Below are 230,686 nucleotides of genomic sequence, written 5' to 3' on the forward strand. Positions count from 1 at the left end.
AGTAGAAGCCGAACTTGGTCAAATATTTCTTGCTTCCTGTCCTTTGGAAGTCAGGAATTCGGGAATGACAAATCCAGAGATTGCAGCAAAATTTGCCAAGGATACCAATATTGATGCTTTGGCAGTCTCCATTGGCACTGCTCATGGATTCTATTCATCAAAACCTAGTATTGACTATCCTCGGTTAAAAAAGATACTTGATCTTGTCGGTTGCCCCATCGTAGTCCATGGAGGATCAAACACCCCGGATGATGACATCCGTGCGATGGTAAAGATGGGCATCAGCAAACTTAATATAGGCACAGACTTGATGGCAGCCTTCGAAAAAGGTATGCAGGATGCCATGAAAGTAGGTGAATATATTGATATTCAGGAAGTACTTGAGGCAGGTATTGCCAATGAAGAAAAAGTTTGTTGCGAAAAAATCAAACTCCTCACAATGTATAAGGAATAAACCATGAGTGAACAAATGCCAGTACTGAAAACCCCGCAATGGAAAATCAGGCTTGAAACAGCAATCAAGCAAATGGGTGCGGTTGAGCGAAGAGTCGCAGAGTATATTCTTGAAGACCCCAAAAGAATCATATCGAAGAGCATAACTGAAGTAGCAGAAGAGGCAGGAGCTTCCGAGGCAACAATCGTCCGATTCTGCAGGCATATTGGTTGTGTGGGATTTCAGGATTTGAAAATTTCCGTGGCCCAGGAAGTTGTTCCTTTGATCGATGTGATGTATAGCGGCATCAGCCCTGAGGACTCAATAGGAACCATCAAGTCAAAAGTATTCTATAACAGTATTCGATCCATGCAGGATAGTCAGGTTTTATTGGATGATGAGCAACTCGAGAAGGCCGTAAAGTTACTGGCAAATGCAAAACAAATCGACATTGTCGGTATGGGTAGCTCAGGAATCGTAGCAGAGGATGCCCAACATAAATTCCTCAAGATAGGGTTGAATGTGAATGTCTTCAGGGATACTCATTTGCAGATGCTTTCCATTTCAAGGATGCAAGAAGGTGACGTCGTGATAGGAATATCCTTTACAGGTGGTTCCAGGGATGTCATTGATGCTTTGGAATATGCCCAGGCTCACAAGATTCATACCATAGGAATAACCAGTCAACCAAAATCGCCTCTCACCAAGGCCTCAGATATAAAACTGTTTTCCACGGGGCATGACTCAATGCTCATAAGTGACAATGTGGTATCACGAATGGCGACTCTTGCACTTATCGATACGTTATACGTTGCCATCGGCCTGCAAATGGGAGACAAGGCTCTCAATAATCTTGAAAAAGGTAGGGAGTCCCAGGTAATAAAGGGTTTTTGATTTTCGAACTATAAAAAAGGAGAGATTTTTATGAAAAGGTTTTTATTGTGTTTGTGTCTTGTGAGTGCATTGATTTTCCCGACATTTGCGAATGGGGAGAAAGAGAAGACCACTGCACCTGCTATTGTTGATGAAACGGAACTTTCGCAGGAGGATTTGATAGCGGCTGCCCAAAAAGAAGGGAAACTTGTTGTTTACGGAACACACTCCTATATTGAAAAAGCCGCAGCTGCTTTTCAGGAAAAATATGGAATTCAAGTTTCCTGGACCCAACTCGGTGAAACTGACTTAATTCAAAAGATATCTGCCGAATGTTCTTCCAATGCAGGTGGTGCAGATCTTGTCTATGCACAAGACGGTTCAAGAATCAAGGGAGAATGGATTAACCAAAACTATATCTATAACTGGAAATCCAAGCGTCTCGGTGCCTTGACCGGTAATGAAGACATGTCCATGAGCGTATTTGAATACAGTTGCAAAGCTTTTATCTGGAACAATGAACTGGAATCTGACGGCAAATACCTGAGCAACATCTGGCAAATCACCGATCCTCAGTACAAGGGTTTATTCTCCATGAAGGATCCGTATGCAGAAGGTGTCAATTTCAATTTCTTCACCATGCTGACTTCTGATGAAAATGCAACAAAGATGGCAAAGGCATATAAAGATTATTATGGAAAAGATATTGCCCTGACTACGCCCAATGCAGGGTATGAGTGGATAAAGGCTGCATATAAAAATGGAATGATCCTTGGAACTTCCGATACCAAGATTTCTGAAGAGATTGGAGCTAAAGGCCAGAGTGTCACCCGTATTGGTTTGTTCGCGGTACAGAGATTTGCAACAGCCAAAGTCAAGAATCTGGCATTGGCAATGAACACCGGAATGGACCCCTATGTTGGGTTCTACTACCCTATCTACTCCATCATCCTGAAGCAGTCAACGCACAAAAACGCTGCAAAACTGTTTGTTGAATTCATGCTTAGCGAAGACGGCTGGCAGTTCTGGAAAAATAACGTAGGCGATTATAGTGCCAACAAGAACTTGCCGTATGCCGGGGATATTTCCTTTGACCAGTGGTCAAAAGTGGCTGTTCTTGAAAACATGGATTTTGTCTATCAAAATCGCGTGAAAGTAGAAGATTTCATTGTAGGAATCAACTGATTCATTGTTTTCATAGATATACCCTATAGAAACATAGGGTATATCTTTTTATAAAAAGAAAGGAAGTTGAAGAATGACGAGAGTTCGTTATAGATGCGGTAAATTCCTGCGTCAACCCCACAACATAATTTTATTGGCTTTAGCCATAGTACTATCGTATCTAGTAATTGTTCCCTTGATAACCATCTCTCAGGATACTCTTGTTGTCCATACCTCAGAAACCATGAGGATTCCTGGAGCAAAAATCGGTTCATTCACATGGTACCACTGGAAAAAAGCTTTTTTTGATGCTGATAGCATGAAAACTTTTTACATACCTTTGGTTCATTCGCTTATTTGTGCAGTAGGATCTTGTTTCACGGCTCTATTGATTGGTGGGGGATTTTCCTGGTTCATGATCCGTACTGATCTAAAATACAAGAAAGTAATCTCAAAACTCTTTATGTTGCCCTATATCATGCCCTCTTGGACACTGGCCCTTGCCTGGAACAACTTCTTCAAGAATTCCTTGGTAGGAGGTCCAAAAGGTATTTTCACAGCCCTTACCGGAATAGAGACTGCAAATTGGTTTGCGTATGGGGCTTTCCCGATCATCGTCGTTACAGGGATTCACTATGCTCCGTTTGCATATATCCTGATCGGCGGAATCCTCAGGAATATGGATGCAAATCTTGAAGAAGCCGCACAAGTTTTGCATACCTCAAAAACCAGAATGATATTCACCATCACGTTGCCCCTGGTAAAACCCGCCGTGCTATCAACCATTATCCTGGTGTTCTCTTCTGGAATGAGTTCGTTTGCGACACCTCAATTTCTTGGACTTCCTACACGGTATTATGTACTTACGACTCAGTTATTCAGAACCCTGAATGGATCAAATCCTGGATTTGGATATGTCCTTGCTTTGGTTCTTATTTTTATAAGCATGATCATGATGCTAATAAACCAAAAAATGCTTGGCACAAGAAAATCATACACTACAGTAAACGGAAAAAGTTCCAATGTATCCTTATTCAAGCTCAAAAAGGTCAGAACGCCTTTAAGTGTACTATTTGTATGTATTATTTTTATAGTTACCATTGTCCCGATGATCAGTTTTGGTTTGGAATCATTGATAACAATTCCCGGGAATTACTCACTTGACAATATTTCTTTACAGTATTGGACAGGGACAGGCTTATCAATAACAGATGGTGTACTGGTAAATCCCTCTGTCTGGAAAGCACTGAAAAACACCTTGGTTCTTGCTATCTTGTGTTCTTTGGGTGCAGGTACTCTTGGATGCCTGGGAGGATACGCCATTGTAAAACGCAGAGGGTCAAAGCTATCGAATTATGTCAATGGAGTAACGTTCCTGCCCTACTTGATTCCTAGCATGGCCTTCTCAGCCATATATCTTTCAATGTTCTCGACATCCAGGGGACCCATTCCGACTCTATATGGTTCCTTTCTTCTATTAGTCATAATAGGAAGTGTAAAATATCTTCCAATGGCTTCACGTTCTGGGATTAATTCAATGTTCCAGATTAGCAAGACCATTGAAGAAGCCGCTATCATACTAGGAATTCCATGGCGAAAGAGGATGACACAAATTCTTATACCAATACAGAAAACGTCGGTAGTCTCCGGATACTTATTACCGTTCATGTCCTGCATGAGGGAACTTGATCTGTTTGTCCTTTTGTATACTCCATCTTCAATCCTTCTGACCACAGTCTTGTTCCAGTATAATTCAAAGGGATTTGACCAGTATGCCAATGCCATTACGCTTATCATAATTATTCTTGTTGTCATCGCCAATTCAATCGTAAACAAGCTGACTGGAGCTTCCATAGAAAAAGGAATAGGAGCCTGATATGCCAAAAATTGTATTAAAAAATATCTCAAAGAAATTCGGAAAGACCTATGCGGTCAAAGATTTGAACTTGACTATAGAAGAAGGATCCTTCGTTACCTTGCTAGGTCCTTCCGGTTGTGGCAAAACAACGACCCTGCGCATGATTGCGGGTTTGGAAACTCCGACGGAAGGCGAAATCTGGATCGATGACGAGCTAGTATTTTCCGCCGAAAAATTTATTGATGTATCTCCTGACAAAAGAGCAATCGGTTTTCTGTTTCAAAACTATGCCCTATGGCCTCATATGACAGTACGAAAAAACATATCTTATGGTTTGGAAAATTATAAATGGGAAAAGAGTAAGATTGCTGAAAGAGTAAACGAGTTGTTGATCATGCTCCAACTTGAGCCCTTGGCCGATCGATATCCATCAGAACTGTCGGGAGGGCAACAGCAACGTGTCGCCATTGCCAGAACTTTGGCTACAAGTCCCAAAGTTCTTCTCATGGATGAACCACTGTCTAATCTTGATGCCAAGCTCAGGATGGGAATGCGTGCAGAACTCAAGAAATTGCATGAAGAGACAAAAGCTAATTTTATCTATGTTACCCATGACCAACAGGAAGCGATGTCCCTATCAACTATGGTTTGCTTGATGAAGGATGGTATTGAACAACAATATTGCCCGCCCTTGGAAATGTACAGAAAACCTTCAAACTTATTTGTAGCCGATTTCTTGGGAAGTCCTGCAATTAATTTAATTAAATTCAAGGCAAGTCAGAATGAACCAGGAAAAGAAATTTTACTGGAAAATGAAGATATGAAACTCGTTTTCATTCCTGGCATCAAAAATTGCAAACTCAATTCAGAAGAGGTTATGCTCGGGATTCGACCTGAACTCATTCGCTACACAGAATCCAACGGTATAGAAGCAATTGTCGAATCCGCATTTCCTTATGGCATGGAAACTGTATTACAGATAAGAATTGGAAAACAGCTACTCAATATGATGGAGTTTGAAGATTTGGAATTTTCAACGAAGGATACAATAACGGTCAAATTCAATAGCTTTAAATATAAATTGTATGATGGCCCAAATCAATTGTTCAATTGCATGGGACGGCTTCAATGCTGAGGCAATAACCAGTACGTTTTAATAAGTTCCATCTATACAGCAATGCAAACTGACTTTTCTAAGGTTGGTTTGCATTGTTGCTATATAGAAGAAGACTGGAGTAATCAAGACGAATTCAACAAAGCAAGAAGGCATTTGAACCAACATTCTTTACTATTATTATTTTCTGGATGCTATACTATCGCAGGGGACCATATGAAGGAAAACAATGTGAAGAAAATAATTACGGGATTGCTTTTTAGTGTCTTGGTTGCAAGCTTGCTAGGTTGCGTCACTCCCTCAGGGGAAATAAAACCAGAACAAAAGATTGCCACAAAGGCTCTTTGGGAATCGGATGGAGCAGTAGACAAGATTGTCGTGGTAAGTGACATTCATCTGGGAGTTGATGACAGCTTCTCAGAAGACGTAGAGAATCGTGCCCTGTTCATGGAGTTCTTACAACGAGTGGAAATAACTTCCGATATCCGGGAATTGGTCATTGCAGGAGATTTCCTGGATGAGTGGTACCTACCGCTGAGCTATGCAAAATACAAGGACTCATCCTCGCTCTACAGACAAGTGATCAAGACAAACCAGATGGTAATTGACCAACTCAATGACCTGATGGATACAGGCATCAAGGTTGTATATGTAGTGGGAAACCATGATATGACCTTGGACAAAGACATTCTCAGTCAAGCCATGCCCAAGCTGATCCAAGCCTATGACGCAAAAGGTCTCGGAGCCTATGTTACGGGCGACAGAAATGAGATTGTCATCGAACATGGCCATCGGTATGACGTATTCTCTGCTCCTGATACTGTCACTAATCGTGAGCTTTGCCAAAATGACGATACCCTATTCCCTCCCGGATACTTCTTTGCACGGATTGCGACAAGCTGGATAATGCAAGGCAAGCCACCGATAAAGAAGAATTATCCGGTGGTCACTGCCATACCCGATCCCAAAACCAATCCTGACCAGTATGGAGCCTACCTCTACTACCGTGTGCTTGAAACCCAGTTCCTGAAGATTACCCCGATTGAACTCTTCGAGGATCCCGTATTCGATTTGAACATCGGTGGATTCAATGATAAGTACTCCTTGAAAGACTTCTATCCGGCCCAGCAAGAAGACAAAACGATATCATCTCCCGTATTGTTCAAGGACTTCCAGCGTAGCTGGGATGAACGGCAGGAAATCAACCAGATACAAGTAAAAAACAGCTTTATCCAGGCAGTGTCCGGAACCTTTGACAGTAATTACTTCTTCAACCAAGCCAAAGCGCAGTATTTGGAGAATCCGCAACAGAACATCGATGTGGTAGTGTTCGGACACACGCATGTTCCCGTCTTTCAGAAGCTGGACAATGACAAATATTATGTCAATGATGGAACCTGGATAGACCACAACAACATCATCCCTTCCGCGACCAGGACCTTTGCGGTGATTACGACAGGAAATACCGACCAGGCTGCCCTCTATAAATATATGGAGGATGGAAGCCTGCAGGATTTGTCTGTTACTGCAAATAAATAACTCTTACATCAGCACTTCTTTAACGAAAGTGGTGCTGATTGCCTGAACCAATTGAATGATGCCCAGGAAACCTAATTCCTCACTGCCTTCTTTTCAAGAGAAGGCCTTGTCAATCACCCCGATCGCCCACAGAGGAAGGTTCAGCAACCAATCCTCTTTTTTATAATCGGCAAGGGACGTCCTGACAGATATGAAGGCTTGTACTTCTCTACATAGACCTTCAGACTCTTTGCCTTGAGATTTGTCTCGGCCTTGACCTCAAGGGGAATGATTTGAGAACCGGAATCAATCACAAAATCAACTTCGGCACTCCCCCGGTCATTGGGAGCATGCTTGGAGAAGTCTTGCACATAGGAATCCAAGATATCCGATTGTATCTTCCTGACTTCGTTGAAATCCTTCTTTTTGACAAAGCTCATTACGACTTCCGGCATACCCCCGACGTAATAATACTGCTTAAGAAGATCCATATATTCCATCCTGAAGGTGATTGCAAGTTCGAAATCTCCATCCTCCAGGAGTGTATCAAATCTGTTCTTTCCAAGAGCCATGAGAAACTCTCGATGGGAAAAGGGATAAAGGTCAAGAAATTCAACCTTCCCCACGGGAAAGGAAGTTCCTTGATGCAGAGCTATTCCCAAAAGGGAACCGGCACATACTATCTGATACTGTGGGGCATCCTCCCTAAAATATTTCAAGGAGGCCAAAGCCTGGGGAACTTCTTGTATCGCATCAAAGATAAACAGGGTGTCTTCCAGCTCAATCTTATGCCCAGAATACAGCTCCAAGCCGGTAATGATTCTCTCGATTCTCATATCGGCGGAAAACAATTCTTTCATCTGGGGATTATTGTCAAAATTGACATAGACTGTTTCCTTAAAAGCAATCCTTCCGAATTCCTTCAGGAGCCAAGTCTTGCCGACCTGCCTTGCACCCCTGATGACAAGAAGCTTCCGGTCACTTCTTTTTTCCATTCTTTCATTTGGAATGATTCTCATTCAGTCATTGTACTTGTGTTGTTAAAACACTTGGTCTTCTGAGTTTTCGCTCAATATTGTTTTTGCACAAAATCGTTATAATCAAGACCGTCCTTTTTAACGGAGATTGCAACATCGATGTTGCAATCTCCGTAATTTATGATAGAGCCTGGATAGGATCAATATACATATCCGAAAAACTTACCATATAATGATACAGCCCGTTTTACTCATGCCTTATTCACGTTTTTTTCTTGCTTTGGCAAAATTCGTACAACGACAAAAGCTGCACCTACCATTACCAAAATGTAATAGAAGATTATCAAGAGAGAAACAGAAGAAACAATCTCCACGTTCTTTGGGAAATAGATTGTTGCAAGAGGAATTCCCATTCCCATTGTTTTCTGCGTTCCAGTGAAAATGGAACAAACCCGATCCTCTCGAGAGAATCTGCAACCAGCGGCCAAGGCTGATACCAATAATAAAAGCAATGTGCAAAAGGCAGCCACGCCAATCAGGGGTATCGCAAGCAAATGGAAGTATTCAAGAAGGTTTCCTTTGCAAAAAGTTGCCGCCAATTTCATATAGAGAATAAAGAATATCCCATAATACGTAACAATTCCCGGAATACGTCCCAATGACACATGCCTCTGCCGCAGAATCTGTCCGATAGCAAAGGGAATAATCATTTTATAGCACAAATTCTTCAATACCTGAGAGAAAGGGATGACAGAAACAAATTGGGTCGCCAATAAGGCAGAAAGTAACAAAGGGGTAAGGAACAATCCCAAGAATTGCGAAACAATTGAATTGTACAATGCCCCGACTGCATTGCCTCCATATTCCTTTGTCAACATAATGCAGGACGTTATGGTAGTAGGCAAGCAACCAAGAAACAACAGGCCAACAGCATATTCCAAAGGGGAATATCGTAGGACAACATGAAACAAGGCATAAGCAAGCAAAGGAGAAAGTCCAAACAAAGAAAATTGCGAAAAAAGAACAAGTTTCCAATTCCTCAACCCTACCAATAATTGCCGGGAGTCTGTTGTCAGTCCCATTCCGACATACATAAGCATAATCGTAACCGTAGCGAACATTTCATGAGAATTCAACATTCCGCCAAAATCACGCAGAAACCATGTAATAAAAAGCGTAATAACCAGCACGAGGAAAAAATTAACATGTTTATCCATGGAACACCCGCCTTACTCTCTTGTCAAAGAATCACACAAATCTCATAGTCAGAAATTTTTATATAAAGCATATGGTAGAAAAAAGATTCCTCCACAATACAGTTACAAAAACAAAGGAAAAAGTAGTCGATACAGAGACAAGTCCCCTGTATCGACTTCACGTACGTAACGAAAGAATTACAGCCTATTTTTCAATAAAACAAAATTGCATGAACAAGAGTCAACCTTATCCCAGATAGTCCAACCACGGCCGTTGTCGATCTATCATGATATCGACCAATTCAGGAAGAATCTGGCATCGATCAATGACCGGATTGGCCATCAGGGCTTGAATGACATACTCTTTTTGACCAGTCAACACAGCTTCGGCAGTCAAATCATATACACCACAGTAATTACGAAGCAGTGCCGCAAAGCCTTTTGGATAGGTAGAAAATTCTACCCCTTTTATTCCCGATGCCGACACGATACCAGGTACTTCAACAGCTATCCAGGAAGGAAGCTCAGGTATCAAATTCCCATTGAGAATATTGACAGCCGGTTCTTCATAAGAAGCGGTACCTCCTGCAAGCGCTTCAAGAATATAGACCAATCGTTCATGCGCTACCCTACCTATTTTCGGTTCTTTTTGTGAAAGCGTCATTTGGTAGAACTCATAGAAATCCTTGATACCTTTGTGGTCGGCGACCTCCCATGCCCAAGAAAGATATTCCCCGATATGGCTGTCACCAGTAATCGGTAATAAACGATATCGTTCCAGAATAGTCTTAAAAAGCGTACGATCAGCCCAAGATTTTGCACTGCGAGTACCGGCAAGCAATGAGCGTCTGTCACTACCCTCAGTCTGCTCGACACTTCCACCCTTTCGTACATAGGAAAGCAGGTCGGAATACCCAGGTTCTCTTTCAAAAAAAGCAGGGGCTCTCTCAAGAATATCAGGATAGGCGTCTTTTCCAGTCGACCGATAGGAAGCTTCAAGCAGAACACTGAAATGGTTCAAGCCAGCAGCTCGGAGCGTAAGATCTTCATAGGGAGTATCCAAAATGGTCGGTAAATAACGTTTCAACGAAGCAATCTCGTGGCACATACCAATGAATTTCATTTTTGGATACTTTCGCAACACCGTCGTCGTTATTGCTGTCATAGGATTGGAATAGTTGAATACATAGGCATCAGGACAAAATTGCATCACATCATCACAAATTTCGACAATCGCCGGAGTGATGCGAAGAGAATGAAATACTCCCCCAGCTCCACCGTTCTCCCCATAGACCTGATGGATTCCATATTGCTGGGGAATGGTCCAATCTTGGTTCCAAAGAGGAAATCGTTTGCCGACCTCAATGGAAATGACCACGACATCGGCACCTTGCAGGGCCTTTTTCCTGTCAGTATAGGCCTGTACCGAAAAAGGTTTGCCACTTTCCTCCAGGAAAGAGGTTGCAATCTTTTGTACATGATCCAGCGCATTCTCGTCGATATCGACGATGTCAATCTCGCTTCCTTCCAGTACCCTGCTCTGGAACAAATCACCCAAGGTGCCCAATCCAAATTGGGCACTTCCCGCTCCAATCAATACAATTTTCATTATGAAACTCCTTGCTAATTCAAAATAATCTATTGTTTAACAGCACCAGAAGTTAATCCCTCAACAAGTTTTTTCTGAAAAACAATCACAAGGATTAACAAAGGTAGCGTAATGACAACAGAAGCAGCCATGATTTCTCCAAAAGGATATTGCCGGGAAACAGTTCCGCTGAACATGGCAATGGCCACAGGAATAGTTCTCGATCTCGGGGAAACCGACGAAAAAGTCAGTGCGAATAGATATTCATTCCAAGCCGAAATGAAGGCAAGCAATCCTGTAGTAACAGCAGCAGGTATCGTAAGAGGAAGTAAAATATCACGAAAACTTTGGAATGGCGTAGCTCCATCAACATAGGCAGCCTCAATGAGCGATGAGGGAAGTTGCCGGTAATAAGATGTCATAACCCAAACAGTAAAAGGTAGTGTAAAAAGGAAATATGATAAAATCATGCTTTGTATTGCTGATATATGCAGAAATCGCATTACTGAATATAATCCACTGAGAACCGATACACGGGGAAACATCGTCATGGTAAGAATGAGATATAGAATGAAATTCTTCCCTCGAAAATACAGTTTTGCAAGAGCATAGGCTGCAAAAGAACCTAGAACCAAGGAAATTAGCGTCACTACTCCAGCAACAATAATTGAATTCACAATGCTATGCAGGAAAAGACCATTTTGAAATACTGCCTGGTAATTGATTGAAGAAGGCAAGAACTTCATTGAAACATGATCCAAAGGAACCAGGGTAGCAGGAGTCATCATCAATTGATTCTCTGTTTTCATTGATGTATTTACCATCCAGTAGAACGGAAAAAGTACAAGTAAAATAAAACAAAAAAGGAAAATACAAAAAAACGCATCTTGAGCCATCTGCTTCTTCTTAATCATTTTTACTTATTCCTCCTGCTAACTTGACATAAATAAGTGAAACCAAAAAAACCAGAAGGAATATAAGAATACTGGAAGCTGATGAATATCCCATAGCCTTGCCATCAATTAGCTGATAATAGGTATAGGAAGCCAGTGAAAAACGTTTTTGGGCAAAGATTATTTGGAAAAGATCAAAAACGCGCAAAGCATCAAGCGTACGGAAAATCATGGCTACCATCAGGGCATTGAGTACCAGAGGAAGCGTCACGCAAAAAAAGGTACGAACAGCTCCTGCCCCATCCACTCTTGCTGCTTCATACAATTCCCTAGGAATCGCTTGCAGTCCGGCAATAAGAAGCAGTGTCATAAATGGAGTGGTTTTCCAGACATCTATGCAAATGATACTCCATAATTGGGTCGATTTTTCTAGCAAAAAGGGAAACTGGCCATCAGTAAGACCTAATCGTTGTGCGATGACATTGATAATTCCTGTTCGGGTAGACCCAAACATCCAGGCCCACATCTTTGAGGAAACAGCTGTAGGAATAGCCCAGGGAATCAACATAATCATTCTGAGAATCCCTACTCCCCTAAAGGCATGCGAAAAGATCAAAGCACAAGCCATTCCCAGTATTGTTTCAAAAAATACTGTTATTAGGGTAAAAGAAAGCGTATCTTTCAACGCGCGAAGAAACTCTGGATCCGTGGCTGCAAAAACATAGGACCTACCCATGAATGAAAAGGTACTCATTGGCTTAAAACGATAGGGTTCTGATGGCATGGACTGCAGAAGAGCAACAGTATCATTAGAATCAATAGTTTCTGGAATCGAAAGAATCTTCATATGCAAAAGCTTCGAGTAATTATCCAATCCAACATATTCCGTTATTTTTGATGAAGCAAAAGTCCTATTGGTAAAACTTGCTATCAATACAGAGCCTAAAGGATATAAAGCAATGACGCATATCACAACCAGGGTTGGAGCAAGCAAGGCAAGAGCCAAATGGGATTCATTTTTTTTGAGGGCATTCATCAGCGACTCCCTATAATGACCGTCCAGAAGGATTGAACCTCTGGACGGCTGATTTTTAGTTACTTATTACTGTATTCGGCCATATCCATGGACATTGCCGTAACAGCATCAGCTCCACTCATCTGTTTTTCCAAGACATTATGCGTATAGGAATAAAAAATCTTGGAGACTTGTGCATAATTAGGGGCAGAGGCTGTCGAAGGACGGGGGACAGCATTCAAGAACACATCGTACAATTTTGTAAAGAAAGGATTTGCATTTATAATATCCGCATCAGAATACAATGATTGTATGGTAGGTTCATAGGATCCTTTGATTGCCCTACGTTTTTGCTCTTCTTTCCCTGAAAGGTAAAATATGAAATCGACTGCTTCTTGGGGGTGTTTTGAGTATTTGCTTACGGCCAATTGCCATCCTCCAAGAGTACAGGCATTTTTACCTTCAACATTCGTGGGAAGTAAGGTCAAGTCAAATTTACCCTTGATAGCACTACTGTCAGACTGTCCCAAAGAATAACAATACGGCCAGTTTCTCATAAACATGGCATTACCAGCCTGGAAGGCAGAACGAGCATCTTCCTCTACAAAACCAGTAACGCCTGAAGGAGAAATGGTTCCAACCCAATTGGCAGCCATATCCAATCCTGCGGCTGCCTTTGGATTGTTTATTGTTACCGTGCCATCCTTATCCATTATGGTTCCCCCACCATTGGAATATACCCATTCCAGAGCGTTACAAGAGAGACCTTCATAGGCATTACCCTGCCAAACATAACCCCAGAAATCTTCATTCCCTGCAGCTCTTTCCCCTGCCTGGACAACCTGTGAGATATGTTCCAATTCACTCCATGTTTTGGGTGGTTCCGAAAAACCATATTTCTTGAGTAAATCGGTACGATAATACAAGACCCCGGCATCCGTATAAAGAGGCATGGCTACCAATTTTCCATGTACGATGTTGTTTTGCACCATGGTAGGAAAATGTTGGCTCGTATAGGAAGCAGCACCATATTCATTGAGATCTATAAGATGCTCACTTAATTCTCCCGGCCAGACAACATCAATCAAAACAGCATCCAATTCGCTGGACTTTGCTTCAAAATACTGTAGATATAAGCCTAATCTATCCGTAGAGGATTCAGGCGTTTCAACGAGTTCGATATCGATATCAGGATGCAGCGACTCATACGTTTCACTTGCCTCTTTCATCAATTCGTAATCTTTGCCTACAGATTTGACAGCAAATCTGATTTTTGTTTTTTTCTGGGTTTCCGATTCTTGGGTTCCATTTGCAAAGAGCATTCCCAATGAAACTAAAACACACAGAAACATCACTAAACATTTTTTCATGTTTTCCTCCTAATGATATTACGTGCCCTACAATGCAGGGCATGATTTTTTAATTGACTATCCCCCTTGAAACTACAGCCACGATAAATACACGAAAATCTTTTTATTTTCTCAGCCGATTCCCTCGTGAATGATTGAAAAGGGAAACTTAGGCTTGAGTGCTTTCAACTTCTTTCTCTCCCTTAATAGAAATAGCAATGTGACTCTAACTGGTATACCATAACACAACCGGTATACCAATTTAATCAAACATTTCATTGGAAATTATCCTATGTTTTTTAATATTGTCAATATTTTTTTTAATATTTATGCATTTCATGGCAAAATAGGGAATTCAAGCCTGTTTTATTGTTTCAGTTTTTCAGTATCTATGGTATACTCATAGCAGGTTTATTCGAGTTTGGTATACCACAATAGCAAACACCAACCATAATGTTAACAATTTGGAGATGTAAGAATGCAATCCGAAAAAAGTAGCAATCATTACAAAGACATTATCGAGCAAATTAAGGATTTGATTGCAACCGGAGTTTTTTCGACAGGCGATAAATTCCCTTCCGAACGGAGTCTGGCAGAAAAATTCAACGTCAGCAGAGTACCGGTCCGAGAGGCTTTGAAGGTTCTGGAATATATCGGTATCTTGAAAAACGTTCCCAACGATGGACTGTACGTAAGCAGTCTCGATATATCCAATATCATAGAAAAATTCAATTTCGGCTTATCTATAAATTCACAAAGCGTGCTATCACTTTTTGAGGTACGTATTTCCCTGGAGGCAACAGCCTGTTATTATGCGGCAATACGACGAACGGATGAAGACATCGTGCAAATCCGCTTGGTCCTGGATAAGATGCGTGCCCTTTTGAAAAAGGCCAAGATCAAGGATTCTGATTATGAAATGCTTCGTTTATATTCCCATGAATTTCATGCACTTTTGGTACGCTCGGCACATAATGACATACTGACGGGCATCTATTGTTCCCTGTTCAGTCTTTTGGAACTGTCCAAGCAATACACCATACGAAGAGAATTTGATTCCTATGACTCATTGCTGGCCCATGAAGCAATTTTCAATAAAATCCTTTCGAAGGATAGTAACGGAGCCCGGGATGACATGGTAGGGCACTTGGTGTTTGCACGCCACAAATTGGAAGATGCTGTTTCGGCTGAGACAGGAAAGTTAGATGACACTTCTAATTCAGATGCATGAAAATCATATCCTTTTGCCCTTTATACTAGTGCTAGCCTGCCCTCTTGATGGAATCTCTCTCATAAAACCATCTTGCCATACCCTTGGACCTCTCTGTAAAGACCATACGACTATGGAATTTTCAACTCCCCGATTCTTCTTCAAGCAATTCGATGAACCTGGAAATCGGGATCGGGGGATTTCGATAATCTACCTTTTTTGTAATCATGAGGCCTGCAACGATAGGGCAAGCTGACCAACCTCGAATATGGGCAGTATGCGCTTCTTTCGTCACTTACAGGAGGGATATTCGCGGACCTGACGGCAACGAGCCCCCTCCGACAGGTGGCGCAGATCCTCGTATATTCGATGATACTCCTTCGGTATGGGGCTGACCATCAATACGTGTTTGAGACTTTTTGCCAATGGAGCAATCAATATTTCCTTGGTTTTCCTTCATATAGTCTTATCAGTTCACCAGAAACAAGCAGTAAAGTATCAAATCCTCACCAGTACCTCTTCTATGCCGGAATCCAGCGTCACGGTACAACCCAAGTCACTTTCAGAGACCATTCCTGCACTATTTGACACTATTTTCACAGTTCCTCGTAGACAGAAACTCCAGGGAATGTTCTCCCCTGTCCTCTTCACCTCATAGGCAGATCCACTTCTTGAGACCGTACAAGCTACCCTGTCATTTCCATCGTGGTCAGGAACGGTAACAGAAACGTTGTGGCCATCTTCCAGTTCAAAGAGATGAAAACATACACCATCGGCAAAATCATAGTCGGTTCTTCCCTTCTCTCTCCCTACAGGAATCAAGCTATTGGGACGAACCATCAAGGGCAAGCTGAAATAATCGTGGCATTCGTCATACCATCGACCTCCCTCCATCTGTTTTCCATTGAGAAAATTTGTCCAGAGACCCTGGGGAAGATAATAGGAAACAACACCATCTGATTTGAAGACAGGGGCAACCATAAGGGAATCACCCAAGAAATACTGTCGGTCAAGATACGTACAGCAAGGATCCTCAGGATATTCCAGAACCATTGCGCGCATCATGGGAATACCTGTCGAATGCGTCTTGCAAGCCTGTCCAAACAGATAGGGCATCAAGGAGCATTTCAATTCCACGAAATAACGCAGGACTTCGCTTGCCTGATCATCATAATTCCAGGGGACCCGATATGACTCACTGCCATGCAACCGGCTATGGGAAGACAAGAGACCAAAAGCAACCCATCGTTTGAATAAATCTGGCATAGCTGTCTTTTCGAAGCCTCCTATATCATGACTCCAGAATCCAAATCCTGAAAGGGAAAGGGAAAGACCGCCGCGCAGGCTCTCTGCCATTGATTCATAGGTCGCCGAACAATCACCACCCCAGTGCACCGGGAACTTTTGCCCCCCTACCGTTGCACTGCGGGCAAATACCAAGGCCTCATGGACTCCCCTGTTCTTTTCCACCAGTTCAAAGACAGCCTTGTTGTACAGGTAGGTATAGAAATTATGCATTTTAACAGGGTCGCTCTGGTCATGGTACATGACATCAGTGGGAATGCGTTCGCCAAAGTCTGTCTTGAATGTATCCACGCCCATATCCAGGAGTTTTTGCAACTTGGATTGGAACCAGGCCACTGCTTTCTGATTGGTAAAATCCACCAAGCCCATCCCTGCCTGCCAACGATCCCATTGCCAGACACTGCCATCCTGTTTCTTGACCAGATAGCCGCTAGCCATCCCTTCATCAAATAAAAATGATTTCTGGGAAATATAGGGATTTATCCACACGCAGACGTGGAGTCCTTTTTCATGCATTCTCTGTATCATCGCAACAGGATCCGGGAATTGCCGTTCATCCCAGGTAAAGTCAACCCATTGGAATTCCTTCATCCAAAAGCAGTCAAAATGAAAGACTTGGAGTGGAATATTCCTCTCTGCCATACCGTCAAGGAATCCATTGACCGTCGTTTCGTCATAATCCGTCGTAAAGGAAGTAGACAACCACAGCCCAAACGACCAGGGAGGAGGAAGAGCCGGTTTTCCGGAAAGCAGGGAGTAGGAAATAAGCACGTGCTTAAGGGTCTCCCCTCCTATGATGTAGTAATCCAGGCATTCTCCACTAACAGAGAACTGCACGGCAGTCACTACTTCCGAGGCTACTTCAAAGGAAACCTTTCCGGGGTCGGATACCAATACCCCGTATCCCTTGGAGGACAGATAAAAAGGAATGTTCTTGTAGGCTTGTTCACTGCTGGTCCCCCCATCCTCATTCCAAATGTCCACGACCTGGCCATTCTTGACTAAAGGAGTAAATCGTTCACCTAAACCATAGATTGTCTCTCCAACGGAAAGCGAGAGATATTCGCATTGGTAAGCTTGGTTTCCATCGACCGTGGCGTGTCCACCAAGGGAGCCGATACTGGTAGTGAGTTCTCGCCCAGCATAGGAAAAAGAAATCGTACAAGGTCCTTTTTTCCCAACTCCAACACACAATTTTCCACTGGTTGCCTCCCAGCCTTCTTCAGATTGTGAAATCTTCAACAGGTCGGGTTTGTCAGCAACAAGATCGAAATGAGGGCCCTTGTCCAGCGTTCCCTTAAAATGATAGGAACGTACATGTATCACGTTCTCAAGAGGAGAAGTAAGCTCCAAGGTATTCAAGGGAGCATTCAAGGTATCGCCACGGTTGACGATACGCTTCCCTGAAACAAAAGATGTAAGACAACCGTCCTGGGCCTTGCTATCCTGCAATTCCACCTTGTTGATCATCTTGACGTTTTTTTGTATTCCCCAATACCCATCTCTGAATTTCATAGTGTTTCTCCCTCTATTTCCAACGATCAGGTCTTTACCGAACCTGCAACCATACCTTTTATGATGTACTGTTGCAGACAAAGATAGAAAATGACGGCAGGAAGGATCGTCAGCAACACTCCCGCCATCGCATAGTTCCATTCCACTTTATAGAGTCCGAAGAAATTGTAGGCCGCCAATTGCAACGTAAGCGATTTCTTCGAGCCACTGAGTACCAGCAAGGGAAGAAGAAAATCATTCCACATCCACATGGTATTGATTACGATTACCGAAACGGTAACCGGTTGCAGCAACGGGAAAATTATCTGGAAAAAAGAACGAAGTGGCGAGGCTCCGTCTATCTCGGCACAATCGTCCAGTTCATGGGGTATGCCCTTGACCGCTCCATGGTACATGAACAAGGCAAGCGAAGAGCCCAGTCCCCAATACAGTACACCAAGACCCAAAGGGGAACCGATAAGATGTAATTCCTTGGCAACCTTCACCAAGGCAATCATGAATGAATGGAAAGGAATCATCATCGGAGCTATCAAGACCAGGAACATAATCCAACTATACCGGGTCTTGGTCCGGGAAAGCTTGAACCCCGCAAGGGAACTGACAACAACGACCCCGCATACCCCGATAGATGTGGCAATCAAGGTATTGAGAAAATATCTGGGGTACTGCATGATGCTGAACGCCTTGAGGAAGTTGTCAAAAGAAAAAGAGGTGGGAAGCGCCAATACGTTCGAGGTAATCTCCGAAAAAGACTTGAAGGAGTTGATCACCACCAGAAACAGTGGATAGAGATAGACTACTGCAACCAAGGTAAGAAGTACCGTTATCAAGGAAGAGGAAAAAGTACGTCGTTTCATACTTCCACCTCCTTTTGCTTGAATGCCCGTACCTGGAAAATGGAAATCAACAGGATCATGAGGAACAAAATGACCGATTTGGCAGTTCCATACCCAAAGCGGTTTATGACAAAAGCCGTGCGGTAAATATCCAGGGCAACGGTGGTTGTTACATTGCCAGGACCTCCATTGGTGAGACTCAAGATAACATCAAAAGCCTTCAACCCATTGGAAAGGGAATAAAACACACATACCGTAATCGAGGGCATTATCATAGGCAAGGTGATACGGAAAAAGCGGAGAGGCCTTGAGGCCCCGTCGATCATCGAGGCTTCGATCAAATCCCGGGGAACTGTCTGCAACCCCGCAATATAGACTACCAGATAAAAGCCGAGGGCATTCCATACCGAGACGAGCAAGACACTGAAAAATACTAGATGGGTATCGCCAAGCCAACTGTACATAAAGAATCCCCAGCCTGTTTTCTGATAAAAGGATTCAAAACCAGCGGAAAATATAAACCTCCAGATATAACCAATGATAATCAGGCTGATAATATTGGGAACATAAAAGGCAGCCCTCAAAGTATTCTTGCCCTTTATGTCACTATCCAGGAGAACGGCAAGAAACAAGGCCAGGACGTTGATCATCAAAACTGAACAAAAGGTCAACCTGAGGGTGAACCACATGGCTTTCCACATATCAGGATCGTCAAGAAACAGCTCCTTGTAATTCTCAAGGCCAATGAATGTCTGGACCCTATCCAATCCATTCCATTTGGTAAAGGAAGAAAGGACACTCATCAGAAACGGAATTTCAACGGAAAGGAGAATGGCAAGGAGTGCAGGAAGGGTAAACCCTCCAAACAGCAGGGCTCGGTTGAGTTGTTTTTTTTTCAATTGGGTCATTTTGTATATCCAGGGGGCCGGAAGGCTGAAGCTCTCCGGCCCTGATCAAAGGATGACAAACGAACTACAAAGCTGCCTTTGCAATCTTTGCATACGTAGAATCAAGGGCATCCAGGGTTTGATCTCGCGTGGTTTGTCCCGCGCAATAACCCTGAAGGATGGAACCCAGCTGCTGCTCGGTTCCGGTAGGGAACATCTGGTAGAACCAAGGATAACCAGATACCCCAGAAGCCAACAAATCCGAGGTTGCCTTGGCTATCTGGGAATCAGGAGCCGGAGCTCCGATAATCGGGGAAAGTTGCTTTACCTTACCAGGAATCCAATTCTTTCCGTAGTCGGAGGTAGTAAGCCATCTGAGCCAGTCCAGGGCCGCCTGCAGATTCTTGCTGTCCTTGGCAATGCGTATGGTCTGGTTGGAATCAAACATGATTCCGGCCGTTGAGGCATCGTTTCCGGTCGGTCCGACCAGAAAACCCAGTTCCACTTCAGGATTGGTCTTGCGGATAGAATCCTCAGCCCAGTTGCCTTGATGAATCATGGCTACTTTCCCGGTAGCGATCGAAGAAGTCTGGTCACTGAAATCCGATTCGTTCGGTTTCGGCCCACCATATTTTCCGATCAGGTCCAAAAGATCAAAGACCTGATTCATCTCGGGAATATCCTTGAATTTCAATTTCCCAGTATTGAGCATGGATACAAAGTTTTCATACCCGCCATAATTCTTGGCCGGGATTGCAGCCAGGGCCTGCCAGGCTGTCTGTGGAAGTACCCAATATTCCTTGAAACCGGTTGCAAACGGCTGCACTCCATTTGCCTGCAATTTCTTTGCCACGGCCTCGTATTCACTGAGCGTTCGAGGAAGTGTGGTAATCCCGTTGTCCTTGAATACCTTCTTGTTATAGATGAACGAATGGGACTGGACCAAGAATGGATAGCCTATCACCCTACCGTTTACTGTTACGCCTTGGAGGGCAGAGGGTTGGAGTTGCTTGATAAAATCCTCGTCGGTGAGGTCGTACACATAATCCTTGTAGGTTGAGTTGTCCGCATAGGCACTGCTCATGAAGATATCAGGGACATCACCTGAGTTCAATCTGCTGGTAAGCACGGATCGGTAGTCAGTCTGCAATACCGTGATATCCAGGGTAACTCCGGTTTCCGCTTTATAGGCGGCGATCATGTCGTTGTATTGATCCGCTAGCTCAGGGCTATAGAACAATACACTGAGGGTTGCAGGACCCTTGGCCTGTTCATTTTGCCCTGTAGCAAAAACAGGGCTGACAAGCAAGAGCAGAAGCATTAATACACTTAATGTCTTTTTCATGAAAATCTCCTTTTTCGTTTTCCCTTGCGCAGAATAACCAGTTATGTTATACGTATAACATACGAATAACCAGTTGTCAAATAAAAGAGTATATAGTATGTGTGATACAAAATTTACTGACGTATCAGGGAAAAATATTGTACTATTGACACCCAGAAGGGATGAGATGGGAATTACACAGAAAGATATGGCAAGAAATTTAGGAATATCGTTTATTACCGTCAACAGGGCATTGAACGGAACTGGCTATGTATCGGAAGAACTGAAACAAAGGATTTTCGATTATGCCCAGGAGCATAACTATGTGCCGCACAAGGCATCCCAGGTATTGGTACGTAACACTTCCAAACATATTTCCCTTTTCTCCTCTTCCCTTCCCGAGTATTTCTGGAACGATATCGGCCAAGGCGTGGAGATCGCCGCCCAACAGATCCGTCCCTTCAATTATGAAGTTACGTATCACCGAATCCCGGAACATGACTCAGAAACGTACCTCAGGCTTTTGACAGAGGATATTGAAAAAGGGACTGATGCCATTGCCTTGGTAAACCAGCGTAAGTACGATATGCCCGCAATATTCGAGTTGATACAGAAAGCAAACATTCCGTTTGTCACATTCAATACCGATGCACCCCAAAGTGAGAGACTCTGTTATATCGGAACTGATTACTCAGCAGGCGGTCGTCTTGCCGCCGACTTCATCGGAAGGGCCTTGCAGTTGTCAGAGAAACGGAAGGTATTGGTGATTCAATGCAATGAAGAGGATGTAAAGGTCACGGACTCTCCTGATATCAACAATATGCGTCTGGAAGGCTTTGCCTCTGTAATGGAAACCCAATACCCGCAGATTACCTGCAAGGTCGAATATATCAGCACGAAACTGCAACCAGGCTATAAAGATGACCAAATACTTGATGTACTGAAAAAATACCAGGACAAAGTCCAGGCTATTTACCTGATTCCTGCCTTCAATACTGATTTTCTCTCAGCCTTGAAGTCCCTCCCCCCCCAGAATGCAATCACGATCTTGCATGACTTGGATAGCTCGGCGGTCCTGGATCTGGAAACACGGATGCTTTCGGCTGTTGTCTACCAGAGTCCCGTGCTCCAGGGGTATTACACGGTCAAGGCACTGGAACAAATTCTTGAAGAAAAAAACCCAGAGAAAATCCCCGATATCGAGATAGTCCATACCCTGGTACTGGCTGAGAACAGCAACCTGATACGCTCGCAGAATGCGTTGTATTTCAACATATAAAAGAAACGGTGGTACTTGGCAAACTGAACCAATGAAATTGTAGGTCTTCCGGCGACATACATTATTGACTCTTCCACGACCAGGCTGCCCTCTATTAATACATGACTGATGGAAGCCTGCAGGATTTGTCTGTTACTGCAAATAAATAACTCTTACATCAGCATTACCCTTTAAAAAGGTTGTGCTGATTGCCTGAACCGATTGAGTGATGCCCCAAAAACCTAATTTCTCACCGTCTTCTTTTCAAGAGAAGGCCTTGTCAATCACCCCGATCGCCCACAACGGAAGATTCAGCAACCAATCCTCTTTTTTATAATCGGCAAGGGACGTCCTGACAGATATTGAAGGCTTATACTTCTCTGCATAGACCTTCAGACTCTTTGCCTTGAGATTTGTCTCGGCCTTGACCTCAAGGGGAATGATTTGAGAACCGGAATCAATTATAAAATCAACTTCGGCACTCCCCCGGTCATTGGTCCAGTAATATGTCTCGATGCCCTTTAGGGTCTTCAGTTGTTCAAGAACATATTGCTCGGTCAAGGCACCCTTGAATTCCTTGAATAAAACATTTCCTTCCAACAATACACGCTGATCCAGCCTTACCATACACGAAAGGAGTCCAACATCCAGGATGTATAATTTGAAAGCCTTGAGATCCTCATGGGCTTTCAGGGGCAGGCTCGGGACCTTTACACGACGAACCTCATGGACCAATCCACAATCCGTGAGCCAAAGCAGAGCCGTTTCATATTCCTTGGCTCTTGATCCTTCTTTAACCAGTCCATATAGAAATTTTTTATTCTCTTTGGATAACTGGGAAGGAATGCTGTTCCATAGCATTCGAATGCGAGGAACCAATTCATTGGGAGCATGCTTGGAGAAGTCTTGCACATAGGAATCCAAGATGTCCGATTGTATCTTCCTGACTTCGTTGAAATCCTTCTTTTGGACAAAGCTCATTACGACTTCCGGCATACCCCCGACGTAATAATACTGCTTAAGAAGATCCATATATTCCATTCTGAAGGTGGTTGCAAGTTCGAAATCTCCATCCTCCAGGAGTTTATCAAATCTTTCCTTTCCAAGAGCTATGAGAAACTCTCGATAGGAAAAGGGATAAAGGTCAAGAAATTCAACCTTCCCCACGGGAAAGGAAGTTCCTTGATGCAGAGCTATTCCCAGAAGGGAACCGGCACATACTATCTGATACTGTGGGGCATTCTCCCTAAAGTATTTCAAGGAGGCCAAAGCCTGGGGAACCTCCTGTATCTCATCAAAGATAAGCAGGGTATCCACCGGTTCAATCTTATGACCAGAATACAGCTCCAAGCCGGTAATGATTCTCTCAATTCTCATATCGGCGGAAAATAATTCTTTCATCTGGGGATTATTATCAAAATTGACATAGACTGTTTCCCTAAAGGCAATCCTTCCAAATTCCTTCAGGAGCCAAGTCTTGCCGACCTGCCTTGCACCCCTGATGATAAGAGGCTTCCGGTTACTTCTTTTTTTCCATTCTTGCAAGTCTTCCATTGCTGTACGATACATCTACGGGATTCCTCTCTATTGGTATTATGTATGCATATTACATTTATTACAACGAATATATGTACTAATATTACATTTTTTACGATGAATAATGTTAATATGGTAAAATTAAGACATTGTACTTGTCTTGTAAAAGCACTTGGCCTAATGAGTTTTCACTAAATATTGGGTTTTTGATCAAAATCGTTATAATAAGAAATCAAAGACCATTATTATTACGGAGATTGCAACATCGATGTTGCAATCTCCGTAATTTATACCAGTACTAAACTCAGAGAATCTGCTTTCTAGATACAGTCTCTTTCATAAAAACATCTTGTCATACCTTTGAGAATCTCTCTATAAAGACCAAAAAGACAATGGAATTTTCAAATCCCCAACTTTTTTTCAAGCAATTCGATGAACCTGAAAATCGGGGCCGAAGGATTTTGATAATCTGACAATCTTTTTCCCCTTATGACCGCTTCCTTTCGATTTTTCCATAACCAATTTTTTTGACTCTCTGACAAGCTACCTTTTATATAATTCTCCCATCCGGATAATCGCTTGAGTGCCTGAAGACAAGAAATAGTTGAAATACATGCATATTGATCCTTCTAATGCAGGAAGAACCACAGTTCAATGCAAGGATCACAACAAATCATTTCCCCATGACATTCCTTTACCTTCTCTGCAATGCCAGGACTATCCAGGTCGTACATCAGAAATGTATTGATAGTATCCTTTTTTTAAGCTTCTCGACCTTGATATACCGACTAATCATTTTGGGTGACAGCTGTTGTCCTGTTATCCTTGAAACAATTTTTATTTGTGCATGGTATCGGGTTCTAAGTAAATTGATATATTCATCCTCAGTAGCACCTTCACAGAAAACCATAATCATCGGCTTCATTTGCCTTTCAGGACTGGAATGCCTTGTGTTACTCATGCTGGCCATCCTTGCCCATCGAAAGTAATTTCTGCAAGGTCTCCATAGACGAACCTATTATGGGTACTGCATCAAAACGGCCTTGCAAGTATCCCTTCTCGGCATCCATATTCTCCCGGAAATCCTTGTAATCATATAATGAGTATACATCAGTGGAACCATCTTCCTTTTTCCGCACAAAAAGAATTTGATCACGTCGCAATGTATTCATATCAATGAGATTCGTATCATGGCTTGCGAAGAGGAACTGGGCAGAAGTACTGGCATGAAACAAGTCGAGGATAAAACTTGCCATAATAGAGTGCAAGCTTGCATCAAACTCATCAAGCAGGAAAGTTTTCCCATTGAGAACTACATCAATAAGCGATAGGAGGATGTGAAACAACCTATAAGTACCAGTAGACTCCTCGGTTTGCAAATCGAAGGGAATTGCAGGAGCATGGTTATGATAGGTGACAAACCTTACTCGGTCCTCTTTCCTTATTTCCATCGAGGCAGCTGCCACCGCTCCAGGACCAGGGCTCCTTGGCAGAGAAGGCCCAGTGACCAAAACCTGTTCCTTGAGTACCTTGATATCCAGGATATCACTGTCACAGATTTTCAGGGCATACTTGATAAGTTCCCTATTCTTTTCAAACAGGTTACGTGACGCCTCACTACTGTCAGGAGCAAGCCCCAGAATCATCTGGTTCATGAAAAAACGAAATACCGTCTTGCAAATCCCACGATCCATCTGACTTCCCCTACTGATATAGAGAGTCTTTTCGCTGGTACTCTGTGCTACATCCAGAGGTTTGGGTATCACACCCTCAGAAAAGCTATATTTTTGGACCTTATCACCCTTGGCCTGTTCATCTCGTATAAAGACTTTGGCTTTCTTGCCTTTTGGATAGTAGTGGAGACTCTCTTTCAAGATTGCATCCTTGGTTAAAGCAAACGCATACTCGTATTCAATATCCTCAAAGACAAAATCGATGAAAAATGTACTCGGGGCAGTAGATGATCCATCAAATTTAAAAGGCTCAAAGTTGAACATAGTATTCTCATTGTACATGTGGGATTCAAGGACTATCCCAGAACAGAAGGAAATCGCCTTGAAGATATTCGATTTTCCCGATGCGTTTGCTCCAAACAGTCCAAGGCTTTTCAACACTACCTCACCTTTCCACTTGAAAACATTGGAGGAGAGCCTCCGTGATGATTCGGTATTGATTTTCCCGGCACGAAAATCAATGCATATCTCATCCTTGATGGAATAAAAATTTGAAAGTCGCATCTCTAAAATCATAAATAACCCCTATTTTTGTAGCTTTACTACAAATTAATACTATTAATCCGATATTACAAGGAAATAGCATAGTAATATGCAAGAAATGGATTGTTTTATCACTTATTTCCCAGATAAGGGTTCCTGTGTTGGTTGGATCTACGCTGCTTAAACAAAAAAGGCAGAAAACTTTCTTTCCCATCAATCTTTCTCTATACGTTGTCCATTTTTCCTCAAGAATCTTGCTGGCTTTGGAATGACTATTTCTTTGATACGGATAAACTGGTGAAGACTTTTTTCCATACACAGAAAAAACCTTCCGAAGAAGGTTTTTCACTCTATATATAAAACTTTCGGAAAAGTTGGATATGAACGGAAACGGGCAAGTCCCTCCAATTCCCTGGCATGTATCCTGGATGGAATCCCCGTACCCCTAAATAAGGGAGAAACGACTTCGTCTGCTTCTGTATCCCTCTTTGGTACAAGAGGCCTGTCTTTCAGAACCATTACCAAACAAACCCCTGGAAGGAAGAAACCTCTCAGTGCAGGCCTTCCTTCCGCTCTTTGGTTTGTTACCCTGATTTAACCACTAGGCCATGAAGAAGGAATGAAAAGAGTATAAAAAAAGGATGAAATGCAGTGTTTTGGTACGATTATCCCTTACATTCTTGGCATAGCATCAAATCTTTCCCATCGGCAGGCAAAGGGTACTATACGATTTTCTTATAGTATTACAGCTCCACGTACTCTAGCTCCATGATCATGGCAAATTGTCTCAATTCTTTCAGATAATTTCCGGGAGCGACCGCATAATGTTGGGTTACCCCCACTCTGAGCAAAGATGCGCAGACCTCCTCCGTACGCTTTCCTGGAAAAGACAGGCATCCATGGGTATAACTTGCCAGTTGATGCTCCATCGAGTGTGCCTCGGCCAGGCAAGCAACCAATTTGAAGGTTCCTGCTCCAGTCTGGGAAATATGGACCAAGGTCTTTTCTCCCGCAGGAATGACATACCAGGCAAACGGAGCTCCGGCGTGCTTCCACTGGGATCTGGCAAAACGAATATCCCGGGCAATGATGGTCTTTCCCTTAGGATCGGTATAGTCATTGGGTCCTGCATGCACAACCATGAGCGTCCCATCATTCTCGATATATGCAGGTTCAATGATATTTACATGTTCCCCGCTCAGGCATTTCAGGACATACACTGCCAGGCCTACCCCAAGATCACCTTCGGGAACCACCGCAATGGAACCGTCATTTTCAGGAGTGGGACAGAACCCTGGCCTCAGCCCGATTCTCTGATACAGCACACTGTCTACATCGTTGAGTACCATCATGGAAATCGCATTGCTCCGGGCAACATCCTCCAAGGCAAGGGAAGCCTGCACGGAAGCCTTGAAATGTTGCATATCAACATCTGATCTACTCGAATATCTTTCGGTAAGAGTCTTGATGGTTCGCTCCACTCTCTCCTCAGTTACCAAATTGACGGCATCCTCCAGGGTTGCCACGGATATAAAACGTAATTCAGGACCAATCTTCGAGAAGAAGGAAAAAGGATCAACATACGTAGACCACATCACCTCATTGAACTGGGCAAGCAGGCCAAAAGTGCACTTTCTCAAGTGTGAACGCAGTGCCGCAGAGAGAGAGAACTGTTCCAATTCCTTGAGAATTTCGGGAAGTCTGCCGCAGGTCGAATATACCATGGGACGCTTCAACCTGGCTATGGAACCGGAACCCTCCAAAGCCCCTACCAGGCCACCGGTGGAAAGATACTCAATGAAAGCATCCTCCCCTTCAGTATTCTTATATGTAACTGGGGGAATTATATGGGCAAAGAAGAGAGGCAGGGGATACATGTCCCGAAGGAATCGAATCCAGGCAAAATCCTCGGACCAAGAGAGAAAAAAGGCACAGACACAATCGACCTTGCCGGAATAGAAACTATCCATGGCTAGATTTACATCCTTCCTGGTATAGATTTGCCCGGGATTTACAACCTCGGCAAATTGGGAAATCCCTTCAGAAATCTCGGAAAGCCTTTCCTGGATTCTTTCTTCATACAACAAGGGAGTTTCCTTTCCCATCCCCTTGAAGCGTGAACACGCTATCGGAAGCAATCCAATCCTGGCCGTCAACTTTTTCATGTGTCCCTCCCACAGGATTCAAGGAGCCGAAAAATCGGCTCCCCGATAAAATCCTACTTATTTTCCGCACTCAATAATGAACTTCAAGAAGTCCTCGCAATTGTTTTTCTTTGCAAACTCGTTCCAATACGGGGTAAAGATACTTACAAGCTTATCCTTATCCTGCAGTTCAATGACAACATTCCCTGAATTATTGAGTTTCTTGATGTAATCGGCCTCGGAAGATATGACTTCCTTGCGAAGGTCCGAGGTAGCCTCATCCATTGCTTTTTGCATCAGGACACGGTCCCGTTCAGGAATGCTCTCCCATAACTTCTCGTTGATGACAGGGGCATTTGATGAGAAAAGATGCCTTGTCATGATGATATACTTTCCGAGAGTGTAAAAAGATTGGGAATAAATAGCCTCTGTCGTAGTTTCCATACCATCGACGATGCCAGTCTGGAAACCAGAGAAGGTCTCTCCCCAAGGAATTACTGTCGGTTTGGCACCCAAGAGATTGAACATCGTCAGGTAGTTGTCCAAACCAGGGGATCTGAACTTTACCCCTTTGAAATCAGCAATCTTGTAGATCGGCTTTGAGGAACACATATTACGGAAACCATTCCACCACCAATCAAGAATCCTGATATTATATTCAGAAGCCATCCGTTCGTTGAGTTTCGCCACCATGTCACTGTCAAAGACCTTTTCCGCTTGATCCCAACTGGTAATCATCATGGGAAGCGAGGGCATGCTGTACTCGGGGATATAATTGATAAGATTGCTATTATCAATTATGCACATATCCATAAGTCCCAGGGATACATTGGTAGTCAGGTCAGTCATATTACCCAGCTGTCCCGCAGGATAAACGGTAATATGAACCCTCCCTTCCGTATACTGGTTCACCTTGTCGGCAAACAACTGGGAATACCGATGGATCGGCTGGTCAACCGCATTCTCGTGAGCCAGCTTGATTTCGATTGGACCGGTGGTCGCAGCATTTTCAACCTGTCCATTTGCATACGCCATTCCCATAGTCAAACATAGGAAAAGCATAACCAACATAACAACCTTTTTCATATTTCCTCCTAACAGGGATTTCTCCCTGCAATTCACTACATTACCGAAGGCAACCACGTAACAATCTGGGGTATGAAAATTACCAGGACTATCATCAGGGCCATCAACCCCACGAACATCCATATGGATCTGCAGACCTTGGATATATTTGCATTCTCAATACCCGCCACAATGTATAGGACAAGCCCGACAGGAGGGGTAAGTCCCCCGGTCGCTACGGAAAGCAATACGATCATGGCAAAATAGACAGGGTTCAAACCAAATTGGACTATGAAAGGAGAAAAGACCGGTACCATCATCAGCAGAATGGCATTGGAATCTATGAACAATCCCATAAGAACCAAAACCGCACTCATGAGTCCCAGGATAAAATACTTATTTGCCGTCAACCCACTCATGGCCCTTACCAACAAGGCAGGAAGATTCTCGTGGGTAAAAATAAAACCGAGCAAGCTTGCAAAGCTTATTACCAGAACAGAGGCTACCGTAGCCTTCATGGAACTCAGGACTCCTTCCTTTAGCTTTTCCATACTCAGGCTCTTGGTTATGAAACCATAGGCAAGGCCGTACATCACTGCAAGGACCCCAGCCTCAGTTGCCGTAACCACCCCGAGCAAAATACCGCCAATGATGATCAGGGGCATCATGAGCCCACCCAGGGCACCCCACAAACTCTTTCCGACATAGGACCAGCCCCTGAACGCCGTTGTGGGAATATGGTTTTTCTTCGCATACAAAAAACTATAGAACATATACATCAGGCCAAGACCTACCCCAGGGACAACACCGGCAAGGAATAATTGCCCTATTGAAATGCTCGTCACCCCTGAATACACGATCATGAGGATGGAGGGGGGAATGATCGGTCCCAGAACTGCACAAGAGGAGACCAGTGAGACCCTGAACCCCTCATCATACCCCGCCTCCCGCAATGGAGGCAGCATCAAGGCGCCTATGGCTGATGCATCGGCATTCGCCGAACCGGAAATTCCTGCCATGAGCATTCCTGAAAGGGCCGTGGTCTGGGCCAAGCCACCATGGAACTGACCGACAAGGGAATCGGCAAGTGCAACCAATTTTTTGGTGATTCCCGCTTCGTTCATGATATTCCCGGCAAGAAGGAACAAGGGAATGGCCATGTACGTGAAACTATCCATGGCACCAAAAAGCTTCTGGATCAACAACAGCGGGCTGAATCCCTTGGCAAAAAAGACAGAGATGAAGGAAGCCGCACAGAAAGTAAAGGCAAGAGGTGTACCAATGACTAGCAATACTACAAAGACTACCAATAAAATAGCTAACATCATTCACCTCCCCTTACAATCAGACGAAGATCAAGCAGTAATTGCTCGAAACACATAAGCATCAAGAACATACCACCCACAGGAATAGCCAGATAAGCCACATTCATGGGTATATGGATATTGCTGCCCAAGCCCATAATGTATTTATTTGTCATCTTGGAACAAAACAGCCAGCCCCATTTCGCAAGATAAAAGCTGCAGGCCAAGATAAATCCATCATTGAGCAGTTGCACATACCTGCGCGTGGGTTCCTTCAATTTCTTGAACAAGAGGTCAAATGCGGCATTCCCATGCTGCCGATATAAAACCGGCATATAGAGCATGATGGACCAGACAAACAAATATCGTGCCACCAGCTCTGTCCATGTCGTCGGCGACTGGAATACATATCTGGATATCACCTGTACGGCCACAAGTATCGTATAGACTATTAAAAGCGTCAGACAAAGCCAGGTAATTCCCTTGGACAACCCATCATAAAACCTTTTCATCGTAACCTCTTTTTCGGCCACTCTGCTTTGCATACAAAGCTGCGCCCTTCATCGACAAAACCTCGGATCCTTGTGACTGGTATATATAGGGAACCCGCTTACAATGTATTGCCAGTTCCTCGGCAAAGGCAGGGGCAAAAATCTCAAACGAGTTGGAAATTCTCCCTCCAAAAACCATGCAATCAAGAGAGTAGGAGTTAACAAGATCGGCTACGGTCAAGGCAAGGGCCCTTCCCATACTGTGATAGGTCTCACAAGCCACTTCATCTCCCTCTTTTGCCAACAAGCCAATCCGCCTTGCATCGAAGCATGTCTCTCTGCCCGACAACTGGTCATAGATGCGAGGGATTCCCTTACTGGCCACATAGGCTTCGATCGTGGCATCTTTATAGGGACGCTTATAAAGACCGAACTTTGGGATTCCCAATTCATTTGCTTCCATCCTGCCAGCTTTTACTATACCAAAACCCAAGCCGGTCCCGATGATAAACCCACCGATGGAGTGGAAGGCCCCTGCTTTTCCCATGGCAATTTCACCAAGGATAAGGCAATGGGCATCATGACAAAAGAACACGGGAATCGAGGAAGGCAATCCGTGGGAATGCAAATCCTTTACTAGATTGATTCCCTTGATGGATGCCCACTTATGATCCATCAGACTGATCCCCTGATAATAATCAAGAGGCCCAGGGCTGGAGAAAGCCACAGCAACCAAATCCAGCTCCAACTTTTTGGCTTTCTCCATTCCCTGCCTCGAAACTTCCCTGAATACACCAAGAAGGTCCTCTGTTTTCCCATCGGAATCAATCGGCAAGTATACCACCTCGTCCAATTGCTCCAAAGAATCGTAGTCCAGCAAGGCGAATTTAAAGGATTGTCCTCCTGCATCGACTCCCAAAATGGTCTTTCCCATTCGTAACCTCTCAGTCTCTTACGAGAACCTTATAGATAACCACCGGCTGGTTGCCATCATTGACAATCTCATAAGCTCCGATGGATGACGGAATGATCACGATATCAAGATAGTTCAAATGATAGCAATGCGAGGGATTGTTCTTTGACCGTACCGTAACTTTTTCCCCATCGACCAAGGCTATGACATGGAACTTCCCGTTGGTATTGCCCTCCGCCCTTTTATCAAATACAAGCTGCCTGCAGGTGTAATAGACCAATGGATCCTCACCGACCAGGTACTCTTCCCACCCCTCGCCTTTTTCCAGCAACTGGGCTGGTTTACATAGATGACGGTCTACGAAATCAGCATCTCGGTCGGTGGCGAGTACCTGTTTTCCATAGTAGCTATGAATCGGACGCGGTTTTCCATCAAGGTCCTCTCTCAAATAATCGTAGAGCTTGAACGTATAGGACCCAACGGTAAGACTTCCTATTTCCAGGATAACCTGATCACGACCTGAGGCATGGATGGTACCGCCGGGAAGAAGAAATTGCTTTCCGGGAACAGACTCTATCGCATGCACATACTCGTCGTACGGAACCACGCTCTTATCCTTTTCCGATTTCATGACCAAGTCCATGAATTTGTTCGGGTCAACGCCATTGTTGAATCCGCAATAGGTTTTGGCCCCATGACCGGTGGCAACGATATAATAGCCCTCATCCTGGGAACCATGTTCACCAAAGTTCTCTATGCAGAAGTCCTTGGGAGGATGGCACTGGATGGACATGTTACCTGCGGAATGGAACGTATCGTCATAGTTGAACCGGATGGGAAAGAATCCTTCGAAACGTTCGGTGATTTCCTTGCCCATGATCTTCTCACCCTGCTTCTGGACAAAGGTGTAAAAAGGAATTTCCACAAGGTGATGTCCCAGTTCGACAAGGATCGATACTTCCAGGGGAATAAGGTCGAAGACCCAGGCGATATTCTTGAACACATCAGGGAGCTTGCGTACGTTTCGTACATAATGGCCACCCCAGATACCTTCGATATAGACAGGCTTGCAACGGAAAGGATAATCGGCCAAGGAAGAAAGCACGCAATCAAGGGTTTCCTGATTGAGCAAGGCTGAGGACTCGTCATAATCACAAGCAAAATAATAATCCATCTTTTTTTGTCCGAACAAAGCCTTGCGAAGCTGAACAGCCAATTCCAGGTCGATGTAGTAGATCCTCCGCTGGATCATTTTGAGAGTCCTGACCTCGGTATCCCCCAGATTGGTATACATTCCGGCAATGGCGCGGAGCATTATTTGCTTTGGAGTGACATCCATGAATAAAACGGAATCGAGCAATGGCCAGAAATCCTCACTTGCCGAACCTAGGCCATACAGAACAATGATCGATCCCCGTTTTTTCTCTATCCTTATGGTTTCAAGCAGGACTTTGAGTTTCTTTTCATCGAATACGGAATGATAGGTGTCCTTGTAAAGCATCCCATATAACAGGACGGGATCCTTTACGGTATCCTCTGGAAGATTTTTGGAAAATTGCGCGGCCAATTCCTCACTTCCTTTATAGGTTGAAGCCACATCAAGGAAGATTGCTTCCTTTTTTGCCACCCTGAGGGTCTGTCCCAGGGAATTCGCAAAACGATCAAATTCTGCCGTAGGACAACCGTCAATTGCAAACACCTGGGAACCTTTTCCAAGCATGAGGGCTACATATTGGACGATTTGCTTATAACCAAATACAATACTATCAAGTGCGCTTGGTTCTATTACTGGACGATTGACGGGTGTCAAATCATCATACGGGTGTGGGTTGAACATAAAGCTCATTACTATGGCCTCCGATTTAATTTCAATTCAGTATATGTCACGTGAAATTTATTTGCAACAAATATTTTTTATGAAATTTTCTTTCATATTTAATAGCGATTTTTATTGCTTATTTTCATTGATTACATATACTTTATAGTGTATTAAGCGGTATATTTTTTGTTATAAATTTTCAACCGGAGCAATATTATGGTTTTAATTCCTATCCTTGACAACTATACCTTACTTACAAAAAGCGAAAAAACAATTGCCGATTATATCGTGAACAACCCTGAAAAAGCGTTTGAACTGAATGCGAATGAACTGTCCGAATGTACAGGGACTTCACCGGCAACCGTCGGAAGATTTGCCAGAAAAATCGGTTTCGAGAGCTTTGTTGATGCAAAGCTCAAGATGATAAGGATGTCAGGAAGCCAACAAGAGACAGGAAAAAGCCTCTTCATCAATAAAAACGATTCATATGAAGCCTGCACGCAGAAATTGCTTGCCCAGATTACGGATGTCTGCAATTCCGCATCACGAGGCGTGGACTTCAAGATGATGGAAGAGATTGTCAGGAAAATACTCAAGGCCGATACCATTTACCTTGCAGGCATTGCTGCCTCCTCGATCGTTGCCATGGATTTGAACCTGAAACTCATCAGGTTGGACAGGAAAACCCATTACTCGTTGGATCCTCATGTGAATCTCTTGGGGGCAATGACCTCCACGAACAAAGATGTCCTCATTGCCTTCTCTTATTCCGGCACTACAAAAATTGTAGTGGAGACCCTGAAAGAGGCAAAACGCAAGGGAGCCTATACCATAGCCATAACAGGAAATGCCAATTCCGACCTAGCCCAACAGGCAACAAGAACCCTTTCAAGTCCGGCCTTGGAACAGAAATTACGAATAGGGGCTGTCAGTTCCCACTATTCCCAGCAATTCATAAGCGACCTGCTCTTTTTGAGCCTGATCACCAACTTGTACGATGTCGCCGATTCCCTGATCATGAATACGTCCGACGTTCTGGATAAACTCAAATGAACGACACCCTTATACTGAGAAATAACCACCTCCTGGTCGAATTGGCAAAACCAGGAAAAGTATATGGAGGCTCCCGTTTTGACCGGGGAGGATTCATCAAACAGATTACCCTGGACAACACGCACACTTTTCTGGGAAAGGAACAAACCAAAAACGGTCTGGGAACAAAAGGCCTGGGGATGATCCATGGATGGCTTTGGAAAGAGGCTGGTTTTCTGGGACAGGCTGAATATATGCCGGTCATCGGGGTGGGTACCCTTCACAACCCCACAAAGAAACCCTACGACCTGAAAGAGTCTTACGAGGTTGAGCAAGCAATGCATACCGTCCTTGCCCAGGATAGCCAGTATGTCTCCATTACCTCGCACCAAGTATTTTCTGATTATCTGAATCTGGAAATCGAACGTTCTTTTTCGCTGGAAGAAAACCAGGTAACAATAACGTCAACAATACGAAACCTGGGCACAATGCATCTCAAGGCAGAAGAATACAATCATAATTTTTTATGTTTCGACGAACAGTATATAGATTCAACCTACAAGGTATCCGCAAATAGCGAGCCAATGGACATAAGCATAGTAAGGGGGGAAGTAATATCAGGGATGAACTATTATAGGCCTCTCTTTTTTGAAGAGAACCTGGGAACCTTGGCCCTCACCTTCGACTGCCGGCACTATGCAAACGAATCCGTACTGACCATCGAGAATGAAAAAACCCATACAAGGATGATTCTCACGGACTCGTTCAGGCCCAGCAGGACCTACCATTGGATCAGTCCCTGGTGCCTTTGCCCCGAGACTTTCAAGAATATCAATTTGAAAAGCGGAGAAACCGAAACCTTCACCAGGAGCATCTCAGTCCAAATGATGTAGTATAAAAGGAATGCGTGAAATCCCCGTAGCCAAATACACAGAAAAAACCTTCCGAAGAAGGCTTTTTTATCTATAAAACTTTTGGAAAAGTTGGATATGAACGGAAACGGGCAAGTCCCCCCAATTTCCTGGCATGTATCCTGGATGGAATCCCCGTACCCCTAAATAAGGGAGAAACGACTTCGTCTGCTTCTGTATCCCTCTTTGGTACAAGAGGCCTGTCTTTCAGAACCATTACCAAACAAACCCCTGGAAGGAAGAAGCCTCTCAGATCAGGCCTTCCTTCCGCTCTTTGGTTTGTTATCCTGATTTAACCACAAGGCCATTAAGAAGGAATGAAAAGAGTATAAGAAAAGTATGAAATACCGTATTCCTGTTTTTACAAGCCAAGATAAACAAAACACATTGAGGACCAGGTCCTGCCCTGCTACGGACGTAAAAATGAGAAGAAAAGAATGATTTGAACAGAATGCTTGATAGCCCTTAAGACTCAAACTGGTTTTATTTTTAAATCGTATTCCATCAGTCATGGATCCCCGGCAAATATCCGTGGAATATCTATGTCCAGGACTGTTTCCTTTCCTTTTTTACTTCATCTGAACAGAAAGACAACCATTGTTGTCATGCACATCGTAATTTAGGTTATATTTATTTTTTTACGTAAATAAAAGATTTTTAACAAGATTTTCGCCATTTTTTACTTTGATTAAAATATATATCAAACTTTTTATTGACATACTCCTAATACAATGCTAAGTTTTACGTAAATATATATAAAAAGTATAGAAAAATGCGATTTATACATTATTGCTAAAGTGTAATTTTGAGGGCGGGTGAACCCCAAAATAAATAATTGGAGGATTGGAAAATGAAAAAAAAGGTATTAGTAATCTTATTGCTCAGTCTCATGCTATTTAGCGTGCAGGTATTTGCCAATGGAAAAAAGGAAGTCGTGAGCAACAAAGGACAACTACGTTTCGCTTTTTTGCCGAATACGCAAAACAATACATTCCAGAGTACCATGAATGATACATTCAAAGCTCTTTGTGAAGCGAATGGCATAGACTATACTTGTCTTGACCCTGACTATGACTTGAATACCCAATTGAATCAGCTTTCGGATGCTGCAATCCAGAAGTTTGACATGGTATTCATAATTCCCGTTGACTCAAACGGAATCACGGCAGGATTGATGGAATTGAAAGCTGCCAAGGTGCCGGTAATCAATGTGGACACTTCTGTTGGCAAGGATGACCTTCCATTGGTTTTATCCGTGGTTGCCACGGACTGCTTTCAGGCCGGCCAATTGGTTGGTGCTGAAATGGTCAAGAATTATCCTGATGGAGCGAACATAGCAATCCTTGATTTTCCCTCAAACGAAAGTTGCATTGACCGTGTAAATGGTTTTCTGGACGGATTGAAGGTAAATAAGAGCAAATTTACGATTGTTGCACAACAAGACGGTGCTGCAGCCCTGGACGTATCAATTGGATTGGCAGAAGATATCATAACCGCAAATCCTACGATCGATGCCTTTTTCTGTATCAATGATCCCTCTGCACTGGGTGCGGCTGCAGCCGTGAAGTCTGCTAACAAATCAGGACAGATTGCCGTGTATAGCATTGATGCATCCCCTGATGGAAAGAAAGCACTTGTTGAAGGTGATTTTGCCGTTGTTGCAGCACAGGTTCCCATTGAAATAGCAAAATACGCATTCCAACAGGCCTTGGACGTCCTCGATGGTAAGCAAATCAAGAAGTCTGTATATCTTGCCTCTCATCTAGTAACCGTAGAAGAAGCAAAAAAGACCCTCAACGATTGGCAATAATAGCGTAATCGCTTGATTTAAAGGAAGAAGGAACATCTTTTTGGATTCCTTCTTCCACTTTCCTGACCATTATCTAAAAAGGAGAAATTTTTGTGAGTTCCCTTCTTGAAATGAACAATATTAAGAAAAGCTTCTCTGGAGCCAAAGCTTTGGACGGAGTTGATTTTACCCTTGAACAAGGCGAAGTTCATGCTCTGCTGGGGGAAAATGGTGCAGGAAAATCGACACTCATCAAAATCCTGGGCGGAATCATAAAACCTGATGACGGTATCATCCACATCAACGGGGAAAAGGTCAGCATTGAAAATGTATCGGATGCAAGGGGACTCGGAATTGGTGTCATTCATCAAGAGATAGTCTTGGTCCCCTATATCTCTGTTGCCAAGAATATTTTCCTTGGACGGGAACCTGTTTCTCGTTTAGGTATCCTTGATGAAAAACAAATCAACACCCGGGCTCAGGAAATGACTGATTCACTCGGCCTCTCGCTTGATGTCACGAAAAATGTCGAGGAACTTACCATAGCCCAGCAACAGATGGTGGAGATCGTCAAGGCAATTTCCTTCAATGTAAAAGTTTTGGTAATGGATGAACCGACTTCCTCCCTGAGTGAAGAGGAAGTTGGAAGACTGTTCGAAACGATTTCACTTCTCAAGAAACAAGGGGTGAGCATTATTTATATTTCTCACCGCATGGATGAGCTTTTTCGTATTTCAGACAGGATTACCGTAATTCGTGATGGTATATATGTCGGAATGAAGAATACCAAGGAAACGACGGTCGAGGAACTTGTATCCATGATGGTTGGCCGAACCCTGGAGAGTTTTTATAGCAGGACCTTCAATAATCTTTCGCAAGCAAAGACAGTATTGGAAGTGGAGAATCTTTCCGCAGGGAAAACCTTCCATAATGTAAGTTTCAAGGTAAGGGCAGGAGAAATATTGGGGTTTGCCGGACTCATGGGCGCAGGGCGAAGCGAGATCATGATGAGCCTTTTTGGATGCACCCCCCATCGAACAGAAGGCACGGCGTTTCTGAATGGAAAAGAGATTGATTTCAAGACTCCCCTCGAAGCCATCAAGAATGGCATCGGATTCGTGCCTGAGGACCGCAAGGGACAAGGTCTGGTCCTTTCCAAAAGCGTGGGATATAACATTACACTTGCTTCCCTGCATTATATCATGAAAAATTTTGTCATTAGTAAAACAAAAAGAAAAGCTACGATAGATACCTATATTTCAGATTTGAAGATCAAGGCAATATCGAACGAAGTCGAGGTATCCAGCTTGTCCGGAGGAAACCAACAAAAAGTGGTATTGGCTAAATGGTTGGCTACCCGTCCTTGCCTCTTGATTCTCGATGAACCTACCAGGGGCGTTGATGTAGGGGCCAAATTCGAAATCTATTCAATAATAAATAAACTGGCAGCACAGGGCATGGCTATTGTCTTTATTTCAAGCGAATTACCGGAAATCGTCAATATGTGTGACTCTGTATGCGTCATACGCTCAGGAAGATTGGTAAAGCAAATTCCTCGCGAACAGTTATCTCAAAAATATATAATGTCCTATGCGGCAGGAGGATCTGAAACAGAATGAGAACCAATATATGGGGAAATAGGCTACACAATAATTCAATAGTGGCCATGGTCAAAAAGAATGCAGGAATTTTGGTTGTTTTATTCGTTTTTGGACTTCTTCTTTCCCTCATGACCGATACATTCCTGACCAACAACAATATAATATCCGTGCTTCGCCAAATATCAATCAACATGTTCATAGCCCTTGGCATGACCTACGTCATTATTCTGGGTGGCATAGATCTTTCTGTCGGTTCCATTGTTGCTATGAGCGGAACCTTGACTGTCGGCTTTACAATGACCCAAGGCCTTCCGTTATGGCTTGCCATTTTATTGGGATTGGCCATCGGATCCCTTGCAGGATTCTTGAATGGCTTGATCATTGCAAAATTCAAGGTCCCGGCATTCATCGTGACCATGGCCATGATGAATATTGCCAGCGGGATTGCCTATGTCTACAGCGGCGGACGCTCAACCCGTATCAAGGACCCCTTCTTCATCAAGATCGGCACAGGATACCTATTCGATGTCATCCCGCTCCCTGTTGTCTATATGGCAGTACTTATCGCCCTATTTTCCTTTCTTCTCAATAAAACAAAATTTGGTACCTATATCTATGCAATCGGGGGAAATCGGGAATCTGCCAGATTAAGCGGTGTTCCTATCTTTAAGGTAGAAATTATAGTCTATACCATAACCGGTCTTCTTTCAGCCTTCGCAGGCTTGGTCCTTTCCAGCCGAATGTATAGTGGGCAACCTTCCGTGGGCAGTGGCTACGAACTTGATGCAATTGCGGCTTGTGTCCTCGGTGGAGTCTCAATGTCCGGAGGCAAAGGCAGCATCAGCGGAACCGTAATAGGAGCTATGGTAATAGGAATCATTTCCAACGGTCTGAACCTGATGGGCGTCAGCTCTTTCTGGCAACTCATTGTCAAGGGCATTATTATTTTGTGTGCAATTCTCATCGATACACAAAAAGGAAAAGAGAGCATTGTATTGCGAACGGTAGGGCGTGCAATAAACCACAAAAATAAATAATTCGAAAAGCTTTGGAGATCAACATGAACCTTATTCACAGGCCCTCACCTGCAACCTCGACGGGAGATGCAATTCCATTTTACCATGCAGGTATATATCATATTTTTTCCCTTACTCCCCCATCAGGGACAACTGTTTATCCTGCACGCTTGAGGACAATCTGGAGCCACATGGTTTCAACAGATCTGGTACATTGGGAAGAAGTCCTTCCTTCCCTCTATCCCAGTGACAATCCCCAGGATCCCGATGCGTCGGGAATCTGGACGGGCTCGGTTCTCTATGGAGAAGGAAAATATCATGCCTTTTATACCGGGTATAGCCTGTCCTGTACCTATCAGCAAACCATTTGCCATGCAACCAGCGAAGATAGCATCCGATGGACAAAGGATAGTAAAAATCCTGTCATAATTCCTCTGGTAGAACAATATGAAGATCTTGACTGGCGTGATCCCTATGTGTTTTTCAACGATGAGGATGGCATGTATTGGATACTCATTTCTGCAAGAAAGAAAACGGGGGCTATCAACAGAAGAGGTGTAATCATTCTCTACAGGTCGAAGGATTTGAAAACCTGGACCTACTATGGTCCGCTTTATGAACCAGGGAATACCAATTGCCCGGAATGTCCCGAGATGTACAAGATGGGCAAGGTCTGGTATCTCTCCTATTCCAGATTCTCTGAATTCGTGAACACGTTATACCGAGTTTCCGATTCTCCCTTCGGGCCGTGGAGGACTCCACGCCAAGACGGTATCGGGGGAAGACGTTTTTATGCTGCGAAATCCATGCAAAACGACCAAGGCCGCAGGTTTTATTTTGGATGGGCCCATGATCGGGCAGGAAATAGCGATACGGGAGAATGGTATTGGGGCGGAGTTTTTGGGGTTCCCCATGAAGTGATCCAAAATACCGAGGGAGAACTGGATGTAAAGCTTCCTGAAGAAATTGAAGGGCAAATGGTCGACCCCATTGCCTGGAAATACAAACCGGTTGAAGGGATTTCCCGCTTGATCACTCCAAAAATTATTTCAATCTCTTCCATCAGCACGACTACCTATGGTTTTTTTAACATCCAAGATTCGGGTTTCATATTTAAATGCACGATTACACCTCATGAGGCAAGAGATTCTTTTGGGCTTCTGTTGAAATCTGACAATGAAGCAAGTTCCTGTTTGGTTCTTTCGTTTGAGACAGCCATGCAAAGGGTCTCGCTACTTAACCTTCCCATGAGTGTCGACCCTTTCTGGCAACAATCCTGCCAGGCAATTCCTGAACCGAAGGACCCCGGTCCCGACGGATTCAGGGTCTGTGAGAAGCCTTTCCCTATTTATGATAATTGCGGAATTACGGTCAAGGTAATAGTCGACAATGACCTGATTGAACTTTTCATAGGAGATAAAATTGCATTTTCCTATCGTTCCTATGCACAAGCAGAGCATCAGCTTGGCTTGATTGTCCAGGATGGAAATGCGGAATATAAGGATATCGAGATACTGAAATAGTACAAGAATCAGCGATATCCATTTTTCTGACAGCCGCCAACAAAATGCTCAAATGAGTTTTTTCAATTCCTGCTCCAAGGTCAGTGGAATTGATTCATGAAGAATTTCTTTCCAGGCCTTGACCATGTTCTTGGGTTTTACACTATACGGTGGTACTCCTATATATTTGGGAATATCGTTGCTAACCAATGATTTGGCAACTATAAGAGCTGTTGCTTCGCCCTGATCATAGGGACGCTGGGTACTGAGTCCCCTGACCATCTGCCTCTTTGCCAGATAGGAAGCAATTTTATAATCCAAATCGAAAGTAAAAATAGAGATGTCCGTCCTCCCAAGTTCCTCCAAAGCCTCGATGGCAAACAATGCCGGTTGATCCCAGGAAATATACAACCCCTCAAGATCAGGATGAGTTAGTACCATTTCCTTGCAAATATCATGAGCATGGCTGATCGTGCCAAAGGCCTCTACACTGACAATATCGATATTTGGATAATTTTCCCTGACAACTTGTTCTGCCACGGAATCCCTGAGATGAGTACCATAAAAAGGCGCCCCATGAATGATAAATCCCACTTTTGGATGATTCTTATGCTTGAAATAATCTCCCATCATCATACCGGTACTGCTTCCATTTTCCCGTTCATTGACGGAAACACAGGAAATATAGGAATTCTTTGACAACCCTTCAGGAACATTGCTTATAAAAATCAGTTTTATTGTTTTTGACAATTCGTTGAACATCTGGGCTGTTATTTTATCATCAGTTGGTATTGCAATCAAAGCGTCAGGTTTTTGAAGAGCAATCGCCTTCAATTGAGCTACTTGCAAAGCAGGATCAAACTGGGCATCCATGACAGAAACCACAGAAATGCCATAAATCTCCAAGGTCTTGCGAATACCCCTTTCATGGAGCCTGGCCCAAGCGTTTCCCCCAAAATGGAAGGAGATTGCAACTCGGTAATGTCCTTCAAGGAGTTTTTCCTTTTCTTCTTGTGACAATACAATTTCATCAGAAGAAACCGCTTCTTCCCCAAATGGACCGCGATCTACTATCCTTGTTGATTTTCGCAGGATCAATTCGCCTTCGACTCTTCTCATTCTTTCCAGAACAGGAATATCTTTCATCAATTGGGAGAGCATGGAAAAGGCCAGCTCGGAAAGGGCCTTGGAATCTTGCTGTATAATTGTCAACGGTGATAGTACCAATTCGCTCCAAGGAGTATCCCCAAAACCGATGACAGATATATCCTGAGGATATTCCTTGCCCATTTCCTGGAGTTCTTTCAACAAGCAAAGCGTCAGGTTATCGGAAGTCGATATAATACCTGTTGGATTGATTTTTTCGATGGCCGAATGTATTTCCTGTTGGATTGATTTCTCTGAGCTGAGTTGCAAAACTGACGTATGCCTGTACAACAAGTGGTTATCAAGCAGGGCCTGCTTGAATCCTGCAGTTATATCGGAGTTGGGATATTGCAGAAGCATCAAGGTTTCATGCCGACTTTTTATCAGATGCTGGGTTGCCTGATAGGCAGCTTTATAACTATCCCAGAGTACAGTGCAGATATCGTCATTGCGAACCTTTTTCCCGATACAGACAAAAGGAATTTGTGACCGTATCAATTTCGTATAGTTTTTTGGGTTATCGCTTGCAGGAACTAAAAAAATACCACCGATCTTTTTATCAACCATCAAACGGTGAAGGATGAATTGTTCTATTTTAAGGTCACCCTTTGTCTGGTAAAGGCATAAGCTATATCCTTGCATAAAGCAATGTTGATCAAGATCCGTCGCAAGTTTGCAGAATATTGACTGAGACAGATTGGGAACCATCAATACAATTACCGTGCTGTTGCCCAACAACAGTTTTTTCTCATTTGTCTTGTTCACATAACCTGTTTCCACCATTGCTTCTTCAACTCTTTGGATAAGTTCAGGACGGACATAGCGAGTTTTATTGATGACATGCGATACGGTAGCAATGGAAACATCAGCAAGGATTGCCACTTCCTGTATTGTCGGTTTTTTTTTGTCCATAATATCTCTATTTACGCAAAACTTTGGATATTTCATCTTATCATTTGAAAGTAATTCCGTCAATTTTGAATTTGAATGGCAAAATTACTTAAATTACGGCAACTATTCGCAACAGTGAATAATCTTCTTTTCTTTTCAACGAAAAAATGATGCATCAATAAACAAACCTTCACTTTCTCTAGAGGGAATTGCCTTGTTGCGAAAAGGAGAAAAAGGGGTAAGTTGCAAAAAAAGATTTGATCTCTTCCAGGAGCATCAAATCTTGGATATGTCAGCTTTCAGTTCCGAAAGAAATTTCTGCAGCACTACGTTTTTGTTGTTCCGTATCCAATAGGCATTCACGGCAAAGGGAACATCCTCGACCGTTTGATCGATGAACACGATCTTCTCCTGGTTTACAAAGCTTTTCACTTCAGGCAAGAAGCAAATTCCCGCGTTTATGCTTACCAGCATGATTGCATCGTCCATATTCTCCACCAAGAAAGACTTGTTCGATAACTGCCCGGGATTCTCCTGTGAATGGTGTGTCTCATAACAGGCAAGCTGCTCCCGGTTCTTGATATAGGAGATTACTTGCGCTCCTTCCAAATCTTTTCTCTCTATCAACGTTTTACTGGCAAGATAATGATCTTTATGCACGCACAATTTAGGATAAGTTTCCTGCACTTTCAACTCCTCGATCTCCTCGGAATCGATGCAAAAGGAAAATCCTACATCAATAGTATCATTGAGGATATTCGTCTTCATATCCTGAAAATTGCATTGTACGATACTGACCTTCACCTTAGGATAACCGGCATGAAAGGTTGCGAGCATGGGAGCTATCACTTCCCTGTCGAACATGCTGAAAAACCCGATTCTCAAGATTCCTTGGTATCCTTTCTCCACTTCCCGGGCCTTGAGAATGGCATTCTCGTATTGCCGCAAAAGACGTAGGGATTCTGTAAGAAAAACCTCCCCAGCTGCTGTCAATTGTACGGTTTTCTTGTCCCGGTTGAACAACTTGGCTCCGACTTCATCCTCCAAAACGGCAATTTGCTGACTTACCGCTGTCTGGGAAACATACAGGACCAGTGCTGCCTTCGAGAAACTTTTGAGACGGGCAACCTCGACAAAATAGGTAATCTTTCGTAGTTCCAAGAGAAACTCCTTTGGGTTTGCATTCCTTCAATACTAACAGGCTCTTTCTGTATTTTATAGTCCTTCTCTCGTTATTCATAATCAAGACTACATCTATAGCTTTGCAATGAAAGGAATAATTTTCTTTGTATAAGTTTTTGTTGTTGGGTAAGAACTATTCTGTGTTGGACAGGAACAATCGGTATCTATACGATGATATCGATAAAAAAAGATCTTAATACACATATTAAGAGAAACACCAAGGGAGAATTGTAACGTGAAGAAAGAACACACCGGATATGGTTGGATCATCTTTGCTATTTTTTGTTTAGGAGCGTTTACCTACCAGTATACGCAGTATCAATTGTCGATCGTAAGCGGAGACCTGATCACCGCATTGGGACTCAATGCCACTCAGTTCTCAGCAATCTTCTCATCCCCAATGGTGCCGGCAATCTTCTTTAGCATCATCTTCGGGGTTATTGCAGATAAAGTCGGCATGAGACTACTCATTGCCCTTGCCATGTTGCTTTCCTGTATCGGGGGAATCGGGCATGTCTATGCAACCAGCTATGGCTCTTTTTATGCCATGATGTTGCTTACCGGATTTGGCGCGGTAGCCGTCAATGTAACGTGCGGGAAAATGTTCAGCATGTGGATCAAGCCTGAATTGATCTCCGTGGTAATGGGAGCCTTCCTTGCAGCTTCCACCATCGGACAATTCGTAGCTCAGTCAACTACGGTTTTCCTGGGAAATTTCAAGACCGCTTTTTGGGTCTCAGCCATTTTGTGCTGTGTTGTCTTTCTCCTCTGGACCATTTTCGGAAAGGACAAGAAAGAACAGCTGGTCCTGCAGGAAAAAGCACCTTCCATCAGGGAAACTTTGAAGGTTGTCCTTTCCAGCAAGAATATGTGGCTGTGCGCCCTTGGCTTGTTTATCATCCTTGGTTGCCAGGTTGCCTTCAACATCTGGATACCCACTGCCTTGATCTCCAAGGGAATGACGCCGTCACAAGCCGGCTTGGTTGCCTCCATTGTCAGTTTCGGTAACTTATGCGGAGCCTTGTTCATGCCGATGCTCGCTGCAAAGGTGGGTAAGGACAAACCCTTCATCCTGGTATTCACGCTAGTCTGTGCCGTCGGGTATGCCTTTGGATGGAACCTCAATGGCATCGTATGTTATATCTCTTTCTTCATTTTTGGTTTGTGTGCTGCGGCTCTTATGCCATTCTTCATTTCCATGCCGCTGAAGTTCAAGGAAATTGGACCACGGTATGCCGGTACCGCCATTGGTTTCATCGCTACCATCGAGTTGTTGGGTGCCGTTGTATTGCCTACCTATCTCATACAGCCGTTTGCCCTGAAGGACGGCGTCATGAACTTTTCAATCTACTACTATGCCATAGGTATTGCCTGGTTGTTTGCTTTTGTCATCGCGCTACTGATTCCCGAGACTGCCATAAAGAAAGCGGCAAAGACAAAAAGCCTGTAAGGCCCAGAACCTACCTATATAAAAATTTGATCTGGAGGATGTATAACTATGAAAAATACCTATGAACACGTACTGCAACCAATACAGCTTGGACCTATGAAATTGAAAAACAGGGTATCCTTTACTCCTGTCTGGCCAAGTTTTGCCACTGCCGACGGACACGTCAACAGGGAGTTGATGGAATGGACCCGCGATATCGTAAAAGGTGATTGTGCCTGCATCAATATCGGATGCGGGATCGTCAACAGGAATTTACCGAAGGAAGTTGCGCACCTGCTCCGCTTGGGAGAGGAATCGGTGGTAAATGAGCTGTCCATGCTCTGTGACTTGGTGCATATGTATGACTGCAAGATCGGCATGGAACTGTTTGCCATCAACATGGAAGCCGGTTCTTTCGAGAACAGGGATACCCATGCAAGCAAACCTACTGTCGAGATTGACCCGACCTACCTGACCAAGGACCAGATTCACGGTTTCATCGAGGATTTTGCAACAGCTGCCGAACGAGCCATGCGCGCAGGAGTGGATAGCATACTGATCCATGGGGCCCATGGACAACTTCCCGGATGTTTCCTTTCAAAGTTGATCAACGAGAGGACTGATGAATATGGTGCCCAGTCAATTGAAAACAGCGCCCGGTTCACCAATGAGTTGTTGCAGGCGATCCGTGACAAGGTAGGCAACAAGGTTGCCATCGAATACCGAATCAATGCAAACGACATGATTCCGGGCTCCCCTTCCCTGGAAGAAGTAATTGCGTTCGTAAAGGTCATCGAGGACAAGATTGACTTGCTCCACGTTTCCAGGGGAATGCACTCCATCCAAGCCTTGGCTCCTTATATCAATCAGCCGGTCTATTTTGACCATGGAATCAACATCGAGGATGCCGCGAAGATCAAGGCAGAGGTCGACGTACCGGTAACGGTAGTCGGTTCAGTAACCTTGGAACAGGCCGAGAAGGCCATTGCCGAGCATAAGATCGACATGGTATCCATAGCCCGTGGCCTGATGGCAGATCCCATGATGGTAAAGAATGCCCGATTCGGACAAGCGCAAAAGACCCGTCCCTGCGTGCGTTGCAACAACTGCATACAGAAAACGCATTATCTGCTCGCTCCCCTTCGTTGTTCGGTAAATGCAGAGATGGGAATGGAAACGCTCTATGCAGGGATTCCTGCTCCTGGCGTGCAGAAAAGAGTGGCAATCATCGGAGGAGGTCCCGGCGGAATGGAAGCTGCCCGTACCGCTGCCCAAAGAAACCATAAAGTAGTCCTGTTCGAGAAGAGCAATAGACTCGGGGGCGTGCTGAACATGGCCTCGATCGCCGACTTCAAGGCAGATATGAAGACGTATCTCGATTGGGCAGTCAGGGAAACGGAAGCCATGCCAAATATCGAGATTCGCAAGAATGTCACGGTAACTCCCGAGCTGTTGGCAAAGGATGCCTTCGATGTCGTCATCGTGGCAGTGGGTGCGAATCCTCTCATTCCGGCCTTTGCCCAGAAAAATGACAAGATCCAATGGGTCGGGGATGTCGAGATGGGAACTGCAGAGACGGGTAAGAATGTCGTTATAGTGGGAGCAGGACTTACCGGATGCGAGGCTGCCCTATCACAGAAGAAAAAGGGAAAGCATGTCGTCTTGGTAGATATGGTTCCCCAAGAGAAATTCGGAAACGGTGGGGCCAAGTTCAACCAGATTGCCATCATCAATATGCTCAAGGATGCAAAGGTAATTTTCCGTGGTGGCCTGCGTTTGGAGTCGGTCGAGGACAAGGAGGCCACCTTCATCAATGAAGAAGGAAACAAGGAAACCCTTGCATGTGACACCGTCGTGCTCTCCTTGGGCGTTCGTCCCGATGCCGACTATGTCGAGACCTTCCAGGACTGTGCTCCTGAGGTGCTTGCCGTAGGCGACTGCAATACACGCCAAGGTACGCTCTACAATGCCATCCATACGGCACATGAGGCTGCCTACCTGCTCTAGATACTAATACATAAAAAAGGGCTTCCCTTCTGTGCATACCAAGTGAACTTTCCCCCGTGAATTGGAGAAATCCAAACATGGGGGATTGTTATGTCAAAGATCAGCAAAAAGACGAAACTCAAGGCCTTGAAGTTATTCAAGCAAGGATGCAAAGGCAAGGCCACCGCAAAGAGACTGGGTCTCAATCCGTCAAGCACCAGGCGGTGGTGCAAGCAATACGAAGGTGGAAACGAGAGCTGGGTGTACTGTACCTACGACCGTAGATACGAGGCCATGAACGAGCAAGTAAAGGAAGGGATTGTCCTCAAGTCGCTGTCCAAGGAAGAAACCAAATCTGGTCTTTGCCGCAAATACGCCTTGTCGATTAGTGTTCTGAATGTATGGATTCGGAACTATACTGAGTACGGGGTCTGCACGAGAAAGAAAGGCAGAAAGAGGAAAGGTGGACACAATGACGGAATTGGAACGGAAGAAGATGGAAGAGCTCGAGAAGCTCGTAAGGCAACAGCAGTCAGAGCTCAAGGGGATGCACGACGGGATTATCTTCTACAGGACGTACTTCCAAATCTGCGAGGCAGAGGAGACGGATCCGTCAAAAAAAAAGTTCTATCAGCAGTTGCTGAGGCACGGAAGCTCGGAGTCCCTGTGACCCGTTCGCTCAAGCTGGCAGGCATCTGCCCGAGCACCTACTATTACTGGGAACAACACAAGGATGATTCGGTCAACAATGATGTCTCCATAGCATCGCACATCAGGCAGATACAAGAAGAGACAAACTGGTCCTACGGGATTCCAAGGATGACGCAGGAACTGAAGGCGAGGTTCGGGTACGTGCAACTGAACCACAAGCGCGTCGAGCGGGTCATGAAGGAACATGCCCTGAACGCGAAGGTCCGCATCCGACGGTTTCCCAAGGGCTACTATCGGATACGGAAAGAAACTGCAAGGGAACTGCCACAAAACATACTGGCCAGGGACTTCTCGGCAGAGGGGCCCATGTGCAAGCTGGTGACCGACATCACGTACCTTCGTGTCGTGGGGGGCTGGTTGTTCCTGGCCGCGGTCAAGGATTTGTACGACAACGGGATCGTGAGTTATGTCATGGAGGAGCACCAGAGCCTCGCCATGGTCATCAAGGCCATCCAGCAACTGGTCGACAAGGGATTCGATCTCCATGGCGTCCTCATCCACTCGGACCGGGGATGGACCTACACGAACAGGGCCTATGTCGACTACCTTAGGGGTCTCGGTGTGGTGCAGAGCATGTCCCGCAGGGGAAACTGTTGGGACAACGCCTGCATCGAGAATTTCTTCGGCCTCATGAAGTGTGAGACCATCTACCAGAACAGAAAGAGACTGCTAACCAAGGAAGAGATGGAACAGCTGGTAAGGGAATACATCGCTTGGTACAATGACAAGCGAATACAAAAAAAACTAGGCTACCGGTCTCCGGTGCAATACCGTCAATCAGTAGCCTAGCTCTCAGAACTCTCCAACTCTATGGGGAAAGTTCAAAGCGTTGCAACCAGGGAAGCCTTTTCTACCAGATCCAAGGATTCAAAATATCAGTATTGGTCTTTGCATCGAACAAGAGCGGAGTACCTTCTGGATGTCGAGATCTTCCCTAGATATGAGTAAAACGTCGCAGAATTAGAATAATTAAGTAATAAAACGTCGCATATTATATAATATTTATTAATATTATGTCGCAACCATTGATAATCCTGTATAAGGAAACACTTCTTGGTTCCATCGATTCATTTGAACAGAAAGTATGATATCGCATCATTTCAAGACTTGAATGGCTTTGCCCCAAAAGTATTGGATTCCAGGAAAAGTGGTACACGAACGGGAACAGGCAAGATTGATCATTGCAAAACACCCTTGGAAGAAAAAGGCTTCTCAGAAAAGGCCTTCCTTCCACTCTTTGGTTTGAGAATCCCAAGCCATGAAGAAGGTGTGAATGGATTATAAAAAAGGGCTTCCCTTCTGTGCAAACCAAGCGTTGCAACCAGGGAAGCTTCTTTTGTAAATCAAGGAATCCAAAGATCAATGTACAGGTATTTTCTGCATCTTCCTATGAGTGGGTATAGGTACCCGTCTTTTCATGCACCTTCATATAGGAACGCCAGTCACCTGTCGGTAAGTACACCACCGGGTTCTGTTTTGTTCCCAAATCCTGGAGGCCATACCAATACAGATGAGCCTCGATCCACGTATTGTCGGTCAAGGCAAATACATTTGTCAGGATACGGTCATATTCATTTTCTTTGTCTTTCCCAAAATACTCTTCCACTTCATCGATCAGGGGAAGAGTTTTCTCGATATGGGAAAGTTCCAGCAATTCACCGAATACCCAATCCTCACCAGGAATCAGGGCTGGATACCCTTTCTTGCACTGGTGAAAAAGTTTCCCACGTACTTTTGCAGGTACGCAAGAGATTACCTGCCCAACGAGGGTTTTCTCATAATTGAAAAAACCCTCGAGCAGGCTACCATACACGAATAGTCTAGTACATTCCATTACAGTTCTTTGCCACCTGAAACCTTGATGTCCTCAAGATTTGCACCTATTGCCCTGATTGCCGCTTCCAAGCCCTTCACGATAGTCTCGATGGACATCGAGGGCGTGGAAGGACGAGTTATTACCTGATCGGGAATGAAGGGAACGTGCATGAACCCTCCACGCATGGTCGGGTAGCTTTTTGCAATGTGGTACAAGACGCCATAGAGCAAGTGATTGCATACAAAGGTTCCGGCAGTATTGGAGATGCTTGCGGGAATCTTGTTCTTTCTGATCTCCTCTACCATTGCCTTGATAGGCAAGGAAGCGAAATAGGCCTTTTGTCCATCGGCAAACACAGGGGTATCGACAGGTTGGTTCCCTTCGTTGTCCTTGATGCGTGCATCGTCAATATTGATGCCAACCCGTTCCACGGTAAGGTCGAACCTACCCCCTGCCTGTCCGATGCAAAGCACTGCATCAGGTTTTTCCTTGGCCATTGCATCGGCAACAGTCTGGATCGACTTCTTGAAAACAGTAGGTACTTCAAGCTTCACCACTTCAACCGAACCAATACGGTCAGATACCAATTTTACGGCTTCTAGAGCCGGGTTTACCAAATCACCCCCGAAGGGATCAAAGGCAGTCAAAAGAACTTTCATCAGACAGCCTCCTGTGAAATTAGAATGCGAGAATATACATCAGTATACAGTGAACAATGAGCATGGTAATAGCTACCGGGGCCTGGGCCTTGATAATTACATACTTGTCCTTGGTTTCGAGCAAGGCTGCAGGCATGATATTGAAGTTCGCGGCCATGGGGGTCAGCAAGGTACCGCAATACCCGGCGGTCAAGCCAAGTGCTCCGACAACAACTGGGTTTGCACCCTGCATAATCAAGAACGGTATGCCGATACCAACGGTGATGACGGAGAAGGCAGCGAATCCGTTACCCATGATTATGGTAAAGAGAGCCATCCCGAAACAATAGACGACAACGGCAATGAAGTGACTTCCATCAGGAATGATCGAAGAAACGCCCTTGGCAATTACGGTACCGACACCGGCTGCGGTAAACAAGGCACCCAAAGCAGCCAAAAGCTGCGGGAGGATTCCGACAGGACCTACATTGTCCATCAGGCGAGTACCATCGGTAACAGCTGCCTTTGCAGGAGCTTTGGTAAACAGATAGGTTACGATAATGGCAACTACTGCTGAGATACCGATTGCGTTGCTTGCACCGAAAGGCAGGAACGTAGCGGAAATGACAGCGGCAAAAGCCAAGGTCAAGGCAGGAATGAATACCTTGAATCCAAGTTTATCTGCATTCTTTCTAGTCTCTTCAGCGGTAGGGACATCACCCTTGCTTTGGCTGACTCCATTGAAGGCAGAAATTACGGCAATGGCAATTATGCATATGCCACTGATCCAATAAGGAATGTGTGGTCCGGCGATAAAGGTAAAGGCAAGAATGAACCAGAACAAGGCAGTAGGAATACGAGTCTTCAAAGAAGAATCCTTCAACGCCTTCACCCCGACCAAAATGAAGATGATACCAATTACACAGTAAAATACTTCGGCTATGATTGCATTTGTGGACATCTTATACCTCCGCCTTTTTCTTGAATCTGGCATTCAATTTTCTATCAAACAAGTAGTTGTGTATGACACCGACGACAACGGAGATGACGGCGATGGGAATTGACATCATGGCAATCTGCAAGGCATTTACCTGAATGTTCTGGGCGGAAAGGGTCGTGACGATCAAGAGAGTACCGGAAGCACCCATAAAGCAGTTCTGGGCAAAGAAGTTTCCAAAATTCTCGCCTGCTGCCGAATAACCCTTTACCTCGTCTTCGGTCTTTTCATCGAGTTCACCGTACTTGGCAATTGCCGCAGCCTGGGCCATGGGATTGACCAAAGGACGAACGAACTGGGGATGTCCACCAAGACGAAGGGAAAAAGCAGCGGCAAGTGCCCTGATTGCCTGATAGAGGGAGATGATCATCCCAGAAGTTGCATTCTTGGCCTTTCGGATGAGATCCACTGCCTTGTCTTTCAAGCCATATCGTTCACAAATACCGATAACGGGCAGGGTAAGTACAAACAACGTCGCTGTCCTTTGTGTGACAAACGATTTTCCCAAGATGGTAAGGATCTCCATGAAGGACATACCCGCCACCAGACCTGTCGCGATTCCAGCTACGACTACCACTGCAATCGTATCTTTCTTCCAAATGAAGCCGATAACGACTATCACTACACCAATGAGTCTCAAAAGTTCCAAAGTGTGCCTCCTATAAATTCTTGAATCTGAATAGAAGCCTATAGCACGATGAATAAATATGCAAATATTTTCTGTTTTTATGTATATTTTTTCCTTGAGCGTAGTAACAGCAGGCAAGGAACATAGCCAGAAGAGCCATAATCAAGGAAATTGGGAAAAAAGACCAACGGTATTGTCATTAAATACCTAAGGGATATTCGTATCATGGCTTGAGAAAAGCACCATTATATCCCAGTAATTGCCAGTATTTTACCGCTATGACAAGACTGTCCATCTATCTTTCAAAGAGGAACTTTCTCGTCGCAGACCTTTCATGATTTGGGGGTTTCATTTGCAAGATATGCACAGAATTGGTTTATACTTTCCGGTCTTCCTTTTGAGTACGCTATACCCAGAACAAGGAATTGTCTGCAAAACCATGTTTTACCAGGATCATGACATTTTTCTTTAGACTCTCTCTTGTAAACATTGGTATTAAAAGCAAAAACAAAAGCATGCCAAAACTCTTGTAAATATAGATATCGACGAAACCTTACATGGTACCTGATTTCTTCAAATCCCATCAGGAATATTCTATTCCAACGATTTTATGGGAATTGAGGAAACTCTACAAGGCCAGCTGGTTCTTTTAATTGCTACTATACTGCCACGTATTTCTGATTACGGCTATTAGGTTTATCCGGTATAGTCATCTGCAATTTTCCGGATTCGAGCAGAGGCTTGAGAAAATATGCAGAAAAATGTCTTATATCCTTATAGCCGCAATGCTCCGCAATCTCTTTTCTTCCTTGCGGTATTGCACAGAATCGAAGTATCATTTCTTGTTGGTTATCTTGTTGGTTATCTTGTTGGTTATCTTGTTGGTTATCTTGTTGGTTAGTCCCTTGCAAGGAATAATTCACGTTTTTCAATACAACGCGAAAATCTGATGGCGTGGAGAAGAATTCGGGTCGCAGGTGTTCAGTATAGCCAGGTAGTTTGGCACTCTCACTCAGTATCTTCGACAACCCACTGCCACGTCGTTCCATGAATTTCATCCGATGAAATAAATCTGCAATAACAGGATTGCGTCTGGCGGAGCCAACTGTGCGAATATCACGATCCTGTATTGCCCGACCGTCATACATTCCACCAGGGGACTGGATCTCAAGGCGATCATCGTACATGTCAATGTGGATTTCGCTGCCAAGCAGGACATAATCCCTGTGTATGAGTGCATTGACAATGGCCTCGTTTACAGCTCGATCAGCATAATCAGGCTTGTCCACGCGATACTGAGCTTCCTTTACAAAACGCACCTTGGAATTGTTTCGCACAAAGTCACTACTGTTGCGTAGCAAGCTGATAAGATTTCCCTCATACTCTTTGTCATCCAATGCATCATCGAAGATGGAGCCCTTTTCCAGTCCGTTCCAGCGAGTACAGAAAATCCGCGAGTTATGAACGATATATTGATCAGCCATCAGTTTTCCTGCGTTGGTAAGCACCCCATTCTTGTCTGCCAGTCCGAAGGAGACATAATCCGATGACTCAAAATGGATTCCCGTTTGCTCTAGATATGTTGCTTCAAGCAACGTAAAGCTATAATCGGTCTTTCTCGCATCAGTGACGATTGCATCAAAAGAATGATTCATACCTTTGAGAATCAATTCATTCAATATATAGTCAGGTGCGATGATACTCTCGTTTCCAACCCTGATGTAGCCTTCCATGATGCCATCGGCTCGATAATAATACGGGGTTGAACGCCCTGCCAAGACCTTCAAGCAAAGGATATCCTTACCATCTTCTTTCATCGCTGATAGCACAAAATGCGGTAACGGAGTGATGCGTTCCTTGATTAATCTGCTTATGATCTCTGCATCGCTTTGTACATTATCAAGACCAACAATATGCTTGTCATTGTCCACACCGAAAAGCAACATACCACCAATGGAATTGGCATATGCACTGATACTTTTCAACCAACTTTTGGGTTTTCTTGTTTCAAGGGCAACCTTGAAATCGCATTCGGTGACTTCTGCAACAAGCTCTTCAATCATTCTGGATTTCTCTCCTTCATCGTTTTTCTCATAATACCATACAAATCTACTAGATAGGATGTAAGATATTGCACACGATTGAAATTGGATGAACATAGCTATTCACAAATTACCCAGGAACACTCTACTTCACAGATAATTAGAGAATTCTTCCTGATATGGATATATATATACAATTCTTTTATAAAAGAAACTTTTGTTATTATTGCATAAATATTCTACTATATAAGAAACTTTTCAGGAGGTGATTCCTATGATCATTCGTGAAACCTATATGAAACAGATCCTCGATTTCATGGACAAACCGGTCGTGAAGGTAATCACAGGCATGCGACGCACCGGCAAGAGCGTCATCCTGGAACTCACCATGGAGGAAATCCGTAGACGCGGGGCGAGGGAAAACCAGATATTCTCCGTCAACTTCGAATCATTGCAGTTCGAGGATCTGAAGGACTATAAGGCATTGCACCAGGCAATTACCATTGCAGCCAAGGCTGCGAGAGGCAAATTGTACCTATTCATCGACGAGATCCAGGAAGTTGCATTATGGGAACAGGTGATTAACTCAGTTCGTGTCGATTGCGATTGCGACATCTACATAACCGGTTCCAATGCGAGACTGCTCTCAGGCGAATTGGCTACATTGCTTTCGGGACGCTACATTGAAATCCGTGTCTATCCGCTCTCATTCGGTGAATATCTTGAGTTTGCGAAAACCAACAAGGATGAGGTAGGACTGACCAAGGAGCAGCATTTCTCCAATTTCCTTCGGTATGGAGGCCTTCCTGGAATTCATGAGATGAAATGGGACGATACGGTCCTGTCACGGCATCTGATCGACATGTTCAACACTGTACTGTTGAAGGATGTGGTCAAGAGAAACAATATCCGCGATATCAATCTGCTCGAGAAGGTCATTCTATACCTGATGGACAACATCGGGAACACGTTCTCGGCAAAGACCATCTCTGATTTCTTGAAGAATCAGGGGAGAAAACTCAGCACCGAGACAGTGTACACCTACATCAAGGCTCTAGAGAGCGCATTTTTGATCCACAAGGTACCACGCTTCGACATCAAGGGAAAACGGCTTCTCGAGACCCAAGAGAAATACTTTATCTCAGACTTGGGTCTGCGTCACGCAACGATGGGGTATCGTGACAATGATATCGGCGGAATGCTGGAAAATGTAGTGTTCCTGGAGTTGCTTCAAAGGGGATGGACCGTCAACGTTGGAAAACAAGGTTCCTATGAGGTTGACTTCATAGCCACAAAAACCGATGAGAGACTGTATGTTCAGGTGTGCTACATCCTGACTGAGGACAATACACAACGCGAATTTACCCCCCTGGAGATGATAGACGACAATTATGAGAAGATCGTAATTTCCACGGACTCCCTGATAAGCTTCAATCGTAATGGCATCAGGCAAAGGAATATCATCGAATTTCTACTGGATACATAAGGTCCCAGGCCAATGGACACCCAGGATGACAGGCTGCAACAACTGCATAAGCACGCCAGATGCATCGATACCCTTGAAAATACATGACCTCCAGACTTCTTTCAATTCCTGTATTTATTGGTAAATTCCTGTGACTTCAGATACTCATTGCCTTTTTTCGAACCATGCGCCTTGTAATATTGCAAAGCTTCTTTTGCAGCTGCCTCGCCAAAATCGGCACCGGCGACAAGAATGTTTTCAACTCCTGCCTTTCCAAGTCGTGCAGTACTACCGACAATATCCTTCATGGTTTCCAAGGACAGTTTCAAAGAAGCCTTGTCAATGACTCTTTGCAAGGAGGCATCAGCCGAGTTATACATTTTTGTCAACTCAGCTCCCACTTCCGGTCCATATTTGTTATATAGTTTTACGGCCTTGTCGGCGGCAACCTGTCCGAATTTGCTTCCTGTCTCATACAGTTGTTGCGCAACCTTGGTCCCATATTTGGAGGCAATGTTGGCAATATCTTTCATTGTATCTGATTTCAGAACGACAGATGCTTTGTCCATTGCGCCTTTCATTGCCTTTCCCGCTGACTCATACAAGGAAGAAACCTGAGGGCCATATTTCTGCTTCATTGTATCAACAGTCTGGGAAACTGCAGGTTTTGCTGTTTCATAGGCTTCTTTTGCGGCAGAAGCAATATTGGCTCCAACTTCTTTGATATTTTGCCCAGCATCCTGCAAGGTATCGGATATACCACTATAAGCGGGCAACAGACATACAACAAGGACCAACCCCATTATCAATGCTCGTTTCATTTTGAAGACTCCTTCCTACAGTCATACGTGATCTTCATGAATTGCTGAAATAAACATGAGTATACCAAGCTCTCTGGTAAAGACCAATCAGGAAGGTAGCTTATAGGTGAAAATTTTGTTAATTGCATGCTGATCTTCATATTTTGAAAACCATCGGTATCCTTGATCATTTGTCTGATCTGCTCCTGAGAAGCAGATACTGATGAAGACCCCTGCCACACATAGACTCCAGAGGGCTTCAGTCCCTTCTTGTGCAGATAATACGGTTTGTTGGTTCCTTCACACACTTCAATGCGAATCACTCGATTCTCTCAGTTTCGTATATCACTGATTTGAACCTCCTTTATGCATACGCTTTCACCTTACAATGAATATTCACAAACATAAGTGAATTTCATAGCGTTCCGACTTTCTTGGCATTGCAAAGAGAAGTTGTAATCATTGCACCAGACAAAATTATTCAAATTTGAATTAAAGTCATCATATACCGTCGAATACTCTCTCCAGTTGTGCAGTTGGCCTTGTCTGCAGTGGATGAACCAGATAATTGCATGGAATGTCTCTCAATCAAGGAACAAGCCAAGAGGATGTTATGCCGGGTTCCAGTTTTTCCCCCAATCTTTTAAAGAAGTTTCTCATATCTTGAATCTGCCCAGACAGGAAGCCTTTCAAATCTACCTTGAACAAGGAGGCCTGCCTTTTCTGTATGAAGTCAAGACAAAAGCAGAAACTGGTGAGATATGAAGATGGAAGCATCAAGTCAGGTAGCGCATCAATCATGACAACCGAATACGACAATGCCTACAAATGCCTGTTCCTTTAATATAAAATTGAAAAAAGCTCAGGCAATCACCACCTTGATGACCGATTGTCTATTATCCGTAGCAAAAGCAAAGGCCTCACAAACCTGGTCAAAGGCAAACCTATGCGAAATAAGTCCATCAACTTGCAATAACCCGGAGGCAAGCAAGGACAGAACTGGGCCATAGGTATTGCAATAACGGTTTACTCCCCGAATATCCAACTCCTTTTCCAATACTTGCTCCATCGGGAATTCAAAGGAAGCTTTCTCAGGCCAGCCGACAATCGTAATCACACCGCCCCTGCAAGATAAAAACGGAGTACTTGCATTGGCCTTGCTTGAACCTGAGGTATCGAACACGACATCGACTCCCCGTCCATTGGTATAGGTGGTCACAGCCTGCACTGAATCCTCTTTCGCCGAATTTATTACTGCATCGGCTACCAATTCCTTGGCCTTTTGCAACCTGGTATCAAAGATATCCAGCATAATTATAGGAGAAGCCCCGCAGGCACGTGCTACCAAGGCAGTAATCAGACCGATAGGCCCAGACCCTACTACAGCCACCGATTGGCCAGCCTTGAGTCCGGCACGCCTGCAGGCTTGCATCCCTACCGAAAGAGGCTCTGCCAACGCTCCTTGCTCTACAGAAAGAGTGGAGGGCAAGGTATAGACCATATCCGCTGCAATGGCTACATACTCACAAAAAGTCCCATTGATGGGAGGGGCTGAAAGGAATACCACATCAGGACAAAGATTATACCTACCGGAACGACAGAACTCACAATGCCCGCAAGGAATCCCCGGTTCCAGAACTACCAACTCCCCTTTTGGGTGCTTGGGCCCCACAGTATTGGAGACCACGACCCTACCTACCGCCTCATGTCCGGGAATGTAGGGAGAGTCGACGACAAAAGGACCAAGTTTTCCCTCTTCATAAAAATGAATATCCGAACCACATAAGCCATTTGCCAAAATTTGTAACAATACCTCATGCTCTTTTGGCTCTGGAATGGGTACCTCTTCCAGGCGAAGGTCCCTGGGACCGTATAACATCGCGGCCTTCATGGTCTTTTTCATTTTTGCATCTCCTTTTGGTCTTTGAACAAGTGTTGCAACTCTTCGTATTTCACCTGTATCGTTGGATTGAAATCAGTACCTTCCATATAGGCAAGAATGGAATACAAGGCCTGCTTGGCGACCATTCTTGAATCAAGGTCCGAGATGAGATCCATGCTGCAAACCATAAGCTTCCCCTTCTCCACCTGGCATTCAAACAACAAACCAAGTTTATGACTTCGAAACCACGTATCGATGGGTTGTACCAGAGGAGCCAGGGAACTGGGCAGCTCATCCAAGACCATGGCACCTGCATCATGCAACAACTCCCACCATTGCCAATCGGTATAGGAATCAGTGGGAAAATGACGGAACACAGGGTGCTTGGGATCGCATACGATTCCCAAGGTATGGGGAGCTTGGCCTTCTGTCCAGGAAGTATTCCAGAACACCGAGGAGAAACCCATTTTCACCTCGCTTTGTACGTGTTGCGGAAAAGAGAGCAACAGCACTGTTTTTCCTTCTTCCAGAAAATGCCTGCAGGAAGCATCCAAGGAGTGGACAATCTGCACCGTCTTCTGTTCAGGAAGAACCAGATTATCGGGATATACCCACAAATCCCAGTGGTTTTCTCTTTTAGGGTTTTCCAGTTGCACACAGAACGTCAGTTTCTGGGGAACTGTCGGGAGGTTGAGTTGTTGCGTAACAGTACCGAGGGATTGCAAACCTCTTTTCAGTGGTTGCGAGAACGAGAGAAAATCAGAAAACAGGGGTACTCCGTTTGCATCCAGGATAGACCAATGCACTGCAACCTGTTCCAAGGGACTGGATGCATAATTTGCCAGCGAGAGTTGGGCCTCAAAGACCTCCCCTGCGGCAAAACAGCGCTTTTCCATTCGTGCAAGCAGGACAATGTCATTGCAAAACGCCTTGAAATCAGAAGCCGTGCAATACCCTTTTTCCTGCCAGAAAACATTCAATACCCCTTCCAGGGCAGTACCTTGCCCCGGAAAATCTGTCAAGGCCAGCAACTGGTATCCTGCAAGATTGGCAGTCCTTTGGGCTGCTTCAAGCTCTTCCTTGTAACATAAAAGTTGCAGTTTTCCGGAAGCCTGGAGGAAATCCCTTGCCTGCTGACTCATTCCCCTTCTTTTCAGGATATCGGCAAAAACCTCGAAGTTCCGGGGTTTCAGATATCCGGTATACTCCTTCATTTCCGAAAAATCGGGAAAGACACACCATTGTCCCATTTCATGGGTTACCACAGGGCCTGGGTAGGTATCACAGATATTGGAATAATCGGTATAGGTCTCCGGCTCTTGTGCATTGATACGAGAGGTCAGTCCCTGTCCCCAGGCTTGAATCCTGGGCTCGGGTACTACCTGATAGTCATTCTCTTCCAAGGCAGGCCACCCCGAGGCAGAAGTATACAAACGTCTCTTGTCCCGTTGTTTCCAATACGAGACCCAGAGCCCCAATAATTCGGTATACCGCCCCTCCGGTTCATTGCCACTGGTAAACAGGATGAACGAAGGATGATTGCCATACTCATCGACAATCCTTTGCGACTCGGAGAACAGCCAATTGTCGAAAGCTCCGTCTTCACTCGTATATGCCACTCCCTGGTTCTTCCAGATCGGACATTCAATTTGTACATAGAATCCCAAGCGGTCAGCAACGGAAAAAGCAGCTTCAGGAGGACACCAGGAATGAAACCGCAGGTGATTCAAGCCATACTCTTTTGCCTTGGTAAATATCCGTTCCCAAGAAGACTCGTCAACTGGTGGATATCCGGTTTTGGGGAATACGCAACACTCGACGGTTCCCCGCAAAAACACATCCTTTCCGTTTATCCGAATATGCTTCCGGTCAGTCCCGACCTCTCTGATCCCTGCCTGCAGTTGCTTGGTATCCCAGAGCTCACCGCCTTCCGATAAAACAGAAGCCTCCACGGTACACAATTCAGGGTGAAACTCATCCCATGTTTGCATATCAGGGGAAAGCACCAGTTCCTTATGAATTCGGGAACTACCCTGTGGAATTGCCACTACCACTGCACTTCCCAATCCTCCCAGGTCCCTAGCCTTGTCACTCTTGATTGCAACGATTCCCTTCCGATCACAATCCAGGCGGTTTTCCACTGTCAGTTCCACCAACACGGAATTTCGAACGATATCAGAAAAGAGTTGGATCTGTTTGATGGAAATGGGGGGAACCTCAGTAAGGGACAGTGTACCTACAAGACCATTCCAATTGCCCTGGGTCTGGTCAGATACGCTATGGGCATTGGGACCTACCTCCCAGATCATTCTATTATCAACCCGTATGACAATATCCACTGAACTCTTTTGGTTCGTACTGAATATATAGCGATGAGGAACACTCAGGCTGTCACAACTACCTAGATAGCTACCATCGACCCAGACCTGGGTTTCCCAATGGGGACGTTCCAATGAAAGTTCCCATGTCTTGCTTGCGTCTGAAGATGGAAGCTGTATGGATCTCATATACCAAGCGGGCCCTATATATCTGGTTTCCGGTTGCAACCAATAGGGAAACAGGAAATGGTCATCCTCTCGATATGGTTCATACAGGGGATCGGAAGTAAATTCCTTGCCAAACTGGGAACCTATCCATTCAGTCTTGGAAGAAACAGGATCGCCGATCCTGTTCTCCTCAAGATTGCCGGGCAATTGGAGTTCCCTGGCAAATGGCAGGTTCTGCGCTTCATTCCATTTTTTTTCCAAGCCCCTATCGTCCTGGTCCAATATAACCTTCCAGGTTCCTGACAAATTTATTGATGTACGGTTCATGATATTTCTCCTGACAGTTATTTGACAGCCCCGGCAGTCAAACCCTTGATATAGTACTTCTGTACGGCCAAGAAAATGGCCACCGTGGGAATACAGACCAAAGTCGAGGCTGCCATGGCAGGACCATACGGCGGAGCGGACCCGGCGGAAACCCCGGTAAGCATGTTTGCCATGCCGATAGGCAAGGTCATGGCAATTTCCTTCCTGATGGCAATCAAGGGCCACAAAAAATTATTCCAGCTATTGATAAACGTTATGATGCCAAGCGATGCCAACCCTGGTTTCATGATAGGAAGAGCAATCTGAAAAAAGATACGCAACTCACCAGCACCGTCGATCCTGGCGGAATCGAGCAAGGCATTTGGAACATACTCCGCATATTGGTTCATAAGGAAAATGCCTATGGGCGGGGCAATGAACGGAAGCACCAACGATATAATGCTGTTTGTCAGGCCCAGTCTACTGATGATGACGAACAAGGGGACTACCAGGATAGGAAAAGGGATCATAGTGGAAAGCAAGAGGCCTGTGAACAATTTCTGCTTTCCCTTGAATCTATACTTGGCAAAGGCGAATCCTGCCAAGCTGGTTATGAACAAGGCAACCACGGTGGTGAGAAGTGCGGCAAACAAACTATTCAGGATCCAACGGGAAAAAGGCCAGGTATGAAATAATTGTTGATAATTGAACATCGACAAGCCTTTCGGGAAAAAGGTTGCCGGCTGAAAAATTTCCTCCGTTGTCTTGAAGGAAGAACTCACCATCCAAAGGAAAGGAAGCAACATCAAGACGCCTCCCAACCAGACGATAAGATTCATGGCAAACGAGCCTATATGAGAGGATGTAATCCTATGATTTTTCTTGTTCACGTATTGCCTTCCTTCGTTATTGCAAATTCTTTTTGGTTTTTGCCTGGATCGCCGAGAAGCCGGCAATCGCAATGAACAACACCATACCGATAGTCGAGGCATATCCAAACCGGAACTGGGTAAACCCTCTCAAGTAGAGATATTGCACGACACTCCTGGTTGCATTTGCAGGACCTCCATTGGTCAACACCTGGGGTTCATCGAACACTTGCATTGAACCAATGAGGATAATGACACTCACAAAGAAAGAGATGGGCCGGAGCTGGGGCAAAGTAACGTTGAGGAAACGTTGGAAGGGATTGGCCCCATCCACCTTTGCCGCATCGTACAGCTGCTTGTCTATGCCCTGAAGCCCTGCAAGGAAGTAGATGGAAGTAAGGCCCAGCCATCGCCAGATAATGACGACAATGACAGGAACCAAGGCCAGGGAACGCGAACCAAGCCAATCCAGGGAAGGAAATCCAAACCGGGCCAGAGTCTGGTTTATCAACCCAAAATCCTTATTGAAGAGCATCAAAAAAGTCTGGGAAATGGCTACCGTGGAAGTAACGATGGGTGCAAAGTATATAGCCCGGCACACAAGTCTGCCCTTGAGATGGGGAGAATCCAACGCCAGGGCCAAAAGCAAGGACAAGGGAACAACCACAAAAAGACTCACAAGGCTATAGATGAGGGTATTGCGAACGGAAATCCAAAATACGGAGTCCGAAAAAACTCTTCTAAGGTTCTCCCAACCCTTGAAAACGGGTGCCTGCATTCCTGACCAGGAAAAGAAACTGATAATTACAGAGAACAGCATCGGTCCAAACATAAATATAACGAAGACAAGATATGCTGGTAGAATAAATGTATAGGGAACCCATTTCGAACGATTCTTGAGAGATATCCGCATGCCCTATTCCTCCTTGGGAACAAAATCGGAGGAGAGTAATTTCCCCTCCGATCAATCAATATTACAGAGTGGCACCGTCTTGCGTGATCTTGACGATTGTGTCAACAAACTGTTCGGAAGTCAGCTTCCCTTCAATAAACAACGGGAGGGTATCAACGATTCCCTGCAACAAGTAAGGACGCTGTTCACTCTGCCAGAGAGGAGGAGTCTCCTTGGCAACCTTGGCAAAGATGGATCCAATCTTTTGGTTTCCGAAGAAAGGATGCTCTTGTTCCGTAACGGCAGGATCCTCCAGGGCCTTGTACATGGTAGGATAGAACCCGATGGTCTTGTAACGATCCAGTTGGCCATCCAAGGACATATAGGCATCGTCCAGCAAATTCCAGACTATCTCGGGAATCTTGGAAGACTTGGTGATGGCAAAGCCAGTACCACCCCAGACACTGGTAGAATACCCCTTGCCATCACTCCAGACGGGCATGGGAGCAACTCTCCATTGACCTGACATGCTTGCAACCCCAGGTTGCAATACCGAGGTATTGTACCAGTCAGGTGCCACGATACCCGCGACTTTCCCGGTAGAGAAGGAAGTAGGAATGGTAGAACCCCAGAAATCATTGCCCAACACAACTTGCAAGGCTTTGTTATCCAAGGCTTCACGCAACATAGCCAGGACCTGTACGGCCGCTTTCCTGTTCTCGCTTTCACCAAACACCAACTTGCCCTGTTCATCAAAGAACTGTCCGCCTCTTTGCAGGAACATCATGGAAAAGAGCCCCGAGGAATCATTGTCCATGATACCGATCGACACACCATGCTTGGCCAGTTCCTTCCCGGCCTGCAGATATTCTTCCCAGGTGGAGGGAATTGCTACTCCATACTTTTCAAAGATTGCCGGTTGGTAATACAGGACCGAAGCCGTCAAGGCACTTTCCAAACCGTAGATACGACCGTCATACGTGTAGAGTGCCCATCGACCCTGTACGTAATCATTGTAGCGGTTACCAATTTTGTCAGTCAGATCAACCAAGAGATTCTTGACGTTTCCATTTTCCATCAACGTCGGAAACCACCCTTGCTCGACTCCGATCAAATCAGGCAAGTCTTCCCCTGCCACAGAAGCGGTAACCAGGGCTGTAATGGTATTCGGCATGATCTGGGCATCCAGGGCAAGCTTGTAATCATTGTTCGTTTGATTGAACAGATCAATACGCTTCTGGAAGAACTGCCGATACAAATCATCATGGGTCCACATCTTGATGGTCACCGTCTCTCCTTTTTTTGGAGTTGCAGGGACCGCAGCTTCCTTTGCCCCTCCGGCAAAGACGAACATGGTACTCACAGCAAATAAAACCAAACTTACAACAACTTTCTTCAAAGCCAATGATTTTTTTGTCATGCTTTTCACCTCTCTTTTTTTATAAGTGTAGGAGCGGTTATTTCATCTGTCTATGGAGCTCTTGAGAAAAACATGGACAAAATGATAATCACATTTTTTTGGTAGGGGTATCCCTTATCCAAGAGCTATTAGCTACTATTTCCTTTGTAAAAAAAATCTTATTTATGATATATACTCCGGTATTCCCGAGGTGATACGCCTATTATTTTCTTGAAAACGCGAGAAAAATAGAACTGGTCACTAAAACCTACATACTCGGCAATCCTGTTTACAGGTTCCTGGGTCGAATCAAGATAGTAGCAAGCCCGTTGCATTCGCTGATGCTGGACAAAGAGGATGGGAGAGTATCCGGTAACCTCCTTGAACAATTGGATGATCCTGGACGGACTATAACGGGAACGCTGGCTGAAGGTTTCCAGGGTAATGTTTTCCGTCAGATGATTCTGGGTATAGGCAATCAAATCCTCGACAACTCTGACTCCGGGAATATTGAGCGTATCGGTCGTGAGGTATTCCTGTTCATAGGCCAAAGAGAGAATCAGGGCTGCAGCTGAACTTGATGTAAGCAGATACCGTTGGGTAATGCCATGGGAAAGGGGAATGAAAATCTGGCTGAAGAGATCAATCAGTACCTGCTGGTTCTTTTCCGGAATCTGGATTCCTTTTCCCGAAAGTGCCCTGGCTACATAAGTGGGAGCAAAGTCTCCCGTGAAATGAAACCAATAGATGGTCCAGGGATCATCCTTGCTTGCCCCATACATATGGGCAGTTTTTTCCGGAATGGTGATGGCTTGTCCCGCATTGATCTTGGTAACCTGTTCATTGATGCTGACAAAACCCTTCCCTTTCTCGCAAAAAATGAAAATGTTCTGCTCACTTCCCTTCAAGCGTTGACGCAGGTGAAACCTGGCCGAGGGAAAATATCCTGCATCGGTGATCATGAATCCTCTCAAAGCAGGATTGGCAGCAAAACTTTCCATGCTGCTCTTGGCCACCACAAATAATTTTTCCTTGGGAAACCCTTCGCCTTTTTCCCGAATCAATTGACTGTTCATCGCTACACCTCTCCTTGTCCGAGACGATACTGCAAGGGACTGGCCTGGGTATGTTTCCTGAAATTCGTACAGAATCCGCTGACGTTGGGATACCCGCAACAAAGGGCTATTTTCTTGATGGAGAAATCGGTGGTACGCAACAAGAACTTGGCATTGCTGATCCTATGGTTCGTAATGTATTCATGGGGCGAGAATCCTGTGTTTTGCTTGAACAACCGTGAAAAATAATACGGACTGAGATGTGCTTGGTCAGAGAGATCCTCCACCGAGATCGGTTGGTCGATATGCATGGAAATATAGGTAAGGATATCCTCGATGCGATCGGCTGCCTCGGTTGCCTCAGCCGAGTTCCTGGCAATGTACAGCTCGGTGAGGATATTGGTGATGAATTGGGATATCCTTGCCTCATTGATACGTTTTCGTTGGTCAAATAACTCATAGATCTGCAACAGGTTTCGCTCTACGAGAAACGGATTGGGCACCGTAAGAAGTATTTTCTCCCCTTGGTCGGTAATCTCATCGTACATGCTTCGCATCCCCTTGCCGTCCATATGCATCCAGAGTATTTCCCACCCTTGCTCTTTTGCCATATAGGAGTGCGCCTGATAGCAATCAAGGAAGGCAAAGGTCCCTGCCCCGATGGTTTTCAGCCCATCCTTGCAGAGGACTTTCCCTTCCCGGAAATGACATATATAAGCAGGAAGCTGTCATATTTCTGTCTGGAAACCGTATAGTCCACGGTACAGGAATAGCGACCGATACAGAGCAAGTAATAAAAAATATCACGCGCTCTCCGGCTTGCGTTATGAAGATAAATTTTTGAATTTTCCAGAACTCCGGGACTATGATAATTCATTTCATATACCTACTTAACAGAATTTTCTCTAGTTTTTCGAGTAAAGGATACTCCATGTTTCCTCCTTTTTCAAATGATATTATTGAGAGCACGAAAATGAAATCAGAGAGCAAGAATTACAAATGAAAGCAAGAATATTCCTGCTATACTACGGATAGTTCATCAGCTTTGCCAGGAGGATTCACTGCCATGCATACCCAGCAGACAACCACACACGTTTGGGAAGAGACGGTTTCCATCCCAACCTATGGAGTGGGAGAACCCAATGCCCATCCCATGTTTTTCGATAACAGAGTCTATCAGGGCAGCAGTGGCCGGGTATATCCCTATCCAATCATCGAAACGATAGAGAACGAAAAACATGACAAACCCTATACGGCAGTTTTCCTGGAAAACGAATATCTCAAGCTCATGATCCTTCCCCAATTGGGAGGAAGAATACAACGAGCCTATGACAAGACGAACGGCTACGACTTCGTCTATTACAATGAAGTCATAAAACCCGCCTTGGTAGGACTGACGGGCCCCTGGATAAGCGGAGGCATTGAATTCAACTGGCCCCAGCACCATAGACCCACCACCTATATGCCTGTCGATTACCTTCTAAGGGAAAATGATGATGGAAGTTGCACTGTATTGCTCAATGATGTGGACAGAATCCATGGCACCAAGGCTGTCACGACCATCACGCTCTACCCCGGCAAGGCATATATCGAGATTTCAGCGAGGCTATTTAACAGAACTCAATTGCCCCAGACGTTTCTTTGGTGGGCCAACCCTGCCATAGCGGTAAACGATACTACGCAGTCCATCTTCCCTCCCGATGTACATGCTGTCATGGATCATGGCAAGCGGGATGTCACCACCTTCCCCATTGCCACCGGCGTATACTATAAGCATGACTACAGTGCAGGTGTGGACATCTCCCGATACAAGAACATCCCTGTCCCCACTTCCTATATGGCCTATCATTCCAACTATGATTTCGTTGGAAGCTACGACTACCAAAAGCAAGCGGGAATCCTCCATGTTGCCGACCATCATATTTCCCCGGGGAAAAAGCAATGGACCTGGGGTTGCGGCGATTTCGGAAAAGCCTGGGACAGGAACCTTACCGATGAGAACGGACCCTATATTGAGTTGATGACCGGAGTCTTTACTGACAACCAGCCCGACTTCACCTGGATGCATCCCTATGAGGAAAAGACCTTCACCCAATACTTCCTTCCCTACAAGCAGGTCGGAAGCGTAACGAACGGGTCCAAGGACATCGTGCTGTCATTGCAGGTACAACCTGCCAATCAGACGGCCAATCTTGTGGTGTATGCATCTTCCCAGGTTCTTCAGGCAAAGATAGTACTTACCAAGGGAAAAAAAGAAACTCTCTTTTCCATGGTACAAGACCTCAGCCCGAACCAGGTGTTTTCCAAGGAGATACGAATTCCGGTTTGCCAAGAAGAAGAACTGGAGATATCCGTCTATTCGCCAAAAGGGAATTTGATGCTCAGCTACAAACCTGAGGGAATCCACGACATGACACTCCCCAAACCAGCGATGGCCATAGGAGATCCCAAGACGCTGAAAACAATAGAGGAGCTTTGGTTGGCGGGACAGCACCTTGAACAATATCGTCATGCAACCTTTTCAAGTGATCCTTATTACCTGGAGGCCCTGGCCAGGGACCCTGAGGATTATCGTACGAATTGTGCCTATGGGATGCTCTTGTTCAGAAGAGGATTGTTCACCTCAAGTGAGAAGGCTGCCAGAACGGCCATCAAGAGAAGTACCAAGCATAACCCCAACCCTACCAGCACCGAGGCCTATACGCTTTTGGGATTGTCACTGTTCCATCAAGAGCGAGAAGATGAGGCCTTCGATGCATTCTACAAGGCTATCTGGGACGGAAACCAGCAGGAGATCAGCTACTATTTTCTGGCAATCATTTCAGCCAGAAGGGAGCAATGGGAAACGGCCCTTGGTTTTACTGAGGCTGCCTTGGAGAAAAACAGCCACCAAATGAAGGCCAGAGGCTTGAAGATCCTGTTGCTCAACAAACTGGGAAAAACAAGACAAGCCGAGGCTTGGTTGCACGAGAACCTGGCAATCGATGCCTTCGATCTCATTTCCCGATTTGAATTATTGAAATTTCACCCCGATACAAAGGATGCTTTTTTGCAGTTGCTCAGAAACAACAGCACTTCATACATATTGCTTGCCTCTGATTACGCAGAGATGGGTTTCTTCCAAAAAGCCTACGAGGTATTGGGTCTTTGCACTGAACAAAATCCCCTGCTTCTCTATCATAGGGCTTGGTATGCAGAGAAGAAGAAAAAACTAAAGGGAATCGGGATAGAGGAACAAAAAGCAGAAGAAAATACAAACGAACTGGCCACAGAAGAATTGATTGCCCAAGCCGAGGCAATCGAGGATGCCGCTTGGTTTCCCAATTCGTTGACCGATCTTCATGTCCTTACGTTTGTAACCAGGAAAGTACCCCAGGCAGCCAAGGCCCATTTCTTGCTGGGATGTCTTTGGTATGACAAGATTCAATATGCAGAAGCCCAGAAGGAATGGGAACTGGCGGTAACCTCAGATCCTCATTTTGCCAAGGCTTGGCGAACTCTTTCTCTGGGATATTTCAATATACAAAAAGAGGAAGAGAAAGCAATACAAGCAATGGAACAGGCCTATACCCTCGCTTTCTGTGATTCCCGGATTCTTTTTGAGCTTGACCAGTTGTACAAAAAATGCGGGAAACAACCAACATTCAGGAAACAGTTCCTTGACCGACATCTTGACTTGGTATTTTCAAGAGATGATCTTTGCATCGAATATGTCTCCCTTCTCAACCTTTTGGGTGACTTTGACACTGCCAGGGAATTGGAGCTTTCCCACATCTTCCACCCTTGGGAAGGAGGGGAAGGGAAAATAACCACCCAATATTCCCTTACTTTCGTGGAGTTGGGCAAGCAGGATTTGATAAGTGGTAATTTCGAAAAGGCTGAGGAGGCCTTGCAAGCTGTTTTCCAATACCCGCTCAACCTCAATGAAGGAAAGCTGGAAGGAAACAAAGACAATGATGCACACTACTTTTTAGGGTGTATAGCCGAGGCAGAAGGAGACATGGCCGTGGCAAGGCAAGAGTGGCAATTATCTACCTTGGGGGACCTCGAACCCTCCGAGGCCATTTACTACAATGACCAGAGTGCCCACCAATTGCTGTACAAGGGGCTTGCCTTCAGAAAGCTGGGGGATGAACCAACGGCAGATAAGATATTCACTGGCATGCTGACATATGGAAATGAACATATGCAACAAGAAGTACATATCGACTACTTTGCAGTCTCGCTTCCTGACCTTCAGGTGTTCTCCGAGGACCTTAACAAGAAACATGTCGCCCACTGCCATTACCTTATGGGACTGGGAAATCTGGGCCTTGGCAACAAAAAAGAAGCGTATGAAGAACTACAGGCAACCTTGCAGATGGATCCAGCGCATTCGTATGCCAGTGTACACACCAGTACACTCATACAGGAGCTCAGGGAGAAGGGGTGGATGTAGGAATAATCCCAGCTTCCCTTCTTTCCCATCATTGCCAGAATCCTATGTTCGGCATCGTGAATCAAGGCAGGAAATACTACTTAAAACAGCAGTTATTTCTCCGGATATTCTCGTGAAAATGAAGTCTCAACTATATACGGTTCATGACACAGAGGATGACGGACAAAAACCTATCCAATCCAATTCCATGACATCGGTCCCTACAACGCAAACAGCTTAAGGCTCTCGTGCAAAGCCGATTCCAGTTGTGACAGTGACAGCGCCTGTACTTTTGGACTGAAGGCTTCAAAGGAAATACATCCGCAAAAACCTCCACGGAGCAACTTGTCTATTTGATCCTGACTTCCCAGTTCATCGGAAGAAGCTGGCAACAACCGGGCATCATCGACAACTGAAGAAAGAGGAGTCGGAACGGTAACTGAGGAAACATGCACAAGCGCCGTCCGATGCGGATACAATTCCTGTTCTCCCGAAAGATAGTGATGAAAAGTATCATGGACCAGCTGATAACAAGCTGGAAAACCTGATTGGTCTATGGCATCAAGCGCATCCTTCTTGTAGCGCAGACTGCTGGAAACAAACCCCAGGGGTTCCACCAATCCCTGGATTCCGGAATCCAGGAACAAGGGACCATAGATACCAAGTGCCCTGGTCGTATCTTCCATCCGTTGTTCCTTGCTCCTGGCATCATTCTTGTCATTGACGGGACACAGCACGATGGATTCAACGCCAATCAGACGGGAAATGCGAACCATTTCCTGCAACTCGGAATACCGCGTGGACAATTTTTCCTCATCATCATTGAAGCGTTGCAGGGCATTTATGGAAACTATACGAAGCGTAGTATTTTTCCATATTTCCACCCCCAACCCGTCCGTCACATCGGTTTTTCCCAAATCGTTACGCAGTTCCACAGCCCCAAATCCACTACGTTCGGCCAAGGTAAGGAATATGGGTAGAGACAGTGAGGGCGAAACAATCCTATTGAGCCCCAAGACAATCCCCTTCTGCATGTTTTATTTTTCCTCTCTTTACTGATTCTATCAAAATATTTTTGGAAACGTTATCAAAAAACTATGATGGCATCGGAACATCGATTTGTCAACAATTCTCTTTTTCCGGTTCATAACCTAGCTATCTCCAGCAATAGCAAAAATCTTTATTTTTTTTCCACCATATTTGCACGAGGTAAAATTTCTGGTAACGTTTTCAAAAAAACGAGAAAAAATCATATGCCAGAAGGTAAATGAGTCTTTTGCCCAATACAAGCTTGATAGAACCATTTTGACAGGATTATCAGCCTAGAGATCGCCCTGAGCAATTATGGCTGGATACCAGAAGCAGTCAGGACCATTACCGCCGTAACATCCCGTACTTCTATGGAATTCGCAACACCTTTCGGGCATTTTACCTGCGAAAAAGTTCCCCAGAAAACACTATTTGCCGGTGTTGAGAGACTACAGGATGAATCAGGTCCTTGGGAAAATACAAAAACTCACGTCGACCGGACCTGGTTACATGATGCGTTATACAAAAGGATTGCAAGTATCGATTGGTTGGAGACTTCCAATGATGTCAGGCGATTCATACCAGTAGGCGAACAGTTCTCCATAAAGCTCTGGAGTGCAGAAGTATTTCTCCAACAACTGGATACACTATAAAGCCGGTTACCATCTGCAGGAGTGACTTAAGAATGCAAGACATCTTTCAATGACTCGGAAATATCATTTGACTTTTAGGGAATCATAAGTATAATATTCATAAGTATATTAATTTCAAACAAGGAGAAGATCATGTTCATTGGAAGAGAAAGAGAGTTGGCATTGCTTGAAACCCTGCATGCGTCAAACAAGTTTGAATACCTTGTTCTCTATGGCAGAAGACGTATTGGAAAAACTTCTCTTCTGAAGGAATTTTCCAAGGAGCATCCTGTAATTTTCTATTCTGCCCAAGCAAAAAATGACAGTCTGAACCTTGCTGATTTCTCAAAAACCCTTCAGATGCATTTCTCAAACTCCTTTTTTGGTGCGTTCGCGGATTGGGAAGCATCCCTTGATTATCTTACCAGCCAATTATCAGGCAAAAGAATTACCTTGATCATTGATGAATTCCCTTTCATTGCAGAGGTAAACCAAAGCATTAAATCCATCCTACAACATACGATTGACCACAGCTGGAAAGAAAAGAACCTGTTTTTGATACTGTGCGGATCAAGTGTAAGCTTCATGGAGAATGAGGTCATGGGGGCAAAAAGCCCTTTGTATGGACGCGCCACCGGTAACTTGGAGCTTATCGGCTTCGATTACAAGGAAAGTTCCTCTTTTTTCCCGAAGTACACCAACGAAGAAAAACTGCTCAGCTATGGTATCCTGGGGGGAATCCCTTGTTACCTTGAGACTTTCAGTGATGAGTCGACCATTGAGCGGAATATATCGAAGAACATACTTCGCGTGGGTTCATTTCTCAAGGATGAAACTCAGAATCTCTTGAAGATGGAGCTTCGTGAACCTTCAGTCTACAACAGCATCTTTGAAGCCATTGCAACAGGTTCAAGCCGTCTTAATGATATTGCACAAAAGATTCATGAAGAACAAACCAAGTGTTCCAAGTACATCAAGACTCTGAAGGATATGAAACTGGTGGATAAGGTGACTCCTTGCGGGGAGAAGGACTCCAGCAAGAAAACCATCTATCAGATCACAGACAATTTCTTTCTGTTCTGGTATCACTTCATCTTTGCGAACAAGAGCTATTATGAGTTGCTAGGCGACGATGAAGCAGCACAAGAGATACATGACAATCTTTCAGACTATATGGGTCATGTGTTCGAAAAAATATGTACGCAATATTTGATAAGACTTGCCAAGCAAAGAAGACTTCCCTTTGTACCCCACACCATGGGAAGATGGTGGGGGAGCAAGCCCAAGACCAGGAAAGAAGATGACATCGATATCCTTGCCCTTGATACATCAGGGCAATCCGCTATCTTCTGTGAATGTAAATATCGGAACAAGATGTTTGGCATGGATCAATACAAGGACTTCTTCAACGCCACTGCCATCTTCACGGAACCGGTCAATCGCTTCTATTATCTCTTCAGCAAATCGGATTTCACACAGGAAGTGAAAGCCCTGGCACAACAAGATGGAGTTAAGCTTGTAGGGCTGGATGACTTATTTCTGGTTGATTGACCAGGAGTATAAAAAGACTATCAGTATTGCACCGATTTGACAAACGCCAATCTATCCATTGCACTGAAGAATCCACTTCCCGATACAAAAATATCGGCTTTGTTCTTCAACAACGCAATCTCCTTGGTCCCTATGCCACCATCAACTGAAATCAAGAACTTTGAATGCCCTTGTTGCCGCAATTGTAATAACTCATCCACTTTCTGATGGGCTTCTATTTGAAAAGGTGATCCGGCTCTTCCTGGCGATATAGCCATGACCAACACCAAATCCAATTCCCCAAGAAAAGGGGCAATACAAGAAACAGGAGTCTCGGGATTTATCGCAATACCAACTTTTTTATTCTGGGCCCGAATCATCTTGATCAAATATGCAGGCTTAGTAGTCGCTTCCCAATGAAACGTCAGGGCATCACTTCCGGCTTCCGCAAGACAATCAACAAACCGTTCAGGATTATCTACCATAAGATGAGTATCCAGGAACAAGGAAGTGCCCATTCGTATATCCCGTATCAATTTTGGGCCTAGAAACAGATCAGGGGCAAAGTGCCCATCCATGACATCCAAATGTATCCAGGTAGCTTTCGCCTGTTCAATGCTGTCAAGTTCTTCCTTGAGATGGAGGAAATTCGCACTCAACAAAGAAGGGGCCAGTATCGCCATTACAGAATAATCCCCCACTCTTTTTCAATGGTCTCTTTATACTTTGCATAATGCTGCTCATATTCCCTGGTTGCCCCAGTATCGGGAGTCACTTCCATCCGCTCATCATAGGACATACATCCCTTGCTGATCTCAGCCAAACTTTGGTTGGAAAACCCTTTCCATTTTTCATACATATATTGGGCTTGCAGGGCAGCTCCCAGGGCACCACCTTCATCTATGGAAAGACAATGCACAGGCAGAGCAAAAACATTTGCTATTATCTTTCTCCAGGGAGCACTATTGCTGCCTCCCCCGGTAAGGACAAGCTCGTAATCACCACCAAACGCTTCCTGAATCTTGTCATACCCCCATTTCAACGTAAAAATCACTGACTCGGCAGTTGCCCTGATCATATTCTCCCTTGTGAAATTGAGACTGGAAAGATTTTTGAAAAGCCCTCTTGCCTGGGGAAGCGGAGGCATCCTCTCCCCATCGTAGAAGGGAATGGAAACCAACCCTTCCGCTCCTATCGGAGATTTTTCCATTGCACCGTCCAATTCCTTGAGGGAAAGGCCAAAAAGCTTCTGGAGCGTTGTAGTTGCGCTCGTTGCATTCAAGGTACAACAAGTTGCCAGCCATTGGTCTTGTAGAATATCGTACATTTGCAGAAGCGGATCTATGTGGTCACTCATTTTGTTTGTCGCTATGCAAACAGTGCCACTGGTTCCAAGACTTAGGGTACTTCTTCCAGGGACAATGGAAGTAGTTCCTATCGCACCCATCGAATTATCCCCGCCTCCTGCAGCCACCAGGACATCTCTCGAAAGACCAAGCCTGTCGGCAATCTCCGGTAAAATGACACCTATGGGATTTTCCCAACCCACAACAGCAGGGACCAGAGAAGAAAGCCGATTGCTGGGATCAATCAATTTCATCATTTGAGAGGAATACTCTCGATTCTTTACATCATAATACCCTGTCCCGCTTGCTTCACTGCTATCGGTGGCATAGCGTCCGGTAAGATAGAAATTCAAATAGTCATGGGGCAAGAGGACATGCTCTGTCTTGGAGAATATCTCAGGCTCCCTATCAATGAGATATAAAAGCTTGCTTGCCGTATACCCGACAGGAAGCGTGGTTCCAAGAAGTTTCCATCCCTTTCCCAGACCTCCCAATTCATCCAACAGCCTTTCATTATAGGATGCTGTCGAGGTATCGTTCCACAGTTTTACATTTCTGAGTACCTTCCCTTGGCCGTCCAGCACGACCAAACCATGTTGCTGGCCGCTGACGGACAATGCCTTGACTTCACTTCCCTTTATGTTCGCTTTGACAAGCGCCTGTTGTACGGCAAGTTCAAGAGCCTCAGTCCACCATTGGGCCTTTTGCTCCCGGAGCCCGGTATCATCGGAAATCAGTTGGTGTGTAGCATATCCCTTTGAGAGAATCTGCTTTTTTTCGGAATCATAGAGTATTGCCTTGGTACCTTGCGTACCACAATCTATGCCAAGATATATCATGCCACACCTCCTTTTTTCAGACTTGCTGCTTTTTGATAAAATCAATATATACGGCGATCAAGATAACTATCCCCTTTACCACCAACTGCCAAGAAGAGTCTATTCCCAAAAGATTCATTCCATTGGAAAGGACGGCGATGAGAACAACACCGATAATGGTCCCGAAGAGTGTACCTACTCCTCCGCTCATACTGGTTCCGCCAAGCACAACCGCCGCAATGGCATCCATTTCGGCACTGGTACCCGCAGTGGAGGTTCCGCTGAACATTCGGGAAGCCAACAGGATCCCTGCCAGGGAAGCCATCAAGGAACTGAAAACATAGACAAAGAAAGTCACCCGCTTGGTATTGATGCCACTGAAGTTGGCAGCCATCAGGTTGCCTCCAGTAGCATAGATATTTCTTCCTGTCTTGGTTTTGTTCAGTATCAACCAGGTGATGATACAAACCACTATTATATAAAAGACTTGGGTAGGAACAATCCCGACATAACCGGTACCAATGAAACCAAAGAAATCATTGTTGATGGAAATAGTCTTGCTACTGGTATAAAGCCGGGCAATTCCTCGGCCGATATTCATCATTGCAAGGGTTATGATAAAAGGAGGAATACTTGTAGAAGCAATGATTCCACCAGTAACGACACCGATCAAGAGCCCAAAAAGCAAAGCCAGGAAGATTGCCGCCATGGGGGACATGCCATTGTTGGTAATGAAACCTGCCACAAGACAGCCGGTTACGGCAATGGTAGATCCTACTGAAAGATCGATTCCACCAAGAAGGATTACCAGCAACATTCCGCAAGAAAGAAACATATTGGTCGATAATTGCCGCAGGATGTTGAATACATTTCTGGAGCTTAGGAAAACAGGGCTGATGATGGAAAGTGCAAGACATAAGGCAAGGAGTCCTATTATCAAGCCAAGTTGTTCCTTGATAGCCTTGTAGAAAAAATTGCCTGAAAGTTTTTCGAGTGGATTATTCATGTTTGATTCCTATTTAATATCTTTGGTAGCAAGACGCATGATTGCTTCTTGCGTGAAGTTCCCATCGAGAACTCCAGCGACCTTCCCTTGGTTCATCACCACGATTCGATCACACATATTGATGAGCTCAGGCAATTCGGAAGAAATAAAGACGATACTCATTCCTTCCTTGGCGAGCTCATTGATTATGGCGTAGATTTCCGATTTTGCACCGACATCAATCCCTCTGGTAGGTTCATCAAGTATCAGCACCTTGGGATTCGTAGCCAACCACCGACTGATAATTACCTTTTGTTGATTTCCTCCGGATAATTTTGAGATCAATTGGGAGAGAGAAGGAGTCTTCACCCGCATTTTTGTCGTGTATTTCTCAACGATTTCCAATTCCTTCTTTTTATTGACGTGGATTCCTTTTATGAAATAGGGAAGCATCTCGATGGAAGTGTTGAAACTGATATCCCTTTGCGGATACATTCCCTCTGCCTTTCTATTTTCTGGAACCAGACCGATTCCCTGCTGCATTGCGGATTTTGGATTTTTTGTAGTAATCTCTTTGCCGTCAAGCAGGACCTTTCCTGATTTTCGTTTTGAAAGGCCAAACAAGCATTTCATGGTCTCGCTTCGGCCGGCTCCGATGAGCCCTGCAAACCCAAGGATCTCACCTTTACATACATCAAAGGAGACGTCTCTTACAGTCTTTCCATCCGAGAGATGCTCTACCTCAAGAATTTTTCTATCGGGTACATACGGCGTCTTGGTATAAAAACTGGAAAGTTCCCGTCCTACCATCATGGAAATGAGTTGTGATCTATCAGAAGTAGCGGTATCAACGGTACCTATGTATTTTCCATCCCGCATGACCGTTATACGATCGGAAATTTCATACAGTTCACTCATTCTATGGGAAATATAGATTATCCCTATTCCTGTTGCCTTCAATTTCCTGATCGCCTGAAAGAGAACCTCGACTTCTTTGTCCGTAAGTGAGGATGTAGGCTCATCCATTACAATAATCCTTGCGCCAAAGGAAATTGCCCGCAAAATTTCAATCATCTGTTGGTTCGCGATACTTAGGCTGCCAAGCTTATCATTCGCATCAAGCTCTAGGCCGGCTTCATCAAGCAATTGTTGGGCTTTTTTCACCATTGCCTTGTCATCCAGAAAGCCTTTCTTTGTGGTCAACCTTCCCAAAAAGATGTTATCAGCTATGGTCATTTCCGGAATTGTCATCAATTCCTGGTGGATGATACTGACTCCATTGAGCCTCGCATCATGGATATTGCCGATGACTACTTTCTTGCCTGCAATTTCAATTTCACCCGACTCAGGTCTATAAATACCACCAAGAACTTTTATCAGAGTCGATTTTCCTGCACCATTCTCACCAAGAAGGGCGTGCACTTCTCCCGCTTTCACCTCTAGCTGAGCAGAATCCAAAGCCAACACACCCGGAAACCTCTTTATGATATTGCTCATTCGTAATAATACGTCATTCACGGTTATGTACTCCCAAAATACAACTATCCAGCAGTAACCAAACTGACAAGAGAGAGGCATGGGGATTCCACGCCTCTCACCAGCTAATTATACAAGATACTATTGCCAGAATCCGAGATAGTCTTTGGCATTGCTTTTATCGATGAGGAAGGTCTTTACATAGAATTCCTTGTCAAAAGGTTTACCACCGAGAATATTGTAGGCGACTTCAGCACATTTTACACCAATTTGCTTAGGACTCTGGGCAGCGGTACCAGCATATTGCGTTCCCTGGGCAATGACTTCCTTCGATTCAGGAGCACCATCGACACCATAGACAAGAACATTTGCATTGGCCTCGACTACGGCAGAATAGGCACCCATGCCACTTTGGTCATTTACGCAGAAGAAAGCTTTCAAATCAGGGTGGGCTGTCAGGATATCAGTTGCCTTTTCCAGACCAGGACCCGGCTTTCCCTGTGCATCGAACTGGGCAACAATGGTAAAGTTCTTATTAAGCTTTGCCAGGAAACCGTTGGTACGGTCAAGACAGGCACTGTTGGCAGGATAATCCAGGATTGCGATGTTTCCACCGTCAGGACAGGCTTTGTTCAAGGCCTCTGCACAAATCTCGCCGGCTCCGATATTATCACTGGCAATGTAGGAAGCTACCAAATCCAGATCAGCTACGGAAGTATCAAAGTTGACGACTGGAATTCCTGCTTTTTTCAAGGCAAGCAACGCAGGCTTGATGCCGTTTCGATCAACAGGGTTCAAGAAGACCACATCGACACCCTTTACGATAAAGTCATCTATGATGTCAAGCTGTTTTTGGTTATCCTGCTGTGCATCAATAATAATGCATTCATCACCATTTTTCTCGGCAATGTCCTTGATGCTCTGCCCAATGGTTTCAAAGAAATCACTTGCAGCCCAATACGTATAACCAAAAACCTTATGATCTTTCTTGGGGGCTTCTTTGGTTCCATTTGCAAATACCGTTGTTGAGGCAATCAAGGCCAGTACTAATGCGAGAACAACAATTTTCCTCTTCATTCCTTTTTCCTCCTAGGGAAATACGTTCATATGTCCTTTCGAACATCTTTTGTTAAAGTATTACCATTCAATGTTTGAGTTGTCAACATTTAAATTATAAATTTCTTTTTCTTTAATAATTTGTTGACTAATTTAACTTTTAATGTAGAATTATGGTAAAGTATTACCAATTTATTATATGAGGCACGTATGGATACTTTTCGAAAGGCCAGTGAATACATAGTATCGGAAATCGCTTCCGCATTGAAGGCGATCAAGGAAGAGCAGCAAGAATCGCTCATGCAATCAATCCAACAAGCAAAACGAGTTTTCTTTGTTGGTGCCGGCAGATCCTGTTTGATGTTGAATGCTTTTTGCATGCGTCTCAACCATCTGGGAATTGAATCCTATGTAGCAGGGAACATTCCTTGTCCACCCGTGGGACAAGAAGACTTGGTCATTGCCATGACAGGCTCTGGGTCAACGGCCTCAGTCCTTGCGATTACCTCGCATAGCAAGGAATATGGAACAACGGTGTTTGCCATTACGGCGGGACCTGACACCTTGATCGAAAAGATTTCTGACAAGGTGCTCTACATTCCAGCTCCTACAAAAGAGAGCCCCAGTCCAGGAAAAACAAGTAGTCAGTTAATGGGAACTTTGTTTGAACAGGTGGCCTCCATTATATTTGACACGATTATCATGCAATTGAGTGAAGACAGGGACCTTGAGAAGATAGCGGCCCGTCATACAAATCTTGAATAGGAGTACTACCATGGAAACTGATGACAAGGTGTCCTTTTTGGGCTTATCCGTTGGGCAACTGGGTTTTGTTGTTGAGAATGTTGATGCAATGATACAGGATTATTATACAAAATTCGGCATAGGTGATTGGAAACTCTATACCTATGGAGCTCCCCTCCTCTCTTTCATGAATTATAAGGGAAAACCAATACAGTATAAGGCAAGAATTGCCCTCAGTTATTTCGGAACTACGAGAATTGAATTGATTCAACCTCTTGAGGGGCATACGATTTATTCCGATTTCATCGAGAAGCATGGGCACGGGTTGCAACATCTTGGAGTTTACGTGCAAGACATACAAAAGGCGTTGAAGGAAGCAGAGGCTGGCGGTTTCTCGGTTGTCATGGAAGGAGGAGGCTTCGGACTCGATGGCGATGGGCATTTTGCCTACCTCGATACCGAGGAGAAATATGGGATTTGCTATGAACTCATCCAGCGGCCCTTACGTCGGCATGAACCTGAAAGCATTTTTCCTTGTGATTGATGATTATTCCTCCTTTAGAAAAATCAAAAACTAGGGTACTATGGGTAATTGATGGATACCTTGAACAATAGACAATGCAAGGAAGTTGAGATAATCAACAACTTGCACTTCACCACAATTAAGGATTTGGCCTCTGCCCTGAAAGTATCGGAAATGACAGTCCGCAGGGATTGTCTTTTGTTGGATGAGAAAGGGTTGGTAAAACAAGTCTATGGGGGCATTACGTCCAGGGCTCTTGATAAGATGCCCAACTATGCCGTCGATTCTGAGCTGAGCAAGAATACCTTGATAAAGGAAAGGATTGCCAAGAAGGCCTTGAGCCTGCTTACCCCCGGGGAAGTCTTCTTCCTCGATTCCGGCACGACCACGGCAACCCTTGCCGAACTATTGCCGCAGGATGCATCGTTTACTATTCTCACGGCTTCCTTCCATTCCCTCGAACCGTTGGTAAAACTCGATGATTGTTCCATAATTTGTCCTGGTGGTATTTTTGCCAACAAGCCAAAAGTCTTCTATAACCAGGAGTCTGCCAGTTTTCTGAGGCGTTACCGGGCAGGAAAATGCTTTATCGGGGCAACGGGATTTGATATCAACCAAGGCATTACCTGCAGTTACTTTGAGGATGTTCCCTTGAAACAGGCCATGATTGACTCCAGTCAGGAAAAGATCCTCATGCTTGACTCAAGTAAGTTCAATAAGATCAGCACCTGTGTATTTGCCAATGTCTCCACATTCACCACCATCATAACCGATGATGGCATTCCCCAGCCCTATATCGATTTCATTCGAGCAGCAGGCATTACTTTGCATATCGTGTAATTATCCTTGTATATCCCCTTGTCTTCTGCTCAGCAATCTGTTCCTTGTAACCCGGATTTATTAATCCTATGAAATACCCTCTTCTCTCTTCGGCTTACCCGGTTAAGAGTTCAACACTTTCTTGTTTTATATTGCATGAGAAAACGCCTCAAAGCAGTAGCAAAAATCTATGATTGTATCGATGAAAGCAATTCATAACTTCAGGGCATGTATTGGTAGAGGTAACCAGAATACAAAACCTTGGGATATTCCCTGATTTTACAGAGTCAAATGGTTCTTCTTGAAAATACCGAGAATCCTTACCTTTTATGATAAGTTTGCTCTTATTTGGATGAGAGGAATTTGAAGAAATAAGAAATAAAAGATAAAATTGTCTGGTAATGCAAAGGACGAAGACCTCCCAAGAATCTCCAACACTATACAAAAAAACAATGATGAATTATACTCTTCTTTGTGGGATATCCCACAAAGGAATATAATAATGCAAGCAACAATGGAATATGATGCCTCAGTCGATATGAAAAAGCGAATCACGCTTCGTGGCTCGAAATATTCTCACTACCATGTAGAGGAATGTGAAGACGGAAGAATCATCCTCGAACCAAGGGTCTTGGTATCTCCCTTCGAGCTTTCAAAAAACACACTCTCAGTAATGGATTCCTCCATGGAAAACTACAAAAAAGGTACTGTATCAAAACCAGTTGATCTTTCATCCCTACCTCAGGAATAGGCTAACAATCCAATGTATATAATTCGGTTGGGAGTTCCTGAAATGGAAAAACTCTGGACAAGCCTTTTACAAAAAAAAGAAACCGGTACCCTTTGCAAGAAGGAGGACCTCCTATACAAAAAGATGGGTAAGGCCATGGTTCTCTTATCAAGAGATCCAAGATACCCAGGACTTGCCAGCCATGAAATTGACGCATTAAGCAAGCGATATGGTATAAAAGTTTGGCAATCCTACCTTGAAAACAAGACTAGCAAAGCTGGTCGAATTTTTTGGATATACGGACCAGGCAAACAGGAAATCACAATAATAGGACTCGAACCCCACCCAGAAGACAAGAAAAAATCAGGGTACACGAAAGTCACATTGTCAGCTTCAGGAAAAGTAGAACTATAGGTCATTAACCCAAGAAACGAATTTTCAACCACCATTTGGATATTGTCCATACCCGTTTAAAAGACAGGAGCAATTCACTGATACAAGGGGCTTCCTGTCTCCCAAAAATTGATTGAGTTATTATATCAGAATTCAAATACCAGCTAGCCAAAAGCTTTCCTACTCCCTAGGCGAAACTGTAAATATCTTTAGTAAGTGGCTTTGAAGCAATATGCCAGCAATTGACAGCTGGCATATTGAATATATATCAATCGGGAAAATATTGCTTCTGCAAGGAAAGGATGAAATCCTTCCTTATAAAACAATCCCAGAAGAGCTACGCGATCTACTGCAGAGAGCCCTCAAGGAAGGCCTTCTCAACGATACTTGAAAACGCATTGTATTGAGCGACGAAGCCGTCCTTTCCCGTCTTGAAACCAGTATCTCCAAGTATTTCCGTTACGCTTTTCCGTTCGAGTTGGCTCAAGATATCAAACAATACCAAGTGGGGTTCAAGAGTTGCAAAATAGTCCTTTTTTTCCATCAGGGCTCTCTTGATGATCTGGTCGATCTTCCCTGCGCCCGTACCACATAAGACATTCTTACCACCTTTTTGGTAAGCATCCTTGATATGGAAATCTTCAATATAGGGTTTTAACAATTCATACGCTTCCAAAGGATCTTCCTGGCATTGGACAAAATTGGCAAAATCAAAGATGGCCCGGAAATACCGGTTATCTATCGTGTTTAAAAGATCCAGGCAATGCAAGGAAGAATCCCCATAGATATCTTTCTCATTTTCATGCAATACAGTAATTCCTTCCCTTGAAAATTCCTGAACCATTTCCCTGAGATTTTCAAGGACAGCCTCCCTCCAATAGTCAGGAGATGTTCCTGAAGGAAGATAATAGCTAAACACCCTGATATACGAACACCCCAGTAATTTCGCAATGTCCTTTACCTGGGAATACTTTTTTTTCTGATCCAAGATTGCTTGCTGATCATCAATGAAGACTTTTCCGAAAGGAGTACCAAGACAAGCAACTTCAAGCTGATAGTCTTGAAGAAGTGGAAGGACCATCGTCTTGATTTCATTCAGCGGTACATCACAAATATTCAATTTCCCAATACTACGCAGACATACCTGATGCATACCCAACTCATGGGCGACTTTGAGTTGGTCTTCAAAATCCTTGCTAATTTCATCTATAAAGCCTGATATCATGAAACTCATTTGAAATAGACCTCCTCTTTTTTATCGGATGCCACATATATTGATTTAATTAATGCAAGACTGGCAAGGGCATCTTTTCCCGTTACACGAGGGGATCTTCCATTTTGAATTGCCTCTACAAAATCCTGATATTGCCTGGCATGGGATTCCTCATCGATATCAGGACTCACGTTGAGAGCATTCGCCTTGGAAGGACTCATCAGCTTTTCAAAATTTTCATCCTTGCCATCCATAAATTGATAAAACAACAGCTCATCATTCTTTATAATGACCGAACCTTTTTCAGCATAAATGGCAAGTTCCGCAAACAAGCCAGGATAGGCAACCGTTGTGCCTTCAATGGTCCCGATAGCTCCGTTCTCGAATTCAATGTTGGCTACTCCAACATCTTCTGTCTCGATTTGGCTATGCAACAAGGTACGACATTTGGCACTTACGCTCTTGGGCTTGCCCATGATATATAAGAGCAAGTCAATGTAATGAATGGATTGGTTGATCAAGGCACCTCCCCCGTCATATTTCCACGTACCCCTCCAAGGGTTACTGAAATAAACGTCATCCCGGTACCAGATGGTTTTTGCCGAACCCCAAAGAACCTTTCCCAATTTGCCTGAATCGATGTATTGCTTCAAAAGCTCTATCGGTTTGTCAAAACGATGTTGCATGATACAACCAAAGGCAACACCATTCGAACAAGCAGCTGCAACCATTTGCTCTGCCCTGGAAACCTCGATATCAATCGGTTTTTCGCATAGAATATGTTTTTTCGCGTTGGCAGCTTCCAGGGCCACCACACTATGGAGACCGGAAGGAAGACAAATTACAATCGCATCCACTTCAGGATTGGAAAATAAGGTATGGTAATCAGTATGGAATTGACAGGCAAAGTTGGCCGAAACGTTTTTTGCCTCTTTTTCATCCTGATCAACAACTGCAATAAGTTTTGCACCCTTTGTCCTGGCAATTACCCTCGCATGCAATTTCCCGATAAAGCCACAACCAATAACCCCGAATCCTATGGTTTTCATGTTCATTCCTCATTAAACGCAAAGGCTACGAGTATCAGGGAAGAATTCCGAGCGGCAAGCCTGTCATAAACTACCTGGGCATTTTCGGGTGCTGATACTTCATTGATCAGGGGAAGAAGCTGAATTCTTTTTTCAGCAAGCAAATTGATTATTGTCTGTTCATCAATTTTATGGCTTCTGAAATGACCAAAACAATCTCGGTCGGACTGGGCTCTGTGCATTTCATGGGCACCAATTACTTGTATTCCCTTTCTGTGAATATCTGCATAGACATTCAAACCATCGACCAAGCCCCTCGTAGAACCTAACAAAACAACAGTGCCAAGAGGCTTTGCCATATGCAAGGCAGTCAAGACGGCTTTTGGATTTCCGGTGGCCTCGACAACCACATTGAAGGCATTCAGATTCTCCGGATCATTCCCATTTTCCTTGCAGTACTTTATTCCGCAAGAAACTGCATTCTCCCGCCTGGATTCGATGAAATCAAACCCCACTACCTTCCCGGCTCCTGCGACATGGGCAATCTGGGCTGCCAGATTTCCAATGGCCCCAAGCCCAAGTACTGCCACGGCATCACCTATCTGAATGTCAGCTTTTCTTATTCCCTGCAAGGAAATTGAGGCAAGACGGAAGGCAGAAGCCTCAAGCGAGTCGATACAAGAGGGAATTTTAGTGCATTTTTCAGCTTTTTCAATGAAATATGAGCAATGAGGAACATTAGCTACCACCCTATCGCCAATACTGAAGTCCTGTACCTCCTTGCCAATCTTCTCAATCCGGCCAGAACAACTATATCCGGGGTAATACGGGTACTGGCCCGGGGTATTTTCCATATGGTTGATCCAAGCTAATTCGGTACCAGGTGAAATCGTACTGAACAATGTTTTCACAAGGACTTCATCATCCTTGATCTCTCCAAGCTCCACTTCGATGAGTTTCACTTTTCCTGGCTCATAGGCACAAATTTTTTTGCAATACATACGTTTCAATCTCCTCGAAAACCCGAATTATTTTTTACTATGGAAACTATTAGAACACATAGGAAATATTATTTACATTGCAATTCATTGCTTCTTATTGTCGATTTTTTACCTACCAAAACCGTGTTATACTGGAACAGAGAAAAAGCAAAGGAATACCATGAACAAATCATTCATTGAAGAACTTATCGAAGATGCCCATATAGAATTCCGTGCCTATAGCTTCAGTGAACATGAAAAAGGAGATTCCCTGACAAGACAGATTTCCGATTTTGATATCCTTTACACTATTTCCGGTGAGTATTCTCTGGAAATCGAAGGGAAAAAATACATATCCAAATCAAATGATGTCATGATTCTTCCTCCCGGCTGTCTGATGAAATTAACCAGCAATACTCATTGCAGACAGTTTTATTGCCATTTTGTACTGGTAACCCATACAAGCAACTCCAGCTTCACTTGCCGCTTCAAGAATTACCAGGTCCCGGAAAAATGCAAAAACATCATCACGTACTACAAGGAAGCCTTCACAGAATCAATGGACCAAAAAGTTCCGTTATCCTCTTCCATAGGACTCACCATCAAACTTTTGATACTTGCGCTCATCAATTCCGATTCCGACAATCTCCTATTCTTTTCTGATACTGAGAATGATGTTCCAGACGGTATTTTCAGGGCCATTGATTACATCCATCAGCATTTCGAGGAACCTATATCAATAGAGCAACTTGCAAAATATGCCGGGTACAATACAAGCTACTTCAGCCGATATTTCAAAGCCAAGATGGGAATTTCTCCCCTTGCCTATATCAGCAACTATAAGATGAAATTTGCCCAGTACCTGATTCTCAACACAGATAAAAGCCTCAAGGAAATTGCTTCGAACCTTGGGTTTCCCGATCAATTCACGTTTTCCAAGAAATTCAAAAGCAATTGCAAAATGTCTCCTTCAGATTTCAGGAAAATCGGATTCTAGCCTTTTACGGCCCCTGCGGTCATACCCTGGACTAAATATTTCTGGGCAAAGACAAGAAATAGGATGGTAGGAATCGTCGCGATGACCGAGGCAGCCGAAAGAAGGCCCCAATCCACCGTAAATTGCTGGGAAAAAACCTGCAAGCCAAGATTGACTGTCTTCAAGCGTTCGGACTGGAGCAAGATACGGGCAACCATATACTCATTCCAAGCTCGCACAAAAACAAAAATAACTACCGTGGAAAGTCCAGGCGTCGATATTGGCAGGATGACCTTGAGAAAGCCTTGGAATTGCGTACACCCATCTATTGTTGCGGCCTCCTCGATATCCTGGGGAATCGTATCAAAGAAACTTTTGAGCATCAGAACGGCAAACGCCAGGCTCCCCGAAGCATAGTTTATGATCAGGCCAAACAAGGTATCGGTAAGTCCAAACATCTTATAAATCGAAAAGGTCGGTATAAGGATCAATATAAGCGGCATCATCTGCAGGATGAGAAGCAAGGCGATGAACGAAGTAAATATCCAGCTATGGAATCTGGAGAGTGCATACCCTGCCAGCGATGCCAGGATCACGCAGAACAACGACGAAACCACCGAAACATAGCTGCTATTCAAAATATTCAACGGAAAGGCAGTGTTTTTCCAGACTTTGGGATAATTGAGTAAATATACATTTCTCAATCCAGGAAACAAGGTTGCCTTTCTCAAGACATCATCACTGGTCTTAATAGAAGTACCTATCATTGAGATAATGGGAAGACAAGAGATACAAAGAAGAATGACCAACAACGCATAGATGCCAAATCTGTAAACCTTTTTATTGTGCTTCATACGAACCCCTCTTCTTTTATATGTCTTGTTTATTCAATTTGAATCGTATCATCCCGAAAATCAGCATGATGGCAAGCAACAATACCGATAATGCAGAAGAGTAGCCCATTTGTGATTTATTGAACGCAGTTTGATAGGCATACACGGGAATGACCATTGTTGAATTTACGGGGCCGCCTTCAGTAAGCAGGTAGATATTTTCAAACCCGTTGAAAGCCCAGATGAACATCAAGGTCGTGCTCATCAGCGTTACGCTTTTCAACATGGGAAGAGTAATGGCAAAGAAGGCTTGCAGCGGATTTGCACCATCAATTGTCGCCGATTCATACAAATCATTTGGAATGCCTTGCAAGCCGGCAAGCAAGGTAATTGCCATGAAAGGAATATTCCGCCAAATACCAATTACTATGACAGAAAATCGGGCCATTTCGGGTTTGACAAAAAAGAGAATGGGTTCCTTTATCAGATGGAAATCAAGTAAGGTCCGGTTGATGAACCCATACTTATCGTTCATCAGCCACAACCAATTTATTGCCATCACCATGGAAGAGATTATCCAGGGAAGAAGTGTCGCTGCCCTGAAAAAACCTCTCATTCTGATCGGATGGTTCAAAAGAATGGCAAACATGAGCCCAAACAAATAACTGAACAGGACAATGCTCATAGTATAGATAAAACTGAAGGTAAGCATTGGATAGAACACTTTGTCTTTCGTGACAATCTTGACAAAATTATCCAATCCAATGAATTTTGGTTTGTGCATGCTCAAAAGATTGTAATTGGTAAAACTCATTCCGATTCCATACAGGAATGGATATATCTGGGTTGCGACAAGAAGGATCACGGCTGGCAAAAGCATCAGGTAGCCAAGCTTGAAAGCAGATTTTTTTCTTGTAAGGATTTGATGATACTTCATAGGGAATATGACCTCCGAAAAGAACAGGGAACCTTGAATCATTATCTTGCAACAACAGTACGTTGTTGCAAGATAAACGTTTTCTAGTTGGCTTGTGCTACCATATCGATGGCATCGAGGGTTTCTTCCTGGCCTTCCTGCAATACAGTTGCATAATTGCGACTACCATTGAGAACTTTTTGGGCCGCCTCAGCCAAATAACGCTCTCCGTTGATTTGTCCAAAGGCGGGATAGAATGCCGGGAACGGATAGGTTGCATGTGCAAAGGTCGGGGCTATCTTCTTGGTGATTTCGTTGGTAAAGAAGTTTTGCTGGAAATACGGATTCTCCATGTAGCTTTTCCTGAGGGGAAGAGACAACAAGTGTCCTTCTGTCCAAAGAGGAAGATTATTCTCCTCCCACCATTTCAAAAAGACTTTTGAAGCTTCTGTATGAGCCTTGGAATAGACTCCGATGCTGTTTGCCCAATAGAGTGTCAGGGGTTTCGTAGCGGAAGGGCCACGCATAGGCTCGAGCAAAGCAATATTTTTTGCAAAATCCGGTTTTTCCGTAAAAGCAGGACGTGCAGGACCAAACACGATACAACAATCATCATTAAGAAAGAGCCTGTCCAAATCTTCCCATTTATAACTGATGGATGCTGCAGGAATCAATTTCTCATCATATAAGGTAGCAATGAACTCCAGACATTCTTGCATGGCCTTGGTGTTGAAATTCGCCTTGCCTTCAGCAGAGACAATTCCGGTGGCATTGGAAATATTCAACCAATTCATGAGATGCTGGATCCCTGACATATCTCCGGCAATGGCCAAGGGATATTTATCAGGATATTTCTTTTGCAAAATCCGTAAAATGTCCAATAACTCATTCCAAGTTTTCGGTAATGCAGTTATTCCGGCTTGGGCAAAATAGTCTGTTCTGTAGGTCCACATCCTGACGTCGGCATTCCAGGGTAGAGCGATATAATGGCCATTGAAAAGATTGGTTTCCAAGGCCCCTGTCGCAAAGTCATCGAGAATGGGATTCTTTTCTGCCTTCCAGGCTTCAACAACTGAATCAAGGGACTGAATCTCTCCCATCTGGGCAAATTGGATTGGGGTCTGGGAACCGGCGGTCGCAACATCAGGGCCGACGCCTCCCTTGATGGCAGTAAGGAAGACCTGGTAGTAATTTGACCAGGGAATGCTTTGATAGGTTACCTGAATCTTCGCTTGAGAGGCATTGAACTTTTCAGTCAAGGCTTTCGCGGCATCGATGTAGGTAGTATCAGAACCCCAGTTCATATCCCAGAATACAATTTCCTCCACTCCTGAAGCAGCAGAATTTCCTGAACTTTTTTCCTTTTCGCCTTGTGCAAATATCGGAACGATAACCAAAATCAGCACAAGGGCAAGAATTACTGTCTTTTTCATTTTTCCTCCTATTTTTAATCCTATTTATATAGGATCTCCTTTTCCAATAGCTTGAGATATTCCAGGTTTGAGGCAAGTTTCTCTATGGTCTCTTCTTCATTCGAAAAATCTTCAATGCTGATCGTCTGATCATATCCCATAATTTTCATTACGGAAAAAAGTTCAGAAAGGTTTGCCATGCCGTCTTTCAAGGGAGTCCAAAGACGCTTGAATTTCCTGGCTCCAAACGAGTCCTTCCCCTCCTCCACCAAACAACCATTTTTTACATGGACATGAGCTATGTAGGCTTTCAGCAATTGAAAACTTTTCAGATAATTTTCATAGCCTTCGTATACGAGGTTCCCTGGATCAAATATCAGCCCGATATACCGGGGATCACAATCCTTGAGCAAGCGATAGGCAGAACTCGGACTGGCAATGATCGTATCCATATGAATCTCCATGACGATTTTCACTGAATAATTCCTGGCCAAGGCTTCCAAGCTTTTTACTTCTTGCTTTGCTTTGTCAAATATCTGGGAATAGTCTTGTTTTCCATCATAGGCATAGGGGAAAACACGAACCATGGGACACCCTATGCGTTTAGCCGCCTCAAGAACCGGGATGATGCGTTCAACGTCCTTGGGCATAAGGTACGTAGCCAACCCAAAGATTGCCAACCCGGCAGCCTTGCATTTCTGTGCAACCTGGGGAGCAAGAACCTCAAGGTTGTCGATATCAAGGGTACTCTTGTTATCAATCCAATATCGGTTTTCGTAAGGAATTTCACTCGGAATATCCGTGGGAATTTCCTTTACCCTCCATTCAACGCCTTCATATCCAAGTTTTGCCAAAATTTCAATTGTTTCATCAATCCCATATTCCGGCATACTTACTGAAAATACCCCATAGCGCATGGCAAACCTCTTTTTTCTAAAAAATTCTTTTCGGTAACTACTTTTCTTACAACAAGTATCAGGTGGAATTTCCTAAAAAGAAATGGCTATATTTTACCAGAATATGTCAAAATTGACTATTTTTTGACATTCTTTGATACGCATTCCCCAGGTTTGCATGTATTTTTCAATCCAGAAAATGGTGAAAGGTGGCGCTGGAAACAACTTGCAGGTCATTGAAATATACACGGAATAATTATTACATCAAGAATATTACTAGCATTCTCTACGTATATTTCAAGAAGATTTTACAATCTCTTTTCGCCCCAAAAGGTTCTTTTTGCAAAAAACCTTGCTGGTCATGTCGATTGTATTTCTAGGTAAATCCAATTCGTTCTAAGATAGCCCAGAATAGTTTTCATTACATCTTTCTTGTGAAATTATTGGAACTTTCACGCTTTTCGTTTCAAGGAATCGCTGATTTTCGAACTACTTGAATCACGTTGCCCAATTGACAGAATATCGGATGGACTATCTAGTGATGTAAATTCTTGAAAACGTGAGGATGAGATTGTTTTGTACTCATACTTCTTATTGACCATGTGCTTCTGCAACCAGAAGACAAGGGCAATCATGGCAATGTTCACTGCTGCAAGGGAAGAGACTCTGTTAATAAATCAGTATGACCAAGGCATAATTATTTCTGCCAATGATTGTGGGAATTCCGAAATTGTCGATTACCCAGATAATTTTCAAGAGAAAGACAGCCTCCAGACTCGGAAAAATTATTCGATACCTGCATAGCAAAGTCCGTAGCAAATCGAAGTATCTCGTCCTTGTACCCTTGGTAGCATTTGGGATCAATCTGTTTGCAACCCATATATTTGTTCAAATACCGTAAGGATATCCTCCTGACTTCTATGCATAATCCCCAATTGCTCCAATTCCACTGTTTCCCTTCTCATGACATTTATAAAGGCTATTATATCCTGACGCACAGATCCCTTGACCGGAATTCTTGTTTCAGCACTCAGAAGTTCTGATAATCTGAAAACATCATTCTTGTGTTTTTTAATATTCTTGCTATCAATCTGTTCGCCTTCCCTCTTGCGACGCACAAAATCAAGCCAGGCTTTTGCCTTGAACAGAATGATATATCCTGCATCGAGAACAGTAATGCCCTCAACTGTCGTTCTTCCATTTTTCAATAAATCATAGTAAGCATCATCCAGCAATATTGCTGACAAACTGGATACCTCGTCACCAATAGGCAAGGGAGTCAACACAGCGTCTTCTGTTAGGTCAATTGCCTCCAGTCGCCTGGAAAAAAGTTCAATCATCCAGGGATATCCCTGATTTTCTGGTTTCGAAAAGCAATAGGATTGTGGCTCTCCCGTACTTTTATTCCGATGCTGATATCCGGCAGCAACAACATATTTCCAAAAATGCGTGCCAAATTCCGGCGTCAGTGCGTCTACGATCAACACAAGGTCAATATCCTTTGTCGCGCGAAACTCCTGGCCTTCATCCGACATGAGAAGACTGCAGGCTGTACCACCTATAATTACATACTGATCCTCATATCCCCGAAACCATTGGCTAAAGCTCTCAAACCCTGCTATCATCCAATTTCCTCCACAGCCCATTCAATACTTCTTCCACAGCCTCTTCAACTCGTTCATCCTTGTCATCGCTATAGGACAATGCAAGGGATAAAGGATCAACACTATCATTTTCCGTTAAGATTTGTGGATCATATTTCCATAATTCAACACATACCTGATTTTCATCATCCAACAGCCTCTTTGTTCCCTGAAGGTCCCTGCCTGCATTACTTTCAATGGCATAACAATTCAACCTAGGTGGATTGAGCATACTCATAACCGACAAGGCCGTATTTCCGGCAGAAACCATTTTTGGGTTACTATTTTCTTTTCTGACATAGATTTTTCTACGTACAGGACTAATCAAGAAAGGCTTCATCTTGTGATACAATTCCCTCCTTTCCGTTGTTGCATACAATACCTTTTGTACACCATCTTTCTTTGAAAAGAAAATTCCTGTCTGTACCAATTGTCTCATGGCTCGGGTAATCGTCATTGCAGAAAAACCCAAGGCTTTTATGGCATCATTCATGTACAATCTATTTTCATTTTTATAGATGTAATAGAAAAACAAGACTTGTGCCGACGGTTGCAATTTCATTGTCAGTACATTTTCAGTATCGAAACGTTCTTGCAAGGAAACACCCAAGAAAGGCAAATAAATCTGCTTATTTTCCACCACAAAAGGAATATGGGCATCGAGAAAATACTGCCGTCTTTGTCTGGTCATTGTATCCAGGATCAATACTACCGGTAGTTTTTCAATGCTCTGTATTCTTAGTATATGTTTTTTTATCGTTGCAATCTGATCAAGTTCTGTCTTTGGATAGAGAAACAATGCCTTTACGCGATCGAGCAAAACATATTCGATTCGATATCTAGTCAGTATAAAAAATGGCACCTGTGTTTCCTTGTTCCACTCTTGATGTTTCAGGATTATTCCCAATGTATTGTATATATAATCCATAATGTTTTACCAACTTATTTTATCAATATATTATTATTCTAACTTTCTAAATGTTATATGTCAAGTTTTATGTTAAATATGGTTATGTTTCGCGAGCAGTAGTATTAAATGTCCACCTAAAAAAAGAAATGCCGAAGACAAAAAAGAATCCCATGGGAACCGTGTTATTCTTGGTTTAACCACAAAAAGATCAAGGAGAGAATCCGTCCAGGGACATTGCAGATTGTACCGGAGAAAAGGCACAGTGAGGAGGAACACCGCGACTCCGACCTGATTCCCATCAGCGTCAACGATGCCGAGATTCGCAGGAGAAGCTGTATTGCAGAGATCTTCTCCTGTAACGGTTACATAACTGCTTGTTATCTGATGGAATATGAGGACGACAACCTGAGCACTAGGTGTTACCTGAAAGCAGAGGCAATAGAAAAACAGCGGCGTCTGAGACATGCCGCCTGATAAGATGAAGAAACTTTCAAATCTCTTCGTTCTTGAAATTGTGAATTAAATTTGACGCGATCATCTCACTCGGCCGAAACAGAAGGTAAAAACAGGATCAAAACGCTTGTTGACCAACGAGAAAAAGATTCCGGCTTTCATATCCCTACTTGGGTATACTGAAAAACCTAAGCCAGCTTCTTCTGGGCAAGTACATAGTCACTTACTCCTTATGCTCAATAGTGAACATCATCGAATCCTTTGCTCCCGTTTGTTGATTGTATAGTTAATAATGAGAACAGCTATCAGCGCCATACCCCAGATGATATCACGGTAGAAATTCGAAAGATTCTCGAACATATTCAGTGTACTGCTCAACATCTGCAGGATGAGCACCACCACGACCAATCCCCTGATATCTCCCATACCACCATTCGGGTCTACACCACCCATAACAGCAATGAGAATGCATTGCATGGTATAGGATGAACCATAGTCGGCTTTCGTAGAATTTGTAGTGGCCATCATAACCAAGCCTGAAATTGCAGCAAGTACACCTGAACAAGCATACGTGGTGATAATCAATCTATCATTATTCAAGCCTGCAAATTTTGAAGCAACCTGATTTGTACCCAGCAGGTACAGCTGTTCGCCAAATTTTGTCTTATTCAAGATAAACCCAAAGACAATTGCCAGGACAGCAAAGAGAAGCAAAGGAAGGGGAATCCCAAGTACCGAGGAATTCCCGATCTCAAAGAAATTCATCGGCAACCCATTTATGCACTTTCCATTTGAAATGACAATCGCAAATCCCCAAAACAATTGCTGGGTACCCAACGTTGCCAGGATAGCCGGAATACCAACTTTTGAAATCAACATTCCATTGATAAGACCACAACACAAACCAATGGCAATGGCATAGAGACAGATGAGCAAGATGATACCTACAGAACCATCAGGATTTGCGGCTGTCGTGGTAGACAACATCAATTTTGCAGCCAGAATGGAAGAGAGATTCGCAGTATAGACAATCGAAAGATCAATGCCACCGGTAAGCATTGCCAAGGCCATTCCAATAGACATGATTCCATATTCAGGAAACTGCCTGGCCATGGAAGAAAAGTTGGAACCACGGAGAAACAAGGTAGGGCGAAGCAGGGAACAGAGGATGAAAACAAAGAGGAACAATCCCAGTAATCGTATAAAATTCTTTGTTTCATATGTCGCATTGGCCATTCTCATCTTTTTCATGTTAGTTATTCTCTCTTTTTATAAGCCGTCTCTGTTTCTGCAGAGCCTGATAGGTGGAAACCCCGGTACCGACTATGATAATCAAGCCAGTGAATACCCGTTGCCAGTAGGTGGAAATTCCAATGAGAATCAAACTGTTCGACATGACGGTCATCAGCCCCATACCAAGAAGCACCCCGGAAATGGTACCAACCCCACCGGTCACACTTGCCCCTCCCAGGACACAGGCGGCTATAACGGTCATATCCATTCCAACCATGTTCGTCGGTGCACAGTTAAGCATCATACTCGCTCTGGCAACACCCACGAATCCAGCTAAACCGCCGGCAAAGCAATATACAAACATCTGGATCCCGAAGACATTGAAACCTACGCGATTGGCTGAGTTTATATCCCCACCGATAGCATAAATTCCCCGTCCCAGTTTCGTATAATGCAAGATGACAAAGGTAAGAAGGACCACTGTCAGGAAAAAAATAAAGGCAATGGGCATATTCGATCTGAGTTGAAGTTGTTGATTATACACTGAAAACAACTTTGCTTTTCCCAAAGCCAACATTGGCGCCGGAATAGGAGACTCATGGGCCAAGAACACGCCATTCAATATCCCTGTATAAAGACTTGAAGTGCCCAATGTGACAATCAGGGCATTAAAATGGAATTTTCCTACCAGATACCCATTCAGGGCTCCCATCACCAATCCAAGGAATGTTCCGACAATAAAGAAAACAACAATATTTCCTGTATAGCCTATCATTCTTGTAGATACCAGATACATGGATAATGCTGCTATGGAAGGGAACGAAACATCAATGCCACCTGACAGCAAGACCAGTAATTCACAGATGCAGAACATGCCTGGTATGGTCAATGAGCGCAAGATATCCACGATGTTATTGGCTGTAAAGAATTGACCGCTTCGAACCTGCACCAAAACGCAGAACAACACCAAAGCAATCAATATATACGTTTCAGTACGATTTATTCTTTTTCTAATATTCATATCATTACCTCATCAGGCCTGTGCAATCAAAACAGAAAGTTCTTTTTGCGATACTGTATTCGTGGCTAAATCTTCTGCAACTTTGCCTTTTCGCATTACCAGAACCCGCTGGCAATTCTCCAGAACCTCAGGTAAGTCATCCGAGACAATTATTACTGAAAGACCTTTCTCAGCTAGCTTCCTGATCAGTGCATGGATATCATATTTTGCACCAATATCCACACCTACAGTCGGCCCATTGAGAATCAGGACATCAAGATCATTGGCAAGCCACCTGGACAGGACAACCTTCTGTTGGTTCCCTCCGCTGAGTGTCTGCACGGGACAGGTTATATCGCTGGTATCAATCGAAAAAATTTTCACCCATTTTTCTACTTCCTCAACCATTTTATCGTGGTCAATGATGCTATAGGAAGAAAAATCATCCAGTTTGGAAACACCAATATTTCGCTCAACTGATTGCCGGAGGAACAGGCCTTCGGTCAACCTATCCTCCGGGACATAACCAATCTTGTGTGCTATGGCATCCCGGACATTTCGGATCTTTACTTCTTTTCCGTTCAAGAACACCTTTCCTGATTCATACGGAATGATGCCGAACAAGGACTGTACCAGTTCATTTCTGCCTGAACCAAGCAACCCTGTAATTCCAAGAACTTCACCTTTATGCAATGAAAAGGAAACATCGGAAAAGCCTCCTGCAAGGAAGAGATTCTTTACTCCCATAGTTTCGGTAGCATTGATATCCATTCCAAGGAACGGTGATTTTGAAAATTCCCTGCCTGTCATATAGTTACTGAACTTAACATCATCAAGCTCTTTTGTATCTGCAGAAATGACATTTTGCCCATTACGGAAAATTGTAAATCTTTCTGCAATCTCAAAGACTTCATCCAGCTTATGAGAAACGAACAGGATGGAAATCTTTCGTTTCTGCAAGTTCCTGATTATTGTAAATAATGCGTCCACTTCTTTTTCGGTAAGCGCAGTGGTAGGTTCATCCATAATAATAAGCTTTGCGTCATGCAATAAAGCACGGGAAATAGCAATCAATTGTTTTTCCGCAACTGGCAAATTGCCTACAAGCTCATCAAAGTCAACCTTGAATCCAATCTTATCGACTGCAGTTTGTGCATCTATTCGCATTTGTTTCCAATTGATGAACGCAGAAGGATTCTGGACTTCTTTGTACATAGCCAGATTTTCCATGACTGTCAGATTTGGAAAAACAGAATAATCCTGATAAATCACCTGGATTCCGGCATTGATCGCCACACTTGGAGTAATCTTTCCAAGGACCTTTCCATCTATTTCAACTGTTCCTGCATCAGGTGTGTATACCCCGGAAATAATTTTTATCAGGGTAGACTTTCCAGACCCATTCTCGCCTGCCAAGCAGTGTATTTCCCCCTTCTTAATATCAAGGGAAACGCCCCTGAGAGCATGAACACCGCCAAAGCTTTTCATGATATCCTTGACCTTGAGAATGTATTCAGACATATGATGTTCCTTTCTTTCAGATAAACAGATAGCCTTTTTAAGGCTATCTGTTGCATACGAATACCAAATTAGAAATTATAGTTGTCAATAGTATCGGGTCCAATGACAATCCAGCCAGATCCTATAAGAACTTTCTTTGAGCCCTCACGGAAATGCAGGTTATCATAGCCCTTGAGTCCCAAATCCACTCCATCTTCAATCTTCTCACCACTCAAGATCTTCGCGGCAAGGGAGCAACAGGCATAGCCTGCATCGGCAGGATCCCAGAGGGTAATATACGCCAGGGTCCCATCCTTGACAAACTGACGACATTCATTGGGCATTCCCGTACCTGATACAAAGAACTTGTCTTTCAGACCCAATTCCTCAATGGCACGAGCTACTCCGGGAGCGTCTTTGGAAGAAGTTCCCATGATACCTTTCAAATCAGGATACTTCTTGATCAACTCTTTTGCCTTCTCGTAAGCAGTCTCTGAATTATCGGCAGACTCTACTCTTGGCTCAGCAGCTAACAAGGTCATTTTGGGATATGCTGCCTTTTGTCGTGCAACACCACCATCAGCCCATTCGTTATGGGATGCATTGGTCACTGACGCAACCATGGTAGTGTATTCGCCTTGCTGCCCCATAGCTTTTGCAAGATTATCCATGATGAATGCACCATATTCACCATTGTTGAAAGCCTCAATATCATAATCGCAGTTCTCTACATTGGAACCTTCATGGCAAATGACTATGATGCCTTTCTTCCGGGCTTGCATCAATACGGGTTCTACAGCCTTCGGTTCAACAGGCACGACACAAAGTGCATCGATATCCTGGGAGATCAAATCCTGAATCACCTGGACCTGCATTGCAGCATCGGTCTTCGCAGGACCTTTCTGGAAAGCATTGTTGCCAGATACCTTGGAATACTTATCAACCCCCTCTTTCATTCGTACAAACCAGGCATTTGTACTGTCCTTGGGAACCAAGGCTATCTTGTAAGTCTTCTTCCCCCCTGCCGTAACGGATGCTTCCTTTTGCCCTTGTGCAAAGGCGAAGGAACCAACAGCAAGCACCATCATCAACCCACATAAAAATTTCTTCATCTCTTCCTCCTTCAGCAATAATGAAAAAATAATTCCAGGCTATTTTTCAAATAGTCTATTGTACGCCAAACATATACTTTCTCATCAACCGGCTACCTTCCACGGCATTCCCGCCATGAATGACTTTTTCGACCTCCTCGTCATCCATCCTGTTGACAATATCAAAGAAAATTTTCAGCCACGAAATAGTCTCATTGCAGGCATCCCTGCCATCCTCCCGGTAGGGATATTGATCGGTTGAAATCCAACCTGCATAGTTTGTTTTCTTGATCCAGTAGCACATCTCAACAAATGGAATGGAATGTATACTTCCCAAAATCATGTCATCATCCCAATATCCATAGTTATCATTCATGTGCAGGTGAAACAGCTTGTCCCCATACATTTTCAGGACAGCAATGGACTCCGCAACATTTTCATAGGCAGTTGTGGCGTGACCATAATCAATGGTTACTCCAAGATTCTTTCGGTTCACTGCCTGGACCATCAGCAACGTGCTGTATACAGTTGAGGCATACGAACGATTACGAGGTTCCTTCGGTTTGTATTCCAGGGAAATCCTTACATTCGGATCATAATCGGCACAGGCTGCCAAGCCTTCTTCAAACCAAGTCCTTTCCTGAATATAGTCCCCTTCCCAGTAATAATCATATCCATCCTGTCCAGGCCAAAGACTAATGAGGTTACCTCCCAGCTCTTTTGCGATGTCAACCATTTCCTTGGTAACCGCAACAGCTTCTTTCCTAATGCCGGAGTCTTTGGAACAGAAAGCACCCCTACCCCATTTCCTTGTCCCGAAATGGTCGGGAATAATACTTACTAATTGCAAGTTATATTCCTTTAGATTTCGTTTTATCTGTCCTACATTGTCTGCCGTAACATGCCATGTCCCTACAAGCTCAACCCCACGCACATTCTCGATGGAAGCTACCCTATTGAACATTTCGTCAATAGAATAAGGAGCAGAATAACCACCTGCCATATATCGGTCACAACAGGCACCGACATTCCCCAGAATTACACTATATTTAGGATTGTACATATACCCTCCTTGAAAACTCATCATCCCTATTCTTTTATCCAAACAATCCATTTGTCAACAAAAATACGTTTAACTAGCCTTTAAATTGAATAAACAAATTCTCCATCCATAATTTAATTCGATAATGCATGAAGAAACTGGCTGGCAGCAGCACCAGCCAGAACATGTCACGCAAAGGTAACCGTTTGGTCAATATAAAAGGAAAAAGCTTCCTCTGAACCCGCAGAAACAGGATATACAGTGACAGAAAATAGTCCTTCAAGATAAAAGGATGACTTGGTTTTCCCTTGAGCGGTGCCCTGTTTTTCATACTGAAAAAAATCCAAGTAAGGATTAATTCAGTTGAGATTTCAGGAGACTTGCCAGTTTGTCTTTTTTTTCAAGACCAACTCAAATGACAGTTTTTATAATTCTAGACTCGGTTTTTTTTGGGGGTGGCAACACACTATTGCAACAATCCATCCCCATGGATGGAAACTGGCATAAGAAAAAAAAATTACCACGGCTTCAACGATCTGCTATGGAACAGAACAGGAAATTGAGACCAATCGTAAGAGTATCGTACATACCAGGAAAATTTGTCCTTGCAGATATACACAACAAAACCTTGCCTGATTATCAATCAAGACTTTCTTTGTTGTTTTCATAGGTACTGATTTTGCTATTTTATCAAAGAGATTCCCGTTCTACCAGTTCCCCGGGAACAAGTGTAATCTGTGAAAAAACTTCCTCAGTATGGGAAAGCTGCTCAACAAGAAGCTTGGTTGCAAGGCTTGCCATCATAACCCCTGGATTATGGAATGTAGTCAACTTCGGATTGGTGAACTTCGAGAAAAAAACATCATCAAACCCGATGACGCCAATATCTCGGGGAATCGAGAGGCCCTTGCTTTTTATTGCCTCCAAGGCTCCCCAAGCCATGATATCACTGGAGATAAAGACAGCCATCCTATTTTTGGGATCATAATCCTGCAAAATCGAAAGCATGACCTCATAGCCCATATCAAACGTAAGGTCACCACGTCTCACGAGAATATCTTTTTCCTGTACCCCATATGTTTTCAGTTGATCACGAAATCCTGTCAACCGGATTTTGGAAGTATTGATGTTATTGTTGCCAGTGATATACGCAAAATGCCGATATCCTTTTTCATACGTGAACTGTGCAATAATTGATGAATTCTTGATATTGTCGGAATAAACAAAGAAAATATTATTCTCATTCTCAAAGGGGGTGTGGTCAACTACAACGATTGGGATTTCCGATTCTATTTTCTTCACAAGTTCATAGTTGGGAGTAATGAGAATCAGACCATCAATCTTTCCCGTAGAGATGAAATCCTTGATGATCATTTCCTCTTTGATCTTATCATAATTGGAGTTGCTTAAAATCATCTGGTAATTTTTCTCGTCCAGGATACATTCAATGCTTCGTACAACCCCGCCAAAAAAGGGATTGGCAATATCAGGGACAACAACACCTATATTATGAAATTTCTGTGCCCTGAAATTGCTTGCTACGAAATTTTTCTGGTAGTTCAATGTCTTCAGTGCATCATTGACTTTTTCTATCAGTGACGATGATACATACTTCTTTCCGGACAAAACATTGGACACTGTGGCAATGGAAACCCCAGCCTTTTTTGCTACATCTTTTATTGTTGCTCTCATCTTTATAAATTTAACCATATTGATTGAAATATAGGATGTCAATACTCCCAATCCTCATAGAAATACGTTTTCCTTGAATAAATTTTACAAAATGAGTCAATAAGAAATGTTTTAATAGTAAAATTCTCACCGTCAAAGTTTCTCAGGGTAGGTCCTGTTAATTTGACCAATTGTCTTTCGGTACATACACGACCAAGACCTTGAAAAAACAGGACAAGGCATCCTCTTGGCATCTACTGAGTTCTAGAAAGTTTCCCAAGAATCTCCAACACTATACAAAAAAACAATGATGAATCCGCACCACCCTTCCAAAGGGTGGTTTGCTCTACTGCTATAAGCCGTGGTTCACCGACCAGCGCCTAAAGACACTAGCTTCACTTATATCGTTCAGCCCAAAGGCCTGTTTCCAAACTTGTACTTCAGGTTCGCGTGCTTGTCAAACAACATCAATGCACTCTTGCCCTTCAGATACCCCGTGAAGCTCGACACGCTCATCTTCGGCGGTATGCTCACCAGATAAGGTGCACATGATCGCTCATCAGATGCCCCTCTATCAATTCGACACCCTTGTATCCGCACAGCGAGCGCAGGATATGGCCCACACTCTGCCTGTATTGATTGTAAAGTATCTTTCTCCTATACTTTGGCGTGAACACGATAGGATATTTGCACAACCATTTCGTGTGGGCCAACGAATTTTCTTTACTCGCCATCTTTCACTCACCTTTTCCTGTATCATTTTTGGGCTGAACTCCAAAATCCTACCATAAAGGTGAGTGTTTTTGTGTAACAAATCGTTTCAGCACCTGCATAGCGGGTGGTTCTTTGTTTCGCACGCATCGCGTGCTCAACAGTCTAAAGACATAGAATTATCATATTTCTTTGTGGAATATTCCACAAAGAAACATGGGGGTGCAAACAGCAATGGAATATGATGCCTCAGTTGATAGGAAAAAGCGAATCACGCTTTTCAGTCCGAAATATTCACACTACCATGTAGAGGAATGTGAAGACGGAAGAATCATCCTCGAACCAAGGGTCTTGGGATCTCCCTTCGAGCTTTCAAAAAACACTCTCTCAGTGATGGACTCCTCCATGGGAAACCACAAGAAAGGTTTCGTATCAAAACCAATTGATCTTTCATCCCTACCACAGGAATAGGACAACAATCCAATGTATATAATTCGGTTGGGAGTTCCTGAAATGGAAAAACTCGAGATAAGCCTTTTACAAAAAAAATGAAACCGGTACCCTTTGCAAGAAGGAGAACCTCCTATACAAAAAAATGGACAAGACCATGGTTCTCTTGTCAAGAAATCCAAGTTACCCAGGACTTGCCAGCCATAAAGATAGCGATATGGCATAAAAGTTTGGCAATCCTATCTTGAAAACAAGCCTGGCAAAGCTGGTCGAATTTTTTGGATATACGGACCAGACAAACAGCATGCCATTTCCTATACCAGACCATCGAGACCGAATAAGGGAATAGTAATTCATTGCTAAAACCAGTGGTTTTAAACAGCCCTATAAGGGGCCCTTATACTAGCTAAACCTACAGGCGTTGTTTGAGATCCACCAACCACAGTTGTTCTCTTCTGCCCCTTGGAAGAGGTTTTCCACCTTTTGTACGCTCATCGTGTCGAATATCTGGTCAGTGTCTTCACTTTTGTGTATGTATTTCTTGATGGTGGCCTTGTTCAGCACTTTATGCTCCAGGTTCGCATGGTGTTCGAATATCATCAGCATGCTTTTCCCTTTCAGGTACCCGACAAAACTGCTTACCGCCAGCTTCGGCGAAAACTTCAAGCTTTGACTTGATATGCATTCTTTGAAGGCAACATTTTCAAGATCAGGCGCACCACGGATTGGTAACACTGCATACGCAAAATGCGTATTCGTCTTGATCATCATTGACAAAAGTACGAAACCGGACTATATATAGATAGTCTGATTTCGGACATAAGAAGATAAGGGAACACTAATGCAAAAGACTATCGAAAGCCAATTGACTGCACTCAATCAGTTATACAAAAAGCAAGACACCATCTACCACAATTTGGCACTTCGCTTTGGATTGTCAGATGCTGCCTTCTGGGTTTTGTATGCAGTCTATGAATCTGATCAAACTTCCTCGCAGTATGATTTGAGCAACACATGGTTCTATTCCAAACAAACCATCAACTCTGCCGTTGCCACCCTTGTGAAGATTGGATTTGTCCAACTTCAGAAATCAACAGGAGCTCGCAACCGGAAAGTCATCGTCTTGACCGAAACTGGGCAAGCTTTCTGCACCAAGGCTGTCACCCCATTGATGGAGGCGGAATACAAGGCCTTTGCACAGTTCAGCAAAGAAGAACGGGAACAATACCTTTCAGTCTTCCAGAAAATGCTGGACTTACTTCAAATAGAAACCCAAGCCTTGGGGGAATAATTCCCAATTGTCCCACGCTCTCAGGTGGTTGAGCTCTTTTTGTCTATCCAACTACATCATCCATATAATAACTAACTTCCAGGACTCAAAATAGTCTTGCTTGCAATTCACCAAGGATCATCTCATGCGTATTCAATTGTCAGATCACTTCACGTACAAAAAACTCCTTCGCTTTACATTTCCATCCATCGGCATGATGGTGTTCATCTCCATCTACGGCGTCATCGATGGCTTCTTTGTTTCCAATTTTGTAGGAAAAACTGCTTTTTCCGCTATAAACCTCATCATGCCATTCTTTATGATCTTTGGATCGTTTGGCTTTATGATCGGAACCGGGGGAAGTGCATTGGTTGCAAGAATCTTGGGTCTAGGGGACAAGAAAACTGCCAATGGCTACTTTTCCATGATGATAATCTTCACGTTGTTGGTGAGCCTGATACTTTCCATAGCCGGCTATTTCATTATCCGTCCCTTGGCTACGATGCTGGGAGCAACAGGCAATATGATCGAAGATTGTGTACGGTATGGAAAAGTTCTTATATTCTCCCTCCCCTCTTTCATGCTCCAGAATGTATTCCAAAGCTTTCTGGTGACAGCAGAAAAACCAAAACTTGGGTTGATCTACACAATAGTGGCAGGCGTTGCCAATATTGTCTTGGATGGGCTCTTTATCATTGGCTTCCATTGGGGTGTATTCGGCGCTGCCTTAGCCACCGTAATCAGTCAAAGCATAGGAGGCTTATTACCATTCATCTACTTTATACGACCAAATAAAAGTCTTTTGAGGCTACAAAAAACAAGACTTGAACTACAACCTCTGGTCAAAGCATGTACAAATGGTGCGTCAGAGATGATGTCGAATATTTCGTCTTCCCTAGTAAGCGTCCTATATAATTTCCAACTGTTGCGGCTAGTAGGAGAAAATGGAGTGGCTGCATATGGTGTACTGATGTATGTAAATTTTATTTTCTTGGCAGTATTCATCGGGTACTCCATTGGAAGCAGTCCTATTGTCAGCTACCATTTCGGTGCCGAAAATCATGCAGAGTTGCATAACATGAAGAATAAAAGCTTGATACTGATGGCTCTTGCAGGTATTGGACTGACACTCCTTGCCCAAATACTCGCAACACCTCTTGCAAAACTCTTTGTAGGGTATGACCATGATTTATTCATCATGACCAGACAGGCCTTCAAGTTATTCTCCATTTCCTTCCTTGCTACCGGCTTGAATATATTTGCCTCCGGGTTTTTCACCGCATTGAACAATGGTGCGGTTTCTGCAGCGATTTCATTTATCAGGACTTTGGTCTTTCAACTGTTGTCAGTGCTGCTCCTTCCAGTGTTCTTGGGTATCAATGGTATCTGGCTGGCTATCGTAGTTGCTGAAATGCTGACACTCATAGTCTCTTTCTTTTTCTTGGCAACCAAGAAAAAGCGATACCATTATTAAAATTTCAGTGAAGGCCTGTTCTTGCTATCCAATACAACTATTCTCAGTTCCAAAGTATCATCAGGAGACTTTGGAACTTTAGAAGGACTCGCAATTGCTGTAGAGGCTTCAGACAAAGGTATAAATTGCACAAGATATGAACCCCCTCACGCCTGATTTCAGCTTATACACAACATGGCTTTGATTTTACAAGTGTTCAATACTGTCCGAAACAAATAGGATGGAGCCTGTCGACAATCTTTAGAACTACCACTATTTGCAAAGATTTCGCTTTACCTATAAAGTAGGATAGGTTAAAAATAGTATATTATGTATAAAATACTATTCAGGGGTTCTAGATGGTCACACTAAAAGAGGTTGCTGCACTTGCAGGGGTCAGTCTGGCTACAGCTTCCCGGGTAATAAACAATTCTGACAATGTTGCTGAAAAATCTAGAGAAAAAGTCCAAAATGCGGTCAAGGAGCTGGGCTATTATCCTACCGATATTACAAGGGCATTAAAAAACAATTCTTCAAGACTTATTTCCGTAATCATTCCAAATGTTGGAAATGCTTACTTTGCAGAAATGCTCCAGGGAATCAATGATGTACTTTCCTCCTCAAATTTTAATATCATATTCTGTAACACAGACAATGATATCAAGTTGGAAATAAACAGTCTTTTATCTGCCAGAACAAAAGGGGTCGTAGGAAATATCATTTATTATACCAATGATGAAATTGCCAAGGTCATTAAAAACTACAGCACCTATCTTCCGACAGTCGTCCTCTCTGGATCTCAGAGCAAAACCATAGATAGCAATATAGTATATCTCCCCTTCGATATAAACCAACCCATATATACAGCAATTGAAGCTCTTGCTGAAAGAAAAAAAGAAATCTGGATATTTGACGATGCTTCACGTCGTCATCCCCCCATAAACAAAGACATACTTACCCGGATTCAAATCCAATGCAATTGTTCTTGTCATATTGTCTTTTCCTCTGCCATGGCTCAGGATACCTACCAAATCTGCAAAAGCAATATCAAGACCAAGGAATTTGGCTGTATCGTACGAAATGATATACAAGCAATGGGTGTAATAAAGTTTTGTAAAGGCTCAACCTTAGAGATTCCTAAAGATGTTGAAATTATTAGCTATGGAAATACAAGCATAGCCCAGAGCAATTCTCCAGAAATAACCTCAGTTGGTCCTTCTGGATACCAAATCGGAGTAGCCGGAGCTGAATGTATTATATCTTGCCTGAATGCCATCGAAAACACTCTTTGCAATTATGAAAACTCAAAGCCTCTTTTAGTTTCATCAATTATAAAGAGAGGTACTACCCTATAATGCAAGAAACCAATAAAAGAATTGATATCATTTCCCTTGGAGTCTTGAATGTTGACTTCGTAATGGAAGCCGGTGACAAAAAGATCGGGGAAAAGATATTGGGAAAACGAATGACCATGCATGCAGGTGGACACGGAACCTCCTTGAGTGTTGCATCCTCACGCAGCGGGGTGGAATCCGCTGCCATCGGTATGGTTGGCAAGGATTCCTTTGGATATGAAATAATCAACACTTTGGAAAAAGAACAGGTAAATCATTCTTTGATACAAGAAAACAAACAGGAAAGCACCGGTTTGGCTACCATTACGATACGTAATGAGATGGATAATCTTTATATAGATTTTCCTGGAGCAAACTTCAATTTACGGGCAGAAGATATCCTGCTCTTCAGTAAACAGATTTCTCAAGCCAGAATGATTCAAATACATCTGCATACAGCAATCATGAAACCAGCAATCCAATTAATAAAACTGGCAAATGAATTGCATATTCCAATTGTAATTATTCCGGCAACGAATGATATCAAGGAATTCCCGACTTTCAATGTAGATTATCTGATACTTACAAAAACAAACTCCAGGTCTCTTTGCAAATTTCCGGTTGACAATATCAGGGACGCACGACTGGCATCTACGATGTTTATCAGAAATGTAAACAAGGCAATCATCTTTCAGCTTGATGAAAAAGGGGTTTATCTTGCAACAAAAGATAAAATGACCCTTCTCGATACCTGTCCGGAAGCAACAATCCTGGATAAATCTGGTATGATCGATTTCTTTTGTGGTGTTTTTTCCGCTGAATTAATAAAAGGGACCAACCTTGAAGAAGCTGTAATAAAAGCACATAAAGCTTCTATGCTTTGCGGGAAAATGGTGGGAGTCTATGAAGCATTCCCTTCAAAAGAAACACTCGCTTCGCTTTAACATCTTTTCAGAAGTACTTCCAAAAAACAATGATGATCTAATACTTCGTATATTAAATTTCAAGTATACGGATGCAAATATCCCGATTCTTTTCCTGTAGGTATCAGTCGATTGCAAGTTTCTATTTTGTAATGACTTCCAATAAAAATCCAAAAACAAAAAACTCCAATTCAGTCAAGAACTATTGAAACTGGTATTTCAGGCGATAGTTTCCTTACACTCATCCAAGTCTGGTTTTGAATTTATAAAATCGTCAAGAATTAGTTTGACAGGTTATGAAAACTAGGCAATAATAGTTTTCATAACAAAATGTAATGTTTTCATTATATAAATGAAAATGTTTTCAAAGGAGAAATTCCAATGGTGGATCTTAAAGAATTTAGCTTGGACAATAAAGTTGCAATTGTAACAGGAGCAACAAGAGGTCTGGGCCAAGGTATAGCTATCGGCCTTGCTAAAGCAGGGGCGGATATTGTTTGTGTTGGTCGTTCAGATGATTCGGAAACAAAAAAAACAATAGAAGGATTAGGTAGAAAATATCTCCGCGTCTGTACTGATGTTGGTCTTGAAACAGCTCCTGATGAAATTGTGGAAAAAACACTCGCTGTTTTCGGTAAAATTGACATCCTGGTCAATGCCGCAGGTATTACCCGTAGGGCAATGGCATTGGAAGTGACAAGAAAAGACTGGCAGGATGTCCTCGATGTAAATTTAACAGGATTATTTTTCCTTTGTCAGGCAGTTGCAAAACAATTCGTAAAACAGGGGGGAAAGGGAAAGATCATCAATATTGGCTCAATGACCTCTTTTCAAGGCGGGATCAAAGTAATTCCTTATACAGCTTCAAAAGCAGCTGTAAGGATGATTACCATGCATATGTGCAATGAATGGGCAAAATATGGTATCCATATCAATTGCATTGCACCGGGGTACATGATAACCAACATGACCGCCCCAATGCGTTCAGAATCATCAAGAATGGTTGAAACCAACACAAGAATTCCTATGGATCGTTGGGGAGTTCCCGGTGACCTTGCAGGGGCTGCCGTCTTCTTGGCTTCGGAAGCTTCTGATTATGTAAATGGATTTACCCTTGCCGTTGATGGTGGTTTTTTGGCTAAATCATGATTCAGATATAAATTATATACAAAATTATAAATAATGAGTGAGACTTTATCATGGAAAATAAATATAAGGTTGGTTTAGTAGGCGCTGGATCAATTGCAGAAATTGCTCATCTTCCTATCCTGGCAAAAAGAGAAGATGTCGAAATGACCGGTGTAATGGCCCTGCATATCGAGAGCGCAATGAAGGCAAAACAGAAACATTCAATCAAACATGCAGTGGCTACATTACCTGAGCTTATTGACTTAGGTATAGATTGTGCTTTCGTACTTTCGCCCAAAGACTGCCATCCTAGGCAAGTTATAGAACTATTGAATGCAGGAATCGATGTTTTCTGTGAAAAACCGATGGGTTGCAACCTACGAGAAATGGAAGAAATGGCAAATACCGCTGAAAGGACCGGAAAAACCTTGATGATTGGATTCAACAGAAGATATTCCCCTGTCTACAGAAAAGCGAAGGAGCTATATGGCAATACCACCCCGGACGTAATCATAGCCCAGAAAAACAGACCTGCATCTGAATATCGGGCTACCCTTGAGAATGCAATTCATATGGTTGATCTTCTTCGTTATTTCTGTGGGGAGTGCACACATATCGAAGCACATTCAATCTACAAGGACCCTTACTATGAAACCTTGACCACAGCCCAATTACAATTTGAGAACGGAACAATCGGGATACTTGTGGCGGACAGGGCTTCCGGACAATGGATCGAGACATTCCAGATGCATGGTAAAAACAGAACAGTAACCGTGGATTGCCCCGATAGCATCACAATTGTCGACAGCAAGGAATCTCATACTACAAATATGACTCCACTGGCAATGGGATGGGCTCGCGTAGAGGATAAAATGGGGTTTCAGGCAGAAGATGACCATTTCTTCGATTGCCTCAAACATAACAAAACACCACTTACCAATGCTGCGGATGCTTTCAAGACACATGAATTGATGCATCGTATCTTACAGATAGCAGGACTTCCTGATTTAGCATAGAGGAGACATATGAAACTAGCTGGCCATACCATGGGAACTCCGGAATATTCGCTCAAGGATGCAATGCAATTGTTTTCTGAAATTGGGATGGATGGAGTGGAAATAGTATATCAAGACAATTATGGCTGTGGAATCCCCACCTCCGCAACTGCTACTGAATTGCTTGAATTACGTGACTACGCTGAACAACAAGGATTATCAATAGTAGCGCTTACTCCCTATTTCTCCCATTTCAATAACCTCAATGAAAAAATCAGAAAAGCAGATGTGCGGGGAATGAAAAAAGTCATTGAAGATGCAAATACCCTAGGTGCAACGTATATCCGAGTATATGGGGGAAATTATACGGCAACAGATAGCATGCATAGACAGGAGATGGAGGATATCCTTGTTGAAAGTTTACAAGAACTTGGTTGGTATGCCCAAAAAGCAGGTGTTATGTTGGTAGTTGAGAATCATTTCAACACAATGACTGTATCTGCTAAGGAAAGCATTGAAATCTCCAAGGCTATTTCCAATCCTGCAGTCGGAATACTGTATGACCAGGCAAATCTTACCTTTACCGGTAACGAAGACTATGAGGAGGCCCTGGAATTGCAGATGGAAAAAGTTCTCTATACGCATGTAAAAGATTTTCTGTTCAAGGGTATCGACCATACATTTGCATCCTCTGATGTTGCTCACCCAAAAGAAGAAGAACGAAACGTTGTAACCAAAATCGTGGGAAAGGGAGTAATACCCTGGAAATCGATCCTTGAAAAGATGAAAGCATATGGTTATGACAACTGGCTTTCTTTCGAATATGAACGCCGATGGCATCCCAAGGATATTCCCGATGCCAGAATAGGAATGAAGGCTTCAGCAGAATATATCAAAAAATGTTTAAAAGATTTGAGCTAATGCGCTTTGCGTAAGAAAATAAAAGGAGTTTTTTATGAAAAACAAGAGTCTTTTGGTTATTTGTGCGTTATGTTTGCTTGTTTCGGCAAGTCTCGTGGCCAATGGGCAGAAGGATTACCCAAGCCAGAATATCAACGTTATCGTGCAGTACTCTGCCGGTGGCGGAACTGATCTATCCGTTCGGGGTGTTATGGATGCAGCCAAGACGAACTTGCCTTCAGGAGTTAACTTTGCAATATCCAATGTTACAGGAGGAGCTGGCCTTATAGGGTTGAATCAGGTAGTTACGGCTCCATCCGATGGGTATACCTTGGGGGTGTTGAATACGGACCTGGTAATCAACTACTGTCTTGGCAGAACAAAAATTTCCGTAGAAGATTTTGAGCCAATTGCTTGTGCATTGATAGATCCATTTGTACTGATTACTAGTTCCAAAGCTCCGTATAAAACTTTCAAGGAATTCATCGATTATGCAAAAGCACATCCGGGCGAAGTAGTAATCGGTGAAACGGGAATCGGAGCAGCACCTTCTCTTGCAGTTCTTGCAATTGAACAGCATTTTGGTGTTGATTTTAAAACTGTTTCATATGGTGGTAGTGCCGATTGTGTAACCGCAATCGTTGGCGGGCATATTGATGCCACAATTGCACAAACAGTCAATGCTGCAAGTCAAGTAAAAGCAGGAAATCTTATTTTCATGGCCTCAATGTCAGAAGACAGACTCTCAACGTACCCACAGATCCCTACCATGAAGGAAACCTATCCTGATATGAACGTCTTTATGCCAGGTTTCTGTATCATCTCCGTAAAAGCAGATGTTGATAAAGAAAAAATCGAATATCTGAGAAATGCCATCCGTCCTGCCATCGACTCTGCTTCTTTTCAGAAAGTCCTGACGACAATGGGAATGCAGACTATCAATATGGATGGAGCCCAAACAAAAAAATTCCTAGCTGAACAACTTGCACTCTATTCCAAACTTTGTAAAAGCATCGAAGTAAAGTAATCAGATTCTTAAAAAACATACATAGTGTTGGAAAGTTTCCAACACTATGTCTAAGGCAGCGAAATGAAAAAATACAATATTTTTACTTCCCTATTGCTCATTTGTTTTGGTTCATATGTCGTGAACTATGCAAAGCAATTTCCCAAGTACGTCAATGGAACTCCCGGTCCAGGTTTCTGGCCAAAGCTACTGGGAATAGTATTGATTGCACTATCGATAACGTTATTGTTAACTACACTTTTCACGAAAAAAGAAATGGTAAAACATCTTGTCGAATTCAAGGACGAAGGATTCCGCCAAGTTTTTAAATTGTTCATAGTAATGATATTATTTGGGATTGGACTTAATTATATTGGATTTTTACCTTCTTCTTTGATTTTCATTGTTTGCGTCATGTATATCATGGGTGCCAGAAATTGGAAAAAAATAATTCTTACAAGTGTAAGCGTTACCCTAAGCATCTATCTGATCTTTGCGGTTGCCTTAGGCCTCGTGCTTCCCTCTGGTAAGTTATTTTAAAATATAAGGAACAGAATATGAACGCATTTTTCCAGGCTTTTTTAGCGGTCATCAGTCCGGTAAGCCTTCTTTCGATATTCAGCGGGACGCTCTGTGGTATTTGGGTCGGGATAATGCCAGGCCTTTCATCTGTTATGGGAATGTCCATAATGTTGCCACTGACTCTTTCATTAAGCGGAACCAACGGTATCATGATGATGCTAGGAATATTTTGCGGTGCAATATATGGAGGATCAATAACTGCGATTCTCCTCAATACTCCGGGAACGGCAAATTCAGCCGCAACTTGTCTTGATGGGCATCCTATGGCAATAAAATATAAACAGCCAGGTCGTGCTCTATCCATTTCCACGACAGCATCAACTTTTGGTGGTTTATTTGCAGCAGTAATGCTTCTTATTACAGCGCCTTTGCTTGCGAAGGTTGCCCTGAAATTCAGTGCCCCGGAATATTTTGCGTTAGCAATATTTGGGCTCTCCGTGGTAACCAGTGTATCGAGTACAAATGTAATCAAAGGATTGATCGGGGCAATCGTAGGATTACTTCTTGCAACTATTGGGATGGATAGTTTCACGGGAGACTTTCGCCTGACATTTGGAACCGTGTACCTTACAGGAGGAATCGGGTTCATTCCCGTACTTATCGGATTATTTGCTTTTTCCCAAGGCTTGATCAATGTCGAAGATGAATATCACAACAGAAAAAAAATGAAAAAGGAAGTAACGGTAATTGAACGAATCTTCCCGAGCAAGGAAGATCTGAAAACCATTACCCCTACCCTGATTCGTTCAAGCCTGATAGGAACGCTCATTGGGGCTATTCCGGGAACAGGAGGAGATATCGCTTCCTGGGTTGGTTACAATGAAGCAAAACGCTGGTCCAAGCATCCCGAAAAATTTGGAGATGGAGCCCCCGATGGAATTGCTGCCCCGGAGGCTGCAAACAACGCAATTTCGGGAGGTGCCTTAATCCCCCTCCTCACCATGGGTATTCCGGGAGATGCCTGCACAGCCATCATGCTTGGAGCCTTGATGATGCAAGGTATTACCCCGGGTCCCTTACTGTTTACTGAACAAGCCGTAAAAGTATATCTGATAATCGTGGGGTTATTCTTTGCAAATATCTTCATGGGCATCATAGGTTTTTCAGGAATCAAGCTCTTTTCGAAAATTGTACATGTTCCGAACATTATCTTGGCTCCAATCATTTTCGTGTTCTGTTTTGTAGGAACCTTTGCCATAAACCATAATATAAGCGATGTTTATCTCATGATCGTTTGTGGGATACTTGGTTATTACATCATAAAAATGGAGTTCTCCATTCCACCTATCATTCTTGGTTTGATCCTAGGCTCAACGATTGAAAACAATTACCGCAGGGCAATGGTTCTTTCCGATGGAAACGCTTTTATATTCTTTGAACGTCCTATTTCCTGTGTCTTATTGATCATAGGTATCCTTTCTCTATTCTACCCTTTCTTCTTTCCAATCGTTAAAAAAGCAATCGCAAAACATAAGCTTGCAAAAGCGGGAAAAGGAGAAACCCAATAATGTCAAACTGTATCTATTGCGAAGACGGTGAGCCATTGAGCAGGATCATGATCAAAATTTGCGATCTGGACAACGGAAAACTATACCTGCACAGGGACCAGACCCACAGGGGACGATGTATCCTCGCACTCGATATACATGAACGCAAAATAACCAACCTCCCCAAAGAAAAGTATTGCAGGCTCATGGCAGATGTTTACGCAATCATACAAGCCCTTACGGAGGTATTTCATTCCGATAAAGTGAATATACTCTTTTTAGGTGATACAGCCGAGCATATGCATGTCCATATTGTCCCCAAATATAAGGATGGAAAAAATTGGGGAACAATGTTTGCAGTCAATGAAAAAGAGCCTTTGTACCTCACTGAAGAGGAATATAAAACAATTGTCTCCAAAATAAAAAGCCATTTGGCCTAGGGAGGGAGAAATGGGGAAAGTGCTGGTTACGGCTTCTCACTATAAGGAACTATGTTCTGAATCGATAAAACTATTGGAAGCTGAAGGACATGAGGTAATCCTGAACTCAAGTGACATGCCCTATTATTCATTTGAAGAATTAAAAAAAGTGGTGCCTGATATCGATGCTGCCATCATTGGCATGGATAAATGGAATGAGGCTGTCTTTGATTTGGCAAAAAACTTGAAAGTCCTTGCACGTTTTGGTGTTGGCGTCGATAACATTGATTTGGAAAAAGCAAAGGAACATGGAATCAAAGTAGTAAATGCCGTAGGGAAAAATGCCAATGCAGTAGCAGAGCTTGCCATAGGTCAAATCTTCTCACTCCTCAGGAACCTTCCAAGGCTCAATCAGGGACTTGTTGAAGGACAATGGCTCAGATTTGTGGGTCATGAGATAAAAGGCAAGACAATCGGACTCCTTGGTTTTGGCGATATAGCAAGAAGAGTTGCAAAAAAACTATCAGGCTTCGATACAAGGATACTGGCCTATGACAAGTTTCCAAACGAAAAATTGGCTACGGAACTTGATGTGGAATTGGTTTCGCAAAAATACCTTCTGGAAAACAGTGACTTGGTCAGTATTCATGTCCCAAGCAACAAAGAGACCTATCATATGCTGGATCGTACAATTTTCGATTCAATGAAAGTCGGCTCCTATCTTATCAACACCGCACGAGGAGCAATCATTGACATTGAGGCCTTGTGCGATGCCGTGGAATCGGGTCATCTTGCAGGAGCGGCCATTGATGTCTACGAAACTGAACCACTGCCCATGGATGCACGAGTTTTACGGACTGACAATATTATCTGCACGCCACATACAGGTGCAGAAACGTTTGAAACTTACCAAGATATCAGCATTTTCTGTGCGGAAACGGTAATTGCTGTCCTGCAGGGAAAAGAACCAAGAAATTGGTTGAACAAATAGCGTATCAGGAGAAATAAATGATAAACAAGAAAATCGAAGGTATCGTACCCGTGATGCTCACGCCTTACAAGGAAGACGGGAGCATCGACTATGCAAGTGTTGAAAGACTTATAGAATGGTATATCCAAAACGGTTCGGATGCACTCTTTGCAGTATGTCAATCCAGTGAGATGTATTTCCTCTCACTGAAGGAAAGAGCTGAATTGGCTTCTTTTGTTGTACAACATGTACAAGGACGGATTCCTGTAGTTGCCTCCGGACATATAAGCGATGACCCGTATAGCCAAATTCAGGAATTGCAAGCTGCAGTGGCCTCAGGGGCAGATGGTATCGTATTGGTGAGTAATCACCTGGATCCAAGGAATCAGGGAAAAGAAGTCTTTTTACACAATTTGCAATTCCTACTGGATAAGCTCCCCAATGACCTTCCTCTTGGTATCTATGAGTGCCCAGCTCCCTATCGGAGACTCATTTCCGATGAAGAATTGATGTTTCTGGCGAATTCAGGCAGATTTACCTTCATGAAAGATGTCTCCTGTGATTTGGCTACCGTGACCAGGAGAGTCAAGCTCACCCAGGGATCCGGTATGGTTATCAATAATGCCAACGCAGCAATAGCCTGGGATGCAATGAAAGCTGGTGCTAAGGGGTTTAACGGAGTAAACACCAATTTCCACCCTGACTTGTATAAATGGTTGTACACAAAAGGAAACACAAACCCAGAATTTGCAAAAGAACTTGCCAACTTTCTCGTACTCTCGGCGCTATCGGAATCCTATGGTTATCCCGTTATAGCAAAAATGTATCATCAGAGATTGGGTAATTTTTCGACAATCAAGTCCAGGACCTATACAGGGAATATATACGAAAAAGTATGGGCAGTTGAACCTATTCTCGACAAAGTTATCGAAGGAACGGAATATTTCAGGACAAAGATCAAGGCAATGGCCTAAAACACATGAATATACAGGCAATGAATGACAATTTTTTGCCTGTATGTTTAATAAAAAGAGGTCATTCATAAAGTACTCTACTTTGGATCGCTGAATATTGTTAATGTATATGGCATTTCCTATTTTCTTCGCCCAAGAGGAACCTTGGCAAGGCTTCTCCTATGACCGTTTTATTGGAGGAAAAGAATTCAACCAGGCAATTGCCTTAAGCCGGGCAGGGACCAGGGTGTATTTATCGGGAGCAATTGACACCGATAGCAACTTTCTTCTTGCCTTTCTCGGTGAGAATCAGGTAGATACCTCTCGGGTAAAGGTGAAACCTGAGTATGCCACAGGCCATACCATTATCCAGAAAGATACAACTGGACTGAAACTTGCCTATGCCATCAATTGTCATGCCAGACTTGCTATGATCAAGACAGAACCTCAAGACTATTCGAATGCATCGATAATGAGGAGGAACCAATCCGATCATAGTATCCAATCACCAATAGTCAATCCTTTTGGGTATCAAAGATAACAAATGACTGACCACCCATAAAAAGATGCCCATTTTGCAAAACAGATCTACCAAGACTATACAAGGGCCTACCCTCGACTGATAAGGCAATGGTCACATCCTTCTTGCCTGGATTGAGACAGATAACAAAATTCCCCCGCCGATAGACCAACGGGTACTCATGTGATTTTGCATACAGGAATTCAAGATTCGCAGTACTCCCCAGATCCGGGTTTGCCCGACGGATGGAAATAATCTCCCTGACAAAATGCAATAACGAAGTCTTGTCCAATTCCTGATTTTCAACAGTCGGGGCATTCTTGCGTTGGTCGACAGGCAGGTACAAAGCCGAAGCCGGAGCTTCCGAGAAACCTTGGTTTGGCTTACCGGAATTCCATTGCATGGGGGTCCTGGTTCCTGTTCGCTCATAGCCACCTTCCACACTTACCAGATTGACATATTGCATTCCGATCTCATCCCCATAATACAGAAACGGTATACCGGGCATGGTGAAAACAAAGGCATAGGCAAGTTTCAGTTCAGTGCTATCATAGGCTTTTGTCAAACGGGGAGTATCATGATTGCAGGTCAGAAGACTGATATACCCATGATCCTTTGACTTTTCATACCAACCAAGATATTCCTCCACAAAGGGCATTGCATCACCCTTCCCCTCTTTGGAAAAAAAGCTTTCATCAGTCTTGCGAAATAATGCATGATAGCCATTTCCCTCCTGATTCAGATAGAAATCCATGTCAAACCCTGCTTCATCGAGAGCAAGAGGAGGATCAGACCATTCACTGATAGCAGCCATCTGTGGATAATCCTTCCGGACATCATCCAATATGTCACGCCATACTTCACATGTCGCCTGATACTGGGCATCGTTTTTCACCAAGGATCTTGCCATATCCACACGAAAACCATCACAACCCAAAGCCAACCAGAACCGCATGACATCCTTCATGGCGTTCCTGGTGGCAATGCAATCAGGATGGGTATAAGGCAGTTGCCAGGATTCCGTTATTGTATTGAACCCATAATTCAAGGCTGGTTGGGAAGCAAAGAAATTAAGGATATAACACCCATTCCGCTCAGACATTCCGCTGATGCTGGAGAATCCAACGCTTCGGTTCCAAGCTGAATCGGTCCAGATAAAACGATTGGTAAATTCATTCTTGCAAGCTTTCTTGCTTTCCAGGAACCAGGGATGTGTATCCGACGTATGACCGGGAACCAGATCGAGCAGTATATGCATGTCTCTTTTGTGAGCCTCGGAAAAACACCGGACGAGATCTTCATTCGTCCCATACCGTGGGGCAACCTTCTTGTAGTCACGGACATCATATCCGGCATCCATGAACGGTGAATCAAAACACGGATTCACCCAGATGGCGTTGCATCCCAAGTCCTTGATGTAGTCAAGTTTTTCGGTAATACCGTTTATATCCCCTATGCCGTCCCCATTCGTATCATTGAAACTCTGGGGATAGATTTCATAGAATACAGAATTTTCCAACCATTTTGGCATGGACTTACAAGCCTCCCTTCTCTTTGGATTCCTTGGCATCCCGTAACAAAGAAATCTGTCTTTCAGCATCAAATTCCCTTATCAGTTTGCTATTCTCGAGCTTCAATACAGAAAACTCTGCCAAGTACAAAACCCGGGATCCCGCTTCCAGATGCCCTCCATACGACATATGCCTGCCTTGGGAGACAGTAATATGTATATGGGGCGACGCATTTGCAATGATACCGCTCATCGAAGTAAGTTCCAAGGCACCGGATAGCCCATACATGACATTAGTGGGTGGGAAATTCGAATCGGCTACATAATGCATGGTACATAAATCAAGCGTCCCGAATCCCGTCAGGACAATGCCATTCATGATCCGATGATCCTTGATAAGAAACTGTATCGATTCCAGTAGAAGATCGCCCGGTTCCAATCCGACCGTAAAAATCTCAAGTCTCTGTTCCTTTCCCGAAACAATAGTCATACACCATTCCTTATGGAGAATCCCGAAGGAATATCCTGGTCCAACGGCCTTCTGGACCTAGATCAGGATATTTCCTCGTATTTCTTTATTTCCCCTGCTCATCGACAATGATGCTGTCGACATTCTTCTTCATTTCTGCAAGAACCTTTCCAACATCTTCGCCAATATAGATTCTGTCCCTATAGGCATTGCTTTCGCGTTCACTCCGTGCATAGTACGGCCAATTCGTAGGACGTGAGACACCTTCCTGAAGTGCTTTGAATACAGTGTTCCTGTCTGTCTCGTCAAGGAACGTAATGGCATATTTCCTGGCTTCCTCGATGTTGGTCGGAATCTCGCCATATTGGGCAAGAAGTTGCTGGATTTCCCCGGAGCTCCACCATTTCAGGAAGTTCCACGCAACATCCTTGTTCTTTGAATTCTTGAGTATGCTCCAGCCATTGCTGATGATAATTGGATACTGTCCGTATGCTCCCTTTGGAGGAAGCACGATTCCCCAACGGAAACTCCACTTCGAATTTGGCCCTTCCGTTCCCTTGATGTCCCAGGTACCAGTCCAATTCATGGCCAACTTGCCGGAATCGAACGAAACAGCCTGGGCTCCGGAGCCCGCCACACCACTAGGAGCAGGAGCAACCTTATACTTGAAAATCAAGTCCTGTATAAACTGGTAGGCTTTTATCGCATTCTCCTGATCCATGACAGGTTTTCCATTCTTATCAAACCAATTGCCGCCGAACGCATAGATATAGGAAAGGTCATGGGTACCTATCCAAGGTCTTGTTCCATAACCAAACTGCTTGATTTCCGGTTTTGTCAAAGCTTGTGCGGTCTTCAGGAAATCGTCCATTGTCCAATCGTTTGTCGGATACGGAACTCCAGCGGCATCAAACAGATCCTTATTGTAAAAAATCAGATAGCCCATGGGTATTGCCGGCAAGCCGACCAATTTACCATCCCACATATGATCATACTTTGAAGCCATGAACAGTCTGGAAGTATCAAATCCATCTCTTTTTATATACCCTTCCAAGGGTTCGAGAAGATCTGCCTTCCCCATTGTCTGGGTTACGCTGGAATCAGTCCAAACCATATCCAAGGGTAAGTTACCGGCAATCATGGCTGCGGCCTTCTGTTCCATACTGTTGTTGTCAGAGACGTTGATGAGCGTCAATTTGGTATTTGGCTCAACAACTTTATAGGCTTCAACCATACTTTGCCAAAACGCATCGTCAGGTTTGTAACGCCAAGAGAGAAATACCAATTCCTTTTGTGTTTCTTTGTCTGAACTTGTTTCTGTTGTACCCTGGGCATACAAGGAAACAAAAACCAGACAAATGACCAAGAACATAAGGACCACTTTCTTCATTTTCATTCGTAACCTCCTATTCGATTTCCTAAGGGAAAATCAATTCAAGTCCAATTGCTCATAACAACCGAGCATATGCTGTTTCTCACAAAGAAAGGCTTCAAACAATCCATTGCTTGTCTCAAGGAGCGTTCTTTTGGAAACAGTAAAATCATTTGCCAGAGTTGCTTTGTCAACAGTGTCAATCCATTCTTGGGGTACATCCTCGATTCCACTGAAGGCACCTGACAAGCCAGAGGCAATTGCTGCGGTGCAATCCGTATCCCGTCCGAAATTCACCGACTCCAAAATGGTTTGCTTGGTATCACCCAGGGTAAAAATAAACAAGGCCACCCCTTTTGCCAGAAGTTCGTGCGAGAGACTCATTGCATAGACAAACCCACGTCCGTTGTATCGTTTGTAAAAATAACTCCTCAATTCTGCATACGTTGTCGACTTGGAGGCCCATTCTATGCCTTCATCAATCTCCTTTCTGGGACCATCCGAAAGATGCGTGCGTATGACCTCGACCACCTGTTCTATTGATGCCCTTGTTTTGCAGGCTTCCGCGATACCGGCACAATAGGCAGAACTCCATTCCAGGGCATGGGTATGCCTCGGTTGATAGATACTCCCAATATCCAGGGCATCCCTGGCTGCTTGTTCAGGGTTACCGGCATTCATCAAACCGACTGCATGGCTGGATCTAAGAAACGAGACAATACCTGGATACTCCGAATACTGCCCGACGGTACCGGCAGGAAGTCCCGCTTTCACCAAGTCATACAGAATCTCATCACAGGGTTCCATTTGTTTATTGAAATTGTCAGGATTGATATCCCGCAACCAAATCCTTGCTAGGTCCTGGACATCAATCCGGCCTTTCTTCTCGATATAGGCGGTACACATCAGACGCTGTCGTTCAATGCCATCCTCCGTAGTCCCGGCAAGTCGATCCCGATGATGATAGTGATTATAGGGAAGCAATTTTTCCAGGAACCCATATTTCTCCTCGATATCCCAGTAATCCTGACCTTCCACGGCAGCTCCCATCGCAGAAGCAATATTGCTTGCCGCAATACACCCAAAGAACTTATCTCGCAAATGCATAGCATCCTCCTTGAAATGGTTATTCCTTGACACCGGTAAAAACGATGTCCTGCATGAAATATTTCTGGGCCATGAAAAAAAGCAACAATACAGGAACCGTCGTAATTACCGAAGCAGACATCAGTTGGGTCCAATCTACCGTAAAGTCCTGTTGGAAGGACTGGAGCCACAAGGTCAAGGTCCACTTCTTGATATCGTTCAAGTACAGCAACGGATTGATGAAATCATTCCAGACATCCCGGAAAACCTGTATTGCGACTATTCCGATTACCGGCTTCGAAAGGGGCATTATGATTCGTGCATAAATAGTCAAGACCCCACACCCATCGATACGTGCCGCCTCATCCATCGATTTCGGCATCCCGATAAAAAACTGTCGCATGAGAAAGATATAGAAGGGAAATCCAAAAAAATGGGGAAGCACCAAAGGAACATAGGTATTGATCAGATGCAAATGAGAAAATATGACAAAAACAGGTATCATCGTCATGCTCTTCGGCAACATCATGGTTGCCAGGACAACCAAGAACAAGGCATCCCTACCCTTCCAACGCAATCGCGAGAATGAAAAGGCAACCAGAGAACAGGAAAGGATTTCCCCCACGATGGACAAGACACTGATGAACAAGGTATTGGCAAAATACTGAAAGAAGGGAGTCGAGGTCATGGCTTTCCAATAATTGGCCCACTGCAGGGGAAAGGGAAACCAAACCAAGGGGACTTTGAATACATCAGCTCGTTTCAATAACGAAATGTTGAACATCCAGATAATGGGCGCCATGAAGACAATGGCAAACGCAATCAACACTATCGATACAATCAAGGTCTTCCGATGTATGCGATTATCATGCTTCATTGCTCTTTCTCCTGAACAAGGCGAAGGCCAGAAAGGTCAACCCAAGGGTCACGATGAAAAGAAGCCATGACAGGGCCGAGGAATATCCCATTTGATAGTCTTCGAATGCTTTGAAAAACACATGCAACATATAGAAATATGTTGAGTTTGCAGGCCCCCCTGCGGTGAGGATGTACGCAGTATTGTAGGCTTGGAGCGAAGTGATGATGCCAAGGATCGAGGTGTATGCAATGATGGGGAGCAACAACGGCAAGGTGATATTCATGATTTTTCGCCACCTGGATGCCCCATCGATATCCGCCGCTTCATAATACTCCGTGGGAATTCCCTGCAGTCCCCCCAGATATATCAGCATATCCCTGCCTACCCCCCAGAAACTGATTATGACCAAGGAGGATAATGCCCACTTCGGGTCACCAAGCCAATTGGGACCTGTTACGCCGAATTTAGCGAGGATTGCATTCAACAGACCGAAGTTTTGATTATAGACAAGTTGCCACATGAGCAGGCAAGCAACATACGGGACTACCGCGGGAATATAGAAGACGGTACGAAACGTGCTGATTCCCTTGATCTTGTGATTCAACAGCAATCCAAGGGCCAGGCCTCCGATCAGGTTCAAGGGGACAGAAAACAGAGTAAATAAAACAGTGGTCCTCACTCCGACGGGCACCAGGATATCACGACTGAAAATTTTTTGATAATTCGCAAGGCCAATCCATTGTGCCTTGTTGAACATATCATAATCGGTAAAACTCAAGAACAATGAATACACCATGGGCCCTACCGTAAACAGCAAGAACCCAATAATCCAGGGAAGGCAAAAGAGCCAACCTTGTATTCGTTCTATCTGTGACAGGGAATGCTGTTTCATAGTGATGTTCTCCTCAAGAATGTTTTCATTGCCATGCCCAGGGTCTTCCGTCCATCCATCACGCCATGTCTGTTTGACCAGATTTCCACAGAAGATATTCGTATATAGTTTCACTGATACTCAAAGTGGGTGTCTCTTGCTTGCATATTTATTTAATTACTTATGTAATTTTTATAGAATAATACGTAAGTAACAAAATATTGTCAAGCAGTATTGGCTTTTTCCAATAATTAATCCCTCATTATTTTGCTACTTCCGCTATTATGGTATATATGCGCAACAAGAACTGTGGAACTGGATTCTGGGAACGCGTCGACTCCCTGCTCAAACAACGAACTATGTCCCAGACAAATCTTGCCCGTATGACAGGAATTGCAGACGGGACCCTTTCCTCGGCCAAAAGCAAGAAATCAATCCCACTTGCCGATACGGCCGTGAACCTAGCCTCGGCACTCAACACTACCGTGGAATACCTGGTTTCAGGGTATGATGTCCATGATAGGGAAATCGGGGACAAGGAACTGGAAGAGTCTGTGCGATACATTTGCACGAGCCGACCTGCCAGTCGCTTTGCCAAGGCTATGCCGTTCCTGTCACTTTACCAGTATGAAACCCTGGAATGTCTACTTAGAAGTTGGGGAATCCAGGACCCTGGGGAAACGACATTCGAAGAAAATGTTGCAGAGAGGCCAGACACACTGGCGTAAAGGGAAAAAGGGCGCGTACAACCGATTGATACTGACAATTGATGTTGGTTTTGCCTGTAGATTTCCTGGGAACCATGTCTGGGCCTGGACCAAGGGGGATTTCCATACGTTACCCATCAGAGTCCTGGAATCCGCAGGAAAACAGAATATATTGTCCTGCAAGGATTCCTGTATGCATTCTGTCACTATCAATACACCCAGCTTCTGTTCAAGGGTACCGGTACGTGTTGAATACATTGTTGTTTGCTTCTGGTAAACCTCGGCAATCGGGCTCCAGGGGCCTTTGCCTTCTTTCCCGTCTTTTGGTGGATATTCAATCTTACTGTCCACCTTGCATATAGTTACCCTGATCTTTTTCTTGCAATATTTCAATAATGGGAATATTGCTATGCAGCAAATGGTATCGTGCTACAGGAACCCCAGAAGGACCAAACGCATCGGCATTTCTCTCTGCCTTGGTAACCAACAACGCGGCAATCAGGGCACACCATGTTGCCCGCAAGGATATATATGATGAATTGACCATACAGGAATGCCTTGCTCATTTTGCGCCGGTCACCTCGCCCACGGCTCCGGGAATCAGGGTTGCAAATACCGTGAGGTCAGGGATGGATACGTATCTGGGTGACTGTTGCCGATGAAGATTGCCAAGAAATACAGGAGAGTAAATCAGAAGGTCCATGATGAAAGAAAAAACATTGCCTGAGGAAGTATCGTTGGTCAACGAAATACGGAAATGCTGGGACTGTCCATGGTTCTGGGAGGGAATTCCACCGTATGGACCCTATCCGGCAATCGATTGGGATGAGTTGTTCCCCGAGGCGATGCGTCATCCATTGCCTCCTACTTTTGACGTTGCACCCTTGCAATGGACAAAAGCAAATGCCATTGGCGATCGTTTATTGGAACCAGCGGCCCTGAAAGGATGCCGGAAAGCCCCGATCATGGCACTGGGTATCAATCCGAACCTAAGTTCATACTTCATGGGCCCAAATGGCGCGACTCATTGCTATCCATGTTTTTCAAAAGTCGTAAACTACGCCTATTACCATCGACATGCCACCATTTTTCAGGAATGCCTTGACGAGGAGACGATTCGTTCATGGATTGTCAAGGAAACGGAATTACAGGCTTGTGCAGATGGCTGGATTCTTGCCGTCGAACGGGGAACCGATCACCGATGGCTCTGTCTTACCGTAAAATATGTCGATATGGATGCTCCTGTACGATACGAAATGACCTGGAAGCCTGATTTGCGCACCGTCGTACTGGTTTCTGTCAGTCGACAGGAAGACATAGAAAAAGGAATGCCCGCCTTTACCAAAGGAACGGTATTGGCGGCAAAAATACGAACTGCAAAGAAACGTCAGGTCAGTGTATACAAGACAGGCAGTGGATACTACCAACGCCTACTTCCCCTCCTGGAAGAATGCCGGCGTCGTTTCAATCTTCCCAACGAAGCCAAGGGACCTACAATCGGCGAAGACATCAGCATGTACGATATGGTCGGATGCGCTTCGCCTGGATGGAGTAGCCAATACGACATCCTCCGTTTTCCCATCGCCAATCGATGCGTTGGGAAAAACAAATATGTAGTACGACAACTCCTGCAAAGTCGACCGGCAATCCTGTTGCTTGTCAGCTAAAGTGCGTTGGATATGTTTGAGCAAAGTTTCGCTAGCCTTGGAGGAACCCTGACTTTTCCCACAAAGGACAGGGATGTTTATGATTTACTCAAGGAAACATGTTGCAGACACCAGTATTTCGTTTATGAACAGGATGGGATCTCCTACCGCGCACGAGTCATCGTGACTCCGCATTTTTCGTATGCGGAAAATTTCGTCCCCCATGCCAGATTTTCCCAGGAGGCCTGGGATGGTTTCTGTGCCGAATTTCCCGAGGACAGAAAGATTCTCGAGAAAGCAGGAAGGATCGGAAAACAAACCAAGAACAATATGGTAATCCTGGACATCAAAAAGGATGATCCTCTCGAGAAACAGATAGGATACGCTGCCTGGCAAATCCTCCTTTCTCGATTCTACGATCCCTATGCGCTTATTGCAGAAGCCCTCACCGATGAATACAAGAGCGGGAATCTCATACCCGATAGAAATGGACATCTGAAACGGAGCGATGGTCCTTGCTCGTATTGTACAAACGCCGCATGGACCTTTCCCGAGGGTTGTCCCTATGGGAAAACTGCCCAACAATAATCATCATCAGAATTGATAGTAGGGATACCTGGCAGACAGAAGGATATGGTGTATCCGGTTTGTCCAGAAAACAGTACCTATTCTTCAAGGAAACATTGTTTCTCCAGAACTTCAGCATCATCCTGAGTCCTGCCAGGTCAGTCACGGCATTCAGCCAAGATTTTACTCCTTCCAATTCATATGATGGGATTGAAGCAGATGGCGAACACTCATCAGAAACAGTAAACTCCCCACTACTGCAAAATCCCGGACATACAGTTTGCAATTTATCGTCCGTATCCAAACCAAGTCCTTTTTATCCCTCCCACTCGAAGAGTCAATGGAATGGCAAAAGCAATTCCTTGCCTTGGAATGGATGATGACGACTTGGAGGTAAGGAAAAAAGCAAGGGTATCTACGGATCTCCCAGGCAAGATAGACTCGAATGCTTTCAGGAGACAGTTGGCTTCTTGTCACCAGCTCTGTATGACTTGATTGTATCTTCTCCTCCCTGGTTTTTTTCCGCTGGACAGGTATGACTTCTGGCAAAAAATCATTCTTGTCTTACCTTCCATCACTACAGGCATTTCATATTTTATCAGGAATATGCAATTCTTCCCTTGACTTATTATATAACAGCTATTAATCTTATCATGGTTTTATTAATTAACTGTGTTACTTAATATCAGGAGGATTGCATATGAGCTTTGGGAAACCAAATCACGGGTCCAATGAAAATGATTTGCTGAAACACAACAGATCCATTCTTGTCAAACAACTGATGAAACTCGGAACCTGTTCAAGAGCTGAACTCGCAAGGAATATGAACCTCACACAGGCATCAATATCAAAAACCGTAAATAGCTTGATTGAATTAGGGATAGTCGAAGAAATTGCACCAGGAAAAGGGGCAAAGGGAAGAAGAATCATTCCTGTGCAACTGAAATCGGACGCAATCCAGTTCATCGGTATTCGGCTTTGTTGGAATTCATATTTTACTGGAGTATTCAATCTTTCTGGTGATTGCTGTGAATATGAGTCAAGTCCCATTGATCCAGACGATACGCTTGAGAAAGTGCTCGATACTATCATCAAAATAATAAACCGCTATTGCGCACACCATCCGAAAATCATTTCTGCTGGAGTCTCCGTACCCAGTCCATACATCGGATCTGAAGGAAGGATCCTCCAGATTGGCAAGACAACAAAATGGGAAGATATAAATGTCGCAAAAAAATTGCGTGGCAATGTAGGCATTCCCGTATATTTCAAGAATGATGCAAAGGCCGGAGCACTGTCCGAATGGTGGTTCGGCAATCACGATTGTCATGTATTGGTCCATCTGCTTGCAGGAGAATGCCTGAATGCAAGTGTAGTAGTCGATGGAGAACCTCTTGCAGGAGCGTATGGAATTGCAGGAGAGATTGGCCACATGAGCATCGATTACAATGGCCGACCATGTTATTGTTCCCCTAACAGTCGAGGCTGTCTGGAACAATACTGCTCGGAAAGCGCATTCCTCAATGATGTCAGACAATACAAGGGAAAAGGTGAAATAACGATTCTGGATGAAAAGGCCGACTTTTCCGTTTTTGACATCTTCGAAGCGGCAAAGGCCGGGGATGGTTTTTGCATTGCCAGAGTAAGGGAATTGGGATTCTACCTTGGCATTGGCCTTATCAATATCATCAACCTGTACAATCCTGATGTCGTGGTCATCAGCGATATGATGGCAAACGGCGGGAATATTTTGCTCGAGGCAATACAGACAACCGTACGGGATCGCATACAACCATACGTATATGACCGGGTAAAAATCAAACTCAGTACCATCAACAGGGAATGGCCGACGGAAAGCCACCGTAAGAAACCTGCCATTTCAAGTGATGATGCAAATCCGGTAATCGATACATCGGTATTGGGAGCCGTCGCCGTCGCAATCGATATGTTTCTTGAAGATTCCGCCCAATATATGGGAAAGCCGGGAACCATAGGAACCAAGGAGAGTTGAATAGCACTATGCAGCAGGAATTCAAAATCTCGACGAACGCATTCAAAAAACTGACTTTGTTGTATGTAAAAAGCGAATTTGATCCAAACGGGGAAAGCGAAATACGCATTTGCAAATCCGAAAGCGGAACTGAAGTTGCCAAGCAGATCGTTGATTCCCCGAAAGGCTGGCATTATACTTGTTCTTTGCAGCCTTTCACGGATTACACCATCATATTGCATGCAACAAGCATTCCCTATGCATACCTGCATGATTCCTGTATTTCTGTTTTCGAATCCGGAATGGATTTCATTGATTTCGACCACGCTTGTCCTGGTACTTCCCTCATCGTCAACAAGACAAACATGCGTAAAGCCTATGATCAACCATTCAGGAATCAATATCATTTTTCGTCAATCAAAAACTGGCTGAACGATCCCAATGGATTGTGCTATTTCCAAGGGAATTATCATCTTTTTTTCCAAATGAATCCGTTCCATTTGCATTGGGATACCATGTATTGGGGACATGCCGTGAGTAAAGATCTCATCCATTGGACTCATTTGCCGATTGTTTTTTTTCCTCAAGAGACATTGAAAGATAATAAAAACCGCAAGGGAGGGGCATACAGCGGTTGTGTTGTCACAAAACCCGACATGCTGGAATTTTACTTTACAAGATGCGACACACCATTCGTCAGGGGACCGGAAACCATCGAATTGCAGCAAGAGGCGTACAGTGAGGATGGTATCTACGCAAAAGGAGAACATACCATTATTTCCCGACGTCCAGTCGGAAATCATGATTATAATTTCAGGGATCCAAAAGTCATTGTCTTGGATGGAATTCCTACGATGATGATTGCAACAACCGTAGATGGAATATGTTCTGTCCTCACATATAGATTCAATGGAACCAAATGGAATTATGAAGGCATCATGTTTGAAGACAAGACCGTTGACTGTCGGACATTCGAATGTGCAAATCTTATCCAAGACCCCGATTCCGATTACTGTGCAGTGATCTGTTCCTTGCAAGATTGCTCGGATGACAGAGGAAGGAAACGCCTGTCAAAAATCTACATAGGCAAACGCAAGGGAATTCAGCTTTCAGTCGAGAAGGAACAGATCCTTGATTTCGGAACCGGAAGCTATGCCCTGCAAACATTGGAAACCCCTGTATGTACCTATGCATTCGGCTGGTGTGTTGACACCTATGATGAGTTCCCGGGAACCGGAAACATCTCGAATGGATGCATGACACTTCCCAAACAATGCACATTGCAATCAACAGAATTACACATACGACCGGCAAAGGCAGTCAGATTGCTGGACGACTATATCATATACGATGCACCATGCAAAAAGCACAACAGGCTTTCTGTTGTTGACAACACGTATAGGATTGAAGCTTCATTCCGTAAGAAAACGACGTTCAAGTACATATTGGCGGAAAATGATGAACAATGGGTCGGCCTACAGTATGACGGCAATGAACTGCAATTCCTCTACGGTCAAAAGGATTCCCTGCCAACCATACAACTGGGAATACATACAGAGGTGCTCAAGAACCTCGAAATCTTCGTTGACCGCAGTGTCATCGAAGTATTTGTAAACGACGGTGCCCAATTCGGGACGAAGATGTACTTCATTGTGAATACCACCCATCGTCTATCATTCGATTTCGACAATCCTGAATCGGTCATCCGAAATAAAGTCACAATGTTGAAAAACATCTGGTAATCGTTTTTTCAGAAGGAGGAAACAAAATGAAAAAACTCATCGTACTATTCGTCGTGTTGCTGGTATGTCCGTTGCTATTTTCGAATGGAACAGGGGAAGTCCAACCAAACAAACCAGCAAAAACTGTGCAAATCACCATATGGAGGCCTCAGAATACGGCACCGATAGAAACATGGTGGAAGCAAATGCTCGATACCTTCAATGAAAGGTATGCTGGCACATACGTCGCTTCCCAAGTAACGTTTCCAAAAGGTGGCGCACAAGGATATGAGGACAAGATCAATACAGCCGTCGTGGCAGGGTCGCTTCCGGACTTGATACTTGTTGATGGTCCTGCAGTGGCATCCTATGCCGAAGCAGGCATTATCGTCCCGCTAGATGGATATTTATCGAAGGAAAGCAAAGAAGATTTGCTTGACTCAACACTCAAGCAGGGGTCCTATGACGGAAAACTGTATACACTTCCTCTCTGGGAATCATCAGTAGGCATTTTCTACGATAAAGATGTCCTAGCACGTGCAAACATCGATGTTCCCACAACACAATCCACTGCTTGGACCTGGAATGAATTCTACGAAGTCGTGAAGAAACTCAAGACCGACGACAGGTATGGTTGTACATTTCATACCAATAGTGGACAAATCACTTATTACTACTCGCCCATGCTGGTGCAAAACGGTACAGATCTGATCAGTGCCGATGGATCCACTACCACAGGTTTTCTGAATAGCCCGAAAACCGTTGAATTCCTTACGTATCTCAAACGTTTCTACTCCGAAAAACTCGTGAATATCGAGCCGACACCCACTGAATTCTTCGATGGAAAATCTGCAATGCTGATCGGGACGTGTTATCAGATTTCAACGCTAAGATCAAAGTATCCAGACAAGAACTGGGGAGTGACCTACTATCCTGTGTCCAATGCAGGAAAAGCGGGGACCCCGACCGGTAGCTGGACAATCGGGATGACAACCAACGCAAAGGACAAGGAAGCGACTTTCGCCCTATTGGACTATATGACGAATACCGAGGCGAATATCAGCGGTTGCCCTGCTTCAGGATACCTCCCACCCCGACATTCATCATTGGCGGCATTATCCCAGTTCAACGAAGAACCTTATCGTGTTTTCATGGAACAGCTTTCGCAAAACGGTGTACCCAGACCTCGCACACCGGTCTGGACCATGCTGAACCCGATGTTCAATTCATTGGTGATGGATGTCATCACGGGTTCAGACCCGCAGGAAAAACTGGATGAAGCCGCATCAAAAATTGATGCCGACTATGCAATGAACTACGCACATTGATTGCAGACTTTCCAGCTATTGCAGGATTTTCCTGCAATAGCTGAAATACAAGGGGCAAAATCGTGGATATATCTGTAGGAAACAATGGGAAAAGAATTGGCAGGCAAGGAATCCGGCGGAAAAGAATAGATGTAATACCGTATCTCTTTGTTTTTCCCGCCGTAACAATCCTTGCAAGTTTTCTCATCGTTCCGGTTATTATGGCAACAAAATATAGTTTTTCCTATTTCAATCTACTTAAGCCAAACGCAATAACCTTCGTAGGATTTGACAACTACAAACGGTTACTCTCTGACGAGCAATTTTTTATTTCCATGAAGAACACCCTCTATTACGCTCTCGTATTGGTCCCGATACTGTGCGCATTGGCCTTTATGTTGGCGCTCTTGGTAAACAATCACCTGAAGGGAGTCTCGCTATTCCGTATTGCCTATTTCAGCCCCATGCTCACCTCAATGACGGTAGTGGCAATACTTTGGACGTTCATTTTCAATCCTACGCCAGGGCAGGGACTCCTCAATTCCTTTCTGGTCCGTTTCGGGATACAACCCTGCCCGTTCCTGAGGGACTCCCACACGGCAATGAACTCAATCATCGGTATGTCTGTCTGGCAATCCGTCGGGAATTACATGATGATTTATCTTGCCGGATTGCAAAGCCTGCCGTCTGAACTGTATGAAGCAGCCTCGATCGATGGTGCAAGTGAATTCAGGAAAATACTGTTCATCACTATCCCCGGACTCCACAATGTGACGGTATTCATTGTCCTCATGACCACCATTTCGGCACTGAAGATGTTTACACAGTCATACGTAATGACCCAGGGAGGCCCTGACAACGCAACAAGGACAATTGTGTATTACATCTATCAACAAGGATTGCAGTTCAGGAACATCGGTTACGCAAGTTCCGCGTCCGTCATCTTCTTCTTTGTGGTTCTATGCATTTCGTTCTTGATAAAAAAATTCATCGATACAGAAAGGTAGAAAACATCATGAAAGATCCTTTTACCAGCAGAAGCCGACAAAAGACAATACGAAAAATTATGTTGTATGCCATCAATTGCATCATGGGGCTACTTTTTCTGCTACCTCTCCTATGGATGGTCGCTTCTGCCTTCAAGCCTGAACAACGTATCTTCCAGGATATCAGTTCGTGGAAGGCATTCATTCCAATCGATTTCACCTTGAATAATTTCAAACAGGCACTTTCACGTGTCCCGATGTTCAAGTATATCTGGAACAGTATCTTGTACATAGTCATGACCTTGATGTTGAGCCTTACCATCAACTCTTTATGTGGGTATGCCCTGGCAAAATTCAAATTCAGGGGAAAGACTTTTGTACTCTCCCTTATCATTTCCTTGATGGTGTTCCCTTTTGACAGTATCGTAATCCCCTTGTTCATCGTAATCAACAAGATGCATTTATTGAACACCAGATTTGCATTGATTCTCCCTTTTACTGCAAAATGCTTCAGTATCTTCCTGTTCAGGCAATTCTTTCTCGACATACCAAATGAATTGCTTGAGGCTGCGGAGATAGATGGTACGGGACGACTGCTTACCTTCTTCAAAATTGTGCTTCCCATTTCCGGCCCTGTATTCGCAACGGTTTTCATTCTGGATTTCGTAAACCATTGGTCGGATTTCATGTGGCCATTGATTGTCCTCATCGATGACAGATACAGGACGGTCCAATTGGGTATCCAGGCATTTTTCACGGATCCTCCCGTTTTCTACGGCCCTGTAATGGCCGCCCTCACCTTGGCCGTCCTGCCAATGGTGGTCCTGTTCCTGTTCTTCCAAAAATACTATGTGCAGGGAATCTCAACAACTGGATTGAAGGGATGAAGGCAGCATGCCTTCCTTAGTGGAATACCGCAGCATTGTCATCTCTTGCGTACTGTCCGCGGTTTTTCACGTCTGGAATATACTGAATTTTTGTTAAACGACACCTAGGAATATAGGTTAATTATTAGGAGTTTCATTATGACGAATGTACTGATCATGTATACAGCAGGATTCAAGTTCGACGATTGCCAAGTTGCGAAACTGACATCTGATTATCCACAATGCACCTTTACGGTAACGGATGACACGCAGGTGACAGTTGAACAGTTGGAAGCGGCCGAAGTAATCGTAGGATTTGTGAAGCAAGAATTCATTAAAAAAGCAAAAAACCTAGCATGGCTCCATTTGTCGAGCATAGGAGTTGACAAGCATATTGACAAGTCAATCTATTGCAATCCCAATATACTGTTGACCAACAGTGCAGGGACATATGGAAAATCGATATCTGATCATATCCTCGGATTCATGATTGCATTGTCACGGAATTTTCCTTTTTTCCAGGCAAATCAATCCAAGGCCCTGTGGTGCAAAAAAGATGCTGCAAAAGATCTGTTCGGCTCCAGTGTCTGCATCATCGGCCTTGGGGATGTGGGCATGGAACTTTCCAGAAAACTCAAGGCACTTGATATGTATGTGATTGCAGTCAAGCGAACCATAACGGAAAAACCCTCGTTTATCGATGAACTGCATACCACCGACGAATTGGATCTAGTACTGCCGAAAGCTGATTTTGTCGTGCTTTGCCTCGCTACCACACCGGAAACGGTCAATCTCATGAACCGGAACAGACTGAAAAGCATGAAAAAAGATGCCTATTTCATCAATATTGGAAGGGGAACCCTAGTCGACCAGGAAGCACTGTATGATTGCCTGAGCCACAAGGAGATTGCCGGTGCGGCAATCGACGTAACAACACCGGAACCCTTGCCGGAAGACAGCCCTCTATGGAAGCTTGATAACTTGATCATCACTCCCCATTGTGCAGGAAAATCCCCCAGCACAGGGAAACGTCATTTTCAGATTTTCCATGATGAACTCGGCAGGTATCTGAACGGTGAAAGACTGAAGAATTTGATCGACTTCAAATTACGGTACTGACCATCGTAAACTGCAATCCATCGTTTAAGGAATCACAAAGACAGAAACGTATATATATACTAAGGAAGGGATTGACACATGAAAATTGCATTTATCGGACTGGGAATCATGGGTAAGCCCATGGTACGGAATCTGGTCAAACATGGAAATGAGGTCTGGGTGTACGACATCAAGACAGAGAATATCGCGCAGGTAACAAAGGACGGGGCAAGAGAAGGAGCCAGTAATGCGGACATCGTGTCAAAATGTCCTGTCATCATCACGATGTTGCCAAATTCACCACAGGTCGAAGCTGTAGTTCTTGGCGACAAAGGACTGTTAGCCTATGCCAAGAACGGTAGTGTCCTTATCGACATGTCCTCAATCGCACCAGCTGCAAGCCAGGAAATAGAGAAGGCCTGTGCCCAAAAAGGTATAAAAATGCTGGATGCCCCAGTCAGCGGTGGCGAGCCCAAAGCTATCGATGGCACCTTGTCCATCATGGTCGGTGGAGAAAAGGCATTGTATGATCAGTACAAAAGCCTATTGCTTCAAATGGGTGGCAGTGCTGTCTATTGTGGACCTATTGGTGCCGGAAATACCACAAAACTAGCAAACCAGGTCATTGTTGCCTGCAATATCGCCGCACTTGCCGAAGCCATGACACTTGCAAAGACAAGTGGTGTCGACCCGCAACTAGTCTATGAAGCCATCAAGGGTGGTCTGGCGGGGAGTACCGTCATGAACGCCAAGGCCCCTATGATGATGGAAGGGAACTTCACACCAGGCTTCCGCATTGATTTGCATATCAAGGACCTGAACAATGCCTTGGAGACCGGAGCCAAGTTTGGCTCTCCGCTTCCGATGACCGCCATGGTACAGCAAATGTTCATGACCTTGCACGCTGATGGGTATGGTTCTGATGACCATAGTGCCTTGGCAAAATACTATGCAAAGGTCAGCGGGACAAAGATTGGCAAGTAGACAGGGGGCGATTGCAAAACTCCAATATTTGCTGATGCCCTGCAACTTGTTTTGTTTTTTAGCCATGACGAAGACAACTGAATAAGAAGTATCGTTCATGGCCAAATGCAACTAGCCTTGAAGTATGGCAGAACAACCCTACTTTGGGAGGATACTGTAATCAGTGAGATCGTAATATGGTTTTATTTTCCCGAATTCAAGGAGAGGCACACCTGAGCCACTGAGCACCACCTCCCCAACCTCGGTATTCTCCAGCAAGAACGATGAGGTCATGACACCAGGTCACATTTGCAAAGCCTGCTTGCAAGCTTGACTTTGCCTTGCACTCCCATCTAAAGGCTTTCCAGATTGGCTGCCCAATCGTACTGCATGTTCATCGGCATGACGGCACCTCTTTTGGGAATGTTCGAAGCTGGAAAGCAAACTGTTCATCCAGTTCATGGCATTGAGCTACCTGTCGTACATCCAGAAGGCGATGCAGGATGAGAATTTGTTTTCTTCCTAATTGATTCAAAGTTTGCTTGCTACCCTTGATAGCATTGCTTGTGTCCAGATGGTTCTGCGGCGGTGAACTTCTGGAAAAGCAGAAGGAATATTATGGGAAGAAGGGATTCAGTCCGCCATCCTCGTCATGAGTCGCAAAAATCCAGGCCATCAAACGGGCAGTGCCCTAGGTATTAATGGCAAGATGGTCTAGAAGCACCGTTGAACTAACATGATATTCTTCTCAGTTGGGGATATTCTCCAAATGATTTTAAAAATCACTTATATGTTGGGATTTTTTAAAACAAGAAGGAAAACTTGATATACATTTCAGCTTTCTTTTACGGTAATCAGTATGGCTATTTCAATATCTACTATTAATATATACGGAATTATCAATACTATCACGTCAATTACGCCTTGAATGGATGGGCTGCGAGCAGTAGAATAAAACGCCCATCCAAAGGAAGTCGAGATGCAGGAAAAACAAAATTCCATGGGAACCGTACTATCTTTGGTTTAACCACAAATCAAAATATACACGTAGACACCATGGGACGTAGAAAGTTTACACAGGGAAAGCATTTCTTTTTACAGGAGACTTATACACTCTTTCCAACCATCCAAGGTTTGGATTCCTTCATATGGTCACTTTTAAAATGATTTTTTAGATAATCTTACCTGGGTTGAGAATATTCTCCGGGTCGAAGCACTTCTTGATGCCCCACATCAATGCAATGGTCTCATTCCCAAGGAGGGAAGCAAGGTAGGGCTTCTTGTCCAACCCGATTCCATGCTCCCCACTGACGAGCCCACCCATCTCCCTCGCCTTGTCGTAGAGCAGGTGCAAGGTTCTGTTCTTGCGTACCTCCCACTCATCTTCGGGAATGTCATCCTTACACAAGTAAATGTGGAGATTTCCATCACCTGCATGACCGAAGGATGGGATGCGGAGCCCAACATCCTTCGCTATCGTGTGGGTGAAAAGAATGAAATCCGCGACTTTGCTTCTGGGTACGACAACATCGCACTCGTCCATCTTGGTAGTCGATCCCTTGATAGCCTCAAGAAACGCACCCCTTGTATTCCAGACACTTTTCATGCGTTCGACGGTATCGACAATCAGGCAATCAAGGGCACCTTCCGTAAGGCAAAGATCCGCGACGGCATCCATATCATGTCTGACTTGATCCTCGGTGCTCCCGTCGAAAGATAAGAGAAGGTATGCATCGCTCGCATGGGTCGGAAACTTCTTCCCTAGGTACTCCTCCGCTTCCAGGATTGTGTCCTTGGACATATACTCGATGGCAACCGGGGTGACCTTCGCCCTGATGACCTTGGGTACCGTCGAAATGGCATTCTCCATTGTCAGAAATGGTACCAGGATAGAAATGGCGGCCTGCGGCTTCGGCACCAACTTGAGGATAGCCTCGGTAATGATGGCAAGCGTCCCTTCGCTCCCGACAATGAGGTCTTTCAGGCTGTACCCACTGGAGTTCTTCACCACCTTCCCCCCTAGGTGGAGTATCTCCCCACTGGGAAGCACAACGGTAAGTCCTCGAACATAATCCCGGGTGACCCCGTACTTCACGGCCCTCATGCCACCGGCATTGGTAGAGATATTTCCACCGATGGTAGCCGACTTTTCCCCCGGGTCGGGGGGATAGAGATAGCCACGCTCATCCGTATAAGATGCCAGGTCCATCAAGAGGAGTCCCGGCTGCACAGTAATGGTCAGGTTGTCCTCGTCCAACTCCACGACCTTGGTCATCAAGGTGGTATCGAGCATGATACCACCCTTGATAGCCACTGCACCTCCGACAAGACCAGTTCCGGAACCACGTACTACGACCGGAATATGCCTCTCCATGGAAAGCCGCATAACCGCGGAGACCTCTTCGGTAAGAAGTGGCTTGACCAACACCTCAGGCATCCCACTTGTGCTTCCGAGTTCGTCATGACTATAATCGATATTGATATCCTGTCCATCCCAGACTCTGCCAGGGGCTATACCCTTCAGTATCTCGATATCTTCCCTTGTTACTTTTCGGTACATGTGCTACTTCCTTCTTTCAATCTCAGCGATGAGGCCCGGAATGATCTCATAGAGGTCACCCACAAAACCGTAATGAGCCACGTCGAAGATTGGGGCAAACGGATCCTTGTTGATGGCAATGATGCAATCGCTGCCCTTCATCCCAGCAACTGTCTGTACGGCCCCGGAGACACCAACCGTGATGAGCAACTTAGACTTGATTGTCCTGCCGGAGAGCCCTATTTGCCTTTTCGGTCCGAACCAGCCGCTCTCCACAAGAGGACGTGTACAAGCCATTTGCGCCCCAATTATCTTGGCAAGACGCTCCACTATCGCAAGATCTCCCTGACTTTTTACCCCACGCCCGCATTGGACGATGACATCCGCCTCACTTATGTCGATATCCTTCGGTTTCTCGGCAATCTTGATAATGGTGCAGCGTGAGGTACACATCGCATCTGTCACCTCCATCATTTCCATGGCAACGCCGTGTACTCTCTTTTTCTCCGGCTTCGGGAATATTTTGTAGCGCACCGTGCAAAACTGTGGTCTAGTATGTGGCGTCCGTATCATCGCCATGATGTTTCCCCCAAAAGCAGGCCTGATCTGCACAAGGTCGGTATCCTTTCTCATTTCGAGGGCCGTGCAATCAGCCGTGAGGCCTGTATGGAACCTTGCAGCGACTCGGGGAGCCAGGGATCGCCCGATATTGGTCGCTCCTACCATGATGACGCATGGCTTTACTTTGGCAATGAAATCGGAGAGACATCCAGCATACGGTTCGATGGTGAAATCTCTAAGAGCAGGATTGTCATAGATGAAGATTTTATCAGCCCCGTAGGATGCAAGCTCTTTCCCGAGTCCTTTCACATCCGATCCGATAACCACGGCGTAGACAGGCTCGTTGATGACAGATGCCAGCTCCTTGGCCTTGCCTAGCAACTCCAACGTCACTCCATGAAGATTTCCCTTGCATTGCTCTACCAAGACTGAGACGCCCTTCCACAGGGACTTGTCCACCTCTGCCCTCTTCTCTTGCTGAAACGTGATCGCCCCATCGGAATTTTTCACGCACTGCTTACACAGCTTGCATCCCATAGCGATAGAGAGAACCCCATCGTATGTGATAACTCCGAAGGGGCACAGCTTCTCCAGTTTCCTCCTGAGTTCAGGGGTAATTTTCTCTTGGTGTATCATCAATCCCATATCTTGCCTCAGATGTATTTTTTCTCAAAAAGTAAAGCGGCAAGTTTCACCGCATTCTCTGTACCCGTCCCCTTGAACATGACGTTCTTCACATTTTTCTCCGGCGGAAAGATCTTCTCCACTTGTGTCGGGGATCCCTTAAGCCCATAGTGGCATACCTCATTGTCAGGGAGATCAGAAAGCGCAAATATAACTGGCTTTTCGGTATTTTGTTTCATCCGTTTGAAGGAAGGAAGCCTCGGGGTATTCACCTCACTGTCCACCGCGAGAAGACAGGGCAGGGTGAGCGTCTCCTCAACAATGAGGTTTTCCTGAAACGCTGTAACATGCACCTTCCCTTCCTTCACCTTCCCGATGGATGAGACATTGGCCAAGTGCGGGATGCCAAGGTGCTCTGCAAGCTCAGCTCCCACCTGCGCGGTATCCCCGTCAGTGGTCTGTTTGCCACAAATAACGATATCGTATCTTCCGACCTTACTTATCCCCTGGCTCAGCGTATAACTCGTCGAGAGCACATCGGCTCCACCAAAAGCACGATCGGAAAGGATGATGCCGTGATCGCACCCCATGGCGACGGCCTCCTCTATGGATTGCACAGCCTGTGGCGGCCCCATGGTCAGCGCCGTGACTGTCCCCATCAATTCCTCCTTGAGACGCAACGCCATTTCTATAGCAAAGAGGTCGTTGGGGTTCATCTTGTTTCCCATCTTTGGTCTTACCAGTACCCCAGTCTTTTCGTCGACCTTCACGTTGCTTGTCCCCGGTACCTGCTTGACGCAGACAATGATGTTAATCATGGTTCTTCCTCAATTGATTTCATATTTTGAAGACAACCTCAAGAGATTCCCTTTGCAGATGTCAGGAAAGATTTTTGATTGTCCGAAAAAAGAGCCGACTCAAGGCAATTACTTACCAAATTCTCTCAAAATTCTTTTGCACCATTTCTTTCATTTTTGCATCGAATTCCATGTGCTTGAACACATAATCAAGAATGATTTTCTTGTTATCCTCTGTAGGTTCAATGCCAATACCTCGCAGGTTTGTCGGTACTCCAAGATCTTTCAGGAATTTGGACCTACGCTCAATCTCTTCCTCTCTCATCCCATTCACGCCATATTGTACGGCAAGGCCACTGGAAACAATTTCACCGTGGAGAAAATTGGCCCTTTGTGGCTTGAAATACTTCGTTACACAATCATAAATAGAGTGGGCAATTGCAAGTTGTTTTCCTCCACTTGCAAAACAAGAAATCAACCCTGTCAATTGAATAGCAGTATTCACCACATCCTCTAAATCGCTTGTCACTTTATGTTGTCTAATATCCTCAAGAGCTCCAAGAGCCTTTTCGAAGAAAATCTCATCGGTAAACTTGCTGATGGCAAGACCTATTTTCGGTAAGACAGACTGTTCCCAATCAGAGGAAGCATGGTTGATACTAAAAGTCATTTCAGGTAGCTTGGCAAGAGCATCCCCTACCCCAGAAGAATAGAGCCTTGCAGGGGCATCCGCAATTATCTGAGTATCTACCAAAACTGCAGCAACTTCCTTTGTAGTGAAATTGCTATACAAGGAAGTCCCAAAATCATCATACATAACACATTGAAACACATAAGAAGCACAGGTTGCAGAAGAAGTGGGGACTGTAATGACGGGGATCCCTGTCAACTCAGCACTCCATTTTGAAGTATCCATGCATCGTCCCCCACCCAGGCCCACAAGCACCTCCGCTCCAAATTCCTTGGCTTTCCGGGCAATAGCTGAAGTATTTGAATCAGAACAATATCCAGAAAAAAGATGAACCGTGTACTCAATTCCATTTTCTACAAGATTATCAGACACTTTTTTCTCAAGTTTCTGCCAGGGAATGTCATCAACTACCAGAATAACCCTCTTTCCCTGATACAACACTTCCCTTCCAAGGTTATTAATCTCGTCTTTTCCCTGGATATATCTTCCACCTCCCACCAAGATTGGCGCACCATTCCTCATATTTCTTTCTCCTTTCTATATGAAAGAACCTATGGATTGATGGTAATAACCGCTCCATAGGCACATTGAAAAACACCTCTTACTTGACAACAGGTATCCCGCTATCAAGTAATGCACGACGTAAGTCAGAAACCTCGGTAGCTGAGAGATTCTCAAGGGGTTCACGGACAATTCCACCCGGAAGACCAACCAATTCCATCGCCTTTTTCATCACTGACTGGTAAACAGAAGTAGCTCTTCCCCCATGCGCAAGTTCGATGGAAGTAGGGATACGACGAGATGCAACACATTTTGCAATGAATTTGTTGTAAGGTACAATTTGATCAAGGACTTGTTTCATTGCATCATAATCTTTTGCACAATCTGCATCATACATTTTGTACGCAAGGTCGGGAGCAATACACATCAAGTCCGTGACAAAGGCGTGGACCCCAAGCATTGCCTCATACATGTAATAATTCGTACCTATACCACAGGTAACAATGAATTCACTGGAATCAGTTTCATGAGTCAACCAGTAAATTTTGTCCATATCGATGGAATTCTCCTTGGTCGCAATGATGTTCGGTATCCTGGAAAGTCTCTTCATGATATCCACGGGGACATTCATCTTTGAAGTTGTCGGATTGTCATAAATCATCACTCCAATATCCAAAGCTTCGGCGATTTTGGAGAAATGGCGATAAAGCCCCTCATCCGTAACCATCAAGTAGTACGGATTGGATACCATCGCAAGATCGACGCCTGCATCCTGGGCCTTCATCGACATATCTATAGTCAGCCCAGTGGCAGCACGTCCTGTACCAGCGATAAGAGGTACTTTTCCTTTAATGACATCCGCAACAGCCTCAATCATATCAAGTGACTCTTTGTCAGTCATAGCGTAGAATTCGGAAGTACTTCCGGCAATCATCACGCAACCATCCTTGCCCTCCATACTTTTCAGTGCGAACTCGGCAGTGGCTCTCATTGCCCCGAGGTCAAGAGACTCATCCTTGTTGAAATGAGTCGGCAACAAGGCTAACGGACCTTTGATTTTTTGCAACATTTCTTTTGGTGTCAATGACATTGGTTTACTCTCCTCAAATATTTAGAGACTAGCGGACCATTGCTGATGGGATAGCCATCGACAATGCAGGAATATATGTAACAAGCAACAAAACAACAAGCAACATGATGGTCATGGGAATAACTTCCTTAAACACACTCTTCAACGGAACATGTGACAGACTGCTGGTGATGAAACAAAGAATGCCATAAGGAGGCGTCACAAAACCAATCAACATGTTAAGAGTAACCAACACACCAAAGTGAATCAGATCAATCCCCAACGCTTTCACAAGTGGCAAGAGCAAAGGCAAGAACACAAACTGGATAATTGATGTATCGAAAATCATGCCAAGGAACAATACGAAGATGTTTACAAGAAGCAAGAAAATATACTTATTTGTGGTAATGTTGGAGAACCATGCCGCAAAACCAGTCGCAATATTCATCCTTGCAACCATATAAGACAGGATGTATGCCCCAAAGACCATTACCATGATATTTGCAGTCTGAACAACTGTTTTCTTCACTGCTTCCAAGAACTTCTTCAGTGTCATCACCTTGTAGCAAAAAATAGATACGACTAAAGACCAAAGTGCAGCAAGAGCACCTGCTTCAGTACTGGTCACTACGCCAGAGTAGATACCACCAAGCAGAATGACAGGTGTAAGCAAAGCAGGCAAGGCCTTCCAGGCATAGGTGAAGAATTCACTTTTTGTGAACACTTTCCCTTTCGGGTAGTTTCTTTTTCTGGAAATAAACCAAACATAGACACCCAAGGCCAAGCAAACCATGACGGCAGGAATGATTCCTCCCATAAACAAACTTCCAACAGATGTTCCGGCAAGAAGTGCATAAATGACCATAGGGATACTAGGAGGAAAGATAGGACCTACAACAGCAGTTGCAGCAGTGATGGCTGCACTAAATTCATCATCATAGCCATCTTTCTTCATCTCAGAAAGTTCCATGATACCGATACCCGAAGCGTCAGCAAGTGCAGAACCTGTCATTCCAGAAAAAATCAATGAAAGAATAATGTTGATGTAGGCCATCGCACCTTTCCGTTTTCCGACCAATGCCTTTGTGAAGGTGAACATATAGTCTGTCACTTTCCCCGATTCCATGATATTTGCAGTAAATATGAAAAGAGGAACAGCGATAAGAACTGAGTTTGCCTGGATATTGCTCATGATGATATCTGAAAAAAGACCAAGATCAAAACCGTTCAGGATGAGATAGGTTATCCCAGTCGCCATCATGCCAAGCCCAATAGGCATATTGATTACAAAACTTCCGATAAGGACCACAAAAGGAATTATATTGATTGCATTCATTTGAAAACCTCCTCATGAGGCTTGAAAAATGAAGCGACATCTCCAATCAAGGGCTTAAGACAATAGATTGTGGTGAGAACCATAAAAAGGAAAAAAGGCATGTAGAGAATGTTAAAGGGAATTCCTATGATAGGTGATTTTTTGATAGACAGAAAATCAATCGCTTCCCAAACCTTGGGAATAGTGACAATAAATAGACAGGTCACCAATAGATTTCCGACAATGCGAAAGATTTTCTTCACCAAATCAGAACAATGATCGTAAACAATTGTAAAACGGACATTGTCACCAGTTCTTCCCCCAATTGAAAGAGCAAAGACTGCAGACCAGAGATAGGAAATCCAACTGATTTCATTCAGCCATTGTATGGATGCATGAAAAATATAACGATAAAATATTAAAAGGATATAAGAAATAAAAAGAATTATAAAACAAATAGTCGGAATGGTAATCTCTATGAAATTACAGATATATTCAAATCCTTTATTGAGTTTTTCCTTGTTCATGTTTTCAACCTCTTCCAGGATAAAGAAAAGGCAGACTTGATGACACCATCTCCTCTGCCCGTTTTTGCCTAGATTTATTTCAAAGCCTGAATCTTGGCATAGAGATCCATATCCCATTTACCTGTGACTTCCGGATGCAACAGGTAGTAATCATTGACTTCCTTGCTGTATGAGGAAAGTTCTTGGTCAGAAAGGTGATAGATTTTCATTCCTTTTTCTTCAAGGACTTTGCAAATTTCTTCTTCCTTAGTACTCTCACCAGTCTTGTAATCGGCACAAATCTCGGCACCTTTTTTTACAATCGCTTGCTGGTCAGCAGAAAGAGTGTTCCACTTCTTCGTGTTTATAACATAGTAGTTGGTTCCCTGAATGTGGTTGTTCAAAGTAACACTCTTCAGCACTTCGTAGTAAGAATTATCAATTATTGTACGAATAACATTTTCCTGACCGTCGATTGCGCCAGTCTGAAGGGAAAGATATACATCTGGATACGGAAGAGGAATAGGATTAGCGCCAAGGGCTTCCCCCATGAAAAGCATTGCAGCGTCATTCATAACACGAAGCTTTACATTCTTCATGTCTGCCCTACTTGCAATTTTTTTATCTTCGGAAAGACTGATGGTTCTTGCACCAAAATTCTCTACCGAAAGAACTGTGATACCAAGCTTTTTTTCCATGCCAACAAACAATTCTTTTGCCGCATCACTTTCATAGAATCTCTTCCAGTGTTCATAATCCTTGAAACAATATGCACCGGTCAGCGTGTAGAACTGCGGAAAATATTCAGCAAGTTGCGACGGTTGAGCCTGACACATATCCAGATTTCCTTTCATAAGCGCAGGAATTTCCTGGTCTTGCGTGAACAAGGAATTCTGCCAGTGTGGATCAACCACAATCGTATTTTTGGATGCATCCTTCACATAATCAACCATCTTTTGCATGGACTGTCCATCGAGAGAAGTAGCAAGGCTGCCATTGGAAAAAGTCAAAGTCAATGGCTGTGAAGCCTTGATGGAAGATGTAGTTTCTCTCTCGGCTGTACCATTGGCAAATATCACGCCACCCAGAACCATCGAGACACAAAGAAATGCAAGAATCTTTTTCATGAAATCCTCCTTTTTGGATAGTATGAAAAATTCAGGTTACACACACTTTGCCCCATATGGGAGGCAAAGTGACTCATCCCATTATACAAGCTTGATATCAGGATAGACCTTGGCAAGGTTGTCGAATAGAATTTTCTTATCTGCAACATCAAGATCGGTAGCAGGAAGCCTTGGGTATCCGACATCTACACCCTGCATTCTCAATGCATTCTTGATCATTGGCAACCAGTGCGGATCGTCATTCGCGCGGCGAACATACATGAAGTAGTATGCAATCGGCAGAATTTTATCCCAAATCTTTCTTCCTTTTTCCAGGTCATGTTCCTTGTCGATGGCATCGAAGAGTTCGACACAAAGATCGGGAATCACATTGGGAAGACCAGAAAGCCAGCCGTCAGCACCGAGACAGAAGGCTTCGAGAGGAGCATAGTCGTGCCCATACAGTGCAGTAACCTTGTCCCCTGCAACATACTTTACGTAGTCACAACGCATCGGGTCACCATGAGCACACTTGACAGAATTCACATAACCCTCATCGGCAAGAACCTTTATTTGTTCTGGGGTAAGCTCATAACCGGCGAACCACGGATTGTTATACACCATGATCGGACCACCCCATGCCTTGGAAACGTCACGAATATGCTGCATCGCATCCTTTACATTCGGCTTGTAATAAAAAGGAAGGAGGCACATGACCCCGGAAGCACCTACATCCTTGTACTTCTTCACAGTCTCACAGGCAAGTTTGGTGGAATAGCCAATATACCCGGCATAGACAGGAACCCTACCCTTTGCACCTTCGACCGTCGCCTTGATGACCATCACTTTCTCATCGTCGGAAAGTGCAGCGCCCTCTGCGGTCGAGCCGGTTGGAGCAAGGCCATGAACACCCTTTCCTATCAACCATTCAGCGAATCTTTTCTGCCCTTCAAGATCGAGATTATCGTTCTTGTCGAAAATCGTCAGCATCGCAGGGACAATACCTCTGGGTCTAATTTCCATTTTTTTCTCCTCAAAACTAATATTGCATTTTGATAACCATGTAGCTAACATGTTGGTTATATTGTTACCACTCTTTTTTTAGTTGTCAAGCAAAATTTACAAAACCACAATTATCGACTAACCAACATGTAGGTTACCAACAAGATATTGACTCTTCCTTCCTTAAATTTCTATACTTCCCCTATCTGGAGGCGTTGCCGTGTCTATCCTTGTATTTGGTTCCATGAACATTGACCGAACATTTTACCTTCCCCACTTTCTTCTCCCTGGGGAAACGTTGCAAAGCAAGGATCTCACGGTTCATGCAGGGGGAAAAGGAGCCAACCAAGCAGTAGCGCTTGCAAAAGCAGGAGCACAAGTCTCGATGGCGGGAACCATAGGAAGCGATGGTATATGGATCAAGGGACTACTAGAAAATTATGGCGTTGATATATCACTTATACAAGACAAGAAAACCCTTCAGACGGGAACTGCTGATATCTTGGTAGATGATAAAGGAAATAATGGAATCGTCCTCTATGGAGGTGGAAACCAAGCCAACGACACTCAATATATCGACCAAGTTTTTTCAAAATGCAATAAAGGTGACTGGGTTGTCTTTGAAAACGAAATAAACAACCTCGCATACCTCTTTGCAAAAGCAGTCGAACACCAATTAAAAATCTGTTTTAATGCTTCCCCCATGGAAGAATCTCTTCTCAGCCTTCCTTTAGATACAGTCAATCTGCTTGTTGTCAACGAAATTGAAGGGGCAGCACTTGCTGGAAACAAAGGCAGCTATAATGAAATCCTTGGACACCTCGTAAAAAACTTCCCTTCAACAGAAATCCTTTTGACTATAGGAAAAGAAGGATCATTGTATGGTTATCATGACATTAGGTTGGCTTGTCCCATTGTTGAAGCCACTGTCAGGGACACCACCGCAGCAGGCGACACTTTCCTAGGCTATTTTCTTGCTATGAGAGCAAATGGGTTTGATGTCACGAAATCCATGACAGAAGCAACAAAAGCATCTGCCATTACGGTTTCCAGGCTTGGATCAATGGATTCTATCCCTTCTCGCAGGGAACTGGAAATTGTGCTTGGCAAGTAAATGACGATAGAATATTATAGAAGGGGCAGGACAAATGGATAAAAAACTTTCTTGGGTGCAACCAATCAGTACCCCCACACTAAACAATGAATGCTATAAGAAAATCAAAGAAATGATTCTCGGAGGGCTTTTGCCTTGGGGAGAACGCCTTGATGTAGGACTTCTCGCATCCTCTTTTGGTGTAAGTAAATTTCCAGTCATCAAGGCACTGGACCGTCTTTCCCAGGAAAAACTTTTGACCATTTCACCCAATCGCGGAACATATGTTACTACTCCCCATGAAAAAGATGTCAAGGAAGTATCCGAGATTAGGATCATGATCGAGAAATATGCGTTGAAAGCTGCATGTGGCAATGATATTGAGAAACTCACAGAAAAATTACATGCCATCCAGGAAAACTTCACTTCAGAAAAAAACGATTTCAGTTCTTTTCTCCAATATGACCGTGCTTTCCACTCTGCCATTGTAGAATCAGTTCATAACGAACAACTCAAGACATATTATGATTCCATTCGTACCCAGACAGAACTTTTTCGAACGAAAACATTTACTGAAGGCAACAGCAATGAGGCACTCAGCATGCACAAGGATATTCTCAAACACCTTGATTCAAAAGACATCGATGGGGCTATCACAGCCCTTCTCAAACACCTTATGCAGGTATACAAGGATGAAATTTCTTCCTTGGAAATAGGACAATAGACAGCAAAAGACATGACTCATCCTTTCTATATAATCGGAGATACTCGAAATACAGATACAGAAACATCCAATTCTGCAGAATATTGTTGAAAAATCACAATGCAACTCTTTCTGTTTACAGTTTAGATTCAATTAGTGGATAAAAAAAGTGTAACCAAATTATTATAGATCCACCTCTCCGGCAGACTGGAAATTGAAAGCTTGCATTGGCCTTGTTTAATGCTGAAGTATCTAATACGACATCATATACTCTTTATTTATTGGTGTATTTATTCATCCCCCACCAATTACAGGTTACCTCTTTGATGACCTAGGCCATAAATAATGGACGACAAACTCTGTTCTAATTCTGTATTGAAAAGCCAGAAGCAATCCCTTCGGGTTACTTGAATGGTAGGTGGAAAGTACAAGATTTCCACCTACTTTATTAATATGAATATATTTTTAACTCCATTAATCACTTCCTGTAAAGCCCCTATACAAATGCTATTGCTTTCTTTTGCTTTTTAAATACAGTTTTGCTGGAAATAAGAGGATAGAGAAAATTTATCATCATAACAACGATCAATACAGTACCAAATATAATGTTTCGCACATAATTGGTGAAACCAAGAATATTAAAACCACTTGCAATACATTGGAGGGTAAGAACAGAGAATGCTACACACAGTATTTTCCCTTTTCCTCCGTTGGGATTGACACCTCCCATGATGGCAACCAAAACAGTCAGCAACTGATAAGAATTTCCATATCCAACTTTAATGGAGTTGAAGCGACTCATCATTATCAGTCCACTTAATCCTGCCAAAACACCACTGATACAATATGTTTTTAAAAGTGTTGCCTTGTTATCCAAGCCGGAAAATTTTGAAGCCAGAGGATTTTCCCCATACATATAAATCGTATAACCAAGTTTTGTCTTCCCCATCAAGACCCACATTAAAAACGTGATGAAAATGAAGATATAAAAAGAAATCGGAATTCCAAGAAAACTTTCATTTGCCAGTTTAGCAACAACTACAGGGTAGTTTCGTAAAGATTGCCCTCCAGTAATTACGGTAGAAATCCCGTCAAATAATTTCATGGTTCCTAATGTGGCAAGAATAGCTGGAATACGTAATCTTGAAATGAGCAATCCGTTAAAACATCCCATGAGCAAGCCACTAATCATACAAATTAAGATGATAATTACCATTATCAAGAAAGAACTCGGATTGTTTCCAGCTGTTTCCAGATATTTGTACATGACAAGACTAGCAAAGATTCCTGAAAGGTTTGCATTTGCAATGATTGAAAGGTCGATCCCCCCAGTAATGATAGTAACCATCATCCCTAATGCAAGAATTCCAAATTCAGGAACTTGGAAAGCCATGGATTGTAGATTGAATTTACTGAGAAATGCTTTTGGTTCAATCATACTTAGTACAAGGAAAACGCAAAGCAACAATAGAAAATATAGCATTGAGTCCTTGAGAATAAAATATTTGTAGCGGGATTTCATAACTTTCTCCTTAGTTTTCGTCAGAACGGATCATGGTAATTCCAATGCTAATTATCAGAACACTACCAACTATGACAGAATCCCATGTTGAGGGAACACCCAATTGAACCAGACTATTTTTGATAAGAAATAGAATCGCAACCCCCAGAAAAGAACCCACGATTGTTCCTTTTCCTCCCAAAAGGGAAGCTCCTCCGAGAACTACCGCTGCAATAACATCCATGGTTACACTTTGGATATTGAATGGATTCACATAAGAAATGAGTGAGGTATTAAGAATTGAAGCAATTCCGGCAAGGAACCCAACAAAACAGTAAATAAAGAATTGTGTTCGCCAAATGGAAATACCTGCACGCCTAGCCGCTTCCCGGGAGCTGCCTATAGCATAAATATTTCTTCCTAAACCTGTATATTTAAGAATGATAGAAAATACAATCAAGAGAGCAACTGCTGTTATTGCTAGATAGGATAACCCATAGGTGCTTCCGGAAGCATTGGTGAATTCAATGATTCTGCCAGAACCAAATCCTTTTACCCATTCAGGAATTTTTGACAGGTGGGCTGTCGGCGCATTTTCCAATAAAAATCCAAAAAATATGTTTGAAGTTGCAAGTGTTACAATAAGAGCCGGTAGATTAAAAAGAGAAATAAGTACGGCGTTGACCGCACCCAAACAAATCCCAAGGAACCCAGCAATCAGAAAGGCTTGCCAAACATTCCCTCCCCCATGCGAGTTTTGATAGAAAATGGTTACATAGGCAGTTACTGCAGCAATTGAAGAGAACGATACGTCAATGCCACCTGAAAGCATGACAAGAAGTACTCCAATAGCCATAATTAAATAGGCACTGGAACTTTTCAGCAAATCAAAAAAGGATTCAAGGGAATAGGAGGTATGGCTGATAAGTGAAATTATGACAATCAGAACAATAATCAGAAGGAAAAGGAAAAATTCCTGTCCATTATGGTTACGTTTGATTGCATTGTAAAGTTTATTCATTTTTTTCCTCGTAATTATATTTCTAGGCAATTCCAAGTGCGTGTCTGATTTTATTTTCATCAACATCTTTTCTGTCTGAGTTCAATACGAATTCCCCATCCCTCATGACAAGTATCCGAGAAGAATTCTTCATTACTTCGGAAATTTCATCGGTGATCATAATAACCGCAATGTTTTTATCTTTGACTAGTTGCCGGATAAACTGATGGATTTCAGCCTTCGCCCCAATGTCGATTCCGATGGTCGGTCCATCAAGAATCAATATATGGGGATTGGTCGCCAACCATTTTGCCAGGACAATACGTTGTTGATTTCCACCAGAGAGTGATGTAGTGATATTGTTATGATTCTCTGTCTTGATTTTCAGCGTTGTCACCCAACTCTGGGAATTTTTTTCAAGTTCATCAGTTTTTAGGAGCCCAATGGAAGAAATATGGTCATCCAAAGTTGTTACGTTAATATTTTCTTTGATTGTTTTTTTGGTAAATAACCCTTCAGTCAGTCGGTTCTCAGGTACAAGGGCAATGCCCTGTTGAATTGCATCTTGGACTGTGTTAATTGAAACCAATTTCCTATCAATGAAAATACTGCCTGAGTCTGGGTTTTCAAGTCCAAAAACAGTGGAAAACAATTCTGTTCTGCCCGCTCCAACAAGACCAATTATTCCTAAAATTTCACCTCGAAATAATTCCAGGTTAATATTTCTGAATAATCCCTTTTTATTAAAATCAATCAATTCCAGCACTGGTTGCTGGGTTTTATCAATAATAGGAGTATAACTCTCGTATTCAGCTTCTTCTTTTCCTGTCATGAGATGGATAATATCATGTTCGGATACAGTGGCTATATCATCAATTTGCTCAATGATATGACCATCTCTGATAATGGTAATACTGTCAGCGATTTTTATTACCTCATCAAGTTTATGTCCGATAAAGATGACTGATACCCCTCTTTTCTTCAAGGCAAGAATTATTTGAATCAGATGGTCAACATCTGATTTCCCAAGACTTGCAGTTGGCTCATCCATAATCAAGAGCTTAACGTTATTTGTTATAGCTCTTGATATTGCTACCAATTGTTGCTGGGCAATCGAAAGGCTATTTACAAACTGATGGGAATCGACCTCCAGCTGGACTTCTGCCAATGCCTTTCCAGCCTGGTTATACATTTTCCGATAATTAATAAATGGGGTTCGATTAGCTATGCGATCATTAGTCAGGATATTTTCAGCTATTGTTAAATTGGGAAATAAAGCCAAATCCTGATAGATGACTTGTATTCCTTCATGCATTGCCATAGCAGGAGTATAGTTTTCCATTCGATGGCCACAGATTTCGAGGTAACTCTCATCCAAGGGATCATAAGAAAGAACACCACTGATAATTTTCATCAAAGTAGATTTACCGCAACCATTTTCACCAACAATGCAATGGATTTCCCCTTGCTTAATACAAAGGTTAACATCAACTAAAGCTTTAACCGCATCAAATGTTTTATAGACATGATGAATTTTTAAAAAATCTTGAACCACGGGTCTATCTCCTTAATTTTAGCCAAAACATTTTCCAGAGCAATGTTCTATTTGTCAGAATCCGTTGACAACAATGTAATGTTCACTCATTATTTAGTAGCAAGGTTATTTTAAAAACACATTTCCTTATCTGTCAAGTTAAACATTTAACAACTTGTATATGGATAGGTAAAGCAGAGGGTTGATTCTATGAGCACAATCAAAGAAGTTGCGGAGTTGGCGGGGGTTTCCATTGCAACTGTTTCTTATGTTATCAACGGGACAAAGCATGTAGCTCCAGCAACGGAAGCTAGAGTTCATCAGGCTGTCGAAACACTGAATTATCGGATAAATCATTTTGCATCTAATATCAAAAGCGGAAAGTCAGGGTCTATTGCTTTCTTGATGGCCGATATGAGTAATCCTTTTTTTTTGGAGACGGCAGTAAGTCTTGAAAAAAGCCTGAGAGAGGCAAAATATAACTTGATATTGGCTAATACTGATGAAAAAGTAAATCTTGAGAAGGAACAGGTTGATCATTTATTGGACCATGCCATCGATGGTTTGATAATTGCGCCATGTACAGTTAATAACTTCTATCTTAAAAACATGTTACCTGCAAATTTCCCTCTTGTTTTCTTTGATAGGATTCCAGCAAATATGCATGCGGATTGTGTCCTTTCAGATAATAGGAAAGGTTCCCTTGAGGCTGTAGAGTATCTCATTTCCCTTGGACATAAACGAATTGGGATTATATCAGGTATGTCAGGATTAACGTCAACTGTCGAACGCGAAATGGGGTATATTGAAGCTCTTGAGAATCATGGAATCCCTTTGGATAGAAACCTCATGCTAAATGGTGATGGACGAAAATTCAGTGGGTACCAATCCATGCAACAACTAATGGACATCACTGATATCACTGCCGTTTTCATTACAAATAACATGATGTCACTGGGAGCCTTGCAATTCCTCAATGACAACAAGATAGCTGTCCCCAAAAATCTTTCAATGGTTATTTTTGATGATTACGATTGGTCAAGTATGTGCAGTCCTTCGTTAACTTCGGTTAAACAAAATACTATTTTACTGGGAAAGACTATTGCTGAAGTTATTCTTGCAAGATTATCAGGAACAGTTTCGAATACAAATTTTTGCGAACATCGCATTCAGACCCAATTGATAAAAAGAGCATCTTGTTTAAAGATAAACAAATAAACATTTAAACTATATCTTTTTTTCGGAACCAGTTATTTTATTTGACAATTCCTTGAACCTGACAATATAATTACCCATGAGGTTAAACGTTTCATAATTTAAGGAGGATTTTATAATTATGAAGAAATTATTGATGGTTCTGTTGGGCGTCTTAGCTTGTTCAACTTTAGTATTTGCATCAGGGGGCAAAGAAACCCCAAAAGGTGACAAGCCCTATGAAATTGCAATTGTTGTTAAACTGGAACATCCTTGGTTCGATGATATGAAGATCGGCATACAAGAAGCTGCCAAGGAATTGGGAGTGAATGCCTACATGCTTGCACCTGCTGAAGCTGATGCTGCACAACAGGTGGCCTTGATTGAGTCCTGTATAGCGAAGGGTGTTGATGCCATCTCTGTTGTCCCTAATGATCCGGCAGCTCTTGAACCGGTTCTGAAGAAAGCACAGGATGCAGGTATTATCGTTATTTCACATGAAGCTGCTTCTGCCCAGAATGTATCTTTTGATATTGAGGCTTTTGACAATGCCGTCATGGGTCGCCGTTTCATTGATGATATTGTCAAATTTGGCGGCGAATCCGGTAATTATGCTTTCTTTGTAGGAAACCTTACCGCAGAAACCCATATGGAACGATTCAAGGCAGCAATAGCATATCAGAAGGAAAAATACCCTAACTGGCATTTGCTTACGCCTACCCCACTTGTAGATAATGAAAACACGCAGACTGCTTATGAAAAAACTTTGGAATTGATTGCCACCTACGGAGACAAGCTCAATGCAATAGTTACTTGTGCTGCAGCCTCTCCTGTTGGTGTTGCCCAAGCTTTACGGGAAAAGAACATGGTAGGAAAGGTCGTCAGTGTCGGATCGTCAGTCCCTTCCATGGTAAAACCATATATTGAAGATGGGTCTGTATCAGCAATTTCACTTTGGAGACCTGCAGACGCTGGGTATGTACAGGTTTGGCTTGCCAAGGAATTGCTTGATGGAAAGACTATTACTGAAGGACAATCCATTCCCAAGTTTGGTCCGATCACAATAAAGGGTAAAGTTATCCTTGGTGGTGACAGTGGATGTGTTGATTGGGATAAATCTGTCATGAACGATTGGTATTTCTAGGAAAAAGCATTGCTAGCTCAAAAACTAAGAATAGTTGAGAGCTAGCTTGTTAATCAATGATTGCCTTAAGGAGAATTAACCCATGCAATTAGGTATTCATGCATATGCTTGGTGTTCCGAGTGGTCAAACAAAACATTGGATATTCTTGATACAGCAAAAAAGGAAGATCTTGATTTCCTTGAGATTCCCTTGATGAAGCTTGAGGATTTTGACTCAAAAGCAGTATTGAAGCGAAAGAATGAAGTTGGTATCGATGTTGTTACGTCGAATGTCATTCTTGCAGCTGAGCAAGATATAACGAGCAAGGTTCCGGAATATCGCTCAAATGGTATCCGGTATCTGAAACAGTGTGTTGATGCAACAGCTGCCGTTGAATCAGATAGTTTTTCAGGAGTTCTTTATAGCCAGTACTGTAAACCAGCAACTTTACCGCCAACGAGTGACGACTGGAAATGGTCTGCAGAATCCCTTCATGAAGTAGGGATATATGCAAAGCAATTTGGTATTACCATTGGTTTGGAACCTGTTACCCGATATGAATCCAATTTGCTTAATACGTGTGAACAGGCGATTAATCTACTTGATATGATTGGTTTGGAAAACGTGAAGGTGCATCTTGATACCTATCACATGAATGTCGAGGAAAAAGATTTCTACCAAGCGACAAAACTTGCTAGAGGAAGGCTTTGCCACTATCATTTTTGCGAAAATGATCGGGGTATTCCTGGTTCAGGCCATGTTGACTGGGAAGGGGTTTTTCGTGCTTTGAAAGAAAACGACTATCATGGTCGTGTTGGAATGGAAGGATTTTCTGATATTACCGATAATATGTCCACTTGGGTATGGAGAAAACTTGCCCCCAGTGGCGATGTATTTCTTCATGAAGGTATAAAATTCATCAGATCCATGATCAAGAAATACGATTTATAAACTTATTTTTATCTGCTTTGTTCATCCCCGTTGGATCAAAACCTCAGGCACCATGTTGAATGCCAAGCATTCAACGGGGATGACATATATTTTGGGGAGTTCTTCATGCATACATATCTGCTTGCTCATGATCTTGGAACCAGTGGTGATAAAGCTGTTCTATTCGATACTGAAACACTTTCCATTGCAGGGGATGTCGTAAAAGGATATACAACCTATTATCCCCAAGAGGGTTGGGTTGAACATGTCCCAGAAGATTGGTGGTCTGCTGTTTGTGACTCCAGTCGATTACTGATTGAACAAAGTGGGATTAAACCCGAACAGATTGCCGCAGTGTCCTTCAGTGCCATCATGAATAGTTGCCTACCAGTAGATACGCAAGGAGTTCCCCTTCGGAAAGCAATGATTTGGTGTGACCAAAGGGGTATTTCTTCCATTCCAAAGCTGTATGCTTTTGCTTCTGAAAATACATTCTATGAAAAAACAGGACATCGATTGAACGGAACCTATGCAGTTGCTAAAATGCTTTGGTTCAGGGACCATGAAAAAGTTCTTTTTGACAAAACTTATATGTTCCTTCAGGCAAAAGACTACATTGTACATAAACTAACTGGAATTTTTGCATCAGATTATACCGATGCCTCCCACTTGGGTATTTTAGATCAGAAAAATAAATGCTATTGGAAGGAGTTGCTTTCATACTTGGAGTTCCCTCTTGCAAAATTTCCTCCTCTTTATCCATCAACCTCCATTATCGGATATATAACTTCCGAGGCAGCAAAAGAAACTGGTTTGCGAGAAGGAACTCCTGTTGTCATTGGAGGTGGGGACGGTTGCTGTGCTACTGCTGGTGCCGGGGTATATCGACCAGGGCTTGGTTACAATATTCTCGGGACTTCCTCATGGAATGGTACAATTAGTGATTCGATGCTTACCGATCCTGAAAAAGTAACATTTTCTTTTATCTATTTGGATGGAAAACATTATATGGCTTTGGGAACAATGCAAAGTGCAGGGCATTCCCTGGAATGGCTGCTCCGTACCGTTTACCCAGATTTTGAGACAAACAAAAAAGAGATATTCGATAGGGTCAATACTGAGATCGAATCGTCCCTTACGAAAAAAGATGAAGGAAATAAAAGTAATCTTATATATCTTCCTTATCTGATGGGAGAACGAAGTCCCTGGTGGAATTCAAATGCACGAGGATGTTTCATAGGCCTTAATGCTTCAACGACATCCTTCGATATGCTTAGATCTTGCATGGAAGGGGTAGCCTTCAACTTGAAAGTTATATTGGATGCTCTTGAAGTTAGTGCAGGCCCTCTTGAGATGAGAATAATTGGAGGAGGTGCAAGAAACAATGCATGGCTGAAAATTATTGCTTCGGTCTGGGACAGGACAATTTCAGTCCCCAAGTATCTTGTGGAAGCAACTTCGCTCGGAGCCATTCTCTGCGCAGGTATAGGGGTTGGTATTTTCCCGGATTTTTCTGTTATAGAAAAGATAAATCCATCAGTAAAATATTATGAGCCAGATAGAGTTCTAGCCAAGAAATACAAGCAGTTATATCCTATCTTTCTTAATGGATACCATCAGCTGATTGAAGTTTTTGAACAGTTACAGGATGTGAAAGGATAAGAGATAAATTAATCTTAAGGTACTGCAGGTAGTGTAAAATCAAGCTTACAATTTGGATTTGAAAAAGTCACAGAGAGTTCCATACTCTTTGATAACGACAACCACCAACAGAACCACTGAAAGGGCACTTGCCTCACCTAGTCTACCATCGGAGACAGCTCCATAGATCTGGACAGGAACGGTACAGATCTTCCCGCTATATAACAAAATAGTCGTACTCAATTCCTGAAGCAGCGTCGTAAGGGTAAGGATGGAACCTCTGATGATCGCAGGAAGAATGAGAGGTACACTCACCTTCCTGAATGTATAGAACCAAGAGGCTCCGGCAATTATCGAAGCCTCCTTCAAGGAAGGATTCAACTGTGTCAGACTGGCTGCAACTGAACGATACACATAGAGAATTCCCCGGATCATAAAAGAAATGATGAGTATCGTGCAGGTACCTGTCTGTCTCATCGTGGATAGAAAGATCCTCATTCAGTTTACAATGATGCTTTTCTTATTTGAACTTCTTTTGCCCTGAGGACAAAGCTGAATAGATTACAGAAAACGAATCTCAATCAGCTGTTCAGCAATCGATAGAAAGGAAAAGGGATTCTGTTTCTCTATCGATTCCTTTATATCTAAGGGTATTGCATCCGCACCTTGATAGGCACCGCACATTCCACAGGCAATCGCTCCTATGGTATCAGTGTCGCCCCCGACATTTGCCGCAAGTTTTGCAGCTGTCAATAAGTCTCCACCTGCATGCTTGACAATGGCAAAAGCTGCAGGAACCGTCTGGATAATCGGCAAGCCCGTTCCCACACGATAGTACAGACAGTCGAGAAATGTGTCATCATTATGCTCACCCTCTGTTATTTCGAGTGCATAGTGAATTCGTTTTGCCACTGAAGGGCCAATGGTCTCATAGCCAACACGTTCACCGATAGATGCATACGAACAGGCAATGTCCAATAACTGAGGCAAATCATACTTTCCTGCAAGACATCCGGCAACAAATGCAGTTATCGCACATGCACCACCGACTGCACAGTCAGTATTGTGGGTCGGTTTGCAAATTTCATGCACCAAGGAGACAAGGGACTGTCCGGATTCCAAAGATGATACCAATCCAGCCGGGATAATCTTCATTGCAGCCCCATTGGTAATGCCGTTTTTCCCGGCTTCCACTGGTGTCATCCCTTTCTGTATCTTTTCCAGGGCAGATCGTGTGCTGGGCCCGATGACAGTCTTGGTCTTTGCCGCTTCACGATCCCATTGCAAAACCTCATCGACAAACCTTTGGATGGAATATGAACCATGGTTATCGCAAAGATTTTTGGCAACCAACATAGTCATATAGGTATCGTCAGTAGTCTCGTAAGGGACAAAGCCTGCAGAAATGGAATTGTCATCGGGACCAGGAAGAAAGCTATCAATCCAGGAAAAACGGTCCTTGATATGTTTGCGGGACCACATTTCCACAGGCATTCCCAAAGCATCCCCTATTGCAACCCCCAATAAAGCTCCATACGCTCTGGATACATTATGCTCGATAGCCATTGACAGCCTCCAAAGTAGGACAACTTCTCGCTCCTGTGCCACCACAAGTCAATAATGCACAAATTGCGGCAAATTCCATTGATTCAGAAAGCGATCGTTTTTGCAATAGATACTGATACAGCATTGCTCCCATATAGGAATCGCCGGCACCTGTAGTGTCAATGATATTCCCCGACAAGGCTTCCTGCCTATACTTTTTTCCCGAGGGATCATACGCAACGGAACCATCGGAGCCAAGAGTAAACAATAAAGTTCCCGGGCAATAGTCATGTAATAAATGAGCACAAACATCAAGATCTTCGGTTCCACATAGTTGATAGAGCCCTTCGCGACAAGGAGCAAAAAGATCAACATAGGCTAGGGATTCCAGAATCTGTTGCTTGTCGATACCAAAACCCTTCATCTGGGGAAGACCGACCTGCATATTAAAAGCAGTTTTCAACCCTGCCTGTTTAGCCGCCCGAAGCCCTGCATATGCTGAAGAATAGGGCATAAGATCCGTGTAAAAGACATCCGCATTACTGATATATGAATAATCCACTTCATCAGTCTTCAAATTCAAGAAACAGTCCCCCATATCGAGCATGATGAATTTTCCACCAGTCTCATCGACGACAATATCGGTATGCAACGTTGTCCCGGAATCCTGGACAACCATGTGCCTATGATCGATTGTTTCCTTGTCGAAAACCCGAAGAAGTTCTTTTCCCTGCATATCGTTACCTATCTTGGCAATAAAACCGCAAGAGGCTCCAAGCCGACTCGCCTGTACAATTACATTTGCCCCACTTCCCCCGGGAAGCAACCGGGTTGATTTTATAACACAGAAAGCATCTTCCTTGGGAAGCACATCCACATTGAGAATCGTATCCATCGCAATGGAACCCAAACCTACTATGTTCATGAAAAAAATCTCCTCTTTCATAGATATTGTTTTATTGCTTCTTTTTTTGAAACCGTTAAAAGGAAGCTTTGCTATCCCTATATCAATTCGACCGTTCGCCTAGCAAGATCCGATATGCGCATCATCCCGAAACCATCGATACCACTTTTTATCGTATCGTGTAATGGTTCAATCCAAGAAGAAGGCAAGGCCTCGGAACCGACCATCATTCCGACAATGGAACCAGTAGTGGCGGCATTGCAATCAGTATCGAAACCAGCACATACACAGATACCGACTGTTTTTTCAAAATCAGCATTCCCCCACAACAATCCAACCACGCAAATCATGGCATTGGAGATTGTATGACACCAATCATGACTTACCCGCTCATCAAAACGAGCATGAATACATGTAAGACAATCTTCAGAAGACAGCGTTCCTTCCTTGAACCAAACCAGTACGGTTTCAATAGCGTCAAAAAGCCGTGAATGTTCAGGAATCTCTCCCAATCCGGCTTCAATGATATCGACCATATCATGACTGACAGCAGCTCTCGATATCATTGCGGCAATGAACATTTCCCCATAGATGCCATTCTTGGTATGGGAGATGGATGCATCCTTCCAGGCCAGGGCCGCCGCTGCCTCAGGATCCCCAGGGCAGATATAGCCGAACAAATCTGCACGGATTTGTGCACCGATCCATTCCCTGTAAGCGTTTTCGTACGAAGCGGAGTATGGGGGCAATATGAGATTGGTGAAATTGCGGTAGGCAATACGTTCAGCGGTACAGGCATGCAAGAATTGCAAGTTCATCAACCAACTTTCCGCCATATCCTCGCTCGTAAAGTTCTTTCCATGCTCTTCCACTGTCTTCAGATTCAGTATGGTATAGTTTGTATCGTCATCTTCAGGACCGTATGCAACGTTGTTTATCCAATTGACCGTATTGCTTCCATATACATGCCCCTCATCCTTGATACCGTACTTCTCACGGATCTTTGACGAAACGGCAGAAGAAAAATAATGACGAGGAGGATAGTTACCAGTATCCTTCAACATTCCGATGATTCTATCTTGCATCCAACTTTCTACGGGCTGTCCAAGCAGACATCCGGCACAACGGCCCAGCCAGGCTCCGTATATACTGCGGTACAAGTCAGAAGGTACAGGAACCCGGTCTGTATGGTTTGCCAGACACCGCTCTGCCTTGATGGTTTGTAAATCGGAAGGCTCACTGTAGGGAAAGTCGGGCCTACGGGGTGCCTCATGCAATTTCTTTGCAAGAGCCTTTGCCTCCTGCTCCATACCATGGCCATTGGCAAACATCTCGGTTATGGTCTTCACTGCATCTTCGAATTGCTTGACCTCGAGTCCTTCATCCAGGCATTGCCGATATTCGGTAGCGATCGATTCAGAATAGGTCAGCCACATTGTATTCATTTCATTTCTCCTTTTATCAACCTTTTACACCACCTGCAGTCATACCATCGATGAATCGATTCTGCAGGAATACAAAGAACATGATGACAGGCACGGAAACCATGACGGCAAAGGCCATCATGCTGCCCCATTCCGTTACGTATCTGCTGGTAAATCCATAGAACTTAACGGCAAGGGTCGTCACTGAATCCGATTGCAGGAACGTAACGGCGAACAAGAATTCATTCCAACACCAAAGCCCTACAATCAGGGCGACGGTAAGGATACCAGGCTGTACCAAGGGCAAGACAATCTTCCAGAAAACCTGCCAGGAAGAGGCTCCGTCAATTACCGCGGAATTGATGATATCCTTGCTGATCCCAATGAAATACGTATGCAGCAGGAAAATGGCAAAGGGACTGAAAATCGCACTGTAAACGAACATCATCGGAACCAAATTGTCTATAAGCCCCAGCTTCTGCAACATAAAGAACAAGGGAATGATGAACAATTGTTTGGGAATCGTATTGCAGACGAGAAAATAAACGGAAAGGCCATTGGTGAACCGCATCTGCTTGCGCGAAAGAGCATAGGCTGCCATACAACTGGATACAATGGTTATCACCAACGTACCGACGACAAGCACAAGGCTATTGACGGTCGCATGAAAGACTTCGCCCTGGACCCAGGCATTCTTGTAGTTGGCAAACTGTGGGACCTTAGGCCAGGAGAGAGGATTGGTGGTGATTTCCATCCTCGTCTTGAAGCTATTCAGGACCATCAAGGAGAGCGGCAACAGCGTCATCAAGGTCATGAGGATTAAAAGCACCCACATCATGGAGGTTCCGAATCTGTTTTGACGACAGGTCATACGGCATCCTCCTCCTGTAATTGCATTCGTACATAGAAAACAATCACGATACCGGCAAGCAGGCTCATGATCAAAGAAATTGCCGACCCCTTCCCCACTTCATGCGTATAGAAGGAAGCCCTATAGGAAAGCGTGGACAACATTTCCGAGCTATTGGCAGGACCCCCTCCTGTGAGAATCCAAATATAGTCGAAGGTCAAGAACGACCAGATGATCGTCATCAACATCATGAACATGATGTTGCTTTTGATAGACGGGATGATGATCGAGAAGAACTTGCGCCAAAACCCGGCACCGTCGATTTCAGAGGCTTCGATGATGCTCTCATCGACTTGCCTCATCGCCGCAAGGAATATGACCGCGAGGAACCCCCACCAATGCCAGCAATCGATGAACATACAAGTCCAGATCGACTGTCCGATTTGTGTAAGGGGATTGACCAGATTCGTCGAGAATATGCCCAGATGATTGATATATCCGAGGATACCGCTCCGAGGATGCAATATCATGGACCCAAATATTGCACAGATGACAACAGGGCTGATGATATTGGGAATAAAGAAAATCGATTGCAAGGCTGTTCGTCCCCGATTGACGAACAATAGGATGACAGCAATTACCAAAGAAATCATGATAGGTACAAGCAAGAAAAAAATAGTCCACTTGATATTGTTCGTGATTGCTGTATAGAAATTTCGTTCATGAAACAGCTCAATGAAATTATGTATCCCATTAAATGTAGGGATCCCCAGACCGTTCCACTCCGTAAAGGAGAGCAAGACAGTTGCTATGGCAGGAATCAGTATTACAGAAAAATTGATGACCAATGCAGGCACCATGAACAATCCATCTGAAGATTGCAAGCCTGTTCGAATTTTTTTCGTCACGATAATGTTCCTTTTTCTTGATTCAATCGCGCCGGCCTGGCATATGCAGACCGACACGGTATTCACTCAAAACAGCAATCAGAAAATCAATCAGGAAGTTTCGGTACGGTACCTGCCTTCAGATCAGCCTGGAAGGCACTATCAAGTCCTTGCAGATAATCCTGGACACTCATTGTTCCCAGAAACACTTTCTCAATGGAATTCCAAAGAAGCTGATCGGTCTTCTCCGGCCAGAATGTCCACGTGGTGTAGCCATACTGCCCGGCATTCACGGCATCGCCAATTTCGTCTATGCAACGGGCATACCGGGGATCGATACGATCACCAAAATCCTTTCGATTCAATGTATTGATCGGCAAATTCCATTCCCCGGGCCAATCGGCATTCAGATTCACGATTACTTGTTTGTCACTGAACAAGGTATTCAACAACTGTGCAACGGCATCGGGTCGTTTGGATTTCGCATTGATCGACAACGTAGCCCCGATTCCCAACTCATATAATGGATAGGGGACATCCGCAGCGGAAGGAAGCGGAGCCCAATCCCATTCTTCGCCAGTTTCCTTGAAGAAGTTGTCGATCCTCTGGAAATTCCATGTCCCTGACGGATACATGGCCGCCTCACCGGAAGCCAGTACGGAGAGTGAATCTTCATCCGAATAGGAAAAATAATCGGGAGTGAAGTACTCCGAGAAGAACCGTTTCAAGGTTTCCGTGGCATTGACAAAACAAGGGGATGTCCAGGGCAATTTTCCTTCCAAGGCCTTCCTGATATTCTCGGGCCCGGCGATATGGTTAAAGAAAATTGTTACATAATGCTCGTTGGTCGGACGCCAATTGGCATTCCCGGATACAATCGGCGTTATTCCTTTTGCCTTGATCTCGCTACAGAGTTTCTCGTAGTCAGCCCAGGTTTTCGGAATTTCCCACCCATACTTCTCGAACATGGTCTTGTTGTAGAACAAAACCATGGTTTCATACGTTTTCGGCAAAGCATAGAGGTGTCCGTCGATGGTACCCAGCTGCAACATCATCGGAAAGAGTGTCTTGTCCCAACCATAGCTCTTGGCGAAATCATCCAAGGGATACAGATATCCTTCATTCGCGAACTCCTGGACATACGAGGGACCTGCCGTCTGGACCAAATCGGGTCCTGTACCGGAAAGCATCGCAGTACGAAGATTCTGGTCATAGTTCGCATCGAAGCGAATTGTTACTTCATAATCCTTTGCCCGGCTATTGACAACATCGATAAGGTCTTTCCGCAGATGCTGTTCATGTTCGGGTGTGGTGGTTTCATACAACCAAAACACATTATCTTTCTTCTCGCTTGTCTTGCTGTCGCTATTCTTTTCTTGGGAACCGTTGGCAAAGCCAACCCCAGTCAGGAGCAACAGGCATGACAGAATCGCCATGAAACGTTTCATTCTTCAATCCTCCTTAAAATTCGAACGTATCCAAGACACGTATGATCGACATACGACTGACGCAAGAAATACCAAGGGTAGAGGAATATTCCTGTTTTTGGGGAATCAGGAAGACCTGTCGAGATCTGCAAGTCACAGCAATCAAGCGGCATACCCTGGAAACCGATCATTACCAAGAAAAGGTACACCACTGACCCAAGTGGGCACTGTCATTTCGCATTTTGCAAGAATTGCATGCAATGGTCGAAGTCCTGGCCATGGATGTCCCTACTATCTGATTGCACTCCCCTTGGTCCAAAAGTTAGACCTATGGTATGTACCCCCTCAAATTTAATTACTTACGTATTTTTACTATTGTTCTACGCCCTTAGCTAACTTATGTCAAGAAGATTTGGTTTTTTCTTTTAACTTGCCACTCCGTTTTTTGGTACTTCCGTTATGATTATAGTCATGCGAAAAAAGAATTGTGGGGAAGGATTCTGGGAACGTGTCGACTACCTGCTCAAGCAACGAAATATGTCTCAGACTAATCTTGCCCATATGACAGGGATAGCTGACGGTACCCTTTCCTCAGCCAAGAACAAAAAATCAATTCCTCTTGCGGATACGGCCGTGAACATAGCCTCGGCACTCAACACTACCGTGGAATATCTGGTTTCCGGGTATGATGTCCATGACAAAGAAATCGGGGACAAGGAACTGGAAGAGTCTGTGCGATACATTTGCACGAGCCGACCTGCCAGTCGCTTTGCCAAGGCTATGCCGTTCCTGTCACTTTACCAGTATGAAACCCTGGAATGTCTACTTAGAAGTTGGGGAATCAAGAATCCCGAGGAAATTACATTCGAAGAAAATGTTGCCGATAAGCTCGACACTTAGGACTGTCTCCTGCCTATATCCCTTCAACAAGAAAACCTCCAAAAGGAGGTTTTCTTGTATATACGCAGGAATGTGGATTTACAGGGAAGTGGATGAATCACACATACTTCCCTGTATTGGACTTGCAAGGCAACTCCAGAAGGGGAAGATGATAACCCTCCATAGAAAGAGTCTTTTATTGCTCCCTTGATACCGTTGCAAAGTTGCTACTTCCTCTCCAAGAAAAAAGCGGCACCCCTGGCTGAACTGGCTACGTTTTATTGGACACGATAATCGTTATGGTACATCGTCCTCATTCTATACTCAATTGGTGACATACCATGTAATACGCTATGAGGACATACAGTATTGTACTCCTCAACCCAATTCATGATCAGCTGTTTCATCCTTGCGTAATCCACAAGTTCCATCCTGCCGTTTTTCATCATTCCCAACTCATCTTTCATATGCGTTCTTGGTTTGGAATATCGCTCGAAGAATTCTGTGCACAACTTGATGCTTATATCTATTGGTACAATGAAGAGAGAATTAAAATGTCGTTGTGTGGCAGAAGTCCTATGGAATATCGTAGGAGTCTTGGGTTAATATCATAGAAAAGTCCAACTTTTTGTCCGCACCTCCCAATGACAAGCGAATACAAAAAAACTAGGTTACCGGTCTCCGGTGCAATACCGTCAATCAGTAGCCTGGCTCTCAGAACTCTCCAACTCTATGGGGAAAGTTCATCTTTGGAGGTTGTTTGTTTTCAAGTACATTAGGATTGATGGATAATCAAGATGAAAAGGTTTACCCCTCTTTGTTCAGTTAAAAACCTATAGCTCCCTTACCCCGTCATCTGTCTTGCAGAATTGAATGGAAAAGATATCCTTGTACTGAGGAAACAAGACAAGGTAGTCCTTTGTCATTTGCTCGGCAATCTGTTCTTTGTAATCCGGGTTTATCAAACCGACACAGCACCACAATACATACCAGGGGTTTGTTTCATGCTTTCATGGATAGTCATCAACTCTGGGTTTTCTGTAATCGATCGGGCTCTCATTGCTCGTGAATAGGGATGCCCATGGACTTGATGACTGCAAGGATTGTCTGTTGTTGCTCAAGATTCAGAAAAGGGAGAGCCTGGGCAATAATGGTATTATATTTTCCTTTCTTTATTGTCTGAAAAGCCAATTTGAGATCCGGTTCGTCTGCAAATTCACCGAAGGCACTTTTATCTATCCCAGTTACGAGATACTCGACTGTTGTATCGAGCGCCTGAGCAATCTTCACCGCATTGTTGGAAACAGGAATATTGCCTCTCTTGATTGCCGAGGAAAGGAATCCGGTGCTCAGCCCCGTCATGCGGGACAAGTCCGACTGGGACAGTTGCTTCACGACAAGAAGATCCAGCACTCTCTGCCAGAAACTCCCAGTACTTTCCTGATACTTGTTCATGTTCAAAGTATACGATAGGGAAAATTTGAAGACTCGCAATTACTAGCAGAAAGAGGAAAGTTTTCCTTGACAATACTAGGTTTTGCTAGTAAAAATAGCTAATAGATAGTTATTCCGAGTTTCACAATACATGCAAGGGCCTCAATAAAACCAAGGAAAGAATAGAAGAATATTTAAAAACTCGGAATAACCACTTTGAAATAAATTGAACAGTCAGGAAAACCAGTAAGCAGAACCTCGCAATTAGTTTCTTGATTTGTCTTGAATCAATATATCTGAAAGTGATCACCTTTAAGGAATGGAGGGAACCAATGTACTGCCTTCTTGTTACCGCTGGAAATAGAAACAAAAGTTCAGGAGTGCCAATTCAGGGGGTATTTTGAGATTCAAAGCCTTGTTTTTTCCAAAATAAGATAATTTTCAATAGAGCATTGTATCGCCAAGAAGATCCAAAAACGCAAAGTTGCACAGAAATAGGGAATGCAAAACAAACCTTTCGACACTGTCCGCAGTGTCTTTAGGGGTAGGCTTTTTATGCCTATTCAACATGCTGAAAACTGGTAAGCAAGGTGAGATTCCGAGGGAGGCGGGGATACATCTCGAAAAGGGCATCCATTTCTGAAGCTCTTTGGTTTTTACGATTTTTATTTCCATCAAGTATCATTTTTTGACACAAGGAGGAACAAAGTGGTCAAAAAACATTGTAAGACAGGGATTTTCAAGACCCTGGTCTTTGTATTGGTCATATGCAACAGTATGGTCTTATTCGGTGCAGGCGCCAAGGATTCATACCCTGTTCTTGCAGGAACATCTGCTGAAGAAACAAAAGATTTGCCTTTCATTCAACCGATGACGTCAACAAAGGTTTCGGGACGTGAGATTGCCAATAGTAAGATTTCGCTGAATGCGGCAACCCAAGGTATGGTTCTTCTTGAAAATGAGAACAATGCATTACCGATACAGAAAAATGGCAATATTGCCCTATTTGGTAGTGGTTCTTACTATACTATTTCCGGTGGAACTGGATCAGGGGATGTGAATGAACGTGAAACCGTGAACGTGGAGCAGGGTTTCCAGAATGCGGGATATACCGTTACGACAACTGAATGGATAGATGCATATGGAAAAGCCTGGAACGAAGGTTATGAAGCTTCCAAGCATGCAAGAAATTATATGCTTGACGATATGGCAGTGACCGATACAGATATAAAGAGAGCAAAGGCGAAAGGCTCAAATACCGTTGTTTATGTCGTTGCACGGGTTTCCGGAGAGGGTTCGGACCGAGAGATAGCCAAGGGAAATTACTACCTTTCTGACCAAGAATTTGCCAATATCCAAAAATGTGCCAAGAATTTTGATACGTGTATCGTTGTATTGAACGTCGGGGGTGTAATCGACACCAACTTCTATGATGAAATTGATGGCATTGATGCAATGTTGCTTATGTCCCAAGCAGGACAGCGCGGTGGCGACGCCGTTGTACAGGTCCTTGCAGGTGAGGTGACACCTTCCGGAAAACTTACTGCAACCTGGGCAGAAAAGTATGACGACTATCCGGCTTCCGCAACAATTGCCGACCATGATGGTGAGGCGATGCAAGAAGATTATGAGGAAGGTATCTATGTAGGTTACCGATATTTTGATACGTTCAATATTACCCCCGCATATGAATTCGGCTATGGCCTTTCCTATACTGATTTTGCCATTGCTGTCGATAATGTGACCGCGAACAAGGATAATGTAGCAGTTACCGTGACAGTCACAAATACAGGAAGCACCTATTCTGGAAAGGAAGTCGTACAAATCTATTTCTCTGCACCTGATGGAAAGCTCGAGAAGCCCTACCAGGAACTGGCGGCGTTTGGAAAAACCGACGAGTTGAAGCCTGGACAATCCCAAACCCTTACCCTTACCTTCAAGACTACGGAGATGTCCTCGTATGACGAGCGGAGCGCTTCTTATCGAATGGATGCAGGAAACTACGTGATTCGTGTGGGTAATTCGTCAAGGAACACGTCTGTCGCTGCCATTCTTGAACTGGATAACTTTGTCGTAACAGAAAGGTTGAGCAATCAGATGACTGAAGAAAAACCCTTGAAAGAGCTGAGCAAGGGTGATGCTGATCCTTTTAGCTATACAGGTGAAAAAGAGGAAATAACCAACGCAAAAATCCTGGTGCTGGATTTCAGTGGCTTTAAGACAAATGACAATGCTTCAGTGTATGACAGTGAAGATGTGAATGTATATGTTTCCGCTACGACCGAAACTAAATACCTGCATAAGGGCGGAACCGTAACAATCGGCTCTTACAGTGGTAAGACGCATTCTTATTATGAGAATGTAATTAAGTTTGCCGATAAGAATGGAAAGTTGATTGATTATTCAGGATACACCCTGAAGGATGTCTATGACGGAACCATCACCATGGAGCAATTCGTCTCGGCGTTCAGTCTTGAAGAATTATCCAATATTGTTGTTGGCAGCTATGGCTCTGGGTCCTCGGCAATCTTCAGTGAATACAATGATGGCACGTTTGTAGGTGCCCAGGCGAAGAGTGTAGTCGGAGCCGCAGGTGAGACCTTTAACATTGACGACAAGTATCTTCCTGGTGTCGTAATGGCAGACGGACCTGCCGGGTTGCGTATTTCACAGAACTATCAATTGATGGAAAACGGTAAGACCGTGGATTATTACCATTATTGCACTGCTTTCCCGATAGGAACCCTACTTGCCCAGACCTGGGATCCTACTGTCATTATGGGAGTTACGGCGGCGATAGGACAGGAAATGGAAGAATATGGCGTTAGCGTTTGGCTTGCTCCCGGAATGAATATACAGAGAGATCCTGCATGTGGACGCAACTATGAATACTATTCGGAGGATCCTTATTTAACTGGTATCATGGGCGCAACGGCAACAAAGGGTATACAAAGCACTCCTGGAATTGGAGTTACGATCAAGCACTTTGTCTGTAACAATCAGGAGACAAACCGTAATAAAGTCAACAATACCATAAGTGAACGTACATTACGTGAAATCTATCTCAAAGGTTTTGAAATGGCTGTAAAGCAGGGGCAACCGATGGCAATCATGACATCGTACAATCTGAATCAGGGCATTCCAGCCGCTGACGATTATGATCTTTGCACGGATATCCCTCGTGGTGAATGGGGTTTCACAGGCTTTGTAATGACAGACTGGGGTGGTGGACAATCAAAGCCAATTTACTCCATGCATGCAGGTAACGATATCATCATGTCAGGTGGTGATCCGAATGTAATTTTGACAGGCTTCACGGATATGGTTTATCCGACATTCCTTCAAAACGGTGTTCCGCACGTGAAATTGATTGAGAAGACAACGTCACACGGTACCTACCAGAAGGAAATCTATAGCTGGGGAGAATTCAATCCAGGGCCTGAAGGTCCCGTTGAAATATCGACCACAGTTGCCGCCGATGTTGATGTTGACCAAGCAAGGATTGACAAAATCATTGAAGCCTATGGTAAATGCGTGAAAGTCACCATAAATAGTGACGGTACGAAAACCGTAAAGTATTTAGGCACCGTAAAGGATAAGAGCGGACAAAATATCAACATAAGCTTGGGAGATGTACAAAAGAGTGCTGTCAATATCTTGAATGCGATAATGGCAAGCAATAATTTTGCTGCACAGTTCAAAGATGTCGAGGCACAGTCCTATACAGAAGCGCATAAAGACTTGCTGACAAAGTATCTGTTGGTTGATAGAAAAACCGTAAAATAACATTTTACATAGTTTTTCTATAAAAAATTGAAGTGCTGCACTATAAAATGTGCGGCACTTTTTAGCTATGACAACTATGTCATCATTCTAGGGTGAAATTCCCAAGGCAACTCCCCCATTGAATCATTACGAATAGCAAATAAAGCCTCTGGTTTTTTCATGGTGCCTAAACTTTACTCACATCCCAGCCTAGTGCCAGGAGACTACTAGCAAAATCAGTTGAAAAAATTCCAGTTATATCTCCCTCACCCCGTCATCCGTCTTGCAGAAATGAATGGAAAAGATATCCTTGTACTGTGGAAACAGTGCAAGGTATTCCTTTGTCATTTGTTCGGCTATCTGTTCCTTGTAATCCGGATTTATCAGTCCGACGCAACAACCCTTGAAACCAGCCCCGCTGAAACGACCACCGTAGATGCCAGGGATATGTTTCATGATTTCATAGATAGCTATCAGTTCAGGACATCCGGTCTCCCAGTAGTTGATCGAGCTATAGCCCGATTCAAATACCAACTGGCCAAAGGCTTTGAGATCTCCCTGTCTCCAGGCAGCAACACCCTTCACCACTCGGCCCATCTCTGAATAATAGTGCAAGGCCCGTTTGGCAAAGACAGGAGGCAAATGATCTTTCCATTATTCATATACTGCAACAGGAACATCGCGAAGCCTAGAATCCTTGTACAAGCCGTATTCAAGGCCAGCCAAGGCTTTGAGATTATAGGATGCACTCTTGGCTTCATCGACGCATGTGTACCAAGATTCCTGGAAAGACCAGAAGAGAACACAGCCAACTCAAAGACGGGCATGTTTGGATTGGAGGGAATAAGGGAATAACTATCGTCTTTGGTATCGAGATAGAGCAGCTGGTCTTTCTTGCAGAGAACCTCACAAGACTGATCAAGTTTTCCTACGTTGATACCCACATACACATTCTCTGCATACAAGACAATGGTAATCAACTCAGAAAAAGAAGGGCCCTGCTGATTCGAGAATTTAATGCTGCCGGTGAATACATTCATATTGCCCTTGTTCTTCACTTTCTGGTATTCTTTCCAAGGATGAACATTATCAGCAATAGATGTTGATCCTTGCGTTTGTAGTTCCATCAAAGAATTGTGAAACTTGTTTGTATACAGCAGCATTACTTTTAGCAAAGTAAAGGAAAACAAAGTGAGACATTATTTGATTGGACTCTATGAGAAAGCTATGCCCAGCGAACTCTCTTGGACCGAAAAGTTCGTTGAGGCTAAAAATGCGGGTTTCGACTATGTGGAAATCAGCATTGATGAGACCGAAGCCAAATTAGCCCGTCTTGATTGGAATGAGAAAGAAATTCTATCTGTTGTCGAAGCAGGTCGGAAAATCGGTATGAAAATAGGCTCCATGTGCCTAAGTGGACACAGGAAGTACCCTCTAGGTGGTCCCAATTCCCGTAATCTCGAAATCATGCAAAAGGCAATTGATTTTGCCTCTATCGCAGGAATTCCAATAATTCAAATTGCAGGCTATGACGTCTATTACGAGCCTTCCACTGAAGACACGAGAAAAGAATTCGAGCAGAATTTGGAATTGTCCGCCAAAATGGCAGCAAAGGAAGGAATTCTTTTGGGATTTGAGACCATGGAGACCCCTTTCATGGATACCGTAGAAAAATCAATGCACTATGTGAATACAATTTCCTCTCCTTTCTTGCAGGTCTATCCTGATTTGGGAAATTTGACCAATGCCTCATTGCTATATGGCAAGAGTGTGGTCGAGGACCTTTCTACGGGGGAAGGCCACATACTGGCGGCACACATCAAGGAAACTGTTCCCGGAAAATATCGAGAGATACCTTTTGGCACGGGGCAGGTGGATTTCAAGACGCTCCTGGCAAAGACCTGGAATATGAAAGTACGTCGCTATGTGACTGAACTTTGGTATACAGGCAACAGTGATTGGCGTGACCAAATCACCAATGCAGCTACCCTGGCAAGAAACATCCTGGACAAACTGGACAGGGAACAGGAGAGAGGAAAAGAATATGCTCAAGATAACTAAAAAGAAGATCGATACCATTGAAAAATGTTATTGCGTGGCTCCTTTGCTCTGGCAGGATACTTTCCATTTCTTGGCAGCTGGAGAGAAAGCTGGCCCTTGCAGAGTATTCGATGCCCAGGGAAAAATAGAGGAAACACTTTGGATGGAACCTGGTGGTGTAATGAGCATGGCCCAGATTCCTGGCAGCGATGGTTGTTTTATCACTACCCAAAAAATGTTTTCCCCCAATGATTCCAAAGAAGCATATATCGCCTATGCGCACCCCACGCCAAGTGGATGGCAACGAAATGTATTGGTAAACCTGCCGCATGTGCATAGATTCGATGTATATGATTTCAAGGGAATACACTATCTCATCGCTTGCACTTTAAAGAGTTGCCATGCATTTGAGGATGATTGGACCAGTGCCGGGAAAGTATATGCAGCGATTCTTCCTGAGGACCTGACAGTTTTCGATGAAGAACATCAGTTGCCTCTTGAAGTAATCAAGGACGGCCTGTTCCATAACCATGGTTATTACAGGACAGCCAAGGATAATGGCCCGGCTTCATTGATTTCCGCCGATAATGGAGTATTCTTGTTTGCTCCCCCGTTGGCCAAAGGAGAAAAATGGAGAATCGAGCAATTGCTGGATATTCCTGTCAGTGATGCTACCTTGGTGGATTTCGATGGAGACGGGAACAAGGAACTTGCAATCATCGCTCCCTTCCATGGCGATACCCTTGCCGTCTATAAACCCATCAAAGGCAAATATACGCAGATATGGACTGCCAAAGAAAAACTGGAGTTCCTGCATCCACTCTTTGGTGGGAACATCTGCGGAAAACCCTCCTTGGTTTGCGGTTATCGAAAAGGAAAAAGAGAGCTTTTTCTGCTTCAAATTATTGATGGAGTATACACGATGACAGTATTCGACAGTAATTGCGGACCTGCAAATGTCATTCATTTCATGCAGGAGGACAAGGATGTCATCATCTCGGCCAACAGGGAAACAGATGAGTTGGCATATTATACATTCGAAGAGGTGCAATGATGTTGGAACAATTGAAACGAGAAGTGTTTGAAGCAAATCTAATGCTGCCCAAGTATAATCTGGTGACCTTTACCTGGGGTAATGTCAGTGGCATTGATAGAGAAAGGGAATTGATGGTAATCAAGCCTTCCGGGGTGAGTTACGAGCACCTGACTGCCCGTGAAATGGTTGTGGTCGATTTAAAGACTGGCAACGTTGTGGAAGGAAACTTGAACCCGTCAAGCGACACCCCGACACATCTGGTATTGTACCGTGCCTTCAAGCAAGTGGGAGGCATCGTGCATACCCACAGTCCCTGGGCCACCTCCTTTGCCCAGGCAGGACAGGGAATTCCTGCCTTGGGTACCACCCAAGGGGATTACTTCTATGGTGATATTCCCTGTACTCGCAAGATGACCTCTGACGAGATCAATGGCAAGTATGAACAACAGACAGGAGAGGTAATCGTACAGACTTTCAAAAATCAGGATCCAATGCAAATGCCCGGGGTACTCGTGCATAGCCATGGACCCTTCACCTGGGGCAAGGATTCCCTGGAAGCGGTGCACAACGCCGTGGTGATGGAACAAGTGGCGATGATGGATTACCACTCTTTGATGCTCTCGGATTTTCAGGTGCCTGCCATGCAACAGGTATTGCTGGACAAGCACTATCTTCGCAAGCATGGAAAGAACGCTTATTACGGACAAAAGATGCAATAAAAATCCGCAATAAAAAAAGGGAAGATTGGTTCATCCAACCTCCCCTTTTTTTATGTCTACAGATTTTTGATTTGGTCCCAAAAAGGATCAAGGGTATCGAGCAACTGCAGATAGAGCTGGTATCTCTTGTCATAGAACTCTTGTCTGGCTTTATTGGGTCGAATGATCTTGCCCACTTTCACCATTGCTTGTGCTGCTTGTTGGTAGTTCTCGTAATCCCCGGTGGCAACTCCGATATTCATTGCACACCCTAGAGTCCCTGTTTCCTTTACTGACACGACCTCAATCGGAAAATGCATGACATCGGCAAACATCTGGACCCAAGGCCTGGAATTTACAACGCCCCCTGCAAGACGGATATTTGGTGTCTTTGTTGACTTTCCTTGCAATAGTTTTTCCAGATGATACCTATGGGAAAAGGCAACTCCTTCAAAAACGCTCTTGAGAAGATGAGGCCTCGTGTGGTAATACGAAAGGCCGATGAAGCAGGCTTTTGCATTGGGGTGTACATTGCTTGCCATGATAAAGGGGAAATAGAGAGGATAGGAATCATCGTCTGCAATACGTTCAATCCAGGTATCCAATTCTTGGTAGACGTCCTTGCCTTTTTGCTTGCAGTCCTGGGTAAATTCTTGCAATAGGGTTTTTACACACCATTCCAGGTTGACCGCCGAGGTAGGGCTGCTCTCTTCCTCCAAATAATACGCGGTGTCGCAGAAAATGGAGGTCATTGCCACCGTATGATCACCTATGGGTTTCTTACTGAGAAATTCATTGATGCTCCAAGTACCGCCAATCATACAGATGGGTTGCTCGTCGGTAACCTGCAACGCAATGGCGCAGGCATCAATGTCAAACATACCGCCATATACAGGAGTCCCTGGTTCAAGTCCCGTAATTCTGGCAACATCTTCAGTTATTGCCCCACAAAAATCAGTGGAAGATACAAGAGGAGGAAGATTCAAGAAAAATTGCTCAAGATCGAACAACCTGAGCAAATCCTTGTCATATTGCTTGGTATTGAGATTCACTAGATTTGCCCCAGAATAATCCGTTAACTCAGCATAGGCCTTTCCTGTAAGGATAAAGCGGATATAATCCTTGCATTCAAAGATCCAGCCAAGATTTTCCAGGCTCTTTGGTTCAGTATCCTTCAGATAGGCAAGCAGGCAAACCGCTTGGGGTGCCATGATCTGCTGGAAGGTTTTCCCGTAGACTTTTTCCGCAGTACCATCAGCTTTCCATTTGAGAGGATATTCCCAGGCACGGTTGTCACTGGACAGAATTCCATATCTTGCAGGTTTTCCTTGTTTGTTTACCAGATACAGTCCTTTGCCATGACCGCAAACAGAAATTCCTACAATATCCTTGGCGTTGATCTTGCTTTTTTCGAGAACCTCCTTGATTACCCGATAATTGGTTTCCTGCATTTGCTGCATATCGATCTCGGCATAGCCAGGTTGCCTGGCGAACATCGAGGTCGAACAGGAGGCACTCGAAATTTCCTCTCCTTCTTTTGTATAGATACAGGCCTTGGTTCTTGTTCCACCATTGTCGAGTCCTAGATAATACCTCATGCAAAACTCCTCCCTCTTTTTATTATTTCCCGAAAAACCGTGAAATGACCAGCTTAATTTACGCTATTTAATTTATGGAAATTTTTGTTGTCAACTGGATAATTCGGTTGTATGATAACTAATATTGCTAAAGTATACAACAAGTTTTCTAGATGGAGTACTCAATTAGTTGAGAAGAAATGTTTGCATTAACTGTAGGAGGTTGGTATCGGTATGTCGAGCAAAAAAACGTTGAAAGAGATTCTAAACGAAACTAAAAAGTGCTTTTTGGTTCCCTGTGTGTATGATTGTGCTTCAAACAGAACCGTGGAGATGTGTGGTTTTCCCGTCAGTCTGCTAAGCGGGGGGGAAGTATCCATCAGTCTCAATGGTGTAATTGATTATGGTTTTACCAACTTGACGGATTTGGAATGGGTAGTCAGCCGTGCTTCCGAGACCAGTTCCATACCTTTGATTGCTGATATTGAAGATGGTTTCGGAGGACCGTTGGCTGTCTATCGTTCAGCAAAGCGCCTCGCGGCGGCAGGAGCGGCGGCCATTCAGTTGGAAGATTCTGCCGATATGGAAGAAAGTACTTCCATTCTGCCGAGAGACAAGTATCTTGCGAAAGTGAAAGCTGCCATTGAAGCCCTGAAGGGAACAAATTGCTTGCTTATTGCACGCACCAATGCAGATCCAGATATTCCCCAGGAGATGGAGGAAGGTTGCGAAAGGCTCAAGGTTGCAATGGAAATGGGTGCTGATATTGCAATGATGGTAAAGATTACCACCTACGAAACTGCCAAGAAAATGGCAAAAATTGTTCCTGGCTGGAAGATCTTTGCTGATGTCCGGGCCGATAACGGCGTCCCCGCTGTCACCATGGAACAACTCACGGAACTTGGTTTTATAATGTGTTCCACCCATTACACGATGAAGGCCGCAATGGAAGGAATGCTGGAACATGGTCTTCAGAATTACAAGAACCAAAGCGTTGCCTATACATTCACCCATGCATCAGGAACGGGAAAACCTGATTTCAGTGCTTCTCCCCTCTTTGCCCCCCAGGATTATCTTGAATTGGAAAATTCCTTCACCGGTTCTGACAAGGAATATACCATTGTCGGCCACCATGTGGATGGGTATCCGGCGGAATTCAAGAAGATTGACATCAAAGACAGACTATAGGGGGACAAAATGGAATTGGCTTCAAAACGATTACGTACCATGATCCAGGACTCCAAGGTTCGCATTGTCCCAGAATTGCACGACTGTGCATCTGCCAAGGCAGCGGAGATGAATGGCTTTGAGGTGATCATGGTCAGCAGTGGCGATCTTGCCTGTGCCTTGACCGGAATTCCTGATTTGCAATTGCTTTCGATCGATGATTTCTGCCAGGTCTCTGATCGTATCAGCAATATGACGGATATGCCTCTGATCATCGATGCAGACGATGGTTTCGGACTTGGACGTGGACTCAATACCTACTATGGATGCAAACGAATCATGAAAGCCGGAGCCGCCGGAGTCTTGGTCACTGATACAAGTGAACTTGGGCGTAAGGGGCAACTCTCGATAGAGGATGCGGTGCTTCGTTTCAAGGCGGCAAGGGAAGGTCTGGATGCAGACGGAAAAGCAGGCTTCCTCATTGCACGCTGTGATACGAACCCGGAAGAGGATTTTGAGGAATGTGTCTCGCGCATGAAAGCATACATGGATACTGGAGCTGACATGATTTGCATTCTTTGGATGCATAAGGTCAAAGGTGACAAGTATGAGCTTTGCAAGAAGCTCAAGGAGGCTTGTGACTGTCCGATGTGGTATCCGGACCTTTGTGGAAAAGCTCATGATTCCAATGAGATTTCCATGAAACAGCTTGCAGAGCTCGGAAATTACAAACTGGTCGGAATCCATTATTCGATGCATGCCGCAATGCTGGCAATGCTGGATGTCGGCCGTCATGTAATGCTGGAGCAATCGAACGATTATGTGGATAGCCATTTTGATGCTACTGGTTTCAAGTGCTTCACCACGATGAGCATGTTTGGTTTGACCGATAGAACCTGGGTGGATTTGGAAAATCGCTATGTGGAAAATCCCCAGGACTCCATCGCCCAACGAAACTATGACTATTTTGTTCGTTCCAATGATGTGTTTGATCCTGAGAAGGAAAAAGGAAGGTAAAAATGAAAAAGAGAGTGTTGGTATCTGCTGTTGCTATCCTGGGGCTGGTTGTCTCACTGATGGGATGCAGCAAAAGCGATTCCCCTGCGGCAACGAGTTCTGTTGCCACTACGGTCAAAGCTCCCGCTTTGAAGACTGAAAGTACGGGAAAGGATACGGTGAGGATCGGAGTCCTGACAGATCGTTCCTCAGCTGCAGCCGCAACAGTCGTATGGGCTGAAGCCGGTGCTGAATTGGCCGTCAAGGAGATCAACGAGGCCGGTGGCATCAATGGAAAAATGGTTGAGTTGGTGTACAGGGATACAGCTTCCGACTCTGCCAATGTTGCACAGAAAGCAACCGAATTGAAGTCGGCGGGAGTGCTTGCCATTCTTGGACCAAAGAGTGATGGAGAGGCACCTACGGGAGCGCAATGGGCAAACAACAATAAGTTCCCCATGATCACTCCCTGCACGATGAACACCCGGGTTACCATTGAAAACGCTTCCAAGTATATGTTTTCTTGCGGTTTCAACGCCTGGGCCATTGCAAACATGAATGCCTACTATGCAGCTGACAAAGGCTACAAGAGTGCCTATTTCATTGGAAACGACGGTGGAGCTTCAGGAGATAGCCGGGATTTCTTCTATAAGAAGCTTGGTACGGGATTCAAGAACATGGGATCAAGTCAGGTTGCTTCGTCCTCCACTGAATTCTCCACGATCATCAGTTCAATCGTCGGAAAATCGCCTGATGTAATCATTGGTGCCGTAGCCGGACCCAACTTTGTATCTTTGGTCAACCAAGGGCAGCAATTCGGTCTTTGGGATCAATGTGATTACCTCGGTTGGTATACGTGTGACTCCACCAATACCACTTCTTTGGCCCAGGCAAAGAACTATCCCTATGGAAAGGTCCATGGCATTGATTTGTGGCCGTTCTGGAAAAGTGAAATTCCCGGCAATGACAAGTTGGTCCAGGACTATCACGATCTTGGCGTAAAACTGTACAACCATGAAATCTTCCCGTCAGATATGGGTTACACCTGGTATATCGGCATCAAGGCAATTTGTGCTGCCCTCCAGGCAACCGATGACTGGACAGCTGAAGGCGTGACCAAATCCTTATCCACCGTCAGATTCGATACTATTTATGGAAACGATCTCGGTTTCAGGGATTTCGATCACGTGATGAACCATGCCTACTACTATGTTACTGCTGTCGAAGACAAGAGTGGCAAGTGGACAATACCAATAGGTGATGTCTACAAAGTGTTCGATGGTACTGAAGCTCTGCCGACTAAAGAAGAGATGCAGACATATGCTACCGAGCACAACTACAAGTTTGTGGATCTTTCCACCCTGTAATTGACTGGACAAAAGGGGACCGCACCATAGCGGCCCCCTACATTAGTGGAGTTTAAGATGTCTTTATCATATTTTCTGCAAACGCTGGTCACTGGAATGGCCAGTGGCATGGTCTCCTATATGATGGTTTCCGGGATGTCACTGATAATCAGTGGCATGAACATGGTAAATTTTGGGCAGGGTGCTTTCTTTGTGCTGGGGACCTATCTTACCTACACCCTTGCAGCCCAGTTGAATTTCTTTGTCGCCTTGCTGATTGTGCCTGTCATCGTAGGCTGCTTTGGTTGGTTCGTCGAGCGTGCTGTTCGTCCCTTATTCGGGAAAAACATGCTATACATCATGCTCTTGACGTTCGGTGTCGCCTACATGGTATGTGATCTGATTGTCATGTTCTGGGGGTATTCGATCAGGCTTTTGGTTCTGCCCAGGATTCTCAAGGGCTCCATTGCCTTCTTTGGCATCAGGTTTCCCATATATTACATTTTCATGATTGTCGTAGGTTCCGTGATTGCCTTTGCTTTTTGGTTCATGATCAATAAGACGAAACTCGGAATGCTGATGCGTGCAATTATCAATGACCGTGAGATGGTGGCTTGCCTTGGAGTGAATGTAAACAGGTTGTTCTCCATCATGTTCATGATCGGCATGGGAATTGCAGGTCTTGGAGGTGTAGTCAATGCACCCATAACCGGTATGAGTCCGAAGGAGGGCCTCTCCGTATTCGGCAATATCATGCCTATCCTGCTTATCGGTGGTATGAGAAACATGAACGGGTGTCTTCCTGCCGCCTTGATGGTCGGTTTGGCCAATGCCTTTGGAGTTATTGTGTTTCCACAATACTACAACCTGATCCCTGCTGCCTTGATGGTCGTCTGCATGTTCATCAGACCTCAGGGAATCTTTACAAAAAAAGAGGCATCATGATGATTACTACTTGGAAAAATCTAAGCCAGACCAAACGAAACAAATATATCGGGATCTTTACCTTTGTCGCAATCTTGTTGGCATCCCTCTCTTCATCTGACTCCATCATCGATTTCCTTTGTCGTCTGGTATGTTATATGTTGTTTGCCGAAGCCGTGAATATCATTCTTGGGTTTGGCGGGTTGAGACCTCTGGGACAAGGTACCTATTTTGGATTCTCTGCCTATTGCTACCTGTTTCTGGTCGTACGGGCTCATGTCCCTTTGGGAATGGCATTTCTTTGTGCCTTGGTCCTGACTCTCTTGTTATCCGCTTTCATCGGATACCTGAGCTTGAAGACCAATGATGATCTGGCTTTTGCATTCATGAACATGGGTATCAATGTGTTCCTATGGACTTTGGTGCAGAAGATGCAAATTGTCGGTAGTGACACTGGTATTACCGGGGCTGTCCGCCTACCCTTCGCTACGGGTGTACGGGCAAACTTCTATGTTTGTTTTGCCATTTGTACCATCTGCATCATAATCATTTACTTTTTCTTTCATTCTCCCTTTGCCACCGTATTGAAAGGTAGCCGTGAGAATTTGGAAAGACTGACCTTCATTGGGATCAACACCAGGAATGTGCGTCTGGTGGCTTATATGGTATCTTCCTTTTTCTGTGCAGTTGCCGGTTTGTGCTATGCCATGAGGAATATGGGGGCCTTTCCGACGATGCTGTCGTCCAATACTTCTCTCGATGGTCTGATCATGTGCTTGATCGGAGGAATGTACAGCTTCTTCGGCCCCTTGTTGGGTGCTTTGATCATCACTGCAATCAATGTGTTGCTTCCGATCTTTACCATGTATTACCAGTTCGTTCTTGGAGCTATCATCGTACTTTGCGTGTTGTTCCTCCAAGGTGGATTGCTCCGCGACAAGGTGGGCAAGGAACTGGATGATCCGAAGAAAAAATATGTAGTGACAGGAAGAGAGGTGGCAAAATGAGTGAACCAATTTTGCGAGTTGAGCATCTGAATCGTTATTTTGGGGCGCTGCATGCCACCGATGATGTGTCGTTTGAGGTCCCGAAAGGACAGATTCGTGCTGTTATCGGACCCAATGGTGCGGGAAAAAGCACGCTCATGGATTTGATTTGCAACCGTACCACCCCCAATAGTGGCAAAGTCTACTTCAAGGGTGAGGATATCACGGGACTTGCACCTTACAAGATCGTACGAAAAGGTATGTGCAAGTGTTTCCAGATTACCCAGATCTTTTCGAACCTGACAGTTTTTGAGAACGTGCAAATCGCTCGCATCAACATGGGAAAGAAGGTTTTTGACTTCCGGGCAAAAAAAGACAATTTTCTGGAGCAGGAAGTGAATGAATTCCTTTCCTATGTTGGCATCCAGGATAAGGCGAACAGTATCTCGGGGTATCTCTCCTATGGGGACCAGAGAAGACTGGATATCGCTATTGCCCTCTCGATGGAACCAACCCTGTTGATTCTGGATGAACCAGCGGCAGGGGTTGCCCGCGAGGAAGCCTATAAACTGATGGACCTTGTAAAAAAGCTAGCCAAGGACAGGGACATGACCATCTTGTTCATTGAACACGACATGGACATCATCTTCAACTATTCTGATGTAATTTCTGTCATGAGCAATGGAAGTTTGATTGCTTCTGATACTCCTGCGAACATCAAGAACAACGACTTTGTACAGAAAGCCTATTTGGGGAGTAATAAATGATACTCGAGATTAATAAACTTAACTCCTATTACGGGAAGAGCCACATTCTTTTTGACCTGAACCTTCAAGTTGAGGAAGGACATACGGTATGTATGCTGGGTCGTAATGGTGTAGGTAAATCCACGACGATGAAAAGTATCATGGGATTGCTCAATCCCAAGAATCACAACCTGACAGAAGGAGAGATTCTTTTCGAGGGAAAGAACATCGTGGGAATGACCTCCTACCAGATTGCACAGCTCGGCATTGCCTATGTCCCCCAAGGTCGTCATATCTTCTCCTCCTTGTCCACGAAAGAGAATTTGTTGATCTCCAAGCGTATAGGTGTCGATGGATCGAATACCTGGACGTTGGATCGCATCTATGAATTGTTTCCCCGGCTGAAGGAACGCGAGAGTTCCAAGGGAGGAAAGCTATCTGGAGGAGAACAACAGATGCTGGCCATTGCTCGGGGCTTGATGCAGAATCCAAAATTGCTGCTGCTCGATGAGATTACCGAAGGCCTTGCCCCTATCATAGTGCAACAGTTGACAGAGATCATCCAAAAATTGACAAAAGGTGAAGTGACGATTCTTCTTTCTGAGCAGAGTATCAAGTTTGCCCTGTCTGTCAGTGAAAAAAGTTACATCCTGGAAAAAGGGACTGTTGCGTACTCTGACACAACCTCCAATCTTGGAGAAGAGGTCCTCAAAAAATATCTTGGGGCATGACGAAAAGCCTCCCGTTCGGTAAATACTTTTAAGGAGAATGATGTGAAAAAAATTGTATCTTTTTTTGGTGATGACAACGCTATTTTCAGGGAACTCAACCAAGAAGCTGAAAAATATGCGGCTTCTCTTGGTCTTGAATATAAATGGGTTGTCGAAAAGCCTTATGACCAGGCCTCGGTAATCGCAGAACTGAAAAAGGCTGATGCCGGAATAATAGACATCGAGCCGTATGGAGAGACGGTCTTCAAGGAGATCCATCAAAATTGCAAAATTCTGACAAGGTTTGGCGTAGGCTATGACAAAGTAGATTTGAAAGCTGCTTCCCAGTACCATATTGCTATTGCTCGCACTACAGGGGCAAATACCCTGGGTGTAGCCGAGATGGCACTGACGCTTATGCTTTCTGCCCATAGGAAACTGAAGCAGAACATGAATCTGGTCTCGGAAGGGAATTGGGAGAAAGACGTCACCAATGAGATTTCTGACAGCACCATCGGTATTGTCGGGTATGGCGCAATAGGACAAACCGTGGCCAAGTTGCTCCAAGGTTTTTCTTGCAAGCTCATCGCCTATGATCCGTATCCAAACAAGGAAGCCTTAAAACAGAACCAGGTGGAGTTGGTCTCCTTGGAAGAATTATTCAAGCGATCGGATTCCATTACGGTACATGTGCCCTACTGCACGGAAACCCATAACTTGATTGACAATCGTCTGCTCTCTTTGATGAAACCTACTGCGGTGATCGTAAATACTTCACGAGGGAATATCATCAAGGAAGCCGATCTATATACGTGCTTGAAAGAAAAAAGAATTTGTGGGGCCGCCCTTGATGTCTTTGCAACCGAACCACTGCCTACCAGTAGTTCTTTGCTGGAGTTGGACAATATCATTCTGACTCCTCATGTCTCCAGCCAAACGAGGGAGTCACTTTGGAGAATTTACAAGATGGCCATCGACATTACCAGTGATTTCTATCTTGGAAAAGACCCGGGAACCATTCTCAATCCGGATTATCTGGTATAGTGGAATGATTCTTTGCCGATAAGTTTTTCTTGAGCCCAGTCGGGTAAAGTATTACTATATGGCAATTGTTGTGATAATAAGATACTATTTTTTTTTGGGGATAAAGATGACAGGTAAAGTAAATGCCAATTTGAAGAGACAGGTGTATGAGACAATAAAAGAGAAGATCATTACCTGCGAATATAGACCAGGAAGCGTCTTGACCGAAGCCTATTTGACCGAGGAAATGCAGAATAGCCGTACACCGGTACGGGAAGCTGTCGGCATTCTGGAATCAGAGGGTTTTGTAAAAGTACTTCCCAAGAAAGGTATTTTTGTCACTGATATCCTTTTAAGTGATGTAATTCAAATCTTTCAGGCCCGTTTGGAGATTGAACCTTTATGTATCAGGTTGGGGAAGAACAATTTCTCAACGGAGGAATTGGAGGTCTGGAAGCAACGTTTTGAAAGTCCGACGATGGATGACTTGAGTGATAAGGAACTTGATTCCAAGATGCATATGGACCTCATAAGCAAATGCAATAACAAGTACATCATCGCCATGATGAAGAAAGTTTCCGACCAGAATAGGCGCATCATAATTTGCAGCAAGAATAATTCCAAGCATATCATCGAGGCGCGACATGAACATGTAGAGATTTTGGGAGCCTTGATCGAGGGTGATTTCGAGAAGGCTTCTATCTTGATGCGTGAGCATATAGCCGATTGCCGCCAAGCAGCCATGGACTATTTCTATTCGGCCCAGTAGTAGTAGAACTTCAAGACCATTTTGCACAACCTCCAAGGAGCATGACTCGTTGGAGGTTGTTTGTTTTCAGAAAGCGATACCCTCTCCTACTTATAATATGATTTGAACCAAGCAACAAAGGAAGCGAGACCCAGCGAAAGAGGAGTACTCGGTTTGAAGTCAAAGTCCGCTATTAAGTCAGAGACATCCGCATAGGTCTGGTAGACATCCCCAGGTTGCATGGGAAGGAATTCCTTCTTGGCTTCTTTACCGAGACACTGTTCCAGCGTCTCGATAAAAAACATCAGTTTCTCTGGCTTGTTGTTCCCTATGTTGTAGATCTTATATCTGTCTCCATGTTCATTGGGAACAGGAGGATTACACAGTATATTCTCCATACCTTGTACGATGTCATCGATATAGGTGAAATCGCGGTACATGTCGCCATTGTTGAATATCTTTATAGGCTCCCCTGCCATGATCTTCTTGCTGAAGGAGAAATACGCCATATCAGGTCTTCCGTAGGGGCCATAGACTGTAAAGAACCGCAACCCGGTAGAAGGAATACCATACAAGTGCGTATAGCTATGGGCCATGAGTTCATTCGACTTCTTTGTAGCAGCATAGAGACTTACAGGGTTATCCACTTTGTCTGAGGTAGAGAACGGTATCTTGCTGTTCATGCCATAGACTGAGCTGGAAGATGCATATACCAGATGGGAGACATGGGTATGCCTACAAGCCTCCAGGATGTTCAAGAACCCCACTAGGTTCGACTGCAAGTACGCATACGGGTTATCTATGCTATAGCGCACCCCGGCCTGCGCAGCGAGGTTTACCACCACTGAAGGTGAATACAAGGAAAACAGGTTGTCCACTGCTGTTTTGTCGGCTAGGTCCCCTTCTACAAAGGTAAAAGAACCAGAGGAGGGAGAAGAGGCAGGAAGAGAGGAAACAGAAGAAGAGGAGGAGGAAGAAAGAAAAGATAAAGAAGAAGCAATTGAAGCAAGCTGGTCGAGACGAGCTTGCTTCAAGGAAACATCGTAATAGTCATTGAGGTTATCGAAACCGATTACCTTGCAGCCAAGTGACAACAAGCGCCTGCAAAGGTGAAAACCAATAAAGCCAGCGGCTCCGGTTACCAAATAGGTCTTTGTAGTATCGAAAGGTTTAAAGTCTGATCTCATGTATGTATTATTTCATTTTAAAAACAAAAAAGGGAAGACACTTATGGTCTTCCCGTATTAAAAAAGCTATGTATGTATGGAATCAAGTCAATTATTTCATCTTCCTATGGAATAATATTCAACTCCGGCTGTTTTCATTGCAACGGGATCAAACAAGTTTCTACCGTCATACACCAAGGGTGTACGCATGAGTTGTTTGAAGGCCGAAGGAGCAGTAGAGCGAATCTCCTTCCAGTCAGTGAATATAAAGCATACCTGCGCATCTTTGAGAGCCTCAGAGACAGTAGGTGCATATTGCATGGAAAAATCATACTGTTTCCTGCAGTTTGCTTCGGCAATGGGATCGAAGGCTGTAATAACGGCTCCTTGCTCGAGGAGCAAGGGGATGTTATATAAGGCTGGTGATTCCCGAAGGTCATCAGTCCCTGCCTTGAAAGCAAGCCCTAGTACCGCTACCTTGATGCCGTTGAAGGTAATCATCCTGTTGCAGGCTTTCTTGTATAAAACAGTTCGCTGGGAGGTATTCACAGAAACAGCAGCAGCGACAGTCTGCAATTTGTAGCCATGTTGCTTGGCCAGGTATTCCAAGGCCTTGGTGTCCTTGGGAAAGCAACTGCCTCCGTACCCGATACCAGCTCGTAAATAACGAGCTCCGATACGGTCGTCGTAGGCCATTCCTTTGGCTACGTCTTCTATGTCTGCCCCTACCAACTCACAGAGGTTGGCCAGGTCGTTCATATAGGAGATCTTCAAGGCAAGGAAATCGTTGGCTGCATACTTGCTCATCTCGGCACTACGGCGTTTCACGGTAACAATGGGAAGGTTAAATGGTGCATAGACTGTGCGAAGCACAGACTCTGCATGGGAGCTTTCAACTCCGATAATAATACGTGCGGCATGCATCATATCATGAACTGCGGTTCCCTGGGCAAGGAATTCAGGGTTGGAGGCTACCTCGACACAGACTTTATTGACCAAGGAATCTTTTATGAACTGCTCAACCTTGTCGTTGGTCCCTACGGGTACTGTTGACTTGACTACCACCAGGCAGTCATGAGTGACGCTCTCTGCTATCTGGCGAGCTACGGTAGCCACATATGTGAGGTTAGCAGAGCCATCGGCAAGCTCAGGAGTACCGACTCCTATAAAGATGACATCGGCTCCTGCATAGGCAGAAGTATAGTCTGTGGTGAAATGCAACAAGTTAGAAGAGAGTCCTTCCTTGAGAAAGTCTTCAAGACCTTCCTCATAGATAGGACTTACTCCACTACGAAGCAGTTCCACTTTCTTTTCATCAATATCAACACATGTTACGTTATGCCCTACATGGGCAAAGCAAACTCCGGCAACAAGACCAACATAGCCAGTACCAGCAATGGTAAGATTCATGGGAGACTCCTGACAATTTCAATTATAATAAATAATTTGAGATGCAATTTCAAAATAGTATTTGCAAGCCTCTGTAATTATTGTACAGCTTGCCTTTAGCTTGACCTAGCTTCGCTGGAACGGTCACGGAAACCAAAATCCTATTGAATAATCGATCACAACTCTTTTTCAGTATAGAAATACTATTTATTTTCTAACATGATTAAGTTACAAAAAAACAACCAGAAAAGGAGTTCTTTATGAGACATCCATACTTATTGAACTTCATCTTGTTTGATGAAAAGTGAATAAACCCTAGCTTTATTATAAAAATCAGGTCTTAGCCAGTTTTTCTTTGGCTGATTTATTTCGCGAATGATCAAATAGTATTTTTGGTAACTTCCATCCAAATAGCGTGCTTCAGAATACACTAGTTTTAATTGCTTACAGACTTCCTCTGAAGTCTTTGGAATTAGCTTATCGAAATGTTCATTAACAATTATATTTTTATTTTTTACCTCAGAAAGAAACTCTTTTATTTTTTCTTTTGCTTCCTCAGTGTAGTATAAAACTCTCACTTCGATTATGGGAGAATTTTTATTAATTATATCTTTCACTTCGATTATGGGAAAATTTTGGTTAATTGTATCTTCCACTTCGATTTCTTTGTTATCTGAAGGCTTAAGACGATAATAACACCTATACTTTCTAAGGCAATCTTTAACTCCATTAATATAGAAATCCAAAGCATTTATAACAGATTTACCTGTGATTGAGTTATCAAAAATAAATATTATTTTGTGAATCTTTTTATCTTTATAACTATATAAGTCTTGGCTTATATCCAATACCGCACCACTATGTGCAGATTTCACTCGATATGGATTATTCAAATACTTCTTGCATACCTTCTCACAAGTATTTCCAGTCAAGCCATCACTATCTTTAAAAACTATAAGTGTTTCTGGGTTGATAATTTCGGAATTTAAAGATTTGTCAGATTTTAAGAAATTAAAACTCAACCATGGAATTTCATTTATATAAAGAGAAAAGAAAGCTTGAATTTTTTGATTATCCAGAATCCCAAATCTGTAAAAATGATATAAGATCTTCATACAAAAGAAATCATTTTGATTACAACAAATCAAAGGCAATCCTTCCAATAGGCCATCAGATTGTGACTCCATTCGTTTAAGAATACTATTCAAATGAATTTGATTAATTTGTTTAAGGTCTTTCTCCTGAATAAGTTTTTTATTTAACTCTAAAATTAAATTATTCAGTTGGAATATAATATTACACTCATCGCCCACATAATAGTATTTCTCATCCTTCTGAATTACAAATAAACCATCAATAAAATTATGACTAGATGATTCAATATTATTGATGGAAGCTGAAGGTATTACTATACTCTGATCATCACTTAAGAAATAATCTTGACCTTCAGAGGTTAACGATTCAACAAGAGTATTTGGATAATTGTCCAAACCCAAATTCTCAGGAGCAAATTTGTTAACATAAGAAATAATTTCTTTTTTGAGATTCAATTGTATTGGATAAATCTGTAAACTTTCTATACTTTTCGTATCAAGATTATCTATGAACGTATCATTAAAACTTCTTAACATCTCAGGAAGTTTCTCTAGATTTTCTTTTAAATACTCTTTTATGATAATGTTCTGAAAACAAACATCAGGTTTTTCACTAAAATTAAAAACGCATTCAGGCAACAAGTCACCATTCAACTGGTACAAAAAAGCAAACAATCCAAAAGTCACAAAATCAAGGGAGGAGCCCTTCACGATACTCATATAAAAGGGCTGTAATTGAGCACAAAAGTCATATAAATTACTTGCATCAACAGTTCTGTTTTCAAACACTGATTTTGTATCAGCTTTAGAAAATAAATTTACTGGGCACAAGTCTTTATTTGCTGATCTTACAAGGGTATAATCTGAGTAAAATAAATTCCTGTATCCATCATTAAAAACAAGCTTTGTTAATTGAAACCGATTTTCAATTTCCTCGCTCTTCATCACATCTTTAAATGAAACTAGTGTATCTCTTTTACCTAATTCTCTTTCGATAAAATACCCAATAACCTTGCCTTTCCCATTGTTCTCCTCTTCTACATTTTTATTACCACCAAAGTATTCTTTTACATTCGAACGAATCAGTACCTTTGAAACTCCTTTATCAAAGTTAAAAAGGATAATTACATGATTTGCATTATAGTTTTTTTCCCAATTCTTATTTTGGTCAATTTGTGTGTGATAACCAAGAAACCTCAGGTTGCAATGCTTTATCAATAATTGCAATTTGCTCAAATCATTGTTGTTTTTGGTTATTCTGAAAATTTCCAAAGCTAGATAAAGCGTCTTGATTATTGCTGTTTCTAATACACTGATATCTTGCAATAGGTTTTTCCTAAGAATAAAATCAGCTAAGATATCATTAATATGGAAATAGGCCGTATTTCCGGAATCAACAAGTCCAAATACAAATCTTATGCCAAAAAGCATATCAGAGAACTTGTCGTACACATCAGCAAAATGAGTGTCTTTATAATCAGCGAATGTAGCCCCTCTTAAATCATTCAAAAAATGCAATAAATCGACATATTTATCTCTAGAGTCCACCGGCAAATTCGCCTGTGCAATTTGCTCAAATGCTCTTTTGAAAGCTTCTTCGTAAACCTGGAATAGAGTTAAGTCTTCATCTCCATCGCCTATAGTACAATTACAACAAGCTTTCTTTGTTAACTGAAAAAAGAATTTGGAGATCAATTCCAAGTTTTCAGAAACATCAGTTGAACTTAATGAAGAAATTTCAAAATAGTAACTATTGATTGTAGAGTTAGAAATTTTTTTTGGTAGATACAATGATTTTATATAAGCAACAAACTTAATTCTAAGCTCTTTATTCATTGTCATTTCTCCAAAGATAAAAAGCTTTTATAGTCTCTTTTTCTTCATCTTCCAATAATTGACAACTGAGGAAATCAATGTATTTTGAAAAATAAGCGTCATACTCAGGAATCAATATCTTTTCCTTTTTTATAGCCTGGTACAGAATTGCTAGAAAATTCTTGAAATTTAAGGAGTTAATAGGAATAACTGAAAAATCAATGTCAGGACAAATACTTGACAAGTTTTTGAAATTGTCAAAAAAGTATTCATAGAACTTTATAAATATACTTCCTCTTCCAACAGATGAGCTCATTACTGCTTTCTTATTTGAAATAAAATAAGCCTTCCTATACGCTTCATGAGTATAGCTATTGAAAATTGAAGGAACTGCATCAATATCAGAATATTGTTCTAATAACAACTTCATGTTTTCTTTTATTTTAACATCAGTTAGCATTATATTTGAATTTATCTTAAAACAATAATTGAATGTATTTTTCCGAAGTACTCGGTCTTTATCTTCTTGATTCATTGCTTCAATAGAGTGAAATAACAATGATTTCTTTTCATTAACCTTCAGCCCATATCGTAACAGGTAGTTTTTCAGAGAAATGCTGAAATCATCAATTCGCAAAGAAGGTCCTGCAATAAAAAAATCATCAACATACCTAATTAAATCAAAATCCGCAAATTTGGGATTGTCTTTGAAAAAACTTGTGATTATTTCGTCAAGATAGATTTCAGCAAGTATCCTTGCATAAGCAGGGCCTTGAGGCACGCCAAGATTTGTTACACCTTGGCTAATTTTCCTCATTAACTTATCATTATAATCGCATAGGTATTTAAAAATATTCTTTTCTTCTTTATAGTCCTTCAATCTTTTTTCAACCACTGAGATAATACTTCCTAAATTGACAGAATCATAAAAATGGCTCAAATCTAAAATACAAATTCCGTATGAGTTGAAAACGGGAATCTCAATATAAGTCTTAATCCTATCTAAGTACAAAGACCATTGATAAAACCAGTTATAAAACACATCCCCAGAGTTAAAGTAAACAGGAATATAACTATAGGAGTATTTTTTTTGATTACTCATATTTAGTTTATAACTCAGTTGTAAGGCCAAATTCGTTGTTACTACCCTGTCATGAACTGATAATGAAACCATCAACCTTTCTTTTTCGGATTCTTCTCTATGATAAACGATAAAATTTTGTTCAATATCTTTATATTGAAAAAATCCTGACTTTATTTGCGTCAATTCTCTATCATACTCAGTCTGTTCGTACTTATTTGGATTATCGATCGAATTAAGAATATTAATAGATAATACTTCATCGTTATATCGAAAATAGGTTTGCTCTTTAGAAAAGGTATCCAACACACTATTTTGCAGTTTGGAAAAGCAATTTTGGTCAGTCTTTATTTCTTCGTCAGTGAACCCTAGCTTCTTACAAAGAATTGAATATCCTGTTCTTTCATCTGCACTATTTTTGCTTACACCATATTTGGAATTTAAGTAAGAGATGGTAGCTGGGTGATAGCGGTTGTAAAACTTATCATAATTTTTTTCGAATTCTCCCTGATCATATACTTCTAAGTTTTGGAATATACCTTTTGTTATTTCCTTAGCATCAACAAATGGTGAAAAAGTACCAAGAACCACAAGAAAATCCTCTGAATTTGATATTCCTTGTCTAAAGCGTGAAAAGATTAAGGCAAAAACTGGAATTGTTTCCAATTCTTTGATTATCATTGCACAATCCATTTCTTGGAATTTATTCGGGATTGACCTGGAATACAATTTATATTTTCGAGTACAAGCAACTGCTACTTTAACATCATTTAAAGCAAAACGTTCAAGCACAGCGTCTGAATCGTTGAGACCGTATGACTGTAATATTTCAAGTTGTCTAAAAAAAGATACTTTCCGATCAACTTTAAGTTCATTTTCATCAGAAAAGAAGAACGACTGCCTTCCATTTATATGAACCGATAAAGGTATCTTTACTTGTTTTCCTATCCTTTTGCCCGATATAGTTGAACATGCAGGGAATTTATCTAGTCCATACTTTGTTTCATCAAAATCAACTTGTGAAATGATTTTTTTTACTAAATTAAATCCTGCATCCTTGGAGATTATCTTATCAAAAATAAGCCAAATATGAATTCCTCTTCTTCCTGAAAATTCTGTGAGATACTGTAATTGCATGTCTGACAATACAGAAAGTGTAGGCTTGATACAGTCGTTGTAAAGTCCAGATATATTTGGATTTATCTTATCATGACAATCAAAATCCAAGCAAATCCATCTGATTTTTCCCATGGCATTTTGTTGATAACATCCAAAAGACTTTTTTTTCTCAAGCATCAACCCAATAATTGAGCTAGTCATTGGAAGATATTTTGTTCTATACAACCCATCAGGACCCTGCACAGCAAATGCATAGCTATTAACAACAAATAAAGAAAAGAGTTTATCTGCAAGTTTATTAATTATATCATCCATCTATATTCTCGATTTTGTTCATATCGGAAGGCACCTTTCTATTATATAAATTAATATCCCCTTCAAAAAACAAATACAATGTAACTCAACAGTATCAAGTTCTCAATCGGCAGTAAGCGTCCATTGGCTATTTAATGTGAAAATTCTACCTAGTGCCTATATATAATGCTAGCTTAAGTATGTATATATTTTTTCCATAAAATGAATAATTCCATCTTGCTTTACATCAAATTCAATTTTTGCTGTTTCGTGAATATTATCAACCTTTCCATCTCCACAAATAGTTACTTTAACAATTTCATTCTTATTCTCTATTTGTTCAGTATCGAATTTCACATTTTGATTTCCATTTTCTCGCCAATGAGCGAGGCCATTGCGCAAACAATGAAGAAGGACCTTGATTGATATCATCGGATGACTATAGGTAATATGTACTGCTTTGATTTCATCTAGATTTACAGTACATCCCTTTAATGAATGGTACCAATGAGATTTAGGTAGCATAATCGTTCCAAATAAAAGGTTAATTTGTAAAGTTGTAGAATATTCATCATCTTTTAGCTTCTTTGCTAATTTTATTGTTCTTTCAACAAAATTTTTTTCAGGTTTAATCGGGTTATATTCCATAATCAATCCTTTTTTTAAATAATACACATAACATTTCGAAAATAGCCAAAATTACCTGAAGAGCAATTTTGACGAAGCGTGGAAGTTCTTTCTGATGCCATTAATGCAGCTGACAATTCAAGAGCCCAAAGAAATGCACAATTATTGTCGAAAATCAGAACGGTTATAATTATATATATAAAGTATCATAGTAAAACACTTCTTCAAGATGTGGAATTTGTAGAAATCCTATCTATATATAATACAGGTCACTCAATTCTCAAAGGAATAACTTGGGGAAGGCTACGAAGTCTATCAAAATTCGATTTCATCAAACTCACAATTTCACTGGGGAACAGCCTACCAGTATTTAAAAGTTCAATTCGGTCAGAATGGAAACGCAAGCTGATGTAACTGTCCGTGAATGACACATCACAATATGAAAGATCACTGGGATCATATTCTAGCGAAACAATAGTCTCGTCTGATGCTTCTCTATTGCATCAATGATTTTTTCAATTTTTGGAGGATTTTTGAGAACCAGAAAAAGAGAATCAATAGTCTTTTCAAGAATTCCGTCAATCGCGTCAATAGTATATCCATCGCGCAATTTGAAATTATTGGCTTTCTTTTCAAGGATATATTCTGTTGGGTCATCTTCAGATTGATCAATGGTTACCTGAAAATCAAAATCAAGGCAGGCTACAGTTCCGACTCCTTCGGAAACTTCAGTCTTAGGAATTTGACTGCGTTTATACTGAAAGGAATCCTTAGCTCCGATTGCAACAGCTCTTACCGCGTCCTCGATGAGAGACGATCCAATTTTAAACACAAATTTTTGGGTAGCTTGGCTTTTATTCTTAGGGACTTGATGACTTTTCCTTATAAAACCGGGAAGTTGGCTAATCGAACCTTCAACCAGGCTACGAATTTCAATTGCCTTGACAATCATTTCTTGGGATTCTGGCACTCTAAAGTGACATGAAGCATCTACAACGATGAAATCCCCATTGTCCTTGCCGAAACGCTCTGGGCTTTGCAAGCGTTTTGGGGTAAACATAATCCTAGCATCATAGGATGTTTTGGCAACTAGATACGCTTGAAGAGCACTGCTTGTCACGACACCATTTGAGTAAACCTCGGAGGATGCCTTTCCATTCAGTACTTCAAGAAGATGGTGAGTCCATATCCCATGTTTATATGTACTCGAATGCGACGAAATCTCATTAGAACCACAGGCAGCAAAGCCTATAAGAAAGGTATCGGACCAATGCTCATAGATTAGCGCTGTAGTATCGAAGATTGGAATTGCATCTCGAACCCCAGACATCGAAAGTCCTGCATGGCAACAATCAAGAAAAAGGACTATTTGCTTACACCTTGATCTTTCAAGAATCGAAAGAATATCGTTTATTTTAAAGCATGTAGTTTCAGGTGAATCTTTTGATGAATCATAAAATGTAATGAAATTCTGTGAGTTATAGCTCAAGCCATGACCGGCATAGTAAATGTATATACGATCACCAATGTTGGCGAAATTTGCAAAATTGCTAATCTCTTGTAGCACAACACCTTTCACTGCCTTTTCACCTAAAAATGTCTTTGATTGCGAGTCTAAAAGTCCAAGTTGCCTGAATGCATCAGCGATTTCCTTTGCATCAGCTTCTGCATAGCTCACTTTATCAAATGAGGGATTGTAATATTCTTCTACACCAACTGAAATCAAATAGCTCTTTTCTATCATTCTTGCCTTATCCTTTGACTGTAATCAATCAGACCCCGCGAAAAGAGCTTACATAGCATACTTAATTAGTTTACTTTATGCATTGTACCTGATTTCAAAGGTTTTTGTGAAAAATGTGGAAATTCCGTCTGATACTGATATCTTTTACATAAGGAAGCTTTAGGATTTCTCCATAATTGAGTTGAATTCATCCATCAAAAATGGTCCTCCAGGGGTAAAGCTAAAAATTTCAGTTGGAAAGATTGCTACCTCAATCAAACAGAACACTGTCACGCTAAGAACGCATAGAATTGAACTGAAACAGTTTAAAAACTCTTTCCTATTGCGTTAGCTACAATATGACAATCACCCTCTTGCATATAGGGATGCAACGGAAGCGACAATACTGTCTGACACAGCCTTTCTGTTATTGGACAAGGGACATACTGCTTTAGTCCCTCAAACGCTTTCTGTCTATGCATGGGCTTTGGATAATAAACCATTGTAGGAATTCCCTGTTCTTTCAAGGATGCTTGGATCTTGGTTCTTTGGTCCTCAGATTCAACTTGGATAGTATATTGTGCCCAACTCGAGTTATACCCTTCAGGAATTACAGGAATCTTGAATATCCCTTCAAGGGCATCGTTATACCATAAAGCTGCTTTGTTAATGTCTTCAAGTTCATATTCCTTGAAAGCCTGAAACTTTACCAGAAGGACCGCGGCCTGGAGAGTATCAAGACGGGAATTCCAACCTATGCGAACATTGTCATATTTGAAGGTGCCCTTGCCATGAACCCTGAGAGACTCAAGCAAAGCAGCCGTTTCGTCATCGTTGGTAAATATTGCCCCTCCATCACCATAACACCCCAAGGGCTTTGCAGGAAAAAAGGAAGTCGTAGCAGCGTCCCCGAATGAACAAGCTCTTTTTCCATGACACATTCCACCAAACCCTTGGGCCCCATCTTCAAGAACTTTAAGACTATGGGATTTTGCAATCTTGTTAATTGCTTCATAGTCCGCAGGTAATCCAAACAAATCCACAGGAATCACAACCTTGGGTTTCAACAAACCTTCCTGTTCAACTGCAAGTATGGCAGCCTCAAGACTTGAAGGATCCATATTGTAGGTATCTGGATTGACATCAACAAAGACTGGTGTAGCGCCTTCGAAAGAAACAACCTCGCCGGTGGAAAAAAAAGTAAAGTCAGGAACGAACACCGCATCCCCTGGTCCGATATTCCAAGCCATCAACATCATGGATAAAGCATCGGTCCCATTTGCACAAGTTATACAATGCGTAGTTCCAACATACGAAGCAAGTTCAGTTTCAAGCACTTTAACCTGTTTCCCACTGATGAAGTTGCAATCTGTCATTACTTCGGTTACAGCCTTATCCATCTTATCTTTTAACACCTGATATTGGTGTTTCAAATCACGAAATTCCATTATTTTGCCTCTAATTATATATTACTATTCTACTCATTGTAGCAACCAAATCCCATCCATCCCAAACTGGCTCAAAGTCAAGGGTTTTTCCAATGGGTACAATTCTATCAATACCAACAAGCCTGTTAACCTTGGCAAAGTCCAGAAGTTCCTGCTTGTCCAATCCATAATATGACATAGTCTGAAATTTCCTTGTTACAATTGGTGCCAATTCATCAAGTGAATGTGCGTCATATTCATTGAAATAGCCACCGACACTCCTGCATTCAGTAATATCATCAGGAAGGCTCTCCATCTGCAGTCTCATAACCATATTGTTGGTTGCCTGTTTTCGCTCAATCCAATTATGGGTCATGGCTTCCCTACAAAAAGCAGTCAGTTTATCAACAGCGGTTACAGGTGCAAGGTTATAGTGCTTATCGACATATTTCTGGATTGCTTTCCAAAACCTTTCCTTTGCCTTTTCTCTATTTTCTTCTTTGCCAAGCCAGACAACTAGATGTGGGGCTGTACAGGCATTTTGGTCAAAAAGATATGTATCATTGTAAAAACCTTGGGCAATATCTTCTACGTTTTCTTCTCTTACAAGTATGTCTGCATTGATGACACAGAAAGAATACCGATCGGCAAAACAAACATCAAAGGAGCGAGCAGGAATCTTCGACTCACGAATTTCGTCAATCGTTCTATCTCCTCCCCAGATTATCCGCACATCTACAAGCGAAGAAAAGAAATCAGTCCAAGCTTTTTGTATCCTGTCATATCGGACCAAGGTGATAAAATCGTGTAACTCAAACCATTTCTCTTCTTGAAGCAAACTATTCAATTCGTTTGACAGAATCATAACCTGTCTGAAATCCTTTGAAGAAACCCTGACGATATTTGCATTGCCGGCTAAAAGTCCCATAACCAAAGAATATGCAAAGTTTATCGGTACATTAGAAGGGGCAATATGAAATACTATTCCCCGCCCCAAACGTAATTCCTCTACATGGTTTTTTAGGAATGTTGACCGATACTGGTTTATATGCCCTTTCCTGATCCAAAATGCAAACGTAATCACATCAGGGAAAAGTCGGCTTTCTTGGTTTGCCAAAAGTCGCTTCGACCAGCTGTCAAGGAAATCAACTACCAAATCATTGTAGGGTTCAAATGGTCTAACTTTTTCTATCTTTGAAAATTCAGCATCGTGAGGGACCAATAAGCCCAAGGTATTAGAATCTGGCAGCATAGGCATCACTACATCCTCGTATTTCAGCATTCTTTATTCGTCCACTGATTGAAAAGTATTTTCCCTTGCGCCCACAAGGACAATCGTCTTCACCCAAGATTCTTCCAGAATCCTCTGTCAACAAGACATGTCCTGGATAACTTTTAGGAAGAATAGACACAACCTCAATCAAGCCTTCTTGCCCGATAGGGGCAACAGAAAAATCCCTTGGATCTCTAATAATTACATCTGAAAATACAGAGGTATGGAGATGTCCGTATTCACATTCCATATAAACTGTCCCAGTCTGTTCCACCATCCCATAATAATTATAGACATGAGAAAGTTCAGATACTTCCTTTAGTTTTTCCTTAAAGGTAGCATTATCGACAGCTTCATCAATAAGCTTTTTCCACCCGCCACCATGAATAAGGATACCATTTGCAAGATTCAATTTCTTCCCACTTTTCAGCAGTTCCTTGTAGAAATGTTGCCAGACCATGAAGGTAAATCCAAAAAGGAAGATAGGCTCACCGCTGTGTTTTTCAAGAAAGGCATCTATGACATCAAAATCTATATGCATTTCTTCATCCAGTGCATATATTTTATCAGATCCGAATATGGAAAACCCTAAGATACCTGCGCCACGAGCTGAAAATAAATTACGGTCCTTAAGAATAGCTTTTGAATCCAAGATAATCATGGGAATACGTTTCACACCAATAAAGTCACTAACAATCTTTACCAAGATTTTTGTCTGGTTTGTAGCAGTTTCCTTGTCCAGGAATATCCGAGAAACTTCCTGGCCTGTAGTCCCTGAGGAAGTCATTTCCTTGACAATATCTTCTCGTCCAACACTTCGTAAATCAAATTCCTTGAAAAGACGGACAGGCAAATACGGAATATCAAGAAAAGAACCAATACAGGTTGGGTCAAATGGCCAAGCATCAATAAGGCGTTTATATTCATTACATTGGGAATAATGGAACAAAGTTAATTCACTAAGAATTCCTGTTAGAAACTGCCCTTTTTCTTCTTTTCCCATTGAAAAAGGGGAAATATTCTGAATGGTATCGATATCATACATTCCTAGAGGTTCTCCAACTGAGAATACAGGGTCTTCCCTGCCTCATTTTTCGGAATAGCAGAAATACCTTGGACTGCAAAAGCTGTCATATTAAGGTTTAAAAGAGAAGAAAGAACCTTATGAATCTCTGCCTCTTTCCCAATATTTTCCGTATACACAGACATTCGGTCATCTATACCACAACAAGCACAGACATACCCCTTGTCCTGCAAGAGACGTTCAGTTTCGTCCAGATTGACTCTACTGCCAAATAACTTCACAAAACGTTTCTTTCGACCCACTATAGAATAGAATCCATCAACGTCAAATTTGGCCATATCACCGGTTACAAGGATTCCTTTCCTTTCGTCCCCCAAGGAAAGATCAGCCTTGCATTGGGCATACCCTAGGGTTACGTTCTCTCCCTTGTAGACAAGCTCCCCGACAGTATCAGGTTCCACTATTTTATTTCCATCATCATCTTGGAGCCAGAACTCACCACCAGGAATTGCAATACCCATGCTTCCACACTTTTCGATTGCATACTCTGCAGGAAGATAAGACATTCTTGCAGTCGCTTCTGTCTGTCCATACATAACTATAAAATCAAGACCTTTCTCTTTACATTTCGTTGCTACTTCCAAGGATAATTCATACGACAGTTTTCCCCCTGCCTGGGTGAGATATTTAAGAGAAGGAATTTCCATATTGAAAAATCTTAATCGCTTGAGCATCTGGTAGGTATAAGGGACCCCGCCGAACGTTGTTGCCTTGTTTTCTTTCAAGAATATCCAAAATTCCTTTTGCATAAAAGAATAATCAGTCATCAGTATTGTAGAGCCTTTGTTCAGATGGGAATTAATAATAGAAAGACCATAGGTATAACTCATGGGCAACGTGGTGATAGGACGATCGGAAGATGAAATCTTCAAGTATTCGCATATCGATTCTGTATTTGCTTCAATATTACGATAGCTTTGACGAACCAGTTTTGGGCTACCGGTACTGCCACTTGTAGTGAGGAGAAGGCCAAGTTCTGGATTTAAGTCAATGTTTTCTGAATAGATTGTTTTAATCAGTGTATAGGACCCGTACGAATAAAAAGAAGTGCCAGGAACCATATCTTTTAAAGACTCAGGTAACCATACATAGGCAGGTTCATAGGTTTCCTGTAAGTTCGTAAACAACTCAGGAGTCAGCTTGTTATCCACCAACACGGGGACAATATCATTCCTCAAGAACCCAACATAACCGACCAAAGACTCAATTGAATTGGAACAAAGAGAAAAAACAAGCGTCCGCTTTCCAATTGCCGAAGCAAGTTTATCTGCTTCGAAGGCCAAGGCTTGATAAGACAACAACTGCCCATCACTCTGGGTTACTGCAAAAAAATTGGAAAATTGCTCAATTCTGTTAAAGTAGGACATCAATCGACCTCCTCAATGAATATTTTGATTTTCTGGGCTATACCTTGTCCATCCAATCCATAATGCTTCAGCAAATATGTATACTCTCCAGCTCTTCCAAATTGAGGAGGCAATCCAATGAATAATTGCCTTGGGGGATTCTTTCTCTGTATAAAATATTCAGCGACTGCAGAACCAAATCCTCCAATCACACTATGCTCTTCAACTGTTGCTACATAATCGTTTTCTTGGCAAATCTGAAGTAGGGTTTCCTGATCTAAAGGTTTAATCGTATGAAAGTTATAAACGGAAACTTCGAGGCCTTTTTCTGCCAAGATTTCTGCAGCTTTCAAAGATTCATAGACCATGCTTCCTGTTGCCAATACAGCGATGTTATGTCCCTTCTGCATTTGAATTGCTTTCCCAATTTCAAATGGATAGTCTTCTTTATATACCATTGGTGAATTGGCTGTGCCTGTAAGCCGTATATATGTCGGATCAGGAGAAACAGCACAAGCAAGAATCGTTTTATATACTTCCAAACAATCTGCAGGAGAAATGACAACCATATTTCCAGGCATTGAACGCATCAGGGCAATATCCTCAATCCCGTAATGGGTATTACCAAACAAACCCATAGCCATACCACTTGCAAGGCCAACAACCTTCATATTGAAACCCATATAGCCCATATTCAAGCGCATCGGTTCATAACTCCGCATAGCAGCAAAATTTGCAAACGTTGATACAAATGGGACAAAACCTTCTTTTGCCAATCCGGCAGCAATCCCAATCATATTTTGCTCCGCTATACCGATATTATAGAACAAGGAAGGGAATTGGTCCCGGAACCTATCCAAACCCGATGTATTACAGAGGTCAGCAGTCAACACCTTTACTTCCGGCTGGAGAGAAGGAACTTCAAGCATGGCAATACCGTATGTCCCTCTTGCTCCAAGGCGAGAAAGCGACCTAAGTCCTATTCTGTCAAGCTTCATCTAAGGCTCCTTGCTCTTTCATGGCAATATCATAGAGCTCTTTTGTTAAACGATTATGGTGCCAATCTTTGTTATTCTCCATGAATGACACACCCTTACCTTTTACCGTATTGGCAATAATAATTAAAGGACTTCCAGACCATGGTGTAGTAAATGCAGAAAAGAGTTCCTGCACGTTATGCCCATCAACGCATCGAACTTCCCAACCAAAAGATTTCCATTTCTGGGCAATATTCCCCATATCTAGAACATCGATACTAAACCCATCACTTTGGATACCGTTATTATCCACAACAGCAATCAAGTTATCCAAGTGGTAGGATGCAGCAGAAATAGCCGCTTCCCAAATAGTACCTTCATTGCATTCGCCGTTTCCTAATAATACAATCGTTCTATAAGACTGTTTTCTTGATCTTGCAGCAAGAGAACTCCCAATTGCAGGGGAAAGACCCAATCCTAGGCTTCCACTGGAAAACTCTATACCTTTTTCAGGATACCTTGAAGGTTGGGCAGGAAGAATTCCCGCATTATCATCATAAGTTTCCAATTCCTCATGGGTTAGAAAACCAACCTCGTGCAGAGCCGCATAATAAGCCAGAGCTCCATGTCCCTTACTCAGATATACCCTGTCCCGTTCAGACCATTGGGGATTGGTTCGGTCAAGGTTCAGTACAGAACCATAAAGAACTGCCAATATTTCTACCAAAGACATGGCTGGTCCAACATGGGCCCCGTTTGGACCGGCATGCAAAGCCATTGTAAGTATTTCTCTTCTTATTCGAAAAGACATTGCTCTCAACTCTTGACTTGTCATTTATTACCTCATTTTCTTCAGTGACCTTTGATTCAGTGGAAGAAATCCCAAATATCAAGAAGTATCTTTTTTAGTAGTTAAACCTTAAAACATTCCCCCATCAACACGAATAGTCTGCCCTGTAATATAGGAAGATAGTCCTGAAGCTAAAAATAAAGAAACTCTCGCAACTTCTTCGGGTTCTCCCATTCGTTTAAGACAACTCTGTGCCAGCGTTTCATGAATTATTTCATCACTCATGTTACCAATCATATCAGTTCTAGTAATCCCTGGAGCAATGGCATTAACTCGGATGTTCTTTACCGCAAGTTCTTTTGCCATTACTTTGGTGGCACATATAACAGAAGCTTTGCTCGCTCCATATCCAAGTCTGCCTTGATTTCCATCAATTCCTGCAGTTGAGGATATATTGATAATGCTGCCACCCCCATATTTTGCCATGATCTTGGTAATGTATTGACTGAATAATATTGGTCCAAGAAAATTTGAATTGTACTGCCGCATGATAATATCTGCACTGCTCATCTGGTACAGAGCGTTGATAGATATACCCGCATTATTTACCAGAATATCAATCGGTTTTTTCTCTGAAACCAGGATTTTGGCAACAGCTTTAATTTCTTCAACATTATCAAAATCGAAATACATAGGACAAATCGATTTTCCAGTTTTTTCAGCTAACTCTTCAAGTTTTACTTGGAATTCCATGTCTGGTTTTCTAGCACATGCAATTATATCAGCACCTTCATTAGCAAATAATTCAACAGTCGCCCATCCCATGCCTTTTCGGGAGCCAGTTACAATCGCTGTTTTTCCTGATAGCAGACCATACATCAGTTCATCCCTCCATCAATACGGATTATCTGTCCAGTAACGAAAGATGACATATCAGAGATTAAAAATAATAAAACATTTGCTACTTCTTCAGGAGTACCTTTTCTAGCTAAGGCAATTTTACCCAACAATCTATTCAACGCTTTTTCTTCAAGATCTGCAGTCATATCAGTCTCAATTACCCCTGGAGCTACAGCATTAACACGTATCCCAAACTCTCCAAGTTCTTCAGCCATTGTTTTTGTAGATCCTATAAGTGCTGCCTTGCAACCACTGTATGCCACTTGCCCAGGATTTCCATCAAGACCCGCAACTGATGAAACGGACACGATAGCTCCGCTTTTCTGTCGAATCATCATCTTTGCAACATATTGGGTTATCAGAATCTGAGAAAAGTAATCAATATCAAAGCACTGTTTCATTTTTTCCATGCTTGTCATCTGCAATAAAGCATTGTAGGTAAGACCAGCAATGTTTACCAACCCATCAATGGGTTTCTTTTCAGATAAGATTGCCTTCATTCCAGTTTTCAGTGCATCGGTATCTAGAAAATCGAAATACACAGGTTTTATTATTACTTCATTTTCGATTGCAAGTTGTAAACAAACATCTTCAAACTCATCCTCAGAATACTGAGCACAAGCCCAAATATTGGCGCCATTACGCGCAAAAACCTCAAGAGTTCTCCTTCCGATACCTCGAAGGCAACCAGTTATGACAATATTCTTCCCTTCCAATAACCTAATTGAATTCAACATCGTACTTTCCTAGAATTTCTTTACCTTTCTTGAAAGAACTGAAATCAATTACATCATCGGTATCCATCATTATATCGAAAGAATCCTCTAAAGTAGCCATTATCACCATATGCGCTACAGAATCCCAACCAGAGTCTCTATAGTTCAATGCTTCAATATTCACAGAATCATCAAGTTGCAAAGCTTGCTTAAAAGCTTCAACATATTTTTCATTATTCGTCATGTAATTATATCTCCTTTAATATCTTCACTTAAATCAACTTTATAAAATATAATAACAATTTTGCCAATATTTTCATATCTCTAAGGCATTTTATAAATACAGAAATAAATAATTGCTCTTAGACTCCAATTTTTTTGTTTTTTTAAATTTTCAGTATCAAACAAATACAAAACTCTTAATTAGGAGCGATAATTCTTTTTGCAGGATTTCCAAAAACCTTTGTTCCTTGTCGAATATTTTGGGTGCAAACACTTCCCATACATAAGAAGCAATTCTCTTCTACCACTATTCTATTCTTAACCACAGAACCTATTCCAATATATGTATTTGCCATAATCACAACAAATCCCCCTAAAATGCAATTTGCCGTAATTTCACAATTCTCTCCTATCTTTACATCATGCCCAATAAAATTTCCCCCATCTATTTTTGTGAATCTTTCAATAATTGTGTCACTCAATTCTCCGCGATAAATTGCAGCCAAAGTCCCAACCTCAACATTATCCTTAAGTATCACTTTTCCAAATGAAGGAATAGACACTGTATTGCCATAAGTATCTTTTACCAATGTGAAAGCATCAGCTCCTATTACTGCATTTTGCCGAATAACAACTCTATTTCCAATTTCACAATTTTCTAAACGAACACCTGAATGAATTATGCAATCATTGCCAATAACTACATCATGCCCAATAAAACAACCTGGCTCAATTTGGGTATTTTCTCCAATTTGAACATTCTCACCTAAATAATACAAATTTTCTGACATTCTATATTTTCGAAAAACATTATTCTCATGCATTGAATTTGAAAATACTTGCGCAACTTTACAATACTCCCAATCTGGTTTAGCCGTTGTTATTAATGCATTGTTAATTCGAAGTTTATCATCAATTTCAATCCCTTCTTCAACAAATACTAAACAGTCCTCATGCCCATTGATATTATTAAGCATTGATGCAATTTTCTTTTTTACAAACATCACTGTTCCATTTTTAGGATTCCCAATATAGGACACACCCATAACTTCAAAATTATATTTCGAATCAAATTCAGAAACTTTCATTTTTACTCCTAAATTATCATTTTCCTCAAATTCTTTTCATCAGTAATAGTAATAAAAAATCCATTTTCTACTGAAAATAGACTGCTTTTAATTCATTACTTTTTCTTATTGGTCAATGTCATATATGAAATCTTATTCTTTTTGACTTAAATTCTTCCATGCTTTGTATTGTCGATTCTTGAAACTACTACCTCTTCCCATAGTTTCGAATAGTCACAATCCAGCTTGGTCATTAGAGATTGTTTATCCTTTGTTTTCCACTTTCCTTGTCTTGAGATTCTATAGGAACTTTAGACTCCAATATATACTGAAATGCCCCATTACAAAATCAGATGATAGAGATTTATATCATAAATTGCACTGAAAACAGCGGTAGTGTAAAATCAAGTTTGCAATTTGGAGTTGAAAAAGGTCACTGGGAGTTCCATACTGTTTGATAACGACACCAACAGGAGGGACTTACCCAATGACCGAGACCAATGATAGCACGTTTTTTGCAATGAAACTACTGGAATTCGAGGATGCAGAGGATCCTTTGCTGGCAATGATCCAGTGGATGACCAATCAGATGATGGAACTTGAGGTGGAGCAGAAGTGCAACGCATCCAAGGGTACCCACGAGAAGGAACGGCAGGCCTATCGCAGCGGATACCGCCCCCGTCGTTTCGATACCAGGCTTGGGATACTGTACATGCTGGTCCCGAAGCTCCGCAACGGGGGGTATGTCCCCTTTTTCGTGACCGAGAAGAAACGGAGTGAACAGGCACTGATCAATGTCATCCAGGAAGCCTGGACCAACGGGGTCTCCACCAGGAAGATAGATCGCCTTGCCAAGGCCATCGGGATCGAGGGCATCAGTGCCTGTCTATGATAATCTAAATATAGACCATATGATTGTTTGAAAGTTTACCAGTCGATAAGCAGATAGTTTACCAAAAGATAAGGATGGGAGAGGCACTTGTTGTTGCTCCTTCATCCGCTTACCCTCTTGAATAACAAAACAAGTTCAGGAGAGAACCATGAACAGGAGACTGCAAATGCCTCTGGTAAACAATGTACGCGATTTGTTCGCACAAGGGAAGTCGGAGCGGCAGATAACGAGGATGCTTCATATCTCCCGTCCGACCGTGCACAAGTATGTCACGATGGACGATTTCACTGTCCCTCTTCCGGTCATGGAACCGAGAGGCTCGAAGCTCGACCGATACAAGGCCGAGATTGACAGGATGCTGGAGGAAAACAAGGACGCATGGAGAAAACAGCAGTATACGGCGACCACTGTCTGGCGGGTACTTGTGAAAGAACACCCGCAGCTCGAGAATTCCTATCTGCTGGTCCAGCGGTATATCCGTGAACGGAAAGCCATCGAAGGGTTCTGCACCTACCAGGAGCTGGTGTGGCATCCAGGAGAGGCCCAGGCGGATTTCGGTGAGTTTTACGCCCAGGTGGACGGGAAAAGGCGGAGGCTCTACTACTTCGTCCTCACATTCCCCTACAGCAACCATGGCTATTACCAGATCACCGAGGGTGTGAACTGTGAATGCGTCTGCGAGAGCCTGAAGAACATCTTCTGCCATATGGGTTGCCTGCCGTTCGTGATAGTCTTCGACAATGCGACCGGCATAGGAAGGCTGGTAGAGCATGAACTCAGGGAGAACGAGCTCTTTGCCAGGTTCCGCGCCCATTACGGATTCAGGGTACGGTTCTGCAATCCCCAGGCAGGCCACGAGAAGGGGTCGGTCGAGGCCAAGATCGGATTCGTCCGCCGCAACCTGTTCGTTCCGGAACCGGGGATCGACGAACCGCTGTGGGAGTACAACAGGAAACAGTTTGCAAGGGCAGATTCGCTCGACGACCATAGGGTCCACTACCGCAAGGAGAAACCGATCATGGACCTGTTCAACGAGGACAGGAAGGCAATGCTGCCACCCCCTGCAAACCCCTTCGAGGTGATTCGCTATGCTTCCTACCGGACCGATGGATACGGAAAGGTCTGCATCGGCAAGAAGCACCGTTACAGTGCCGGGACGGATTATGCACACCGACGGATGCTGGTCGGCTTCACCGTGCGCAAGGTCATCATCCAGGATCCTGTCGACGGGAAGGAAATCAAATCATACGAGAACTATGGGGAGAGCCAGACGGATGCCATCGATTACTCCACCATGCTCCAGTTTGCCTACAGGTGTCCGGGTTCGTGGCAGAACAGCCAGGCCAGGGAATGCGTCCCCGACGGGAACCTGAAGGATTACATCGATGGCCTGTCCAAGCATGACCGGAAAGTCCAGATAGGGATCCTCAGGGAACTTACCGAATCCTATGGCCTCGATACCGGATGGGCGGCCATGCAGGCCGTATTTCGCAACGGTAGCGTCGACAGGGCAAATGCCCTGTCCATGGCGGCGAGGCTCGATACCCTCGATCCCGATTCGAGCGAGAATGCCACCGGTGTCGATCTCTCCAAATACGGCGCGTTCACGCTGTTCGGCAAGGGGGTCTGACCATGGGGGCAAGGAAACGAGAGGACCGGAAAACCCAGGAAGGGCATGTCAGGGAAATGCTCAGGGCCTTCTATTTCAGCAATGCCTCGGGGAGGAGGCTTGCCGAGACGTCCAAGGCCTCGGAGCTTGATTACCTGGAACACCTGCTCAAAGATGAATTGGCCTATCGGGAACAGACAAAGAAGGTCAGGATGCTCTCGAAGGCGGGATTCCCGCTGATAAAGACATTCGAGGGATACAGCTTCGAAAACATGGTGCTGCCCTCCAGTCTTGGCAAGGATTCGCTCATGGCCCTTGATTTCATCAGGGACAAGAAAGACATCATCTTCTTTGGTGGTTGCGGAACGGGCAAGACCCATGCGACGACCGCCCTGGGTGTCCTGGCCTGCAATGCAGGATACAAGGTGAAGTTCACGACTGTCACCAGCCTGGTGCTTAGGCTTTCGGAGGCATTCAAGGCCGGGAACGCCGAACGTATTTTCAAGGACTACCAGAGTGCGGATCTCATTTGCCTGGATGAATGGGGATATGTCCCTGTCGACAGGAATGGCTCCCAGCTGCTCTATCGGATAATCTCGGACAGTTATGAGCACCGCAGTCTCATCATCACCACGAACCTCCCATTCCAGAACTGGGGGACCTTGTTCACGGACGAACAACTGGCCGCCGCAATGATCGACCGCCTCGTGCACCACGGATACTTGATCGGTACAGGAGACAAGAGCTGGAGGATGACACACGCCCTGATGCGTGAAGGAGAACGATAAAACCAAGGTTGCAACCGGTTTAGGGGTTTCAAACCTTACCAGGTACTAGGTGGTAAACTTTACTCGATGAACTGGTAAACTTTCTCTTGACGAAAAACAAGTGCCACTCAGGTAAGCAACATCACCGGTGAGCTGGACAGCCAGGTGACGGAGTTCCGCAACAGGCCACTGGAAGAGGAATACCCGGTGCTCTGGGTGGATGCGCTCTATGAGAAAATCAGGGACGACGGCAAGGTGATCAATGCCGCAGTATTGGTGGTCAGGGCAGTCGATTTGCACGGTGTGGTGCATATGATCGCCGTGGAGCCCATGTATGGGGAATCAGAGGCCTCTTATTCACAGCTGTTCGACAAGCTCAGGGAACGTGGCCTGCAAAAGGTATGGCTGGTTGTCTCCGACGCCCATCCCGGGTTGCAGGCGGCAATCCGCAAGTGTTTCCTCGGGGCCTCCTGGCAACGGTGCAAGGTGCATTTCATGCGCAACATCCTCGCCCACGTCGGACAGAAGGCGAAGGAGGACTTCGCCAGGCAGCTGAAGCAGATATGCGGTATTTGTCAACGTAGTTTTCGCCATTTTTAACTATCAATTTCAGCAAACAGCCTTTTCTACCGGGCGGTAAAACGCCGTTACCGCAGGGAGGGCATAGGTTCTGGTCTTCCCCTTTCTCCAGCGTTCCGGATGAGCGGCTTTTGCCTCAAGTATTGTCTTGTTCCGTTTTGTATATAGCTGTTGGGCCTCGCCCTTTCTTACCTGCATAGGGGTAACGTAGGACAGCCCTGAGTGCAAGTGGCAACTGTTGTACCAGCTGACGAAATCGGCGTACCAGATTCTTGCGATAGAAATCGTAGGGAATTGCTTTGGATAACCTACCGAGTACTTGAGAGTCCTGTGCCAGGACTCGATGAATGCGTTGTCATTGCTGCATCGGGGTCTCGAATAGCTGCGGCTGATGAACAGCGAATCGAGGAATACGGCCAGCGTCATTCCCCTCATGGGGTGGCCGTTATCGCCGTTTTGTCGAATTCAACAAAACGGCGATTTCAACGAAGAATTAGTTTTGCCGAGTCCCGTCCGTAACCTTTCTGTTGCCTAGAATTACCAATCATGAATCGGCAAAACCTTCTTACTGAAATATCCAAAATGACTACATACTGTATTCACCATAAAGGAGAATGCCGTATGGAACAATTGTCAGCAGTCTTGAAAGTCCTACAGGAATATGACCAAACCCGTTATCTTAGCAAAGCTACTTTGCGATTATATGAACTGTCATACCTAAGGGTTGAGAAGGAACTAAAACACCCCCTTGAGGAAGGTATAGAGTTGATTGAAGCTGTCAGACACCAAGCAAATGAACTCATAGAGCAGGGAAAAACCAGTATAATTGCATATCCTACCTATTCCCGAATGCTTTGTTATCTGGAAACTGGAACGGTTTATGATAAATATCTCATCCATAACACTACCAAGACAGTTCTAAATCAGGACAGCTACAGCCTTGTACTCTACCAGTTTCTGACTTATCTGCAATCTGAAGGGAAGTCATCCTTTACAATTGAGAGCTATAGGAACGTAGTAACCCAGTTTCTCAATCACCTGAATGCCAATGGTATTCTTGATATTGCTGAAATCAGGGGATTTTTGGTGGTATCTTTCTTTGAGGTACTGAGGGGCATATGGGTATCTACCAATATTCGTATTGCAGCCTCCGCTATGCGAAAATTTCTCGGGTATCTGGGGTATGAGGGAGCCATACTCCAGGCAATCCCAACCAATTGTCCACGGCACACTCCCATCATCCCTATGCTTGAGGCTGAGGAGAATGCTGCCCTTGCTCACTATATTTGCCATGGGGACGGTTTCTGGAGGACCAAGGCAATACTCTCATTGGTCTACTATCTGGGTATCAGGGCCGTAGATATCACAAATCTAAAACTGGAAAATATTGATTGGGTCAAGGAAACCTTGTCATTTGTCCAATCAAAGACCCGAAATCTGCTGGTCCTCCCCCTCTTGCCTGTCATTGGCAACTGTATACAAAGATATTTGCTGGAGGAGCGCCTTGAAAGCAACCTTCGCTATGTGTTCCTATCGTTACTACCACCTCATCAAAAGTTTTCAGGACATTCTGTAATCTATGCGATTATTAGGAATGTGTTTGCTGAGCTTAGTATCCGGACTTCCAAACAAAAAGGGTCACGCATGTCGAGACACCATGCAGCATCAAAACAGCTGCAGAATTGGGTTCCCTTGGGAACCATAAGCAACATGCTCGGGCATAAAAACATGGATCCAACTACAATCTATGCTACTGTAGAATACGAGAAGCTCAAGCCTTGTTGCCTCGAACCTTACTACAAAGGGGCAGCATTATGAGCTATACCAGCAGTTTGTCTTCAAGAATTGAAAAATTTGACCAACAGTATAAGGTTACCCACAAGTCCTACTCCTTGCTGTTTTATACTAGAATGTTCGACGCATATTGGGATGCGCACCAGTATCCTCCATTGCTCTCCAAAGAGCGGCTCTCTGGGTGGATTTGTTGTTTGGATGAGGAATCCATCCAGCGTCAGAACAGCAGGATACTGCTGGTACGGTATCTGGGGAAATACCTCCAATCAATCGGGGAAAGCGACCAGTATGTCCTGCCCTATAATATTTCTCCTAAAGTTCCTGAGTATGTCCCCTATTTCTTTACTGAAGAAGAACTCAAAAGACTTTTCTCTGGCGAGGTTATGGGATCTCTCAAGTCGGTTCCCCATGCTATGAGCAGACAATATGTGCTTCCCCAATTATTCTCAACCATTCATTGCTGCGGACTCAGACCTGGGGAAGCTAGGACGCTTCTTGTTGGGGATGTAAACTTGGGGCATGGCTGGATTGATATCAATGGAACTAAAACCTCTAGGGATAGGCGTTTGCCGATCGGGGATACATTGCTGGAGGAATTGAGGAAGTATGATCTCATTGTGCAGAGGCGCTTGCCGGAAAGAAAATATTTCTTTCCAACAACAAAAGATTGCTGCTACAAATTTTCATCTGCATCAATAGCATTCACCCGTATTCTCAGGGATGCAGGCATAGGGCAATCTTCCAATGGGAATAATGCGAGATTATATGATCTTCGGCATCATTTTGTATTTAGGAACATCAATAAATGGATTGAGGATGGCAAGGATGTATATGCCTTGCTGCCTTACCTCAGGTTGTATCTTGGCCATTCATCTATCCTGGACACTGAGTATTATTTGCATTGGGTTCCTGAATTCTTTCCAGTTTTTGGTCGTCTATATGGGAAGCTTGGGGACAATCTCCCGGAGGCGATCCATGGCTAAGACTAAAAAAGCTGAACTCTGGCGTCTTGTAACAGACTTTTTTAATGTCTACCTGAAGGATATCAGAAGGATGAGCAAGGGAACGGTTGAAACCTACAGGTATGGGTTGTACTCCTTTATAGCCTATATGTGTGAACAACGAAATGTTGAGGCTTCTCTTCTTTCGATGGATTATTTCACAAGGGATAATGTCATGGAGTTCCTAGCATATCTGAATCTGGTCAAGAGCCTTTCGCCAGCAACATGCAATCTCAGACTCTCAATCCTGAAAAGTTTCCTCCGATACTGTGCTGATGAGTATGTACTCCTTTATGCCGCCTATCAGTCCATCAGGAACATACCCAAAGCTCGGAATGATCAAAAACCTGTGGAATACCTTTCAGAAAAGGCCCTCAAGGCTTTGCTCCTGGCTCCTGACCCTAACACTCGACTGGGAAGAAGGGATTGTATGATCCTCATCTTCATGTATGATACGGGTTGCCGTGTACAGGAGTTGGTTGATGTGAGATTTGATTCCCTCCATTTGGAAGTCTCTCCAAGCTATGCAGTGCTTACAGGCAAAGGGAACAAGACCAGGCTGATCCCTTTGATGGAGAAAACAGTTGCCCACCTCAATGCATACATCCATATGTTTCATCCTGCAAAGGAACCAAAAAGACCGCTGTTCTATGCCATGAAGAGTAATGGCCCTTCGAAGCTATCCACAGATGCAATTTCCGCATTGTTGAAGAAATATGGAGAGAAGGCAAGTAAAACATGCGTTGAGATTCCCCCTGGCCTATACCCTCATCTGCTGCGAAAAACCCGAGCCATGCACCTTTATTTGAACGGGATGCCATTGGAGAATGTAGCAAAATTCCTTGGGCATGCTGACTCTTCAAGTATCGCACATTATGCCACTGCTAATCTCACCATGCTCACGGCTGCAGTGGATAAAGCGAATCCAGATGTGGTTGGAACGAGTAAAAACTGGAAAGACCCTCAAATACTCAAGCGACTGATGGGGTTATAGACAAAAGGTTTTGCCGATTCATGATTGGTAATTCTAGGCAACAGAAAGGTTACGGACGGGACTCGGCAAAACTAATTCTTCGTTGAAATCGCCGTGAATGATAGCTGGTACCACTCTCAAGTCACGGGTTACCCGTGAGAAAAGCCTCTGGGAAAGAATGTCGGACTCACTTTCCTCTATGGTCCAGCCTACGATGCTACGGTCATAGACATCTATGATCGTATAGGCATAGAGAAAGATACCACGCACCTCGGTTTTCAACCATGTGATATCCCAAGCCCAGATTTGGTTGGGACCGGTGACAAAAAGCCTTTCCATGACCTGGGCCTTTGCTGGTTTCCTTGACTCCTGCCTATGACGGAGGGCATCGCGCTTGCGCAGAATCCTGTACAGCGAGGATACGCTTGCGATATAAGTTCCTTCCTGGGCAAGCGTTGCGACTATCTGCTCGGGTGTATTGTCCCGGAACCGTGGGCTGGAAGCCAATGAAAAGAAGGCATCCTGCTCATTCTGGGTGAGGCTGTGAGAAACCTTTCGGCTACTTCCTTTCCGTTTGTCGCAAAGCCCTTCATGCCTCCAGTTCTGGATGGTTCTGGCAGCAATTCCGAGAAATTCGCAGGTCTTTCTCTGGGAAACACCGAGAAGTCTTGCCTCATCCACAAAGGCAAGGATTTCGGCTTTTTCTTCCTCTGATATCAGTTGTCCCCGTCCTGATCGAACAGGTCCGGATGTTTTTTTTTGAGTGTAAGCAACACAGCAACCTCGGCCAGGGCTTTTTCCTTCCGGGCAAGCTCCTTTTCCAGACGCTTGTTCTCTTTCCTCAGTGCCGAGTTCTCGTTGCGGATTTCGCCCTGCTTGTCGTTTGCCATACCGGTCAACTCCTGTTCCCACAAGGGGAGGTGCTCGGAGTGCAGGCCTTGCCGTCTCAGCCATTCCCCCAGATCTTCTTCTCCGAGGGTTTTGCTTTCCAGCAGAAGTGCAAGCTTCTCTCCGGGACTCCGCTGGGAAACCGTCGGTTCTCCTGCTGTGTCCAGGTCAAGCTTACCAGCTTTGTGCCGTAGCATCCAGCTGTGTATGGTAGTGGAACTGATACCCGTTTCCTTGGAAACCTGATAGACGCTTTTGTCTCCTCGCTGCAATACTTTCCGGACTACCGAAGCCTGGAATCCTGTTGAATATCTCATGATGTTTTGCCCTCCTAGTGGCGAAAACTATCATGACAGCTAGTGTATGGCAGCAGCCGGACAAGCAGCATGCCATTTCCTATGCCAGGGCGATCGAGGCCGAATACGGGGACAAGTTCCCCCAGGCCATCGAATGCCTGATGGGAGGGCTTGAGGATTCGCTGCAGTTCTACGACTACCCGTTGCTGGATTCCCGGAAGATCGCATCCAACAATGGCACGGAGAGGGCCAATGCCGAGATCCGCAGGAGAAGCCGTGTGGTGGGGGTCTTCCCCAGTGCCGGGTCCTACCTGAGGTTGTTGGTCTGCTATCTGATGGAATATGAGGACGACAACCAGAGCAACAGGTGTTACCTGAAAGCAGAGGCAATAGAGGAACAGCGGCGGCTGAGACACGCGGCATGATCATCAGATGGAGGAACTTTCAAGCCCCTTCGATTTTGAAATTGCAAACTAAACTTGACGCGACCAAAACAGCTTTTTATAATATTTGCTCCTATCTTAAAGAACAATTTACCATATCAGAAGTGGAAAATTTTTTTAAAGGGAACCTCACGGGTGTACCTGTCTTTTGGCTTTTATAGATAGCCAATACCAATTCCAAGGCTCTTCTCCCTGCATAAGCATCTACATATGGTTTCCGGTCATTCTTGATAGCATCAATGACATCAGAAAAAAGACTGGTATGGCCATTTCCGTATACATTGCTTGTAGCTTCTTCCAGTCCTTTGTTCTTCAAATCAGATTCTGTTTCTTCGGAGAAATCCCAGACATCTATATTGTTTGTGCTAGTTCCACCTATTTTGACAGTCCCTTTTTCCCCGAAGAGATACAGAGTTTCCTCAAGGTTCTTCGGATAGACATTGGTGGTCCCCTCGATGGTTCCGATTGCCCCATTCTTAAATTTCACCACTGCCATCCCGATATCCTCGGCCTCCAAGTAATGGTGAAACTGTTGCCGAGTCTGTCCGTAGACTTCCTCTATCTCGTCACCCATCATCCAGCGTAGGAGGTCAATCCCATGGATGCATTGGTTCATCAGTGCTCCTCCATCCTGGGCCCATGTTCCCCTCCAAGGTGCTTGAGTATAGTAGTCTTCGTTTCTGTTCCATCGTACATGAATGGACCCATGACTCAGTTTGCCGAAACGGTTTTGTTCAAGTGCTTCCCGCATTTGCTGTACAGCTACATTGAAACGGTTCTGATGACAAGCAGATACTTTGACACCTTTTTCTTCGGATCTTTTAATTATTTCATCGGCATCGGACAAGCTCATTGCCATGGGCTTCTCGATGATTACATGAATGCCCTGTTCTATGCAGAAAAGGGCAACCTCAGCATGTAGTCCACTTTCGGTTGCAATGCTGACCAACTCAGGTTTGCATTCAACAACCATTCGCCTGTAATCGGTATACCGCTTGATGGAGCTGGCTGATTCCAGTCCATTCTTTGCAAGTACGGTTTCCATGTGTTCAGGCAGAACATCACAGACCGCTACGATTTCAAGGTCATTGTTAACTGCCGCCTTGATATGGTTTGTTGAAATTCTTCCACAACCAATAAGTGCATATTTCATGAGAAAACTCCTATAGCACTTCGATATTATTACGATTTGAAATGTTTTTCATCACATTTTTCGTATCGAAAATTGCATTGGCATGTTTCTGGACAAAGTCGTAATCTACATTACTGTGTGCTGCAGTTATCAGAACAAGGTCGCTGTTTTCAAGAACCTCAGATGTCAGATTCTCCAATCCTTTCCTAATCTTCCCCTTGTATTTATATTGGGCCACCCAAGGGTCAAAATATTCGACAATCGCACCATTTTTCTCCAATTCCTCGATTACTCGCAATGCAGGACTTTCCCGATAATCATCAATGTCCTGCTTATAGGCAACGCCAAGAATCAGTACTTTAGCGCCGTTCAAGGATTTCTTGAAACGGTTGAGAATCTTCGAAGCTCTCTCAACGGTGTATTCAGGCATCCTGTCATTAATCATCATTGAACTTTCAATCATGGATGTGTGAAACCCATATTCACGAGCTTTCCAAGAAAGGTAATAAGGATCAAGAGGAATGCAATGTCCTCCCAGACCTGGACCTGGATAAAAAGCTTGAAAACCATAAGGTTTAGTCTTAGCAGCATCGATTACTTCCCAAATACTAATACCCATCTCATGGCAAAGTTTGGCGAGTTCATTAACAAGGCCGATATTTACGTTTCTGTATGTGTTCTCCAGTATTTTTTCCATTTCAGCAATAGCTGGACTTGAGACCTCTGTGACATCGCCTGAGAGAACAGCCCTGTACATTGCAGAAATAACTTCGGTGGCATCTTTTCCTATTCCACCAACTACTTTAGGGGTATTCTTTGTTTTATAAATCAAGTTACCCGGATCGACACGTTCAGGGGAAAAACCTAAATAGAAATCTTCACTACAAACAAGTCCAGAACCTTTTTCAAGGAGGGGCTTAACCAATTCCTCGGTAGTACCAGGATAGGTAGTAGACTCAAGCACAACAATAGAGTCTTTCTTCAAGTATTTGGAAATGGCAATGACAGAATCTCGTACATAGGATATATCAGGTTGCTGATGTTCATCCAAAGGCGTAGGGACGCAGATGGCAATGAAATCACAATCCTTGATGAAGGAGAAATCACTAGTGGCTCTCAACATCCCTTCGGAAACCAGCTTAGACAGGTCATTATCAACCACATCCCCGATATAGTTATGTCCTGCATTTACCATGTCGACTTTCGAGGACTGGACATCAAAACCGGTGGTCTTGAATCCTGCTTTAGCCTTTTCAACAGCTAGGGGAAGACCAACATAGCCAAGACCGATCACTCCAACCTGAATGGTTCTTTGAGAAATTTTAAAAAGCAATTCATTCTTATTCACTTAAATCCACCTTGTTAGGAAAAAATGTTGATTGTAAAATAGATAAAAAAAGAAAAACATGCTCTAAATAATTAGATCCTCGTTTTTCTGTGATGATTTTGTACACACTTTGAATCCTAGCATTATTACTATAAAAGCCTGTATGGCTGTAGCAAACAGATTTGCATAGTTTACTCCCATCACTCTAAATGGCTTAACGAGAATAATAATAAATAAAAGATATAAGATAGCTTTAATAACAGTAATCAACAAAGGATAAGAATTTTTCCCAAATCGTAATACAAATGGCCAGATAAAAGAATAGACAACGCCAAACATAGACGCTGCTATTGAATATGGTACATATTGCATTGCCATATCTTTACTTTCTGGATACAAAAGGTAAATCAAGGGTTCACTAATTAGAATACAAAATATGTAGCCTAATATTGCAAATGCAAATAAAATAATAATGTAAAAAGAAAACTGTTTCCTTGTTATTCTTTTTAAATGGACTATATAACTAAGTAACACACTAGATAAAGGACTAGTAATCAGGGCAACTGTTTTGCCAACAATAGAAGCAGCATAGTAAATCGTAAGTTCAGTTCCTCCAAACAATGGGAATATCAGCAAACGATCAAAATACATCAGAAACGAACCAAGAGAAGCACTCAAAACTAAAACTGAAATCCTGATTGATGTTTTTTTGATGTGTTCTGTACTCCTGAAAGGTTCTTTCCATAAGCTTGTAGTAAAAATTATATAAACTAAACATAACCCATAACCAACAAAAAATATCCATTCCCAATCTCTTGTTATTATAAAAAGAAGACAGCCCAAACAGTATCCAAGTGTCTGAACTATTTTGCTTAACATTATTCGTTTGTAGTCTAATTTAATCCGGTATTCAACAGCTAGATAATTAGTCATAACTGAAGCTAATGAAATAAAGATCAACAGAATATATTCATAATTATCTATCTCAAGTTGATATAACCGAATTACCAAGAAAAGGAGAGATGCATTAATAGCAGATAAAAAGGAAAGAAAAATATTATAGTCCCCTTTTTGATTTATATAATAATGGTTGTCTATAAGTCTGGCATTGTTTAAGGGACTTCCAAACATTCCTATACCAATATTCAATAAACCAACAACAGTTAACATACCACCGTATTGTTCGGTACCTATAACTCTGGCAACATAGGGTTGAATTAAAAATTGTAAAAAAAAGAGAGGGACCGCACTTGCAATTATATTATAGACTAAATCTCCAGCAACTTGCCTTACTTTCTTACTAGCAATCTGACTATCTTTGAGGAAATGGCGCTTAAACATTTTTTTCACTCTTTTCATATTTTGGTGCTGAAAATACAATCATTACACAATACCAGAACAAAGGTGTGTCTAAATAACTTCCTGAAAACATAAGATTTGTCATAGGATAAGCAAATAGAAATAAAACAATTACAAACTGCAAATCTCTTTTTATTAGCTTGATTAACTTAGAAAAAAGAAATGTGAGAAAGATAACCATTGCCGCAAAGTAAAAAACACCTCCCTGCAACAATAATTCAAGAAAAAAATTATGAGGATATTGGTTTACCGTTGTCAGATGATACATATATTCAAATAGGCCATATCCGTTAAAAGGTTTTTTACTAATTAAATCAAATGCCTGCTGGTAAATTCGATCACGACCAGAACTTCCCCCAGCCAAGTCAAATCCTCCTCGTTTAAAATCAATAAATGAAATAGCCCTTTGGAAACCGGTATAAATACTTTCATTAATTTGAATAACGAAATATAGGGTATATAAAACAAACGGAAGAATACATAAGATAAGCATTAACCAAATATAGAACTTTTTAGAATGCTTATTTTCTCGAAGCCAAGCCCAAGAACCAAGGAGCATATAAACTATCATCAGAACAAAAGCACCTCTTCCCCCTGGAACAATTACACAAAAACCAAGAAGAACAATAACAATATGTGAAATACTTTGATAAAATTTAGACTGAAAAACTGAAAATCTAATCGATTCTTTCCCAGAAAATGAATAGTAAATACTTAAACCAAAGGCAAAAGCAGAAAAATATGAAGCAGCTTGATAATTAACCCCTCCGTAAATTCTGCTAATATTTCCACTTAAAATTGAACTTGAAATTGAAATTATTGAACTTAATGAAACCAGAAATACTACAATTTCAAACCATTTGATCACTATTGATAAATATTGTTTATAATGTATTCCTATCTCACTTCCCCAAATAATTGAATCAAAGGAAAAAACCCAAAAGAAAATAAAATACTTTCCTTTTTCATAATTATAACCGTGATTATTGAAGACTTGAACTATTCCAATTAAAAGAATTATTATTATTAACGATATAAATGGCATTACTTTCAATGAAATATATTTTTGTTTCATGTGTTCGAAAAGATATACTGCTAGCGAGATTATAAAGGTTATAGCCATAACAACAATATATACTTTTGAGTCTTCAGCTCCTGTATATGTCTTTCCAAACAATGAATAGATTGTAAAAAAAAGAAGTATCTTTGCAGGTTCAAAAACTAAAAAAAATTGTTTATTTTTTGTTGAATTAATTTTAATGAATTTCACTCCTCTTATTGCTTTATGGATAGAATTTTTTGTGTTTGAAAAAGCTCAAAATAAAGTCATATTTGAACATAAAATTGTAAGGTTCTAGATAATAGATCCACACTAAGCTAGGTAAAAATAACCAGCACTTTCACCACGAAGTCTCACGTTTTGATATCTATGTTGGTGTGGTATGGTGATTTTATAGTTACACAGTTTTTATTACTCAATTTATAATGAGCACAGAGTCCTCGAAAAGTTGAAACAAGGAGAGACAGGTTATTCTCATTTCTAATATAGAGTTATCATAAAACAAGGGCAAACAAAAAAGAACATTTACCAATGTTCAGGGCTAGTAAGATTGTCTTGGAGGCGTTGTAGTCGCAGAAGACATTCTCCCAGATTGCATAGGAGAATAACAGCCACCCCAAACTCTAGTAACCAATTGGAAATCTACATTTATCAATGCTGGCAAAGAAGATCTCAAAGGAGAATCAAGTCGCCAAGAACAAGGAAGACAAGAAAGAATTATACGAAAACATGCTCCGTAAGCTTGGAAAGCAGGAAGTAAAGAAAGAATTCCCCAAAAGGACAGAGAGATGAATTCACACATACAAAATATATCGAATCTGGAGGAATTATAGCGTCATATAAGAGTTTTGCATTCATCAGCGTAATCATACCAGCTGTACCGAATCCTGCCCATATAATGAAAGATATGCTTGACATCCTCAAAATATCTATTAATTTAATGTTTTTACGACTTAGGAAGCGGTTGAACAAATAACCAAGCCTTTCTTCTGTCTCACCAATCACGACTCGAATACGAAGTCCTGTTTTTTGCTTTAAGATAAAATCTTTTTAACTAATCTATTGTAATCAAGTGATTCTTTTGCATATGCATAGCTAAGCTCCTTTTGTTTATTAATATCAATTTCTCCTTTTCCAATCTTCTCAATTATTTTCACTAAATCATCTCTGGTCATAATATAAAATATAATTGAATCTGGAATATAATCATAACCATTTGAGGGATCCGTTGTTATTCCGATGCATCTACAACATAATGCTGTTTGAAAGGTTGAAGAATAAGAAAACTGTACATAAGCATCAGCAGCACATAGATATTTTTTCAAATTAGTAGAATTCATCCATCCAAGATACCGAATTTTATTGTGATATTCTTCAATCTTTTGCATTACAACAAGAGAAACATCTTCTGTCATACCTCCAACAATACAAAGTTTAATATTTTTTTGGTTTGCGCTAACAACTGCATTAATTATTTCTAAAGTCTTTTTATTTCTATCCAATTTCCCTGTATGATATAAAACAATATCATCATCTTTATATCCTAGTTCTTCTCTTATTTTTTTCCTTTGTTTATAATATTCCTGATCATCAAAAATAGAATCACCTAATGGAAATAATTCTAATTTTGAATCCGGTATTCTATAAATCTTTTTAAGAAAGTCTGCTTCGCTCGTACCAATATAATACACTTTCTCAAGATAAGGTAAGGCCTTATTAAGGATCGGTTTATAAAATCTCTTATGTAGGATATTTCTAGAAATCCAATTGGTACCACTATTTGTCATACTTGCATGTGAATCTAAAATGAATCTTACATTTGGATGATTTTTTACATACTTTATAAAAGTATTTAACTCATAAGCAGAAGAACCATGAAACATGATAAAATCAGGGCAAAAATTTTCAATAATTTCATATACCCCTTTATATGCCCTAATCTTATGTGTTAGTCGATTGTTTATTATTTTCTTGTATGGAACCCTTATCACTGGAATCCCAAATTCATTGTTGTATCTTGAGGCTTCAAGGTATTCAACCTGATTATTTTCACAAAGGATTTCTGTTGAGGCAACTATTAAGACATCATGCCCTAAATCATTCATTATTTTTGGAAGAGTATTTTCTTGATAATTATAACAATCAATATAAAAACAAGACAACATAGCATGTAGAATCTTCATTAGATATTTTCCTTAACAAATTGTTTTACGTTGGTAAAGAGATGTGCGCTATTAGAAATCTTGCTCTCAGACCAATTCCACCATTTTATTTGCATTAATGACAAAATCGTTTCAGAATCAAAACGTAATCTGATTAACTTTGCAGGATTTCCTGCCCATATCTCATAGGGTCCAATATTTTTGGTAACAACGGAACCCATCCCAATTATGACACCATCAGAAATCGATACTCCACTCTTAATCAAACAGTTACTTCCAATCCACACATCATTACCAATAGTAGTATTTTCATATGGATTAAATTGATGAGAAGAGAAATGTTTCAACATACAATTCCTCCCAGAAAGGAAAACAGGAGAGGTTGAAACCCAGTCAATAGGATGACTTGCACCACCGATTATACACCCTCCGGCGATAGAACAAAAATTTCCAATTTGGGTATTTACAATTGAAGTCGAATTGCCTATATAGGAATATTTCCCAATAGTTGTCCTAACGATATTTGCTCCAGCATTTATTTTTGCAGAATTTGCAATTTTAGAATCTAAAATTGCTGGTATTGAACATTTTTTAAAAAATTTTGATATATAATAAAGTAAAAGCATTTTTTCTCCAAAATTCAAGACTTATTCGATTATTTCACTGTTTGAATACCAGTATGGGAGTATTCCCCTACCGGAGGTAGTTATTCTTGGTAATTGATTCACAGATTAATACCACTATAGGATCCATGGCTAATAATTAAAGATAGCGAGTAAAGCGATTAATAAAAATATATTGACTGTAATCCTCACAATATTTTGTATAAACGATGGAAAAAGTCTCATATTTGATACAATGGTTCTGATATTCTTACCAGCGCAATTTCAAAGAGAATTAGACTTCCACTTCTTTCAGTTCCATATTAATCTTGGCATATTTCAGTGAGGCGTAGAAATTTCCGACCAAATGTTTTCAGTTTCTAGGAATATTACATCCGATAGACCATTCAGTATTTTGTTCTTGCATCTATTGGATAAGATAGATTTCTTGCCTGCGATGAGTCAGGCAAAGCCTGCCAAGGATTTGTAATATGCCTTGTTTCAGCGATCTTGCTACGCGATAAGCAGAACTTTTAAAATTCCTAATATAAGCTTCATATTGATTTTATTAGCCTTCTTCACCTGCTTGCTATAAATTTGAAAGCAAGATTCCCCCAATCTCCTTATAAGGTTAAGTGGTACCAACACAGTTATAGTGACTACTCAAAATGCAAATTAAATTTTTCAGAGAAATGGTTCTAGTCAATAAATTGGTAGTACGATGATAATCTCTCATTCATATGAGGTATTTGAAAAAAGTTGGGTTCATGAGATTTTCTTGTGGGATTTCTGTTCCTTCGCATTCAGCATCTTTCGTTTCTCAATGACCTGGTCGAGTGACCTGTGCTTGGGATTTCGCCTGCTCCTGTCCCAAAGCTTGAGGAAGAAATATTCGGTATCCCTATAGCCATAGGCCTGCCTCCGCACTGTCTTGATCATGTTATTGGTTCCCTCCAACGGACCGTTGGAGACAGGGAAGCGGACACGCGAGACGATGCCATCCATTCTGGATCGAATCATTTTGTTGAATGCCCCGAGCATCGGTATCTGCGCGACATAGCTTCCCGAGAGCCGCAACCATTGCTCGAGGCCGTCCCTCATGGATTGCCCGTCGGTGCTTTCGAGCCCGGCTTTCAGCTGGTCGCCCAAGAAGAATGCCAGGTTCAGGTCCTGGTCCTCCCCCAGTATCTCCTCGAGCCTCCTCTCGTTGCGTATCGACCACTTGTGCTCGCCCTCCGGCATGGGAAGCCCCTTTCCCTCATACTTGTCCGCCAGTTCCCTGTTGTGTTCCCGGGCTATCCCGTCCTTCTTCATCAGGGCCTTCCTGCTGCTGGTTATCACATACCGGCTACCCTTGAGCGAGGCATATTTCCTCCCTGCCTCCTGGATGGACAGTCTCAGTTCGGCGATTTCCGCCAGCAAGGCCTGCTTCCTTTCCGGCGGGGCACCGTTGCAGGCCTTCCTCAGCCTGGCGCAACGGGCCTTGCACTGGGCGATTCCCTCGCGCAAGCGGTTCTGCTCGAGCCTCCTCAGTTCCGTCAATATCCGTTCGTTGAAGTTCTTGACGATGTGGAATGCATCATAGACTATATGGATATGGGGATACAGGCTTTTCACGGCCTGCAATACTGGGCGTTCATGTCCATTGATATCGATCGCACCCTCGCCATCCATGCATGGCCGACCTTGCCGAAGAAATGCAGCAGCTGCCTCTCTCCGTTGCCTTCCTCCAAGAACAATATCTCCCCTGTCTGCCAGTCAAGCACCACGGTGGCATACCGGTGCCCCTTGTGCAGGGAGAATTCGTCGACGCACAGATGGGCGCTGTAATGGGTGGGCAGCATCTGCCCGTACTTGCCTTGCAGCATGGACTTGTCGATCTCCCTGACCAGCTTGCGATTGGTATGGAGTGCGGTGGCAAGCCCCTTGACTGTCATGTCCGCATGGCTGAGGAATCCTTCCACCATGCTCTGGAAGCAAGTGGTGGCGAAGTGCCCGGGTTGCTTGAAGGGAATCGGTTGGCAGCAGGTCCTGTGGCATCCCGTGCACAGGTATTGCTCGTAGCCCACCTCCAGGATGATCTTCCTGTTTCCCAGGCTCAGGTGGTGCAGCAGGATGTCCAGATGCTGGTTGACGTGCATCTTTGCCTGGCAATGCGGGCAGCACGCGGGCAGGGGACTTGTCATTCTCCCGTGGATGGTTTCAACGATGACAAGACCGGACTCGGTCTCTTTTCCCTTGATAGTTGCAGGGCCTGTCACCAGGAAATCTGGTAAATGCAGGATGGAATTGGTATACTGGTCCACGGGCGTCCTTCCTTGTTAGCTTGATTTGTTGTTACTTCAATACTAACAGAAGGATTGCCCTCTTTCTATTTCTCAATGGTTAGTTGCTTTCTATTCTTTTCTCAATTCCCACAGATTTTTCCCATGAACCAAAAGTTGCTTGTAAGACAATATGAAGTGACCCCCTAAGTTTACAAAACCGTGAATTCGGCTGCATGCTTAGGAAAAAATAATTACCTTGCATGAGCAGCCTTAGCCTATGCAAATGGAGGTCACTATGGAAAGAATAGCTTACATCAGTATTGACGTCTATAAGGGCACAAATAGTGCATTCATGTTTTATCGGGATTTCAGCAACAATCCATGCTATTACGAAATTGGTATAGTTTCCTCAGGCGCTGCACCAATGGTCAAAGCAATCAAAAAAGCAATGACAAACTGCAATCTTGATTCAAGTTTCGAAATCCATATAGGTTATGAAGCAGGACCAACAGGTTACGGTCTTTGTAAATCACTCCAACCCCACGGAGACGACTGTGTAATCATGGCCCCTACAACAATCAAGAAAGCACCTGGCGAAAGGACCAAGACCGACCGCCGTGATGCTAGGATGCTTACCATGGCTCTTGCCACAGATGCATACAAATCAGTTTACATACTGGACGATGAAGATTAGGCTACACGGGAATTCACTCGTGCAAGAAACACGTTGAAAGGACATCTAAAGAAAGCAAAACATCAATTGCTTTCTTTCCTGTTAAGGCTTGGGCGTTCATATCCTGATTCCGGAAATAGTTGGACCCAGAAATATATGAGATGGCTGGAATCACTGAAATTCAATGATCCAATGCTGCAATATTCATTTCAGACCTATCTCCAAGAAATCAAAGACCTTGGGATCAAGATCGATATGATGGACAAAATAATAGAGGACATATCCAATCAAGAACGCTACAAGGATAAAGTTGACAAGTTAGTATGTTTTACTGGAGTCGAAACTCACACTGCATTGACACTTGTCTGTGAAGTTGGTGATTTCAATCGTTTTCCTTCAGCAAAAGATTTTTCAAGTTACATTGATCTTTGACTAAGGCCAGATATCCAGCGGAAAGCATATTCAATACACTGGCATTACAAGAACTGGTAATTCAAGAGTCCGAACATTACTTGTTGAAGCTACGAAAGGCATCAAGCGTTCAAATCCATATAAAAAATTCTGGAGAATATCGAGCCGACAACAAGGAAAAAGTCCTGAAATAATTGCTTATACGGACCGCAGAACCAAACAAATCAAAAGAAGAAAGCAAAATTTTGAATGCAATCGTTGCAACTGCAGCAGGAGCAAGAGAGCTTGCCCGCTTCGTATGGGGAATGATGACAAGTAATATTGCCTGACTTCATATAAAGATGAGGGGAAAGATTCAGTTATCTTCGATGACGCTTTGAGACAAAAGAGCTACTTTTGATCCTCGTTGTAAGACTGACAGAACTTTTGGCGAACCATTGACCTATACCACGAATATCAGAGTGGTCAAGTGCCGAATAACTGCTAGTCCTTCCTCTCATCAGTTTTTGTTGACACCGGTCACATCATATCAGCGTCTTTTCTTCATCTCGTACTGAATAATTATTATCGTCCTATTTTTTTCTGGATGATAATGATAGTAAAAGCTAATTTCCCGTTTTATAGAGTCCAACATTCTAATTTTGAACTGCTACCCATTTAGGATACAGTAGTGATTGCTAATAGTGTCATCATCTTTGGTGGATGATAAGTTAAATGTGTTACCTTTTAGTGTTTTTAGTACTCTTGTAAGAAGGTAACAGCTGGCGAAATGACAACCAAACAGAAAAAGCTTTCTGAAGCCTTTAGTTTTCTTATGACATTATAGATATGAAAACTCAGGATTTCAGGTTTCATGACACAGTCCATGCTTTTCCTAATCAGAAGGTTGAAACCACAAAATATCAGATAAACAACTTCTATTTTTTCTCCACACTGTCTCATTCACAATCTTCGCATAACTCTGTATCAACTTGACTACCTTTACTGAAACATTAGTGTCATGGTAATCGTCTGGCATTTCCAGCGGTTCTTGGTTTTCTCTCATTGAAACAGCCATCTCAAGAGCTTGCTCAACATTACTTCCAGTTATTCCGCCGATGACAATTGTTCCCTTGTCCAATACCTCAGGTCGTTCAGTGCTGGTTCTTATCAAAACACCAGCAAACCCAAGCATCGCTGATTCTTCACTAAGCGTTCCACTGTCAGAAAGCACACAAAAAGCATTCATCTGCAGTTTGTTATAATCAAGAAATCCAAAGGGTTTGAGGCTCTGAACTAGAGGATGAAATTTGAAATTCCTCTGTTCAATAAACTTTTTGCTCCTGGGATGTGTGCTGTAGATAACAGGCATCTGGTATTTCTCTGCAATGTTGTTGATTGCTGTCATCAATGACATGAAGTGCTCTTCATTATCTATATTCTCTTCCCTATGGGCTGAGACAAGAATGTACTTGTTGGGAACTAGATTCATTCTTTCAAGAACATCGCTTTTTAAGATGTTTTCCATATGATTGTTCAAAACTTCCCTCATGGGAGATCCTGTAACAAAAATAGTCTTTCCATCAAGACCTTCTGAGAGAAGGTATCTGCGGGAATGTTCTGTATAGGGCATATTGATATCGCTGATATGATCAACTATTTTTCGGTTAATCATCTCACTTACATTCCAGTCCCAGCAACGGTTTCCTGCTTCCATGTGGAAGATGGGAACCTTCAAACGCTTTGCACTGATTGCGGCGAGCGCACTGTTGGTATCCCCAAGTATCAATAAAGCATCTGGCTTCTCTTTCTGGATGACCTCATAGCTCTTGGCAATAATGTTCCCCATGGTCTCACCCAAATTCTTTCCTACACTATCCAGATAGTAATCGGGCTCGCGAAGTTGCAAATCCTCGAAGAACACCTGGTTGAGGGTATAATCCCAGTTCTGTCCTGTGTGAACCAATATATGGTTAAAATATTTATCACAGCATTTAAGAACAGCACTCGACCGAATTATCTCAGGCCTTGTGCCGAGAATGGTCATTACTTTCATTTTTTCCATGGTTCACACCTTCTCAAAATAGGTATCGGGTTTCTCTTGGTTAAAAACTTCATTAGCCCACATGAAGGTCACTAAATCGGAATTGCCTTCATTAATAATATTATGGGTATACCCTGTAGGTATATCGACTACCTCTATTTTGTCACCACTGACATGGTAGTCAATCACAGCATCAGTTCCAATCTTTCTGAACTGGATTAGGGCTTTGCCTTGTACCACCACAAACTTCTCGTTCTTGGTATGGTGCCAATGGTTTCCCTTGGTAATTCCAGGCTTGGAAATATTGACTGAAAATTGGCCTCGGTCTTCTGTCCTTATAATCTCAGTAAAGGATCCTCTTTGGTCAATATTCATCTTCAAAGGATAGCTAAATTGATCTTCCGGAAGGTAACTTAGATACGTACTGTACAATACCTTCTCGAAGGAATTTCCCATATTGGGAACTGACAGAGTCTTCCTGCTTTCCTTGAATTGGGTAAGCAGAGTAACTATCTTGCCAAGCTTTACCGTATGGACGGTTGGAATGGAGCAATACGAACCATCAGAGAGGACATCAGCATTCATTGCCTTTATAAAACTGTCTACGACATCATCAATATACACAAGGTTCAGAATAACTTCGGGGTCATTGACCGTTATGGGCAAATCCCTGGCTATATTATTGCAGAACGTTGCCACTGCACTGTTGTAGTTAGGCCTACACCATTTTCCAAAGACATTGGGAAGTCGAAAAACATATACTTTGGCACCTGTTTCTTTTCCATAGGAAAACATCAGGTCTTCTCCTGCCTTCTTGCTCTGCCCATACGGATTATTCAAAGCTGCCTGGATTGAAGAAGATATTAAAACAGGAGCAATATTGTGATGTTTCTTCAGAGAATCAAGGAGAACACTGGTAAACCCGAAATTCCCTTCCATGAACTCCTTCTCATCCTTCGGCCGGTTAACACCTGCTAGATGAAAGACAAAGTTACAGGAAGCACAATACACATCAAGCAATGCAGGATCAGTGTCGATATCAAATAGGTAAAGGTCGTTAAACCCTCTGTTTTTTAATTCACAGACAAGATTCTTTCCGACAAAGCCATTTGCTCCGGTTATCAGAATCTTCATCAGCGATTCTCCCATGCCTTCAATTCTTCCTGAATATATTTCAGGGTAATGAGTTTTTCCTTGATCTGTTCTACAGTCAGTAACTGAGTATTGGAAGAATTGAACTCGGTCAGTACATTCCGTTTCTCGTTTCCCTTCTTGAAGTAATTATCATAGTTCAAATCACGGTTATCAGCAGGAACCCTGTAGAAATTACCAAGATCCATGGCATTTGCACACTCTTCGTTGGTAAGCAAAGTCTCATACATCTTTTCCCCATGCCTAATACCGATTACTTTGGTATCACACTCAGAATGAAAGAGTTCTTTGACAGCTTGAGCCAAGTCACCGATAGTACTAGCAGGGGCTTTCTGAACCAGAATATCACCAGTATGAGCATGTTCGAAGGCATACAAAACTAAATCAACGGCTTCTTCCAACGTCATGATGAACCTGGTCATATTCGGTTCTGTCACGGTAATAGGTTTACCTGCCTTAATCTGCTCGACAAACAGTGGAACAACTGACCCTCTGGAACACAGCACATTGCCGTACCTTGTTCCACAGATGAGAGTCTTGTCCTCTGAAACCGTACGGGACTTCGCAACAAAGACTTTTTCCATCATGGCCTTGGATGTTCCCATGGCGTTGATGGGATAAGCAGCCTTGTCAGTGGAAAGACAGATGACCTTCTTAACTCCTGCATTAATACAGGCGGTAAGAACGTTATCTGTCCCTATCACATTTGTTTTGACCGCTTCCAAAGGAAAAAACTCACAGGACGGTACTTGTTTCAAGGCAGCTGCGCTAAAGACATAGGCAACACCATTGAGGGCATCACAGATACTCCGATAATCACGGACATCACCGATATAATATTTGATTTTGTCATTATTATACAGGTGTCGCATATCATCCTGTTTCTTCTCATCCCGAGAGAAAATACGGATTTCCTTGATATCAGTATCAAGAAAACGATCTAGAACTGCATTGCCAAAAGATCCTGTACCACCAGTAATTAGGAGCGTTTCATTCTCAAACATATTACTTCCTTTTAAAAGAAATTCTCCTTATAATTTTCACATACTCTGTTGTGCAAATAAAAGAAGAATAATTTTCTTTAACAAAAGCTCTTATCTTCTTTCTTTCATAAGAATAATTATCAATTGCTTCGATAATATTTTCAGCTAGAAGTTCAATCTCTCCAGAAGGACTTATTTTTCCTAATGAATTATTTACAATCATATTACAAAGTTCTGAATCAAGATCAAAATTTGCAATGATAGGTGTACCAGTAGCAAGTATCGAATAGGTTTTACTAGGGACTGAAATATCGCCAAAGCCTGGCAAACAAGAAATCATGGAAAATAATCCTAAACTATATACTTCAGAAACTAATTCCTGAGGTTGTTTTGGATATAATAAAACAAAATGTTGTAACTTATATGACTCAATATAATTTTTAATGGTTACATACTCAGAACCATTTCCAAAAATCACAAAATACACACGTTTTGTAATATTGATTATTTCAAAGGCCTTAATTAATGAAATAATATCTTGAGCAAAGCCAATATTTCCTGCATATGTTATTATAGGATCTTTCTCGGATAATCCAATTTTACGTAAAATACTATTATTCTTATTTTCAACATAATAAACATTATCAAGATTTATCCAATTATGAACAACATCAATTTTTTCTTTTTGCACACCTTTCGCAAGTAAATTATTTTTTAAATCATCAGAAATTACAATAATCTTGTCAGCTTTAAAATATGTGAAGTCCTCTATTTTCCTTCCAATTTTCCAAATAAAAGACCCTTTCTTAGCCATCTTAGCATTAACTAGTGAATCTGGAAATATATCTTGAAGATTATATATAAAAGGCACTTTCAATTTTTTTGCAATTTTAGCAGCCAATATTCCTTGGATAGGAGGTGTACTTGCCGCAAATACAATATCAACATTTTGCTGTTTAATACATTTCCGATATATTTTCAAACTGGACCAAAAATATCTCCACGCTCTGCCTACAGGATTTCTCCCTTCTCTGAATACTGGAATCCGAAATATTTCTAATTTCCCATCAAATTTTTGTTCATATTTTATTTTCTTATATGCAATTCTAGTCTCTTTTGAAACATCTCTTGTAGGCGAAGGAGCAACTATTATATAGTCAAATCCAGCTTGCAAAAAGGCTTCTTCAAGATCCTTATCCAAATGAGAACTGGATACTTGCTCAGGTTCATAATATGCAGTTGGTTTTAGGATTTTCATTAGCTAACCACTTTGTAAACAAAAACTATTTGTTTCATTGCGCTTTCACAATTAAAAATAGCTTCTTCGGCAGTCATACTCTCAGATATTACAAAACCAATCCTATCGGTACTTGACTGTATGTTTTGTATTGAATCTCCTACCTTCTTCATAAAATCAATAACAAAAATACCGGGAACTTTTTTTGCTTCTTCAACTCCCGCAATTTTTTCTATCACGCCTGAATGGGATTCAAAATATCTGATGGCAGCACCTTTGTTCCATTTTAATGAAATATCCGGAACTTCTCCTAAGGCAATCTTAATACAACATTCTACCATATCTACTCCGGTTGAGAGAGGAACCAAATGAGTTGTTATACAATCGCCCCCAAGACGAGCGCCCAACTCAACAATCTTTGCTCCATCACGTGTTACAATAATTTCAGTATGAGAAGGTCCGTCCTTAATTCCAATAGCTTTTACGGCCTGTATAGCAACATCTTTAATATCATTTTGCATTTCTTCAACTAAATGAGTAGGTTGAGAATGCCCCATTTCAACGAAAAAAGGAGCTCCGGTTGTCATTTTATCTGTAATTTGAATGATATGAACTTCTCCGTCAAGACTTATTGTCTCAACACTAACTTCTGGTCCTTTCATATACTCTTCGACAACAATATCACCACTTCTTGAGAACTCTTTACTATGATGAAAAGCTTCCTCCACTGAAATTGTATTACTAGTATCTTGTATTAAATACACCCCACGACTTCCTGAATTATCTGCTGGTTTTACAATACAAGATTGAAAGGCACTAATGACTTTATAATATTGATCAAGCTCACACACTCTATAATATCGTGGTATTGGAACATTATGTTCTTTAAGACATTTACGCATCTCTGCTTTATTTGTGGCTTTTAGCGCAGTATCTTCTGAAATACCAACCAATCCCATTTCTTTTGCAACTGCAGCAACCGTTTTCATTGGCATGTCACTGGCAAGGGTCATAATACCATTAATTTGGTTTTTTTTTGCAGCTTCAATAACTTTTGGAATATCAATTGTACTAATAACTTCACATACATCTGCTATTGTGAAACCTATTGCATCTCGGTTCATATCCACCACAACAGTTTCTAAACCCATTTGTTTAGCTTTCTTAATGGCTGGCAATTGAAGAATACTTGCACCAAGAATCATTATTTTTTTCATCTATTACACCTAGATAATTTATCAGAAATTATTACTTTCTAGCAGTATCTTCACTATCTAAAATTTCTGTTCGATAAATATTTTTCGAAGTCAAAACAGACTTAATCGTTAATAGCAAAATTTTAACATCAAAGAAAAAAGACATATGCTTTACATAAAAGATATCATTCTTTAACTTTTCTTTAGTAGATACAGAGTTACGATTCACTGCTTGATTATAGCCAGTAATTCCAGGGCGAACTTGAAGAATAACTTTTTCCTCATCTGTATAATGGCTTAACCACATTGCAGAGTCCGGTCTAGGTCCAATAAATGTCATATCCCCTTTCAACACGTTTATTAATTGAGGAATCTCGTCTATAGAAGTTTTTCTTATAAATTTCCCTACTTTAGTAACTCTTGAATCATTTTCACCATTATAAGTAGACCCATCTTCAAAACGAATATCAGGAGCACCTACTTTCATGGAACGAAATTTTAACATATTAAATATCTGCCCA

205 protein-coding genes and 5 pseudogenes (2 of these 210 only partly in view) are annotated in these 230,686 nt (G+C 43.1%); 87 read left to right on the top strand and 123 right to left on the bottom strand.

The annotated features are described in order from the left end of the window. The 6 genes from ACHZBG_RS06030 to ACHZBG_RS06055 all read left to right on the top strand — a co-directional run. Positions 1-454, top strand: the 3' portion of a protein-coding gene (locus tag ACHZBG_RS06030; RefSeq protein WP_320128548.1) for a class II fructose-bisphosphate aldolase. It extends 389 nt beyond the left edge of the window; the window shows 454 of its 843 coding nt (coding positions 390-843); its start codon lies beyond the left edge, outside the window; its stop codon occupies positions 452-454. Between the two features lie 3 nt (positions 455-457). Beyond that, on the top strand, positions 458-1,327 hold the full coding sequence (locus ACHZBG_RS06035) for a MurR/RpiR family transcriptional regulator (protein ID WP_320128549.1): 870 nt from the start codon (positions 458-460) through the stop codon (positions 1,325-1,327). 30 nt (positions 1,328-1,357) lie between these two features. Further along, on the top strand, positions 1,358-2,491 hold the full coding sequence (locus tag ACHZBG_RS06040; protein ID WP_320128550.1) for an extracellular solute-binding protein: 1,134 nt from the start codon (positions 1,358-1,360) through the stop codon (positions 2,489-2,491). Positions 2,492-2,564: 73 nt separating this feature from the next. After that, entirely contained in the window at positions 2,565-4,346 is a 1,782-nt protein-coding gene (locus ACHZBG_RS06045) for an iron ABC transporter permease (RefSeq protein WP_320128551.1), read from the top strand. Between the two features lies 1 nt (position 4,347). Continuing rightward, positions 4,348-5,463 (top strand): ABC transporter ATP-binding protein, encoded by a 1,116-nt coding sequence (locus tag ACHZBG_RS06050; RefSeq protein WP_320128552.1) that lies wholly within the window; start codon positions 4,348-4,350, stop codon positions 5,461-5,463. Between the two features lie 195 nt (positions 5,464-5,658). Then, on the top strand, positions 5,659-6,981 hold the full coding sequence (locus ACHZBG_RS06055) for a metallophosphoesterase (protein ID WP_320128553.1): 1,323 nt from the start codon (positions 5,659-5,661) through the stop codon (positions 6,979-6,981). A gap of 140 nt (positions 6,982-7,121) precedes the next feature. Here the strand turns inward: ACHZBG_RS06055 and ACHZBG_RS06060 are convergent, their stop codons facing one another. The 6 genes from ACHZBG_RS06060 to ACHZBG_RS06085 all read right to left on the bottom strand — a co-directional run bounded on the left by ACHZBG_RS06060 (position 7,122) and on the right by ACHZBG_RS06085 (position 13,999). After that, positions 7,122-7,955, bottom strand: a complete 834-nt coding sequence (locus tag ACHZBG_RS06060) for an ATP-binding protein (RefSeq protein WP_320128554.1) — start codon at positions 7,953-7,955, stop codon at positions 7,122-7,124. A gap of 233 nt (positions 7,956-8,188) precedes the next feature. Next, positions 8,189-9,154, bottom strand: a complete 966-nt coding sequence (locus ACHZBG_RS06065; protein WP_320128555.1) for a bile acid:sodium symporter — start codon at positions 9,152-9,154, stop codon at positions 8,189-8,191. Positions 9,155-9,380: 226 nt separating this feature from the next. Further along, complete coding sequence (locus tag ACHZBG_RS06070; protein WP_320128556.1) at positions 9,381-10,742, bottom strand: alpha-glucosidase; 1,362 nt, start codon at positions 10,740-10,742, stop codon at positions 9,381-9,383. Positions 10,743-10,771: 29 nt separating this feature from the next. Continuing rightward, positions 10,772-11,635 (bottom strand): carbohydrate ABC transporter permease, encoded by an 864-nt coding sequence (locus ACHZBG_RS06075; protein ID WP_320128557.1) that lies wholly within the window; start codon positions 11,633-11,635, stop codon positions 10,772-10,774. Further along, the gene (locus tag ACHZBG_RS06080) at positions 11,628-12,650 is read right to left on the bottom strand and encodes a sugar ABC transporter permease (protein ID WP_320128558.1); all 1,023 of its coding nucleotides are present in this window, start codon (positions 12,648-12,650) and stop codon (positions 11,628-11,630) included. Before ACHZBG_RS06080 ends, ACHZBG_RS06075 begins: the two co-directional genes overlap by 8 nt. Positions 12,651-12,709: 59 nt before the next feature. Next, the gene (locus tag ACHZBG_RS06085) at positions 12,710-13,999 is read right to left on the bottom strand and encodes an ABC transporter substrate-binding protein (RefSeq protein WP_320128559.1); all 1,290 of its coding nucleotides are present in this window, start codon (positions 13,997-13,999) and stop codon (positions 12,710-12,712) included. Positions 14,000-14,456: 457 nt separating this feature from the next. Here ACHZBG_RS06085 and ACHZBG_RS06090 point away from each other — a divergent pair, with 457 nt between their 5' ends. Continuing rightward, positions 14,457-15,209 carry a FadR/GntR family transcriptional regulator gene (locus tag ACHZBG_RS06090; RefSeq protein ID WP_320128560.1) on the top strand — a complete coding sequence of 251 codons (753 nt, stop codon included), beginning with the start codon at positions 14,457-14,459 and terminating at the stop codon, positions 15,207-15,209. A gap of 477 nt (positions 15,210-15,686) precedes the next feature. On the opposite strand, the gene yicI is transcribed toward ACHZBG_RS06090, so the two are convergent. The 4 genes from yicI to ACHZBG_RS06110 all read right to left on the bottom strand — a co-directional run bounded on the left by yicI (position 15,687) and on the right by ACHZBG_RS06110 (position 21,076). Continuing rightward, on the bottom strand, positions 15,687-18,008 hold the full coding sequence (gene yicI, locus ACHZBG_RS06095) for an alpha-xylosidase (RefSeq protein ID WP_320128561.1): 2,322 nt from the start codon (positions 18,006-18,008) through the stop codon (positions 15,687-15,689). A 26-nt stretch (positions 18,009-18,034) separates the two neighbouring features. Beyond that, entirely contained in the window at positions 18,035-18,865 is an 831-nt protein-coding gene (locus ACHZBG_RS06100; protein WP_320128562.1) for a carbohydrate ABC transporter permease, read from the bottom strand. Continuing rightward, positions 18,862-19,752 (bottom strand): sugar ABC transporter permease, encoded by an 891-nt coding sequence (locus ACHZBG_RS06105; protein ID WP_320128563.1) that lies wholly within the window; start codon positions 19,750-19,752, stop codon positions 18,862-18,864. The genes ACHZBG_RS06100 and ACHZBG_RS06105 overlap by 4 nt, the downstream gene beginning before the upstream one ends. A gap of 64 nt (positions 19,753-19,816) precedes the next feature. Continuing rightward, on the bottom strand, positions 19,817-21,076 hold the full coding sequence (locus tag ACHZBG_RS06110; RefSeq protein WP_320128564.1) for an extracellular solute-binding protein: 1,260 nt from the start codon (positions 21,074-21,076) through the stop codon (positions 19,817-19,819). Between the two features lie 97 nt (positions 21,077-21,173). Between ACHZBG_RS06110 and ACHZBG_RS06115 the strand changes: the two genes are divergently transcribed. Then, positions 21,174-22,334, top strand: a complete 1,161-nt coding sequence (locus tag ACHZBG_RS06115) for a LacI family DNA-binding transcriptional regulator (protein ID WP_320128565.1) — start codon at positions 21,174-21,176, stop codon at positions 22,332-22,334. A 243-nt stretch (positions 22,335-22,577) separates the two neighbouring features. On the opposite strand, the gene ACHZBG_RS06120 is transcribed toward ACHZBG_RS06115, so the two are convergent. From ACHZBG_RS06120 to ACHZBG_RS06155, 8 genes are all read right to left on the bottom strand, one after another. Further along, positions 22,578-23,882 (bottom strand): ATP-binding protein, encoded by a 1,305-nt coding sequence (locus ACHZBG_RS06120; protein WP_320128566.1) that lies wholly within the window; start codon positions 23,880-23,882, stop codon positions 22,578-22,580. Positions 23,883-24,802: 920 nt separating this feature from the next. After that, positions 24,803-26,098, bottom strand: coding sequence for an AAA family ATPase (locus tag ACHZBG_RS06125; protein ID WP_320128567.1), 1,296 nt, complete (start codon positions 26,096-26,098; stop codon positions 24,803-24,805). Positions 26,099-26,808: 710 nt separating this feature from the next. Further along, entirely contained in the window at positions 26,809-28,230 is a 1,422-nt protein-coding gene (locus tag ACHZBG_RS06130) for a hypothetical protein (protein WP_320128568.1), read from the bottom strand. A 57-nt stretch (positions 28,231-28,287) separates the two neighbouring features. Continuing rightward, complete coding sequence (locus ACHZBG_RS06135) at positions 28,288-29,295, bottom strand: TRAP transporter substrate-binding protein (RefSeq protein WP_320128569.1); 1,008 nt, start codon at positions 29,293-29,295, stop codon at positions 28,288-28,290. 35 nt (positions 29,296-29,330) lie between these two features. Next, entirely contained in the window at positions 29,331-30,599 is a 1,269-nt protein-coding gene (locus ACHZBG_RS06140) for a TRAP transporter large permease (protein WP_394699336.1), read from the bottom strand. Continuing rightward, positions 30,599-31,090, bottom strand: a complete 492-nt coding sequence (locus ACHZBG_RS06145; protein ID WP_320128571.1) for a TRAP transporter small permease — start codon at positions 31,088-31,090, stop codon at positions 30,599-30,601. The genes ACHZBG_RS06140 and ACHZBG_RS06145 overlap by 1 nt, the downstream gene beginning before the upstream one ends. After that, entirely contained in the window at positions 31,074-32,003 is a 930-nt protein-coding gene (locus ACHZBG_RS06150) for an ROK family protein (protein WP_320128572.1), read from the bottom strand. The genes ACHZBG_RS06145 and ACHZBG_RS06150 overlap by 17 nt, the downstream gene beginning before the upstream one ends. Positions 32,004-32,013: 10 nt before the next feature. Next, positions 32,014-33,819 carry a class I mannose-6-phosphate isomerase gene (locus ACHZBG_RS06155; protein ID WP_320128573.1) on the bottom strand — a complete coding sequence of 602 codons (1,806 nt, stop codon included), beginning with the start codon at positions 33,817-33,819 and terminating at the stop codon, positions 32,014-32,016. Positions 33,820-34,017: 198 nt separating this feature from the next. Here ACHZBG_RS06155 and ACHZBG_RS06160 point away from each other — a divergent pair, with 198 nt between their 5' ends. The 6 genes from ACHZBG_RS06160 (at position 34,018) to ACHZBG_RS06185 (ending at position 41,673) form a co-directional block, all read left to right on the top strand. After that, complete coding sequence (locus ACHZBG_RS06160; RefSeq protein ID WP_320128574.1) at positions 34,018-34,854, top strand: MurR/RpiR family transcriptional regulator; 837 nt, start codon at positions 34,018-34,020, stop codon at positions 34,852-34,854. After that, positions 34,851-35,726 carry a hypothetical protein gene (locus ACHZBG_RS06165; protein ID WP_320128575.1) on the top strand — a complete coding sequence of 292 codons (876 nt, stop codon included), beginning with the start codon at positions 34,851-34,853 and terminating at the stop codon, positions 35,724-35,726. The genes ACHZBG_RS06160 and ACHZBG_RS06165 overlap by 4 nt, the downstream gene beginning before the upstream one ends. An 868-nt stretch (positions 35,727-36,594) precedes the next feature. Continuing rightward, the gene (locus ACHZBG_RS06170) at positions 36,595-37,554 is read left to right on the top strand and encodes a sugar ABC transporter substrate-binding protein (RefSeq protein WP_320128576.1); all 960 of its coding nucleotides are present in this window, start codon (positions 36,595-36,597) and stop codon (positions 37,552-37,554) included. A 92-nt stretch (positions 37,555-37,646) separates the two neighbouring features. Then, entirely contained in the window at positions 37,647-39,152 is a 1,506-nt protein-coding gene (locus ACHZBG_RS06175; protein ID WP_320128577.1) for a sugar ABC transporter ATP-binding protein, read from the top strand. Continuing rightward, complete coding sequence (locus ACHZBG_RS06180; RefSeq protein WP_320128578.1) at positions 39,149-40,171, top strand: ABC transporter permease; 1,023 nt, start codon at positions 39,149-39,151, stop codon at positions 40,169-40,171. Before ACHZBG_RS06175 ends, ACHZBG_RS06180 begins: the two co-directional genes overlap by 4 nt. Before the next feature lie 23 nt (positions 40,172-40,194). Beyond that, positions 40,195-41,673: a family 43 glycosylhydrolase gene (locus tag ACHZBG_RS06185; RefSeq protein ID WP_320128579.1), complete on the top strand. Its 1,479-nt coding sequence runs from the start codon at positions 40,195-40,197 to the stop codon at positions 41,671-41,673. A gap of 48 nt (positions 41,674-41,721) precedes the next feature. On the opposite strand, the gene ACHZBG_RS06190 is transcribed toward ACHZBG_RS06185, so the two are convergent. Continuing rightward, complete coding sequence (locus ACHZBG_RS06190) at positions 41,722-43,710, bottom strand: LacI family DNA-binding transcriptional regulator (RefSeq protein ID WP_320128580.1); 1,989 nt, start codon at positions 43,708-43,710, stop codon at positions 41,722-41,724. Between the two features lie 255 nt (positions 43,711-43,965). Further along, positions 43,966-44,850 (bottom strand): LysR family transcriptional regulator, encoded by an 885-nt coding sequence (locus tag ACHZBG_RS06195; protein WP_320128581.1) that lies wholly within the window; start codon positions 44,848-44,850, stop codon positions 43,966-43,968. 256 nt (positions 44,851-45,106) lie between these two features. On the opposite strand from ACHZBG_RS06195, the gene ACHZBG_RS06200 reads away from it, so the two are divergent. From ACHZBG_RS06200 to ACHZBG_RS06210, 3 genes are all read left to right on the top strand, one after another. Further along, positions 45,107-46,321: an MFS transporter gene (locus tag ACHZBG_RS06200; protein WP_320128582.1), complete on the top strand. Its 1,215-nt coding sequence runs from the start codon at positions 45,107-45,109 to the stop codon at positions 46,319-46,321. Between the two features lie 48 nt (positions 46,322-46,369). Beyond that, complete coding sequence (locus ACHZBG_RS06205) at positions 46,370-48,307, top strand: NAD(P)/FAD-dependent oxidoreductase (protein WP_320128583.1); 1,938 nt, start codon at positions 46,370-46,372, stop codon at positions 48,305-48,307. Positions 48,308-48,397: 90 nt separating this feature from the next. Then, positions 48,398-49,786 carry an IS3 family transposase gene (locus tag ACHZBG_RS06210; protein ID WP_320127752.1) on the top strand — a complete coding sequence of 463 codons (1,389 nt, stop codon included), beginning with the start codon at positions 48,398-48,400 and terminating at the stop codon, positions 49,784-49,786. A 3-nt stretch (positions 49,787-49,789) separates the two neighbouring features. Here the strand turns inward: ACHZBG_RS06210 and ACHZBG_RS06215 are convergent, their stop codons facing one another. The 6 genes from ACHZBG_RS06215 to ACHZBG_RS06240 all read right to left on the bottom strand — a co-directional run bounded on the left by ACHZBG_RS06215 (position 49,790) and on the right by ACHZBG_RS06240 (position 55,139). After that, positions 49,790-49,864, bottom strand: a complete 75-nt coding sequence (locus ACHZBG_RS06215; RefSeq protein ID WP_394699378.1) for a hypothetical protein — start codon at positions 49,862-49,864, stop codon at positions 49,790-49,792. Positions 49,865-50,384: 520 nt separating this feature from the next. Next, positions 50,385-50,831 (bottom strand): gamma-glutamylcyclotransferase family protein, encoded by a 447-nt coding sequence (locus tag ACHZBG_RS06220; protein ID WP_320128585.1) that lies wholly within the window; start codon positions 50,829-50,831, stop codon positions 50,385-50,387. Further along, on the bottom strand, positions 50,831-51,472 hold the full coding sequence (gene pcp / locus ACHZBG_RS06225; RefSeq protein ID WP_320128586.1) for a pyroglutamyl-peptidase I: 642 nt from the start codon (positions 51,470-51,472) through the stop codon (positions 50,831-50,833). Before pcp ends, ACHZBG_RS06220 begins: the two co-directional genes overlap by 1 nt. A 19-nt stretch (positions 51,473-51,491) precedes the next feature. Beyond that, on the bottom strand, positions 51,492-52,412 hold the full coding sequence (locus ACHZBG_RS06230) for a DUF979 domain-containing protein (RefSeq protein WP_320128587.1): 921 nt from the start codon (positions 52,410-52,412) through the stop codon (positions 51,492-51,494). 1 nt (position 52,413) lies between these two features. Beyond that, on the bottom strand, positions 52,414-53,097 hold the full coding sequence (locus ACHZBG_RS06235; protein ID WP_320128588.1) for a DUF969 domain-containing protein: 684 nt from the start codon (positions 53,095-53,097) through the stop codon (positions 52,414-52,416). Between the two features lie 638 nt (positions 53,098-53,735). Then, the gene (locus ACHZBG_RS06240) at positions 53,736-55,139 is read right to left on the bottom strand and encodes an ATP-binding protein (protein ID WP_320128589.1); all 1,404 of its coding nucleotides are present in this window, start codon (positions 55,137-55,139) and stop codon (positions 53,736-53,738) included. Positions 55,140-55,392: 253 nt separating this feature from the next. Between ACHZBG_RS06240 and ACHZBG_RS06245 the strand changes: the two genes are divergently transcribed. Then, positions 55,393-56,604, top strand: coding sequence for an ATP-binding protein (locus tag ACHZBG_RS06245; RefSeq protein WP_320128590.1), 1,212 nt, complete (start codon positions 55,393-55,395; stop codon positions 56,602-56,604). Positions 56,605-56,705: 101 nt separating this feature from the next. Here ACHZBG_RS06245 and ACHZBG_RS06250 read toward each other — a convergent pair whose 3' ends face one another. From ACHZBG_RS06250 to ACHZBG_RS06290, 9 genes are all read right to left on the bottom strand, one after another. Next, positions 56,706-57,404, bottom strand: coding sequence for a hypothetical protein (locus ACHZBG_RS06250; protein WP_320128591.1), 699 nt, complete (start codon positions 57,402-57,404; stop codon positions 56,706-56,708). Positions 57,405-58,245: 841 nt separating this feature from the next. Further along, on the bottom strand, positions 58,246-59,286 hold the full coding sequence (locus tag ACHZBG_RS06255; RefSeq protein WP_320128592.1) for an NAD(P)-dependent alcohol dehydrogenase: 1,041 nt from the start codon (positions 59,284-59,286) through the stop codon (positions 58,246-58,248). Continuing rightward, positions 59,283-62,078 carry a glycoside hydrolase family 2 TIM barrel-domain containing protein gene (locus ACHZBG_RS06260; RefSeq protein WP_320128593.1) on the bottom strand — a complete coding sequence of 932 codons (2,796 nt, stop codon included), beginning with the start codon at positions 62,076-62,078 and terminating at the stop codon, positions 59,283-59,285. Before ACHZBG_RS06260 ends, ACHZBG_RS06255 begins: the two co-directional genes overlap by 4 nt. Positions 62,079-62,095: 17 nt before the next feature. Then, a complete protein-coding gene (locus ACHZBG_RS06265) occupies positions 62,096-62,947 on the bottom strand; it encodes a carbohydrate ABC transporter permease (protein WP_320128594.1) in 852 nt (283 codons plus the stop codon). Positions 62,948-62,963: 16 nt separating this feature from the next. After that, entirely contained in the window at positions 62,964-63,839 is an 876-nt protein-coding gene (locus ACHZBG_RS06270) for a sugar ABC transporter permease (protein ID WP_320128595.1), read from the bottom strand. 61 nt (positions 63,840-63,900) lie between these two features. Further along, positions 63,901-65,238, bottom strand: coding sequence for an ABC transporter substrate-binding protein (locus ACHZBG_RS06275; RefSeq protein ID WP_320128596.1), 1,338 nt, complete (start codon positions 65,236-65,238; stop codon positions 63,901-63,903). A 158-nt stretch (positions 65,239-65,396) separates the two neighbouring features. Further along, entirely contained in the window at positions 65,397-66,293 is an 897-nt protein-coding gene (locus ACHZBG_RS06280) for an AraC family transcriptional regulator (protein WP_320128597.1), read from the bottom strand. Between the two features lie 2 nt (positions 66,294-66,295). Further along, positions 66,296-66,883: an AraC family transcriptional regulator gene (locus ACHZBG_RS06285; protein ID WP_320128598.1), complete on the bottom strand. Its 588-nt coding sequence runs from the start codon at positions 66,881-66,883 to the stop codon at positions 66,296-66,298. A 56-nt stretch (positions 66,884-66,939) separates the two neighbouring features. Beyond that, positions 66,940-67,149: a hypothetical protein gene (locus ACHZBG_RS06290; RefSeq protein WP_320128599.1), complete on the bottom strand. Its 210-nt coding sequence runs from the start codon at positions 67,147-67,149 to the stop codon at positions 66,940-66,942. A gap of 189 nt (positions 67,150-67,338) precedes the next feature. On the opposite strand from ACHZBG_RS06290, the gene ACHZBG_RS06295 reads away from it, so the two are divergent. Next, on the top strand, positions 67,339-70,710 hold the full coding sequence (locus tag ACHZBG_RS06295; RefSeq protein WP_320128600.1) for a DUF5107 domain-containing protein: 3,372 nt from the start codon (positions 67,339-67,341) through the stop codon (positions 70,708-70,710). Between the two features lie 200 nt (positions 70,711-70,910). Here ACHZBG_RS06295 and ACHZBG_RS06300 read toward each other — a convergent pair whose 3' ends face one another. Next, positions 70,911-71,723: a TIM barrel protein gene (locus ACHZBG_RS06300; RefSeq protein ID WP_320128601.1), complete on the bottom strand. Its 813-nt coding sequence runs from the start codon at positions 71,721-71,723 to the stop codon at positions 70,911-70,913. A gap of 366 nt (positions 71,724-72,089) precedes the next feature. Here ACHZBG_RS06300 and ACHZBG_RS06305 point away from each other — a divergent pair, with 366 nt between their 5' ends. After that, a complete protein-coding gene (locus ACHZBG_RS06305; RefSeq protein WP_320128602.1) occupies positions 72,090-72,371 on the top strand; it encodes a hypothetical protein in 282 nt (93 codons plus the stop codon). Positions 72,372-72,503: 132 nt separating this feature from the next. Continuing rightward, positions 72,504-73,901, top strand: coding sequence for an ATP-binding protein (locus ACHZBG_RS06310; protein WP_320128603.1), 1,398 nt, complete (start codon positions 72,504-72,506; stop codon positions 73,899-73,901). 20 nt (positions 73,902-73,921) lie between these two features. Here ACHZBG_RS06310 and ACHZBG_RS06315 read toward each other — a convergent pair whose 3' ends face one another. The 5 genes from ACHZBG_RS06315 to ACHZBG_RS06335 form a co-directional block, all read right to left on the bottom strand. After that, positions 73,922-74,563, bottom strand: a complete 642-nt coding sequence (locus ACHZBG_RS06315) for a ribulose-phosphate 3-epimerase (protein WP_320128604.1) — start codon at positions 74,561-74,563, stop codon at positions 73,922-73,924. Next, the gene (gene xylB, locus ACHZBG_RS06320; protein WP_320128605.1) at positions 74,563-76,065 is read right to left on the bottom strand and encodes a xylulokinase; all 1,503 of its coding nucleotides are present in this window, start codon (positions 76,063-76,065) and stop codon (positions 74,563-74,565) included. Before xylB ends, ACHZBG_RS06315 begins: the two co-directional genes overlap by 1 nt. Before the next feature lie 16 nt (positions 76,066-76,081). After that, positions 76,082-77,050 carry an ABC transporter permease gene (locus ACHZBG_RS06325; RefSeq protein WP_320128606.1) on the bottom strand — a complete coding sequence of 323 codons (969 nt, stop codon included), beginning with the start codon at positions 77,048-77,050 and terminating at the stop codon, positions 76,082-76,084. Between the two features lie 9 nt (positions 77,051-77,059). Beyond that, a complete protein-coding gene (locus ACHZBG_RS06330; protein ID WP_320128607.1) occupies positions 77,060-78,547 on the bottom strand; it encodes a sugar ABC transporter ATP-binding protein in 1,488 nt (495 codons plus the stop codon). A gap of 99 nt (positions 78,548-78,646) precedes the next feature. Further along, positions 78,647-79,582, bottom strand: coding sequence for a sugar ABC transporter substrate-binding protein (locus ACHZBG_RS06335; RefSeq protein ID WP_320128608.1), 936 nt, complete (start codon positions 79,580-79,582; stop codon positions 78,647-78,649). A 189-nt stretch (positions 79,583-79,771) separates the two neighbouring features. Here ACHZBG_RS06335 and hxlB point away from each other — a divergent pair, with 189 nt between their 5' ends. The 5 genes from hxlB (at position 79,772) to ACHZBG_RS06360 (ending at position 82,791) form a co-directional block, all read left to right on the top strand. Continuing rightward, positions 79,772-80,326 (top strand): 6-phospho-3-hexuloisomerase, encoded by a 555-nt coding sequence (hxlB, locus tag ACHZBG_RS06340; RefSeq protein WP_320128609.1) that lies wholly within the window; start codon positions 79,772-79,774, stop codon positions 80,324-80,326. A 10-nt stretch (positions 80,327-80,336) separates the two neighbouring features. After that, positions 80,337-80,849, top strand: a complete 513-nt coding sequence (locus tag ACHZBG_RS06345) for a VOC family protein (protein WP_320128610.1) — start codon at positions 80,337-80,339, stop codon at positions 80,847-80,849. Between the two features lie 51 nt (positions 80,850-80,900). Continuing rightward, positions 80,901-81,668 carry a DeoR/GlpR family DNA-binding transcription regulator gene (locus ACHZBG_RS06350; protein WP_320128611.1) on the top strand — a complete coding sequence of 256 codons (768 nt, stop codon included), beginning with the start codon at positions 80,901-80,903 and terminating at the stop codon, positions 81,666-81,668. A gap of 481 nt (positions 81,669-82,149) precedes the next feature. Continuing rightward, positions 82,150-82,398 (top strand): hypothetical protein, encoded by a 249-nt coding sequence (locus tag ACHZBG_RS06355; RefSeq protein WP_320128612.1) that lies wholly within the window; start codon positions 82,150-82,152, stop codon positions 82,396-82,398. 42 nt (positions 82,399-82,440) lie between these two features. Continuing rightward, complete coding sequence (locus tag ACHZBG_RS06360; protein WP_320128613.1) at positions 82,441-82,791, top strand: hypothetical protein; 351 nt, start codon at positions 82,441-82,443, stop codon at positions 82,789-82,791. A 325-nt stretch (positions 82,792-83,116) separates the two neighbouring features. Here ACHZBG_RS06360 and ACHZBG_RS06365 read toward each other — a convergent pair whose 3' ends face one another. From ACHZBG_RS06365 to ACHZBG_RS06375, 3 genes are read right to left on the bottom strand one after another with little or no spacing between them, the layout of a single operon-like run. Then, the gene (locus ACHZBG_RS06365) at positions 83,117-84,004 is read right to left on the bottom strand and encodes a sugar phosphate isomerase/epimerase (protein ID WP_320128614.1); all 888 of its coding nucleotides are present in this window, start codon (positions 84,002-84,004) and stop codon (positions 83,117-83,119) included. After that, positions 84,001-85,032, bottom strand: a complete 1,032-nt coding sequence (locus tag ACHZBG_RS06370) for a Gfo/Idh/MocA family oxidoreductase (RefSeq protein ID WP_320128615.1) — start codon at positions 85,030-85,032, stop codon at positions 84,001-84,003. The genes ACHZBG_RS06365 and ACHZBG_RS06370 overlap by 4 nt, the downstream gene beginning before the upstream one ends. 2 nt (positions 85,033-85,034) lie before the next feature. Then, complete coding sequence (locus ACHZBG_RS06375) at positions 85,035-86,012, bottom strand: zinc-binding alcohol dehydrogenase (RefSeq protein ID WP_320128616.1); 978 nt, start codon at positions 86,010-86,012, stop codon at positions 85,035-85,037. 160 nt (positions 86,013-86,172) lie between these two features. Here ACHZBG_RS06375 and ACHZBG_RS06380 point away from each other — a divergent pair, with 160 nt between their 5' ends. Continuing rightward, complete coding sequence (locus ACHZBG_RS06380) at positions 86,173-86,988, top strand: AraC family transcriptional regulator (RefSeq protein ID WP_320128617.1); 816 nt, start codon at positions 86,173-86,175, stop codon at positions 86,986-86,988. On the opposite strand, the gene ACHZBG_RS06385 is transcribed toward ACHZBG_RS06380, so the two are convergent. The 4 genes from ACHZBG_RS06385 to ACHZBG_RS06400 form a co-directional block, all read right to left on the bottom strand. After that, complete coding sequence (locus ACHZBG_RS06385) at positions 86,985-87,821, bottom strand: carbohydrate ABC transporter permease (RefSeq protein ID WP_320128618.1); 837 nt, start codon at positions 87,819-87,821, stop codon at positions 86,985-86,987. The genes ACHZBG_RS06380 and ACHZBG_RS06385 overlap by 4 nt on opposite strands. Before the next feature lie 16 nt (positions 87,822-87,837). Continuing rightward, entirely contained in the window at positions 87,838-88,737 is a 900-nt protein-coding gene (locus tag ACHZBG_RS06390; RefSeq protein WP_320128619.1) for a sugar ABC transporter permease, read from the bottom strand. Between the two features lie 83 nt (positions 88,738-88,820). Next, positions 88,821-90,149 carry a sugar ABC transporter substrate-binding protein gene (locus ACHZBG_RS06395; protein ID WP_320128620.1) on the bottom strand — a complete coding sequence of 443 codons (1,329 nt, stop codon included), beginning with the start codon at positions 90,147-90,149 and terminating at the stop codon, positions 88,821-88,823. 20 nt (positions 90,150-90,169) lie between these two features. After that, positions 90,170-91,045 carry a sugar phosphate isomerase/epimerase gene (locus ACHZBG_RS06400; protein ID WP_320128621.1) on the bottom strand — a complete coding sequence of 292 codons (876 nt, stop codon included), beginning with the start codon at positions 91,043-91,045 and terminating at the stop codon, positions 90,170-90,172. 555 nt (positions 91,046-91,600) lie between these two features. On the opposite strand from ACHZBG_RS06400, the gene ACHZBG_RS06405 reads away from it, so the two are divergent. Next, on the top strand, positions 91,601-91,828 hold the full coding sequence (locus ACHZBG_RS06405; RefSeq protein WP_320128622.1) for a hypothetical protein: 228 nt from the start codon (positions 91,601-91,603) through the stop codon (positions 91,826-91,828). A 56-nt stretch (positions 91,829-91,884) separates the two neighbouring features. On the opposite strand, the gene ACHZBG_RS06410 is transcribed toward ACHZBG_RS06405, so the two are convergent. The 9 genes and pseudogenes from ACHZBG_RS06410 to tnpA form a co-directional block, all read right to left on the bottom strand. After that, positions 91,885-92,649, bottom strand: a complete 765-nt coding sequence (locus ACHZBG_RS06410) for a hypothetical protein (RefSeq protein ID WP_320128623.1) — start codon at positions 92,647-92,649, stop codon at positions 91,885-91,887. Continuing rightward, positions 92,633-93,529, bottom strand: coding sequence for a hypothetical protein (locus ACHZBG_RS06415; protein ID WP_320128624.1), 897 nt, complete (start codon positions 93,527-93,529; stop codon positions 92,633-92,635). Before ACHZBG_RS06415 ends, ACHZBG_RS06410 begins: the two co-directional genes overlap by 17 nt. A gap of 750 nt (positions 93,530-94,279) precedes the next feature. Then, complete coding sequence (locus ACHZBG_RS06420) at positions 94,280-95,281, bottom strand: ABC transporter permease (RefSeq protein WP_320128625.1); 1,002 nt, start codon at positions 95,279-95,281, stop codon at positions 94,280-94,282. A gap of 1 nt (position 95,282) precedes the next feature. Next, positions 95,283-96,284: an ABC transporter permease gene (locus tag ACHZBG_RS06425; RefSeq protein ID WP_320128626.1), complete on the bottom strand. Its 1,002-nt coding sequence runs from the start codon at positions 96,282-96,284 to the stop codon at positions 95,283-95,285. Positions 96,285-96,296: 12 nt separating this feature from the next. Beyond that, positions 96,297-97,784: a sugar ABC transporter ATP-binding protein gene (locus tag ACHZBG_RS06430; RefSeq protein WP_320128627.1), complete on the bottom strand. Its 1,488-nt coding sequence runs from the start codon at positions 97,782-97,784 to the stop codon at positions 96,297-96,299. A 68-nt stretch (positions 97,785-97,852) separates the two neighbouring features. After that, positions 97,853-98,875 (bottom strand): autoinducer 2 ABC transporter substrate-binding protein, encoded by a 1,023-nt coding sequence (locus tag ACHZBG_RS06435; protein ID WP_320128628.1) that lies wholly within the window; start codon positions 98,873-98,875, stop codon positions 97,853-97,855. Between the two features lie 55 nt (positions 98,876-98,930). After that, positions 98,931-99,917, bottom strand: a complete 987-nt coding sequence (locus ACHZBG_RS06440) for a sugar phosphate isomerase/epimerase family protein (protein WP_320128629.1) — start codon at positions 99,915-99,917, stop codon at positions 98,931-98,933. A gap of 669 nt (positions 99,918-100,586) precedes the next feature. Then, positions 100,587-101,606 carry a LacI family DNA-binding transcriptional regulator gene (locus ACHZBG_RS06445; RefSeq protein ID WP_320128630.1) on the bottom strand — a complete coding sequence of 340 codons (1,020 nt, stop codon included), beginning with the start codon at positions 101,604-101,606 and terminating at the stop codon, positions 100,587-100,589. Between the two features lie 381 nt (positions 101,607-101,987). After that, positions 101,988-102,301: pseudogene (tnpA, locus tag ACHZBG_RS06450) on the bottom strand (IS200/IS605 family transposase); the annotation flags it as partial. Positions 102,302-102,512: 211 nt separating this feature from the next. On the opposite strand from tnpA, the gene ACHZBG_RS06455 reads away from it, so the two are divergent. Continuing rightward, positions 102,513-102,749 (top strand): hypothetical protein, encoded by a 237-nt coding sequence (locus tag ACHZBG_RS06455; RefSeq protein ID WP_320128631.1) that lies wholly within the window; start codon positions 102,513-102,515, stop codon positions 102,747-102,749. 543 nt (positions 102,750-103,292) lie between these two features. On the opposite strand, the pseudogene ACHZBG_RS06460 reads toward ACHZBG_RS06455, so the two are convergent. Further along, positions 103,293-103,382: pseudogene (locus ACHZBG_RS06460) on the bottom strand (IS200/IS605 family transposase); the annotation flags it as partial. Positions 103,383-103,569: 187 nt separating this feature from the next. Here ACHZBG_RS06460 and ACHZBG_RS06465 point away from each other — a divergent pair. The 14 genes from ACHZBG_RS06465 to ACHZBG_RS06530 all read left to right on the top strand — a co-directional run bounded on the left by ACHZBG_RS06465 (position 103,570) and on the right by ACHZBG_RS06530 (position 116,689). After that, positions 103,570-104,019, top strand: a complete 450-nt coding sequence (locus tag ACHZBG_RS06465) for a MarR family transcriptional regulator (RefSeq protein ID WP_320128632.1) — start codon at positions 103,570-103,572, stop codon at positions 104,017-104,019. A 124-nt stretch (positions 104,020-104,143) separates the two neighbouring features. Further along, positions 104,144-105,472: an MATE family efflux transporter gene (locus ACHZBG_RS06470; protein WP_320128633.1), complete on the top strand. Its 1,329-nt coding sequence runs from the start codon at positions 104,144-104,146 to the stop codon at positions 105,470-105,472. 338 nt (positions 105,473-105,810) lie between these two features. Beyond that, positions 105,811-106,806 carry a LacI family DNA-binding transcriptional regulator gene (locus ACHZBG_RS06475; RefSeq protein ID WP_320128634.1) on the top strand — a complete coding sequence of 332 codons (996 nt, stop codon included), beginning with the start codon at positions 105,811-105,813 and terminating at the stop codon, positions 106,804-106,806. Continuing rightward, positions 106,806-107,729, top strand: coding sequence for a PfkB family carbohydrate kinase (locus ACHZBG_RS06480; protein WP_320128635.1), 924 nt, complete (start codon positions 106,806-106,808; stop codon positions 107,727-107,729). Before ACHZBG_RS06475 ends, ACHZBG_RS06480 begins: the two co-directional genes overlap by 1 nt. Before the next feature lie 360 nt (positions 107,730-108,089). Then, positions 108,090-108,857: an SDR family oxidoreductase gene (locus tag ACHZBG_RS06485; protein WP_320128636.1), complete on the top strand. Its 768-nt coding sequence runs from the start codon at positions 108,090-108,092 to the stop codon at positions 108,855-108,857. A 50-nt stretch (positions 108,858-108,907) separates the two neighbouring features. After that, positions 108,908-109,852, top strand: a complete 945-nt coding sequence (locus tag ACHZBG_RS06490) for a Gfo/Idh/MocA family oxidoreductase (RefSeq protein ID WP_320128637.1) — start codon at positions 108,908-108,910, stop codon at positions 109,850-109,852. Between the two features lie 9 nt (positions 109,853-109,861). Continuing rightward, entirely contained in the window at positions 109,862-110,752 is an 891-nt protein-coding gene (locus ACHZBG_RS06495; RefSeq protein ID WP_320128638.1) for a sugar phosphate isomerase/epimerase family protein, read from the top strand. A gap of 34 nt (positions 110,753-110,786) precedes the next feature. Further along, on the top strand, positions 110,787-111,758 hold the full coding sequence (locus tag ACHZBG_RS06500; RefSeq protein WP_320128639.1) for a tripartite tricarboxylate transporter substrate binding protein: 972 nt from the start codon (positions 110,787-110,789) through the stop codon (positions 111,756-111,758). 63 nt (positions 111,759-111,821) lie between these two features. Further along, positions 111,822-112,277 carry a tripartite tricarboxylate transporter TctB family protein gene (locus ACHZBG_RS06505; protein WP_320128640.1) on the top strand — a complete coding sequence of 152 codons (456 nt, stop codon included), beginning with the start codon at positions 111,822-111,824 and terminating at the stop codon, positions 112,275-112,277. A 17-nt stretch (positions 112,278-112,294) separates the two neighbouring features. Then, positions 112,295-113,827: a tripartite tricarboxylate transporter permease gene (locus tag ACHZBG_RS06510; protein WP_320128641.1), complete on the top strand. Its 1,533-nt coding sequence runs from the start codon at positions 112,295-112,297 to the stop codon at positions 113,825-113,827. Further along, positions 113,827-114,246 (top strand): HIT domain-containing protein, encoded by a 420-nt coding sequence (locus ACHZBG_RS06515; protein WP_320128642.1) that lies wholly within the window; start codon positions 113,827-113,829, stop codon positions 114,244-114,246. Before ACHZBG_RS06510 ends, ACHZBG_RS06515 begins: the two co-directional genes overlap by 1 nt. 10 nt (positions 114,247-114,256) lie before the next feature. Beyond that, positions 114,257-115,216: a phosphoglycerate dehydrogenase gene (locus ACHZBG_RS06520; protein ID WP_320128643.1), complete on the top strand. Its 960-nt coding sequence runs from the start codon at positions 114,257-114,259 to the stop codon at positions 115,214-115,216. 17 nt (positions 115,217-115,233) lie between these two features. Next, positions 115,234-116,169: a dihydrodipicolinate synthase family protein gene (locus ACHZBG_RS06525; RefSeq protein ID WP_320128644.1), complete on the top strand. Its 936-nt coding sequence runs from the start codon at positions 115,234-115,236 to the stop codon at positions 116,167-116,169. A 109-nt stretch (positions 116,170-116,278) separates the two neighbouring features. Beyond that, a complete protein-coding gene (locus tag ACHZBG_RS06530; RefSeq protein ID WP_320128645.1) occupies positions 116,279-116,689 on the top strand; it encodes a PfkB family carbohydrate kinase in 411 nt (136 codons plus the stop codon). Here ACHZBG_RS06530 and ACHZBG_RS06535 read toward each other — a convergent pair. The 6 genes from ACHZBG_RS06535 to ACHZBG_RS06560 all read right to left on the bottom strand — a co-directional run bounded on the left by ACHZBG_RS06535 (position 116,664) and on the right by ACHZBG_RS06560 (position 122,970). Beyond that, entirely contained in the window at positions 116,664-118,199 is a 1,536-nt protein-coding gene (locus ACHZBG_RS06535) for an alpha-amylase family glycosyl hydrolase (RefSeq protein WP_320128646.1), read from the bottom strand. The two genes, ACHZBG_RS06530 and ACHZBG_RS06535, sit on opposite strands and share 26 nt — an antisense overlap. 4 nt (positions 118,200-118,203) lie before the next feature. Beyond that, positions 118,204-118,668: a PPC domain-containing DNA-binding protein gene (locus tag ACHZBG_RS06540; protein WP_320128647.1), complete on the bottom strand. Its 465-nt coding sequence runs from the start codon at positions 118,666-118,668 to the stop codon at positions 118,204-118,206. A gap of 85 nt (positions 118,669-118,753) precedes the next feature. Then, the gene (locus tag ACHZBG_RS06545; RefSeq protein ID WP_320128648.1) at positions 118,754-120,043 is read right to left on the bottom strand and encodes a sugar ABC transporter substrate-binding protein; all 1,290 of its coding nucleotides are present in this window, start codon (positions 120,041-120,043) and stop codon (positions 118,754-118,756) included. Between the two features lie 33 nt (positions 120,044-120,076). After that, positions 120,077-121,126 (bottom strand): ADP-ribosylglycohydrolase family protein, encoded by a 1,050-nt coding sequence (locus tag ACHZBG_RS06550; RefSeq protein ID WP_320128649.1) that lies wholly within the window; start codon positions 121,124-121,126, stop codon positions 120,077-120,079. A 19-nt stretch (positions 121,127-121,145) separates the two neighbouring features. Continuing rightward, a complete protein-coding gene (locus ACHZBG_RS06555) occupies positions 121,146-121,982 on the bottom strand; it encodes a carbohydrate ABC transporter permease (protein ID WP_320128650.1) in 837 nt (278 codons plus the stop codon). Beyond that, positions 121,972-122,970 carry a sugar ABC transporter permease gene (locus tag ACHZBG_RS06560; protein WP_320128651.1) on the bottom strand — a complete coding sequence of 333 codons (999 nt, stop codon included), beginning with the start codon at positions 122,968-122,970 and terminating at the stop codon, positions 121,972-121,974. Before ACHZBG_RS06560 ends, ACHZBG_RS06555 begins: the two co-directional genes overlap by 11 nt. A gap of 158 nt (positions 122,971-123,128) precedes the next feature. On the opposite strand from ACHZBG_RS06560, the gene ACHZBG_RS06565 reads away from it, so the two are divergent. The 11 genes from ACHZBG_RS06565 (at position 123,129) to garR (ending at position 134,707) form a co-directional block, all read left to right on the top strand. Next, positions 123,129-123,563, top strand: coding sequence for a helix-turn-helix transcriptional regulator (locus ACHZBG_RS06565; protein ID WP_320128652.1), 435 nt, complete (start codon positions 123,129-123,131; stop codon positions 123,561-123,563). A 374-nt stretch (positions 123,564-123,937) separates the two neighbouring features. Continuing rightward, positions 123,938-124,204 (top strand): hypothetical protein, encoded by a 267-nt coding sequence (locus ACHZBG_RS06570; RefSeq protein WP_320128653.1) that lies wholly within the window; start codon positions 123,938-123,940, stop codon positions 124,202-124,204. A 39-nt stretch (positions 124,205-124,243) separates the two neighbouring features. Then, positions 124,244-125,209, top strand: a complete 966-nt coding sequence (locus ACHZBG_RS06575) for a hypothetical protein (protein ID WP_320128654.1) — start codon at positions 124,244-124,246, stop codon at positions 125,207-125,209. 12 nt (positions 125,210-125,221) lie between these two features. Next, a complete protein-coding gene (locus tag ACHZBG_RS06580; protein ID WP_320128655.1) occupies positions 125,222-125,776 on the top strand; it encodes a hypothetical protein in 555 nt (184 codons plus the stop codon). A gap of 679 nt (positions 125,777-126,455) precedes the next feature. Next, positions 126,456-127,766 carry an ROK family transcriptional regulator gene (locus ACHZBG_RS06585; protein ID WP_320128656.1) on the top strand — a complete coding sequence of 437 codons (1,311 nt, stop codon included), beginning with the start codon at positions 126,456-126,458 and terminating at the stop codon, positions 127,764-127,766. Positions 127,767-127,774: 8 nt separating this feature from the next. Next, positions 127,775-129,487 carry a GH32 C-terminal domain-containing protein gene (locus ACHZBG_RS06590; protein ID WP_320128657.1) on the top strand — a complete coding sequence of 571 codons (1,713 nt, stop codon included), beginning with the start codon at positions 127,775-127,777 and terminating at the stop codon, positions 129,485-129,487. Between the two features lie 26 nt (positions 129,488-129,513). Beyond that, positions 129,514-130,794 (top strand): sugar ABC transporter substrate-binding protein, encoded by a 1,281-nt coding sequence (locus ACHZBG_RS06595; RefSeq protein ID WP_320128658.1) that lies wholly within the window; start codon positions 129,514-129,516, stop codon positions 130,792-130,794. A 62-nt stretch (positions 130,795-130,856) separates the two neighbouring features. Next, the gene (locus ACHZBG_RS06600) at positions 130,857-131,780 is read left to right on the top strand and encodes a sugar ABC transporter permease (protein WP_320128659.1); all 924 of its coding nucleotides are present in this window, start codon (positions 130,857-130,859) and stop codon (positions 131,778-131,780) included. An 8-nt stretch (positions 131,781-131,788) separates the two neighbouring features. Beyond that, positions 131,789-132,646 (top strand): carbohydrate ABC transporter permease, encoded by an 858-nt coding sequence (locus ACHZBG_RS06605; RefSeq protein ID WP_320128660.1) that lies wholly within the window; start codon positions 131,789-131,791, stop codon positions 132,644-132,646. A gap of 138 nt (positions 132,647-132,784) precedes the next feature. Beyond that, complete coding sequence (locus ACHZBG_RS06610) at positions 132,785-133,744, top strand: D-2-hydroxyacid dehydrogenase (protein WP_320128661.1); 960 nt, start codon at positions 132,785-132,787, stop codon at positions 133,742-133,744. 78 nt (positions 133,745-133,822) lie between these two features. Next, positions 133,823-134,707: a 2-hydroxy-3-oxopropionate reductase gene (gene garR / locus ACHZBG_RS06615; RefSeq protein ID WP_320128662.1), complete on the top strand. Its 885-nt coding sequence runs from the start codon at positions 133,823-133,825 to the stop codon at positions 134,705-134,707. A 138-nt stretch (positions 134,708-134,845) separates the two neighbouring features. On the opposite strand, the gene ACHZBG_RS06620 is transcribed toward garR, so the two are convergent. The 10 genes from ACHZBG_RS06620 to ACHZBG_RS06665 all read right to left on the bottom strand — a co-directional run bounded on the left by ACHZBG_RS06620 (position 134,846) and on the right by ACHZBG_RS06665 (position 145,418). Beyond that, positions 134,846-134,980 carry a hypothetical protein gene (locus ACHZBG_RS06620; protein ID WP_320128663.1) on the bottom strand — a complete coding sequence of 45 codons (135 nt, stop codon included), beginning with the start codon at positions 134,978-134,980 and terminating at the stop codon, positions 134,846-134,848. Positions 134,981-135,857: 877 nt separating this feature from the next. Then, positions 135,858-137,246, bottom strand: coding sequence for an FAD-linked oxidase C-terminal domain-containing protein (locus ACHZBG_RS06625; RefSeq protein ID WP_320128664.1), 1,389 nt, complete (start codon positions 137,244-137,246; stop codon positions 135,858-135,860). Between the two features lie 3 nt (positions 137,247-137,249). Then, positions 137,250-138,431 carry an electron transfer flavoprotein subunit alpha gene (locus ACHZBG_RS06630; RefSeq protein WP_320128665.1) on the bottom strand — a complete coding sequence of 394 codons (1,182 nt, stop codon included), beginning with the start codon at positions 138,429-138,431 and terminating at the stop codon, positions 137,250-137,252. Positions 138,432-138,439: 8 nt separating this feature from the next. Continuing rightward, positions 138,440-139,228, bottom strand: coding sequence for an electron transfer flavoprotein subunit beta/FixA family protein (locus tag ACHZBG_RS06635; protein ID WP_320128666.1), 789 nt, complete (start codon positions 139,226-139,228; stop codon positions 138,440-138,442). Positions 139,229-139,340: 112 nt separating this feature from the next. Then, the gene (locus ACHZBG_RS06640) at positions 139,341-140,420 is read right to left on the bottom strand and encodes an iron-containing alcohol dehydrogenase family protein (protein WP_320128667.1); all 1,080 of its coding nucleotides are present in this window, start codon (positions 140,418-140,420) and stop codon (positions 139,341-139,343) included. 79 nt (positions 140,421-140,499) lie between these two features. After that, positions 140,500-141,489 carry a dihydrodipicolinate synthase family protein gene (locus tag ACHZBG_RS06645; RefSeq protein ID WP_320128668.1) on the bottom strand — a complete coding sequence of 330 codons (990 nt, stop codon included), beginning with the start codon at positions 141,487-141,489 and terminating at the stop codon, positions 140,500-140,502. A gap of 28 nt (positions 141,490-141,517) precedes the next feature. Then, positions 141,518-142,804 (bottom strand): TRAP transporter large permease, encoded by a 1,287-nt coding sequence (locus tag ACHZBG_RS06650; RefSeq protein ID WP_320128669.1) that lies wholly within the window; start codon positions 142,802-142,804, stop codon positions 141,518-141,520. After that, on the bottom strand, positions 142,801-143,310 hold the full coding sequence (locus ACHZBG_RS06655; RefSeq protein ID WP_320128670.1) for a TRAP transporter small permease subunit: 510 nt from the start codon (positions 143,308-143,310) through the stop codon (positions 142,801-142,803). The genes ACHZBG_RS06650 and ACHZBG_RS06655 overlap by 4 nt, the downstream gene beginning before the upstream one ends. A 74-nt stretch (positions 143,311-143,384) precedes the next feature. Further along, entirely contained in the window at positions 143,385-144,416 is a 1,032-nt protein-coding gene (gene dctP / locus ACHZBG_RS06660) for a TRAP transporter substrate-binding protein DctP (protein ID WP_320128671.1), read from the bottom strand. Positions 144,417-144,497: 81 nt separating this feature from the next. Further along, positions 144,498-145,418: a dihydrodipicolinate synthase family protein gene (locus tag ACHZBG_RS06665; RefSeq protein WP_320128672.1), complete on the bottom strand. Its 921-nt coding sequence runs from the start codon at positions 145,416-145,418 to the stop codon at positions 144,498-144,500. 199 nt (positions 145,419-145,617) lie between these two features. On the opposite strand from ACHZBG_RS06665, the gene ACHZBG_RS06670 reads away from it, so the two are divergent. Next, the gene (locus tag ACHZBG_RS06670; RefSeq protein WP_320128673.1) at positions 145,618-146,511 is read left to right on the top strand and encodes a ribokinase; all 894 of its coding nucleotides are present in this window, start codon (positions 145,618-145,620) and stop codon (positions 146,509-146,511) included. Between the two features lie 34 nt (positions 146,512-146,545). Further along, positions 146,546-147,214 carry a GntR family transcriptional regulator gene (locus tag ACHZBG_RS06675; RefSeq protein WP_320128674.1) on the top strand — a complete coding sequence of 223 codons (669 nt, stop codon included), beginning with the start codon at positions 146,546-146,548 and terminating at the stop codon, positions 147,212-147,214. Between the two features lie 475 nt (positions 147,215-147,689). On the opposite strand, the gene ACHZBG_RS06680 is transcribed toward ACHZBG_RS06675, so the two are convergent. From ACHZBG_RS06680 to ACHZBG_RS06690, 3 genes are all read right to left on the bottom strand, one after another. Continuing rightward, positions 147,690-148,631, bottom strand: a complete 942-nt coding sequence (locus tag ACHZBG_RS06680; RefSeq protein ID WP_320128675.1) for an ABC transporter permease — start codon at positions 148,629-148,631, stop codon at positions 147,690-147,692. A 94-nt stretch (positions 148,632-148,725) separates the two neighbouring features. Next, the gene (locus ACHZBG_RS06685; protein WP_320128676.1) at positions 148,726-149,715 is read right to left on the bottom strand and encodes an ABC transporter permease; all 990 of its coding nucleotides are present in this window, start codon (positions 149,713-149,715) and stop codon (positions 148,726-148,728) included. Positions 149,716-149,737: 22 nt separating this feature from the next. After that, positions 149,738-151,249 carry a sugar ABC transporter ATP-binding protein gene (locus tag ACHZBG_RS06690; protein ID WP_320128677.1) on the bottom strand — a complete coding sequence of 504 codons (1,512 nt, stop codon included), beginning with the start codon at positions 151,247-151,249 and terminating at the stop codon, positions 149,738-149,740. A gap of 189 nt (positions 151,250-151,438) precedes the next feature. Here ACHZBG_RS06690 and ACHZBG_RS06695 point away from each other — a divergent pair, with 189 nt between their 5' ends. The 4 genes from ACHZBG_RS06695 to ACHZBG_RS06710 all read left to right on the top strand — a co-directional run bounded on the left by ACHZBG_RS06695 (position 151,439) and on the right by ACHZBG_RS06710 (position 156,138). After that, on the top strand, positions 151,439-152,446 hold the full coding sequence (locus ACHZBG_RS06695; RefSeq protein ID WP_320128678.1) for a LacI family DNA-binding transcriptional regulator: 1,008 nt from the start codon (positions 151,439-151,441) through the stop codon (positions 152,444-152,446). 118 nt (positions 152,447-152,564) lie between these two features. Further along, positions 152,565-153,566, top strand: a complete 1,002-nt coding sequence (locus ACHZBG_RS06700; RefSeq protein ID WP_320128679.1) for a substrate-binding domain-containing protein — start codon at positions 152,565-152,567, stop codon at positions 153,564-153,566. Between the two features lie 82 nt (positions 153,567-153,648). Beyond that, positions 153,649-154,497 (top strand): sugar phosphate isomerase/epimerase, encoded by an 849-nt coding sequence (locus ACHZBG_RS06705; protein ID WP_320128680.1) that lies wholly within the window; start codon positions 153,649-153,651, stop codon positions 154,495-154,497. Between the two features lie 105 nt (positions 154,498-154,602). After that, entirely contained in the window at positions 154,603-156,138 is a 1,536-nt protein-coding gene (locus ACHZBG_RS06710) for an FGGY-family carbohydrate kinase (RefSeq protein ID WP_320128681.1), read from the top strand. Positions 156,139-156,183: 45 nt separating this feature from the next. Here the strand turns inward: ACHZBG_RS06710 and ACHZBG_RS06715 are convergent, their stop codons facing one another. The 8 genes from ACHZBG_RS06715 to ACHZBG_RS06750 form a co-directional block, all read right to left on the bottom strand. After that, positions 156,184-156,594: an ABC transporter permease subunit gene (locus ACHZBG_RS06715; RefSeq protein WP_320128682.1), complete on the bottom strand. Its 411-nt coding sequence runs from the start codon at positions 156,592-156,594 to the stop codon at positions 156,184-156,186. Between the two features lie 84 nt (positions 156,595-156,678). Further along, a complete protein-coding gene (locus ACHZBG_RS06720; RefSeq protein ID WP_320128683.1) occupies positions 156,679-157,683 on the bottom strand; it encodes an ADP-ribosylglycohydrolase family protein in 1,005 nt (334 codons plus the stop codon). After that, positions 157,667-158,587, bottom strand: a complete 921-nt coding sequence (locus ACHZBG_RS06725) for a carbohydrate kinase family protein (protein WP_320128684.1) — start codon at positions 158,585-158,587, stop codon at positions 157,667-157,669. The genes ACHZBG_RS06720 and ACHZBG_RS06725 overlap by 17 nt, the downstream gene beginning before the upstream one ends. 77 nt (positions 158,588-158,664) lie before the next feature. Further along, positions 158,665-160,011, bottom strand: coding sequence for an ADP-ribosylglycohydrolase family protein (locus tag ACHZBG_RS06730; RefSeq protein WP_320128685.1), 1,347 nt, complete (start codon positions 160,009-160,011; stop codon positions 158,665-158,667). Between the two features lie 16 nt (positions 160,012-160,027). Further along, entirely contained in the window at positions 160,028-160,861 is an 834-nt protein-coding gene (locus tag ACHZBG_RS06735) for a carbohydrate ABC transporter permease (RefSeq protein ID WP_320128686.1), read from the bottom strand. Continuing rightward, a complete protein-coding gene (locus tag ACHZBG_RS06740; protein ID WP_320128687.1) occupies positions 160,858-161,748 on the bottom strand; it encodes a sugar ABC transporter permease in 891 nt (296 codons plus the stop codon). Before ACHZBG_RS06740 ends, ACHZBG_RS06735 begins: the two co-directional genes overlap by 4 nt. Before the next feature lie 86 nt (positions 161,749-161,834). Continuing rightward, on the bottom strand, positions 161,835-163,175 hold the full coding sequence (locus ACHZBG_RS06745; protein ID WP_320128688.1) for an extracellular solute-binding protein: 1,341 nt from the start codon (positions 163,173-163,175) through the stop codon (positions 161,835-161,837). Then, positions 163,172-163,366, bottom strand: coding sequence for a hypothetical protein (locus ACHZBG_RS06750; protein WP_320128689.1), 195 nt, complete (start codon positions 163,364-163,366; stop codon positions 163,172-163,174). Before ACHZBG_RS06750 ends, ACHZBG_RS06745 begins: the two co-directional genes overlap by 4 nt. Before the next feature lie 247 nt (positions 163,367-163,613). On the opposite strand from ACHZBG_RS06750, the gene ACHZBG_RS06755 reads away from it, so the two are divergent. Then, positions 163,614-164,054 (top strand): helix-turn-helix transcriptional regulator, encoded by a 441-nt coding sequence (locus tag ACHZBG_RS06755; protein WP_320128690.1) that lies wholly within the window; start codon positions 163,614-163,616, stop codon positions 164,052-164,054. A gap of 257 nt (positions 164,055-164,311) precedes the next feature. Here ACHZBG_RS06755 and ACHZBG_RS06760 read toward each other — a convergent pair whose 3' ends face one another. Then, positions 164,312-164,500 (bottom strand): IS3 family transposase, encoded by a 189-nt coding sequence (locus tag ACHZBG_RS06760; RefSeq protein ID WP_394699340.1) that lies wholly within the window; start codon positions 164,498-164,500, stop codon positions 164,312-164,314. 30 nt (positions 164,501-164,530) lie between these two features. Here ACHZBG_RS06760 and ACHZBG_RS06765 point away from each other — a divergent pair. Then, positions 164,531-164,647, top strand: a pseudogene (locus ACHZBG_RS06765) (IS3 family transposase); the annotation flags it as partial. A 219-nt stretch (positions 164,648-164,866) separates the two neighbouring features. Here ACHZBG_RS06765 and ACHZBG_RS06770 read toward each other — a convergent pair. Then, positions 164,867-164,998 carry a hypothetical protein gene (locus ACHZBG_RS06770; RefSeq protein WP_320128691.1) on the bottom strand — a complete coding sequence of 44 codons (132 nt, stop codon included), beginning with the start codon at positions 164,996-164,998 and terminating at the stop codon, positions 164,867-164,869. 91 nt (positions 164,999-165,089) lie between these two features. After that, positions 165,090-165,488 (bottom strand): helix-turn-helix transcriptional regulator, encoded by a 399-nt coding sequence (locus ACHZBG_RS06775; RefSeq protein WP_320128692.1) that lies wholly within the window; start codon positions 165,486-165,488, stop codon positions 165,090-165,092. A gap of 687 nt (positions 165,489-166,175) precedes the next feature. Between ACHZBG_RS06775 and ACHZBG_RS06780 the strand changes: the two genes are divergently transcribed. Then, entirely contained in the window at positions 166,176-169,253 is a 3,078-nt protein-coding gene (locus ACHZBG_RS06780) for a glycoside hydrolase family 3 C-terminal domain-containing protein (RefSeq protein ID WP_320128693.1), read from the top strand. A 234-nt stretch (positions 169,254-169,487) separates the two neighbouring features. Here the strand turns inward: ACHZBG_RS06780 and ACHZBG_RS06785 are convergent, their stop codons facing one another. Beyond that, on the bottom strand, positions 169,488-169,829 hold the full coding sequence (locus tag ACHZBG_RS06785) for a hypothetical protein (RefSeq protein WP_320128694.1): 342 nt from the start codon (positions 169,827-169,829) through the stop codon (positions 169,488-169,490). Beyond that, positions 169,814-170,272, bottom strand: coding sequence for a hypothetical protein (locus tag ACHZBG_RS06790; RefSeq protein ID WP_320128695.1), 459 nt, complete (start codon positions 170,270-170,272; stop codon positions 169,814-169,816). Before ACHZBG_RS06790 ends, ACHZBG_RS06785 begins: the two co-directional genes overlap by 16 nt. Positions 170,273-170,423: 151 nt before the next feature. Between ACHZBG_RS06790 and ACHZBG_RS06795 the strand changes: the two genes are divergently transcribed. The 3 genes from ACHZBG_RS06795 to araD are packed head-to-tail and all read left to right on the top strand — an operon-like array spanning position 170,424 to position 173,027. Continuing rightward, positions 170,424-171,293 carry an L-ribulose-5-phosphate 3-epimerase gene (locus tag ACHZBG_RS06795; RefSeq protein WP_320128696.1) on the top strand — a complete coding sequence of 290 codons (870 nt, stop codon included), beginning with the start codon at positions 170,424-170,426 and terminating at the stop codon, positions 171,291-171,293. Continuing rightward, on the top strand, positions 171,277-172,326 hold the full coding sequence (locus ACHZBG_RS06800; RefSeq protein ID WP_320128697.1) for a hypothetical protein: 1,050 nt from the start codon (positions 171,277-171,279) through the stop codon (positions 172,324-172,326). The genes ACHZBG_RS06795 and ACHZBG_RS06800 overlap by 17 nt, the downstream gene beginning before the upstream one ends. Further along, on the top strand, positions 172,326-173,027 hold the full coding sequence (gene araD, locus ACHZBG_RS06805; protein ID WP_320129232.1) for an L-ribulose-5-phosphate 4-epimerase: 702 nt from the start codon (positions 172,326-172,328) through the stop codon (positions 173,025-173,027). The genes ACHZBG_RS06800 and araD overlap by 1 nt, the downstream gene beginning before the upstream one ends. 56 nt (positions 173,028-173,083) lie before the next feature. Here the strand turns inward: araD and ACHZBG_RS06810 are convergent, their stop codons facing one another. After that, the gene (locus ACHZBG_RS06810; RefSeq protein ID WP_320128698.1) at positions 173,084-174,604 is read right to left on the bottom strand and encodes an FGGY-family carbohydrate kinase; all 1,521 of its coding nucleotides are present in this window, start codon (positions 174,602-174,604) and stop codon (positions 173,084-173,086) included. 213 nt (positions 174,605-174,817) lie between these two features. Between ACHZBG_RS06810 and ACHZBG_RS06815 the strand changes: the two genes are divergently transcribed. The 9 genes from ACHZBG_RS06815 to ACHZBG_RS06855 all read left to right on the top strand — a co-directional run bounded on the left by ACHZBG_RS06815 (position 174,818) and on the right by ACHZBG_RS06855 (position 183,250). Next, the gene (locus ACHZBG_RS06815; RefSeq protein ID WP_320128699.1) at positions 174,818-175,771 is read left to right on the top strand and encodes an isocitrate lyase/PEP mutase family protein; all 954 of its coding nucleotides are present in this window, start codon (positions 174,818-174,820) and stop codon (positions 175,769-175,771) included. Positions 175,772-175,780: 9 nt separating this feature from the next. Continuing rightward, entirely contained in the window at positions 175,781-176,767 is a 987-nt protein-coding gene (locus ACHZBG_RS06820) for an isocitrate lyase/PEP mutase family protein (protein ID WP_320128700.1), read from the top strand. A gap of 2 nt (positions 176,768-176,769) precedes the next feature. After that, positions 176,770-178,113: an ABC transporter substrate-binding protein gene (locus tag ACHZBG_RS06825; RefSeq protein WP_320128701.1), complete on the top strand. Its 1,344-nt coding sequence runs from the start codon at positions 176,770-176,772 to the stop codon at positions 178,111-178,113. A gap of 57 nt (positions 178,114-178,170) precedes the next feature. After that, positions 178,171-179,037: a branched-chain amino acid ABC transporter permease gene (locus ACHZBG_RS06830; protein ID WP_320128702.1), complete on the top strand. Its 867-nt coding sequence runs from the start codon at positions 178,171-178,173 to the stop codon at positions 179,035-179,037. Then, complete coding sequence (locus ACHZBG_RS06835) at positions 179,034-180,023, top strand: branched-chain amino acid ABC transporter permease (RefSeq protein ID WP_320128703.1); 990 nt, start codon at positions 179,034-179,036, stop codon at positions 180,021-180,023. The genes ACHZBG_RS06830 and ACHZBG_RS06835 overlap by 4 nt, the downstream gene beginning before the upstream one ends. Further along, positions 180,020-180,769 (top strand): ABC transporter ATP-binding protein, encoded by a 750-nt coding sequence (locus ACHZBG_RS06840; protein ID WP_320128704.1) that lies wholly within the window; start codon positions 180,020-180,022, stop codon positions 180,767-180,769. Before ACHZBG_RS06835 ends, ACHZBG_RS06840 begins: the two co-directional genes overlap by 4 nt. Then, entirely contained in the window at positions 180,766-181,479 is a 714-nt protein-coding gene (locus ACHZBG_RS06845; protein WP_320128705.1) for an ABC transporter ATP-binding protein, read from the top strand. The genes ACHZBG_RS06840 and ACHZBG_RS06845 overlap by 4 nt, the downstream gene beginning before the upstream one ends. A 42-nt stretch (positions 181,480-181,521) precedes the next feature. Further along, positions 181,522-182,502 (top strand): phosphoglycerate dehydrogenase, encoded by a 981-nt coding sequence (locus ACHZBG_RS06850; protein ID WP_320128706.1) that lies wholly within the window; start codon positions 181,522-181,524, stop codon positions 182,500-182,502. Between the two features lie 106 nt (positions 182,503-182,608). Next, positions 182,609-183,250 carry a GntR family transcriptional regulator gene (locus ACHZBG_RS06855; RefSeq protein ID WP_320128707.1) on the top strand — a complete coding sequence of 214 codons (642 nt, stop codon included), beginning with the start codon at positions 182,609-182,611 and terminating at the stop codon, positions 183,248-183,250. A gap of 86 nt (positions 183,251-183,336) precedes the next feature. On the opposite strand, the gene ACHZBG_RS06860 is transcribed toward ACHZBG_RS06855, so the two are convergent. From ACHZBG_RS06860 to ACHZBG_RS06935, 16 genes are all read right to left on the bottom strand, one after another. Further along, on the bottom strand, positions 183,337-184,416 hold the full coding sequence (locus ACHZBG_RS06860) for an NAD-dependent epimerase/dehydratase family protein (RefSeq protein WP_320128708.1): 1,080 nt from the start codon (positions 184,414-184,416) through the stop codon (positions 183,337-183,339). A 96-nt stretch (positions 184,417-184,512) separates the two neighbouring features. Then, positions 184,513-185,805: a UDP-glucose/GDP-mannose dehydrogenase family protein gene (locus ACHZBG_RS06865; RefSeq protein ID WP_320128709.1), complete on the bottom strand. Its 1,293-nt coding sequence runs from the start codon at positions 185,803-185,805 to the stop codon at positions 184,513-184,515. 254 nt (positions 185,806-186,059) lie between these two features. Next, positions 186,060-188,714 (bottom strand): hypothetical protein, encoded by a 2,655-nt coding sequence (locus ACHZBG_RS06870; RefSeq protein ID WP_320128710.1) that lies wholly within the window; start codon positions 188,712-188,714, stop codon positions 186,060-186,062. After that, positions 188,707-191,208, bottom strand: coding sequence for a reverse transcriptase domain-containing protein (locus tag ACHZBG_RS06875; protein WP_320128711.1), 2,502 nt, complete (start codon positions 191,206-191,208; stop codon positions 188,707-188,709). The genes ACHZBG_RS06870 and ACHZBG_RS06875 overlap by 8 nt, the downstream gene beginning before the upstream one ends. 168 nt (positions 191,209-191,376) lie before the next feature. Further along, a complete protein-coding gene (locus tag ACHZBG_RS06880; protein WP_320128712.1) occupies positions 191,377-191,835 on the bottom strand; it encodes a HEPN family nuclease in 459 nt (152 codons plus the stop codon). Between the two features lie 442 nt (positions 191,836-192,277). Further along, positions 192,278-193,558: a caspase family protein gene (locus tag ACHZBG_RS06885; protein ID WP_320128713.1), complete on the bottom strand. Its 1,281-nt coding sequence runs from the start codon at positions 193,556-193,558 to the stop codon at positions 192,278-192,280. A gap of 305 nt (positions 193,559-193,863) precedes the next feature. Then, the gene (locus ACHZBG_RS06890) at positions 193,864-194,985 is read right to left on the bottom strand and encodes a DegT/DnrJ/EryC1/StrS family aminotransferase (RefSeq protein WP_320128714.1); all 1,122 of its coding nucleotides are present in this window, start codon (positions 194,983-194,985) and stop codon (positions 193,864-193,866) included. A 10-nt stretch (positions 194,986-194,995) separates the two neighbouring features. Next, entirely contained in the window at positions 194,996-196,216 is a 1,221-nt protein-coding gene (locus ACHZBG_RS06895; protein WP_394699341.1) for an acyl-CoA reductase, read from the bottom strand. Continuing rightward, positions 196,200-197,282 carry an acyl-protein synthetase gene (locus ACHZBG_RS06900; RefSeq protein ID WP_320128716.1) on the bottom strand — a complete coding sequence of 361 codons (1,083 nt, stop codon included), beginning with the start codon at positions 197,280-197,282 and terminating at the stop codon, positions 196,200-196,202. Before ACHZBG_RS06900 ends, ACHZBG_RS06895 begins: the two co-directional genes overlap by 17 nt. Positions 197,283-197,284: 2 nt before the next feature. Further along, positions 197,285-198,688 (bottom strand): AMP-binding protein, encoded by a 1,404-nt coding sequence (locus ACHZBG_RS06905; protein ID WP_320128717.1) that lies wholly within the window; start codon positions 198,686-198,688, stop codon positions 197,285-197,287. Next, positions 198,688-199,665 carry a transketolase C-terminal domain-containing protein gene (locus ACHZBG_RS06910; protein WP_320128718.1) on the bottom strand — a complete coding sequence of 326 codons (978 nt, stop codon included), beginning with the start codon at positions 199,663-199,665 and terminating at the stop codon, positions 198,688-198,690. The genes ACHZBG_RS06905 and ACHZBG_RS06910 overlap by 1 nt, the downstream gene beginning before the upstream one ends. Further along, positions 199,655-200,479, bottom strand: coding sequence for a transketolase (locus ACHZBG_RS06915; protein WP_320128719.1), 825 nt, complete (start codon positions 200,477-200,479; stop codon positions 199,655-199,657). The genes ACHZBG_RS06910 and ACHZBG_RS06915 overlap by 11 nt, the downstream gene beginning before the upstream one ends. 84 nt (positions 200,480-200,563) lie before the next feature. Next, on the bottom strand, positions 200,564-201,313 hold the full coding sequence (locus ACHZBG_RS06920; protein ID WP_320128720.1) for an SDR family oxidoreductase: 750 nt from the start codon (positions 201,311-201,313) through the stop codon (positions 200,564-200,566). Continuing rightward, positions 201,313-202,071 carry an SDR family NAD(P)-dependent oxidoreductase gene (locus ACHZBG_RS06925; protein ID WP_320128721.1) on the bottom strand — a complete coding sequence of 253 codons (759 nt, stop codon included), beginning with the start codon at positions 202,069-202,071 and terminating at the stop codon, positions 201,313-201,315. The genes ACHZBG_RS06920 and ACHZBG_RS06925 overlap by 1 nt, the downstream gene beginning before the upstream one ends. Further along, entirely contained in the window at positions 202,055-202,294 is a 240-nt protein-coding gene (locus tag ACHZBG_RS06930; RefSeq protein WP_320128722.1) for an acyl carrier protein, read from the bottom strand. Before ACHZBG_RS06930 ends, ACHZBG_RS06925 begins: the two co-directional genes overlap by 17 nt. Positions 202,295-202,469: 175 nt before the next feature. Further along, a complete protein-coding gene (locus ACHZBG_RS06935) occupies positions 202,470-203,360 on the bottom strand; it encodes a hypothetical protein (protein WP_320128723.1) in 891 nt (296 codons plus the stop codon). A 466-nt stretch (positions 203,361-203,826) separates the two neighbouring features. Here ACHZBG_RS06935 and ACHZBG_RS06940 point away from each other — a divergent pair, with 466 nt between their 5' ends. The 4 genes and pseudogenes from ACHZBG_RS06940 to ACHZBG_RS06955 form a co-directional block, all read left to right on the top strand. After that, positions 203,827-204,231 carry a transposase gene (locus tag ACHZBG_RS06940; protein ID WP_394699342.1) on the top strand — a complete coding sequence of 135 codons (405 nt, stop codon included), beginning with the start codon at positions 203,827-203,829 and terminating at the stop codon, positions 204,229-204,231. A gap of 148 nt (positions 204,232-204,379) precedes the next feature. After that, complete coding sequence (gene istA / locus ACHZBG_RS06945; RefSeq protein WP_320128724.1) at positions 204,380-205,861, top strand: IS21 family transposase; 1,482 nt, start codon at positions 204,380-204,382, stop codon at positions 205,859-205,861. Between the two features lie 2 nt (positions 205,862-205,863). Continuing rightward, positions 205,864-206,628 carry an IS21-like element helper ATPase IstB gene (istB, locus tag ACHZBG_RS06950; protein WP_320128725.1) on the top strand — a complete coding sequence of 255 codons (765 nt, stop codon included), beginning with the start codon at positions 205,864-205,866 and terminating at the stop codon, positions 206,626-206,628. A 99-nt stretch (positions 206,629-206,727) separates the two neighbouring features. Further along, positions 206,728-207,171: pseudogene (locus tag ACHZBG_RS06955) on the top strand (transposase); the annotation flags it as partial. 45 nt (positions 207,172-207,216) lie between these two features. On the opposite strand, the gene ACHZBG_RS06960 reads toward ACHZBG_RS06955, so the two are convergent. Continuing rightward, a complete protein-coding gene (locus ACHZBG_RS06960) occupies positions 207,217-207,612 on the bottom strand; it encodes an integrase core domain-containing protein (RefSeq protein WP_394699343.1) in 396 nt (131 codons plus the stop codon). A gap of 195 nt (positions 207,613-207,807) precedes the next feature. Between ACHZBG_RS06960 and ACHZBG_RS06965 the strand changes: the two genes are divergently transcribed. From ACHZBG_RS06965 to ACHZBG_RS06975, 3 genes are read left to right on the top strand one after another with little or no spacing between them, the layout of a single operon-like run. Continuing rightward, positions 207,808-209,004 carry a tyrosine-type recombinase/integrase gene (locus ACHZBG_RS06965; RefSeq protein ID WP_320128727.1) on the top strand — a complete coding sequence of 399 codons (1,197 nt, stop codon included), beginning with the start codon at positions 207,808-207,810 and terminating at the stop codon, positions 209,002-209,004. Beyond that, positions 209,001-209,963, top strand: coding sequence for a tyrosine-type recombinase/integrase (locus ACHZBG_RS06970; RefSeq protein WP_320128728.1), 963 nt, complete (start codon positions 209,001-209,003; stop codon positions 209,961-209,963). The genes ACHZBG_RS06965 and ACHZBG_RS06970 overlap by 4 nt, the downstream gene beginning before the upstream one ends. Next, positions 209,956-210,975, top strand: a complete 1,020-nt coding sequence (locus ACHZBG_RS06975) for a site-specific integrase (protein ID WP_320128729.1) — start codon at positions 209,956-209,958, stop codon at positions 210,973-210,975. The genes ACHZBG_RS06970 and ACHZBG_RS06975 overlap by 8 nt, the downstream gene beginning before the upstream one ends. A 33-nt stretch (positions 210,976-211,008) precedes the next feature. Here ACHZBG_RS06975 and ACHZBG_RS06980 read toward each other — a convergent pair whose 3' ends face one another. Then, entirely contained in the window at positions 211,009-211,674 is a 666-nt protein-coding gene (locus tag ACHZBG_RS06980; RefSeq protein ID WP_320129233.1) for a DDE-type integrase/transposase/recombinase, read from the bottom strand. Beyond that, a complete protein-coding gene (locus ACHZBG_RS06985; RefSeq protein WP_320128730.1) occupies positions 211,671-212,159 on the bottom strand; it encodes a helix-turn-helix domain-containing protein in 489 nt (162 codons plus the stop codon). The genes ACHZBG_RS06980 and ACHZBG_RS06985 overlap by 4 nt, the downstream gene beginning before the upstream one ends. Before the next feature lie 32 nt (positions 212,160-212,191). Here ACHZBG_RS06985 and ACHZBG_RS06990 point away from each other — a divergent pair, with 32 nt between their 5' ends. After that, the gene (locus tag ACHZBG_RS06990; protein ID WP_394699344.1) at positions 212,192-212,563 is read left to right on the top strand and encodes a transposase; all 372 of its coding nucleotides are present in this window, start codon (positions 212,192-212,194) and stop codon (positions 212,561-212,563) included. Positions 212,564-212,654: 91 nt separating this feature from the next. On the opposite strand, the gene ACHZBG_RS06995 is transcribed toward ACHZBG_RS06990, so the two are convergent. The 7 genes and pseudogenes from ACHZBG_RS06995 to ACHZBG_RS07025 all read right to left on the bottom strand — a co-directional run bounded on the left by ACHZBG_RS06995 (position 212,655) and on the right by ACHZBG_RS07025 (position 221,992). Continuing rightward, a complete protein-coding gene (locus ACHZBG_RS06995) occupies positions 212,655-213,734 on the bottom strand; it encodes a Gfo/Idh/MocA family oxidoreductase (protein ID WP_320128731.1) in 1,080 nt (359 codons plus the stop codon). A gap of 10 nt (positions 213,735-213,744) precedes the next feature. Further along, positions 213,745-215,061, bottom strand: a complete 1,317-nt coding sequence (locus ACHZBG_RS07000) for a nucleotide sugar dehydrogenase (protein ID WP_320128732.1) — start codon at positions 215,059-215,061, stop codon at positions 213,745-213,747. Between the two features lie 63 nt (positions 215,062-215,124). Continuing rightward, positions 215,125-216,399, bottom strand: coding sequence for a hypothetical protein (locus ACHZBG_RS07005; protein WP_320128733.1), 1,275 nt, complete (start codon positions 216,397-216,399; stop codon positions 215,125-215,127). Further along, positions 216,374-217,474, bottom strand: a complete 1,101-nt coding sequence (locus tag ACHZBG_RS07010; RefSeq protein ID WP_320128734.1) for an O-antigen ligase family protein — start codon at positions 217,472-217,474, stop codon at positions 216,374-216,376. The genes ACHZBG_RS07005 and ACHZBG_RS07010 overlap by 26 nt, the downstream gene beginning before the upstream one ends. A 1,019-nt stretch (positions 217,475-218,493) precedes the next feature. Then, on the bottom strand, positions 218,494-219,642 hold the full coding sequence (locus tag ACHZBG_RS07015; RefSeq protein WP_320128735.1) for a glycosyltransferase: 1,149 nt from the start codon (positions 219,640-219,642) through the stop codon (positions 218,494-218,496). Continuing rightward, the gene (locus ACHZBG_RS07020) at positions 219,642-220,247 is read right to left on the bottom strand and encodes a CatB-related O-acetyltransferase (RefSeq protein WP_320128736.1); all 606 of its coding nucleotides are present in this window, start codon (positions 220,245-220,247) and stop codon (positions 219,642-219,644) included. The genes ACHZBG_RS07015 and ACHZBG_RS07020 overlap by 1 nt, the downstream gene beginning before the upstream one ends. Positions 220,248-220,988: 741 nt before the next feature. Beyond that, positions 220,989-221,992, bottom strand: a pseudogene (locus tag ACHZBG_RS07025) (transposase). On the opposite strand from ACHZBG_RS07025, the gene ACHZBG_RS07030 reads away from it, so the two are divergent. From ACHZBG_RS07030 to ACHZBG_RS07045, 4 genes are all read left to right on the top strand, one after another. After that, complete coding sequence (locus ACHZBG_RS07030; protein ID WP_394699381.1) at positions 221,900-222,499, top strand: hypothetical protein; 600 nt, start codon at positions 221,900-221,902, stop codon at positions 222,497-222,499. The pseudogene ACHZBG_RS07025 and the gene ACHZBG_RS07030 overlap by 93 nt on opposite strands. A 286-nt stretch (positions 222,500-222,785) precedes the next feature. After that, a complete protein-coding gene (locus tag ACHZBG_RS07035; protein WP_320128739.1) occupies positions 222,786-223,184 on the top strand; it encodes a hypothetical protein in 399 nt (132 codons plus the stop codon). Between the two features lie 171 nt (positions 223,185-223,355). Continuing rightward, positions 223,356-223,595 carry a transposase gene (locus tag ACHZBG_RS07040; RefSeq protein ID WP_394699345.1) on the top strand — a complete coding sequence of 80 codons (240 nt, stop codon included), beginning with the start codon at positions 223,356-223,358 and terminating at the stop codon, positions 223,593-223,595. Between the two features lie 10 nt (positions 223,596-223,605). Then, entirely contained in the window at positions 223,606-223,893 is a 288-nt protein-coding gene (locus ACHZBG_RS07045) for a hypothetical protein (protein WP_394699379.1), read from the top strand. Between the two features lie 555 nt (positions 223,894-224,448). Here ACHZBG_RS07045 and wecB read toward each other — a convergent pair. The 6 genes in view from wecB to ACHZBG_RS07075 are tightly spaced (at most 31 nt apart) and all read right to left on the bottom strand, a layout consistent with a single transcriptional unit that may run on beyond the window. Beyond that, positions 224,449-225,618 (bottom strand): non-hydrolyzing UDP-N-acetylglucosamine 2-epimerase, encoded by a 1,170-nt coding sequence (gene wecB, locus ACHZBG_RS07050; protein ID WP_320128741.1) that lies wholly within the window; start codon positions 225,616-225,618, stop codon positions 224,449-224,451. A gap of 3 nt (positions 225,619-225,621) precedes the next feature. Continuing rightward, positions 225,622-226,731 (bottom strand): capsular polysaccharide biosynthesis protein CapF, encoded by a 1,110-nt coding sequence (locus tag ACHZBG_RS07055; protein ID WP_320128742.1) that lies wholly within the window; start codon positions 226,729-226,731, stop codon positions 225,622-225,624. After that, entirely contained in the window at positions 226,731-227,753 is a 1,023-nt protein-coding gene (locus ACHZBG_RS07060; RefSeq protein WP_320128743.1) for a polysaccharide biosynthesis protein, read from the bottom strand. The genes ACHZBG_RS07055 and ACHZBG_RS07060 overlap by 1 nt, the downstream gene beginning before the upstream one ends. 1 nt (position 227,754) lies before the next feature. After that, positions 227,755-228,990, bottom strand: a complete 1,236-nt coding sequence (locus tag ACHZBG_RS07065) for a glycosyltransferase family 4 protein (protein WP_320128744.1) — start codon at positions 228,988-228,990, stop codon at positions 227,755-227,757. Then, positions 228,990-230,186: an ATP-grasp domain-containing protein gene (locus ACHZBG_RS07070; protein ID WP_320128745.1), complete on the bottom strand. Its 1,197-nt coding sequence runs from the start codon at positions 230,184-230,186 to the stop codon at positions 228,990-228,992. Before ACHZBG_RS07070 ends, ACHZBG_RS07065 begins: the two co-directional genes overlap by 1 nt. Before the next feature lie 31 nt (positions 230,187-230,217). After that, positions 230,218-230,686, bottom strand: the 3' portion of a protein-coding gene (locus tag ACHZBG_RS07075; RefSeq protein WP_320128746.1) for a sugar transferase. It continues 149 nt past the right edge of the window; only the last 469 of its 618 coding nucleotides appear in the window; its start codon lies beyond the right edge, outside the window; the stop codon is at positions 230,218-230,220.

It is taken from the genome of uncultured Sphaerochaeta sp. (assembly GCF_963676625.2).
Classification (GTDB): domain Bacteria; phylum Spirochaetota; class Spirochaetia; order Sphaerochaetales; family Sphaerochaetaceae; genus Sphaerochaeta.

Bases quoted from the DNA above. Each gene is read 5' to 3' on its own strand.
- ACHZBG_RS06280 (WP_320128597.1), bottom strand. From the start codon at position 66,293: ATGAACAGTCAATTGATTCGGGAAAAAGGCGAAGGGTTTCCCAAGGAA.
- ACHZBG_RS06755 (WP_320128690.1), top strand. From the start codon at position 163,614: ATGATTATAGTCATGCGAAAAAAGAATTGTGGGGAAGGATTCTGGGAA.
- ACHZBG_RS06705 (WP_320128680.1), top strand. From the start codon at position 153,649: ATGCAATTAGGTATTCATGCATATGCTTGGTGTTCCGAGTGGTCAAAC.
- ACHZBG_RS06680 (WP_320128675.1), bottom strand. From the start codon at position 148,631: ATGATTGAACCAAAAGCATTTCTCAGTAAATTCAATCTACAATCCATG.
- ACHZBG_RS06605 (WP_320128660.1), top strand. From the start codon at position 131,789: ATGAAAGATCCTTTTACCAGCAGAAGCCGACAAAAGACAATACGAAAA.
- ACHZBG_RS06790 (WP_320128695.1), bottom strand. From the start codon at position 170,272: ATGAATGTATTCACCGGCAGCATTAAATTCTCGAATCAGCAGGGCCCT.
- ACHZBG_RS06665 (WP_320128672.1), bottom strand. From the start codon at position 145,418: ATGGAAATTAGACCCAGAGGTATTGTCCCTGCGATGCTGACGATTTTC.
- ACHZBG_RS06240 (WP_320128589.1), bottom strand. From the start codon at position 55,139: ATGATTGAAGAGCTTGTTGCAGAAGTCACCGAATGCGATTTCAAGGTT.
- ACHZBG_RS06270 (WP_320128595.1), bottom strand. From the start codon at position 63,839: ATGCGGATATCTCTCAAGAATCGTTCGAAATGGGTTCCCTATACATTT.
- ACHZBG_RS06550 (WP_320128649.1), bottom strand. From the start codon at position 121,126: ATGCATTTGCGAGATAAGTTCTTTGGGTGTATTGCGGCAAGCAATATT.
- ACHZBG_RS06345 (WP_320128610.1), top strand. From the start codon at position 80,337: ATGGAAACTGATGACAAGGTGTCCTTTTTGGGCTTATCCGTTGGGCAA.
- ACHZBG_RS06500 (WP_320128639.1), top strand. From the start codon at position 110,787: ATGAAAAACAAGAGTCTTTTGGTTATTTGTGCGTTATGTTTGCTTGTT.
- ACHZBG_RS06875 (WP_320128711.1), bottom strand. From the start codon at position 191,208: ATGGATGATATAATTAATAAACTTGCAGATAAACTCTTTTCTTTATTT.
- ACHZBG_RS06165 (WP_320128575.1), top strand. From the start codon at position 34,851: ATGAACGACACCCTTATACTGAGAAATAACCACCTCCTGGTCGAATTG.
- ACHZBG_RS06845 (WP_320128705.1), top strand. From the start codon at position 180,766: ATGATACTCGAGATTAATAAACTTAACTCCTATTACGGGAAGAGCCAC.
- ACHZBG_RS06410 (WP_320128623.1), bottom strand. From the start codon at position 92,649: ATGATAGCAGGGTTTGAGAGCTTTAGCCAATGGTTTCGGGGATATGAG.
- ACHZBG_RS06530 (WP_320128645.1), top strand. From the start codon at position 116,279: ATGGCATTTCCTATTTTCTTCGCCCAAGAGGAACCTTGGCAAGGCTTC.
- ACHZBG_RS06965 (WP_320128727.1), top strand. From the start codon at position 207,808: ATGGAACAATTGTCAGCAGTCTTGAAAGTCCTACAGGAATATGACCAA.
- ACHZBG_RS06105 (WP_320128563.1), bottom strand. From the start codon at position 19,752: ATGACCCAATTGAAAAAAAAACAACTCAACCGAGCCCTGCTGTTTGGA.
- ACHZBG_RS06495 (WP_320128638.1), top strand. From the start codon at position 109,862: ATGAAACTAGCTGGCCATACCATGGGAACTCCGGAATATTCGCTCAAG.
- ACHZBG_RS06985 (WP_320128730.1), bottom strand. From the start codon at position 212,159: ATGAGATATTCAACAGGATTCCAGGCTTCGGTAGTCCGGAAAGTATTG.
- ACHZBG_RS06810 (WP_320128698.1), bottom strand. From the start codon at position 174,604: ATGAGGTATTATCTAGGACTCGACAATGGTGGAACAAGAACCAAGGCC.
- ACHZBG_RS06040 (WP_320128550.1), top strand. From the start codon at position 1,358: ATGAAAAGGTTTTTATTGTGTTTGTGTCTTGTGAGTGCATTGATTTTC.
- ACHZBG_RS06650 (WP_320128669.1), bottom strand. From the start codon at position 142,804: ATGAATGCAATCAATATAATTCCTTTTGTGGTCCTTATCGGAAGTTTT.
- ACHZBG_RS06355 (WP_320128612.1), top strand. From the start codon at position 82,150: ATGCAAGCAACAATGGAATATGATGCCTCAGTCGATATGAAAAAGCGA.
- ACHZBG_RS06930 (WP_320128722.1), bottom strand. From the start codon at position 202,294: ATGACGAATAATGAAAAATATGTTGAAGCTTTTAAGCAAGCTTTGCAA.
- ACHZBG_RS06085 (WP_320128559.1), bottom strand. From the start codon at position 13,999: ATGAAAAAATGTTTAGTGATGTTTCTGTGTGTTTTAGTTTCATTGGGA.
- ACHZBG_RS06630 (WP_320128665.1), bottom strand. From the start codon at position 138,431: ATGGGATTGATGATACACCAAGAGAAAATTACCCCTGAACTCAGGAGG.
- ACHZBG_RS06880 (WP_320128712.1), bottom strand. From the start codon at position 191,835: ATGGAATATAACCCGATTAAACCTGAAAAAAATTTTGTTGAAAGAACA.
- ACHZBG_RS06645 (WP_320128668.1), bottom strand. From the start codon at position 141,489: ATGTCATTGACACCAAAAGAAATGTTGCAAAAAATCAAAGGTCCGTTA.
- ACHZBG_RS06610 (WP_320128661.1), top strand. From the start codon at position 132,785: ATGACGAATGTACTGATCATGTATACAGCAGGATTCAAGTTCGACGAT.
- ACHZBG_RS06035 (WP_320128549.1), top strand. From the start codon at position 458: ATGAGTGAACAAATGCCAGTACTGAAAACCCCGCAATGGAAAATCAGG.
- ACHZBG_RS06470 (WP_320128633.1), top strand. From the start codon at position 104,144: ATGCGTATTCAATTGTCAGATCACTTCACGTACAAAAAACTCCTTCGC.
- ACHZBG_RS06520 (WP_320128643.1), top strand. From the start codon at position 114,257: ATGGGGAAAGTGCTGGTTACGGCTTCTCACTATAAGGAACTATGTTCT.
- ACHZBG_RS06895 (WP_394699341.1), bottom strand. From the start codon at position 196,216: ATGCTGCCAGATTCTAATACCTTGGGCTTATTGGTCCCTCACGATGCT.
- ACHZBG_RS06110 (WP_320128564.1), bottom strand. From the start codon at position 21,076: ATGAAAAAGACATTAAGTGTATTAATGCTTCTGCTCTTGCTTGTCAGC.
- ACHZBG_RS06445 (WP_320128630.1), bottom strand. From the start codon at position 101,606: ATGGTTAAATTTATAAAGATGAGAGCAACAATAAAAGATGTAGCAAAA.
- ACHZBG_RS06925 (WP_320128721.1), bottom strand. From the start codon at position 202,071: ATGTTGAATTCAATTAGGTTATTGGAAGGGAAGAATATTGTCATAACT.
- ACHZBG_RS07020 (WP_320128736.1), bottom strand. From the start codon at position 220,247: ATGCTTTTACTTTATTATATATCAAAATTTTTTAAAAAATGTTCAATA.
- ACHZBG_RS06135 (WP_320128569.1), bottom strand. From the start codon at position 29,295: ATGAAAAAGGTTGTTATGTTGGTTATGCTTTTCCTATGTTTGACTATG.
- ACHZBG_RS06180 (WP_320128578.1), top strand. From the start codon at position 39,149: ATGAGAACCAATATATGGGGAAATAGGCTACACAATAATTCAATAGTG.
- ACHZBG_RS06860 (WP_320128708.1), bottom strand. From the start codon at position 184,416: ATGAGATCAGACTTTAAACCTTTCGATACTACAAAGACCTATTTGGTA.
- ACHZBG_RS06400 (WP_320128621.1), bottom strand. From the start codon at position 91,045: ATGCGCTATGGGGTATTTTCAGTAAGTATGCCGGAATATGGGATTGAT.
- ACHZBG_RS06585 (WP_320128656.1), top strand. From the start codon at position 126,456: ATGAGCTTTGGGAAACCAAATCACGGGTCCAATGAAAATGATTTGCTG.
- ACHZBG_RS06290 (WP_320128599.1), bottom strand. From the start codon at position 67,149: ATGAATTATCATAGTCCCGGAGTTCTGGAAAATTCAAAAATTTATCTT.
- ACHZBG_RS07010 (WP_320128734.1), bottom strand. From the start codon at position 217,474: ATGAAACAAAAATATATTTCATTGAAAGTAATGCCATTTATATCGTTA.
- ACHZBG_RS06425 (WP_320128626.1), bottom strand. From the start codon at position 96,284: ATGAATATTAGAAAAAGAATAAATCGTACTGAAACGTATATATTGATT.
- ACHZBG_RS06060 (WP_320128554.1), bottom strand. From the start codon at position 7,955: ATGGAAAAAAGAAGTGACCGGAAGCTTCTTGTCATCAGGGGTGCAAGG.
- ACHZBG_RS06905 (WP_320128717.1), bottom strand. From the start codon at position 198,688: ATGTCCTACTTTAACAGAATTGAGCAATTTTCCAATTTTTTTGCAGTA.
- ACHZBG_RS06960 (WP_394699343.1), bottom strand. From the start codon at position 207,612: ATGACGCTGGCCGTATTCCTCGATTCGCTGTTCATCAGCCGCAGCTAT.
- ACHZBG_RS06570 (WP_320128653.1), top strand. From the start codon at position 123,938: ATGGGAATATTGCTATGCAGCAAATGGTATCGTGCTACAGGAACCCCA.
- ACHZBG_RS06375 (WP_320128616.1), bottom strand. From the start codon at position 86,012: ATGTATTGCAAAAAAATTTGTGCCTATGAGCCAGGAAAAGTGAAACTC.
- ACHZBG_RS06390 (WP_320128619.1), bottom strand. From the start codon at position 88,737: ATGAAGTATCATCAAATCCTTACAAGAAAAAAATCTGCTTTCAAGCTT.
- ACHZBG_RS06190 (WP_320128580.1), bottom strand. From the start codon at position 43,710: ATGGACAAAAAAAAACCGACAATACAGGAAGTGGCAATCCTTGCTGAT.
- ACHZBG_RS06480 (WP_320128635.1), top strand. From the start codon at position 106,806: ATGCAAGAAACCAATAAAAGAATTGATATCATTTCCCTTGGAGTCTTG.
- ACHZBG_RS06825 (WP_320128701.1), top strand. From the start codon at position 176,770: ATGAAAAAGAGAGTGTTGGTATCTGCTGTTGCTATCCTGGGGCTGGTT.
- ACHZBG_RS06260 (WP_320128593.1), bottom strand. From the start codon at position 62,078: ATGAACCGTACATCAATAAATTTGTCAGGAACCTGGAAGGTTATATTG.
- ACHZBG_RS06620 (WP_320128663.1), bottom strand. From the start codon at position 134,980: ATGACCTCATCGTTCTTGCTGGAGAATACCGAGGTTGGGGAGGTGGTG.
- istA (WP_320128724.1), top strand. From the start codon at position 204,380: ATGAACAGGAGACTGCAAATGCCTCTGGTAAACAATGTACGCGATTTG.
- araD (WP_320129232.1), top strand. From the start codon at position 172,326: ATGTTGGAACAATTGAAACGAGAAGTGTTTGAAGCAAATCTAATGCTG.
- ACHZBG_RS06785 (WP_320128694.1), bottom strand. From the start codon at position 169,829: ATGGGCCGAGTGGTGAAGGGTGTTGCTGCCTGGAGACAGGGAGATCTC.
- ACHZBG_RS07065 (WP_320128744.1), bottom strand. From the start codon at position 228,990: ATGAAAATCCTAAAACCAACTGCATATTATGAACCTGAGCAAGTATCC.
- ACHZBG_RS06870 (WP_320128710.1), bottom strand. From the start codon at position 188,714: ATGAATAAAGAGCTTAGAATTAAGTTTGTTGCTTATATAAAATCATTG.
- ACHZBG_RS06655 (WP_320128670.1), bottom strand. From the start codon at position 143,310: ATGAACAAGGAAAAACTCAATAAAGGATTTGAATATATCTGTAATTTC.
- ACHZBG_RS06170 (WP_320128576.1), top strand. From the start codon at position 36,595: ATGAAAAAAAAGGTATTAGTAATCTTATTGCTCAGTCTCATGCTATTT.
- istB (WP_320128725.1), top strand. From the start codon at position 205,864: ATGGGGGCAAGGAAACGAGAGGACCGGAAAACCCAGGAAGGGCATGTC.
- ACHZBG_RS06120 (WP_320128566.1), bottom strand. From the start codon at position 23,882: ATGTATCGTACAGCAATGGAAGACTTGCAAGAATGGAAAAAAAGAAGT.
- ACHZBG_RS06325 (WP_320128606.1), bottom strand. From the start codon at position 77,050: ATGAATAATCCACTCGAAAAACTTTCAGGCAATTTTTTCTACAAGGCT.
- ACHZBG_RS06305 (WP_320128602.1), top strand. From the start codon at position 72,090: ATGGAATTCGCAACACCTTTCGGGCATTTTACCTGCGAAAAAGTTCCC.
- xylB (WP_320128605.1), bottom strand. From the start codon at position 76,065: ATGATATATCTTGGCATAGATTGTGGTACGCAAGGTACCAAGGCAATA.
- ACHZBG_RS06975 (WP_320128729.1), top strand. From the start codon at position 209,956: ATGGCTAAGACTAAAAAAGCTGAACTCTGGCGTCTTGTAACAGACTTT.
- ACHZBG_RS06160 (WP_320128574.1), top strand. From the start codon at position 34,018: ATGGTTTTAATTCCTATCCTTGACAACTATACCTTACTTACAAAAAGC.
- dctP (WP_320128671.1), bottom strand. From the start codon at position 144,416: ATGAAAAAGATTCTTGCATTTCTTTGTGTCTCGATGGTTCTGGGTGGC.
- ACHZBG_RS06835 (WP_320128703.1), top strand. From the start codon at position 179,034: ATGATGATTACTACTTGGAAAAATCTAAGCCAGACCAAACGAAACAAA.
- ACHZBG_RS06990 (WP_394699344.1), top strand. From the start codon at position 212,192: ATGACAGCTAGTGTATGGCAGCAGCCGGACAAGCAGCATGCCATTTCC.
- ACHZBG_RS06940 (WP_394699342.1), top strand. From the start codon at position 203,827: ATGACCGAGACCAATGATAGCACGTTTTTTGCAATGAAACTACTGGAA.
- ACHZBG_RS06710 (WP_320128681.1), top strand. From the start codon at position 154,603: ATGCATACATATCTGCTTGCTCATGATCTTGGAACCAGTGGTGATAAA.
- ACHZBG_RS07040 (WP_394699345.1), top strand. From the start codon at position 223,356: ATGCTGCAATATTCATTTCAGACCTATCTCCAAGAAATCAAAGACCTT.
- ACHZBG_RS06420 (WP_320128625.1), bottom strand. From the start codon at position 95,281: ATGAAAAAGATGAGAATGGCCAATGCGACATATGAAACAAAGAATTTT.
- ACHZBG_RS06555 (WP_320128650.1), bottom strand. From the start codon at position 121,982: ATGAAGCATGATAATCGCATACATCGGAAGACCTTGATTGTATCGATA.
- ACHZBG_RS06695 (WP_320128678.1), top strand. From the start codon at position 151,439: ATGAGCACAATCAAAGAAGTTGCGGAGTTGGCGGGGGTTTCCATTGCA.
- ACHZBG_RS07060 (WP_320128743.1), bottom strand. From the start codon at position 227,753: ATGTTTGAGAATGAAACGCTCCTAATTACTGGTGGTACAGGATCTTTT.
- ACHZBG_RS06580 (WP_320128655.1), top strand. From the start codon at position 125,222: ATGTTTGAGCAAAGTTTCGCTAGCCTTGGAGGAACCCTGACTTTTCCC.
- ACHZBG_RS06210 (WP_320127752.1), top strand. From the start codon at position 48,398: ATGTCAAAGATCAGCAAAAAGACGAAACTCAAGGCCTTGAAGTTATTC.
- hxlB (WP_320128609.1), top strand. From the start codon at position 79,772: ATGGATACTTTTCGAAAGGCCAGTGAATACATAGTATCGGAAATCGCT.
- ACHZBG_RS06245 (WP_320128590.1), top strand. From the start codon at position 55,393: ATGATCATTCGTGAAACCTATATGAAACAGATCCTCGATTTCATGGAC.
- ACHZBG_RS06100 (WP_320128562.1), bottom strand. From the start codon at position 18,865: ATGAAACGACGTACTTTTTCCTCTTCCTTGATAACGGTACTTCTTACC.
- ACHZBG_RS06760 (WP_394699340.1), bottom strand. From the start codon at position 164,500: ATGAAAGATGAGTTGGGAATGATGAAAAACGGCAGGATGGAACTTGTG.
- ACHZBG_RS06595 (WP_320128658.1), top strand. From the start codon at position 129,514: ATGAAAAAACTCATCGTACTATTCGTCGTGTTGCTGGTATGTCCGTTG.
- ACHZBG_RS06640 (WP_320128667.1), bottom strand. From the start codon at position 140,420: ATGAGGAATGGTGCGCCAATCTTGGTGGGAGGTGGAAGATATATCCAG.
- ACHZBG_RS06295 (WP_320128600.1), top strand. From the start codon at position 67,339: ATGCATACCCAGCAGACAACCACACACGTTTGGGAAGAGACGGTTTCC.
- ACHZBG_RS06150 (WP_320128572.1), bottom strand. From the start codon at position 32,003: ATGGGAAAGACCATTTTGGGAGTCGATGCAGGAGGACAATCCTTTAAA.
- ACHZBG_RS06115 (WP_320128565.1), top strand. From the start codon at position 21,174: ATGTGTGATACAAAATTTACTGACGTATCAGGGAAAAATATTGTACTA.
- ACHZBG_RS06440 (WP_320128629.1), bottom strand. From the start codon at position 99,917: ATGTACAATCCTAAATATAGTGTAATTCTGGGGAATGTCGGTGCCTGT.
- ACHZBG_RS06800 (WP_320128697.1), top strand. From the start codon at position 171,277: ATGCTCAAGATAACTAAAAAGAAGATCGATACCATTGAAAAATGTTAT.
- ACHZBG_RS06220 (WP_320128585.1), bottom strand. From the start codon at position 50,831: ATGGAATGTACTAGACTATTCGTGTATGGTAGCCTGCTCGAGGGTTTT.
- ACHZBG_RS06465 (WP_320128632.1), top strand. From the start codon at position 103,570: ATGCAAAAGACTATCGAAAGCCAATTGACTGCACTCAATCAGTTATAC.
- ACHZBG_RS06310 (WP_320128603.1), top strand. From the start codon at position 72,504: ATGTTCATTGGAAGAGAAAGAGAGTTGGCATTGCTTGAAACCCTGCAT.
- ACHZBG_RS06745 (WP_320128688.1), bottom strand. From the start codon at position 163,175: ATGAAACGTTTCATGGCGATTCTGTCATGCCTGTTGCTCCTGACTGGG.
- ACHZBG_RS06485 (WP_320128636.1), top strand. From the start codon at position 108,090: ATGGTGGATCTTAAAGAATTTAGCTTGGACAATAAAGTTGCAATTGTA.
- ACHZBG_RS06540 (WP_320128647.1), bottom strand. From the start codon at position 118,668: ATGACTATTGTTTCGGGAAAGGAACAGAGACTTGAGATTTTTACGGTC.
- ACHZBG_RS06315 (WP_320128604.1), bottom strand. From the start codon at position 74,563: ATGGCGATACTGGCCCCTTCTTTGTTGAGTGCGAATTTCCTCCATCTC.
- ACHZBG_RS07030 (WP_394699381.1), top strand. From the start codon at position 221,900: ATGGCCGACCTTGCCGAAGAAATGCAGCAGCTGCCTCTCTCCGTTGCC.
- ACHZBG_RS06635 (WP_320128666.1), bottom strand. From the start codon at position 139,228: ATGATTAACATCATTGTCTGCGTCAAGCAGGTACCGGGGACAAGCAAC.
- ACHZBG_RS06535 (WP_320128646.1), bottom strand. From the start codon at position 118,199: ATGCCAAAATGGTTGGAAAATTCTGTATTCTATGAAATCTATCCCCAG.
- ACHZBG_RS06070 (WP_320128556.1), bottom strand. From the start codon at position 10,742: ATGAAAATTGTATTGATTGGAGCGGGAAGTGCCCAATTTGGATTGGGC.
- ACHZBG_RS06380 (WP_320128617.1), top strand. From the start codon at position 86,173: ATGAACAAATCATTCATTGAAGAACTTATCGAAGATGCCCATATAGAA.
- ACHZBG_RS06855 (WP_320128707.1), top strand. From the start codon at position 182,609: ATGACAGGTAAAGTAAATGCCAATTTGAAGAGACAGGTGTATGAGACA.
- ACHZBG_RS06910 (WP_320128718.1), bottom strand. From the start codon at position 199,665: ATGAAGCTTGACAGAATAGGACTTAGGTCGCTTTCTCGCCTTGGAGCA.
- ACHZBG_RS06545 (WP_320128648.1), bottom strand. From the start codon at position 120,043: ATGAAAATGAAGAAAGTGGTCCTTATGTTCTTGGTCATTTGTCTGGTT.
- ACHZBG_RS06045 (WP_320128551.1), top strand. From the start codon at position 2,565: ATGACGAGAGTTCGTTATAGATGCGGTAAATTCCTGCGTCAACCCCAC.
- ACHZBG_RS06475 (WP_320128634.1), top strand. From the start codon at position 105,811: ATGGTCACACTAAAAGAGGTTGCTGCACTTGCAGGGGTCAGTCTGGCT.
- ACHZBG_RS06720 (WP_320128683.1), bottom strand. From the start codon at position 157,683: ATGGCTATCGAGCATAATGTATCCAGAGCGTATGGAGCTTTATTGGGG.
- ACHZBG_RS06360 (WP_320128613.1), top strand. From the start codon at position 82,441: ATGGAAAAACTCTGGACAAGCCTTTTACAAAAAAAAGAAACCGGTACC.
- ACHZBG_RS06155 (WP_320128573.1), bottom strand. From the start codon at position 33,819: ATGTTCAACCCACACCCGTATGATGATTTGACACCCGTCAATCGTCCA.
- ACHZBG_RS06335 (WP_320128608.1), bottom strand. From the start codon at position 79,582: ATGAAGAGGAAAATTGTTGTTCTCGCATTAGTACTGGCCTTGATTGCC.
- ACHZBG_RS06130 (WP_320128568.1), bottom strand. From the start codon at position 28,230: ATGAAAAAGTTGACGGCCAGGATTGGATTGCTTCCGATAGCGTGTTCA.
- ACHZBG_RS07055 (WP_320128742.1), bottom strand. From the start codon at position 226,731: ATGAAGATTCTGATAACCGGAGCAAATGGCTTTGTCGGAAAGAATCTT.
- ACHZBG_RS06275 (WP_320128596.1), bottom strand. From the start codon at position 65,238: ATGACAAAAAAATCATTGGCTTTGAAGAAAGTTGTTGTAAGTTTGGTT.
- ACHZBG_RS06430 (WP_320128627.1), bottom strand. From the start codon at position 97,784: ATGTCTGAATACATTCTCAAGGTCAAGGATATCATGAAAAGCTTTGGC.
- ACHZBG_RS06525 (WP_320128644.1), top strand. From the start codon at position 115,234: ATGATAAACAAGAAAATCGAAGGTATCGTACCCGTGATGCTCACGCCT.
- wecB (WP_320128741.1), bottom strand. From the start codon at position 225,618: ATGGAAAAAATGAAAGTAATGACCATTCTCGGCACAAGGCCTGAGATA.
- ACHZBG_RS06125 (WP_320128567.1), bottom strand. From the start codon at position 26,098: ATGATTTTAGAGATGCGACTTTCAAATTTTTATTCCATCAAGGATGAG.
- ACHZBG_RS06625 (WP_320128664.1), bottom strand. From the start codon at position 137,246: ATGTACCGAAAAGTAACAAGGGAAGATATCGAGATACTGAAGGGTATA.
- ACHZBG_RS06230 (WP_320128587.1), bottom strand. From the start codon at position 52,412: ATGTCCACAAATGCAATCATAGCCGAAGTATTTTACTGTGTAATTGGT.
- ACHZBG_RS06350 (WP_320128611.1), top strand. From the start codon at position 80,901: ATGGATACCTTGAACAATAGACAATGCAAGGAAGTTGAGATAATCAAC.
- ACHZBG_RS06490 (WP_320128637.1), top strand. From the start codon at position 108,908: ATGGAAAATAAATATAAGGTTGGTTTAGTAGGCGCTGGATCAATTGCA.
- yicI (WP_320128561.1), bottom strand. From the start codon at position 18,008: ATGAAATTCAGAGATGGGTATTGGGGAATACAAAAAAACGTCAAGATG.
- ACHZBG_RS06900 (WP_320128716.1), bottom strand. From the start codon at position 197,282: ATGTATGATATCGATACCATTCAGAATATTTCCCCTTTTTCAATGGGA.
- ACHZBG_RS06970 (WP_320128728.1), top strand. From the start codon at position 209,001: ATGAGCTATACCAGCAGTTTGTCTTCAAGAATTGAAAAATTTGACCAA.
- pcp (WP_320128586.1), bottom strand. From the start codon at position 51,472: ATGAAAGTTCTTTTGACTGCCTTTGATCCCTTCGGGGGTGATTTGGTA.
- ACHZBG_RS06820 (WP_320128700.1), top strand. From the start codon at position 175,781: ATGGAATTGGCTTCAAAACGATTACGTACCATGATCCAGGACTCCAAG.
- ACHZBG_RS06920 (WP_320128720.1), bottom strand. From the start codon at position 201,313: ATGTATGGTCTGCTATCAGGAAAAACAGCGATTGTAACTGGCTCCCGA.
- ACHZBG_RS06365 (WP_320128614.1), bottom strand. From the start codon at position 84,004: ATGAGTTTCATGATATCAGGCTTTATAGATGAAATTAGCAAGGATTTT.
- ACHZBG_RS07015 (WP_320128735.1), bottom strand. From the start codon at position 219,642: ATGAAGATTCTACATGCTATGTTGTCTTGTTTTTATATTGATTGTTAT.
- ACHZBG_RS06915 (WP_320128719.1), bottom strand. From the start codon at position 200,479: ATGACAAGTCAAGAGTTGAGAGCAATGTCTTTTCGAATAAGAAGAGAA.
- ACHZBG_RS06505 (WP_320128640.1), top strand. From the start codon at position 111,822: ATGAAAAAATACAATATTTTTACTTCCCTATTGCTCATTTGTTTTGGT.
- ACHZBG_RS06435 (WP_320128628.1), bottom strand. From the start codon at position 98,875: ATGAAGAAATTTTTATGTGGGTTGATGATGGTGCTTGCTGTTGGTTCC.
- ACHZBG_RS06565 (WP_320128652.1), top strand. From the start codon at position 123,129: ATGCGCAACAAGAACTGTGGAACTGGATTCTGGGAACGCGTCGACTCC.
- ACHZBG_RS06685 (WP_320128676.1), bottom strand. From the start codon at position 149,715: ATGAATAAACTTTACAATGCAATCAAACGTAACCATAATGGACAGGAA.
- ACHZBG_RS06250 (WP_320128591.1), bottom strand. From the start codon at position 57,404: ATGAAACGAGCATTGATAATGGGGTTGGTCCTTGTTGTATGTCTGTTG.
- ACHZBG_RS06140 (WP_394699336.1), bottom strand. From the start codon at position 30,599: ATGTTAGCTATTTTATTGGTAGTCTTTGTAGTATTGCTAGTCATTGGT.
- ACHZBG_RS06995 (WP_320128731.1), bottom strand. From the start codon at position 213,734: ATGAAATATGCACTTATTGGTTGTGGAAGAATTTCAACAAACCATATC.
- ACHZBG_RS06065 (WP_320128555.1), bottom strand. From the start codon at position 9,154: ATGGATAAACATGTTAATTTTTTCCTCGTGCTGGTTATTACGCTTTTT.
- ACHZBG_RS06815 (WP_320128699.1), top strand. From the start codon at position 174,818: ATGTCGAGCAAAAAAACGTTGAAAGAGATTCTAAACGAAACTAAAAAG.
- ACHZBG_RS06055 (WP_320128553.1), top strand. From the start codon at position 5,659: ATGAAGGAAAACAATGTGAAGAAAATAATTACGGGATTGCTTTTTAGT.
- ACHZBG_RS06935 (WP_320128723.1), bottom strand. From the start codon at position 203,360: ATGAAAGTTTCTGAATTTGATTCGAAATATAATTTTGAAGTTATGGGT.
- ACHZBG_RS06830 (WP_320128702.1), top strand. From the start codon at position 178,171: ATGTCTTTATCATATTTTCTGCAAACGCTGGTCACTGGAATGGCCAGT.
- ACHZBG_RS06050 (WP_320128552.1), top strand. From the start codon at position 4,348: ATGCCAAAAATTGTATTAAAAAATATCTCAAAGAAATTCGGAAAGACC.
- ACHZBG_RS06300 (WP_320128601.1), bottom strand. From the start codon at position 71,723: ATGCAGAAGGGGATTGTCTTGGGGCTCAATAGGATTGTTTCGCCCTCA.
- ACHZBG_RS06890 (WP_320128714.1), bottom strand. From the start codon at position 194,985: ATGGAATTTCGTGATTTGAAACACCAATATCAGGTGTTAAAAGATAAG.
- ACHZBG_RS06590 (WP_320128657.1), top strand. From the start codon at position 127,775: ATGCAGCAGGAATTCAAAATCTCGACGAACGCATTCAAAAAACTGACT.
- ACHZBG_RS06700 (WP_320128679.1), top strand. From the start codon at position 152,565: ATGAAGAAATTATTGATGGTTCTGTTGGGCGTCTTAGCTTGTTCAACT.
- ACHZBG_RS07070 (WP_320128745.1), bottom strand. From the start codon at position 230,186: ATGAAAAAAATAATGATTCTTGGTGCAAGTATTCTTCAATTGCCAGCC.
- ACHZBG_RS06145 (WP_320128571.1), bottom strand. From the start codon at position 31,090: ATGAAAAGGTTTTATGATGGGTTGTCCAAGGGAATTACCTGGCTTTGT.
- ACHZBG_RS06515 (WP_320128642.1), top strand. From the start codon at position 113,827: ATGTCAAACTGTATCTATTGCGAAGACGGTGAGCCATTGAGCAGGATC.
- ACHZBG_RS06840 (WP_320128704.1), top strand. From the start codon at position 180,020: ATGAGTGAACCAATTTTGCGAGTTGAGCATCTGAATCGTTATTTTGGG.
- ACHZBG_RS06725 (WP_320128684.1), bottom strand. From the start codon at position 158,587: ATGAACATAGTAGGTTTGGGTTCCATTGCGATGGATACGATTCTCAAT.
- ACHZBG_RS06205 (WP_320128583.1), top strand. From the start codon at position 46,370: ATGAAAAATACCTATGAACACGTACTGCAACCAATACAGCTTGGACCT.
- ACHZBG_RS06865 (WP_320128709.1), bottom strand. From the start codon at position 185,805: ATGAATCTTACCATTGCTGGTACTGGCTATGTTGGTCTTGTTGCCGGA.
- ACHZBG_RS06455 (WP_320128631.1), top strand. From the start codon at position 102,513: ATGGAATATGATGCCTCAGTTGATAGGAAAAAGCGAATCACGCTTTTC.
- ACHZBG_RS06715 (WP_320128682.1), bottom strand. From the start codon at position 156,594: ATGAGACAGACAGGTACCTGCACGATACTCATCATTTCTTTTATGATC.
- ACHZBG_RS07035 (WP_320128739.1), top strand. From the start codon at position 222,786: ATGGAAAGAATAGCTTACATCAGTATTGACGTCTATAAGGGCACAAAT.
- ACHZBG_RS06285 (WP_320128598.1), bottom strand. From the start codon at position 66,883: ATGGCAAAAGAGCAAGGGTGGGAAATACTCTGGATGCATATGGACGGC.
- ACHZBG_RS06080 (WP_320128558.1), bottom strand. From the start codon at position 12,650: ATGAATGCCCTCAAAAAAAATGAATCCCATTTGGCTCTTGCCTTGCTT.
- ACHZBG_RS06730 (WP_320128685.1), bottom strand. From the start codon at position 160,011: ATGAATACAATGTGGCTGACCTATTCTGAATCGATCGCTACCGAATAT.
- ACHZBG_RS06075 (WP_320128557.1), bottom strand. From the start codon at position 11,635: ATGATTAAGAAGAAGCAGATGGCTCAAGATGCGTTTTTTTGTATTTTC.
- ACHZBG_RS06510 (WP_320128641.1), top strand. From the start codon at position 112,295: ATGAACGCATTTTTCCAGGCTTTTTTAGCGGTCATCAGTCCGGTAAGC.
- ACHZBG_RS06885 (WP_320128713.1), bottom strand. From the start codon at position 193,558: ATGATAGAAAAGAGCTATTTGATTTCAGTTGGTGTAGAAGAATATTAC.
- ACHZBG_RS06255 (WP_320128592.1), bottom strand. From the start codon at position 59,286: ATGAAAAAGACCATGAAGGCCGCGATGTTATACGGTCCCAGGGACCTT.
- ACHZBG_RS06735 (WP_320128686.1), bottom strand. From the start codon at position 160,861: ATGACCTGTCGTCAAAACAGATTCGGAACCTCCATGATGTGGGTGCTT.
- garR (WP_320128662.1), top strand. From the start codon at position 133,823: ATGAAAATTGCATTTATCGGACTGGGAATCATGGGTAAGCCCATGGTA.
- ACHZBG_RS06385 (WP_320128618.1), bottom strand. From the start codon at position 87,821: ATGAAGCACAATAAAAAGGTTTACAGATTTGGCATCTATGCGTTGTTG.
- ACHZBG_RS06675 (WP_320128674.1), top strand. From the start codon at position 146,546: ATGGATAAAAAACTTTCTTGGGTGCAACCAATCAGTACCCCCACACTA.
- ACHZBG_RS06575 (WP_320128654.1), top strand. From the start codon at position 124,244: ATGATGAAAGAAAAAACATTGCCTGAGGAAGTATCGTTGGTCAACGAA.
- ACHZBG_RS06370 (WP_320128615.1), bottom strand. From the start codon at position 85,032: ATGAAAACCATAGGATTCGGGGTTATTGGTTGTGGCTTTATCGGGAAA.
- ACHZBG_RS06395 (WP_320128620.1), bottom strand. From the start codon at position 90,149: ATGAAAAAGACAGTAATTCTTGCCCTTGTGCTGATTTTGGTTATCGTT.
- ACHZBG_RS07005 (WP_320128733.1), bottom strand. From the start codon at position 216,399: ATGAAAAGAGTGAAAAAAATGTTTAAGCGCCATTTCCTCAAAGATAGT.
- ACHZBG_RS06090 (WP_320128560.1), top strand. From the start codon at position 14,457: ATGCAATCCGAAAAAAGTAGCAATCATTACAAAGACATTATCGAGCAA.
- ACHZBG_RS06775 (WP_320128692.1), bottom strand. From the start codon at position 165,488: ATGAACAAGTATCAGGAAAGTACTGGGAGTTTCTGGCAGAGAGTGCTG.
- ACHZBG_RS06185 (WP_320128579.1), top strand. From the start codon at position 40,195: ATGAACCTTATTCACAGGCCCTCACCTGCAACCTCGACGGGAGATGCA.